Here is a 230,686-nt window from a genome sequence, read left to right as displayed (position 1 = left end):
CATATTTTCATCTTTGTGAATCAAAAATATAGCTTCATCTTCAAACTCTTTTTGAGATAAATCAGCAACTACCAAAGAGTTATCAAGAATAACTGGTTGCATAGATTTACCTTTTACTTTTGAGACAAAAAGTGAAGCTTTAGAGTATGGAACTTTTATCAAATCTTCTTCAAACTCCAACTCTTTTTTTACTATTTTATTGTCTATTTCTTGGTGGTATTCTAGTTTTATTTTGTTCATGGTTTTTCTTTTTTAAATTAAACTAACTCTATTTTTAGTTCTTTTCCTAAAATATTTGCAAAGTTTTGAAGCGTTGATAGTTTTATATCTAAAGCATGATTTTCTATTCTTGAAATTGCTGATTTTTTTGTATTTAGTTTTATTGCAACTTCTTCTTGAGTAAATCCAGCTTCTGTTCGGGCTAATTTCAATAACTCCCCAATTTTAAAATCATCATAACCTTTATCAAAATTTTCTTCAAACTCTTTACTTAATTTTTTTCTTTTTTGTATATATTTATCTAAATCATCCATTTAAATACTCCTTTTTCCTTTTTTGTGCTAATTCAATCTCATTTTTTGGTGTCTTTTGCTCTTTTTTTCTAAAAGCATTTGTAAGAATAATCAACTTTCCATCATGTTCAAAACCAAGAAATCTAAAATTGTTATTTGAGAGTTGCACGCGAATTTCTATAATATCTTCAGTATTTACAAGCTTTTTGTAAAATTTTGTAGATATAAATTCATCTTCTCTTATCAACTTAAATACCCAAAGAACTTTTTCTACTTCTTTATTTGATAAAGTATCCAAAAACTCTTCTATAAAACTTCTTTGAGATTTACTTTTATAAAACAAAATCTCTTTCATAATATGTTAACATATATGTTAACTTTTGTCAATTTAATCATATTGTTATCTCCAAATTAAATAATATAACTGATTATATATAAAATCTAGATTTTGGATTTAAAATATTACAGATTGAAATAAATTTTATTTTTATTATTTTTAAAATAAAATTAGTATCTAAATTTACTAATTTTAAGGAAAATGAATGGAAGAAGTAAAAACAATTATTGATAATACAAAAAATTAGTATGATCTTGCTGATACAGCTTTAAAAATTGGATTAGGTGCATTAATTGCTGGATTTTTTACTTATATAAATAACAAATCAAATCACTCTCAAGAAAATAAGAAATTAAAATTTGAATTAAAAAAGAATATATTAATAGAAATAAACGAATTATCATCAAGATATTTTTATTTACTTATTCAGTTAACTGATATTATGGATAATAATTTAGATAATGATTTTGTCTCAAAAATTGAAAAAATTAAAAATCTACATCATTCTATGAAAGAATTAAATTCAAAAATTGATTTTAATTTAAGTTTATTATCTTTAGAATCTTCACGTAAATTTCTTCTTGATTATGAACAAGAAAGAATACATTTTTTTAAACTTTTAAATGATGGAAAAATTGATAATTCAAAATTAAAAAATATAGTTGAAAGATTAATACTTCATAAAGAAAATTTTTATTCTGAATTAAAAAAGTTTTTCGATAATATTTAATAAATTAATATTTTCTTAAACCTCCACAACTCGCTCAAACATCTCTTTTATTTCCATTTCATGGCTGATTAAAAATATTTGTCTATATTGTTCTTTGATTGTATGAAAGGCTTCGAGGATTTCCATTCTTCTTGTATCATCTTGACTTCCAAAAACTTCATCAAAAGCCAAAAACTCTACACTATTTGCACCACTTAGTTCACTCAAAGTTTTTGAAATAGCGATTCTTAAAACCAAGTTTGCAAGGTCGATTTCTCCACCACTGAATCGCTCTATTGGATACTTTTTGCCTTCATCATAGATATAAAAGTCAAACTCATTTGAAACTTCGATATGTTGATATTTTCCTTTTGTGATTTGAGCAAACATATTTGAAGCAATATCAGAGATTCTTGGAGCTACTTTTGAGTTTAGTTTTGTTTTAAACTCTGCTAAATTTATTTTAATTTTTTCATAGTCATTTAGGTCATCTTTTTTTGTTTGTACTTTTTTTAGTTGAGTTTCATTGTTTTGTAAACTCTCAAGTATAGTTTTGATTTGGCCTTCAATAGTTGCTATTTTTACTTTTAAATCATTTATAAGAGTTACTAAACTATCTTTTTGTTTTTGTACCTCATCAAACTCTTTTGCTTTTTCTTGATGTTTTACCTCATCATAGTTTATAGCTTTATACTCTAAATCTTTTTGCAGAAGTTCTAAGTTGTATTTATCTTGATTATGCTGTGATGCTTCTAACTCCTCTTTTATAGTATCAACTCTTTTTAGCATAGTTTCAAGTGAGAGTATATACTCATACTTAGTTTTTAACTCTTTTTGTTTTAAAAGCAGTTCTTCATGTAAGTTCTTATCATAACTATAGATTTCAAGTTTTGCTAACTCTTCTTTGTTTTTTACTCCCTTTTGTGTCACTTTTTCAAAGTGTTCTTTTTGGACTTGTAAATCTCTTTTTTTATTTTCTATTAGATTTATCTTTTTAGAGATTTCAAAATGCTCTTTTATATGTGCTTTTTGTAGTTCTTCTAGTTTTTCTTTTTCATCTTTAATATTTGCTAGTTGTTCTTTAGAAAAATCAATCTTTGTATTTTGTGTATTTAGTACTATTTGTTCAAGTGAGAATATAACACTATCATACTCATCTAAAAGTGGTCTTGTACAAGTTGGACAGTTTGATTCTTTGCCTAGCGTTGTGATATTTTCTATTTTCTTTTTTATATCAGCTATTAGCTTTTCTTCACCTGCTATTTCTTGTAATACTCTTTTTTCATCTAACTCTTTGTTTGTTAGAAGTTGTTTATATTTTTCTATACTCTTATCTAACTCTTTTTCTTTTTCTACTAACTCTAAATGCTCTTTTGTTTCAAACTCTAATACCTTTATACTATCCTTTGCTTTTGTGTATTGTTCTCTTAACTCTTTTTGCTCTAAAAGTAATCCATCTTTTCTTAAGCTATACTCTTTTAGTTTATCTTGCTCTTTTAGAGTTTCATGTAGATTTATATACTCTTGTTTGATAGTTTGTAAACCTTTTAACTCTTCTTGTTTTGTATATAGTGTATTTAATTCATTTTGTAGTTTTTCTTGTGTTTTTTGATGAGAGTTGATTGTATTTGTTAGAAGTTCACATCTAGCTTTTAAACTTTGTTTTTGCTCTTTTGTTTTTGTAAATAGTTCTAACTCTTGTTTTATAGTAGAAACTTTTTGATTTAACTCTTCTAAAACTAAACTTTGTTTATCTATCTCTTTTAAAAACTCCTCTTTTTGAACTGTTTGTTCAACTATATTCTCTTTTTTTATAGTTATATCTTCACTACTTAGTAATACTTCTTTAAAAGCATCTATTTCTCTTTTTAGCTCCCTACTCTTTTCTATTAACTCTTTTTCTACAAAATCAATCTTTTCAAGCCCTAGAAGTTTTCTAATCATCTTTTTTCTATCTTCTGGTTTACTATTACTTAAACTTGTAAGTTCTTTTTGACTAGCAAATAAAGTATGCATAAAAGCATCTTTACTCATCTTTGTTAGATTAGATATAGCTGTTGTTACTTCTTTTGCTCCAGTAGTTATAAGTTCTTCATTTTTATATAGTTTTGCATTTGCACTTAAAGTTTTTCCTCTAAATTCTCTGATTATCTTATATAAACTTTCACCTATTTCAAACTCTAGTTCAACACTAACTATGTCTTTTTGTGAAGCATTTGCATTTCTTACTACTTCTTTATCACCTTTGTTTCTTAGTTCACCATATAAAGCAAATAAGATAGCTTCAAAAATAGTAGATTTCCCACTTCCATTTTTTCCTATAATTCCTATAAGTCCTAAATCAAAAGAGATTTCAAATGAACTATACTTTTTAAAGTTTTCTAGTTTTAGTTTAGTTAGTATCATAACTTACCTCTTCATACTTAGAAAATAGTTCTTGTGTCTTTTGTTTTAGTCTTTCATACTCTAGGTCATTGCAACTCTCTTTTATATGCTCTAAAAAATACTCTTCAAGTGATATTGCTTCAAGATTATCAATATTTGATGAGGTAATATCTTTTTTAAACTCTCTTTTTATACTAACACTTAAAGCCGTTGGAAATAACTCTTTGATTTGTTTGTTTTGAATATCTATTGAGCCTAATGGTGTAAGATTTGTTAGTTTTACTTCTACTATTGCATTTTGGCAATCACTTGTATCTAAAGCTTGTATTGAAGCTTCCAAATCACTACAATCTATCTCTTTTTGTCTAATAGTTCTTATGTTTATCTCAATGTAGTCTATAGTAAGTGTATCTTTTATATTTGCAACTATAAAACCTTTTGAATTTCGTTTATCATTTAAACTTGTTCGCTCAACGCTTCCACTATAGTAAACATTTTCATACTTTCCAACTTTTCCAAAACCATGCCAGTGCCCAAGAGCCACATAATCCATCTTTTCAAATATATACTCTTTATTTGATGGATATACCCATTCTCCAAACTCACTCATCAAATACCAAGCACCAACGCTACAGTGCATCATCATGATATTTCTTTTGTTTTCGTCTATATTCGCTTCACATGAGTTTATTTGCTCACATGCAATATTTTCATCATTCATATGAGGCAAAGTATGAAATACTACATCTTCAAACTCTATTTTTTTATACTCTTGATTATATGAAACATAGATATTTTTAAAGTTTTCAAATATCTTTAAAATAGGCGAACTTAGATTTGTTCTTGGTGTTGAGTGATTTCCAGCTATTAAAATAAATGGAATATTTAAAGCATTTATTTCATTGAACTTTTCAAGTGCATAAGTAATAGCTCTATTACTAGGACTTGCTCTATGAAACAAATCTCCCGTGTGGATAATATAATCAGGTTTTATTAGTTTTATTTGTTCAACAACTTGAGTAAAAGCATCATAAAAGTCCGCTTCTCTTTGGTTGATATTGTTTTCATTTATAATATCAAGGTCATTAAAACCCAAATGAGTATCGCTAAAATGTAGTATTTTCAATGTTAAATCTTTCTTTTTTAAAAATTATTAAAAGATTATAACAAACTATTTACTCACAAATGACTTTTTTAAATTAACTTATACTCTATTGGAATTTGAATCTCTATACTTTTATTTGTTTTTGGGAACTTTTTTGAAGCCTCTTCAATAGCTTCAATTGTTGCATTTTGTAGAAATTTATGCCCATCAATGATAGTTATATTTTCAATAACTCCATTTTCATTTAGTTTAAATTTTACAGTTACAACTCCTTGAATTGATAACTTTTTAGCTTTTAGAGGATATTTTATATTTTGATTTATCAAATCTCTAATAAGTGCCAAATGTTTTTCCAAATACTCTTTTTTTTCATCAACTACTGGTTTTGGAGCAACTAATTCTTTTGTTTCTTTTTGTATAGTACTATTTACTATATTTTCTTTAACATTTTCCTCTTTTGTAGGATTTTTTTGCTCTTTAATTTCCTCTTTTTTAACTACTTTTTCTTTTTCTATTTTTTTCTCTTTTGGCTTTTCTGGAACCATTTTCTTTTCTTCTTTTTTAACTACTTTTTCTATTGGTTCTGGCTTTATCTCTTCTTTTACTTGCTCTTTTATTTCTTCTTGTATAACCTTTTCTTCTTTTATTTGATTAACAACTGGCTTTTTTTCTAACTCAATATGATTTAAAGATATTTTTTGAATAGTTTTAGGTTCATCTAAAATCATCTTTTTATCCATAAAAAGATAGAAAAGCAAAAAAGCAAAAAAAGCATAAAAAACTAAAGTTATTAAAAACGAGTTGAAATATCTATTCATTTTTCAGTCACTATTGAGATGTTTGAATATTCGTATCTTTTTAACATATCTAAAACTGATACAAAAATTTCAAATTTTGAATTTTTATCGCTATTTATATGTATTGGCGTATCTTTGGGAAATTGTAAAATATGTTCTTCTATATTCTTTAAACCCTCTATATTATTATTACAAAATAGAGTTCCATCCTCTTTTATAACTATAATTATCTCTTTATTTGCTTTTAGAGTATTTGCGTTTGAAGCTTCTGGTAAAGATATTGGAATAATCCCTCTTGTAATAAAGGTAGAAGTTAATAAAACTATTGCTAATAAAACAAGTAATACATCAATAAATGGTATTACGTTTATAGAGTCATACTTCTTCAACTTCATACAAACTCTCCAAAACTTCGGCATAACGCCCTAAAATATTATAAAAAATCTGAGAAATTATTGCAACTACAAGTCCAATAGCAGTTGCTTTTAAAGCAAGTGCCAATGAACTCATAATTTTTGCTGCATCAATATCTCCATTTCCCATAGACATAAAAGTAAGCATAATAGCCAACACTGTTCCAAGCAGTCCAATATATGGAGAATTTGAAGCAATTGTTCCTATGATTGTTAGATGTTTTGTTAAAGCTATATCTAAAGCCTTTTTATTTTTAAAACTTTTTACATCTAATTTTTTATAAAAGATTATTCTTTCAACAAAAAACCAAAATGAGATAAAACTCATAAACAATAAAAGAGCAATAACTCCATAATCTATAAGATTTTTTAGAACTTCTATATTCATTTGTTTTCCATATTCATTTGATGATTTTTGTGATTGTGTCCACCCATATTTGCACCATAAGTTTTAAATACATAACCCGTATAAAAATTTAGACTCATATAAAAAATTATAAGAGCAGAGGCAAAAGGAAAAGCAAAAACTTTTAAAATAGTTTTGCTCTCTATTAGTTTAAATCTATTTATCATCAACACAAAAGCCCAAATATAACCAATATGATTAAAAACTTTAAAAATATGAACCCACTCATCTTTTCTACTTGCAAGTGGTTGCATAAATTCAAGCCCTAAATAAAAAGCTTGATTAAAACCATTTACGATATTTGAAGCATAAGAATAAAAGAAAAACTCCCCAATATGTGATAATCCACCTATTATAAATAGTGGTGCAAAAGCATATCCTAAAGTGTAAAATGTAGTTTGAAAATTAACTTTTAAAATCTTTGAAGCTATAAACATACCACCAACACTTAAAACTATCGAAATTAATACTGCATATAAAAATGCAAAAAGCCCAACTGTGTCAATAGTGCCAAAATTTACAAATGATTCAAAATATCTTGCTGTTTTTGTCCAAAAGAACTCTTCAACTATTGCACTTCTTCCAAGTGCGTGATGAAATCCCATAGTTATACTAATAGCTGCTGTTATAAAAATCAATGCCCAAACTTCTGCTTTTGATGTTTTAAACTTATCAAATAGAGTACTTGAAGGTTTTTTTAATTTAAAAGCCACACTTTCACAAGCACTGCTACAATCCATACATAAAGTACAATCTTCCATAGAATTTTTCTTTGCAAAAGTAAATGGTTTTAAGTTATAACTACAAGCTGTTGCACAATCAAATGTTTTACAACTAGAACAGTGTTCTTTATAAGTTTCAAGTTTTGTAAACCCAACTTTTGAAAAAACTTTTGTCATAGTTCCAATTGGACAAATGTATTTACAGTAAGCCATTTCATCATAAATATAATAAAAAACTACAGCTATTATAGTCATAATAAAAAATAAAAGTGCTGTTGCATAAGGTATTTTGAAAAACTCAGGATACATATAATACGTAGCCCACCAACCAAAAAATAGTAAAAATACTCCAATAAAAGGATTTGCTAAACTTTGAGGAATTTTTCTTTTTAATCCAACTTTTGTAATAAACTTACCAATAAATCCATGGGGACAAACTCCACAAAAAACTCTTCCAAATGTTGAAAGAGTCGTAACCATAAAAAATGGCCAAAAAAGTCCCCAAAAAAGTCCAGTTGTAAAAAGATTTTTCTCTTTTGTTGGATTTATAAAACCAAAATAGATTGCATAAACAAATACTGTTAAAACTAAAACTTGAACAACTCTTTGAAATATCCTATTTTTAAAAATGATATTTAAAATAGGCATTCCAAAAATATCATTTTTATCTCTTTTTACAAAATTTACCATGATTATTTCCTAAAATTTATATGTATATGTAAGCATTGTCATTCTAGGACTTGCAGCTTTATATGACTCAATTCCATAAACATCTTTTGAAGCTTCAGAAGCATAATATTTATCAAATAAGTTATTGATATTTAATTGAATATTGTGGCTATTTTTTTCATATCCAACCATAAAATCTGTAATTAAATCATAACCTTCATATTTTTGAGTATTTGCATTATCCATATAATAACTTCCATAAGTTCTTGCAGTTACTCTTGTTTTAAAGCCATTTGCTAAATTATAAGCTGCAAATAGTGAGTATTGATTTTTTGGAATAAATGGCATATAGTTTCCATCTCTTGAAACTAAACTTCCTCGTACTGATTCATTAAAAGTATCAAATTTAAAATTACTATAAGCATAAGCTCCACCTACTTGAATAGATGAAGTTAAATCATAAGCTAAGTTATACTCTAAACCTTTTTTATCAGTTTTTCCCGCATTATCATAAATAGAATCTCCATTTGCATCTTTGATTTGAATAATCTCATCATCTACAAAATTTTGAAAAAGTGCTAAATCAGAAGAATAATCATCAGTTCTAGTTTTTAAACCAACTTCATAGTTTACACTTTGTGATTTTTCTAAATCTTCATTTTCTCCTAGTTCACTTGTTGTTGGTGCTTGATTTGCACCTGCAATTGAAGCATAAATATTTGTGTTGTCTGTGATAGCATAAGTTGAACCTACTTTTCCTGATAATAAAGTAAATGAATTATCAATAGCATACTCACCAATACCAGCTTTATAACTTTTTGTTGAATAATCATAAGTAGTAATTTCATTTCCATCTATATCAAATTTTAGTTTATCAACTCTTGCACTAATATCAAAACCTAATTTATCAGTTACTTTGAAACTTTCCATTAAATAAGTTCCATAAAGCAAAGTTTGAGAGTCTTCCGTTCCAGCTAAAAGACCTTTTTCATTTGATAAAGTTTTTACTATTTGAGTTACACTTGAAGGTGGCCAACCAGATGTTACAGTTTGAGTTTGAATATCTCTATATTGATATTTTTTAGAATCATTTGTTTTATCCATTTTCAAAGTTACACCACCAACAAACATTGCATCTTTTGAAAACAGTTTATGAGCTGCATTAAACTCTAAATCTGTACCAAATACTTTATTGTCATCACTATCATTTATAAGTCCAGTTACAGGATGATAATGTTCCCAAGAGTTAAAATAAAATCTTGGTTTATATGTAATATTTCCAACTTCTTTCTCATATTTACTATTTAAAGATACTATTTTTGAATCCCTTGCACTATTTTGCCATTGATTTGAAGTGTCATGTTGTTTTCCTGTTTGTTTAAAAATTTCAAACTCTTCTCTTGTCATAGAAGCAGGAAGATTTAGATTTGATTCAGTGTATGAAAGTTCATTTTCGATTGTTGATTCATCATCAAAAATATGACCATACTTTAAAGTAGCTTGTGTAGTATCAAACTCATTATTATCTCTCCAAGAGTTATCTATTTTTCTTGAACTAAAAGTAAATGAAGCAAAATCGTTTTCATCAATTGCTCCTCTTAGTTTTAGATTTACATTTTTTTGATTATCGTTTCCAACACCAACTTTAATACTATTTTTATCTTCATCAAAAACTGATTTTGTGATTAACTGAATAACTCCACCAGTTGAATTAACAGCATTAATTGAACCAGGTCCTTTTTGAACTTCAATACTCGAAACATCTTGCATATCAATAAAATCAAATCTTGTAAATGAATCAGGATCAGTCATAGGAACCCCATCTTTCATCACCATAATTTCTCTTACACCATATCTAGCTTTTAATCCAGCACCTCTAATAATCAATCTTGGACTAGGACTATTTGATGAAGATTCAGCTATTACACCTGGAATATTTTGTAGAGCATCTTGAATATTTAAGATATTTTTATCTTCGATAGTTTTTTCATCTACAACAGCAATACTTTCACTTATCTCTTTTGTGGCTTTTTCTACTTTTGTAGCAGTAACAGACATCTGTTCTAAGTTTATTGTTTCAGCAGATAAAAAATTTGCATTTAATGCAATTAGGGCAAATATCGAGTATTTTAGTCTCATTTCGTTCCTTCAAATAAGTTTTTGAAATGATAGAACTACTCTGTTAACTTTTTGTTAATTTTTTGTTAGATTTGTAATTAGAAGGAAAGTTATCCCAAGAAAATTCTTGAGATAAACTAAAAATTAAGACATTATTTCTTCAATAGTGATATAATCTCCAACTCTTCCTGTCATTTGTTCAACATCTGTATTAACTGGAAGTGTTTTTTTACCAGGAACCCAACCAGCTGGGCAAACTTCACCAGTTTTACTTGCATGTTGCCAAGCTCTTACTTGTCTTAAAAACTCATGTACATTTCTTCCAACCATTGGCGCTTGAACTTCTTGAGCTACAACAGTTCCTTCTGGATTGATTAAGAATCTTCCTCTAAGTGCTAATCCTTCTTCTTCAATCATAACTCCAAATGCTCTACTTACAGCACCTGTTGTATCTGCACCAATAGTTAATTTTAATCCTTTTAATAAAGGTTCAGTTTCAACAAATCTTTTATGAGAAAATTTAGTATCTGTTGATACAGCTAAAATTTCAACACCAAGTTCTTGGAACTCATCATATTTTGCATTCATTGCTGCAATTTCTGTTGGACAAACAAATGTAAAATCTGCTGGATAGAAACAAACTACATGCCATTTACCTTTATAATCTTCACTACTTACAGTTACATAGTGACCTGTTTTTGAATCATAGGCATCCATTTTGAACTCTGGAACTTTTCTTAAAACTAAACTTGAACTCATATTTTTTTCCTTTTTTATTTCATTATTATTTTCATTATCTAAAACTATTTCTTTTTCTTCAATTGGTTTTGCACCTGTATCACAAGCCATAAAAACTCCTTTATTTTACAAAGGATAATATTTTTCCTTTGATAAAAAGAATTCTATATCTTTATTTATTAAACTTAACTTAATTATAAAATATATTTATAAATTTATCATAATTAAAAATTATAATTTAATCCAAATGTAAAAAATTTAGAACTAACATCATCTCTATTTTCAGGTAATTCTTTTGAATTAGAATAGATATATTTAGTTATTACATCTATATTTTGAAATTTTTTTCCTAAACTTACTAAATAAGTTTTATTTTGTTCTAAAGCATGATGTTCTACTTTTAAACCATCTTCTTGAACTGAGAATAATCTATCACCATTTATCACTCCTAAACCTAAAATAAAGCCATTATAATTTGCATTAAGATTTAAAAAATAGCTCATATAATAATTATCTTCTAAAATATAATTTTGATATTTTTCTCCATTTATATCTATATATTTTATTCCTGTTTGGGCTTGAAAATTAATATTCTCAAATCTAAATTTTTTTATAAATGTAAAATCATATTGATTAACATTAAAATCTTCATAATCACTTAAATAAGTGTCTAATTTTATTTGATTACTATTATCTATATTTTTATTAAATCCAAATCCATAAACTTTTCCATTATCTGTTGGAGCTAAATTATCTTCAATATTTATAAAAGAGGTTTTTATAGATAAGTCATTACTTATATGATAAAGATATTTCATACTTAACTTTTCAATTTCAAGAGAAGTCATTTTTATTTTTGTTAGTTCATTTTCTCTTTTTGTTAAACTATCTTCATAATTTATTGTTAATTCAGAATTTTGAAAATTATGTAAAAACCTATAATCTAAAGTTTTTCCTTCTGTTTTTGTTTTAGAATTATCATAATCTTTGTATGTATAATATGTAGATATCTCACTATTTGCTAATAAATAAGAACTTAAAAGTGCTGTTGTCACTAATATTTTTTTCATTATTTTCCTTTAAATTTTTTTTGAATTCTAACAAAAAATACTTATATGCAACTTAGTTGCATATAAGTTAATATAATAATTTATTCATAAGTTTTTAATATAATTTAATGTACTATAAAGAAAAAAATTTAAGGATTTATATATGAATTTAAGAGAAAAATTCTCACCAATGTGCTTTTTATCCTCTCTTGGAGCAGGAGGATTAAGTGTTTCATTTTTTATGTATTTAATGTTTTTAGTTCCCCATCCAAATACACCAATGGCAACTTATGATTTTATTATGCCAGCTTTATTAAAAGGGGATTGGTTATCTTTTGTAATCTCTTTTTCTTTAGTATTTATTATTGCCTTTGCTTTTTTACATTTTAAATTATTAGTTTGGAATACAAAACAATATTTTATGTATAAAAAAACTAAAGCTTATGAAGATTTAAAAAACTCAAATGCACAAATTACCCTTATGACTCTACCTTTGACATATACAATGACAATAAATGTATGTTTTGTTTTAGGAGCGGTTCTTATTCCTGGTCTTTGGGGAGTTGTTGAATATTTGTTCCCTTTTGCTTTAATTGGGTTTATAACAACTGGTTATTTTTCTTTGAAAATATTTTTTGAATATTTTTCAAGACTTCTAATCAAAGGGGATTTTGATTTTTCTAAAAACAATAATTTATCTCAAATGATTTCTATATTTGCACTTTCAATGGTTGCAGTTGGCTTTGCAGCACCAGGGGCTATGAGTCATAATTTAATTATAAACTCAATTGGTATTTTTGGAGCTTTATTTTTTGCTTCCCTTGCTATTTTATTAATGTTAATAAAACTTACAATTGGTTTTAAAAATATGTTTGAAAAAGGTTTAGGATTAGAAGCAGCTCCATCTATTTGGATTATTATTCCAATATTAACTCTACTTGGAATTACATTTGTAAGAATATCTTTTGGTTTAGAACACAACTATTCAACACCATTAAATAAATCATCACTTTTTGTATTTACATCAACGATTTTATCTTTACAAATCATATTTGGTGTTTTAGGGTACATGGTTATGAAACAAATGGGTTATTTTGAAAAATATATAGAATCAACTGAAAAATCAGCTGTTTCATTTGCTTTGATTTGTCCAGGAGTTGCTTTTTTTGTTTTTGGTATGTTTTTTATAAATTTTGGATTAGCATATAATCAAATCATTTCAAAATATTCAATTGCATATTTTATTTTGATGATTCCTTTTATTTATATTCAAATAAAAACTATTATCTATTTTTTCAAACTTTATAAAAAGTTTTCTTTTTAAAATAGATAATTTTTATCTTATTATAAGTTAAAACTATCTAAAATTGATAAGTTTTAATTATAATATTAAAACAATTTTATATAAGGATTTATAATATGAAAAAAGGTTTATTAGTTTTATTATCTTCTTTACTTTTATCAACAGCGAGTTTTGCAAGTGATAATATGGCAAAAGGTTTAAATGTTGTTATAACATCACAAGATGCTCAAACACAAATAATGGGAATGGTTTTATCAATGATGACTTTAAAACAGAATAAAGAAGTTAATATGACTCTTTGTTCAAATGCAGGTGATTTAGCTGTAAAAGGAATGGAAAGTCCTATTTTAAAACCTCAAGATAAATCACCTAAAATGATGCTTCAAGCATTAATTAAACAAGGTGCTAAAGTTCAGGTTTGTCCTCTTTATTTACCAAATGCTTCTAAAGATGAATCTGTTTTATTAGAAGGAATTACAGTAGCAAAACCAGATGAAGTTGCTAAAAAATTATTAGATAAAGATTATCAAAACTTAAGCTACTAAAAAATAGAGTGAGTAAAACTCACTCCATTTCTAAATCTTTAATAGCATATTTTTCTCTTATTTTTCTTCTCTCTTCTAACTCTTCTTTTTTTGCATTTGGATTTGTGACATCTAAATCAGGTCTTTCAATAACTGGAATTTTTCCTTTTAATTTTGGATTTAATTTAAAAAAATTATCCATATCTATCTTATAAATAACATCTTTATTATGTAGTTCTGCATGTTTTGGATATTTTAAAATATAACATCCTCTAAAATCTTTTTCAATGATTCCTTTTCTTGCTAATTTTTTAGAGAAATCAAATTTGAAGATTATATATGCAATTATAAAAATAACAAAAGAAAAAAATATATCTCCTATATATTCCATAAAAAAACCCAAAATCAAAAATATTTATTATTTTATATAAAGATATCCTATTTATTAGTATGTTAAATGATTATTTATATAAATATTAGGTTGTAATTATAACAAATTTAATTTAATATCTCATTTTTTTTGTTATATTTGTACAAACTTTATCTTTTTTGGAGTATGATTATATTAATGCTTTTGTTACTAGAATTAAAGGTTTAGTTTAAAAAAATTAGACTAAAAAAGAAGATAAGTAAACAAAAAATACTTAAAAGAGAGTTGGCTATATAAGCCCTTGAGACTTATAAATCAAGATTCCTTTTGTGAATCAAAATAATTAAAATTAGAAAAAATCTTAGATTAGAATACAAACTTTTTTATTTGGTGTTACTTATTTATTGGAACAAAAAAGCATTAGTATGGGCTAAAAATAGCTTGAGCTTTTTATACTACTTACTTGGTTAAGTCTTTTGCCCATTGTTATATATCTTGGATATAGATTAAAGTGCAACAAAGGAGATTAAATGATTGCCATACCAGTTAAAAGTGAAGAAGAGAACAGTAATTTATTAGAAGAGTTTGGAAAAGCAGAATATTTTGCTTTAATCAATAATAATAAAATTGAGATTTTAAAGAATGAACAAAAAGATACGCAAGAGATAGCTAATTGGCTAAAAGACAAAAATGTAAACATTTTAATTTCTTCTGCTTTAAAAGAAAATACTTTTTATACATTAAAAAATAATGGTATAAAAGTATATTGTTCGCAAGAAAATAAAATCAAAATTGATGAAATATTATTAAAATATGCAGATGGGGAATTACCTATTTTAAATAAATTAAGTTTTTTATATCAGAAGGTATGATTTTAAAGAAGTAGATTTTTTCTACTTCTTTTGAATTAAAAAACTAAACTAAATTTATCAAATCCTCTTTTTTATCAATTTGTTTCTCAATAGCTTGTATCCCTTTTGCAAAGAGTGAATTTTTTAATCCCTCCCCTATTCTTGTAGATAAAAATATATTTACTTTATATTTCATTAATATTTGCGGTAAAACAATAGCAGGTTTTAATTTTTTGGAAAAGACTTCATTCTCAAAACTATCCAATAATTTAATTTCATTATTTTGGATTTTATAAATCAATACATATTTATCAGTTGCTAAAATTGATTCAAAATTTTCTAAACTTGAAGAACATAAAGCTACAATATAACCTAAATTGTCATCTTGAATAGAAATCTTATTTCCATAAACTAAAGCTCTTGTTAATTTTTGTCTAGCATTTTTTAGAATTCTTGTAAAAGTTGGTCTTGAAACTTCCATACTAATAGCTGCTTCTTCTTGATATAAATTTAAAACATCCATTAAATAAATAGCTTCCATCTCTTCATCTAACAACACAGTAACACCAGTAAATGGTTTATTTTCTGGTATAAAATCTTTAAATGCCGGTTTAAATATTAAATTTCTTTTATTTTTATCTCTACCCATTTTTATCCTTGTTTGAAATAATATCAAAATTTTCTTGATTTTTTATTGACATATGTTCATTAAAGTGTTATCATTTTGAACATATGTCAACAAAAGGAGATTTTATGTTGAATATTAAAAATATTTACTCTTTTTATCTTAATGGTTTTAAAAATATGACTATTGGCAAAACATTATGGAAAATCATATTAATAAAATTATTAGTTATATTAGTTTTTCTTAACTATTTTATCCATGATAAATCTATCAAAACTGAATATAAGACATATGAAGAGAAAGTTGATTTTGTATATAAAAATCTAACAAAAGAAAATTAAAAGGAAGAGAAATGGAAGAGCATTTAGTTGATTGGTCCAGAGCTCAGTTTGCACTAACAGCAATGTATCATTGGATTTTTGTTCCATTAACTTTGGGACTTGGATTCATTGTTGCTATTATGGAAACTATTTATGTAAAAACAAATAATGAATTTTGGAAAAAAACTACAAAATTTTGGATGGGTTTATTTGCAATAAACTTTGCAATAGGAGTTGCAACTGGAATAATAATGGAGTTTGAATTTGGTACAAACTGGGCAAATTACTCTTGGTTTGTTGGAGATATTTTTGGAGCTCCACTTGCAGTTGAGGGAATTTTAGCCTTTTTTATGGAGAGTACTTTTTTTGCTGTAATGTTTTTTGGTTGGGAAAAAGTTAGTAAAGGATTTCACTTATTATCAACTTGGTTAGTTGCCATTGGTTCAAATCTATCTGCTTTATGGATACTTGTTGCAAATGGTTGGATGCAATATCCAGTTGGAATGACATTTAATCCAGATATGGTAAGAAATGAGATGAATAATTTTTGGGATGTATTACTCTCTCCTGTTGCTATTAGTAAATTTTTACACACTATTGGAAGTGGTTATGTTTTAGCTTCGCTTTTTGTTATAGGAGTTAGTGCTTGGTATTTATTGAAAAAAAGAGATATTTTATTTGCTAAAAAATCTATGATTATTGGGGCTACATTTGGACTTATAACTTCAATATTTTTGATTTTAAGTGGAGATGAATCAGCTCATCAAGTTGCTCTTAAACAACCTATGAAACTTGCAGCCATGGAAGGTTTATACGAAGGAGAAGAGAAAGTTGGAATTGTAGCTTTTGGTTTATTAAATCCAGAAAAAACAATAACAAATGATGAAAATACTTTTTTATTTGATTTTACAATTCCTTATGCTTTATCATTTTTAAGTTTCCATGATATAAATGCTTATGTTCCTGGAATAAAAGATTTAGTTTATGGAAATGAAGAAAGAGGAATTTTAAGTGTAGAAGAAAAAATGCAAAAAGGTAAAATTGCCATTGAAGCTTTGGAATCTTATAAAGAGGCTAAAAAAACTTCAAATGAATCATTATTAAATAATTCAAAAATTTTACTTGATGAAAATATGAAATATTTTGGTTATGGACATATTAAAAATAAAGAAGATGTTATTCCTCCTGTTTCTATTACATTTTATTCATTCCATATTATGGTTGGACTTGGAACTTGGTTTACAATACTGTTTGCTTTAGTTTTATTTTTATTAACAAAAAAAGAGATTCTAAACTATCCAATTGTTTTAAAATCAGCACTTTTTAGTATTCCTTTAGGATATATTGCAAGTGAAGCTGGATGGATAGTTGCTGAAGTAGGAAGACAACCTTGGGCTATTCAAGACTTAATGCCTGTTGGAATTGCAGCTACAAAAATAGCAACAACAAATGTAATGATTAGCTTTTTTATCTTTGCCATACTTTTTACTGTTTTATTAATAGCAGAAATAAAAATTATGACAAAACAGATAAAAATTGGTCCAAATGGAGGTCACTAATATGGGATTTGAAAACTTAGAACTTATAACACTTCAACAATATTGGTGGATAATAATATCTTTATTAGGTGGATTTTTTGTATTTATTATGTTTGTTCAAGGTGGGCAAACTTTAATAGATAAATTAAGTGAAAATGAGACTGAAAAAACTATGCTAATAAATAGTATAGGAAGAAAATGGGAATTAGGTTTTACAACTTTAGTTTTATTTGGTGGTGCTTTATTTGCAGCCTTTCCACTATTTTATGCTACAAGTTTTGGTGGAGCTTATTGGGTTTGGTTAAGCATTCTATTTTGTTTTATTATTCAAGCTGTTTCTTATGAATACAGAACTAAACCAAACAATTTTTTAGGACAAAAAACATATGAAATGTTTTTAAAAATAAATGGAAATATTGGGACATTTTTATTAGGAGTAGCAATTAGTACTTTTTTTAGTGGAAGCGAATTCATAGTTGATTCAAACAACTTTGTAGATTGGCAAAACTCTTTAAGAGGCCTTGAAGCACTTCTTAATCCATATAACTATTTATTGGGCTTTGCACTTGTATTTTTGGCAAAGATTAGTGGAGCTTTATATTTTATAAATAATATAGATTATGAAAAAATAAGAATCAAAGCAGTTAATTCAATCAAAATAAATATGATTTTCTTTTTATTTTTCTTTTTAGGATTTATGTTATGGATTCTTACAAAAGATGGATATACAATAAACGAAAATAGTTTTATAGAAATAGAAAGATTAAAGTATTTTCAAAACTTTATGGATATGCCCATTGTTTTAGTTATGTTCTTAATTGGTGTCTTGATGGTTATTATAGCTGTATTTGTAACTATTACATTTAAAAAAACTTGTTGCATCAAAACAGGTGGAGTAGGAATTGTATTAACTGTAATGGCGATTTTATTAAATGTGGGATTAAACAATACAGCTTACTATCCTTCAACTACTGATTTACAAAGCAGTTTAACAATTATGAATAGTTCAGGAAGTCACTATACTCTTATGGTTATGAGTTATGTTTCATTGATGGTTCCCTTTGTATTAGCATATATAACTTATGCTTGGTACAGTATGGATAAAGTAAAAATTACAAAAGAAGAGATTGAATCTAAAGATTCACATAATTATTAAAAGGTTAGAAAAAATGGAATATTTAAGTGAATTAATTTGGTTAAGTTTATGGCCGGTGGTTATATATCTTGGATATAAAATTTCATATAAAAATGCAACAAAGGAGATAAAATGATTGCAATACCAGTAAAAACAAATAAAGAAAATACAGCAGTATCGACACTTTTTGGAAAAGCAAAATATTTTGCTTTTATAGAAATTAACAAAATTGAAATATTAAAAAATGAACAAATGGGTGGAAAAGCTGTTGCAAATTGGTTAAAAAGTAAAAATGTAGAGGTATTGATTACTTCTCACTTAGGAGAAAAACCTTTTGAAACCCTATTAAACAAAGGATTAAAAGTATATTTTGCAGGTGATGAAAGAATAGAATTAAAAGATGTAATTATAAAATATGCAGATGGAGATTTAACTCTATTAACTAATAAAAATTTTCATACTCTTTTAAAAGAGGATAATCATCATTCTAAAAATTGTTCAAAAACAAATCAAAAACCAGAGGATAAACTACAAAGACCTTTATATAAAAGTTTTATAAGAAACATTCATTACTAAAAAAATAAAGAAAGATAGAAACCTTTGTTTCTATCTTTTTTCTATAGTTGCTTTATTTTTAAAAGTTTTTAAAACTTCTACTTTTTCACCTTCAATAAACTCTTTTTCATCAAGTTGGGAATCAATATCCCAATAAGTTCCCTTATAAAAAACTTTTGAGTTTTTGATTTCTCCTATTCCTTTTTCGTTTAAATAATCATCAGAAACTTCAACTTTTGATTTCAAAAAAATCTCTACAACTTTTTTTCTCAAAACTAAAATCAAAATAATTGAAATCAACGATACAGTTGCTAACTGCCAAACTGCACCTGAAAATACTACAAAATAACTAATTACTGCAACTATAATAAAACTTATCCCAAACCAAATAAGTATAAAAGAGGCAATTAAAGCTTCTAAAGCTACTAAAGCAACACCGATTGCTAATAGAATATAAGGATCAACGGCACTAAGCATTATTTGTTGCTCCATTACTTACACCTTTGAAAAAAGCATCTCCTAAAACAGAAGTTGAACCAATCATTTGAGCTACTTCATAAGGTAAAATCATTTTATCAGTTGAATTACTTTCAGCCAATGCTCTAAAGGCTGCAATTCTATCTTTTGCAAGTAAAAATTCTGCAGCTTTTTCATTTTCCATCATAGAGATATTTATAAGTCTCATTGCTTCTTGCTGACCTGCAGCAAGCTGTTCTTGCTCATATCTTCTTGCATCTGCCATTCGCTCAATTGCTTCTGCTTTTAAAACTTCTTCTTGTTTAAATGCTTCTGCTTTTCTAATAACTGCTTCTTTATCAGCTCTTGCTTTTGTTTCAATAGCTCTTTTTTCCCTTTCAGCTTCCATTTGCATATTCATAGCTCTTTCGATTTCTTGTGGAACTGAAATATCAGAAATTTCAACTCTAGTTACTTTAATTCCCCAGTTTGTTGCTGCACTTCCTAGTTCACTTTGTAATTTTGCATTTAAAGTTTCTCTATTTGATAAAGTATCATCTAAATCCATTCCACCAATTTCAGCTCTTAATGTAGTCATTGCAAGATTTGCAATAGCATTTTTAAAATCAACTACATTATAAGTTGCTTGCATTGCATCATCTACTTTACAAAAAACTATCCCATCTATAGAAATATTTACATTATCCTTTGTAATAACTGATTGTTTAGCAATATCAACTAATTGTTCTCTTGATGTAAGAACAGCTCTTACATTATCAATTATTGGTATGATTATATGAAAACCACCATGTAATACTTTGTTAAATTTTCCTAATCTTTCAATCAAATATAAATCTGATTGAGGAACAATTTTTATACCTTTTACAATGACTATTAAAGCAAAAAATATTATTGCAATTGCAAACACCATACTTGTTTCCATTGAATTTCCTTTTTTTAATTTAAACTTTCAACAATAATATTATAATTTATTTTAAAAGTAGACCTTTTAAATAATTATATTTTTTAAATTTAGATTGAATCTATTTCCACTTTCAGTAGTTTCTATGTTGATTAAAATCTTATTTTTGTCACAAAACTCTTTTACCATAGCAAGTCCTAAACCAAATCCATCATTAGAAGGATTTTCTTGGAAATATTTATCAAAAACTATAAATAGATTTTTTGTATCTATTTTTTCGCCACTATTATAAATAGATAAAATAGAATTTTTATAAGATATTTCAACTATTGGATTTTCTTTTAAATTATATTTTATAGCATTTGAAATTAGATTATCAATTGTTTTTATAAAACCATTTATATCACTTTTAACTGTGACATTTGGCACATCAACTAAAATTTTAGTATCTTTTTTAATATCATCAAATTTATCAATTGAAATTTTTATTATTTCATCAAGAAAAAACTCTTGTTTATCTATTTTGTCTATCTCTTTTTTGATGTTATATTCCATATTTTCATACAATTTCAAAAGATTATTACTAGCTTGTTTTATTCTTTCTAATCTTTTTAAACTCTTTTCATCTTTGATTGTTTTTTCTAAAAGTTGAGTATTCATTTTTATAGTAGAAACAGGAATATTTAATTCATGAATAGTCTCTTTAATACTTAGTTCCAATTTCTCATCACTTTTAAACAGTGGTTTTAAAATAGAGATTGAAAAACTTAAAAAAATTGCCAAACCTAAAATAATCAAAGGAACAATTATATATATAAAATTATCCTGATTTAGACCAAATTTAGAGATAAAAAAATAGTTTAAATATAAAATAATCACCAAACAAAAAGTGAAGATTATAGAGATTGAGATTAAAAAATCTCTTTTTTTAGAATTCAACTTTATATCCTATACCTTTAATATTTGAAATAGAGTCTTTATTTTCAAAAAGTTTTTTTATGTGATTTATATAAACCCTGATAGAACCTTCACTATACTCTTGGCTTGTTGCCCATAATTTTGCGATTATCATATCTTTAGTAACTATTTCTCCCCTATTTTCAATAAATAGTTCCATTAGTTCTAAAACTTTTACAGGTAAATTCAAATCTTCACCATTTTCATAAAGTCTTTTATTTAAAGGATTAAAAGTTAAAGTTTCAGTCAGTTTTATAATTTCAAACTGTTTTTTATTTCTTTTTAGTAATGCTTTCATTCGTAAAAGAAGTTCATCCAAATCAACTGGTTTTTTCAAATAATCATCACAACCTTTTAAAAAAGCATCATGTAAAGTATCTTTATCTTTATAAGAAGTTAAAAAAATTGTCGGAGTGTTGTCTTCACTTTTTCGTAAGTTCAATAAGAGTTCTAGTCCATTTATTTTTGGAACATTAATATCAAAAATATATAAATCATAATTATTTTCATAATTTAGATTTAAACACTCTTCTCCATCATATGCAATATCAACAATAAAACCTTCATCACTTAAAAAATCTTCAATTGTTGATGCAAAAAGTTCATCATCTTCTAAAACTAAAACCTTATACAAAGTCCTTCCTTACATTTATTGTTGATTGATTATATTTACTTTTTGTTAAATAATTGATAATTCGATATGATTATTAATAAGAATTACAAAAAAGGCTTTATTATGCTAGATAATATATCAATAAAAACAAAATTAATTAGTCTATCAATTATTATTTCTTTATCATTTGTATTAATTTTATTTATAGAACTTCTTTCTATAAATAAAATCAGTGAAATTGAAAATATTGGTACACAAATTAATAAACTAGAGATTCAACAGTTGGAATTAAGAAAAAATGAAAAAGATTTTCTTTCAAGAAAAGATTTAAAATATCTTGAAAAATTTAATGAAAACATATCAAATATTCAAAAAATTAGTTCAACGTTAGATACTAATTTTGACTTATTTGATTTAGATAAAACGAAATTAAATAACTACAACACTATTATAAAAGATTACTCTACAATTTTTACAAAAATTGTTAATCTACAACAAAAAATAGGATTAAAAGAGGACAATGGTTTATATGGTTCACTAAGAAATAGTGTACATTTAGTTCAAGAATTTGCAAAAAAATCAAATGATAATTATCTACTTGCAACAGTTTATGATTTAAGAAAACAAGAAAAAGATTTTATGCTAAGACTTGATGAAAAATATGTAGAGAATTTTAATAAAATTATTATAAAACTTGAAAAAGATGAAAAATATAAAGAGATAATACCTTTAATTTCTAGTTATAAAACAGATTTTTTGAATCTTGTAACTTCTGAAAAAGAAAAAGGTTTTAATGAAAATTCTGGAATGATGAAAGAGATGAGAGATATTGTTCACAAATGTGCAAAATCTCAAGAAATTTTAACTACAGGAATTAGTCAAAAAATAGTTGAATTACACGATAAAATAGTATTTTATTCTTATAGTATAATCATAATTATCGCTTTATTTATTATTATTGCTCTTTTATATATTAGTAGAGTAATCAATAAATCTTTATCAACTTTTCAAGAAGGGTTAGGAGAGTTTTTTGCATTTTTAAATAATGAAACAAAAAATATAAATCTTTTAGATGACAAAAATGATAATGAATTTGGAAATATGTCTAAAATCATCAACTCAAATATAATCAAAGTTCAAGAAAATATCATAAAAGATAAAGCATTGATTGATGATGCAACAAAAGTTGCAAATGATATAAAAGATGGTCATTTAAGTAGTAGAATTGTGACAAATTCAAACTCAAATGAGTTAAATGAACTAAAAAATGTAATCAATTTAATGCTTGAAAATTTAAGTTCAAATATAAATAATATTTTAGAAGTATTAAAAAATTATAGTAATTATGATTATACAAAAAGAGTAAATACAAAATTAGTTAAAGGTGATATTTTAGAACTTTGTGAAAATATAAATCAAGTTGGAAATACTATTACAAAAATGTTAGTTGATAGTAAAACTATAGGTTTAAATTTACAAAATAGTGCTCATATTTTAGTAGATAATGTTAAATTTTTAACTCAAAATGCAAATACGACAGCTGCTTCTTTAGAAGAAACAGCTGCTGCTGTTGAAGAAATCACATCAACTATTGCTAAAAATAGTCAAAATATAAATGAAATGTCACAATACTCTAAAAATGTAATTTCTGCTTTAAAAACTGGTGAAGAGTTAGCAAATAGAACAACTACATCAATGGATGAAATAAATGCACAAGTTATAGCAATAAATGAATCAATTACTCTAATTGACCAAATTGCTTTCCAAACAAATATTCTTTCATTAAATGCAGCTGTTGAAGCAGCAACTGCTGGTGAAGCAGGACGTGGATTTGCTGTTGTTGCTGCTGAAGTACGAAATCTTGCAAGTAGAAGTGCTGAAGTTGCACGTGAAATTAAAATATTAGTTGAAAATGCAACATCAAAAGCAAATATTGGAAAAGAAATAGCTTCAAATATGATAGAAGGATACGCAACTTTAAATAGCAATATTCAAAATACAGTAAATTTAATAAATAGTGTTTCAACTGCATCAAAAGAACAACAAATAGGAATGGAGCAAATAAATAGTTCTATTAATCAACTAGACCAACAAACTCAAGAAATAGCAACTATCTCTTCAACTACTCAACAAATTGCACAAGAGACAAATAATATTGCAATTGAAATAGTAAAAAATAGTGATGAAAAAGAGTTCGATGGAAAAAACAGTATAAAAATTCAAGAAAAAAGATAAAGAATTATGACTAAAAAATTATTTGTACCTATTTTATTTTTAGTTATTGCATATTTTGTAATTTCTATGGAAAATTTAACTGTGATTCTATCTGGAATTGCAATTTTTTTAATTGGTATGTTTTTTATGCAAGATGGTTTTAAACTATTATCGGGAGGAATTTTAGAAAAATTGCTTCAAAAGTTTACAAGCAACACCTTTTATGCCATTTTAACTGGATTTCTTTCAACATCTGTTGTACAAAGTTCATCTATTATCTCTTTAGTTGTTATCTCATTTTTATCTGTTGAGTTAATAACTTTAGTTCAAGGAATTGGAATAATTTTTGGTTCAAATCTTGGAAGTACAACAACAGCTTGGATAGTTTCAAGTTTAGGAGTAGATGTAAAAATTTCAATTTATGCAATGCCAATGATTCTTTTTGGAGTACTATTACGATTTTTTAAAAATAACAGTTATAAAGGACTCGGAAATGTATTATTGGGTTTAGGGTTTATTTTTCTTGGTATTTCTTATATGAAAGATGGATTTGATACATTAAAAAATTCAATTGATTTAGCTTCTTATTCTATGGAAGGAGCTTTAGGAATTATTGTTTATATTCTAATAGGAGCAATTGCAACGGTTGTTATTCAATCAAGTGCTGCAACCTTAGCGATTATTATTACAGCTTTAAGTGCTGGAAGTATCATATATATAAATGCTTTAGCTTTAGCAATTGGAGCAAATGTTGGAACAACTTTTACTGCAATTATTGCTTCATTGGCTTCAAATGAAAATGGAAAAAGAGTTGCTTTTGCTCACTTTACTTTCAATGTTATTACAGCAATTATTATAACTACATTTATTTATTCATTTAAAGATTTAGTCGATTTTTTAGCACCTTATTTGGGTATTAGTGAAAATAATTACACTATGAAATTATCTTTGTTTCATACAATATTTAGTTTATTTGGAATTATTTTATTATCTCCTTTTATAAATCAAATAGTTAACTTATCAAAAAAATTAATTAAAACGAAAATCTCAGCTGCATCAAGACCTAAATACCTATTAGATTCAAATTTAACAATTCCAGATACAGCAATTGTTTCAATAAGAAAAGAGACTATAAGTTTATATGAAAATTGTCAAAAAGCAATGCTTCATGCTTTAAATTTACATACAAGTAATTTAAAAACAAAAGAAGATTTAAAACTTCAAATATCAAAAGAAGTTTCAAAAATTGATACAAATATTGATGAGATTTATCATACAAATCTAAAAATTATTTATAGTGAAATCATAAAATACTCTTCTTTTGCACAAGAAAATATGACAAGTTCTCAACAAAGAGAGGTTGCTGATATAAAAAGATGTGCAAAACTTATTGTAGAAGTATTAAAAGATACAAGAGATATTCAAAAAAATCTAAATTTTTATCTAAAAAGTAGAAATGAATATATAAAAGAGGAGTATAATTTACTAAGAGAAGAGTTAGCAGCTATTTTAATTGATATAAATTTACTTGATAGTCAAGAAACAGAGCTTGAGAAACTTACACAATTGGAAGTTATAAAATCAACTCTTAAAACAAATGACTTATTAAAATCAGGGAAAATTGACGCTTTAATCAGAGAAGATAAAATCAAAGCAACAATGGCAACTTCACTTATCAATGATAGTGCAACTGTTTATTCTATTCAGAAAAAACTTGTTGAAATGGCAAGTATATTGTTTTTTAACAATACACTACTAAAAGAGATAGGAAACAAATAATATGAACTTAGATAAAATCGTTTCAAAAATAAAAAAATATTTGAAAAAAGATAGTTTAGATGAATCAAAACAAGAAAAAGTTAAAGAGATAATTGAAAAATTATCTCAAAAAAAAGCAAAATTAAAAAAAGAGATAAAAGAAGCTAAAAAAGATTCAGAAAAAAAACAGCTTCAAAAAGAGCTTGAAGCTGTTATAAAACTTATTGAAAAAAGTAATAAACTTATTTAAAATCTTTAAAGTTTTGTCTTAAAGCTTCGTAAGCAACAATTGAAACTGAGTTTGCAATATTTAAACTTCTTGCATCATTTGTCATTGGAATTGTAATACAAGTTTTTGGACTTTTATCTAAAATAGATTGAGGAAGTCCAGCATCTTCTCTTCCAAAATAAAAATAATCTCCTACTTCATAACTTGTTTCAAAATAAACTTGTTTTGTTTTTGTAGTTGCGAAAAAGTGTCTATCATTAAATGGATTTTTTGCCCAAAAATCTTCGATATTTTCATACTCTCTAACATCTAAATCAAACCAATAATCAAGTCCAGCACGACGAACTTCTTTTTCTGTAATTTCACCAAAACCATAAGGTTTAATTAGGTGAAGTGTACAGTTAAGTGCAAATGCAAGTCTTCCAATAGTTCCCACATTTCCAGGGATTCTTGGTTCTAATAAAACTATATTAAACATTATAAAATTACCGTTTTGTTTCCATGAACAAAAACTCTATCATTTAAAAGTAGTTCAAATGCATTTGATAAAACGATTTTTTCTACATTTCTTCCTGCATTTCTCATATCTTCCCAAGAATAACTATGGTCAACTCTTACCACATCTTGGAAAATAATCGGACCTTCATCCAAATCATTTGTAACATAATGAGCAGTTGCTCCAATAATCTTAACACCTCTTTCGTGAGCTTGTTTATATGGATTTGCTCCAATAAATGCTGGTAAAAATGAGTGATGGATATTTAAAACTTTTTTAGGGAAAGTTTCTACAAATTTTGGAGTTAAAATTCTCATATATTTTGCAAGAACAATAAGTTCAGGTTCATACTCAGAAATTTTTGCAATCATTTTATCTTCGTGTTCTTCTCTACTCATTCCTTCTGCACTAATAGAAGTGAAAGGAATATTGAATTTTTCTACTAACTCTTTTAAATGGTCATGATTTGCAATAACTGCTTTTATATTTGCATTTAATTCTCCAGCAATGTATCTAATCAATAAATCACCTAAAACGTGAGACTCTTTAGTTGCTAAAATAACAACATCTTTTTTCTCTTTTTTGTTTAATTTAATTGATGCTCCAGCTGGTAAAACTTCTGTTAGTTCTTTTAGTAAGATATTTTTTGAAACTTTTCCAGAGATTATACTTCTCATAAAAAATTTTTTAGTTTCTGGATCAACATATTCAGCATTTTGTTCGATATTTAAGTTATTTGCAAAAAGTACTTTTGAAATATTATAAACCAAACCTTTTGAATCTTCTGTATCAATTAACAGTATATACTCTTCCATATTTATCCTATAATTATTCTAGCTTTAATTTTTTAAAGCTAGAATATTACCATTTTATAAATTAATAGATAATTTTAAGTTATATCATAGAAGCTAGTTTTTCTCTATATTCTTCCAAATTAAAATCTTTTACTCTTGCAACACCTGTTTCAACTGCACTATTTGCAACAGCTGATGAAACTTCAACCATTAATCTTTTATCAAAAGGAATTGGAATAATATACTCTCTTCCATAAGATAAATCACCAAATGAAGCTCTTAATTCTTCTGTAATTGGCTCTTTTGCAAGATTTGCAATAGCTTTTGCAGCTGCCATTTTCATTGGCATATTTATTTTTCTTGCTTGAACATCAAGTGCACCTCTAAAAATAAAAGGGAAACCTAAAACATTGTTTACTTGATTAGCATAATCTGAACGCCCTGTTCCAATAATTGCTTTTGGTTTTACAGATCTTACTTCTTCAGGAAAAAGTTCAGGTGTTGGATTTGCTAAAGTAAATACAATTGGTTCTTCACTCATAAGTTTTATATGTTCTAGTGTAAATGTCCCAGGTCTTGATAAACCTAAAACCATATCTGCATTTTCAAATGCCTCTTCCATTGTTGTTATATCAGTTTGGGTAATAAACTCTTTTTTATATTTGTTTAAATCAGTTCTATCTTTATGTATTACACCTTTTGAATCACACATAATTAAATTTTTAATTCCTAGTTCTTTATACATCGTTGAACAAGCAATCGCTGAAGCCCCTGCTCCAACCACAACTACTTTCATATCTTCTAATTTTTTTCCCATCATTTCACTTGCATTAATAAGTGCAGCACTTGTAATAATTGCCGTTCCATGTTGGTCATCGTGCATAACTGGAATATTTAACTCTTCAACAAGTCTTTTTTCAATTTCAAAACACTCAGGAGCTTTAATATCTTCAAGATTTATTCCACCAAAAGTAGGAGAAATAGCCTTTACAATATCACAAAATTTATCAATATCTTTTTCATCAACTTCTATATCAAAAGAATCTACTGCTGCAAATTTTTTGAATAATACAGATTTTCCTTCCATTACAGGTTTTGATGCAATTGCTCCAATATCACCAAGTCCAAGAACAGCCGTTCCATTAGAAATAACTGCTACAAGATTTCTTTTTGATGTATATTCAAAAGCTAATTCTGGATTTTTTTGAATCTCTTCACAAGGATACGCAACTCCCGGAGAATATGCTAATGATAAATCTTTTTGAGTTTCCAATCTAGTAGTTGTTGAAATTGCAACTTTTCCTGGATTTGGAACTCTGTGATACTCTAATGCTTCTTCTTTAGTAACTTTTGTACTCATTTTATTTCCCTTTTTATAAACTGATTTATTATAAAATCGCAAAATAGTAACCAAAAGAAACTTAAATAAAAAGATTTTTTATAATTTTTTATGAATATAAATTCATTTAAGTAATTTTTTTAAAGTTATGTAAAATTTATGTAAGTTTTTTTATCTAATTATAATTTATAATTATCATTTAAGGTTTAAACATTAGATATACTTATAATTCCTGCAAATCTTCCTGTTTTTGGATTTTTTCTAAAAGAAAAATATGGTTTATTTGAACATTTTGTACAAATATTTGAGATTTGTATCTCTTTTATTCCTAGATTTTCCAATAATTTTTTATTGATTCCTTGTAAATCTATATTGTTTCCTATACAAAACTCTTCTCCAAAAGAAGTTTTTACTATTTTTAAAAGTTCATCATTTACTTCATAACAACATTTTTGAATAGATGGTCCCATAATTACTTTTATATCTTTAGCTTCACAAGCAAAATTCTCTATCATTTTTTTTGCTGTAATTTCTGCAATTCTTAAAAAAGTTGAGTTTCTTCCTGCATGAACAGCTGCAATTACACCTTTTTTTTCATCATAAAACAAAATTGGAATACAATCAGCAACCATTACCATCAAAGGAAGATTTTTTGTATTTGTAATTATTCCATCACAATCATCTATTAATTTTTCAGAATTTTTATCTACTATTAAAACATTATTCCCATGAACTTGATTCATATAGACTAAATCTTCATTTTTAAATCCAAGTTTTAAAGCAAGATTTTGCCTATTTTTATCAACATTTTGTTTTATATCTCCAACATGATATGCCAAATTTCCATCTTCTATTGTTGTAAAGTTTATTAATATTTTATTACTCATTTTTTCTTCTTTTTATTTGCTTTTGATATAATTTATCAAAAATTTGATAAGGATAAGATTTGAACAGATTTGATGAAGCTGCTAAAACTTGGGATAATAAACAAACAAGTATAGATAGTTCAAATGCTTGTGTAGAGAACTTAAAAAAACATATAACTTTAAAAAACAATGCACAAATTTTAGATTATGGTTGTGGAACTGGATTTATCGCTTTTGCTTTAAGTAATGAAACAAATAACATTTTGGGAATGGATAATTCAAAAGGTATGGTTGAAAAATTTAATGAAAAAGTAAAAGAGTTAAATTTTTCAAATTTAAAAGCTATAAAACATAATATAAATGAAGAGGATTTACCAAAAAATCAATTTGATTTATTTATCTCTTCTATGACAATGCACCATATAAAAGATACTAAAATGTTTGCAAAAAAAGCTTATGAGAGTTTGGTTGATGGTGGATATATCTGTATAAATGATTTAGAAAAAGAGGATGGAACATTTCACGCTAAACATAATAACGATGGAGTTGAACACTTTGGTTATGAGATAAAAGAGCTTTGTAAACTTTTTGAAGAAGTTGGTTTTGAAATAATCTCATGTGATAGTGTATTTATACATGAAAGAAATGATAAAAAATACCCTCTTTTTAACTTAATAGGAAAAAAATAATGACTAAAAAATTTGTAATCTTTGGAAATCCAGTAGCTCACTCTAAATCTCCACAAATGCAAAATGCAGGATTAAAATATATAAATTTTGATGGAGTTTATGAAAAACATCATTTAGAAGATGGAAATACTATAAAAGAAGTATTTTTACAAAATGGATATAGTGGTGCAAATATCACTGTTCCACATAAAGAGTTTGCTTTTGCAAATGCTGATATTGTAAAAGGAATAGCAAAAGAGATTGAAGCTGTTAATACTTATGTTATTGAAGAGGGAAAAGTAGTTGCTTACAACACAGATGCACCAGGATTTTTAAAAGCAATAGAGAGTTTTGGAAAAGTACAAAATGTACTTCTTTTAGGAGCTGGAGGAACAGCAAAAGCTATTAGTTTAGCCCTAAAAGAAAAAAATATAAAAGTAACTGTTTTAAATAGAAGTGAAGGAAAATTAGATTTTTTTAAAAATCACAATATTACTTCATACTCTTGGGAAAACTTCAAACCTGAAATTTATGATTTAGTTGTAAACTCTACAAGTGCTGGATTAAAAGATGATTATTTACCTGCACCAAAAGAGATAATTGAACCAATACTTAAAAATGCCTCTTTTACTTTTGATTGTATTTATGGAAAAGTAACTCCATTTTTAGCTCTTGCAAGTAAAAATAATTGTCAAATAAAAGACGGTGAAGATATGCTTTTATATCAAGGTGTTTTAGCATTTGAACTATTTACTAACACAAAAGCCGATAAAATGGTAGTTGAAGCCATGAGAAAAGGTTTAAAACAAGGGTAAGATATTTTAAATATCTACCCTATATCTACCCTGACAACTAAAAATTGATTTGATTACATCAAACTATATAATTACAATCTTCTTTACTTTTTAATTTTTGTTCCACACCAAAAACAAAACAATCATAATTAAACTTTTAAATTTACACTTCAATTAGTTTCAGTTTTTTTCTCATTTCACTCTATTAAATTATTGACTGATACTAAAATAAAAACTATTACTATTTTATATTTTATTCTAAGTCAAAATTAAATCCCTACATTCCTACAAAAACCCGATGAAACTAACAGAAGAGGTAAAACCTTAAAAAGTTTTTGAGAGTTGTTTTTATTTTCTAAAATTAAAAAAAAGAAGATAAAACAATCCCCTCAAAAATCTTCAAAAAAGGTAAAACAATTTTTAAAGGAATGAAGAGATGACACACTTAGAAATAGAAAAAAAATTTGAAAATATTGAAGGTATCAATGAAGCCAAAAAGATATATAAACAATTAGCTAAAAAATTACACCCTGATGTTGGAGGAAGTGATGAACTTTTTAAAATGTTAAATAGTATATATAACCATATTTTAGAAAATGGTATTTACTTTTCAAATGAGAGTAAGTTTGATTTAGAGTTAGAAAAAATCATATCTCAAATATTACATTATGAAAATCTAATTATTGAAGTTGTTGGTTCTTGGATTTGGTTAAGTGGAGATACTAAAACAATCAAAGATAAACTTAAAGAACTTAATTTTAAATGGGCATCAAAAAAGAAGATGTGGTATTATGGAGAAATGAAAGGTAGAAATCCTAAGGAAAAATCACTTGAAGAAATTAAAAGTAAATATGGTTGTGAAACAGTAAAAACAAAGGAGAAAAGAAAGTTATCTAATTTTTAATTGGATAACTAAAAAAACTGCATTAAATCCTATAATAATTACATAAGACAATTGGGCAAGGTTAGTCAAATTACCACATAAAGTGGATAATTAGACACCTTGATTTTGTTAAACACAAAATTATAATAGGATTTTAAATGAACTACATTGATTTAAAAAAACTTATCAATAAAGAGATAAGATTAATAAAAGAAAGAATTGAAAGTCAAGTTGATACAAATGAAATAAATAAATTAACTTCAAAATATCAAGCTAACAACCTGCATGAACTAATAGAAATACTACTTTGTCAAAGTTCAAGAAATTGTATAAATCTAAACTATAAAAATTTTATAGAAGAGATTAATGAGGCACTTTATGAGTTATCCTTTGAGAATCAACTTTTAAGAAATCAATTAGAGTGTGCTAATTTTAAAAAAGATATGTATGAAAAAACATATATTGATTTTGAAAGAGTTAAAAAAATTGAAGATATGACTGTTCTTGTTGATATATTGAAAAAAAATAAAAACTATTTAGAAAACCAACAAAGAATTATAAATTTAATATCACAAAAAATAGAAGATAAAAATAAAAAAAATGATATTAAAAATGATAAAAAACCACCTATTAAAGGTTTAGATTTATAATGAGAAAATTTTTAAAAGTTGGTATGAATGAAGAGTTGTATAACTCTTTACAATTTAATGCAAATTGTTTAAATATTACTCTTTCAAAATATTGTAGAGAAGTTTTAGAAAATGGCTACATAGTAAAATCAAACAATGATTATGGCTTAGTTCTGTATCACTTAAATAAAATTGGCAATAATATAAATCAAATAGCTAGATTTACCAATGCAAATAAAAGTTTAGATATACAAATATATAACTTACTTTTAGAAATTGATGACTATTTAAAGGAACTATCAAATGGTAATAACAGTAAATAGTGGTAGTGGAAGTCTTGCAGATTATTTAGTAAATGGAAACAATAATAAAAGAGATAAAGAAAAAGTATTTATTCTTGATGGTGATTTAAATCTCACAAAACAAATTTCACAAAATACAAAATATAAAGATAAACATTTTCACATTATTGTTTCTCTAAAAAATAAATATGATAATGAAACAGCAACATCAATATATGAAGATTTTAAAGAAGAGTTATTAAATGCTTATAGAGATGATGAAGTAAATATTAGTGCAGTATTACACCAAGATACAAACAACACTCATTTTCATTGTATGATACCAAAGAAAAATCTTTTAACTAATACAAAATTAGATTTATACTTTGACAAAAGAGATAGAAAGAGATTTGAACTTATTAGAGATTATTTAGATACAAAATACAATTTACAATCACCTACAAATAAAAACCTAAAACCAATAGATAAAACAAATGCTATAACAAAAAATTGGAAAATTGACACAAGTTCAATTAAAACTAAAAAAGATAAATCACAATTTGAACAAGAACTATTAAATCAAATTAATAGTAATTTACACCATTTTAAAACTCATACAGAATTATTGGATTATTTAAAAGAGAATATCAACATTGAAAAGTTTGGATATGACTATAAAAATGACAAGTTCTATGCAACTATAAAACATGACTCAGGTTCTAAACAAAGGGTATTTAGTCCTTTATTTAATACTGGTGATTTAAAATACACTCTAAATGAAAACAATGAAAAGATATATGAGAAGTTTGATTTTGAAAACTATTTATATTCAAGTAAAAAAATTGATATTAACTCAACAAATAAATTATTGAAACTAAGAGCTAAACTTGACATTGAAAATGAAAAGTATAAAACACACATTGAAAAAAGACTTACTAATTCAAGACAAAAAGCACTAAAAAAAATTAACAATATTGAAACTTCAATATCTAATGAAATAATTCCTATTTCTCTTGAAATAGATAAAAATAAAGTTGAACCTTATCCAAGTTTTATTTCTCAAAATAAGCAGTTTTTTAAAGATTTAAAACTATTAATTAAATCTGACATTTCTAAAATTGCAACCAAGTTTTTTAATTTCAATGAACTTCAAAGAGGTAAAGATTTTTCACTAATTAAAGATTCAAAAAATAAAAATACTTTTTTAATATATAAAGATAAAAACCATAATTACAGATATAAAAATATATTTTCAAAAATTGAAGGTGATGCAATAGATTTTCTACTAGAAGCTTTTTATGTGCCAATTTTAACCCCTCTAATTTTAAAACCAATAATGAAAATGGTAAAAGATTTAAAGAATATTATGGGAATTATAAGTGAGAATCTATTAAATGAAATTTTGGAAAGTTTATCTAAAAAATTAGACACAAAAAAAGAAGTAAAAAAAGAGAAAGAACCCCTTTTTACTCCAATCTTTGATTTAAGTCCAAGTAGGGATTTGAAACCCTATTAAGAAGCTTCATTATCTAATAGAATTGGTTTAATTGAATTACTTAATTTTTCAAGATCATTTGCAATTTTATTTCTTAACTCTAATAAATTTATTTCTCTTTTTGTATTTTCTTTACATTCTTTTTTTATAACCTCTTCTTCAAACTCTTTAATTTGAGTTTTAACATCTTTTGAATAATCAATTTTTTTAAATAATAGTTTATTGTCAATTGCTAACTTTTCTAGTTTCATTAGAGGGTCATTATCTAATTCAACTATTATTGTTTGAATATTTGTATTTTTAAACAATTTTTCTGGTAGTTGAATAATTGTTTTTATTAAACCTCTATTCATCAATTCTTTTCTTATTTTTTCTGCGTTTTTATGAAAAGTAAAAGCATTAGGTAAAATTAAAAATGATTTACAATGTAAGTTTTTTACATATTCTACAAATGTATATTCAATACCTTTTTCATATGGAGGATTTGAAATACAAATATCCATTTGAGGAAAACCAAAGTCATTTTTAAGAGTATTACCTTCTTCTATAAATACATTTTGATTATTCACAAGGTTTAGTAATGCTTCACTAATTGCTACAAATCTTTTGTTTAAATCAATACCAAAAATATTAATATTTGAATTTGGATATCTTTCTTTCAATTCCATAAATGAATGGTATATTAATCTTCCCATTCCAATTGTTGGGTCAAAAATATTAATATTTTTGCCAAACTTCTTAGTTCCAACAATTTTAGAAATAAATTTTGAGATAGATTCAGGAGTAAAAAAATCATTTAAACCTCTATCACTACCATTTAATTCTTCAAACAAATCAAAAATAGAATCAATAGTTAAAGGTTGCAATTCTTTATCTATAATTTCTATAATATTTTGAATACCATTTTTATTAGTTTGTAATTGTTCTTCAACAACTGATAATCCTAAATTATCCCATTTAGATTTAACCATACTTTTAAATCTAAATCCATAAATATTATTTAGTTCATTTAACTCATTTCTAATATGTGCTTCAAAGTTTTTCACACTTTTTAAATTAAATGAATTTTCTTCATTGTTGATATATTTATATATTTCATTTTGAGAAATACCTCTTTTTAACATCATACCCTTAGATAGATGCAATTTAAAATAAGCTATGAAACACACAGCTGTAAAATCTTTTGTTGTTAAATTTTCTTTAATTCTTTTTGCTAAATTTGTAATAGTCATTTTTAATCCTTTACCATACTATTATTTTAGACTTAATACCTAAGTCTCTTAATTTTTTCCCAATTCCTGCATTTAATGCACTTTTTGGCAACCTTATAACACCATCACAACCAATTTTAATAGTGTTAAAACCATTTTCTTTTAATATTTGGTTATCTTTTTTTATAAAACTCATTTTAAAATCCTCATAAATATTTTTCCTATTTAGTTCCATTAATAATCTATGTCATAGTAGCTCCTATTTTAATTGATAATTCAATTTTAATAATAGTTAGAGAGTCAATTGACTCTCTAACTAAGCTACTTTTTCAATTTTTGATATATAGGTTGTATTATTTATCACTTGAAGAGGTTGTTCATATCTTCCATACATAAGTATTTCTATACTTGATTTTGGTTTATTTCCATTGATATATTCAACATCTTTTTTTACATATACATAATCATTTTTAATAGCAATATTTTCAATAAATGAATGGTGATTGTTATAATAAATAAATGGGTATTTACCATTATTTAATAGATTTAAAACCTCTTTATGGTTAAAACCTTTACCTTCATTTGTATAAGTATGTTTGCAAGATTTGATAATCTCTTCACCAAACTCAACATATTCAGGGTCAAGCAATACAAATGCTGTTTTATCATTTTTAACTTTTTTCAATACAGATTGATATCTTTTAACTCTAAACTCAAAGCTAGCAAGTTTGAAAATCTGATGATATATTTCTACTTTGTTGATTATAAAAGCTATTTTTTTATGTTTATTACCATCATAAGCACAACTAAACTTATTGGTTTTTGTTTCCATATCAAAGTTATTCATCCCACCTTGACAAATATTCATTAAATATAAAAATAGTGCTGCCCTTTTAGCATTCATTCTATTTTTCTTTTCAAGTTCATTAAGTTCTATTTGTTTTTTTGTAAAAAAGTCTTTTAACTCTTTTTTTGAATCAGCAAAAAGTTTTCCATATTCTCTAAAAAAGTCAAGTTCAATATTTGATAACTCTCTTTGAACTGATTTATGGTTTCTTTGAACTTGTCTATAAACATTGATTAAAGAATGATTTACATCAGAAATAAAAATATTTTTAATTCCATTTTTAATTAAAATTGGAAGTGAATTATAAACACTACCTAATCCACCTGCAAATGGTTCATAATAAGAATTAACTTGTGGTGATTTTAACAACATACTTGCAACAATATTTTGTTGTGTTGATTTATGATTTTGTTTTCCACCTGCATATACAAATAAAGGTAATCTATTGTAGTCCCCAACATCATTAAATGATTTAACATTTATAAGTTCATTATCTTTATTTTTTAAAAAATCTAAATATTCAATATCTGAAAAATTATCAATTTTATCAAAGAGATTTTTGTCTTTTGAATATGAAATTAAACATATATTTGTGTAAGCAAAACAATAGAGATATGGTTTTTTAATAAGTTCTTTTTCAACTAATTTAATACCTCTTTGAGTAGCTTGATTTTGAAGTTTAGTAAAACCACTTTCCATAAAATCAACTTCTTTATTATTAATATTCTTTTCAACTAATTCAAGAACTGATTTTGAAGGTAGATTTTCTTCATTTGAGATTTGAACTTCTTCAATAGTTTCTATCTCAATACTTTCATTTTTTAGTTCATCTAATTTAGCTTTAACAGCAACTTTTCTTTTATTTATTTTTCTAATGAAATTACTCATTTTTAATCCTTTTTAATTTTTTCAGGATTATTTTCGCATAGCATAGCGTGGCAATTAGCTCTTAAAGAAAAATACTTTATAATGGTATCTACAATAAGTTTTTTTGATAAAAAAGGTGAAAATATGGAAAAATCAAAGCTACATTTAAAGTTAGAAGAATATATTGACTTATTAGATATTAATTATCTATTGTTAAATATTGAAGACTATATATTCTCAAAAATCAATGAAATAGAAGATGATTTTTTTAATAGTGATTATTCAAGTAATGACAAAAATTTTATTGAGAAAAAAAGAAAAAAGAACAGAGATTTAATTAATTTAATTTTAGAAAGTAAGTATGAAGAACATTTAAAAAAATATAAAAAATATCTACCAAGAGAAAACAATTTAGATGAAGCTATTGTTTATATTCTCTCTTTATTTGTAGATAAATTAAATAATGAAGTCATTTTAAAAGATATATATGACACTATGGAAATTGATTATCCAACAGAATTAATAGTAAATGATTTAACAAAAAGAGCATTAGCAAATATTAGATGTTTATATATGGCTGATTGTAGAGTAATAAATAGATTACAAACATACTATAAAATAGACTTAGAAAAATGGTTTGATGATTCAAGAAGATACACAATTCATAATAAAGAACTTTTAAAATCAATATTACCATTATTAGTTGCTTATTTAAAAAGTAATAAAGGACTTACAACTGATAATTATTTTGAAATTGTAGAAGAAATTATAGAAGAATTTTTAAAACCAATTGAGTATTCTCAATCAAATTATAATCTTGAATATCAAATTTTTCAATCAATTAGTAGTAATAAAGATATAACAATTGTTATTGATGGAGTTAATGGTAATTTAGTAAATAAAACTATTTCACCTATTAAAATAAATATAAATAGTGATAATTCAAAAACTATTGAATATTACAGAAAAATGAAAGATAAAATTGACACTTCAAAAGTTGAAACAATTTTATTGTCAAAGATTTTTGCAATTAATGACAAAGGAATTAGTGCAAAAGATTTTTACCTTTCACAATTACCAAAAGATAAACAAAAAGAGATACTATCATTAAATAAGTCATTTATGATAAATGATGTTATTAAATATGAAATTATTCCAAAATTAGCACTTGAACCAACAGAAAATGAAGAGCAAATTATATTGGAGTGCAATTCTGTTTTACTTGAATATTTTTTATATAAACCTCTAAAAAAGCAATCAACTTTTAAAACAGAAGATGAATTAAAATATTTTGAAGAAGTTTATAGTATTACCCCAAAAGATAATAAGTTTTATGTTGTTGCAACTGACACAATAACAAATGCTTCAAGTTCAGTCTTAAAATGTCTTGGAGAAGTAAAAGTTTTAACTCCTACTTCTTTAACTGATTTTGTAAGTGAGAAAATTCAAAAACATAATTCATTATTAATTTCTTCATAGTCAAAGTTATCAAAATCTTCAATAGGTAATTCAAAATTTTCTTGATAATTAGAGTCCAACTCATCTATTGCCATTTCTGCTTTTCTTGTTTGTAGAGATAAAGCATTTTGAAGTTCTTTAATTTCCTCATTCAATTGTTCAATATATAGATTTTGAGGTAATTCCTTTTTAAGTAAATAAATCAATTCATTTTGAGTTAAGTTTTTAACTTTTTTATCTAAAATAAAGCTACTTCTTTTATAACTATTCTTTGCATCAAAATATAATTCTATATATTCATAATTTTTACCCACATTGCCAGTAAAAAATTTATATTCAAACAAAAAATCTGTCAAGTATTGTATATCTTTTTTTGCCACATCTAAAACTCTTCTTTTTAAATTAGAAATATTATAATTCTCAACATTTAATAGTAATTTAAAATCAGATAAGCTCATTTTTAATGGTTGATTATTATTAAAATGAGGTATATATGAAGATTTTAGTATTTCATAAATGATTAGGGAATATTTAGATTTGAATTTGATTAAGTCCTCAATAAATAAAGTTGTATAATCTTTACTATTAATAACTAAATCAATAATAATAGGAGAAAATGTCAATTCAAAAAAACCATCTTCACTATTAAACTCTTTAATATCTCCAATTAGTTTTGCAGTAAATTTAGTCTTATTACTTCTTCCAATATTCAAATTTGATTCATTTAAAAATTGTATATTCATATCTATTTGTCTTAAATTATCAAACATTTTTATAATGTCTTTTTTCTTGGTAAGTTTTAAATGTTCTCTTAGTTCTTTGAAGGTAATTTTTAAATAATGTCCTTTATATTTATAACCTATTTTTTCAACCTCATTTTTCTCTTTTAAAATCACATTTTTTTCTAATTTTAATCTGTAAAGTAGGTAGTTATAGATAATTCTTTCTTTTTGAGTTGCATTATCTTTACAAAAAATAAGACTTCTGGGTTTGTAAAGTTTTTTACTATTCAAATTAAACACCTTTTTTTGTTTATTATAAGAAGAAAAAACACTTTTTTATAAATATGTATCCGTTTATAGAAAAAATGTATCACTTCAAGTGTTTAAAATGATATAGCAATTTTTTTAAGTTGTAAAATTAAATTAGTTTGTCTTTGTCAAATCTAATTTTATTTCTATATAAATTGTTTTATCAATTCACTTTTAAATCATATCTTTATTAATTTGATTTTTTTAATTCAATTCTTCCAGCTGTATTATTATTATTTTGATATGCTCTATTAGTCCAATAAGTTCCTTCTAATTGAAAAAAATCATTCTCATACTTTACTTTTAGTTTTCCAGCTCCATCAAAGCTAGTTTCATCTGTTTTTTTAGGATTTGGCACTTGTCCTTCAAACATATAATATAGATATATTATGTCTGTTCTTTTATCTTTATATAATTGGCTAGATATAACTGAACTTTCTGAATAGTTATCCTCTGAAATTAAAAACATTTTAAATGTTAAGAAATCAACTTCAATTTTTACTTTCACTTCTTTTATTTCATTAGAATAGTTAGAACAAATATTACCTTTCCAACTTCCATTCAAATCAGGACAAATTAATTTATTTAAATCAATTAATTTATTTTTCCATATATACTTCCACCCCCATTTAGCTAACACAAACATTATTCCTAAACTAACTAAACCTGAAACTTCAACTACTTTTAATAAGCCCCATTCTGGAATTAGATTAACAATTAAAAATATAATTGATAAAACAGAAATATAAACTTTTATTATTAAACTAACTGGTAAAAGTTTCCACATTATTTAGCCCCATATTTTTTCTTTGCTGGATTTTTTTTTGGTCTTATAAATCCATTGATATTTATTTTTATTGAGCAATATCCTTCTACTTGTGAATATTGATTAATTACTTGACACTCAATAAGATGAATACCTTTATATGCACAATGTTCTTCTAATACATCATTTAAATCTAAAACTTTTATATGTCCAAGGTCATTTACATTATTTGCAATATCACCTTGATTTTTGATTATCCAAAATACTTTACAATCATTACTATATTCTTCTTGATTAGATAGTTGGAAAGAAAATCTCTCATTTTTAAAAGCTATTATAGAATTACTAATTTTATTAGATATCACTTCTCCTTTACTATTCAAGTGTTTAAAAGAAATATTAGGAGGATTTGTTAAAGTAGGTAAATTTGAAACTGTATCAAATTTTGGTTCTTCTATAACAATTGGAAAGAAATGTTCAAATATTAAAGACCAAAATGTTGAACTAGTTAATGAACCTTTTCTAATTCTTTCACAAGTTTTTGAAAGTAAATTCCATTTTATTTTTGATACTTTAATTTGTTCAGAGCTAAATTCTAATACATTTTCATTTGTTAATGGATTTAAAACTTCAAATTTATCTTGTAATTCTTCATTTATTGCAAAAACTGTATCAATAAAAGTATCTGCCTCATTATCAGAATTAATAAAATTATTATAGACAAGAATATTTATTGCTAATGAAGATATTTTAAAACTTTCATTATCCCACTTTAAAGCAGTCCAAATTTTTATATATCTAATTATTCTTTTTAATTTTGCTTTATCCTCATCTGAAAAGCCTTTGGCTTTATTATAAAACCAATCTTGTAATTGTTTTGGGTCGCTATCTATCCAACCATCACTAGTGGCTAATTTTAGTTTATCTAACTCATCATCATAATAATACAAAGGTAAATCAATATGAAATAGTTTTGAAAAAGAAACTCTTTCACATTTACTTTTACTTTTTTCAACTTTTGTAGCAATTTCAATATTTGAATATTCAATTAAAATATCTCTTAACAAGGCTTTTAATTCATGAGATTCATAACCTTCCTCTTCTGCATTGAAAAAAACATATATTCCTACATCAATATCAAATTTTTCATCAATCTTATGACTTCTAATTAATGTTGCACTTTTATAAGACCCTTGTATCCAAGTTTTAACTTCAAAATCAAGTTCTTCTTTCAACTTTTCTTTTATATATTTTAAAAGTTTTTCTTTATTCTCAATAGCTATATTAATATGTTTGTCAGGGATTGTAATTCTGCTATGAAGTGTATTATCTTCACTTTTTGAATAAAAATATTTTGAATAATCATTAATCATCATCTAACCTTTTTTAATACATAAATTAATTTTAAATAAGTATTTTCAACTCTCTCAAATCACTATTAATTTCACTTGATAAACTCTCAATTTCAGCTAAAATTTCTTCTGTTGGAGCATATTCAACTTCTTCATATTCAATAGTTTTATATCTGTTGATTGATAAGTCATAATCATTGTCTTTAATATCTTTTATATCAACAAAGAAGTGTTTTTTAGTGTTTTTATAACCTTCACTATCTTTTTTTGAATATTGTTCTAAAATATCAGGTATATCATTTGCTTCAATTTTATTTCTTTTATCATCTAAACTATACCCATCTGCCTCCATATCATAGAACCAAACTTTGTCAGTTTTTCCACCTTTTACAAAAACTAATACAGCAGTTGAAACTCCTGCATAAGGTTTAAACACACCACTTGGCATAGAAATAACTGCTTTTAGTTCATTTCTTTCTAAAAGATTTTTTCTTAGTGTTTTATGTGCATTTGAACTTCCAAATAAAACTCCATCAGGGATAATAACTCCACATCTTCCCCCTATATCTAAAACCCTTTCTATTAAATCTAAAAATAAAAGTTCTGTTTTAGTTGAAGTAATTGAGAAGTTTTCATTTTGGTCTTCCTTGTCAATACTTCCTTTAAATGGTGGATTAGCTAAAACACATTGATACATATCTTTTTCATTATAACTTTTTGAAAGTGTATCAGCTTGTTTTATATGAGGATTAGAAATATCATGCAACATCATATTCATCATAGAAATTCTAATCATTGAAATATCACTATCATTCCCATAGAATGTTTCATTTGATAGTTTATCCCATAATTTACTATCTGTTAAATTAGCACCTAATTTTCCACCTTTTTCTGTGTAAGGTTTTAACATATGAGAATAAGCACTAACTAAAAATCCTGCTGTTCCACAACTTGGGTCAAATACTTTTTCTCCAATTTGAGGATTTACAAGTGCAGTTATAAATTGAATGATATGTCTTGGAGTTCTAAATTGTCCATTTTTACCACTTGAACTTATTTCACTTAAAAGATACTCATACATATCTCCTAAACTATCCATAAATCCTTCTTCATCTTCTTCTAAGATATTAAAGATTTGCTCAATTCCCTCAACTGTTTCACTCAGTAAAGATGGTTTTGTGATAATAAATGCTAAGTCTTTTAATGATTTATTAAACTCTGTTCCCTCATTGTATTTTTTAATAAAAGGAAATGCAGTATCTCTTACAGTATTAAGCATAGTTTCACTATCTAAATCTTTAAAGTTATCCCATTTAGCCATTTTGTCATTTTCAAAAAGTGATACATATTTCTCACCAGTAAATGAACTTTGTAAAATTGCTTTATTGTCATTTTCATTTAATAGTTTTAAAAATATTAGTGCTGTTATTTGTTCAATTGCATTTAATGGATTTGCAATTCCACCACTCCAAAATTTATTCCAAATACTATCAATTTTACTTTTTACTTCACTTCTTACAAACATTTATTAGTTTTCCTCTATATCTTTTTTAATTAAAATTTCCATTGTTATCCTATGGCTAAGATGTTTATCTTCAAAATCCTTCTCAATAAATAATGTTTTTTTATCCATATAAACTTGACAAATTCTTTTTCTATTAAAAATACTTTTATCAAGAGGAAATTTAGCATATGGATTATGAAAAATAAAAAGTCCATCTTCAATCAATTCATCTACATCACTTGTCATTAAAGGTTCAGTTGAATTTGGAGTAGTCCATATATGTTGAAATAATCCTAATTTGTTTTCTTTCATATGTTGAACCTTTGAAAAAGTTGCAATGGGATTGAATAATACAGCACTAATTTCTTCTGCTCTTTCATCTAAAAACATTCCTAAATCAATTTGACTTCCATTCTCTTTTTCTACATAATATAATCTTTTATCTTGTAATCCATTAGGAAATAAACTTGGATTTTCTAAATATTCTTGTTCATCAAGATAAAAATCATAAAGTAAAGCCATCATTGGTCTATCATATTGATGATAATGTAGAGGTTGTTCAAATGGAGCAATTGCTAAAACAAATGGCTTATTCTTCACCTGTTCTAATTTATGATAAGAATCTTTATATTTATTATATTTACTTAAAAATGAGTTAGCTAATCTAATTATTGAATACATATTTTTATCATTCATTGTTGATAAATAATTATCATACCTATTTTTTAATTCTTCTTTTTCCCATTCAGGTATTTCATTTTGTGCATTACTTGATATAGTAGCTTCAACAACAAAATCAATACCATTAGAATTAAGTATAAAATCAGGTCTATCATAATTCCAATCAAATAAAAATCCCAACTCTTTAAAAAGTCTATAAAGATAAATTTCCCAAAAACAAGAATTAAATGTTGTTTGAAATTCTTTTACAAATTTTTTATCTCTATCAGGAAAACCATCTGCCCATTTGTTTAATGTTTCTCTATCTTGTTCAGGAGTATGTTTTATTAAACTTATATAATTAGGGTGTAATTTTTCATCAGAAACTTGCTTTTCAAATAAGTCCATTATTAAATCTCTCCTTTAAATGCTTTCTGCATCATAGAATTATGTAAATCTTCAAGTTGTTTTAGTTTTTGATTTTCTTTTTCTTTTATAGTTTCAATTTTTTCAACTATTGAAGCAAATTGATTTTGAAGTTCAATTGGGGGAATATAACAATCAATGCTTTGCATCTCTTGTGCATTAATATTAGCCATACCAACTATATTCTTAGCCATATTCAATAATACTGCTTTCCCATAATCACTATTTAAAAAATAAGATATAAAATATGGATCAGCCTTATCATTTACTTTTGCTCTAACTAAGTATCCTGCAAAACTATATTGTTCATCTAAATTAAAAACAGTAGTTTTTCCTACAAGTTCTTTACTATTTGTTCTGTTAAATAATATATCACCTTTTTCAAGAATAAACTTTTTTAAATCTTTTTCACTTAATTCAATATGTTTTAAATCACTAACATTAAGATGACCAGAATAAGTTATATTATTCATTCTTAATATTGGGAAACCTTTATTTTCTTCATTTGCTTTTGAAGAAGTTCCATAATTAACTTGTAAAAACAAATCTTTTAACTTACCTAAGCTCCAACCCTTTGGATTAGAAACTGGTTCTCCAAACATTTCTATAAACTTTGATTTTAAAAATAAATCATATTTTTCTAAAAGTTCTTTTTGTTTTTTAATTAGATTTGAAGTTAAATCAAGAACTTTTACTATTTTTTCTTGTTGTTGAAGTGGTGGGATTGGTATTTGTAAATCAATAAGAAAACTTTTACTAATAAACTTAACTGTTCCACCTTTCAAAAATAAATCATAGTAATTTTGATTATATAATTTATCAAAAAAACTTTTTAAATAATTAGTAGTTATAAGAGTTTGATTAGGTTCAATTAAAAAAATATTCCAGTGTATCAAATAGTCAGATTCTTCTTTTACTATTACATTTTTTCCTATTGTTCCTATATTTGCTAGTAATATATCATTAATTTTAGGTTTATACTTTTCTTTATATTTTTCCCAATATTCATTATTCATATATTTGGTATCATTAAAATCTATAATACCTTTTGAAATATTTTTTGTTTGTAAAATAGGATAACCACTATTGCTAAACTCAACTTTATCTGCTGCTGTGTTTATACCTTGATGCATTCTTTTTACAAGATTTCCTAATTTTTCAACTCTCCAACCATTTGGAAGATTATCTATCATACAGCAGTTTCCTTATCATCTATTATCTCAACTAATTCATTCATTAGGCTACCTTTAAACATACCTAATATTCCCATTTTATGATATTTTGTAAATGGATTTTCCATTAAATCTTTTCTTGTAATATTATGTTTTTCTATTACATAGTGTTTTATAGCTTTTATAAACTCAATTTGATTTGAGTTTAAAGTGTGAGTTTCTATAAACCTATCAAGTAAAAAGGGAAGTTTATACTCTTTTTTATTGATGATATTGCTTAAAATCTCAACCATATCATTTGATTTACAATCAAATACTTTACAAAGTTGTTGAGTATCTAACCCTTGTTTTAATAAATCATCTTTTAGGTTTTTCAAATCTTCTTTATCAAGTGGAGCACCAATAAATAGTTTTTGTAAAGTTTGTGATTGATTTATTATCTTTTGAAGTGATTCCAATAAACTTTTTTCATACTCTTTTATATTTACAGATGGGTGATTTATTTCAATATCTGTAATACTTGAAATACTATCTTCTAAATCAAAATGAACTACATCAACTTCATTTTTTGATTTATATTTCATTAGAGGTGCTAACTTATCAGTTATTTCATTTGTTGTGTTAAAATCAATTTCAAACCAATATTTACCATCACTACATTTGTTTAATAGTTCTAAATTATCTTGAACTATTGTAAGTGATTTATTTACTCTAACTTTTTCAATATCAACTAAAATAGAGTTAATATATTTTTCAATTAGTTTTGTATCATTTTTGATTTTTACATTTTGAAGTTTTTTAACTTTTACCCTAAATTGAAGTTCTTGTGGTTCTTTAACTTCTATTCTATCAATTAGTTCAGATATATTTCCAAGAGATAAAAGGTTTGCTTTTAAGTTGTCATAAAATGTATCATTCACATTTGATAAAAATGTTGCTTTTGATTTTATAAAATAGTCATCTTTTGGAAGAGAATTAATTTGACTTTTTATTTCTTCTTTTACATATTCAAACTCTTCATTTTCTAATGATTTTAATAGTTGAATATTTTCATTAAATATTTTTCTATTTAATGATATTTGTTCTTTTGGTTCAAATCCTTCTGGCTTGTCATTGAAATATTCAAAATTACCCCAAAAATCAAATATTACAAATTTTTCTTTTGTAAAAACTTCATCGTATAATCTTGTTCCTCTTCCTATCATTTGCCAAAACTTTGCTCTACTAAACACAGGTTTTGCAAATACTAAGTTCATAATAGAAGGAACATCAATACCAGTATCTAACATATCAACAGAAATAGCAACATTAAAACCACTATCTACATCCCTAAACTCTTTAATTAGTTCTTCTGTGTTGTTTAGTTCAGATACAATAACCTTTGCAACTTTTGAATGGTATTGAGGGAACAATTCATTAAATAGTTTTTCTAACCTATATGCATGTTGCTTACTTACTGCAAATATAATTGTTTTTGCAGGTAAATTTGAAATTGGGTGTTTATAACAATTATCCATAAAAGTGGTTAAGATTTTTCTATTAGTATCATCATTGACAACCATTTTTTCAATAGTTGTTCCTTCAAAATCTATATCTTCTTCTGTATAGCCACTATTTTTTAATTTTTCTTGTTCCTCTTTTGAAAGTTGATTAAACCTTATTCCATCTTCTTGAAACTTTGTTTTTACATTCATTACTTCATAAGGACATAAATAGTTATCTTCAATAGCTTGTTCATAAGTATATGCAAATGTTGGATTACCTCTATCTGTTCCAAAAAACTTAAAAGTATCTCTATCAATAAAATCTACTGGTGTAGCTGTAAGTCCTAGCTTTAAAGCATCAAATTTTAAAAATAGTTGTCCATAGTAATTATAAATACTCCTATGACTTTCATCTGCAACTATTAAATCAAAGAAACCTTGACTAATATCTGTTTTTTTAAGTAATGACATCATAGTTTGATAAGTTGAAACATACAATCTTTTATCTTTTTCAAAAGTTTCTGTTTCAATTCTTTGTCTTGATTGATTAGGTAAATGTTCTTTGAAGTTGTCCATAGCTTGTCTTGCTAATTCTCTTCTATCTGCTAAAAATAGAACTCTTTTTACAAAACCTTCTCTTAATAAAATATCTACAAGAGAAATAATAGTTCTAGTTTTACCAGTTCCAGTTGCCATAACCCATAAAATACTTCTATGTTTATCATTTAGTTTTTCAACTGTTCTTGTGATAGCTTCAACTTGATAATGTCTTCCTGCAATTTGTTTATTTAATAATTCAGGTGATAAAACAATATTCTTTTCATTTCTTTTTCTGTAAGTTTCTAAATCTTCTAATGAATGGTAAGATAAAACTTTTCTTGGAACACCATTTTCACTATCCCAAAACTCTATTTCATTTCCATTTGTAATATAAATAAAAGGTGCAAAACCTTGTTTATTTTTAATTCTTCTTGAATAATATTCAGCTTGTGTTTTAGCACTTTCCACAGCTTTATTTTCTCTTTTAGCTTCAACAACAGCAATAATTTGTCCAGTTTTATTTAATAACACATAATCAACAAATCTTTTAGTTCTATCAAAAAAGGTAGGTAAGTTGTCATCTAATTCTATTTCATACTCTTGAATAACTTTTAGAGTATCATTTATATTCCAACCACTACTATTAAGTTCTTTGTCTATTAAATCAAATCTTGTTTGTGCTTCTGTCATTGAGTTTTCCAATTTAAGATTATCAATTATAGCTTTTTTAGATTATAAGGAAATAATTTTAGTTTATATTTTTAGTGTAGTTGTTTAAAAAACAAGGAAAATGTATCACTTTTGTATGATTTTAGAGAAATAAGCATTACTTTTTTAGTTTGAAGTCCTATTTTATAGGAGCTATGTAAAGGTGTAATTATAACCCTTTATATAGCATCAAAATAATTTTAATGAAAATCTTTTACTGCTTTAAAATTAATCTAACACATCAATATAAATCTAAATAAAGTTTTAATGTTTTTGCTTGTTTCAATAAGAAGAAATTATTAAAAAACTTGAAGTCTTGATTAGTTGTTATAAATAAATATTCTATATTTTTTTAAGAGCTAATTGGCTCACTAACTAATTTTACAATTCTCATATAAATTAAATGAGGATAGCAAAATGCAATTAACAAACAATGAACTTTTACCACTTATGATACAATCACTAATTCAAAAATATGGACTATTATTAACATCAGCTCAAACAGCAGAAGTTTTAGGAATTAGCACAAGAACATTAGATGAAAGAAGAAAAAATTGTGTTGATTGTCCTGAATATATAGAGGGACAAGGGAAAAAAGGTTTTATGTTCCCAGTTCAAAATATAGTTGCATATCAATTAAAAAAAGCTCAACAGAGTGTAAAAACTCTGTTCTAATATTACTTTATAAACTTATTAAAGTTTTAGTTAGTCTCCCTACTTCTTCTTCACCATTACTTTTACTTAATTTTGCATATTTCATTGTAGTTTTTATATCTGTATGATTCATTAATTTTTTGATTGTTAAAATTGGAGTGTTATTGATTGCTAATTGAGAAGCAAAAGTATGTCTTAAAGTATGTATAACAACTTTATCTTGTTTTGAAATATTTTTTACTTTATTATTATATAACTCATCAAATATTGGTTGAAGTTGTCTATAATAATATTGATTCATATAATTTTCTATTTGAGTTGTTTGAAATAAAAAATCATTAGACTTCTTATTAAATTTTTCAATGAATACTAATAATTCTTTTTTTAAACTTTCATTTATAAAACCATAATATTCACTTTCATTTTTAAAATCATACAACTTAATAGTTCCATTAGACTTAATATCACTTACTTTAATATTGCAAAGAGTTTGTAATCTTCCACCAGTTGATAAACCCAACATTACAAAATAATATAAACATAAATCATCTTTTAATCTATCTTTTAATTCTTTAATTTCTTCAAGTTCTAAATATCTAACTCTTGTATTATTAATTTTAATATTTTTAACAAATTGACAAGGGTTTTTATCAATTAGTTGATTTTCCATAGCATTATTAAATATAGCACTTAATTGTCCAATAATAAAATTTACTGTTGCAGGTGCTAATATTTTTGATTTATCTTTTTGAATTTGCTCTATTTGTTCTTTTGTAATTTTGTTTAAAGGTATATCTCCTAATGTTTCTTGAATATGTTTTTCAATTCTTGCTCTTGTTTTTTTATTTTGTTTATTGTGTATCTCTTTGTCATCATAAAACTTTTTAGCATATTCATTCAATGTTAATACATTTTTCTTTGCAACTTCTGGTAAATCTTCACCTAATCTAATTTTAGAAGTAATTTCACCTCTTTTTTGATTACAATAGTCTTCCCTAACACCTTCACTATGTAATCCTATTTTAAGCCATATTTTTTTACCATTCTCTTTATAAGTTATGTAGTAAGCTTTATCTTTATTCATTAATACTTGATGATAAACACCTACATATTTCTTGGATTTTATTTTTATCATTATCTACCTTTTTTATCTACCCTATATCTACCCTTACAGTGTAATTTAATGTAGATAAATGTATTTATTTGTAAAAATGATACCAGATAAAAACTTATATAAATCCCTATTTATAGGGTATTTGTATAAAAATGTAAGAAAATGTAAAATTAGGAGTAGAGAAGATATGCTTTTATATCAAGGTGTTTTGGCATTTGAATTATTTACTAATACAAAAGCTGATGAAAAATTGGTTGAAGCTATGAGAAAAGGATTAAAAGGAGAATAAAATTTCTTCTTTTTTCTTTATTTTTATTTTTATTTGAACTATAATTACATTGTAAACAACATAAAAATAGAAGTTCAAAATGAAAAAAATAATAAAGCTTTGTGGAACAAAGAAAAATTACATCATCTTACCACAAGATGAAAAACTAAATTCAAATTACATTTACTTTTGCAATAAATGCAAAAGGGAAAGTAAAGAAAAAATTCTTTTGTGTTACCCTGAGATTAAAGAAGAAAAAGATTCAAATTCATAATTTAATTCATCTTCAAAAATTTCATTCATACAAAATGTATATTTATATAAAACATAATACCAAGGTAAAAACAAAATACCAAAGTATAAATAATAATTATTTATACTAAATAAATAGTCAAATTCGAAAAATAGATACCCTAAAGAGTCAACTATTATTATCAAAAATAAAAAGACCCAAATATACTTAGAAAAATATCGTTTTTTATAAATATATCCTCTAATACTTAGTATTGAAATTGTTGCTACACTCAAAAAGAAAAAATCATAAATTCGTGAAAAAATATTTCCAAAAAATAGTTTCTCTTCATTAAGAAATAAAAATCCTAATAAACATAATGAAGAAAACATTACAAACCAAAAATAAACTTTCCAAAAAACAACTATTTTATTCATTAACTTTTCCATTTCCTAATACTTAATCAAAAATTTTATCTAAAGCACGTCACATATTGCGTCACAATTTTTCAAATCAGCAGATTCGACATCCTACATAAGGAATTGTTTCTATAAATTTATATTCTAATTTTGTTCTAAGTCGATAAATCAATGTTCTTAAGGTGCTATCAGAAATAATGCATGACCCCCAAATTAAACTTTCCAAATCAGCAAATGATACAATTTGACCTTTTGATTCTAAAAGTATTTTTAGAAGTAAAACCTCTTTTGAACCAAGATTTATTGGTAAAGATTTATAGTAAAGTTTATTTTCATCATTATTAAAATAGTAATCTTCTCCTATACAAATAAGATTATTATTAATAAAATCCTCTTTTAAGCCCCTATTTTTATAAAGTCCTAACATAATATTTGATTTTAATTCATCTCTTTTAAAAGGTTTTATTAAATAACTTACTGGTTTTGTTTGAATAGCCCTATTTATTGTCTCTTCATCAGAAAATGCAGTAAGAAAAATAATAGGAATATCATCAAAACTTTTTATCTTTTTTGCTGTTTCAATTCCATCTTTACTTTTACCTAAATTTACATCCATTAAAATCAAATCAGGTTTATTCATCAATACACTATTAATAGCTCCTTGATAATCAAAAGCTGTATTTGTTATCTCATAATCAAGCTTTTCTAGGGTTCTTTTTATATCAAGGGCAACAATACTTTCATCTTCTACTATAAGGATTTTAGTTTTTTTCATACTTCCTACTTTTCATATTTAAAAAATATTATCATTTTTGTGTCACATTTTTCGTCACAAAAATTATTCTTCTAAAAAAACTTTTTTAAAAAAATTTGAGGCATTTGTGGGGTCATAAGAGATGATTAAACAAGGTGTTTCTAAACTTCCATAAGATTCTAATTCTTTATATATTTCAACTCCACCTAATTTTTTGAATAATTTCAAATGTTCTTGTCTAATTCCAGAAAGAGCAATATCAATATCATTATTCATAAATACGTTATATATTCCACACATTAAGTATTTAAACTCAAGATTTAGACCTTGACCTCTATTTTTTACAATATTTCTTGAAATTTCACCTATACAATTGTATTTATTTCTCATATCATTAAATGTAAATTTATTTTCAGAAGGAAGTTTGTTTTCTGAATCAAAAATCAATCTTATTGTGGCTGATACTTCTTTATTATTTTTGTAATAAATAACTGCATATGTTTTATCATAAATATCAAAATTTAATCCCTCTATCGTATCTGGGAATTCATCTTGATAATTAATTTCTGTGAAGACATCACTTCTTAGTTTAAAAACCTCTATTAACTCTTCTGCACTTTTTACTAAAGATAAATTTTTATATTTGTCTTCCCAAGATAATTTTCTATTAAAAGAGATTGTATCTTCTAAAACACTTTCTAAAAAAATCCTTTTTTGAAATATTTCTAAAGCATGTTTTTGTAATGAGATAAAAGAGTCAGGAAGATAAGCTTGTTTTGTTGAAATATCACTTTTGATAATTTCTTGAAGTTGATTTAGAGAAATGTTTTTATTTATGTAAGCCATTTGTTTGTCCTTTTTTTAGGACAAACTTTATTAGAGGAACGTCACAGTTAGCGTCACAGAATGGGCTTTCTATGGACTTTTTGAGATTTTACATCCAATGCTTGAAATGGTATCAATTATCTTATAATTTAGTTTTGTTCTTAGTCGATAAATTAAAGTTCGTAATGTACTATCACTAATTGGTGCATCTGGCCAAAGTACATATTCTAAATATTTAAAAGAGACTATTTGACCTTTTGCTTCAACCAAAATAGTAAGCAGTTTTTTCTCTTTTAAACTTAATTTTATAGGTTCAGATTTAAAAAAAAGAATTTCATTTTCTAAGTCATAAAAATAATCAAATCCTAGTTTTTCATAGGAATTATTATTATTATCATAAGTTTGTGTTTTTAATTTATAAATACTTAATAATAGTGTAGATTTAATATCTTCTTTTTTAAAAGGCTTTAAAATATAACCTAAAGGATTTGTTCTAATTGCTCGCTGAATAGTCTCTTCATCACTATATGCTGTTAGATAAATTACAGGAATAAAATCTTCTTTTTGTATCTCTTCAATAATATTTATTCCATCTTTTTCTTTTCCAAGATTTATATCTGAAAAAATAAGTTCTGGTGGATTTTTTTTTACACTTTTTATTGCATCTTCAAAATTTGATACAATATCTACTACATTATGACCTAAGTTATTTATAATTCTTTTTATATCTAAAGCTACTATTGCTTCATCTTCGATTATTAAAATTTTTACACTATTCATCTTCATTCCACAAAATAGTCGTTGTTACACCATTTTTAGAATTTATATCTATTTCACCTTTTAATTGACTAACTGCAAGAGTTTTTACCAAAGTAAAACCTAATGAGAAATTAACTTTTGTTTCATCAAAGCCTATTCCATCGTCTTTAATAGTTAATTTTATATTTTCATTCTCTTTTTCTAAAGTTATAAGAATATTTCCTTTTTTATCTGGAAATGCGTATTTAAAGGAATTTGTAATAAGTTCATTTATAATAAGTCCACAATAAATTGATTGTTCCATTTTTAGTTTAGTTTTTATATCTAAATGAATCTCTATAAAACTATCATAACTTTCTCTTACTTCATCAATTAAAACTTCAAAATATTCATAAACATCAATATAATTTATATCATCTTGTTTATATAAAAGTTCGTGTAAATGACCCATTGCACTAATTCGATTTTGAATAGTTAATAAAATATCTTTTAATTTTTCATTTTCTATTTCATCACTTTGAAGTCTAATCAAAGATACAATTGTTTGCATATTATTTTTTACTCTATGATTTAACTCTTTTAATAATAACTCTTTTTCATCAAGAGCATTTTTTAAATCTTTTGTTCTTAAATTAACTTCATTTGATAATCTTTTAGTTTCATTCTCTTTTTGAATAATTAGTTTTTGGTTAGCTTCATTTTTTTCTTTTTGAAGATTTGTGATTTTATTTGCTAAAGCTATAGAAAAAATTATTGCTTCAATTACAAAAGAGGCTTCAATTAAATAAGGAAAATATTTTTTTATATCAAATATTCCTGCACTTGATAAATACATCAATAATCCAGAAGATAAAAAAATAACCCAAGCAAAGAAGATAAAATAGGCTTGTTTATTCTTTTTAAGAGTTGCATAAAGTGTAATTATCATCAAAAAAACTAAAAATAGCATTGTAAAAGTATTTCTATATTTATCATAATCATCTGTTACTAGGAAAAATATTACAGAAATTGGAATAAGAATTAAAAATCCATTTAAAACCATATTAAATTTTTTATACTGTTTTGTTTGTAAAAAACTTTTTGTAAATAATCCCAAAGCATAAACAGGAATAGCAACTATAACAGAAGCAAGACTAACTATTGTTATTTTTTGTTCATAATTTAAAAAATATACATTTGCAATACCTGTGTACATCAAATGATGAATTATTAAACCTAAAATATATAATACATAATATAAATAACTAATATCTCTTGTAAATAAATAGATAAAAAAGTTATAAATTCCAAGAATAAACATTGCTCCAAAAAACAGAGAAAGAATTATTTGATGTTTTATCTCTTTTTTGTAAAAACTCTCTTCATCAAGAAGTTTTAAATCAATTATTAAAGTTGTTATAAAAGAAGAAGCTTTTATAAAATAGGTATTTTCTTCATTTGGATTTAACTCAATTGAAAAAATTGGATTTATTACAAATTTATTTATATCTTTAGATAAAAGACCATCTTTTTGAATACTATTTTTATTAAAATCAAAAAAATCCACATTTGTTGTAAGAGGATTATCATATTCAATAATCTTTTTTATTGTTTTCTTAGAACTATTTTTTAGAGTAAATTTAATCCAAACATCAAAAGTTGGAGAATAACCATAAGATAAAATATTTTTGTTATTTTTTTCAAATTTTATATTTTGATTTTTGATATCTTCAAAAGTAAGATTCTTATTTTTATCTATATAAATTTCGCTTTTAGAGAGAATATCTAAAGTTTTTGTCTCTTCATTTATATCTATTATATTTGCAAAAAGAGTTGAAGAGAAGAGTAATAAAAAGATTATTTTTAAATAAAACATATTAAATCCAGAATTTTGATAAGTTATTATACAAAATCAAATCAAAATTGCATAGACATATTCATCATAAAATTTGTCGAATCGCCTTTTGTATCTGAATAAATATAATAATCTTTATTTAAAATATTTTTAATACTTAAATCTATTTTTACATCTTCATCATCTATTTTAGTAAAAAATATAGCTCCTAAACTTCCAATAGCATAACTATTTAATTTATCACTATTTACATTGTCACTATATCTACTTCCAACATAAGTAACTTTACTAATAAATTTTATATCTTTATATAAATATTCTGCTTTTAAATCTATCTCTTTTTGAGGAGAATAAGTTGGAACATTTCCTATTAATTCTTCTAAATTACTATTTAAAATTTTAATATCAGAAATTTTTGCTGTTGTTGTAACTTTTAAATCTTTAGTTAAATCTTTTGATAATGAAAATTCCAATCCTCGATATAACTCTTCAGAACTTTGTAAATAATCATCACTGTCATCACTTTGAGACAAATAGTTATTATCTCTTACTATTTGATAAAAAGAGCTATTAAGTGTTGCAAAACCAAGTTCTGAAGAAACATTAAAACTAAGTTTTTTATTATTTGTGTTTTTAAAACTTTGATTTACAAATTTATCATAATCAATACTATTATTTAAGTTTTCAAAACTTATATTTGACACGATAATTGAATTTGGTTTATAATATAACTTAACCGCTGATTCTTCTTTTATACTTTTCTTTTTATAGGCAACTCCACCTGAAGTATCTATTACACTTCTTATAGAATCTTTATAATTAATATTAAAATTCACCCACATATAATCATATAAATAAATACTACTTTTAAAAAGTAAATTATAAGAATCTTCATTGTAAAAATCTTCACTATGATAATCCAAATAACTACTATCTTCATAAACTGATTTACCCAAATTATATCTTAGGGAATAATCAAAATTTTCTTCTTTTTTTTCCATTTTAAATTCTGCATTCTCTTCATCTAAATTTACTAATTTAAGATTATTTGTTATTAGTTTGCTATATGTATTTATATAATTTATCTCTTTTGCTTGAAGAGTTATAACAGTAAATGCTAGTAAAATGAGGTATATATTTAATCTTAACATTCTTCTATCATACTTAAATTAATATTAAAATATAATTTTATATTAAGTTTAAATTCTAAAAATTTATATTGTTAGAATATTTATTTTTATGATATGATAATGGTAGATATATGGATAAAAAGGAGTGATTATGAAAATATTATTTATTCTATTTATGCTTATTGCTTCTTTATATTCTAATGAAAAGAAAAACTTAACTTTACAATTAAGTTGGTTAAATCAATTTCAATTTGCAGGTTATTATATTGCAAAAGAAAAGGGTTTTTATAAAGATGTTGGATTAAATGTTACTTTAAATGAGCTAAACAATAAAATCGAATTGGTCGATATGATAAAAGAAGAAAAAGCTGATTTTGCCATTGGGCGTTCATCTTTATTATTAGATAAAATAAATGGTTATGATATTGTAGCTTTAGGAGCAATTTTTCAACACTCTCCTTTGATGTTACTTACAACAAATGAAGAGATAAAAACTATATCTGATTTTAAAAATAAAAAAATCATGATTACTCCTGATGCTAAATTTACAGCTTCGATAATGGCAATGTTAAACTCAAATGGTATTTACAAAGAACATGTAAATATGATTACTCACTCTTTTAATATTAATGATTTAATAAATAAAAAAACTGATTTAATGGCTTCTTATATCTCAAATGAACCTATATTACTTCAAGAAAAAGGGATAAAATATAAAATTTTTCATCCAAAAGATTATGGATTTGATTTTTATAGTGATATTTTATTTACTTCATCAAAATTTATAAAAAATAACCCAACAACTACAAAAAACTTTTATGAAGCAAGTTTAAAAGGTTGGGAATATGCTTTAAAAAATAAAGCAGAAACAGCAGAAATAATATACAAAAAATATAATTCTCAAAATAAATCTTTGATAAATCTTATTAAAGAAGGTGAAATTTTAGAAAAATTAATCATAAATGAAAACGATAATAAGATAGGTTGTTTAGATAGAACTAAACTAGAAAAAACTTTAGATGTATTTAGAATTTTAGGTTTAACAAAAGAGAAATTAGATTTAGATTCTTTTATTTATGAAGATAATCATCATAAAAAAATCGTTTATGAATTAGATTATCAACAAAGAAATCTACTAATTATGTTAATTATTTTTATGACTATTATCTTTATTTTGATTATTTATTTTTTAAAAAGAATTCATGATAAAAAAAATTTACTTAATGCTGTTATAAATACAAGTGATGATTTAATTTATTATAAAAATCAAAATTTAAAATATATAGGTTGTAATGATGCATTTAAAAAACTTGCTAATAAAACTGAAAATGAAATTATAGGAAAAGATGATTTTGAGATTTTTGATAAAAAATATGCACAAATATTTAGAGAAAATGATTTAAAAGTTCTAAAATCAAAAGAGTTAATAATCCAAGAAGAGTGGTTTGAGATTGATAATAAAATGTTACTTTTTCAATCTAAAAAAAGACCTTTGAAATGTATGGGTGCACAAATAGGAATTTTAGGAGTTAGTAGAGATATCACAAGTTTATATGAAACTCAAAAAAAACTTGAAGAACAAGCAACAATGGATGAACTTACAAAAGTTTATAATAGAAAATCTTTTAATCAAAGATTAAAAGAAAAAGTTGAATTGTTCAAAAGATATGAAAGTTATTTTTGTATTGCTTTATTTGATATTGATGATTTTAAATTAGTAAATGATAATTATGGACATGATATTGGAGATAAAGTTTTAATAGAAGTTTGCGAAATAGCTAAACAACATATAAGAAATACTGATTTACTTTTTAGAGTTGGTGGAGAAGAGTTTATTATTTTATATCCAAAAACTTTAATAGATGAAGCCTATTTATCTATTGATAAAATTAGAAATTTAATAAAATGTACAACCATAATAGAAAATCATCCTATTACAGTTAGTGTAGGTTTAACTCAAATACATAAAAATGATGATGAAGAATCTATATTTAAAAGAATTGATGATTTAATGTATCAATCTAAAAGAACAGGAAAAGATAAGATTACCGTTGATTAACCAAAACAAGATAAAATAATCTTCATCTAATTTATAGAATATTTTAAGTATCATAATATATTAAAATTATAGAAAAAAGATAAAAGGATTATTAATTTTGAAAAGAAAAAATCATATTAAAAAAATATCTGATTATGCGATAGTTGGTGGGCTTGGTGCAATTTTAGTTATTGGTTTAACAGGTTGTGAAGACAAGGGAAGTAATAACCAAAATCAAAACCAAGGTCAAAATAATACATTTACAGATGCAAGTCAAAAACAAGGTGCATTTGTAGTTATTGAAGAATCAGCAGATGGTAAATATGCAATTGCAGATGAATTTCCAGCTTCTAAAACAACTATTGTTCTTAGAAAACCTGATGGAAGTGAAAGAATTTTAACTCAAGAAGAGATTGATAAACTTGTAAAAGAAGAAGAAGCAAAAATTGATGCTGGAACTTCAGCTTTAACAAATCCAAATGCACAATTAAGTGATGGTGGAATGGGACTTGGTGGAGTTTTATTATCTTCAATTGCAGGAGCAATGATAGGTTCTTGGCTTGGAAATAAACTATTTAATAATCAAAATTATCAAAACCAAAGAGCAGCTCAATATAAATCTCCTCAAACATATAGTAAATCTCAAAGTTCATTTACAAAAAGTCCAACAACTAGTTCAACTTCAACAAGTGGGGATAAAAAAAGTGGATTTTTTGGTGGGAATAATACAAATTCAACATCTTCAACTTCTACTAAATCTTCTTCATTCTCATCTCCAACAAGTACAGGAGGTTGATTTTGAAATTAGAAAAATTAACTCCACTTACTGATGAATATTTAGAATCAATAGGTTTTGTTTGGCATACAGATAGCGATAATTCATCTTATGTAAGTGATGAAATAGTTGTTATAAGTGAAGAGGAAGCAAATGCCTATTATGAAGCTACAAATGAACTTTATGATATGTTTGCCGAAGCTGGTCAATATGTAATTGATAATGATTTATTCCATGAATTAAATATCCCTTTTAATTTAGTTGAAGTAATAAAAGAGTCGTGGGAAAATGAAGTACATTGGCATTTATATTCAAGATTTGATTTAGCTGGTGGAATTGATGGACAACCAATAAAACTAATCGAATTTAATGCAGATACTCCAACTTCTCTTTTTGAGACAGCTATTATTCAATGGGCAATGTTAAAGAAAAATGGTTTAGATGAAGCTAGCCAATTTAATAGTTTATATGAATCATTAAAAGATAATTTTAAAAGAATTATTACTTTAGATACAGATATTGAAAAATTTGAAGAGTATTATTCAACTCTTGGATGGAAAATTTTATTTTCTTCAATTTCAACTTCAGCTGAAGATATAAATACTACAAAACTTTTACAACATATTGCTAGTGAAGCTGGCTTTAATACTGATTTTGAATTTATTGAAAATGTTCAATTCAATGATGAAGGAATTTATAAAAATGATGAAGCTTTTGAGTTTTGGTTCAAACTAATTCCTTGGGAAAATATAGGTATTGAAGAGAGTGAATTAGCTTTACTTTTAACTCAAATTATAAAAGATAAAAAAGCAATTATTTTTAATCCAGCTTATACATTAATGTTTCAATCAAAAGGATTTATGAAGATTTTATGGGATTTATATCCAAATCATCCGCTTTTACTTGAAACTTCTTTTGAACCTCTTGTTGGGAAAAAACAAGTAGAAAAAAGATGTTTTGGAAGAGAAGGAGCTAATACTAAAATCATAAATATTGATGGAAGTATTGAGTTAGAAACAAGTGGTGAATATGAAGGTCATAAGGCTATTTATCAAGAGTTTGTAGAGTTTCCAAAAGATGAAAAAGGAAATTTATATCAAGCTGGTGTATTTTATGCTTATGAAGCTTGTGGTTTAGGATTTAGACGAGGTGGAAAAATCTTAAATAATATGTCTAAATTTGTTGGACACATTATAAAATAATAAAAAGATTGGGGAAAAAATAAAAAACCCCCAATCTTTTTTAGTCATCATGTTTTGCAAATTTTTTATATAAAAAGTCTAAAATAGCCTCTCTACATCTAATATATTCAGGGTCACTTTGAAGTGCTACTCTATCTCTTGGTCTTGGAAGATTTACTTCTAAAATCTCTCCAATTGTTGCTTCTGGTCCATTTGTCATCATAATAACTCTATCACTTAATAAAACTGCTTCATCAATATCATGAGTAATAATAATTACTGTATTTTGTACACTTTGTTGAATTCTCATTAGGTGTTCTTGTAAATTTGCTCTTGTTAAAGAATCAAGTGCACCAAATGGTTCATCCATTAGTAATACTTCTGGTTTTATTGAAAGTGCCCTTGCAATTCCAACTCTTTGTTTCATTCCACCACTTATTTCACCAGGGAATTTATCTTTAGCATGGTCAAGATTTACCATAGAAACAAAGTGTAAAACTCTCTCTTTTAACTCAGGAGATGTTAAATTTGGCATAACTTTTTTTACTGCCATTTCAATATTTTGATAAACTGAAAGCCAAGGTAAAAGAGAATGATTTTGAAATACAACAGCCCTTTCAGGTCCAGGTCCAGTTATCTCTTTATTATTTAAAATAATATTTCCTTTTGTTTGGGCATCAAGTCCAGCAATCATATTTAAAAGTGTTGATTTACCACAACCACTATGCCCAATAATAGAAATAATCTCATTTTTTCTAATATTTAGATTTACATCAACTACTGCTTTATACTCTTTTCCAGCTGGAAGAGCAAATGTTTTATCTATATTACTTAGTTGTAAAAATTTGTCATTATTCATATTTTAACCTTTTACATTTTTTTTCTATAATCAAAATAATCAGCAATTTTTCCCATCAATAAATCAAGAATAAATCCAATTACACCAACAACTATAATTCCAATAATAATATTGTGATAAGCAAGATTGTTATACTCATCCCAAATCCAAAACCCAATACCAATACCACCTGTTAGCATCTCAGCTGCAACAATTACAAGCCAAGCAATACCTAAACTTAATCTCATTCCTGTAAAAATATATGGAACTGCAACTGGTAAAATAATTTGAAAAACTTTTTCTAAAGGTGAAAATCTTAAAACTTTTGCAACATTTAAGTAATCTTCACTAACACTTTTTACACCTAAAGAGGTATTAATTATAATTGGCCAAATTGAAGTAATAAAAATCGTTGACATAGCAGTATTATCAATATCTTTAAATGCAAACAATAATAATGGCAACCAAGCAAGAGGAGATACTGGTTTAAAAATTTGAATAAATGGGTCAAGTGCATATTGAATATTTTTACTCATACCAACCATCAAACCAACTGGAACTCCAACTAATACAGCAAGTGCAAATCCACCAAATACTCTTTTTAGAGATTCTAAAACTTGCCAAAATAGTCCTTTTACATCTTGATTTTCAACATAAAAAGGGTCACTTAAAACTCCTTTTAATATTTCACCATCACTTGTTGTTCCCCCAAATGCATACACATAAGTATCACTTGGTGTTGGAAAACCTGGAATCATAGAAGCCACAACAGACCAAACTTGTATAATAATAACAAGCACAATAAGAGGTAAAATTACCTTTTTTAACGTTTCTTTGTTCATTTTTTTCCTTTTTATAAATTTGCCTTTTTTGGTATGCAATTTTTTATATACCAAAAAAGGCAAAGCTCAATTTGAGCTTTTTCCTTTTTTGTTTATTTTTTTGTTACAAATTTTTCATCTGCACAACCTGCTGGTCCATAAGGACAAACATAAGAAGGCTGTTTTGTTTCAACTTTCCAGTTATTAACTTTCATTAACTCCTCTTTTGAAACTTTAGGAGCTGTAACTTCAAAACTATAAATATAATCAACAGCTTTATTTGGGTCCCAAACTTTTCCATCTAAAAATTTGTTATATTCATCAACTCCATCTTTTTTCCATGCACTTGGTGGTAACTCATAACCTACTTCTTTTGCAACTGTTTCAAATAAATCTGGTCTATAAACTTTTTCAATTGTAGCTTTCATATCAACTGGTTTTTCCAATTGTCCCCATCTATACATTTGAGTTATAAACCACATTCCATGAGAATAAAAAGGATAAGCTGCGTAATAGTTCGCAAAAGTGTTAAACATTGGATTTTTTGAGTCTGTTCCTGGATTATAAAGGAATGTTCCACTCATTGATTTTCTTAATACATCAACTGGAGCTTTTACATAATTATCTTGTGCTAAAAATTTAATAGCCTCTTCTCTATTTTCCCAAGATTCATCTAACCACATTTGAGCTTTTAGGATTGCTCTCATTACAGCTTTTGTAGTTTCAGGGTTTTTATCGATAAAATCAGCACGTGCTTGTAATACTTTTTCAGGATTATTATTCCAAATATCATAATTTGTTACAAGTGCACTTCCTGCATTTTTTTCAACAATTCTTGTATTCCAAGGCTCACCAACACAATATCCATCTATGTTTCCTGCTATTAAGTTTTGTGGCATCGTTGGAGGTGGAAAAGGTTTGATTGTAGTATCTTCATCAGGTTTTATACCACTTGCAGCCATCCAATATCTTAACTCATAATTATGAGTTGAAACTGGATGAACCATTCCAAAATTTAAAGGTTGATATTTATTTCCTTCGATTTTGTGTTTTTCATCAATATATTTTTTTAAACTTTCAGCAGTAACTGGTCTTTCTTCTTTTTTAAGACCATATTTTTCCATCTCACCAATGATTTTATTTCCAAAAGTAATTGCATTTCCATTATAATCAAGTGATAATAAAGCTTGTAAATTTGCTTCACCATTAATTCCTAATGTTGCAGCAATTGGCATACCTGCTAACGCATGTGAAAAATCATACTCTCCTGAAATTACTTTTTGTTGAATTCCAGGCCATCCACCACCCTCTTTTGCAACATCAACATCTAAACCCTCTTCTTTAAAAAAACCTTTTTCTTTTGCTATTACTATTGGAGCACAATCAGTTAATGCAATGAAACCTATTTTTAATTTTGTTTTTTCTGGAGCAGCTAATAATGAACTTGCAACAACAGACAATCCTAGACCTAAAGTTAAAAATTTACCCAACATTTTTTCTCCTATTTTTGTGATTAGAAAATACTAACATTTAATTTTTATGATTTATATAGTTTTATTGTTTATTTAATATACATTTAATACTTAATAATTCATTAATATAATTTTACTAATCTTTAAAATACAAACTAATATAAGTTATAAATTATTTATAAACTTAATTTTTCATTAATTTTAATATATTAAAAAATATTTTGATTAATTTATATACAATAAATTTGTTTTTTTATTCTTCTAATCTTTTATAATTAGTTTAATTAAAAATAGGAGACAAAAAATGTCATTAAAAGAATTAAAAGGACAAGGTCACTGGCCCACGGTTTTAGCTGCTTTTCTTTATTTTGATTTTAGTTTTATGGTTTGGACTATGTTAGGTCCACTAGCTACTGAAATTAGTGAATCATTAAAGATAACTCAAAATTTTGTGATGAGTGCAGACCAAAAAGCAACTCTACTTGCAATCCCTGTTTTAGCAGGTGCTATATTAAGAGTGCTTCTTGGATTTTTAGTTGATAAAATTGGTGCTAAAAAAACAGCTTTAATCTCTCAATTTATAGTTGTTTGTGGATTGTTTTATGCTTATTTTAAAGGTGAACATATAACTTATAATGAGTTATTAATGGTTGCATTTGTTTTAGGTTTTGCAGGTGGCTCATTTGCAGTGGCACTTCCTCAAGCTGGACAATGGTATCCTCCAAAACTTCAAGGGGTTGTTTTAGGACTTGCGGGAGCTGGAAATATTGGGGTTGTAATTGACTTTATTTTTGCTCCTAAAATTGCTGAAATTTGGGGATGGCAATCTGTATTTTTAGTAGGTGCTGTTTTATCTACTTTTATTTTTATTGTATATATGTTTATGGCAAAAGATGCACCCTCTAATGTTTATAAAGCAAATCCAAAAAAATTAAAAGATTATGGAAAACTATTAAAAGATAAAGATACTTGGTGGTTTTGTATGTTTTATGCTGTTAGTTTTGGTGGATTTGTTGGTTTTGCAAACTATATGAAAGTATATTTATTAAATGTTTATAAACCAGAAATGAGTGCTTTTGGATTAGATTTTATTGCTGAAGGAAATGTTTTAGTTGTTGCTGGTTATTTTGGTGCTTTATGTATTTTTGCAGGTGCAATTTTAAGACCAGTTGGGGGAGCGATTGCTGATAAATTAGGTGGAATAAAATCTTTATATTTCTTTTATGGAATAGTTGCTTTACTTGCAATAATAAATGCAACATTTAACTTACCTTTTGGTATTGCCATTGTAGTGTTATTTTTAATTATGGCAAATCTTGGTATGGCAAATGGAGCTGTATTTCAATTGGTTCCTCAAAGATTTGGTAAAGATATTGGTATAATGACAGGGATTGTTGGATGTGCTGGAGGTCTTGGAGGAACAGCATTAATTAAAACTTTAGGATGGTCACAAAGTACATTTGAAGGTTATACAGCTGGATTTTTTATTTTTGCAACTATGGTTTTTGTTGCTATTTTGGGAATTTCTTTAGTAAAAACAAGATGGAGAACAACTTGGGGAGCAACTTCTGGGGGAAGAATATAAAAGGTTATTTTAATGAGTAAAGAAAATATTAAAACTTCAGGTTTTTCATTAGCAAAGGAAAAAGAGTTAACGGGTGATGATTTCTATGAAATTAAACAATTTGAAGATTTCACTATTGCTGTACTTTGTGATGGTGTTGGAAGTGCAATTGAAGGTGCAAATGCAGCTAAAAAAGTAACCCATCATCTAATCAATAACTTTAAAAATCTACCAAATGCTTGGAGTTTTGAAAAAGCTATAAAAGAGTTTATAACTTCAATAAACTCTATTCTTTACTCAAAATCAATTCAAGAGTATGAAAGAGCAGAATATGTAACAACCCTTACAGTTGTTGTTATAAAAGGCAACAGACTTTATGGGGCAAATGTTGGAGATAGTAGAATTTATCTTTTAAGAGAAGATAAACTATTTCAACTCTCAATTGACCATAATGAAGAGGGAATGGATAATGTTTTATCAAATGCAATTGGAATTGATAAAAATGTAGATATTTACTATTTTGAAAATTCTATTCAAAAAGATGACAAAATTTTAATGTGTAGTGATGGTTTATATAACCTAATGAGTAGCGATACTTTAAAAAAACATCTAATTAACGGCGCTTATCATTTAGTAAAAAAGGCTAGTTCTTTAGTTGAAGATAATCTTCCTGATGATACAACAGCGATTGTTTTAGAAGTTTTAGAAAATGATTATAAAGAGATATTAAAAAATTTAGATTTAAAAATTCCAGAAAAATTAAACAAAGGTGATGTTATTGATGGTTATGAATTAATTCAATCGTTAATTAGAAATGACAGAACTTGGATTTGCAAAAAAAACAATCAAGAGTATGTAATCAAATTCGCCCCTCTTGAAGCAATAGACAATGAAACCATCTTAGATTTGTATGTAAAAGAGGCTTGGAATGCAAAAAGATTAAAAGCTGGTTTTTTCCCAAAATCATTTATTCCAAAACACAGAAGTGCAAGATATTATCTTATGACAAAACTAGATGGAATAAATCTAAAACAGTATCTAAAAAAAAGACAACTAACAATCGATGATGCAATAAATCTTACAAAAACTCTTCTAATGATGGAAGAGTATTTACTAAAATACAATTTAGTTCACGGGGATATAAAACCTGAAAATATTATTGTTATTCAAAGGGATAATAAAAGGATTTTTAAAATCATCGATTTTGGTTCAATTACAGAGATTTTTTCAATAAATAATAAAGCTGGAACACCTTCATATCTTGCACCTGAAAGATTTAAAGAGAGTTGTATAAATGAAAAAACAGAAATTTTTTCTATTGGAGTTACTATTTATCAAGCTTTAACTGGAACTTATCCTTATGGCGAAATAGAACCTTTTCAAAATCCAACTTTTTCAAAAGCAAAAAATCCAAAATCATTAAACTCTAAAATACCTGATTGGTTTAATAGTGTTATTTTAAGAGCAATAAGTGTTGATGAAGAGAGAAGATATAAAAGTTATTCTCATTTAAAATATGAACTTGAAAATCCTACTAAAGTAAAACCATTTTTTGAAAAAAATGCACCTCTCTTAGAAAAATCACCTGAAAAATTTTATAAAATCGGATTTTATTTACTTTTGATTCTAAATTTTATTTTATTTTTAAAAATATCATCAAATTAGATTCATATTTTTTGGTTTACCAAAATAATAACCTTGAGAATAATCAACTCCTAATTCATCAAGGATATTAAAAATCTCTTCATTTTCCACAAATTCAGCAATTGTAATAATATTTTGTTTTTTTGTAAAGGTTACAATTGTTTCAACTATATTTCTACTATAAATATCATTTACAATATTTTTTATCAATTTTCCATCAATTTTTAAAATATCTGGATTAAATTCTAAAAGTCTCTCAAAATTTGAATATCCTGATCCAAAATCATCAATTGCAATCATTACACCCATACTTTTAACTTTTCTAATAAAGTTTTTAATAATTTTAAAATCTTTAACATTTTCATCTTCGAGTAATTCAAAAATAACTCTATTTCTATCACTTTCATATTCATCTAATAATTGATAAAGTTTAGTTCTTGTTTCCTCTTTTTCTATATCTAAAGAAGAGAGATTTATAGAGATTTTTGTTGAAATTTGTTTTAAAATTTTAAAAGAGTTTTCTAAAACTCTATGGGTAATTTTATTGTAATAATTACCTTTTTTTGATATTTCTAAAAAGCTATGTGGAGATAAAATATTCCCATTTTCATCAACTATTCTAACCAAAGATTCATACTTTTCTATTTGTTTAGTTTTATTATTTATAATAGGTTGGAAATATGAAATTACATTATAATTTTCAAGGGCAATTTTTACCATTTTGATTATTTCCATATTTTTTTTAGCTTCAATTTGCTCTTTTATAGAAAAATCATTTGAATATTTAACAATTTCACTCTTTTTAATAGCTTCATCTAAACCACATTTTGAGTCTTCATATAAATGTTCTCTTCCAAAAGAGTAACTAACTATTACATTTAAGTCATACTCAATTTCATCAACAATCAGTCGTGACTCTTTTACATTCTTTACAAAACTACTCAAATAATCATTTATATTTGTATGAGTTGATAGAAAATCAAAAAATTCAGTCAATAAGGCAAATTGACCATTTCCTAAATAATAAATCGTATCAAAAATATAAGAGTTTGGTAAATATGTTAATAGATTAAAACCAAATATTTTTTCAATTTTATCAACAATCAACATATTATAAAACTTATCAAGAATATCAAAATCCTCTATTTGTATAAGAATTAAAAGATGTAAACCATTTTCATTTATTTTTTCAATTAACTGTTTTTTATCACTCATTACAGTATTTACATTACTTCTTACACTTATATATTCAACAATTTCTCCGTTTAAATCAAATACTGGTTTTATTGTTGTTTTAATAAAATAAGGCTTCCCACTTTTAGAAAGATTTTTTAATACTCCAGTCCAAGGCTCTTTTTTAACCTTAATTGTTTGCCATAAATCTTTGAATAACTCTTTTGGATTTTCAGGATGACGTACAATATTATGACTTTTTCCTATTAATTCTTCACTTGAATATTCAGATGATTTACAAAAATTTTCATTTGCAAATGTGATAATTCCATGTTTATCAGTTTTTGAAACAATTGTATTTTCATCAACAATTGCATCATATTGTTTTTTTAAAAAGAATGTATCTACTTTAGTTTTTTCAGTTTCTATAAACTTATTTAAAATAGCCAAAAATTGATTTTCATCCAATGGTTTAGAAAGATATCCATTTACTCCACAAGAAATTGCTTTTATAAAAGTCTCTTTTTCATCATTGTGTGAATAAATTATTGAAATAATTTTTGGATTAATTTGCCTAATTGTACTTATAAGTGTAAAAACATCAAGATTTGGAATTTCGGTATCAGTAATTAATATAGATATTTCATTTTCATTAAATTTTTTAAATATATCAACTTCATTATCTAAATAAATTATTTCTTTAAATATACTTTTAAAATAATTAATTGAATTATCATTTTTATCTGTTGATAAATATAATAGAGTTAAAGTTTTACTAAATCTAAATATTCTATCTTTTGCCTGAATATCCATATTATTCCTTAAATAAAAAACATAAATTTATAACACAAAAAAATAAAAATTCAACTTATATTAAATAAAAAATAATTTTTATTATTTGATTCTTTTATTATGGATGTATATTTTATAAACATATTTTTCTTAATTTTACATTAATATTATGTATAATAAAAACTATAAAATGTATAAATCGAAAAAATAAGGATTATTTACAATGATAAAGTCAGTTTGTGGATATTGTGGTGTTGGTTGTGGACTTGAATTTGAAGAAAATAAACTTGTTGGAGATGTGGTTTATCCAACAAATGAAGGAAAACTTTGCTCAAAAGGTGTTTCAGAACTTATTAGTATTCAAACACCAACAAGACTTCTAAGACCAGTTTTTAGAGAAAATCTAAATGAAGAGTTTAAAACAGTCTCTTGGGAAAGTGCTATAAATCAAATTGCAACTAAAATTGCTATTTCAAACAAAGACAAAGTTGGATTTTATCTTTCAGGTCAACTTTTAACTGAAGATTATTACATTGCAAATAAACTTATGAAAGGTTTTATAGGTTCAAATAACGTCGATACAAACAGTAGAACTTGTATGGCAAGTGCAGTTGTTGCATATAAAAAAGCTTTAGGAATAGATTATGTGCCAGTTAGAATGAATGATGTACATAAGGCAAATCTTTTAATTTTAGTTGGAGCAAATACAGCTGAAGCTCATGTTGTTTTTCACAATAGAATAAAAAGTGCAAAAAAAGATGGATTAAAAATCATTGTAATAGACCCACGATTTACTGACACTGCAAAATATGCTGATTTATATTTACCAATTAAACCTGGAAGTGATATTGATTTTTTTAATCTTATCTCAAAAAGAATTATTGATGAAGATTTAATAGATAAAGAGTTTGTTGAAAATCATATAAATAACTTCACCCTACTTCAAAATAAATTTAAAAGAGTTCCTTCAACAAAACTTTTAAAAAGAACTGGTCTTACAAAAGAGCAATTTGAAGAGTTTTGGCAAATGTATAAATCAAATGAAAATATAATAACTGCTTGGACAATGGGGATAAATCAATCGGTTCAAGGAGTTGATAAAAACTTATCAATCATAAATACACATCTTTTAACGGGGAAAATATTTAAAGAGGGAAATGGTCCTTTTTCATTAACTGGGCAACCAAATGCGATGGGAGGAAGAGAAGTTGGTGGACTTTCAACAATGCTTGCAGTTCATTTGGGATTTGATAGTGAATCAATTAAAAAAGTAAATCAATTTTGGGGAACAAAAAAAGTTTCAAATAAAGTTGGATTAACTGCAACTCAAATGCTTGAAGCAAACCTTGATGTGTTAGTTATTTGCCATACAGACCCAATTTATCATCTTCCAAATAGAAATAAAATGGAAGAGTTAATCAAAAAAATTCCACTTGTTGTTGAAATAAATGCCTATGAAAACTCTGAAACTGCAAAATTTGCACATATTAGACTTCCTGCTGCTCCGTGGGGAGAAAAAGAAGGAACACAAACAAATCTTGATAGAACAATTACAAAACAAGAAAAACTAACTCGTGTTTCAATAGATTGTAAACCTGATTGGGAAATTTTCCAACTTATTGCTCAAAAGTTAGGATATTTAAAAGAGTTTTGTTTTAGTTCACCAAAAGAGATATTTGAAGAGTATCAAGAGATGACAAAATTAAATCCTCATCTAAATATTTATGAAACTTCTTATGAAGAGTTAAAAGAGAAACCTTTTGTTTGGGGAGAAAAAATTAGAGAAAATAGAGAGTTTTTTACTCCTGATAAAAAAGGAAATCTATTTTTTGTGGAAAACAGAGTTTTAAGTGAAAAAACCTCTTTAGAGTTTCCTTTTATTTTATTAACAGGACGTACACGTGACCAATGGCATAGTGGTACAAAAACAAATCTTCCAAGAACTCTTTTAAAACATAAACCTCTAAACTTTTGTGAAATAAATAGTAAAAATGCAAAAGATTTAGGAATAAAAGATGGGGATAATATAAGAATCATTTCAAAACGTGGACAAATTGAATCTGTTGCACTTATAACTGATGATATAAAACTTGATACTATTTTTATACCTGTTAGTAATAGAAAAATAAACTATCTTACAAATGATTTATATGACAAAGACTCTTTACAACCTGACTATAATCATAGTGCTGTTAAAATAATCAAGCTATAAGCTTAACTTTACATTAATTATTTATATTTTATTTTAATATAGATAATTAATTGTCTATTTTATATTCATATTATTTTAATTTTACATTAATTTTAAATATATAATTCATTATATGTTTAAGGAGTGTAAATGAGTTCAAACGAAAAAACACCATTGGAAAGTTTTATATCTTATAAAGCAGATACAGGAATGCAATGTGGAAATTACTCTATTGATATTGCTAAACCAAAAGCTGGGGAACAATATAGATTTCATTTTGATGCAACAGCTTGTATTGGCTGTCACTGTTGTGAAGTTGCTTGTAATGAACAAAATAACAATAGTGCAGATGTAAAATGGAGAAGAGTTGGAGAGACTCAAAGTGGAATTTTCCCAAATGTAAAAAATCATTTTAACTCAATGTCTTGTAATCATTGTATTGACCCAGAGTGTTTAAAAGGTTGCCCTACAAATTCATATATAAAATTTGATAATGGAATTGTTTTTCATGATGATGATAGCTGTATTGGTTGTCAATACTGTACTTGGAATTGTCCTTATGAAGTTCCAGTTTTTAATAAAGATAGAGGAATAGTGACAAAATGTCATATGTGCCATGAAAAACTTGAAGTTGGACAAACTCCTGCTTGTGTTCAAGCTTGTCCATCAGGAGCAATTGCAATAGAAATTGTAAATGTAAAAGAGTGGTTAGAAGTTGATATGGCAAAACAAGGAGTTGCTCCAAATCTTCCTGATATTGAAATCACAAAACCAACAACTAGATACACTATAAATGAAACGCACGATATGACACCAGCTGATGCACATATTATAAAACCAAATCATAGTGAATGGCCATTGGTATTTATGACAGTTTTAACTCAAATCTCTTTTGGAGCTTTTTGTGCTGTATTATTAGGTGAAATAACAAATCTATTTGGATTTAATTTACCAAGTCCAAATATTTGGATGATGATAGCTATTTTTTTACCCTCACTCATTGGACTTCCACTTTCAGCACTTCATCTTGGACGACCAGCTCTTGCTATGACTGCAATGAAAAACATAAAAACTTCTTGGCTTTCAAGGGAAGCTTTGGCTTTAGCTTTATATACAAGTGGTTTAGTTTTACTAATAACTTTATACTTTTTTGAAATAAATCAAAAATTTAGATTTATAGTTGAGTTATTAGTTTTTGGTGCTGGAATTTATGGGATTTATGCCCAGTCAATGATTTATAGAATAAAAGCAAGACCTTCTTGGAATAAAAAAGAGACAACAAATATATTTTTTAATGTGGGATATATCGGTCTATTTTTAATCACATTTTTATTGATGTTAAATGAAAGCTACTCTTCTGCTTCAGTTTTATTGCCTTTTGGGATTTTTATAGGATTTTTACAATATGTTGAGTATTCAAAAGAGGTAGATTTTTATAAATACTTATCAAGTGAACATAAAAACTTTTATCAACTAAACAAAACAAAAATTTTGTATGAAACAAATTTCATAAAATTAAGAGATTATAGAAGAAATAGTATCTTTGTTGGAATATTTATTTTACCAATTTTAAGTATGTTATTTCTTGCTAGTCAAAACTATATACCTGCAATAATATTTTTAGTTTTATCAATACTTATATCTTTTTCAAGTGAAATAGTTTCAAGATTACTATTTTATAAAACAGCTGTTGCCCTTGGGCTTGCTGGAAATTTCTTTATGGGAAATCAAAGATGATAAATAAAATAAAAAACTTTTTAAACAAAGAGTTAAAAAATGAAAAATATGCACTTACAAATGATGAAAAATTTGGAAAAGTAGCACTTGAAAAAGCCCCTACTTCTTGGGTTCGTTCAACTTGTGGTTATTGTGGAGTTGGTTGTGGACTTTATATTGGTGTAAAAGATGGAAAACCAGTTTATACAAAAGGTGACCCAAAACATCCAGTAAATCAAGGAACACTTTGCCCAAAAGGATTAAGTGAACATGAAATAGTTAATAGTATAAATAGATATACAACTCCAATGATTAAAAAAAATAAAGAGTTAGTATCAACTTCTTGGGATGAAGTATTTAAAACAACAAGCCAAAAATTTAAAGAGATACAAGAAAAATATGGAAACACTGCAATTGGTGTTATTTCAACTGGACAACTTCTAACAGAAGAGTTTTATAGTTTAGGAAAATTTGTACAACTTGGACTAAAAACAAATAACTATTGTGGAAATACAACACTTTGTATGGCAAGTGCTGTTATGGGCTATAAACAAACTTTTGGAAGTGATGGACCAATTGGTGCTTACGAAGATTTTTCCCATGCTGATGTTATTATGTTAATTGGTGCAAATATAGCAGATAATCATCCTATTTTAAAACTTCATATAACAAAAAACAAAAAAACTACTGGTAAAAAACCTACAATCATAGTAGTTGACCCACGATTTTCAAAAACTGCAAATATGGCAGATATTTATGTTCCAATTTTACCAAGAAGTGACCTTGCACTTATAAATGGACTTTGTTACATTATTTTAGAGCAAGGTTGGGAAAATGAAAAATTTATTCTTGAGCGAACAACTGGATATAAAGAGTTCAAAAAACATATTTTTGAAAACTATAAACCACAAGATGTTTCAAATATCACTGGAATTGATGTAAAAGATTTATATGAACTTGCTCGTGTTTATGCAAAAGCTGAAAAAGCCACGAGTGCTTGGACTATGGGAGTAAATCAAAGCTCAATTGGAACTGATACAGTAAGTGCTATTTGTAATCTTGCACTTATTACTGGAAATATAGGACGACAAGGAGCAACTGCTTTATCAATTACTGGACAATGTAATGCTATGGGTACAAGAGAGACTGGATTTACCTCTTCACTTCCTGGATATAGAAACTTTGCAAGTTCGTATGACAGAGAAGAGTATGCGACACTTGTAAATGTTCCGTTAGAAGATGTACCAACTAAACGGGGTTATTCATATCCACAAATAATAGATGCAATTGATAGAGGTGAAATAAAAGCTTTATGGTTGGTTGCAACTAATCCTTTGATTTCATATCCAGACCAAAACAGACTAAGAAATGCTTTAAAAAAACTAGAGTTTTTAGTTGTTCAAGATGCTTTTAAAAGTGAAACTTCTCTTATAGCTGATGTTGTTTTTAGTGCTGCAACTTGGAGCGAAAAAGAAGGAACTTACACAAATAGTGAAAGAAGATGCAACTATGCAAAAAAAGCTGTTGAGCCTTTGGGTGAAACAAAAAGTGATTTTGATATTGTTTTAGAGTTTTCAAAATATTTTGAAAGTGTTAATGAAAAACTATTTCCTTCTTGGAGTGAACCAAAAGATGCTTTTAATGAGTGGAAAAAAGTAAGTGCAGGAAGACTTTGTGATTATTCAGGAATGAGTTATGAGTTGATTGAAGAACTTGGAGGAATTCAATGGCCTTGTAATGAAAAATATCCAAAAGGAAAAGCTAGGCTTTATGATGAAAAGATGCCTTGTCCAACTGATGATGGAAAAGCAAAACTTTTATGCCTTGATTGGAAACCTTTAGCTGAAACTTCTAATTGTGATTTTCCACTTATTTTAAACACAGGAAGAACTGTTGAACAATGGCATACAAGAACAAAAACAAAAACTATCTCTATTTTAAATGATTTAGCACCAGAAGCTTGGATAGAGATAAATCCAGCTGATGCTAAAAAACTTGAAGTTTCAAGCGGCGATAGAATAGATATTAGTTCAAGAAGAGGAAGAATAAATAATATCATAGTAAAAGAGTCACAAAATATTAGAGTTGGGACGATTTTTGTGCCATTTCATTTTAATGAACAACTAATAAATAGTATAACCATCGCTGATTTTGACCCAAAATCTTTTGAGCCAAATTTTAAACAATGTGCAGTGCAACTTCATAGTTTTAAAGTTCCTCAAGGTTTAAAACTAAAAAAAGAGGAAATTACCGCTCAAATAGAACATATGGTTATAAAAGAGGAGTTAAATATAAATCAAAATTCTTTTATTCAAGTAGAGAAATAACTCTTTGGTTCACTCAAATAAAAACCTTGTAGAAAATCAATATTCATATTTTTTACAATATCAAAAACCTCTTTTGAGTGAACATATTCAGCAACAGTTTTTGCATTTAACTCTTTTGCCATATTTACTATATTTTTTACTATTGTTTTTGATTCTTCACTAAGATTAATATTTTTAATTAAAGAGCCATCTATTTTGATAATTTCAGGTTTTAGTTTTAAAATATTTTCCATATTTGAATATCCACTTCCAAAATCATCAATAGCAATTTTACAACCTTTTGTTCTCACATAAGTTGTAAACTCTTTTACAACACTAAAATCTTCAATAAAATCAGATTCTAATATCTCAAAAATGATATTTTTTGGATTTTTATAACTATTGATTTTTTCATATAAAAACTTCATAAAAGCCTCATTTGCAATATCTTCATAGGAAAGATTTATACTAAATTCTATATCTTGATTAGAAAATAAAGCAAAGGTTTTATCAACCATAATTTTCATCATCTTTTCATATAATTTAATCTTTTTAGAAATTTCTAAATAAGGAAATACAGAAAAAACCTCTTTACTATTTGAATCAACCAATCTCATCAAAGATTCATATTTTTTTATTTTTAGAGTTTTAGTATCAAAAATTCCTTGAAGATAAGGCTCAATATTAGAGTTATCAACAACATTTTTTAGAAAAACTATCTCATTTAATAATTTACTTTGTTCCTCTTCTTGATATGAAATTGTCAAAATATCCAAATTTATATCTATGATTTTATCCACAGAAGATAAGACCTCATATTTTTTTTCTGTCAATAAAATATTTTTTACAAAACCTCTTACATAACTAAAAGCTGTATTTACATAATGAGCAGGTAAACCAATACGAACATGAATTTCACTAATCATATATAATTTTTCAAAATAACTCTTATCATATACACCACAAAATAGATTCAAATACCAATTTTCAATACCTATTTTATGTCTTTGAAGAATCTCTTGATTGTATAAAAACTTTCTTGCATAATCAAACTCTAAAATAAATTTATAAAAACCATCTAAAAACTCTTTAGAATAAATTTTTGTAATATTTTCTATCTCTTTTAAATTATTTGCATCTAAAGAGGTAAATTTATAGTGTTTTAGTAATCTTTTATAATCTTTTTTATTTGGATTTAGGACTTTCTTTTCTTTTAAATTCATGATTTGACCTTTAAATATTCTCTTTTCCTTCAAACTCTTTTTGATTTGCTGTATCTACGATTGTATTTGCAATATTTGAAGTTTTAATTGCTATATTATTTGCTTGCGATGAAACTTCAGCATTTGCTTTTATTTGTTGTTCTAAAATATTTATAGCACTATTTATTTGTACAATCCCAACTTGTTGTTCTTTTGAAATATCAGCAACACTACTTATTAACTCTATTGTTTTATCAATATTTGTATTTAAAACCGTATAACCTTCAATCATCTCATTTGCAATAGTTTTTCCATCATTTGCTTTTATATTTGCTGATTCCACAAGTTTTTTTATCTCATAAGCAGCTTGGGTACTTCTATTTGCAAGATTTCGCACCTCTTGTGCAACAACAGCAAATCCCAATCCTGCTTCTCCAGCAGTTGCTGCTTCAACTGCTGCATTTAGACTTAAAATATTTGTTTGAAAAGCTATTTGGTCGATGATTGTTATTGATTCATTAATAGCACTTACTTTTTCATTTATTTCATCCATAGCAGTTGTTGTTTTTTCTGCTAGATTTAAGCCCTCTTTTGAATAACCAATAACTGCATTTGCAAGACTTGACATTTGAATAGTTTGAGTTGAAGTTTTATCAACATTTTTAGTTATTTCACTTAATACTACAGATGTATCTTTTAGACTATTTGCTGCTTCATTTGATGATAAATTAAGTTTATCAACATTTGTTAATAAAATTTTAGATGAATTTTGAAGCGTTATACCATTTATTTTATTTTCAACTAACATTTGAGTAATCGCCTCTTTTAGTTTATTAATAGCTTCAACTAAATGTTGAAATTCTCCATTACTTGCAATTCTTTTTAGTTCTAATTTTTCTTTATAATCATAATTTGTATATTTTTCCAAAATAGAATTGATATTTAAAAAATGTTCTCTTGTTTCAATAATCATTTCATTAACACTTTTTTTAAACTCTTCAAGTGAATTATTTGAACTAATAGAAGTTATTGTTTGAGAATAAATTCCATGTTTTACTTGATTCATCACTATTTTAGCCTCTTCAATTAAAAGTGATTCTTCTTTTTCTTTTTCTAAAAGCTCTTTTTCTCTTTTGTCAATAACATCTTTTATTTCAGAATATTCACTTGCCATTGAAGTATTTATCTCAAAACTAACATTTTTATTATCCATATTTTTTAAAAAATTAACTAACTCTTTCGATAATAGTTTTCCATTTTTTCTCTCATCTAATTCATGCACAATTAAAGCTAAAGTAATAATAATTTGAACTATTTGAGAAATAGTAGAAGTTGTAAATAAAATAGCATTTAATGGAAGTATTATTATTCCTAAATAATGCACTATGGTCATTCTTAAATATAATGATTTTAAATTAAACATTTTTTTCCTTTATGATTTTCAACAAGGAATTATATTAAATTAGGACAAACTTTATCTTGATTATAATCAATTCTATATATTTTATGTAAAAATAAGTTTTAAATCTGATATTCATTTTATTTAAAATCATATTTTCATATTTTTAATTTAATATTAAGAATAATGAATAATTTATATACAATTTAAAAATCACAAAATTTTCACTTTATGCAATAATTTAACTATAAGAATTAAAGGAAATAAAGTGAAAGAAAAATTAGTCGTAATTGGAAATGGAATGAGTGGTTTACGAACCATTGAGGATTTACTTGAACTAACAAATGACAAGTACAATATAACTATTTATGGTGATGAGCCATATTTCAACTATAATAGAATAATGCTTTCATATATTCTATCAAATGAAAAAACTTTTGAAGATACAATTATAAATCATCATAGTTGGTATGAACAAAACAATATCACTTTAAATAAAGGTGATAAAGTAATTTCAATCAATAAAGAAGAAAAAACTATTACAAGTGCTAGTGGAAAAGTTGAATCTTATGACAAACTTCTAATTGCAACTGGTTCACTTGCTTTTATTCCTAAAACTACTGGAAGTAATCTAAAAAATGTAATTGCATTTAGAACAAAAGCTGATGTGGACACGATTTTAGAAACTATAGATAAATCAAAAACTGCTATAGTTGTTGGTGGTGGTTTACTTGGACTTGAAGCTGCTTATGGAATTGCAAAACATGGAATTAAAACTGTTTTAGTTCATAGAAGTAGCTCAATTCTTTCTCAACAACTTGATTCTACAGGTGGAAAACTTTTACAAAAAAATCTTGAATCTTATGGAATAGAGTTTAAACTAAATACAACTGTAACACAAATTGATGGTAAAAATGAAGTAGAAATTGTTAAATTTAGTGATGGAAGTGTTGTTGAATCAAATCTTCTGATTTTTGCAACGGGAATTATTCCAAATAAAAATTTAGCAATAGAGGCAGGAATTGAAGTAAATAAAGGAATTGTTGTAAATGATTTTTTACAAACAAGTGATGAAAATATTTTTGCTATTGGAGAGTGTGTTGAACATAAAGGAAATACTTATGGTTTAGTTGCTCCTTTATACGAACAAGCAAAAGTTTTAGCTAAATATTTAGCACAAGTTAAAACAGAAGCTTACAATGGCTCAACTCTATCAACAAGACTTAAAATCTCAGGAGTTGACCTATTTAGTGCAGGAGATTATTTAGGTGATGAAACAACTGAAGATTTAATTTTACTTGATGAAAAAGTTGGAATTTATAAAAAATTAGTAATTTACAACAATAAAATTATTGGTATGGTTTTATATGGAGATACAGCTGATGCTTCTTGGTATTTAAAACTATTAAAAGAAGAGACAGATATTACAGAACTTAGAACAAAAATTCTTTTTGGTAAATCAGCACTTAGTGGCGATAGTGGTCATGGTGGAAATGATATAAATAGTATGAGTGATGATGAAGAAGTTTGTGGATGTAACGGGGTTTGTAAAGGCGATATTGTAAGAGCTATAAAAGAAAAAGATTTAAAATCACTCTCTGATGTAAAATCTTGTACAAAAGCTGGTGCTTCTTGTGGCTCTTGTAGTGGTTTGGTTGAACAAATTTTAGTAAATACTTTAGGTGATGAATATAATGCAATTGAAGAGGGAATTTGTTCTTGTACAACTTTAGGACACAAAGAGATTAAACTAGCTATTAATGAAGGTGACTTTGAAACTGTTTATGATGTATTTAAAAAACTATCTTGGAAAACAAGTGATGGTTGTGCAAAATGTAGACCAGCCGTAAACTACTACTTACTTGTAAAATACAACGATGATAAATATAAAAACGATAAAAGAAGTGCTTTAGTAAACGATAGAATGTTTGCAAATATCCAAAAAGATGGAACTTATTCAGTAGTTCCAAGAATTTGGGGAGGATTAACAACTCCACAAGAGTTAAAAGATATAGCAAATATTGCAGTTAAATATGATGTTCCAACAGTTAAATTTACAGGTGGTCAAAGACTTGATATGCTTGGAGTTAAAAAAGAGCAATTAGAGCCTATGTGGAAAGACCTAAATGATTGTGGTTTTGTTTCAGGTCAAGCTTATGCAAAAGGTTTAAGAACTGTAAAAACTTGTGTTGGAAATACTTATTGTAGATTTGGAACTCAAGATTCTATGAATATGGGAGTTCTTTTGGAAAAAATCACTTGGGGAAGTTGGACTCCACACAAATATAAACTTGCAGTTTCAGGATGTCCAAGAAACTGTGCAGAAGCTACTATCAAAGATTTTGGTATTGTTGGAGTTGATTCAGGATGGGAAATTCATATTGCTGGAAATGGTGGTATAAAGGTGCGAGTTACTGATTTACTTTGTAAAGTGGAAACAGATGAAGAGTTAATCCAATATACAAAAGCATTTATGCAATTTTATAGAGAAGATGCTTTTTATTTAGAAAGAACTGCCCATTGGGTTGAGCGAGTTGGTCTTCAATATGTAAAAGATGTAATTTTAAATAAAGAAAAAAGAGAGTTTTATGCTTCTCGTTTTGAAGAGTCACAAAAATCTGCACAAGTTGACCCTTGGGCAAAAGCAATAGAAGATGGATTTACAAAAGAGTTTTCATCAATTGTTATTAATCCAGAAGAATCTTTTAGTTTTGAAGCAAAGGAGATATAGTTATGAAAAAATGGTACAAAATAACAACACTTGAAGAAATCCCTTTTATGGGTTCAAGAGTAGTAGAAATTGGTGAGTTAGAAATTGCAATTTTTAAAACAAAAGATGATTCAATCTTTGCAGTTAATAATACTTGTCCACACAAAAAAGGAAAACTAAGTGAAGGATTAGTTCATGAACATATTGTAACTTGCCCACTTCATAACTGGAATATAGATTTAAAAAGTGGTGAAGCTTTAGGAAATGACCATGGTTGCACAAATATCTATGAAACAAAAATTGTTGAAAACATAATCTATTTAGGAATTTAAAATGGAAACTAAAGTTTATCTAACTGGTGCAGGTCCTGGAGATATTGAATTACTTACATTAAAAGCAGCTAGAGTTATAAGTGAAGCAGATGTAATAATCTATGATAAATTAGCAAATCCAGAGATTTTAAAAATGGCAAAAAAAGATTGTGAATTTATTTTTGTAGGAAAAGAGAGCGGTAATCATAGTGTGCCACAAGAAGAGATAAACGAAATTATTTATCAATGTGCATTAAAATATAAAAATGTAGTAAGATTAAAAGGTGGTGATCCTTTTGTATTTGGAAGGGGTGGAGAAGAAGCAATTTATCTTCATCAAAGAGAAATAAAATTTGAAATAATTCCAGGAATTAGCTCAAGTGTAGCAGTTCCAGCTTATGCTGGAATTCCAGTAACTCACAGAGGAATTACAACCTCTTTTAGAGTTGTAACAGCCCATGAAACACCAAATAAAAAAATCTCCCAACTAGAATGGGAAACTTTTTTAAATGAGGAAACAATAGTTTTTTTAATGGGTTTACATAATATAAATCTTATTACTTCAAAACTAAGGAGTCTAGGAAAAAGAAAAGATTATCCTTGTGCTGTTATTTCAAGAGGAACAACAAAAGAGCAAAAAGTAGTTATTGGAACATTAGAAGATATTACAGAAAAAGCAAAAGATTTACCAACTCCTGCAATTATAGTTGTAGGAGAAGTTGTAAACTTGCGAGATGAAATTAAATGGTTTGATTAAAATTTATCATCAAAAATAATAGAGAAACATGCTCCTATATATTGTTTTTGATTATAAGTAAAAGCTTCATTATAAATTTCAATTATACCTTTATGTCTTTCTCTTACAATTTTATCAACAATTGTAAGACCAAGTCCTGTTCCTTGAGATTTATGTTTTGTTGTAAAATATGGCTCTAAAACTTTTGAAATAATTGATTCATCAATTCCACCACCACTATCTAAAAAACTTATTACCAATCTATTTTTATCAAGTTTTTTTGTTTTTATAAAAATTAATCTATCCTCTTCATTTTTATCTTTTAAAACATCTTTACTATTTGAAATAATATTTAAAAAGGCTTCTGTTAATTCATTTTTATTTCCATATATTTTTAAATCTGCTTCAATATCTAAAACCAATTTTATAAAATTATTATGTAAAGATGCATGTGTAAGATTTAATGTATTTTCTAAAATCTCTTTTATACTTATCTCTTTATATGATTTATCCTCTTTTATAAAATCCCTAAAATTATCTATTGTATTTGATAAATATGGAATGACCCCGAAGTAGTAGACACTTTTTTAATCAGTTAACACCTCAGGTTGAGTAACATTTTCATTGTACCTTTTCTCAAATTCATTTGGACTTATAAAACCTAAATAACTATGTCTTCTTTTTGAATTATAAAACATCTCAATATATTCAAATATTTTATCTCTTGCTTCTTCTCTTGTTCTAAAAATGGTTTTTCTTACTAACTCTTTTTTTAATGTTTTAAAAAAACTTTCTGCAACTGCATTATCATAACAATTTCCTCTTCTACTCATACTTGGTGTGATGTTATGATGTTTTAAAAAAGTTTTATATTCATATGAGCTATATTGACTCCCTTGATCTGAATGTAAAATTACTCCATCTTTTGGAATTCTATATTTAGTATTTTTTAATGCTTGAATTATTAAATCTGTTGTAATTCTATGACTTGTTGCCCATCCTATAATTTTCCTTGAAAATAAATCTAAGATAATTGCAAGATATATCCATCCTTCATGAGTTCTTATATAAGTTATATCACTTACCCATGATTCATTTGGAGTTTGTGATATAAAACATTGTTTTAAATGATTTGGATGAGCTTTATGAATTGAACCTGCTTTATACTTAGGTCTTCTTTTATAATTTCCTATTCCACAAAGTTTTGCTTCTTTCATTAATCTTGCAACTCTTTTTTTATTTACATGAATATTTGAAGCTTTCAAATCCTTATGAATATTTCTATAACCATAAATTCCATTTGATTCTTTATATGCTTTTTTTATTTCAATAAGAAGTTCTTGATTCTCTTTTTCAAGATTTGAAATAGGTTGTTTTAACCATTTATAATACCCACTTGGATGAACTTTTAACACAGTACACATTCTTCTTATTGTGTACTGTATTTCATGCACTTTAATAAATGCGTACTTTAATTTGGGTTGCTTGCAAAGTACGCTGCGGCCTTTTTTAATATATCTCGTTCTTCTGTAACTCTTTTTAGCTCTTTTTGTAATCTTTTTATTTCAGCTTGTGTATCTTGAAACTTTTTTGTTTCTACTTCTGCTTCAGGTGATTGGTACTTTCTTATCCAATTTCTCAAAGAATCATGATGTACACCTAATCTCTCAGCTGTTTCAACAATCCCATATCCATTCTCAACAACTTGTTTTACAGCATCCCTTCTAAACTCTTCACTATATTCTCTTCTTCCCATTTTTAATTCCTTCAATTATTTACAATTTTCTCTAAATTGTTATATTAATTAACTGAATTATTTTATGTCTATATTTTTGGGGTCATTCCAAATAATAATTTTTAAAAATACTATTTTCAAATTTAAAACTCCATATTTTTATAATATAATAATATCTAAAAGTAATAAAAAATAATATAAAGTTTTATAAGTTTCTATAAATAGTTATTAATTCATTTTTATCAATTTTGTGATTTGCGTTATATGGGAATTTATCAATTTTTATAATATCAGAAGGAACCATATAATAAGGAAGAGTTTTTGAAACTTCTGTTTTTAAAATCTCTGTATTAATATCTGTTTTACAAATAATAAATGTAATTAATTTTACAACTTCGTTTCCTCTTTTTAAAGGAATAGTTATAGCTTCATTTATAAACTCATTATTTGTAAACTCTTTATCAATTTCACCTAATTCTATTCTAAATCCATGAAGTTTTATTAGCTCATCTTTTCTATTTGCAAAAAACAACAAATTATCTTCAAAATATCCAAAATCTCCCGTTCTAAAACTTCTTTTTTCATATTTTTTTTCAAATTTTTGTTTATTTAACTCTTCATTTTTAAAATATCCAATAGATACATTATCTCCAACGATTTCCATCTCTCCAATATTTTCTTGGTCAATATCCAATAAATTTATAGTTGTTCCTTTTTTTACATATCCAACAGGTAAACTTTTAGGGTATTTTTCTAAAATTTCAGAAGTAATTTCTACTATTGTTGTAGCAACAGTAGCTTCTGTTGGACCATACGTATTTAAAACTTTTGAATTAGAAAAACTATTTTTTATTCTTTTTACAGTTGTTGCTGGTAAAACTTCTCCACAAAAAATAAAAGTTTCTAAATTTTTTAAATTATTAGTTGTAAATTCGCTTGAAAGTAAAAGTTTACTAATAAATGAAGGCGTTGAAACCCAAACACTACAAGCATATTTTTTTAATCTCTCCATATAATCAATATGGTTTTCAATTGTTTCTCTACTATTTAAAACTATTGTTCCACCAAAACTTAAAAAACCAACCAATTCATAAACTGATAAATCAAAACTAAAAGGAGCTTGATTCATAAAAACTGAATCAGATTGAAGACCAAAATCAGCCTTTAACCATTTATCAAAATTATTTAAAGCACTTTTTGTTATTTGAACTCCCTTAGGTTCTCCTGTACTTCCAGAAGTAAAAATAATATAAATGATTTGATCATCTAAAAAATAGTTTGTATTTATATTTTCTTTATTAAACTCTATTTCATTTATTGTTGTATCAATTACAATTGAAGAGTTAACTATATTTTTTATTTTTTCAACTCTTTGTTTTGGATAAATTGTATCAATTGGAATGTATGGATAACCTAAACTCATACAAGCAACCATACTTACAATAAATTCAACTTCTTTATGTCCATAAATAATTATAGGATGACCTTTAGGAAGATTATATTTTAAAAGTTCATTTTTTAAAAGTTCAACCTCTTTTTTAAATTCAATCCAAGTTAAATCTTTATTACTCCCACAAACAGCTAACTTTTGAATATCTTTATCACACTCAAGAAAATCTAAAATCTCTAAATCAAATCTCATAAAGGAACCCTTCCACTAAAAAAATATAAAGCAAAAACAGCAGCATTTATCATCAAAAATCTTTTTAAATTAATACTAATTATTTCAGGAAAAAATGTAAAATAATCATATCCACCCTTTTTTACATATAAAACATAAGCATTATGAATACTTGAATAAATTCCAAATAAAAATCCACTAAATATAAAATACCAAGTTAAACCATTCCACATTCCCATAAGTAAAAAAGTGCAAATAATTGCGATATTTTGAATAAGTAATTTTCTATTTTTTAAATACTTAAATTTATGTAAATATTTATATAAAGGTTTAAAGAAATAATCTGTTAACCAAGTTCCTAAAGTAATATGAAATCTTCTCCAAAAATCTTGTGGATTTGGTGCTAAATATGGATGATTAAAATTCATTGGTGTAAAAATTCCAATCATATAACTCAAACCTACTGCCATCGCACTGTATCCAGCAAAATCAAAAAATAGATATGTTGTATATGAATATGCACTATTTATCATATCAATTAAGTTTGTACTATTTTCATCTATTTTTGATAACCAAAACATAGCTACTAATTCAGCAATTACAAACTTAAATAAAACACCAATAACTAAAATATCCCAACCTTTACCAATATTTGATAAGGTTAAATTTTCATACCCTTTTTTTAAATCTTCTTGAAATCTATATGACCTATCAATTGGTCCTGCAAGAAGTGTTGTTGGAAAAAGTAAAAAAGATGTAAACTCCATAAAAGAGAGTTTTCCATAGTTATGACTATCAACAATTGCTTGTATAGTTCTAAAAGTTATATATGAAATTCCTATAATCTTAAAAATTGGGTCTATTTCCAATTTATGTAAAATCATAGGAAATGCAATTACAATCATAGGAAAAATCGTTTCTTGATAATTGTTTGATACAAAAATTGTATAAATTATATAAACATACAAAAGTAATATAAAAAGTTCATAAGATTCAGGAACACAAAAATATATATAAATAACAACAGCTAAAAACATAACTATTTTATATGAAACAAATTTATTTAAAATATTTTTAAATAGATGTAAAAATATAACAAAAATGAAACTTATTATAAAAAAACCTATTCCAGAGAAAGGTAAAAAACTCTCCATTAAAATTCCTCATATACAAATTCTACTTCTGAATCTGTATCTTTTCCGTTTAAATCACTAATATTTTTATCTATTGATATAAAAAGTATTCCTATTATCAATAAAAAATAGATTACAAAATTTTTGAAGAAATATCCCAATTAAATTCCCTTATTGCATAAAATGTTCAATTATTTTTTGGTTAACTTTTACCCAACCTAATTCTCCAAGATGAACTGAATCTGTTAGAACTCCAAACTCATAATCCTCTTTTTTATAAGACCACATATCAAAATATTCAAAACCTTTTTCTTCAACTTTTGATTTTATTAAAGAGACCAAAATATTCATCTCTTCCCTATTTTTAGCAAAAATATAAGGATTTAAGTCTTGCATAATAAAAAGTGGTTTTATTTTATAGTTTTGTAATAATTCTAATAAAAGTAAAAAATCTTTATACTCTTGATTTTCTTCAATTTTAGGCAAAATTATAGTAAATGGGAAATACTCTTTATTTACAGTTGGCTCTATAAATTTTGTATAATTATCATTATTTATTCCAAAACTATTATTGTTTGAAGGTAATTCAAAATTTTTAGCTTCAATTTTTAAAGCTTCATAATCAAATTTTGGTTTTTGATAACTTACTGTTTGAGATATTTTATTTCTGTTCTCATAAACATTGATTATGAATTTTTTTATTTGATTATCAAAATAATTTTCTTTAAATTCTTCAAAAGTATGAGTATAAATATAACCTGGTTCTTTTATAAGGTTAAAATTTTTTCTTACGTATTCATTTATTAAAATCTTAAATTTATCATCTACACTACTTTGAAAATAGAGCTTATTCATCATTCCTGGATACATATATTCTAAAAATTTTGGAATTTTTGTACCATTATCACTATTTCCAGTAAACCAACTTGGAGATAAAAGTATTACAACTTTTGCATTTTCTTTTACTTTTTCATTTTCTAATGCAGCTAATTGAGAAAGTATTACAAACTCTTGATGTCCTTCATTTCCTTGAACTCTCAAAGGAAGTTTTAAATCATTGTTAAAATAATTTTGAGGAATAAATTTTTGGTTACTATTTAATAATTCAGATGAGCCAAAAACAACAATTTTTCCACTCTCTAAATCACTTTGTAACTCATTTGTTTTTTTTAGTGATTCTAAAGATTTATCATAATAATTTAAAATTTCATTCTTAAATAAAAAAACTCCTATTCCAACTATAAAAGTTGAAATAAGTAAAGCAAAAACATTTATAAAAAATTTATTCACTAAATTCTACTTTTTATATAATTTGCTAATTTATCAATACTATCAAAATTACTCTCTATAATATCTCTTGTATCTATTTTGATATTAAACTCTTCTTCTAACATCATAGCCAAATCAACTGTACCCATACTATCTATTAAATTAGATGTATATAATGCTTCATCATCTGTAACTTTTTTAAAAGCTATCTCTTCAACTAAAGGCCTAATTCTTTCAAGAATTTCCATAAATTTATTCTCCTAGATTTATTAAAATACTTTACAAAAAGTACTTCATAAAAAATTGAATGACATTATAATAAATTATTGGAGTTATTGAACAAAAAAATATACAAAAGGTAAATAAATAAACAGAAAAGAGAAAGTAGGTAAACCAATAAGCCGCGTTTTGTTTTTAAGACAATAATTTATCTAGTTACTAAATTACTTTAGTAATCTTGCGAAGACCAAAAAAGTGTGAAGGAATTACCTAGTCTTCTTGCTGCAGGTTGGGTTTACAAAGCCATTAAGATTACTCAAAATGCTGGTAGGCTCTTACTCTACCGTTTCACCATCACCAAAAAATTGGCTGTCTACTCTCTGTTGCACTATCCCTTAGGTTACCCTAGCCATTATTTAAATGGAACCATTCTTCACAGCAGCCCGGACTTTCCTCTTGAATACTCAAGCTATTGTCTGGTTTACCTGTGAAATTATAGCTTTTAATTCTTAAAATCTATTTTTTTATAATATCGTAAGAGTCTGGTACTTCAAACTTAAATATCTCATCAGAAATATCACTATTTTGTACCACATTTGAAAATTTAATGTCAACACTATTTTCTAATTTATCTTTATAAGTAATCTCTTGAATTTTATCATTTGAAGTTTTAATTAAATAATCAACATCATCTATATTTGTTATATAGTTATTTTCACTACTTTTTTTAGAACTATTTAAAAGTTTTATGATATTTATTTCACTATCTAACTGTGTAAATATGGCCTGTTCTAACTCTGGTTCATCAACTATTGCAAAATCATTATTTATGTAAACATTTTTTACAACTGGTGTTTCATATTTCCATAAAATTTTTCCACTTTTTTTGATAAAAACTTCACCTTTGTATTCAATTACATTTTTTGAACTAGAAGTAATAACTTGTGTAAAACTAGCTTTAAAAGAATCCAAATTTCGAATATCACTAGAAGCTATACAAGTAATACTGAAGAATGCTAAAAAAATTAGCGATTTATAAAACATACTTTAACCTTTTTTTTTATATAATCTTGCGATTATAACGAAAAGGAACTAATTTTATGTTAAATGTTTTTTCAAAAATTTTTGGTACAAGAAATGATAGAGAAGTAAAAAATTATAGAAAAAAAGCAGAAGCTATAACTGCTTTAGAAAGCAAGTATAAAAACTTAAGTGATGAAGAATTAAAAAATGAATTTAATAAGCTTAAAGAGCTTGTACAAAAAGAAGAAAAATCATTAAATGATGTATTATTTGAATCTTTTGCAATTACAAGAGAGGCAAGTAGCAGAACTCTTGGGATGAGACCTTATGATGTACAATTAATAGGTGCTATGGTTTTACATGATGGAAGAATTGCAGAGATGAAAACAGGAGAAGGAAAAACTCTTGTTGGTTCACTTGCTGTTGCATTAAATGCACTTACAGGTAAAGGTGTACATGTTGTAACTGTTAATGATTATCTAGCTAGCAGAGATGCAAATGAATTAACACCTTTATACAACTTCTTAGGATATAGCGTTGGAGCAATTGTTGGTGGTTTAAGAAATGACCAAGAAAGAAGAGAACAATATGCTTGCGATATTACTTATGGAACAAATAACGAATTTGGATTTGATTATCTAAGAGACAATATGAATTATGATATCAATGAAAAAGTTCAAAGAGGTCATAACTTCGTAATCGTAGATGAAGTTGACTCAATTTTAATTGATGAAGCTAGAACTCCACTTATTATTTCAGGACCAACAAATCACAAAAATTCAAATTATGTAAAAGCAAATGAAATTGCTTTAAAATTAGAAAAAGGTGAATTAATTCAACCAAAAAGTGCAGCTGAAAAACCAACAACTACTGGTGATTTTATCGTTGATGAAAAAAATAGAGCTGTTATGCTAACAGAACAAGGGCATGAAAATGCAGAAAAACTTTTTGGAGTTGAAAACCTATACTCTTTAGAAAATGCAATGCTTTCTCACTCTTTAGACCAAGCTTTAAAAGCTAATTATATCTTTGAAAAAGATGTTGATTATGTTGTAAAAGATAATCAAATAGTTATTGTAGATGAATTTACAGGAAGATTAAGTGAAGGAAGAAGATTTTCTGAAGGATTACACCAAGCTCTAGAAGCAAAAGAAGGTGTTGCTATTCAAGATGAATCTCAAACTTTAGCAGATATTACTTTCCAAAATTATTTTAGAATGTATAAAAAATTAGCTGGTATGACAGGAACTGCTCAAACAGAAGCAACAGAGTTTGCTGAAATTTATAATTTAGATGTTGTTTCAATTCCTACAAATATTCCAGTTAAAAGAATTGATAAAAACGATTTAATTTATAAAAGTGAAAAAGAAAAATTTGAAGCTGTTTGTAATAGAATTAAACAGTTACATGAAAAAGGACAACCTGTTCTTGTGGGAACTGCTTCAATTGAAAAATCAGAAAAATTACATAAAATCTTAGTTGAGAAAAAAATTCCTCACACTGTTTTAAATGCAAAACAACACGAAAAAGAAGGAAAAATTATTGCTGATGCTGGACAAAAAGGTGCGGTTACAATTGCTACAAATATGGCAGGAAGGGGAGTTGACATTAAACTTACTCAAGAAATTCTTGACCTTGGTGGATTAGCAATAATTGGAACTGAAAGACATGAAAGTAGAAGAATTGATAACCAATTAAGAGGAAGATCAGGACGTCAAGGAGATGTTGGAGAATCTCAATTTTATCTATCTTTAGAAGATAATCTTTTAAGAATCTTTGGAAGCGATAAAATCAAAGGAATTATGGAAAGACTTGGTATTGAAGAAGGTGAACATATTGAATCAAGAATGGTTACAAGGGCTGTTGAAAATGCTCAGAAAAAAGTTGAACAAATGCACTTTGAAAGTAGAAAACACCTACTTGAGTATGATGATGTTGCAAATGAACAAAGAAAAGTAATCTACTCATTTAGAAATGATTTATTAAAACCTGATTTTGATATTGATTCAAAACTTGATGAAAATAGACTTGAATATGTTCAAAATTTATTAAGTGATGCAAATATTATCCCTGGAATGGCTAGTGAAGATTTTAATTATGAATTTATAAAAACAAAATTTGAAGAAGAGTTAAGACTTCTTGTTGATATTGAAGATATGAAAAGTGATTCATATGAAGAGTTAGAAGAAAATTTAAGTTCTTTCTTAAAAGAAGTTTATAATAGAAAAATGTCTATGGCTGCACCTGAACAAAAAAGTGAAATTGAAAGAATTTTATATTTACAAATTTTAGATAATGCTTGGAGAGAACATTTATATGCAATGGATACTTTAAAAGCAGGTATTGGACTTAGAGGTTATAATCAAAAAGATCCACTTGTTGAGTATAAAAAAGAGTCTTATAATATGTTTATTGAATTAATTGCAAATATTAAACATGAAATTATAAAAATTCTATTTACAATCCAACTTCAATCAAATGAAGATAGACAAAAAGAGCAAGAAGCAATCGCAAAAATGAAAGAACAAATGGAAAGTTCAACTGAACATATTACTACAAATATAGCACAAGAAGCTGTTAGAAATAGTGATAAAAAAATTGCTAGAAATGAAACTTGTCCTTGTGGTAGTGGATTAAAATATAAACAATGTTGTGGTAAAAGTGGACCAAAAATTGGTTTAGCAGCGGGAAAATAGTTTGAATAAAAAATTAGTTAATTTTATTGTAAAAAAATATCTAAGATTTGATAAAAAAAATCCTTTTATATCTATAAGTGCTATTTTAGCATTTATAGGGGTTTCAATAGGTGTAATGGTTTTAATTCTTTCAATGGCTATTATGAATGGAACAGCAAAAGAGTTTGAAAAAAAACTATTTACAATGAACTATCCTTTGACTATCTATCCAAAAATTGAAAACTCTGTAAATGAACAATTACTTGAAAAACTTCAAAAAGATTATCCTTATTTAAAATTTTCTCCTTTTGTTTCATCTCAGGCAATTATTCAAAATGGTGATGTTATGAGTGGTGGTATGATTTTTGGTGTAATTCCTCAAAAAGAAGCAGAAATAAATCCTATTTATAAAGAAGCAATTGGTGATTTACTAATAAATAAATTTGATGTAATAACTGGTTCTGGAATAACTGAAAAGTTATACTTAAATGATGGAACAAAAACAACACTCTATTTTACAGAATTAAATCCAACTGGTTTTTCAATGATGCCTAAAATGAAAAGATTTAATTACATTGGTTCTTTTACATCAGGACTAAATGCCTATGATAAAGCTTATATGTATACAACTTTAGAATCTTTACAAACTTTACTAAAAAAAGAAACAAATATATATGATGGAATTCATATATATTCAGAAGATGCCTTTGCTGATATTGAAAAATTAAAAGTATCACTTCAAGGTACAGATACTGGAATCGTTGGTTGGTGGCAACAAAATGGTAATTTCTTTGCTGCTATGAAAATGGAAAAAACAGCTTTATTTATAGTTTTAATGTTAATTATTTTGGTTGCTTCATTAAATATTATCTCTTCACTTTTAATGACTGTTATGAGTAGAAGAAAAGAGATTGCCCTACTTTTATCAATGGGTGCTAGTTCTAAAGAGATTAAAACAATATTTTTAAGAGTTGGAACTATTATTGGATTTTCAGGAATATTAACAGGTATTGTTTTAGGATTTGTTGGTTATTGGTTTTTAGATAACTTTGATATTGTTACACTTCCTGCTGATGTTTATGGAAGTGCAAAATTACCTCTTAATTTAGCATTAACAGATTTTGTTTCAATTATTGTTGGTGCTGTTATAATTGTTCTTATTTCATCTTATTATCCAGCTAGTAAAGCTACAAATATTGATGTTATTGACGTATTAAGAAATGAATAAGCCTCTATTTTAAAGGCTTATTTATTGGTTCTTCTTTCTTTTTTTCTTCTTCTAAACTACTTTTTCCACTTATAAAATCTAAGAACATTGATGGTGAACTTAATATTCTTTTTGCAATATTCATAGGAATACTAAAAGTCTCTTTTGTAAGATTTGTTGAAATACTTGGATTTGCCAAATCACCAAAGATATTTACTTGAGTTTCAACTCTATTACTATCTCCTAATAACACATAATTTACAACAGGAATAGCTCCAACTATTTTTGAATAATCTTTTAAAAATATCAATTTAATCTCAGAATCCAAAGTTAAATCATTTAGATTTACTTTTCCTTTTCCTTCAAAATCAATACCATTTCCAACAGTTACAAGTTTTTTTACATCTAATAACTCTTTTTCTTTATTGTAGTTAAACTCCATAACTCCATTTACGATTTTATATGCTGTTAAATTAAATCCAGAATTTGTTGCCATTCCAACAACAGAAGGAACTGCTAAAAGTGGATTTACAAGAGCAGGAGAAGTATGAATAAAAATCAAAAGATTATTGATAATAGCCAAATCTTCAATATTGCTATTTTCTATTATAACTTTTCCATTTAGATTATCTAAATTCCCATTTGCTAGGAATAAAATCTTTCCACCTTTAAAAATATTCTTATCAAAAATTGCATTTACATACTCATCACTAATTTCATTTGTAAAAATATCTACCTTATTATCTTTTGAAATTTTTAATGTTATATCTGTTTTTTTATGTTGTAAATGAACAAATTTTTCATTATCTCGAACTCTTACTTCAAAATTATCAGCTAAAAATTTATACTTATCATTTACATAAATATTTGAATTATTTCCAACTATATTAATATTTTTATTACTACTATCTTCTTCTTTATCTTCAGTTTGATATATTACATCATAGCCATTAACATTTAAAGATATGTTTCCATTTTTTAACTCTAAAATCAAATCACTATTTTTTGTATTTAATTTCGTATAATTATTTTTATAAACTCCAAAAAGTGTCAATTCCTCAACTTTTTTTCCATCTTTTTTTAAAGGAATATCCAAATCTTTTAATGTAACTTCAAATGAAATTTCCTCTTTTTTCAAAAATATATTTGCATTTTTTATCTTATAAATAGTTCCATCTAGATTTAATTCACTATTTATTAAATATAAATTTATATTTTGATTTATACTATTTGTATCTTGTTTTTTTGTATCTAAAGTTATATTTAGATTTTTTAAATATATTTTTAAATCATCTCTTACTTCAAGTTTTATATTCTCATCAATTGAACTAATATCAATATTTTTTCCATTGATTGTTCCTAAAATATCAAGATTTTCAATATTTTGTCCATCTTTTTGAATAGGTAAATTTAAACCTTTTATTAAAGCTTTGAAGTTGATATTGTTGTCATTTTTGATATCTAAAGTTATATTTCCATCTTTTATTGAAATATCTTTCAAAAGCTTTGAATATGGATAAATTTTTGATAAATTATTAATATTTACAGAAACCACATCAGTAACTTTTACAGTTGTTTCCAAATCTTTTAAACTAATAATTGTTTCTTTATTAAAATCCATTTCCAAAGGAGTTTTTTTATCTTTTATTTCAACAATTTTTTCACCACTATCTTTTTTAATTATTAAAGAGTTTATAACTGCATCACCTGAAGATTTTAAAGTTTTTGTGTCAATTTCAATATTTACTAAAGCATCTATCATATCTTTATATTTAAAATTGGCATCTTTTACTAAAACATTACTTCCATCTAAAATTACAGTTGCATTTTTACTATTAAAAGCAAAATTTCCAATAGAAATCAAAGCATCACTTACTAAAAATTCACCTTTTGTTGTCATTGGTTTTTCTAATTCATATGGAAATATTAAAGTCAATTTTGCATTTGTATTTCCACTTTTTTGAAGTAATGGAAGATTGATTTTATAAGCTTTTAAAATATCTAAAATATCCGTATCAAGTTTACTATTTGCTTCTATATGTACTTCAACTTCACCATTTTGTGCACTTGTAAGATTGTGAATTGTTACAAAACTTCCAGCTAAACTTTTACCTTTAAAAATTGGTTCTACTAAATCAAAATGAAGATTATCATCTTTAAAAATGATATCTAAATTTTTTGTTTGAATTACATCTACATCTTTATGAAATCTTATTTTTGCTTCTTTAATTTGTGCTTTTCCATTCAAAGATTTTTCAACAAGTTGATTATTTTTTAAATCATATTCAGCATATAAACCTTCAAGTTTTATATCACCTTCAACATTATCATACATCCATTCTTCAGCTTCTTTTGGTAAATCTAAAAATTTTTTTATAAATTTTAAACTTTTAAAAGGAGAACTAACTATATAAAATTTTGCTAAATCTTCTGTCATATCAACATTTAATTTCGCTTCTAAATCTTGATAATAAAAGTTTCCAAAATAGTTTAAATTATTATTAAAATAATCGATTTTTATTTTTCCATTAAATAATATTTCATAATCTTTTAAATACAAAGATTGCATATCAAATAAGATTTGATTTGCCGTTATATCAACTTTTGAAGAGAGATTTACAAATTTATTATCCAAATATAAATCTTGTTCATTTAAAATAATTTTAAATTCATTATCATCAATTTTTAGGCTTTGAATATTGATACATTCAAATAACATTAAAATTTTTGGTAAAAGTTCAAGGTCTTTTTTCAAATCCTCAAAAGAAGTTTTTGTTTCACTCTTTTTTGACTTATATTCGATATTTCCAACATCCAAAATAAGTTTTTTATCCAATTTAATATAGAATTGCGAAACTGAAAAATTTGAAAAAGAGAAAGAGTCTATTTTTATGCCCGAATACAGATACGAAAGAAATGATATGATGATTAAAAAAAGGAGAACAAGTAAAAGTTTAATACTCTTCAACATTATTGATTTTATCCTTGTTGGCTTAATTGTGGTTTTATTTTATGTAACTATGCCAGTAACTTCTACAAAAGTGTTGTTTATTCCTAAAGGCAGTACAGCTAATATTATATCATACTTAAATAAAAGTGGCTATGAGATGAATGCACTTGATGGTTTGATAATCAAAACTTTTGGTTTTGTTCAAAGTGGTTGGATTGATATAAATCAAAACAGATTAACAAAAATGGATTTTATATATAAATTAGTCACTTCAAAAGCTGCTTTAAAAGATATCACATTAATCCCAGGTGAGACTTCTTATGTATTTTTGAAAAAATTAGCACAAGAGTTTAATTTATCAGAAGAAAAACTAACACAAATTTACAATGAATTTGCCTTTAAAGCTGATGGAAATATTTTAGCAGATACTTATTCTTTACCTCTAGGGATGAAAGAAGATTATATGATTTTTTATCTATTTTCTCAAACAAACAAAAAATATGAAGAGTTTTCTAAAAAGATTTTTGGAATATATGATAAAAATAAATGGTACAACTATTTGATTTTAGCTTCAGTGATACAAAAAGAAGCAGCAACTATAAATGAAATGCCAATTATTGCAAGTGTAATTCATAATAGACTAAAAAAAGGAATGAGGCTTCAAATGGATGGAACTTTAAATTATGGTAAATATTCAAATGAAGTTGTAACAGCTGATAGAATAAGAGAAGATGAAACTTCATACAATACATATAAATTTGCTGGACTTCCCAAAGACCCTGTTTGTGCTGTTAGCCTTGACGCAATTAAAGCGGCAATTTTCCCTGTAAAAAGTAATTATATCTATTTTGTAAGAGATAATAGAAATGGTTTACACAAATTTGCAACTACATTTGAAGAACATCAAGCAAATATAAAAGCAAATGTTGGTGTAGAAAAAACATATACAAAAGTAAAAGAAGTTGAAACAAAAATTGATGAAGAAGCTGAAACGATTATGAAAACAGATGTTACAAAACAGAAACCAACTTCAATTAAAGATTTATTTAACAATATAAATTAGTCTAACTTGTGAAAATTTGAAACAATCAAATTTTCACATCTTTAAATATTCAAAACTTTCAATTTCCCTAAAATCAAATCTAGCTAATATATCTCCAACATTAAAATTCAAATTTAGGAAAAAATATGTCAAAGATAATCTATACAAAAGTTGATGAAGCTCCAGCTTTAGCAACATACTCTTTTTTACCAATTATCAAAGCTTTCACAAAAAGTTCTGGTATTGAAATGGTTTCAAAAGATATCTCTTTAGCTGGAAGAATTTTAGCTAACTTCCCAGAAAACTTAAGAGAAGATCAAAAAATTGGTGATGCATTAGCTGAACTTGGTGAAATGACTCAAGATCCAAATGCTAATATTATCAAACTTCCAAATATCTCTGCTTCAATTCCTCAATTAAAAGCTGCAATTGCTGAGTTACAATCAAAAGGTTACAATGTACCTAATTATGATGAAAGTCCTGAAGTAACTGCAAGATATTCTAAAATCTTAGGTTCAGCTGTTAATCCAGTATTAAGAGAAGGAAACTCAGATAGAAGAGCTCCAGGTGCTGTTAAAAATTATGCAAAAAACAATCCTCATAGAATGGGTGAATGGACTAAAGATTCTAAAACTGACGTAGCATTTATGGATGGTGGAGATTTCTACGGTTCTGAAGTTTCTAAAACTTTTGATGATGCTGATGATTTAAAAATCTCTTTCTTTGACAAAAATGGTGCTGAAACTGTATTAAAAGCTTCTACAAAAGTTCAAGCTGGTGAAATTATTGATGCAACTGTTATGAGTGCAAAAGCATTACAAGATTTCTATGCAAAAACAATTGAAAGAGCTAAAAAAGAAGATGTATTATTATCTTTACACTTAAAAGCTACAATGATGAAAGTTTCTGATCCAATTATGTTTGGATTTGCAGTAAAAGTATATTTCAAAGATTTAATTGAAAAACACGGAAAATTATTTGATGAGTTAGGTGTAAACTTCAATAATGGTTTAGGAGATTTATACTCTAAATTAGACCAAGTTGATGCAGCTAAAAAAGCTGAAATTGAAGCAGATATCGCTGCTGTTTATGCAAAACAACCAAGACTTGCAATGGTTAACTCTGCAAAAGGAATTACAAACTTACACGTACCATCTGACGTTATCGTTGATGCTTCTATGCCTGCTATGCTTAAAGGTGGTGGGAAAATGTGGAATGCTGATGATAAAGAAGAAGATACAATTGCAATGATTCCTGATAGATGTTATGCAATGTCTTTCAAAGCTGTTGTTGATGACTTTAAAGCAAATGGAAAATTAGATGTTAAAACAATTGGAACAGTTCCAAATGTTGGTTTAATGGCTCAAAAAGCTGAAGAGTATGGTTCTCATGATAAAACTTTCCAAGCTGCTGCTGATGGACAAATCAAAGTTATTGATAAAGCTGGAAATGCTGTATTTACTTTTGATGTTGAAGCTGGTGATATTTTCAGAATGTGCCAAGCAAAAGATGCACCAATTCAAGATTGGATTAAATTAGCAGTTACAAGAGCTAGATTATCAAATACTCCAGCAATTTTCTGGTTAGATGAAAACAGAGCTCACGATGCTGAAATGATTAAAAAAGTTAATAAATACTTACCAACTCATGATTTAACAGGATTAGATATTACTATTATGTCTCCAGTTGAAGCAACTAAAAAATCTTTAGAAAGAATGAGAGCTGGACTTGATACAATTTCTGTAACTGGAAATGTTTTAAGAGATTATAACACTGACTTATTCCCAATTTTAGAATTAGGAACATCTGCAAAAATGTTATCTATCGTTCCATTAATGCAAGGTGGAGGATTATTTGAAACTGGTGCGGGAGGATCTGCTCCTAAACACGTTCAACAATTTGCTGAAGAAGATTATTTAAGATGGGATTCTTTAGGTGAATTTATGGCTTTAGCTGCATCATTTGAGCACTTAGCAAATACACAAAATAACAAAAAAGCTCAAGTTTTAGCTGATACTTTAGATAGAGCAACTGGAACTTTCTTAATCAATGACAAATCACCAGCTAGAAAAGTTGGAGAGATTGATAATAGAGGTTCTCACTTCTTCTTAGCTATGTATTGGGCACAAGAATTAGCAGCTCAAAATGATGATTTAGAGTTAAAAGCTGAATTTACTCCAATTGCAAAAGCAATGACTGAAAATGAAGCTCAAATTGTAAAAGAATTAACTGAGTGTCAAGGAAAACCTGTTGATATGGGTGGATACTATTTACCAGATGATGCAAAAACATCAGCTGCTATGAGACCATCTGCAACATTAAATGCAATTATTGGATAATTTTTTCCTTTAATTTTTTAGAAGGCAAAGCTTTGGCTTTGCCTTTTTTTATGCCCAAAAAGATATAATCATTTTAAATAAAATTTAAAAGGTTATATTTTGAATAAAAAAACTATTGGAATCGTTGGAGTTGGAAATGTAGGTTCAACTTTAGCTTTTACACTTGCAACAAAAAATATATGTTCAACCCTTCTTTTAAAAGATGTAAGAGAAAATTTTGTTCAAGCCATGGCACTTGATATTTCCCAAGCTACAAATGCAGCACGTAGTAAAACCATCACGAAAGCTTGTTTAAAAAATGAAGAGTTTAAAGATTGTGATGTTGTAGTTATAACTGCTGGAATTGCCAGAAAGCCTGGAATGAGTAGAGATGATTTACTTCTTACAAATGCAAAAATTATGACTTCTGTAATAAATGATATTTTACCAAATAATAAAAATGCCATTTTTATAATTGTTTCAAATCCACTTGATGTTATGGTTTATACTGCACTTAAAGCTTCTAATCTACCTAGAAATAAAGTAATTGGAATGGCTGGAATTTTAGATAGTGCAAGAATGAGTCATTTCATTTTTGAAAAAATAGGTTATGGTCAAGGACAAATTGAGGCTTCAGTTATGGGTGGACATGGAGATGATATGGTTCCATTGGCTGATTTTTCCACAGTTGCTGGAGTTAAATTAGATGAACTTTTATCAAAAGAAGATGTTGATGATATTGTAAATAAAACAAAAAATGGTGGAGCTCAAATTGTAAAACTACTTGAAACAGGTTCTGCTTATTATGCACCAGCATATTCAACAACATTGATGATTGAAGCAATACTTGAAGATAAAAAGAAAATTTATCCTTGTGCTATTATGCTTGAGGGTGAATATGGATATGAAAATATAGTTTCAGGTGTTCCAGTTATGTTAGGTTCAAATGGAGTTGAAAAAGTTATTGAATTAAATCTAAAAGAGGAACAAAAAAAACAATTTGCAAAATCTGTCTCTTCTGTTCAAGAATTAGTTGATATACTAAAAGAGAAATTTTTAAACAATTAAAAAGGAGTGATTATGAAAGAAACATTTGAAGTATTAAATGTAAAATGTGGTGGTTGCGCGAACACTTTAACAAAATCTTTAAAAGAAGAGTTTGGAGAGGTTGAAGTAAATCTTGATGTAAATCCAAGACAAATAACTCTTGATATTGATGAAAATAAAAAAGAGGCTTTAAAACTAAAACTTAGAAGTTTAGGTTATCCTTTAACTACTGATGAATTAAGTGGTTTTGAAAAGGCAACAACAACTGCAAAAAGTTTTGTATCTTGTGCAATTGGTAAATTCGACGTTGCAACAAAAAAATAGACTAGTATTTCATAACAACTAAAGATTTTATAACACTTCTTTAGATAGAATTACGCCCTTTGTAAATAGATAAACTTATTTAGGTAGAAAACATGAAAGTAGTTATTGGAGTAGTAGGTAATGATATTCACGTAGTTGCAAATCGACTAATTGATATATCACTACAAGCAAGAGGGTTTGAAGTTTTTAATCTTGGTGTTAATACATACCTAGAAGAGTTTATAGATGCAGTTATTGAAACAAATGCTGATGTTTTATTAATCTCTTCATTAAATGGTGAAGCAGAAGGTTGGTGTAGAGACTTACCTATTTTAAAATCAAAATATAAGAACTTAAAAGATGTTGTATTTATGTTAGGTGGAAACTTAGCAGTTGGTGAAGGTGATGCAAGTGTTATTGTGCCAAAATTCAAAAACTATGGTTTTGATTTAGTATTTCATCAAGTTGACTTAAATACTGGACTTGACGAATTAGAAAGATTTTTAAAGGAGAGAAATTGAGTTTACTGCAAGAAGAAAGAAACATAATTGTTCAAAATAAATATGCAGATAATTTTGACTTTGCAGAGATTGAAGAGTTTATAAAAAATGCTTCAAAAAATCTATTTATTTCTCACCACTTTAAAAATTCTAATAAAATGTTAGTTCAACCAAGAGGTGGATTTCCAACTTATAAAAAAATGTTCTCATTATATGAATATTTTGTTGGTGCAAATGTTGATGTATTACCTTGTACAATTGATTCAAATACAAGATTAAACGACTATGCAACAAGTGCAAAAATGCTAAAACTTAGTGAAGAGAATGAAGTTGATATGTTAAATGGTTATCCACTTGTAAATCATGGATATAGAACAACTAGAAAAATGATGACTCATTTTGATAAACCAATTTCTCTAAGACACGGAACTCCTGATGCTAGACTTTTAATAGAAACTGCTTTAGCTTCTGGTATTTTTGAAATTGAAGGTGGTCCAATTACTTATCTTTTACCATATTCAAAAAACTTTCCACTTGATAAAGCCTTTATGTATTGGAAATATGTAGAAAAAATTTGTGCAAACTACTCAAAATTAAATGAACCAATAAATAGAGAATCTTTTGGTCCATTAACTGCAACATTAGTTCCACCTTGTATTACAATAGTTATTCAACTTTGTGAAATGCTTTTATCACTTGAAGAGGGAGTAAAATCTTTCTCTGTATCATTCTCACAAACTGGTTCAATGATTCAAGATATTGTAACAGCTAATGTTTTAAGAAAAATGGCAAAACATTATGCAGAACAGATTGGATGTGCAGATGCAAGAATAAATCTAGTTTATCATCAATGGATGGGTGCTTTCCCTTCAAATAAAGATTATTCAGAATCATTAATTAACACTTCAACAGTTATTGCTATGATGGTAAAAGCTGATAAAATTATTACAAAAACAAGAGATGAGTCTTTTGGTATTCCAACACGTGAATCAAATGCAAAAACAGTTGCAAATACTCAATATACTTTAGGAATGTTACATGGAATTCCTACAATTACTGATGAGATGGAAGAAGAAATCCTAACAGAAGAAGTAAAAAGTATTATGGAAGCTGTGTTTAATGATAAAGCTGACACTTTATGGAGAAAGGTATTTAACTGTATAAAAGCTGGAATTATTGATGTTCCATACTCTCCACATATTATAAATCACAATGAAGTTGTAACAGTTAGAGATAAAAATAAAAATATTAGAATCATAAAAAGAGGAAATCTTCCAATTAGTGATAGATGTTTTGAATATGAAAAATCAAAATGTGACTTAAACAAAGACGCTTCTTCAATTGTAAATGATATTATCCATGATATAGGAATTATGCAATGAGCCAAAATAAATTATTAATAGATGTTGGAAGTACATATTTTAAAGTTTGTGCCAACGGAAATATAGAACAACATTTCAGAGATTTTAACAAAAATATTTTTGATGATTTAACTTCTAAATGTAATGAAACTATCTCTAAATTTAAAAAAGATGAAGTGTTTATCTGTTCATCTGCAAATGGTGGATTAACAACACTTATTATTGGTGTTACTAACTCTTTTTCATTAAAATTTGCTACAAATATTGCATATAATTCAGGTATTAATATCATTAATACGGTTTTATACCAAGATATAGACACAACTTCAATTCCTAGTGACTTAATTGATGTTGTTATTATTGTTGGTGGAATTAACTCTGTTTCAAATGTATTTGATGAAAAACTTTTTAATTTCTTACAAAACTTAAACTATTCAAATGTGGTTTTTGCAGGAACAACACAAGATGCAGAATATTTAAACTCAAATATAAAAAATTTAGTTGTTGTAGAAAATATCATAAATAATAAACTTCATGTGGTTGAAGAGCCATTAAAAGAGTATTTAACAAACCTTTATCAAGCTGATATTATGGGGAAAGAAGATATAAAACATCTTTATGATTTAACTTCTAATCAAATCTATTCAACTCCATATATTGTAAATAAAACTCTTCCATTAATTGATACAAAATTTGCTGTTGTAAATCCATTTATTTTAATTGATATTGGTGGAGCAACAACAGATATTCACTACTCAAAAGATTTATCTATGGATAATATGGTAACTGAAAATGAGTATGATAGACTTGTATTCAAAAAACTAGGTGTTTATAAATCAAAAGAGTCTTTAATTTTTGCAGCTAAAAACAATGAGTTTGTTTATGAATTATTAGCACATTTAAAAGTTACAGAAAATATCTTTAATGAAGATTCTCCAAAAGCTTTAAGAGTTTTAATGCAATTAGCGATTTTCCTAGTTTTATATAAAGTAAGTGATGCTCATCCTTTATATATAAAATTAAAGTTAAATTTACTAAAATCAATTGTATTAACAGGTGGAATCACTAAAGTTTTAACTTTTGATGAAGCAACAGATATTATCTCTTTCTTCTACAAAAAGATTTTAAATTCAGATATTTATCCTTCAATTATCATGGATTATGACTATGATATTTGGACTTTAGGTATAACTCAACAATAAAAAGGGGCTATTATGTCAATAAATTGTATTAGAACTTTAATAGAAGATGCAAATATTTCTCATCCACAAAAAGTTGCATTAGTATATGGAAATGAAAAATTAACTTATGGAGAATTATTTACAAAAGTTAATCAAATTGCCCTTTATTTATCAGAACTTGATTTACCAAAAGGAAGTAGAATTGGGATTTATTCAAACAAAGGAATAGACCAAGTAATCGCTATATTAGCTACATTATCTACTAATTATGTTTTAGTTCCTTTAACAAAATTTCTAAAACCTGAACAAGTTGAATATATAATTAGTGATTGTGATATTAAATGTATTATTACAGATAGAGTTAAAATAGAATCAATTGAAGAGATTAAATTTAATGGAAAAATAATCTCTTATGAGACTACAAATAAAGATTTACCTTCATTTGAAGAGATTTATAAATATTATAATAAACCTTATGTTTGTAATATAAATGGACATGATAATGCAATTATTACTTACTCTTTTGGTCTTGGTGGACAACCAAAAGGAATTGTAATTTCTCATAGAAATTTAATTGATAGTGCAAGAGTTGTATCTTCTTATTTACAATTAAAAGAGGATGATGTAATTTCTGGATTATTATATTTTAATTTAGATTATGGATTAAATCAAATTTTCTGTTCTTTATATAAAAGAGCAACTTTAGCATTACATAGATTTGTTTTACCAACAGATTTCTTTAACCATTTAATAAATGATAAAGTATCTGTAATCTCTTTAATGCCTATAAATATTACTGAAATGTTTGATGAAGAAGAGTATAAACTTCCAAATCCATCTTTACTTGAAAATATTAGAATTATTGCATCTTCAGGTGGTAATGTAACAGCAAAAATGATAAAAGATATTGAAAAATATTTTGTAAAAGCAAAATTCTATTCAATGCACGGATTAACAGAAGCATTTAGATCAACTTATTTAGACCCAAGTCAATTAAAAATAAGACCAGACTCTATTGGAAAAGCTATTCCTGATGTTGAATTATATGTTATTGATGAAAATGGAAATGAATGTCCACCAAGAGTTGTTGGTGAACTAATTCATAGAGGTGGATATATCTATAAAGGTTATTGGAATGCACCAAAAGAGACTAAAGAGAGATTCAAATCTATTCAAATTTTAAAAAATGTAATTAATCTTGAAGGGCAATTAACAGATGAGATTGTTGTTCAAACAGGAGATTATGTTTATAAAGATGAAGAGGGATATTTCTATTTTGTTTCAAGACATGATGACATGATAAAAACAAGAGGATATAGAGTAAATCCTTATGAAATTGAATCTGTTGTTAAAAGAGAATTAAAAGATATAGAAAAATGTGCAGTATTTTCAATAGAAAATGAAGAGATTGAAGAAGAAATTGTTTTAGTTTACAGTGCAAAATCTGAATTAAGTTCAAGTGAAATTTTATTTGAACTAAAAAAACATTTAGCTTCATATATGATTCCTTCTAAAATAATTTATAAAAAATCATTACCACTTGTTCCTTCTGATAAAAATAAAATCAATAAAGAAGAGCTAAAAAAAGAGCTTATTTCTAAATAAAAAGAATAATTTTTAATTATTCTTTTTAAAATTCTTAAAATACTTGATGGAAGTCAATAAACTCTAAATAATATTTATATATAATTACTTTATCTTATAAAAAAAAGGATTATTCATGAAAAAAATAATTATCGCTGCATCTTTATTAACTGCAAGTGTTGCATTTGCAAGCCCTTATGCTAAATGTGTTGCATGTCATGGTGCTAATGGAGAAAAAGTTGCTTTAGGTAAATCAAAAATCATCAAAGATATGACAAAAGCTGATTTTGTTGCTGCATTAAAAGGTTACCAAGATGGAACTTATGGTGGAGCTCAAAAAGCTTTAATGGCTGGACAAGTTAAAGGTATGACAGAAGCAACTATGAACGAGATTGCTGATTTAATTATCAAATAATCCAATTCATTTTAAAAACTAGGAAATTAACCTAGTTTTTAAATATTTTACTTTTTTTTATCTCTTCGAGTATATTCATCAGCTCTTTTTTTTCATCTAAAAGTTGTTTTATTAAAATATCTTTTTCATCATCTATTTCAGGTATATTTTTTTGTTCCAATATTTTTCCTAAATAAAATTCAAATAAACCCTTTTCAATAGAATAATCAACTTTTAAACACTCAACTAATAATTGAGGTTTATCATCTCCTAAACCATTTGTAATCAAAAGTTTTTTTATTTGTTTAATAGTATATGTTAATTTATCATCTTTAATTATTGGTTCAAGAAGCTCTTTTTTCCAATAGTTATTATTCTCTTTTTCTAATATATTAATCTTTTTAAATAAAACTTTTTCAAATAACTCTTTATTTATAGAAAGTTTATACACCCTATTCCTTCAAAGTTTTTGTTTACTATAACTATATATTACTAAATTAAAAATATTACAAGTTGCTTTAATGATAAAATGTTACAATCACAAAAAAAATTATTAAAGGAAATTTGGATGTTAAAAAATTTCAAACAATTATCTCTTATTTTTTTAATTGCCACTTTATTTACTGCTTGTTCTGTAAAAGAACCAATTGTTGTTCCAAAAGAGAGTGATATAGTTGAACTTTCTAAAAAAGCAAATGACAATTTTATAAATCAAAATAAAGCTACAAATGATTATTTTATAAAATATTTTAAACCATGGGATTCATCAAAAGTTTCATATCCTAAAATTGAAGCTATGTGGGGACAATCTTATAAATACAAAAAAGTCTATTTAGAAAATCACAAATTAGCAAGTGCTGAATGGTTTGATAAACAAATCACTAACTCAAATTTTGATGAATATAATGTTGTACCTAAAAAAGCAATTATGTTAAAAAATGCAAATGTAAGAGTTTTACCAACAAATTCACCTATGTTTTATGACCCTACACAACCAGGAGAAGGTTTTCCTTTTGATTATAATCAAAACTCTTTAATCAAAATAAATACTCCAATTATAGTTTCTCATCTTTCAAAAGATAAGGCTTGGGCTTATATGGAATCAAGTATAGTTGGAGGTTGGGTAGAGATTAATAGTATTGCTTTTGTTGATGAAGATTTTATAAAAGAGTTCAAAAATTCTAACTATTATGTAAGTGTAAAAGAGAAATTCCCAATTTATGACCCTATTTTTAGAGAATATGTAAAAGTAGCAACAATTTTCCCAAAAAAAAATAATAAATATATAATCGCAAAAAAAGATGACAACCAAAAGGCAAAGATTGCTTATATAGATTTAAATGAGGATGAAATCGAAGCTATGCCTATAGCTTATACTTCTGAAAATAGAGTAAAAATTTTAAATCAATTACTTGATGAACCTTATGGTTGGGGTGGATTATTAAATAATAGAGATTGTTCTAGTTTTACTCAAGATTTTTTTGTTCCATTTGGGAAATATCTACATAGAAACTCTAAATCACAGATATCAAATGGGAAATATCTTGATATGTCAAAAATGGATATAAATGAGAAAAAAGATTTTATCAAAAAAAATGGAGTTCCATTTTCTACATTGGTTTATCTAAAAGGTCATATTATGCTTTACGCTGGAATTAAAGATAATGAACCTTTAGTAATTCATAATGTTTGGAGTGTTAGATTAAAAGATAGTTCAGGAAGAAAATATAGAAATATTATAGGAAAAGCAACTATAACTACACTAGAACCTGGAAAAGATTTAAAAGACTTTGATGAAGATAATAATATCTTACGAAAAGTTTTAGGTATCACTATTTTATAAGCTTTAGAAAAACTCTAAAGCTTATTTCTAATTTTTTCTTAAATAAAATATTCTATAAATCATCGGTACAAAATATAGATTTAATACTGTAGCCCATAATATTCCAAATCCTAAAGAAACTGCCATTGGTTGAAGTATCAAAGCTTGTCCTGAGGCAAAAAATATCAAAGTTCCAAGTCCTAAAACTGTTGTAATTGAAGTTAATAAAATTGGTCTTAATCTCATTTTTGCAAAAGAGACTAACTCTTCAAGATTTTTTGCTTTTTTAATGAAATCCATCATAATAATTCCATCATTTACAATAACTCCAGCAAGTCCAACCATTCCTATTAAACTCGGCATTGTAATGTTTATATCCATTATTAAATGCCCTAATAAAACACCTAGAATTGATAAAGGAATTGTACTTAAAATAATTAAAGGTTTTAAAATTGAATCAAACATCCAAATAAGTGCCATAAAAATAAGAACTATTGCAATAATAGCAGCTTGTGCCATTTCTCTTTGCACCTTTTCATTCTCTTCTTGTTCACCTTTTATAGATATATTTACATTTTTTCTAAGCTCAAGAATTTCATCATTTATCTTTTCAAACAGTTCAGCTGACGTTATTTTTGTCAAAGATGCCGTAACACTAATAATTTGTTCACTATTTTCTTTAAAGATTTGTGAATATGAAGGTATTTTTATAAAATCTGCAACCTCTTTTAATAAAACTTTTCCATTTGAAGTATTTATTGTAAAACTATCTAAACTTTCTAAAATATCTTTTTTTGAACTTTCAAAAACTATATCAACTAAACCTTCTGTATCAAACATTTTAGAATAAGAAGCTTTTAGATAAAAAGGTCTTAGTTGATTTAAAATTGTCTCTTCTGTTATCCCTAAACTATTTCCATAAGAGTTAACTTTAAATTTTAATTCATAATTTCCAACAATAGAATCATCAGCAATATTTGAAACACCTTCTACTTTATTTAAACTACTTTTTAATTCTTCAACAGCTTTTAAAACCTCTTCTTTTTTCCCAGAAACAGCTATTTCAACATCATTTTTTACAATTCCAGTTTGAGGAACAAATACTTTAAGTTCTTCAAATTTTCCAGATTGAACATCTGCTTCTAAAATATTTTTTAACTCTTTTTCAACATCTTGGGCACTTATAGTTCTAATCATATTTGAATCATCGTATTTTGGTGATAAATATGGATTTATATATTTTTCAAAGAAATTTTCAGCAGCACGTTCGTGTAAATTTACAAAAATATGGAAATAAAACTCTTCATAATGTGGTAAATTTTTTCCATCTAGTTTCATTCCTATAACTGAACTAACAGAACTAATACTATTTTTAAAATCCATTGAATCTAACATTTTCTTTTCAAGTTCTAAAACTAATGCTTCTGTTTGTTCTATTTTTTTACCAACACCAACTGAACCTGTTATATAAACTTGTGTTGAATCAAAAGATGGCATAAATTGAAATTTTTGTGTTTTAAATATCATAATTGAACCAATAATTATCAAAAATAACATCAAGCCAATTGTTATATATTTTCCTTTTAATAAAAACTCTAAAATATTTCCATAAAGTTTATAATTAAAATCCCAAATTTTATGGGATTTTTTTTCAGCATGATTTACTTTTAATATATCTTTAGCATGTAAAGGTAAAAAGAAAAATGCTTCAAGTAAAGAACTTAAAAGCAAAATACTTATCATAATAGGCAAAATCTGCATAAATTTCCCAACTTCACCTGTCATTAGTAAAATTGGTAAAAAAGCAAATATTGTTGTTGCAGTTGCTGTTAAAACAGCTGGATACATCTCTAAAGCTCCATCACGTGCTGCACTAAATTTATCTTTTCCCATTTCAAGATGTCTATAAATATTTTCACCCACAACAATAGCTTCATCAACCAACATTCCAAGGGCAATTAAAGCACCCAATAAAGAGAGCATATTTAAGCTATATCCTAAATAATCAGCAAAAATTAGTCCAATCATAAATGAAGTTGGAATTCCAAGAGCAATAATAATAGCAATTCTTAGATTAATAAAATAATATAAAGCAATACAAAGTAAAATAAGTCCAAAAATAATATTAGAAACAACCGTATTTAGCCTATTTTTAATCCAAATAGAAGTATCAATATATGTATCAAACTCTAAATTTTCATATTTTTTTTCAAAATCTTTTGTTATTTGTTTTATCTGTTTTACTAATTCAATAGCATCACCTTCAAACCCCTTATTTATTGAAACTGCAATATTTGTATTTCCATTAAAATGAGAGATATTTGAAACATCAGCTAATTCATATTTTATCTCAGCAATATCTTTTAAATAGATTGATTTTCCATTGATTTTTATTATAGTATTTTTTATTTTTTCAACATCTTTTTCTCCATTAAATGTCGATAAATAATAGTGTGTAGAGCTATCTTTTATCATTCCTATTGGGAAAATAGAACTCAAAGATGATAAAGCATTTATCACAGAAATTTTATCAAAACCATAAGCATTTATCTTTTCATCATTTAAAATCATCAAAAGTTCTTTATCACTTTCACCTAAAACTTGAACTTGTGATAAATCTTTTAGTTGCATAACTTTTGATTTTACCTCTTTTGCAACTTTTATTAACTCTTCTTTTGAATCATTATTTTTTGAATAAACAGCAACTGTTATTAAAGGAAATGCAAATTCCATAGCTTTTACAGTTGGCTCGTCCATATCAGAAGGTAAATTGGTTTTTATTTTTGTAATAATATCTTTTACATCATCTAAAATATCTTTTGCTTTATATCCATCTTTTAAATCTACATTTATCGAAAAACTTCCATTTTTTATAGTTGAAGAGATAGTATCAGCACTACTAAGACTTAATAATTCATCTTCTATTTCAGAAACTGCTATTTTATCAAGTAACTCTGAACTAGCTCCAGAATAAGAGCCATTTATAACGACAGCATCCATGGCTGATGGTGGGAAAATCTCTTTTGGAATTTTTAAATATGAGAAAATAGATAAAAGAAAAATAAAAAAAAGAATAAAATGATTTAAAAGAGGTTTTCTTAAAGAAAACTCAATCATTGCTTTGATTATCATTCATTTTATCCAGTGAGTTTAAATTTTTATTATTTAGTTTATCTAATGGATTAAATAATAAAGAATCCATAATTTGATTTTTAAATTTCATATCTTCAAGTTGTTGGGCTAAAAAAGTATTCTCTTCTTGAAGTGAAATATAGTGTGCATATAATTTATTTATATCTTTACTTGTGTAATAAATATTATTTCTTATATATATTTTTGGGAAATATATAAATAATCCTAAAAACAATAATCCAAAAACGATATTTAAAGCGCCTTTTGCTGTTAGTTTAGTCAAATTTGAAAATCCTTAATTTAGAACTTCTACTTCGTGGGTTTTGTTTAATCTCTAATGGAGTTGGAATTATAGGTTTTTTTGTAATAATTTTTCCTAAAGCGTGATTATTTCCACATTCACATCTAAAAACACCTTCTGGACAGATACAAGATTTACTCCATTTCTTAAAATAGTTTTTTACAATTCTATCTTCTAAGGAGTGAAAAGAGATAATCGCTATTAAACAATTTTTTAATTTTGCTTTTTCTAAAGAGTCAAAAAGTCGTTCTAAAACTCCTAATTCATCATTTACTTCTATTCTAATTCCTTGAAAAGGTAAAGTTGCAGCATGAAGTTTTCCTTTTGGCATTTTTTTAGATAAAAAATCTGCAAGCTCTTTTGAACTATTAAAAGGCCTATTATTTACTATAAGTGAAGCAACTTTTTTATACTCTCTTACTTCTCCAAAATCTCTAAAAACTCTTTCAAGGTCACTTTGTGAGTATGTATTTACAACTGTTGCTGCATCTAAGCTTTGATTTTGGTTCATTCTCATATCAAGTGTTAAACTCTCAAATCCAAAACCTCGTTCAAGTTTATCAAGTTGTAAAGAAGAGACTCCAATATCAGCCAAAACACCTCTTATATCATAATCTTTAAATGTATCTATAACATGTTCAAAATTACCTTTATTGAAAATCACTCTACTTTCAAAACTTTCAAGTCTTTTTTTACTAAAAGCTAAAGCTTCATCATCTTGGTCATTACAAATTAATTTTATATTTTCATTTTGACCCAATAATCCACTACTATGACCTGCAAATCCTGTAGTACAATCTATTATATAACCTTCATTTATATTTTTAAAAGTTTCTAAAACTTCATTGTATAAAACAGGTATATGAGGAATATTCATTAAAATGGTCCTTATTTAATTTACTATATAATATCCAAAAATATATTCAAGGGCTTTTAAAATGATTGAAAAAGATACTGTAAAATTACTCTCTGATTTGTCTTTAAGTATGTTTAGTAAAAACTTCTTTGGAATCTATCATGGAGCAATTTCTACAAAATTCGATCAATATAATTTTATAATTAATACAAGTGATGCTATTTTTGATAAGATGGATGAAAAATCATTTTGTAGTTTAAATATAAATAAACAAGATTATAGATGGAATATTGCAAGTATGGAGTCACATATTCATGCAACTATATATGCAAATATTCATGAAGCAAAATATATAGCATTTGGAATGCCTATTTATACAACAGCGTATACTTTAGAACACGATAAAATTATATTTGAAGATTTTTTTGGAAAAACTATTTTTGGTGAGATTGATATCTATAATCCTGGTGATTTTTCAACTTGGTATAAAAGAAATGCTCTTGAAATAACAAAATATCTAAAAGAATCAAATCATAACATTATGGTCATAAAAGGAATTGGAACTTATGTGTATGATAGAGACGTACATGAGTTAGTAAAAAAGATAGCAATTCTTGAAAATTCTTGCAGACTTTTAAGTATAAAAAGCTCTTTTCAATAAAAAAAAGTAAATCTTGATTATTTTTCTTGGAATTTTGGCTTTAAGCCCCCAAATTTTAGCTATTTCAAAGCTTAAATACTATAAAGTTTTCACAATTTAATTTTATACAAGGAGTTCATCCATGAACAAGGCAGAATTTATCGATGCAGTAGCTGCAAAAGCTGGTTTATCTAAAAAAGATGCAAAAGGTGCTGTTGATGCTGTGTTAGACACAATTACTGAATCTTTAGTAAAAAAAGAGTCTGTAAGCTTTATTGGATTCGGTACATTTGCAGTTGCAGATAGAGCTGCAAGAACAGCAAAAGTTCCAGGTACAGATAAAACTGTTGAAGTACCAGCTACGACTGTTGCAAAATTTAAAGTTGGAAAAGCTCTTAAAGAAGCTGTATCAGCAAAATAATCTCTTCTTCTAAAAAAGAATCCATTTTTTAATGGGTTCTTTTTTTATTCTCTAAAAAAATGCCGCTATGGTGAAATTGGTAGACACAAGGGATTCAAAATCCCTCGCTTCGGCGTGTCGGTTCGACTCCGACTAGCGGTACCACCACTTTGTTTTTTCATGTTTATTTATTTCCTTAAAACCCCTAAAAATAGAACATCTTAATTTATTTGTGCTTATTTATGTTTGTTCATATTTATCTATATATAAAAATAATAACGGTATTATTGACGGTATTGGATGATAAAATATATAAATTTATGAAAGTAGTACCGTAATAATAATGGCAAAAATAGTTAAACCCCTCACAGATACGGAAATTAAGAAAGCTAAATATACATCAAAAGAAGATTTTGAAAAATTAAAAAAAATTGCTAAGCAGAATAATCTACCTGAACCAAAACTTAGTAATAAATTATCAGATGGTCAAGGACTTTATTTAGTTATAAGAGAAAATGGTACAAAATTTTTTCAATTTGATTTTGTTCATATAGGGAAAAGAAAATCTATGAGTTTTGGTATTTATCCTGATATTTCATTAAAAGAAGCTAGAGAATTAAGAGAAAAAGCAAAAGAGCAATTAAAACAAAATATAAATCCTATTGAAGCTAAAAACTCAGATTTTGAAGATATTACAACTTTTAAATATATTACTGAAAAATGGCTCAAATTAATGACAAGCGAATGGAAAGCTGTAACTTACGAATTAAATGAAAATAGATTAAAAATACATGTTTACCCTTCAATAGGAGATAAAGATATCTCAAGTATAGAAATATTAGACATATTAAAAATTATTCAAAAATTACAAGAAAAAGAATATTTTGAAATTGCAGAAAGAATTTTAAATGTTATAGAAAGAATTTATAAGTATGCAGTTACTTATGGATATACAAAACATAATATAATTGCAGATATTGATAAAAGAACTGTTTTTGCTAAAAAGATAGTTACTCATAGAGCAACTTTAACAAAAGAAAAAGAGATAAAAGAACTATTAAAAGATATAAAATCTTATGGAGAACTTTATAAAGCAGATATATCTACAATTTACGCATTAAATATCACTCCATATCTTGCACTAAGACCTTATAACATTAGATTTCTTCAATGGAACGAAGTAAATTTTGAAAAAGAATATTTAGATATACCAGCAAATAAAATGAAAACTAATAAAGATTTTGTTTTACCTTTATCCAAACAAGCTCTTGAAATATTAAAAGCAATAAAACCGTATTCTTTTGATAAAAGTAAATATGTATTTCCCTCACCTACTTCAAATTTAAAACCTTTTTCAGATGCAACATTAAATCATGCACTTATGAAACTTGGTTATAAAGATAAAATAACTTCTCATGGATTTAGAGCTATGTTTTCAACTACAGCCCATGAAAAAATAAAAGAGCATGGATTTCATAGTGATATTATAGAATCATGTTTAGCTCATGCAGAAACAAATAAAATCAAAGCTGCTTATAACAGAGAATCTAAAATGAAGTATTATGATGAGAAAAAAGAATTAATGCAATGGTATGCTGATTGGTTAGACAAATTAATATCAATCTAATAAAAAATATTTAAGTTCCCTATAAAGGAACAAGAGTTACAATACAAAATGAATGTAATAAGCAAAAGAACATTAATAGAATTTTACGAAAAACATCCACAAGCTAAAACTCCATTAGAAGTTTGGCATCTTGATACAAGAAAAGCAGAGTGGAAAACTCCTGATGATATTAAAAAAGTATATTCAAATGCTTCTTTTTTAGAAGTTAATAGAGTTGTTTTTAATATTAAAGGTAATGACTATAGATTAATTGTTCATATTGATTATCTAAGAAAAATTGTTAGAGTAAAATTTATTGGTACTCATGCTGAATATGACAAGATAAATGCAAAGGAAATATAACCATGCAATTAAAAATTATAAAAAATGAAATAGAGTATGATGAAGCTCTAAATAGAATTGATGAATTAATGGAATTAAATCCAGATTTAGGAACTAAAGAGAGTGATGAACTTGAAATTTTAGTTTTATTAGTTGAAAAATATGAAGAAATAAACTGGAATATATCAACTCCTGACCCAATTGAAGCTATTAAATATAGAATGGAAGAGATGAACTTAAAACAAAAAGATTTAGTACCTTATATTGGAAATAAAAGCAAAGTATCAGAGCTTTTAAATAGAAAAATATCTTTGTCTCTTTCTATGGTTAGAAATTTATCTGAAGCTTTACATATTCCTTTAGAAATATTAGTTAAGCCAGTATATTAAGCAATCATTTACAAATTAAGTTCGAGAGTTGAGACTGTTATAAATTCCGTGTTAATCTAATAAAATAATAGCAAGGATTGACAATAGAAGAGAGAATAAACTTTTTCTGTAGTTTAAAAACAGTCTCTGATAAATCTGGTAACTTTTCTATAATCTCTTGAATTTTTGTCATGAAACAACTTTTTTAATAATTAAATATATATAACGCTCATTCTAGCATATTAAAAAATAAAATTTACTATTGTATAGAAATAGCAAATTCTTCTGCTAACTGTTCAGGATTATTCTTAAACATAGAAATTATATTTTTTGAAAACTCATCTGGATAAATTTCAAAAATTTTATTGTTAAAATCATTAAAAATATTTTTTACAACTTCTGCAGGAGAAGTTTTTTGCATTTGAATATTTTTAGACATTCTTGTATCTATTGGTCCAGGAAAGACTTCAAATACATCTATTGATTTAGTTTTTAATTCTGCCCTAATTGCTTGCATAATAGAATGTAAAGCACTTTTTGAAGCACAATATTGTGCCATTATTGGAAGATTCATAAAAGCAAGAACAGAGTTTATAGTTATAATTGAGCCTTTTTCTTTAATCTTTGAATGTAGAGCTCTACAAATATTTAAAGTTCCAAAAACATTAACTTCAAAATCATTATTAAAATCTTCAAATATTCTTTTTTCATTATTCACACCAGCATTATTTATTAATATATCAATAGAATCTATTGAATTTACTAAATTATTGATATCAAAAGAACTAGTTATGTCTAATGTTAATGGTTCAATTCTCTTGTCAATAATATTTAGTTTTTTTATATCTCTTGCACAACAATATATTTTTTTTACATTTTGTTCTAAACAATAATTTACAAAAGCTTGTCCTAAACCTCCATTTGCACCTGTAATCAAGACTACTTTATTTTTTAGACTCATTTTGGAATGACCCCAAAAATATAGACATAAAATAATTCAGTTAATTAATATAACAATTTAGAGAAAATTGTAAATAATTGAAGGAATTAAAAATGGGAAGAAGAGAATATAGTGAAGAGTTTAGAAGGGATGCTGTAAAACAAGTTGTTGAGAATGGATATGGGATTGTTGAAACAGCTGAGAGATTAGGTGTACATCATGATTCTTTGAGAAATTGGATAAGAAAGTACCAATCACCTGAAGCAGAAGTAGAAACAAAAAAGTTTCAAGATACACAAGCTGAAATAAAAAGATTACAAAAAGAGCTAAAAAGAGTTACAGAAGAACGAGATATATTAAAAAAGGCCGCAGCGTACTTTGCAAGCAACCCAAATTAAAGTACGCATTTATTAAAGTGCATGAAATACAGTACACAATAAGAAGAATGTGTACTGTGTTAAAAGTTCATCCAAGTGGGTATTATAAATGGTTAAAACAACCTATTTCAAATCTTGAAAAAGAGAATCAAGAACTTCTTATTGAAATAAAAAAAGCATATAAAGAATCAAATGGAATTTATGGTTATAGAAATATTCATAAGGATTTGAAAGCTTCAAATATTCATGTAAATAAAAAAAGAGTTGCAAGATTAATGAAAGAAGCAAAACTTTGTGGAATAGGAAATTATAAAAGAAGACCTAAGTATAAAGCAGGTTCAATTCATAAAGCTCATCCAAATCATTTAAAACAATGTTTTATATCACAAACTCCAAATGAATCATGGGTAAGTGATATAACTTATATAAGAACTCATGAAGGATGGATATATCTTGCAATTATCTTAGATTTATTTTCAAGGAAAATTATAGGATGGGCAACAAGTCATAGAATTACAACAGATTTAATAATTCAAGCATTAAAAAATACTAAATATAGAATTCCAAAAGATGGAGTAATTTTACATTCAGATCAAGGGAGTCAATATAGCTCATATGAATATAAAACTTTTTTAAAACATCATAACATCACACCAAGTATGAGTAGAAGAGGAAATTGTTATGATAATGCAGTTGCAGAAAGTTTTTTTAAAACATTAAAAAAAGAGTTAGTAAGAAAAACCATTTTTAGAACAAGAGAAGAAGCAAGAGATAAAATATTTGAATATATTGAGATGTTTTATAATTCAAAAAGAAGACATAGTTATTTAGGTTTTATAAGTCCAAATGAATTTGAGAAAAGGTACAATGAAAATGTTACTCAACCTGAGGTGTTAACTGATTAAAAAAGTGTCTACTACTTCGGGGTCATTCCAAATTTCATTTCTTTTACCAATCTTTTTTGTGTTTTTTGATAAGCATTTTGGACATATTTTACTATTTTTTTACAGACATCTGTAGATAATCCTTTTTAAACAACCATAGTATCGAAGCTAGCTTAACTTTTCAGACCCCATTTTTTTTAATTAAGCCTAAGTTGTTTATATCTTTGTATTGTTCTTGAAGTAAATGTTACATTTGAATCAAAAGTAGATAATTGATATTTATCGCTAATAAATTTTGTATCTATTGGTGAAAATGAATTTAATTCAAAAAACTTATTAGTAACTTTAAAATAACCAAACATTAAAGTAAGAATTATAAAAGATTCATCATTTATAAAATTAACTGTTTGCTTGTGAATTAAAGTTGGTAAAGTAAAATAATAATTTCTTTCTATATCATTTTCAAACTCTGGTGCTTTTTCAAATTTTTTTATCTCTGACTCAGATAGATATTCAATTCTTGCCATAAAAATCCTTTCTCATAAATGGTGGTTTTTAAGAATGAAAAAAAGTAAATTCCTAAATTCCATAAAATCATACTTTTAAATTCTCAAAAACTATTCTCAAAACCAATTCTTAATTTACTATAATTATAATGAGTTTTAAGAATATTTTAGCAAGTAAAAATAATATAATATTTGATATATCTTATATTATTAGATATAATCATAATAGATTAAAACAATTTAAAGGATATATAATGATAACTTATGGTGTTACAGATATTCAGAATAAACCATCTTTAATAAAAGCTATAGATATAGCTAAGATAATAGATAAAAGAGCTCACACAACTTTAGGATATTTTATCTCTTCAAAATATGATAATTATATTAAACCAATAATTGAAAAAATTGATAGGGAAGAAAAATTAGCAAAGTTAAATAAATTAAAACAACATCAAGATTTAGAATTTGCAGAAATTGGAGTTGATGATGGAATTAAATAGAGGAGATATTGTAATTGTAAATCTATATCCTAAAAAAGGTGATGAAGTTGGAAAAATTAGACCAGCTGTAATTATTTCAGGAAATGATGAAAATTCAATTTTAGATACTGTTATTTTACTTCCTCTTTCAACTGATTTAATAGATGATATGTTTCCATATAGATTAAGAATAGAAAAAAGAGATAATCTAAAAGAAGATTCTGATATTTTAATCAATCAAATTAGAACTTTATCAAAAACAAGAATCAAAGAAAAAATTGCAAAACTTTCAAATGAAGAATATGATTTAGTTATACAGGCACTTTGTAAAAATTTTCACTAGGATAATCTAATGCTTATAGGATATGCAAGAGTTTCTACAACTGACCAAAACTTAACACTTCAAAAAGATGCTTTAGAAAAAGCTGGATGCGAAAGAATTTATGAAGATGAACTAAGTGGTACAAAAGATAATCGCCCAGGTCTTTTAAAAGCTCTTGAAATGCTAAGAGAAAATGATACTTTAGTTGTATGGAAACTTGATAGATTAGGAAGAAGTGTAAAAAGTTTAATTGAACTTGTTAGCGAACTTAATTCTAAAAATATACATTTTAAAAGTTTAACTGATTCAATAGATACATCAACACCAAGTGGAAGATTCTTTTTTCATGTGATGGCAAGTTTAGCCCAAATGGAAAGAGAATTAATTGTTGAAAGAACAAAAGCTGGGCTTGAATCTGCTAAAAAACTAGGACGTATTGGTGGAAGAAAAAGAACTATGACTGATAGTAAACTTGCAAGTGCAAAAAAACTTTTAGAATCTGGTATTTCACCAAAAGATGTAGCAAAAGATTTAGGTGTATCTTTAGCTACACTTTATAGATGGATTCCTGCAACATAAAAAAATAAAATTTGTTTTTCTCTGTTGTTTATTTTAGGAATCACAAACTAATATTAAATTTTTGAAGTAAAGAAATCATTATATAATAACTAATAATTGTAATAAATATTGAACCCAATAATGAGATATAGAAGTTAAAATATTTGAGAAAAATAGGCAAAGTAACAAATAATACTAAAGAGGGAATAACTAACCAAAAAATTGAATATGAAAGTTTTGAGATAGTTTCTACATTTTTTGTATCAACATATATCCAAATAAAAGCCAACACGGATACAAAAGGTATAGATGCTAAGATAGCTCCAACGAATGAACTTCTTTTTGAAAGTTCTGATATACCCACAATTAAAATAGCAGAAATTAAAACTTTTATAATGTAATACATTCAAAAATGAAGGAGCTTAGTGTACTCCTATCAAAATTTATCTTGACATTCCCAATTAGTTTGCTTTATTTCCAATAAATATAATAAATGCTCCAATCATTGCTAAACTTGCACCTATAATATCCCATCTATTAAAACTCTCTCTTTCAACTAAAACAAGCCAAATTAAAGAAGCTATTATATAAATCCCACCATATATAGCATAAATTCTTCCTGCATTTTCCACATCAATTTTGGTTAAAACATAAGCAAAAAGAATTAAAGAAATAACCCCTAACACTATCCACCAAGGAGTTTTTCCAAGTCTAAAATACAACCAAAAAGCAAAACAGCCAAATATTTCAAAAAAAGCTGCTAAAAAGAATATCCCTAAATTACCTATCATTTATTTTATTTTTCTTTTATCATTCTTAAAATTCTCATAGAGTTAAAAATGGCAAGTAAAGCCACACCAACATCTGCAAAAATAGCCTCTTTCATCCCAATGATTGCTCCTGCACCAAGGAAAAGAAAACCAATTTTAACTATCATAATAAAAGCTATATTTTGATAAACAATTGTTTTGGTTTTTTTAGATATTTTGATGGCATCTACTATCGATTGGATATTATCATTTAAAAGAATAATATCAGCAGATTTTACAGCTAAATCACTACCAATTCCACCCATAGCAATTCCAAGATCTGCGTTTGCTAAAGTTGGAGCATCATTTATTCCATCACCTACAAAAGCCGTAGGTTGATTGGTCTGTTTTTTTATCTTCTCAAAATAAGTCAATTTTTCTTGAGGTAAAAGTTCATATTTTACTTCATCTATGCCCAATGCAGTAGCTACATTTAAAGCAACTTCCTTTTTATCTCCTGTTAACATATACGTTTTATTGATATTGAGTTTTTTGAGTTCACTAATGATGCTTTTTGCTTCAGTTTTGATAATATCATCTACTACAATATAACCTGCAAATACATTATCAATGGCGATTAAGATTGCACTTAAATTCTCTTTTACATCATCATGTTGTATATTAAATTTTGTAAGAAGTTTTGTATTTCCTATTAAAACTTCTTTGTTATCTACAATTGCTTTTATTCCCATGCCACCAAACTCTTCATGAGTTATTATATGTTTTAAGTCAATTTCTTTACCATAAGCCTTTACAATAGACAGTGCAATAGGATGCGTTGAAAAACTCTCTGAATAGGCTGCAAGTTTTAAAAGTTCATCTTCTGGTAATAGTTTGCTCTTAATATCTGTGACTTCAAATACTCCATGGGTAAGTGTACCTGTTTTATCAAATACAATATTTCTTATTTCTGTTAGTTTTTCTACATAGTTTGCACCTTTTACCAATACACCTCTTTTAGATATAGCACCAATGGCACTAAAAAAAGATAATGGAACAGAAACCACTAAAGCACAAGGGCAAGAAATTACTAAAAAAATTAATCCTCTTTCTATCCAATCTGTAAACACTGCTCCTTGGATAAATAATGGGGGAAGTGTACTTAATAAAACAGCAAAAATAACTACAATGGGTGTATATACAGCAGCGAACTTCGAGATAAATTTCTCAGCAGATGCTTTTTTTGAAGCTGCATTTTCAATGAGTTCTACAATTTTAGCAATAGTTGAATCTTTATAAAGGGATTTTACTTTTATATATGAAGCATTTGATATATTGATATAACCACTGATAAGTTCTTCATTTTCATTGATGGTTTTAGGTTTAAATTCACCTGTAATTGTACTTGTATCAAAAGAACATTTTTTTGAAAGAAGTATCCCATCTACAGGTACTTTTTCTCCTACTTTAACTAAAATAGTATCGCCGATTTTTACATTTTCAGGTGTTTTTTGAATAATATTTTCACCCTCTTTAACATTTGCAAATTCAGGTTTAATATCTATAAGTGCATTAATATTATCTCTTGAATTATTAACAGCAACTGCTTGGAACATCTCTCCTATTTGATAAAATAGCATAACAGCAATCCCCTCAACATATTCACCCAATGCAAAGGCTCCAATAGTTGCAATGCTCATTAAAAAATGTTCATCAAATACTTTACCATTTTTTATATTTTTAATAGCTTGAAATATTACATCCCGACCAACTAACAAATAAGCAGTTACATATAAAATGAGTTGAAGGTTTTTATTGCTTACATAGTTGTAAGATATAAATGTTAAAATAATAGAAATAATTGTAATTAATAAAAGTTTTTTATTAAGAAGTTCCCAAAAAGTTCTCTGTTTTTTTGTTTCATCTTTTATAATTAGGACTTGTTTCTCGATTTTTTGAATCTCATTTTCAATTTTGTCTAATAAATTTTTTTCACTTTTTTGTTCAAAACTCAAAGTCGAAGTAGCAAAATTTAATTTTACATTACTAAGTTCATCGAGTTCATTTAATCTTTTTTCGATTTTTCCCGCACAATTTGCACAATCAAGATTTTGAAGTTTTACTGTTGTCATTGATATTTTTCCTTTAAAGTAAAAGATAAGAGATGTTAAATATCTCTTATCTTACTTATTTTTCGTTAATTAAATGCAAAAGAACCTTTTGAAGTTCGAGTAACTCCTCCTGTCATTATATTATATGTGATAACGTATCCATATTCACCCTTTTCTGAAAGCGTAACATTAAATGAATAGTTTTTTTTATCATTTACTTTATTACTATTATACTCAACTACTTCACCATTTGGTTTATATACTTTTAAATTTACATTTACTCCATCTAAAGATTTAGTTTTATAAAGAATTTTAACGTTAAATTCATTATCTCCTAATTTTAATTCATCGTACACTTTTACTAAAACTCTATAGTCTTTAGTAGTTTGATGTGATAAATATATCTCTTTTGCATTTAAAGAAGTAGTCCCACTTAATAAAATTCCTGATACAAGTAATATTCTGAGTAAATTTTTCATTTTTTTCCTTTTGTTTGATTTAAATTATATTATTGAGCTTTTAAGCTAACTGTGACTTTTTCTTCTCCATGATGATCGTTTTTATAAAACAAATAATATGTTGAAGGTAAAATCAGAAGGGTTAATAGTGTTGAACTTATTATTCCTCCAATTACAACGACGGATAAGGGATATTGTATTTCACTTCCTACTCCTGTAGCAAACAACAAAGGTAAAATACCAAAAAGTGTTGTAAATGCTGTCATTAAAACAGGTCTGAGTCGCAATAGTGTTGCATCTTTTAGAAGAGTTTTTAAATCCACATGGGGAAATTTTTCTCTTAATTCATCGATAAAACTAACAAGTACGATTCCATTGAGTATAGCAATAGCAAAAATTGCAATAAATCCTACAATAGCAGATACCGATAAATATACACCACTTGCTACCAACGCTAAAATAGCACCAATTAAACCAAATGGAACATTCAATAAAATCAATAAGGCTTTTTTTAATGAATTAAAGGCAGTATATAATAGCAATATTACAAGAAATACTGATAAAGGTACTAGTATCATAAGCTTTTGCGTAGCTTCTTGCATATTTTTAAAATCACCTGCCCATTCTATAAAATAACCCGTTGGCATATCCACTTTTTCTTGTATTATCTCATTTGCTTCTTTAACAAATGATGCAATATCTCTTCCATCAACTTCTATAGAAAGTACCATATAACGATTTAAATTCTCTCTTTTAATAAATGAGGGACCTTGAACAATCGATATTTTACTGATTTGTTCTAATGTTACAACAGCTCCTGAAGAAGAACGCAAGGTTAATTCTTTAATACTTTGAATATCCTTTTTAGCATTTTCTATTTTTGCGACAATACCAAATCGTTTTACACCTTCAATTTTTTCTGTAACTTCTTCTTCTCCTATACCATTTCGAATCACACTCATTACTTCATCAACATTAATTCCATATCGAGCAAGTGCCAAATAATCAGGTTCAATTTTAATTTGAGATTGTCCCAATTGTGATTCAAGACTCAATTGTTTTGCACCATCAATATCACTAATGTTTTGCTGTATTTTTGTGGCAATATCATTAAGTACTTTTTGGTCATTTCCAAATACTTTTATGGCTAATTCAGCTTTAACACCTGCTAATAACTCTTCAACTCTCATAGCAATAGGTTGTGTAGGAACAAATTGTACATATTCAAACTTTTTCTCAAGTTTTTCATTAAGTTCATTTGTCAATTGTTCTAAATCTTCAATATCATTACTAAGCGTTAATAAGACTTCCATATAGTTTGGTTGAGCAGTTTCACCTTTTTCACTTCTTCCCATCATTGATAAAACAGAAAGAACCTCTTTGGGATACTCTTTTAAGATATACTTCTCAACTTCTTGTGCCATTTCAACTGATTGACTAAGACTTGTTCCAGGAATTGCTACTACTCTGTACATGATTGATTCTTCATTTAAAGTTGGCATAAACTCTCGTCCTTGAAAAGACAATAATGCTACGCAGATAAAAAACAAAGCAGATATACCTATAAAAAGCTTTTTTGCATTATTTAAAGCAAAAACCAATATTGGACTGTATCCATGTTTAATCTTTTTCATAATTGAGTTATCAGAACTCTTTGCTGGTTTTAGCAATAAGTAAGTTAATACAGGAACTAAGATTAAAGCAACAGCTAATGAACCCAACATAACAAATACAATATTAATCGCCATAGGACTGTAGAGTTTTCCTGCTAAACCACCTAAACTTAACAATGGTATAAATACTGCTGCAATAACTAAAATAGCAAATGTTACAGGAGTAGCTACTTCTTTTGTGGATTCTGCGACAATTTCAAATTTACTTTTATCTTTTTCATCATGAAGTTTTCTAAAAGTATTTTCAACAATTACAATGGTACCATCAACAATCATACCAACTGCAATTGCTAAACCACTTAGACTCATCAAGTTTGCACTTAATCCAAAATACTCCATAAGTAAAAAGGCAATAAGTAAAGATACAGGTAATGATAATATAACAATAAATGCGGAACGAAGTTCAAATAAGAATAAAAACAGTACAATTGCAACTAAAACAACTCCTGAAGTTAATGCAGATGTCATAGTATTCACTGCTTTTAATGTGATTTCTGAACGGTCATAAATTGGGTTTATTTCTACACCATCTGGCAATGTTGAGTTAACTGTTAAAATTTTTTCTTTTAATAATTCAACTACTTTTGCCGCATTTGTTTCTGTTCTTTGTAATACCATTCCAATAACAGCTTCTTTTCCATCAATAGAGATGGCTCCAAATCTTGGCATCGAACCTATTTGTACTTTTGCAACATCTTGAATAACGATTGCTTGTCCATTTTGTGATTTAATCACACTATTTTTTATATCATCAATATTTTTATATAAACCAGCACCTCGAATAAGATACTGTTCTTTATTAAACTCTAAATATTGTCCACCTGCTGCTATATTACTTCGTTGTAGTGCTTGAACGACATCATCATAAGTAATATTTAAGCTTTGTAGCTTTTTAGTATCAATTAAGACATCATATTGTTTTTCTTTTCCTCCCCATCCAATGACTTCTTCAACACCTTTTACACTTTTAAACAAAGGACTTACAATATACTCTTGCATTTCTCTTAACTCTTGCAAAGAGTATTGATTGTTTTTATCTTTTATCTCATACCAAAATACTTGTCCTAAACCTGTTGTATTGGGTCCAAGTGTAGGTTTTCCCCAACCATTTGGAATGTCAACTGTATTTAATCGCTCACTTACAAGTTGTCTTAGAAAGTTTATATCCATATCATCTTCAAAAAATATAGAGACATACGATAATCCAAATATAGAATTGGACGTTATCATTTCAACGCCTGCCATACCAGACATTGCTGATTCAATCGGATAAGTAATTAACTTTTCAATATCTTCTGCAGAATTCCCTGGGCTTTCTGTATAAATCACTACTTGCTTAGGAGTAATATCAGGAAATGCATCAACAGGGATATTTTTATAGGCTCTAAATCCCAATGCACAAATGGATATAAAAAGAACAATGACTAAAAGTCTGTATTTTAAAGATAGGTCAATAAGTTTATCTAACATAATATCCCCTAGTGCCCATGTCCGTCACCCATTGATGATTTTAATACCAATGACTTCACATAATATGTTTTATCACTGACATACTCTTCATTAATATTTAAACCTTCAATGGCAACATAAGAGTCATCTTGATTAACAATTTTTACATCTCTTGCTTCATATTGAGGTTCTTCTTCATGAGAATCACCCTCTTTTTTATGTTCATCATTATGTTCATCTTTGTCATTATGTTCATCTTTATGCCCATCTTTATCTTCATGCTTATCTTCTTTATCATGCTCATCATTGTGTTCTTTACTGCTTTTTGCTTTCTCTTCATGAACTTCCTGTTTTGGTACAAAAACAACCCATTCATTATTTAAAAAAGTCAGTGCGGTTTTTTTAACTGCCAAATATTTTTTATCAGTATTGATATATAAAGTAGAGTTAATATATGAATTGATAAATAATCCATCAATAGGTTCATTTATACTTGATAATACAACAATTCTTTGAGTGGTTTCATCCAATTCAGGCAAGATTTTGTCTATATAAGTGGCAAAGGTTTTGTTATTATGTGTAATAGTAATTTTTTGTCCCACTTTTAAATCATTTGCATAGGATAAAGGAATATAAGATTTAAGATAAAAAGCTTGCTCCTTTATAACTGTAGCAATTTCTGTATCTTTTGAAACAGTTGCATGTTTTCCCTTTAACAATGTTCCAATACGTCCTGCATTGTGTGCTCTTAAAATATATTTTGATGTAGTATTACTTATATTTTTTGTTTCTATTCCTAAGGTCTCTAACTGTGATGTTAAGGTCTCAAGTTTGGCTAACATTTCATTGTTTTCAATATTGATACGATTTAATGCTTCTAAAGATATGATGCCTTTATCATAAAGCTGTTTGTTGGCTTCATACGTTTTATTCATACTCAAATATTGATTTTTTAAAGAGAGATATTCAGCACTCATTTTTGACAGTTCAATTGATTCAATCAAAGCTATTTTTTGACCTTTGTTAACTGTTTCTCCTTCTTTAACATAGTACTCTGTAATTTGACCATCCAACAAAGTCATGATGGATTGTTTTGCCGAAGAGAGCTGAACAATTTTTGAATTTAATTCAATCGATTTCCCAAATTCATGAATTTGAACTTTTTCTATGGGTATTTCAATCGCATAAAGTCCAATAATAAAAGATAAACTAATTAATAAGATTTTGTGCATTGATATCTCCTTGGATGTAATTTATGTTAATTGCATTTTGATTTAATGCAATATTGATTTTAATAAGATTCTCTTTTGTTTGAATCACTTGGTTTTTTATATTTAAAAGCTCCATTAGGGTTGTTTGAGAAACTTTATATTTTTCTAAAAACATTTCAAGAACTTCCATTTTTAATTTTAATACATTCTCATTTTTTAATTTTAACTTTTCCAGTAACTCTCTTTGTATTAAAAGTTTAGAGTGTTCTGTCTGTATGGAGTTTTTTTCATTCTCAATTAAAAAATTCATTTTTTTTGCTTCTAATTGTGCTATTCTTTTTTCTTCATACTTTGTATTAAAAAGAGGAAAAGGAAAACTTAGAGCAACACCATTGACAATTTGGTCAGGTTCTTTACTGTATGAAGCAGTCACATCAACTGTTTCAAGAATATTGGAAGTTAATTCAGCTTCAGCTTGTGCAATATCTTTTTTATGAATCAGAAGGTTTAACTCAGGGTTTTCAGAGATATCTGATTTCTTAACTTCAAAAGTATGATTCGTGTTTATCTCAATTTTTTCTTTGATACCTGCAAGTTTCAATAACTCATAATAGCTTTCAATCGAAGATATATTTAAACTATCATATTGTGTTTGTTGTTCCAAAAATATAGCTTTGGCTTGAAGCATATCTGCTCGTGAAATTGAACCAACAGCATGACGTTCTTGAGAAATATCATAAATGGTCTTTGCAATGTTCGTCGCATCTAGCATTAAGTCAAGAAGCATTTTTTCTTGTGCATAAACAGTAAAATATAAAGAGATATTTCGAATAAAATCGGATGTATTTAACATATATTCACTGTTAGCACCTTTTACAATTGCTTGTGAAAAACGCTCTTTATCACCTGATACGCCCCATAATCTAAATGGTTGGGTAAGGCTAATATTATAACCACTATCATTAGAACCATCATTGGGTTTATATTTTAAAAACTCTCCACTTAAAGTGGGGTTTTCATATCGTAATTGTTTATAACTTTCTTGTTTAGCTTGTTCAACTCCAATAGCTGAAGATTGCAAATAAGGACTTGTTTCAATTGCTTTATTTAAAAATTGATTAAAATCATCTGCAAAAAGTACTCCACTACTGCAAGAAAACAAGATAAACATAGAAATTAATCTATTTTTTATCATTTACTTTCCTTAGTATAAGTTTGCTCTATAAATATAGAGATAGAATGAATGAAAGTAAATTAAATAATAGGTGGTTTGAGTAGAAATGTGGAGAATTGAAAGATATAGTTTGTTGCTTTTAAAGTTTCATTGATATTTCTAAATTCAAATTTTGAAATATAATCATTTTGGTTAAGGACATAAGAGTGGTGGCACTTATGATGCTTTTCACAAACTTCAGTATCTACTGAAGATGTATTAAACTCTGTTGCACACTGTTTGGAAGTTATAACACAGTTTTTTTCATCATTGAAAAACTCAAAAGCAAACGAGTGTACAGAAGAAAATAAGATAGAAAAAAAAACAATAGATAAAACGATATTTTTTTTCATAAATTCCTTTCGTAAGTTCAAGTGCAATTATATCAAAATTTATTTAACGAATTATTAATGAATTTTACAAAAACTTGATTTGAATAACTTTATCCAATCTATTTTGGTATTTTTCTTTTTTGAGAAAAAATATATTAAGCTTAGTTTAAATATTGTTAGTAAAAAAATACCTTTGTAGGGCTATACTCCATATTTAAGCAACTTGGAACTTTTCGTACCTTTATGCAGAAGTACCCTATTTATTATAAAAATCTATCTTTGTTTAGATTTCGTAATGGTAGCACTTTTAGAATTATAAGAGGCTAAGTTTATATTTCAACGAGAATTAATAGATTTATAGGGCTATTTTAAAACCTTTGATACTTTAGATTAAGTAATCTTTAAGACGTGTGTCGCTTTTAGTACCTTTATGTAAATGTAGCCGTATTGGTGGAAGAAAAAGAACTATGACTGATAGTAAACTTGCAAGTGCAAAAAAACTTTTAGAATCTGGTATTCCACCAAAAGATGTGGCAAAAGATTTAGGTGTATCTCTTGCTACCCTTTATAGATGGATTCCTGCAACTTAAAAACTCTAATGAAGAAATAATTTTAATAAAAAGATTACAATAATTTTATTTTAAACTATCTTTTATATGATTAACAAGTTTTTTTTCATCTACAATTCCAATATATTTTTCAATAAATAATCCATCTTTTCCATATAAAAAAGATTCTGGAACTTTTTTTACATCCCCAAGTTCTTTAGCTAATCTAAAGTTTTCATCCTCACTAATAGTAATTGGAAATTTTATATTATTTTCTTTTATAAAATTAGATAAAGTATTCATATCAATATCTTTTTCATATAAAATACCTATAATAATAAAATTATCTTTGTATTTTTCGTAAATTTCATTAAATACAGGAATTTCTTTTTTACAAGGAGGACACCAAGTTGCCCAGAAATTTATAAGAACTAGCTTATCTTCTAATTTATCTGATATTAATATATTATTATCAACTGTTAATTTTATTGTTTCTCCATCAAATGTTTTTAAATTATAAGTTTTATCAACTTCTTTTTTTAATTCAATGGTATTTTTTATATCTTTTTGTTCAATAACTTGGGCTTTTTTCCCCTCTTCACAACCTATAAATAGAAATGATAAAGAGATTAAAAGAAGCAAATATTTGTTTTTCATATTTTTCCTTGCTAGATTAATTTTTTGTTTTTTTGTTTTTAACATTTAGAATTTGTTTTTTTCTATAAAATAATCAATCTTAACTAATATTAAATCTATATCCAATTCCTTTGAGGGTTGTTATAGTTTCATCATTAAGTTTTTTTCTTAAATTTTTAATGTAAGTTCTTATTGTTGTAGATTCAGGCATTTCATCATAAAGCCAATTATTTACTGATATTTCATCTATAGAAATAGTTTTATTTTTATTTTTTAAGAAATATTCTAAAATTTTTGATTCTATTTTTGATAAATTAAATTCTTCATGATTTCTTGTAATAACTTTCTTTTCATAATTATAAAAAGTGTCATTGTCTATTTTTATTTGTCCATGATTATCAATTTGTCTTAATCTTTTTATATTTTCAATTCTAAGTTGTAATTCACTTAATTCAAATGGTTTTTTAATATAATCATCACAACCAGAGTTAAATCCTATCTTTACATCATCAGCTGTATGTCTTGATGTTATAAATATCGTAGGAATATTAATATTATTTTGACGAATATTTTTTAATAGTTCAAATCCTGTAATATTAGGAATATTTACATCAAATAAAAGAAGGTCAAAACTCTCTTCATAGATTAACTCTTCAGCAATATTCCCATCAAAAGCAGTAATTACTTCATAATTTAAAGATAATAGAAATTCTTCAATTATCTCATTTAGAATAACATCATCTTCAAGTAAAAGTATTTTCATTTTATTAATATCCTATTTATTTTCTAATGAGATTCATACACACCTGTAGAACCATCTTTATTTACATACAATATATTATAAGCTTGTTTAGTATTTCCTTGCTCCATTCCAGGACTTCCTATTGGCATACCAGGAACAGTAATTCCTAAAATATTTGGTTTTTCAACAAGCATTTTTTTTATTGCACTATAGTCTACATGACCTTCAACTACATATCCATCAACAAATGCTGTATGACATGATGTTTGTCCAGCTTGTAAACCAGCTTTTTGTTTTATATTATTAACCTCATTTGTTTCAATACTATTTACTTTAAACCCTTCACTTTTCATAATATCAATCCATTTGGTACAACAACCACAATAAGGTGATTTATAAACAGTCATAGTTTTACCTTCCATCGCAAAAACTGAACTTGTTATTAGTGCTAAAAATAAAATTGTTTTCTTCATATTTAATTTCCTTCTTTTAATTTTAATGTAGCTTTTATTGATTCAAACTGCTCTTGAGTTATTTCACCTTTTGCTAATCGTTTTTTTAATATATCTAATAAAGATGGTTTTTCTTTTGTATCAATTGAAATTAATAAATAAAAAAATATTGCCCAAAAAATAAACATTGTAAAACCATGAAATAGTGTCATGTTCATATTCATAAACTCAAACATAATAAATCCTTTTTTTATTTTGATTGTAGCAAGAAAGTGTGGAGTGTATGAGTAAAAATAAATTAGTTTAAAAATTTTATGATAGAATTTTTCAAAGGATTTTTATGAAAATACTCTTATTAGAAGATGACATTATTTTAAATGAAATTATAGAGGAACACTTAATAAATAAAGGCTATGTCGTTAAATCAGCTTTTTCAGGGTATGAAGCAGAAGAATTAATATATTCTGAAAAATTTGATTTATTTTTGTTTGATGTGAATGTTCCTGAAATTAATGGTTTTGAATTGTTAAAAAATGCAAGACAAAATGATATAAAAACTCCTACAATTTTTTTAACATCTTTAAATATGGTTGATGATATAGAAAAAGGATTTGAATCAGGCTGTGATGATTATGTAAAGAAACCTATTGAATTGAAGGAATTAGATTTAAGAATAAATAATATAAAAAGATTATTTAATATTTTGCCAGATAACATTATAGAGATTTCACAAAATATATATTTAGATAGATTAAATTTATTTATTAAAATAAATAATAAGGAGATACATATTGCAAGAAAAGAATCTGAAATTTTCCTATATTTGATAAATAATCATCAAAAAATAGTAAGTATAGATGAACTAAGCACAAATGTTTGGAGTTATGAAGATTCACCAAATCCATCGACAGTTAGAACATATATAAAGAATTTAAGAAAAATTCTTGGAGAAAAATTTATTACAAATATAAGAGGAGTAGGTTATAAATTTAACAAATAGTGAAAAAACAACATTTATAAGATTTTTATCTTTATATTTAGGTTCATCGTTTATTTTAATAGTACTAGTAGCATTTTTATATTATCAAAATCAAAAAAATTTATATTTTGATTTGACAAAATCAGATATGCAAAATATTACTTCAAAATTATCGTCAAAAATAATATCTTCACATATGACAAATACAAGTTTAGATACTAGTAAATTATTAGAAACTAAGGAGTATAAGATTTCTTTTTACAATGAGAATAAAGAGAAAATTTTTGGTAATTTTGATGATAATATAGATTTTTCAAAAGATTTTCTTCAACATGAAGAACATTTTGTATTAGTTGATAAATCAACATTGGGTCATCTTGGAATATTTTATATTGTAATTGAAGAAAACTTATTATCTGAAAAGATAAAAGAATTAACAATTAATATTATTTTTATTTTTATATTCATTTATTCTATTATTTCTTTAGTTGGATTTTATTTAGCAAAACTTTTTTTAATACCAATAAAAGATGAAAGAGAAAGATTAAATATTTTTATTAAAGATACAACTCATGAACTAAATACACCAATAAGTGCTATTTTAATGTCAACTGAATCTACTAATTTAACTCATAAACAAATTGAAAGAGTTAGATTAAGTGCTAAAAGAGTATCTGAAATTTATAAAGATTTAACATATGTATTTTTAGAGAATCATCTAAAAGAAAAAATTATAAATAAACTTTCATTGAATACTATAATAAATGAGCAGTTAAAATATTTTGAACCACTTGCATCTAAAAAAAGAATTACAATTACCACAAATTTAGAAGAATTTGAATATAAAATCAATGAAGATGATTTTATAAGAGTTTTTAATAATTTAGTATCTAATTCAATTAAATATAACAAAATAAGTGGAGAAATAGATATATCTTTAAAAAATAAAACTTTAACTATTAAAGATACAGGAATAGGAATTCGAGAAGAAAAAATCAAAAATATTTTCGATAGATATTATAGAGCAACTTCAGAACAAGGTGGTTTTGGAATAGGATTAAATATTGTAAGTAAAATATGTAAAGATTATAATATAAAAATAGTAGTTGATTCAAAATTAAATGAAAGTACAACTTTTAAATTAATTTTTTAAAGACTTCTATAAAATAAGAAACCTTCAAGAGTTAGTACTTGAAGGTTTTAAAAAAAGATACTAAAGAAGGTTTATTAATAATCAACCTCCATATCCTGTATTATCAGAATTGAGAAGTTCTTGATGTTTTTCTTGTATAGAGAACTCTTTTTTTACTGAATTGTCTTTATTCATTTCATGCATTGATTTATGCATTGCCATACATTTTTCTTTATCCATACCCATCATCATGTTATTTTCAGCTGCAAACAAACTTCCTGTAAATAAACCTGCTACTAGAACTGTGATTGTTAATTTTTTCATTTTTTATCCTTTGATTTTTTATATGTTGAATTATAGTAATCTAATAAGGAAGCAACGTGGAAAGATACAACTCCTGATTATCTACACATAATTTAAATATAATTAAAAAAAAAGGATACACATTGAAAACTAAATATATAAGTTTAATAGTAATTTTTTTTATAATAGTTATTTTTATAATATTTTCAAATAGAAATAATGATACGGGAAGATGGTATAGTGAAAAACAAGTTAAGCTTGGAGAACAAGTATTTCTGAAAAATTGTGCCTCATGTCATGGAGAAAAAGCAGAAAAAACTATTAATTGGAAAAAAACTTTATCAGATGGCTCATATCCTCCACCACCATTAAATGACACTGCTCATGCATGGCATCATCCAAAGTGGCAATTAATTGAGATAATAACTAATGGTGGTGCAAAGTATGACGGTAAAATGCCTCCATTTAAAAATATATTAACTAATGAAGAAAAAGAGGATGCAATTGCATATTTTCAATCTTTATGGAGTGATGAATTTTATAATCTTTGGTTAGAAGGAGGAGGATTAAAAAAGAAAAGTGAGAGATAAGAGATTATCTCCTACTAAATCTTTTTTTATTTTGAATCGTTCAAAATTATCATTTAATTAACAATAAATGAACCTCTTTTTGATTTTGTTACACCTACTTCATGACTAAATGTTAAAACATAAGTAGTAGTTGATTCAGAATTAAATGAAAGTACAACTTTTAAATTAATTTTTTAAAAACTTCTATAAAATAAGAAACCTTCAAGAGTTAGTACTTGAAGGTTTTAAAAAAAAATACTAAAGAAGGTTTATTAATAATCAACCTCCATATCCTGTATTATCAGAATTAAGAAATTCTTGATGTTTTTCATATACAGATAATTCTTTTTTTGATGAATTGTCTTTATTCATTTCATGCATTGATTTATGCATTGCCATACATTTTTCTTTATCCATACCCATCATCGTGTTATTTTCACTTGCAAACAAACTTCCTGCAAATAAACCTGCTACTAGAACTGTGATTGTTAATTTTTTCATTTTTTATCCTTTGATTTTTTATATGTAGAATTATAATAATCTAATAAGGAAAGAATGTGGAAGACTATGTATTTGATTAATTTTTTTATAAAAAGTTTTAATTTAGAAGCTATTATTTGGAATTGCCATTAAAAAAAGATATAGAAAGAATTACTTTCTATATCTTTTTTAATTTTAGTCTAAGAGAATTTAAAACAACTGTCACAGATGAAAAACTCATAGCAATTCCTGCGTACATTGGAGTCAACATAACACCAATAATAGGATAAAAAACACCTGCTGCTAGAGGAATTCCTCCTATATTATAAATAAAAGCCCAAAATAAATTTTGTTTAATAATCTTCATTGATTCAATTGATAAGTTTATACTTTTTAATACAGCTTTTAGCTCATTGTTTATTAAAATAATATCTCCTGCATCTTTTGTAATATCAGAACCAGAATTTAAAGTAATTCCAATATCTGCTTGTTTAATTGAAGGTGAATCATTTATGCCATCTCCTACAAACATTACTTTTGCATCTTTTTGAAGTTCTATTATTACTTTATATTTTTCATCAGGAAGAACTTGAGAATATACTTTATCTATATCTAGTTTTTTAGCAACATAATTTGCTGTAATTTCATTATCTCCTGTTAATAATATAGGAATAATATTTTTTGCTTTTAAATCAGCAATTAATTCTTTTGCTCCATTTTTTATACTATCTTCTAAAGCAAAAACAGCAATACATTCTTTTTCTATAGATGCTAAAATAACTCCTGCTCCATCTTTTAAAGAGTTATTATAAAAATCTAAATATTTAGTATCTAATTTAATACCATTATTTTTTAAGAAAGATAGAGAACCAATCAATACCATTTTCTTTTCATAAATTGCACTAATACCAAGTCCCGGTACCAGTTTTATATCTTCAAGTTCAATATTTAATGGTATATTTTTATTTTTCGCAAAATCTACTATTGCTTTTGAAATAGGATGTTCACTTTTAGTTTCTAAAGAAGCTAAAATATCTAAATATTTTTCTTCATAAATAGCATCTTTAACACTTATAATTCCACTTGTTAAAGTTCCCGTTTTATCAAATACTGCATATTTTATATCTTTTATAATTTCTAATATTTCAGGATTTCGTATTAGAATTCCTTCTTGTGCAGCTTTTCCAACAGAACTTACTATTGCAATAGGAGTTGCAAGTCCCAAAGCACAAGGACAAGAAATTATTAAAACAGAAATTGAAGCTAATATAGCATTAAGAGCATCACCAACTATAAAATACCAAGCCAAAAAAGTGAGTATAGAAATAGCAATAACAATAGGAACAAAAATATTTGCAACATCATCAGCAAATCTACTTATAGGAAGTTTTTTACTTTGAGCGGTACTTAATAGTGCAACTATTTTTGATAAGGTTGTATCTTTTGATTCTCTTAAAACTACTACTTCTATAATTCCATTTGTATTTAAAGTTCCAGAAATTACTTCATCTCCGATAGTTTTATAAATAGGCATATATTCACCTGTAATCATAGAGGTATCAATATCTGCACTACCTTTTACAATAACTGCATCTGTTGAAATCTTTTCACCAGTTTTTATTAGAACTTTATCTCCTATTTTTAGTTGTGTTGCTAAAATAGTTTTAAAACTACCATCTTCAGAAATAAGTGTTGCATTTAAAGGAGCTAAGTCCATAAGTTTTTTTAAGAAATCAGTAGCTTTTGCTTTTGAACGCTCTTCAAGTAATCGTCCTAAAAGAATAAAACTAATTATAACAGCAGCTCCATCAAAATATAAAAATCTTAAATTTTCAGGAAATAGTGAAGGGGAAAATACTACAAAAACTGAGTAGAAATAAGCAGCACTAGTTCCTAGTGCAACTAAAACATTCATATCATAATTTTTATTACTTACAGCCTTATATGCTAGAGTATAAAATCTTCTTCCTGAATAAAATTGAATAACAGTTGCAAGTGAAAACATAATATATTGATTGTTTAGCAAATTTTGAAGAGGAAATAACATAAAATAAAGTATTATGATTGTGAGTGAGATACTTATAAAGAAATTATATTTTAGTTTATTGTAAGCGATTAATTTAGATTTTTCTAAAGCCTCTAAATTCTCTTCAACTCCATAACCTAACTTTCTGATTTTATTGAACAAAGATTCTTTATCTAAAAGTTTATTTTCAATTTCAAATTCACCTTCGTTTGAAGCAAAACTTACTTTTGAAGAGAGTAAGCCATCAAGTTTATTGACAGCTTTCTCAATTCCATTTGAACAATTTACACAAGTCATTCCCGAAATATTTATTTTTATGATTTCTTTTGACATTTTTAATCCTTGAATAACTTATATATTTTAATTGTCTATTATTTCAAATCCTAGTTCTTGCATTTCTTTTTTAAATGTAACTTCTTGTTCTTCTGTTAAGATTTCAAGAGTGACTTCTCTTGGTGAAGTATTTAAATTTACTTCAATCTCTCCAAAACTATCTTCTAAAGAACCTTTAATAAGATTTGCACAACTCATACAAGAGATGTTATTTGCTTTAAATGTTTTTTTCATGTTTTTATTTATGACCCATTTTCTTCATTTCTTCATCACTCATGCCATTTTTAGTTTTTTCATTAGCCATATCTTCATGCATCTTTTTCATTTCTTCATTAGACATACTATCTAATTTCTCATGGTTTTTTTTCATCTCTTCATCGTTCATGCCATTCATTTTATCATGCATTTTTTTCATTTCTTCATCAGTCATACCATTCATATTCATATGGTTCATCATTTTTCCTTCATGCATGTGGTCACCCATATGAGTAGCTTGTTGAGTTGTAGATTTATTAGCTTCAGCTGCATATAATGCACTACTTACAAATAACCCTAAACCTAATAATACTGTTGATAACTTTTTCATTTTAAATCCTTTTTTATTTTATTCGTAATTATATTTTTATTATGAGGAATCTATGTGGAGTAATTATTCTTAAAACCAGAATCTCACACCAACTACTGCATATACTTCATCTAATGATGAAATATCATTTGTATTGCCTAAATTTTTATTCCATTCAACTCCTATATAAGGTGCGAATTCTCTTGTAATTTCATATCTTAATCTTGTACCTATTGTAATATTTGAGAATCCGCTTCCAATACCCATTTCTTCATTATCTTTTGTATAAGCAGATAATTGAATACTTGGGGTTAATATAAGCTTTTGTGTTAATAATGCATCGTATTCAGCTTGAGTTTTTAATCCCATATTTCCATCTTCACCTAATAAAAGAGTAGTTCTTGTTTCAAAGAAATATTGAGATAATCCTTGTAATCCTATAATACCCCAAGTTTGATGAGCTTCATTATTTTTATCATAACCAATACCTATCTGAGCATCCCAAAAAGGAGAAATTGCTCTTGAATAAACTAATTGGTTTTCACTATTTGCAGATTCATTTTTAACTTTCTCACCTTCTGAATAAATATAAATCTTATTTATATCATAACCTGCATATCCATATACATCCCAATTAGTAGCTTTCTCATCACTAAATTGATATTCAAGTTTATCTACAACTAAAGAACTTCTAAAAATATCTCCTTCACCTTCCATTGCAAAACTATTTGTTGTAATAAATCCCAATAGAGATGTTGCTAATAATAATTTTTTCATAATAAAACTCCTTTAAGATACTATTACTTTTCTGAACATATCAGTCATATGATAAAGTAAATGACAATGATAAGCCCAAGAACCTTTTGCATCTACATTTACTCTAAAACTTATTTTTGAACCTGGTTGTACAACAATTGTATGTTTTCTCGGTAAATAATTGTCATCACCTGTTTCTAAATCACTCCACATACCATGTAAATGCATAGGATGATTCATCATCGTGTCATTAATATATGTTATTCTTAATCTTTCTCCATATTTGAACTCTAAAGGTTTTGCATCTTTATAAGTTATACCATTAATAGACCACATATATCTTTCCATATTCCCTGTAAGTCTTAAAATTATCTCTCTATCAGGATATTTATCATTAGTTGTAGGAGTTAATGATTTTAAATCTGCGTATGTTAAAACTCTTCTTCCATTATCTCTAAGTCCAACTCCTGGGTCACTAAGTCTATATTGTGGATTCATTGCTACTGCATCTACTTGAACACCTGTTGATTCTTCAAGTTTAGTAATTGGTATTTCTTTTTTCTGATTACTATTCATAGTTGACATATCATGTCCCATCATAGAATGATTCATTATAGGTTTTGGTTTTTCCACACTAGACATATCCATTCCTGCTCCACATTTCATAGCACTTTCTTGTTTAGCAGGTTTTTGAGTTTCCATAGTCGACATATCATGTTCTGAATTATTATCACTAGTCCCTCCCATACCCATATCTGCATGTGTTAATATTGGGAATGCATCCATTTGTGGAGTTTGAGCAATTACTTTTTCATCAAAAGTTAAAGCTCCAAGAGCATATCCACTTCTATCAATACTTTGAGCAAAAATCGAATAAGCTTTATTTACTTCAGGTTCTACTATTACATCATAAGTTTCAGCAACTCCTATTCTAAATTCATCAACAGTTACAGGTTGAATATTATTCCCATCCGCTGCAACTACTGTCATTTTAAGACCAGGAATTCTTACATCAAAAAATGTCATAGCTGCACTATTTATAAATCTTAATCTAATTTTCTCACCATTTTTAAATAATGCTTTAAACCCTGTAGCTGGGTTCTCACCATTCATTAAATATGTATATGTATATCCTGATACATCTGAAATATCTCTATCTGTCATTTTCATTTCGTTCCACATTTTTCTTTCACTAAATGCTTCGAAGAAACCTTTTTCTTTTACTTCATCAATAAAATCACCAACTGTTCGTTGTTTGAAGTTATAATAAGAAGAAGAAAGTTTAATTTTTCTGTAAACTGAAGATGGTTTTTCATCTGACCAATCTGATAATGAGATTACATATTCTCTATCATATTCATATGGGTCTTTTATTTTTGGTTCAATTATAATTGCTCCAAAAACACCTTCTTGTTCTTGAAATCCAGAGTGTGAATGATACCAATAAGTCCCACTTTGAAGTATTGGAAATTTATAAGTAAAAGTTTCTCCTGGTTTAATACCATTAAAGTTGCTAAATCCAGGAACACCATCCATAGAAGCAGGTAAAATAATTCCATGCCAATGAATAGAAGTATCTTCATTAAGATTATTAGTGACATTTATTGTAACTGTATCACCTTCTTTCCATCTAAGAGTAGGACCACTTAGCATTCCATTTACTGTTTTTGCAATACTTGGATTACCAGTAACATTTACAGCTATTTTTTCAATGCTTAAATTAAATGTATTTCCACTTAATTCAATCGTTTTTTTTCGAGTCGATATTTTAGAATTTGCACTCAGGTTTATAGGTATAGAGGCTATGATACTTGTTGCCAAAACGCCTTTTACAAATGTTCTTCTGTTCATATTATTCATAAGAAATTCCTTTTTTATTCATATTGAAGATATTACTATTTATATAAGGAATGAATGTGTAGAAAAATTTTATAAATAGTTAAAAATCTAATTATTTAGTTTATTTAAAAAACATTCCACCCATCATAAAACACCCCGTAAACAAAGTACTTATTAAAAATAGACTAATACCTATTTTTAATATATTTATTTTTTTCATTATTTTTCCTTTTATGTATTTTAATTAAAATAATCTATATGTATGATACTACTATTTGTGAGGAATGAATGTGTAAAGAATTTTATATCTAGGCAGGGTTAATAAAAATACCTTCAAAATATTTCTTGAAGGTATTTTATAAAAATTAAGAATTTAATTTAAATTAAAACTTCCTCTTTTTGTTTGTGTTACACCAACATTATGACTAAAAGTTAAAATATAATTATATGAACCTTTTTGTGGAAGATTTACATTAAATACATATTCTCCATTCTTATTTGTATTTGCACCTTTATAATCAATAGAAGTTTTATCTGGTGACAAAACAGTTAATTTTGTATTTAAATCATTATGAGAATGACCTTTATGTGTAAAATTTACATTTATATCATTATTACCTTGTTTTAATTCTGTTGCAGGTTTTATAATTACTCTATAGTCCTTAATATATCCTGGACTGTGAATAGTATTTGATACATCTTGTGCATATACACTTCCAATAACTAAACCTAATCCCAAAATTACTTTTTGTAAAACTTTCATTTTCTATCCTTTAATTTTTTATATGTGTAATGGTAATAATCTAATAAGGAGAGAATGTGGAACTTATAAATTTATATTTCAACGAGAAATGATTTTTAGAGTTAATGTTGTATCAAAGTGAGAGAAGATGATTTATAGGTCTATTCTATAAGCTTTGGCATATCAAATTAAGCTATATTTAAGATGCGTGTCGCTTTTAGTACCTTTATGTAAATGTAGCCAACTACTATCTTAATACCTTTTTTCATTAAACTTATAGAATTATTATGATATATTTAAGTTATTTTTTCTATAAAATAAATAAAAAAATCTTGAAAATTTTTAATCGCATACAACTCTTGGTTCATATTTTCCAGTTCTATAATTCAATGCTTTAGTAATATAAAAATTTTTATTATCTTTTATACACATAGCTTTTGCATTTTCTAAAGACTTAGAATCACAAGCACTAAACAAAAAGATAAAACAAAAAATTAATAAATATTTGTACATTGAAAACTCCTTAAATTTTATTAATTATATAACCTCTATTTGAAGAGTTTTTGATAAATAGTTCATCTGTTTTTTCTCTAATATTTTTAACCACATTTCTTAAGGAATATATTGAAAATTCCTTGCCTTTCCAAACAACACTTGAAATATCTTCATAAGTAACCAATTCATTTACGTTTGCAGCAAGTAAACTTATCAGTTTTTTTTCAGTACGTGTAAGTTTAATAATTTTCTTATCTTGATATAAAAGATCATTAGTCATATCGAAATAAAATCCTTTTTTAAAGTGAACTTTTTGATTATTATTAAAAAAATTCAAGTTTAATTCAATATTATTAACTAGAAAATTTTCATCAATATTTTTATTTAAGATTGCACATGTATTACAAAATTTGTATAAAGAAAGATCATTTGAGATCTCATCTTCTAATAAAATCATTGGAATATTAAAATTGTATGATTGTGTAAATTTAAATTCTTCTATAAAATTTGGTAATAAATTTTCATTATTATCAAAAATAATCAAATCAAAATTAGCAATATTTTCATTCAATAAATAAAATCTATCACTGTCAAAAAAAACTATATTACATCTATTATTTAAAATTTTTTTTACTTTTTCTACATAATTTATATCAGTACTAATAAATAAAATCGAACTAATTTTCTTATTATTTCTAGAATCTATAAAACCACTATTCATATAAAATCTCCTTGAATTATATCTCTTGATAAAATTCTATAATTAAATAGTGTTAAAATAATATCATTGTAATGATTTCGTATAAAAATTATTAAATATAATTATATTCTTTATTCAGGACTTGATTTTAATTATTTTTATTTATGAGTTTAGAAACAATTAGTCAGGTTTATCATTTTTTATTATTCAAGAAGATAATCAATAGTGAATTTGAATTTTTCAATACAATTATACTTTTTTAACACTATCAAAATAGGCAATGAGTTTACTAAAATGATATATTTAGGGCTTTTTAGAGATTCAATGCAGAAGACCCTATACACTTCGTTTAGTAATAAAACTTATAAATATTCATTATTTAAAATTATAATTGTTAAATAATAATTTTTTATTTTAAATAAAATTTGAAAGATTTTAAATAATAATATCTTTCTAATACTATTTAATAATATAATTAGACATGATAACATTAGAAGAGTATAAAAAAACGTTAAATATTTTATATATTGAAGACGACAAAGTATTGGTATCTAAAATAAAATTAATACTTCAAAAAAATTTTAAATCTATATTTGTAGCTTCAAATGGAGAAGAAGCATTGAAAATTTTTAAATCCAATTGTATTAATTTAATAATTAGTGATATAAATATGCCAAGGATGGATGGATTAACTTTTTTAAAAAATTTAAGAAAAATAAATAATGATATTTCTTTTATTTTTTTAACAGCAAAACAAGAAGTTAATACAATAATTGAGTCCATTGAATATGACATAAGTAGTTATATTTTAAAACCTATTGATTTAAATAATTTTTTTCATATAATTAATAAAACATTAGAAAAAGAATATAAAAAATACATAAATTCAGAAGAAAAATATCTAATAAAAATAGATAATAACTTTTCTTGGAACAGACAAACAAAAGCACTTTTTAAAAATAATGTTGTAATCAAATTAACAAAAAAAGAATTATTATTATTTGAATTATTATTACAATACGATGATAAAATTTGTTCTATATCAGAAATAATATATTACTTATGGGAAGAAGAATTGGGACAAAAGGATTATATTTCTAATTTAAAAAATATAATTTCTCGTCTTCGAAATAAAATACCTCAAATAATAATAGAAAATATTTATGGTTTAGGATATAGAATTAAAATTAGTAAATAGGAAACTATAATGGATAACTTAAAAGATTTTATAAAAACGTTAAATGTACTTTATGTAGAAGATGAAACAAGTGCTAGAGAGATTTCAACAAAAATATTAAAAATATTTTTTAATAGAGTTGATGCAAAAGGAAATGGATTAGAAGGATATTTTGCATTTAAAGAAAAATATCTTAACAATGAAAGATATGATTTGATTATAAGTGATATTAATATGCCCATATTAGATGGAATGGAGATGTTAGAAAAAATTAGAGAAATGGATACGCAAGTACCTGTAATTTTTATTACAGCAAGACATGAATCTAACATCTTATTAAGAGCAATTGAATTACAAATTTCAGATTTTATTATCAAACCTTTAAGCATTGATACTATAACTACTATTATAAATAAAGCATCAGAGAAACTATTTTTAATAAATACATTACTTAAAAAAAATACTGAACTAGAACTCTATCTTAAAACTATTGAACAAATCGCATTCATTATTAAAATGGATTTAGATTTCAATATTACTTATATAAATCAACTTTTTTGTAATACTATAGCTTGTGAAATGTCCGATGTGATTGGTCAAAATTTCAACTTATTAAAATCAAAAATATCTACTTCTTCTGTATTTGATAATTTAAAAGAAAACTTATTAAATGGTCAAATTTGGGAAGATACTATTAAAATAGAAAAAGATAAAAATGAATTTATTTATTTAAAAGCAAAGATTATACAAATATTGGATACTTCAAATAAAAATGTACAAGAGTATGTTTTTATTGCTTATACAATAACTGATCAAGAAAATGAAAAAAAAGAATTAAATAAAAAAATGTTTCAAAATATTGCCCATCTAAAAAAAGAATCCCACAATAATTTACTTGAAAATAAAAAAATGGAAGAGGAAATAAAATTACTTAAAAATCACATAATTCAATTAGAAGAACAGCTAATTAATGCAAATAAATCTAAATTGAGTTTATTAACTCAAGTGGAAGCATATGAAATAAGTAGTTTAAATCAATCTAGTATAAAATTAGAATTATTAAGAAAAAAGAATGAAGAGATTGAACAACTAAGAAAAACTATTCAAAAATTTGAAGTTGAAAAAAATTTATTAATTGAAAAAAACAATGATCAAAAACACACACTTGAGAATAAAAATAATCTTATAGATATATTTCAAAAAAATGAATTAAAATTAAATAGTAAGATCAAAAATTTAGAAGATATTATTAGTGACTTAGAAAAACAACAAGAGAAAGAACTTAAAAAAGGTATATTTGGTAGTGTAAGACTAAGTGTCTAAAAAAAGAGTTTCTAAAAATTTCTCTTTGTTAGTTTTTTCTATTATTCCTTGAATAATATTTTTTAACTCTTCATCAAGTTTATGAATATCACTTGTAACAATAAATAAATTATTATTTTTCATTTTCAAAAACTCTTTTAGGTTAGGTTCATTAATGAAATCTAGGTCAATAACAATTTTATCATAACTCGTTTTTTCATTTTCAAGTTCTAGTAATAAATTCTCAAATGAAGTTATTTGTTTTACTAGAAAAAATTTCTTTTTTAATTTGAGTACTATTTCAAAATAATACATTGGATCATTATTTAATATGATAATATTTTTATTCTTTTTTTCCTCAAATTTTTCAGTTTTTATAAAAGTGTTTTTTTTATCTACTTGTTTTGTTATTTGGGGTAGAATACTATCTTGTCCATCTAAGTTCTTTTTGATTAGGACAGTAAATTCACTTCCTTTTTCTAATTCACTTTTAACACTAATTTTACCATATAATATTTTTGTCAATTCTTTACAAATAGCTAATCCAAGTCCTGTTCCTCCATATTTTCTATTTAATTTTCCATCTATTTGTTTAAATCTTTCAAATATATATTCTAATTTGTCATTTTCAATTCCTATTCCTTCATCTCTTACTATAAACTCTATATATTCATTTTTATTATTAATAATAAATTCTATTTTTCCTTTATTAGTAAATTTAATAGCATTACTTAAAAGATTTATTAATATTTGTCCAATTAACTTTTCATCATTTCTAATAAATTCTATTGAAGAATCATTCTTGAAAATAAATTCTAATCCCTTTTTTTCTACTTGTATCAAAAACATATCATATATTTTATTTATTGATTCATAAAAATTAAAATGCCTAGAATTAATAATAACTTCACCAGCTTCAATTCTAGAAATATCCATAATATCATTTATTAAATCTAAAAGTTTTTTACCACAATCATTTATTATTGTTAAATTTTTAATTTGAATTTCATCTAAATTTCCTTTTTTATTGTTCATCATAATTGATGATAAAATATTTATAGAATTCAATGGTGTTTTTAATTCATGGCTCATATTAGCAAAAAACAAATCTTTGTATTTCTGAATTTCTATTAATTCAAATTTTTGATTAACTAAATCTTTTGTTAAATTTTTCAAATCTTTATTTCGATTTTCTAAATTTATTTGCATTTGATTTAAAGATTTTGACAAAATACCAATTTCATCATTTAATTTTAAATAAGGGATTTTTATTTCTTTATTTTTACCAATATTTTTTGCTACTTCAGATAAATGTATAAGTTTTTTATTTAATTTATTTCCTACTATAAAAGCTAATATACTTGAAATAAATATTTCTATCAATATAATTAAAATATTATTATTTTTTGTTTCATTTAAAAAAATTCTATTTTTAGAATGATCAAAAATTACATACATAGACCCAATGTAAGTATCATCTTCTTTAAATTCTTCATATCTTAATTCATATTCATCTTCATCTGATGATAAATTTTCATCAGATTTTATTTTTAAAATTTCTTCAATACTTTTATATTTGAATCTAAACTTAGAAGATACAATATTATTTTTACTATCTAGTATAATTATTGAATTTATATATTTTAAATTTGCAGTATTTTCAGTGATATTATCTAATGTTGCTAAATCATAAATGCTCAAAGGTATAATTATTAGATTTTTTAGAAAAGATATATTTAAATCAATTTTTTCATTAATTAATTGTTTAGAAGAATTGCTAATTACATTAAAATTAAATGAAACAATTAATAAAATAAAAAATACTTCTAATACTACAAAAGATAATATGAATCTATATTTAAATGACATTATTTGGTTATTTATTAATTTCTAAATTTTTAATTACATCATATTCAATTGTACTAGTAAGTATAAAATCTTTTATACTTAATATTTCTTTTAGTTCATCTGGCATCTCAATAATTGCTTTTGAAATTTTTTCAACTATTTCTTTACTAACTCTTGGATGACTTGCAAATGGATGACTTGGATAATTGTTAGTTTTATAAACAATATCTATTTTATCTTTATCTTCTGTATCTTTAAAATTATCAAATGTTCTTTTTATTCCACCACCAAAATCACCAACACCTCTTGCAATTCCTTTGTAAACAGAATCATGAGAATTTACATAAATTACTTTTGTTTCTTTACTTATATCAAAATTGTATTTTTCTTTTAATTCATACTTTGTCAAAAGTGTTGCAGCAAATGCATTTGGTGCGGGAAAAAGAAATGTAGTACCTTTTAAATTATTAACATTAAACTCTTTATCTTTTTTACCTAAAATTATTCCAACTATATTTTCATTGGATCTTACAAAAGCATTATAATTTTCTCTTTTATTTGCAATAATAAAATGATAGGGATTCATATAAGCTATATCATATTGACCATTATAAAGTTTTTCTTCAAATAAATCTATTGATTTTTCTGTTTTAAATACAACATGAATACCTGTTTTTTTATCCAAGTAATCAGTTACTTTTAACCATTTTTTTGATAATTCTAATGGACTTTGTTGAGGAACTACACCTAGTACTATTTCTTGAGAAAATAATACTGTTGTAAAAAACATAAAACATAAAACTCTTTTAAACATCATCGCTCCTAATTAAATTAATTTTTCTTTTGATATAAATCCAATAAAATTATAAACTTCAAACCTTTTTCACTATTCATTACTTTTAATTCACCATTAAAATTATTTTTTACTATTAGTTTAACCATATATAAACCAATTCCTGTACCATCAACTTTTGTTGTATAATAAGGGTCTAGAATTTTTTCTAAATTTTTATTTTCAATTCCACCAGCATTATCTTCTATGAATAATACTACTTTTGAATCGTTGGCAAATAATTTAATATTTATATCTTTTTCAAAAATACCTCTTTCAATAAATGCATCTATTGAATTATTTACAATATTTATAACAACTTGTGCAAGTTCCATTTTTACACCTGCTATTTCTAATTTTTCATTAAGTTCTAAATTAACTTTTATATTATTTACAATAATTTTACTTTTCAAGATGGCTAAAGCAAAATTTATTGCTTCTGAAATATTAAAAACTTCTTTTTTCTTATTTGGATTATAAAAATCTAAAAATCCGTTAATTGTTTCATTCATATAATTAATTTGAGATTTTGTATTTGTAGAAAATTCCTTAACATATATATCATCAACTTCTCCTTCTTTATAAGAATACTCTACACAATCACAATAAAGAGATAATACATTTAATGGCTGTTTTAATTGATGTGAAATTATTCCTATCATTTCCCCTAAACTTGCCATTTTACTATTATGAACCAATAAATTTTTAGTTTTAACCAAATCCTCTTTTGAATTATTTAGATTTTCATAAATATCAATATAAACTTTTAATTTAGAAATTAATAAATTATTATCAATAGGCTTAGTAATGTATTCAATACCACCTATTTCATAAGCTTTTGATTTATATTCTTCATTATTATATATTCCTGTAATAAATATAATAGGAATATCTTTTATAATTTCTAAATCTTTTAAATATAGTGTAAACTCAAAACCATCAACTTCTGGCATTTGAACATCCATTAAAATTAAATCAATTCGTTTATTAAGTAAAATACTCATAGCATCATTTGCATTTGTTGCTGTAAAAATATTTAAATCAAAATTATCTTCAATTAATAACCTAAGTGAATATATATTTTCTTCAATATCGTCAACTATTAACACATTAAATTTTCCCATTGATAAGCTCCCCTTTAAAAAACTGAATGTTTTTTAAATTTTCTATTAAATTTTCTATTGATATTCCTTCTTCTAAAATTATTAAATTTGATTTTATTATTTTTTCATTATCTATTATATTTTGTAAATTTTTTATTTTTGAATCTAAAATAAGTAAATTGTTGTTATTTTTAATATCATCAATTTTCTCTTTTAATTTATCTTCATTCAAAATAGGTATTACTTTTAATCCATATTTTTTTAGATTTATTGTCAAATTAAATTGTTCTATACTATTTGAGTGAAATAAATATATTTGTTTTTCTAAAAAAATTTTATCAAATAAGAAAACAGATTCTTTTATATCACTTTCAGTTTTATTATAATTTTCTAATATATTTTTATTAGATTTTTTATAAATTATATATTTAAAAGTAGAACCTATTCCTTCTTCACTTTCTACAGTTATATATCCATTTAACATTTTTGACAATTGTTTAGAAATAGCCAATCCAAGACCTGTACCTTGATGTTTTTTACCCATTGAATCATCAATTTGTTTAAATCTATCAAAAATATAATTTAAATTATTTTTAGATATTCCTATACCTGAATCAATTATACTTATTTCAAAATATTCATCAAATTCTTTTGATAATATTTCTACCTTACCTTCCTTTGTAAATTTTAATGCATTACTTAGAAGATTTGGAATGACCCCAAAAATATAGACATAAAATAATTCAGTTAATTAATATAACAATTTAGAGAAAATTGTAAATAATTGAAGGAATTAAAAATGGGAAGAAGAGAATATAGTGAAGAGTTTAGAAGGGATGCTGTAAAACAAGTTGTTGAGAATGGATATGGGATTGTTGAAACAGCTGAGAGATTAGGTGTACATCATGATTCTTTGAGAAATTGGATAAGAAAGTACCAATCACCTGAAGCAGAAGTAGAAACAAAAAAGTTTCAAGATACACAAGCTGAAATAAAAAGATTACAAAAAGAGCTAAAAAGAGTTACAGAAGAACGAGATATATTAAAAAAGGCCGCAGCGTACTTTGCAAGCAACCCAAATTAAAGTACGCATTTATTAAAGTGCATGAAATACAGTACACAATAAGAAGAATGTGTACTGTGTTAAAAGTTCATCCAAGTGGGTATTATAAATGGTTAAAACAACCTATTTCAAATCTTGAAAAAGAGAATCAAGAACTTCTTATTGAAATAAAAAAAGCATATAAAGAATCAAATGGAATTTATGGTTATAGAAATATTCATAAGGATTTGAAAGCTTCAAATATTCATGTAAATAAAAAAAGAGTTGCAAGATTAATGAAAGAAGCAAAACTTTGTGGAATAGGAAATTATAAAAGAAGACCTAAGTATAAAGCAGGTTCAATTCATAAAGCTCATCCAAATCATTTAAAACAATGTTTTATATCACAAACTCCAAATGAATCATGGGTAAGTGATATAACTTATATAAGAACTCATGAAGGATGGATATATCTTGCAATTATCTTAGATTTATTTTCAAGGAAAATTATAGGATGGGCAACAAGTCATAGAATTACAACAGATTTAATAATTCAAGCATTAAAAAATACTAAATATAGAATTCCAAAAGATGGAGTAATTTTACATTCAGATCAAGGGAGTCAATATAGCTCATATGAATATAAAACTTTTTTAAAACATCATAACATCACACCAAGTATGAGTAGAAGAGGAAATTGTTATGATAATGCAGTTGCAGAAAGTTTTTTTAAAACATTAAAAAAAGAGTTAGTAAGAAAAACCATTTTTAGAACAAGAGAAGAAGCAAGAGATAAAATATTTGAATATATTGAGATGTTTTATAATTCAAAAAGAAGACATAGTTATTTAGGTTTTATAAGTCCAAATGAATTTGAGAAAAGGTACAATGAAAATGTTACTCAACCTGAGGTGTTAACTGATTAAAAAAGTGTCTACTACTTCGGGGTCATTCCAATTTTTTATGATTTGTTTTGTTCTATGTTCATCAGTAAAGATATTATCATTATTAATTTGGAAATTATTGATAAATCCAATATTTTTATTATGAGCAATTGGCGCAAATGAATCATATAATTCTTCAATCAAATTTTTCAAAGAAATATTATTTTTAGTAATTGTTAATTCTCCTGCTTCTATTTTAGAAATATCTAATATATCATTTATTATTTCAGTCAAATCTTCAGAACATTTATTAATTATTTTTATATTCTTTAATGATAAATCGTCTAATTTATTATCTTTATTATTTGCCATAACTTTTGAAATTATACTAATTGAGTTTAGAGGTGTTTTTAATTCATGGCTCATATTTGCAAGAAAATCATCTTTTATTTTATTAGCTTTTATAAGTTCTTTTTTTTGCTTTTTTAATAGATGATTTACTTTTTCTAATTTATTATAATTTAAACAGGCATTAACACTTAAATTTAATTTAGAGATTAAACTTTCAAACATAAGAAGAAAAAAAGAGCAATCAACATCAACATTTTTTGAAGCTAGAAATAAAATACCATTATCTAAATTGATTTTTAAAATTATCAAATCTTCATCATTAATTATAGATAATTGATCTTTATAATCATCATATTTTTTATAATCAAAATCAATAATTTTTCCAAAACTATCAAAATTTTCAAATGTCATATCTTCTGTAAGTAAACAAAAATGTCCATAAAAGGCATATGATTCACTTACAAAAGTTTTTAAAACTTCATGAATCATCTCTTTTAGATTAACACTATTTCCTATTGAACAATGACAACGATATGCGATTGATAATTGTTCTATTAACAAAGTACACCTACTACGCATGACTTATTATAAAAACTAATATATTTATCTGAATCGTTACATATTTCGCCAAAAGTTAGAGCACCGAATAATGTTGCATCTTTTTTCATGTGACTTTTTATTTCATCTAATTCATTAGGAAAATTATTCCCTAAAAAAATTGATCTAGATATACAATTAAATATAATAACATCTTCATTTGCACATGAATTTGACTCTTCTAAAAGTTCTTTTACAGCATTAACTGAAGATTTAATTAAATTCTTATCATCTCCTTTTAAAATATTTATTGTTGAATTCTGAAAAATATCACCAACTAAAACTATATTGTTATTTTTATCAATGTAAATAGGATCTCTAACTATCGTTTGATTATTTAATTTAACAATACCCAAAGGGTATGATTTTGCAATATCAAAAAAATTATCATCACTAAAAATCATTCCAGAATTTTTTTCTACTATACTTTTATAAACATCGAATGCGTTCTTATAATTTAGTGTTTTTAATATATTTTTTTCAGAGTTTGTAGTTAAAAATGGTCCATCTAAATATTCCCATCCATTACTTATTTTACTATGTAAATTCATAGATGTTGCAATTATAATTGCTGCATTTTTATATATTTTATCCTTTGTGAAAATTACAGGATCATTTTCAAAAGTCATTTTTCCTGCTCCTCCACCTATAACTTTTGCATTTTCACAAACCACTTCAAATAAATTTTCTAAAAATTTAGTAATATTTTGACTTAAACCATCAAGTAATACTAAAAATGATTTTCTGTTTTCAAAAAAAGTACTATTAACATCTAAATAATTTAAATCTTCAACAAGAAGAAAATCAGAATTTTCTTCTAAAGAACAAACAATTAACCCTTTATTGTAATATTCATTATTATAAATTACAAAAGGAACTATTCCACCAAAAATTTCACCATTATAATGTTTCAGATTTTCTAAATTAATATTAGTATATTCAGCTACTAAAATAAAAATATTTTCAGTATTATTTTCGTTATCTTCTAAAAAATCTTTTAACGAAAAATAAAATTTACCTTTTTTCATTTCTACGCCTTTTAATCATTTTTACAATTATATTTAAAGATAGTATTAGAAAAATATCAAAAAATAAATTTTTAGAAATAAATAATGTTTTGATTAATTCTTTTCTATTTTTAATTAATAATGATTCTTCTCTTAATTTTTGGAATGATAATTTAAGAGCAAAAGTAGTTTAAAGGGAAAATCTAAAAAGGAAAAAGACTAGTACTATTATAGAGTAGTTTTTTCAAATCTTCATAATCTTGATTTTCTATACATACTCTTGTTAATTAGCAAGGTGAATAATTTTACTATCTTTTGCTTGTCTTACAATTTGTGTTAATGTATATTAATTTTTTAATCTAAAAACCTTATTAGAACTCTCATTTACTGGCAATAACTGATATTGGTCACCTATAAACAAAATCGTATTTACATAACATTTTTTAACAACTTCAATTATAAATTCAAAAAGTTCATTTGAAATTGTCAAATACAAAGGTAAAATGTACCAGTAGTGCAAAGTAAAAATGGTAGAAAAACAGAAGTGATTTAAGTTTTAGAAGGTAACTTTTTTATTAATTTATCTGCCAATTTTTACACTTCGTTTGACACTAATAATACGTTTTTCTCTATATTAGTTATTATATTAGGTTTTTTAAGGAATAATCCTTAAAGCACATCAATCACTCAAAATTAGCGTAGGCGGTTTTTGTACGGTGATTGGTCGATGTGCCTATTTCACTTTTTATTAAAATATGAGATTTATACTTTTTTATACTTAATTCTACTAATTTATTTTTAATTATACAAATCTATTAAAATTTATCTTTTTTTATCTAAAATTATATCTTTTTATACAAAATTATCAATTATTATATTTTTATTGAAGAAAAATATAGGATTTAAAAAAAATTAAAAAAATGCTACAATACAAGAATAAAACACCTCTTGAATCACTAACTTTAGTGATTCAGTTTTAAATAGCTTTTTGTCTATTTTGGGGTGTTTTTATTCTATATTTTTTTGTGTATAAATTTTCATAGACGGAAACTCTAAAGCACAAAGTCGTGGGTTTATTACTTTTTCTTTTTTATAAACGCAACCTAAGTCAACATTTGCATCAAATGAAGTTAATTTTGCTTCACTTCTTGGTGTGTGTCCATAAACATTAAAAATATCTTTATTATCAAATTGTTTATATCTTTTATAGAGCAATTGATTTTCAAAATCTTCAATATCAAATTTATCTTTACTATCTCTTTTATCCCATACTTTTCCAACAGCTGAGTGAGAAACAACTAAATATCTATTATCAGTAGTTTTATAATCTTTATATTCAAGACATAAAGGAAGAGTTTTTATAAAATCATATTGTTTATAATATTCATCTTTTGAGGTGTATGATTTCAAAGTTTGTTCACCTCCACATTTTAAAAGCCAATATTTTGAATCTGACAAATCTTCATTCTCTTTTGAAGGGGCATATTCTAAAAACATCTCTTCATGATTACCTTTTACACAATCATAATTATTATCCATAATAAATTTTACAACTTCACAAGAATTAGAACCTCTATCAATTAAATCTCCAACAAAAACTATTTTAGAGTTTTTTTTATTTGGAAGTTGTTCTATTAATGCAAGTAGTGATTTATAGCAACCGTGAACATCACCGATTATATATATTTGTTCCATCTTGTATATACTTATTCCATGTGGTATATGTTCTTAATATCTTCTTCAACAAAAAATCTTTTATACCAATTTGTTGAAGCAACAAGAAACATCCCATCAATATCATCATTTAAAGCTTCAAATAATAAATAAAGAGGATTTAATTTGCTTTCATATATTTTCTTTTTTGCTTCAAAAAGAAGCTCATTGGCAAATTTAATACTTTCTATTATGTTCACATCATTTTTATTTTTTGGAACTATTTTAAAATCTTTGTATTCCAAATCTTCAAGAGGAATTTCAATATTTAAATTAAATCTTTTAATGTATTCATCAAATTTTGGCAATAATTCATCATAGATTCTATTTGCTTCTTTAATTAAAACTCTCAATCTTTCTAAATAATCTTTTTTTGAAATCTTCCTATCAAGAGTTGTAGAAATGAACCAGTCTAATTCTCCATAAAGAGCATCTCTATAAAAATCATCTTTATCTTCTTGATTATATCTAATCAAATCAGCTATATTTCTCATTCTATTTCCTCATAACTCTCAACAATTTCTAATATTTCTTTATAAACCCCATATTCTTTGTAATCACCAGTCAAAGGAATTCTCATACCGCCTTTTAATTCATAATATCCTATCTCAAAAAGTTCTATAAATTTGTTATCTAGTTCTTTTAAAACCCTATCTTTTCCAAACTTTTCACATAAAGTATGAATATCTTGTTTATTCATATTTCCTAAATATCTTTTAATTACATTTGAAACTGTTTTAATTGATGGTTTATCTGCATTTGGTTGTTTATAAAAACAATTATCTGTAAAATCTTTTGGATTAAAAACTACTAGCTCTTTATCTTCAAGCATTTTTTCTTTAATTAAATTTGCTCTTTTAATTACCGCATCAAGCATTTCGCAATAATCAACTTTTGAAATATCTTTATTTTCTGCGTGTTCTTGAATATGAGCAACTAATTCAAGCAGTTCATCTGCATACCAGTTTTCTCTACTTTTTTTACATTTGCGACTAGCTTTTAAAAATTCACTTACATCTTGCATTTTAAATCTTTTTCTTTTGCACATTTATCACAAGACACTAACCGCCAACTACCGCTTTTTACTTCCCTTAATTCTCCATCTGCTCCACAATATTCACATATTCTTTCTGATTTATCTTCTGCTTCATAAATTAGTGAATCAATTAATTTTTCAACAATTCTTGGAACAGATGAATTAAAGTAGTAATCAAATCTCAAACTTGCATATTTACTTTTTATATGTTCAATTTGTGGAAGTTCACAACTTGCTAATTTGCAAAGCTCTTCTATATTTTTTCCTAATTCATAAACTAAATCTGTCCATCCATTTAATATTTGATAAGGTACTTTATTTTTAAATAATTCTAGCTCATTCAATTTAGCTCTATTTTCTTCGCTTAATCTTGATTTAGATTTTTGTATTGTTTCAATAATTCTTTCTTCAAAATTCTCTTCCATTTTCAAGCCTTTTTCAACTCTTTTATAAAAATTTTTGTATCAGGATTTCTGATTGCTCTTAAACTTATATCAGAAAAAATCTCTATTAATTGCTCCTGATTAAATACATTTTTCAAATTATCTACTGATACATATTTCAATACTTTTTTTCTCAAAACATCATAACTAATTGGAAAATCTTCATCATCTTTTGTTCTTAAAATATTAAAAACATCAACTGCATTTATTTCATAATCCCAACATACCGCTTCAAAACAAGCAACTTTTTCCATGATTTTTCTTTTTAAAATTGGCGATTTAATCTCTTCAAATTTTAATACTTTGTAAGGTTTTGTATTAATTTTTTCATTTTCTAAATCTTCTCTTTGTTTTTTGTCTAATTCTTTCCACTCTTCTGCTGTAATTGAATTTCTTTTGTGTTCATCACAAGAAACAAACCAATAACCACCATCAACTCTTAATTCCCCATATTTGCCACAAGTTTCACAAATATTAGCAGATTTACTTACTGTTTGGCTTACTAAAGCTCTAATACTTTTTTCAACAATTGGAGGATATTGCGAATTTAAAGTATTGTAATAAAATCTTAGAGTTCCCATTTTTTCTTTTATTTGTTGAATCATTGGAAGTTCATAGTTTGTTAATTCACAAAGCTCTTCTATATTTTTTCCTAATTCATAAACTAAATCAGTCCAACCATCTTTAAATTCAAATGGTACTTTTTCAAAGATTTTTAACTCTTTTAATTTTTTTCTGTTTTCTGAATTTTCTAACATTTTTTTACTCCATAGGAACAGTTTTTACACCATCTTCATAACCAATTTCTAAAAACTTATTTAAGAAGTTTAAATAGTTATCCCCTATTTTTTCACTTGCAGAAGCTCTTGAGTAGTATTCAATTTTTACTTCATCTTTTGGAACTAAATTATCTATTTTAATATCTAAAAAAAGTGAGATATTAAACTCATCAACAATATCATTAATTCTGTTTTTGACAGATTCTAAATTTTTATTTTCTTTTGAGTTTATTTTTAAAACAACTTCTACATTATCTTTTTCTTTTATTATGAACATATTTAACTCCAAATTAAAGTGTATAAAAGAGTTTATAGAAGCATTATTTTGATTCTAAATCTTTTAATTCAAATTACGTTATTCTAATACATAAATTCTTAAATTATTGTTTAAATACGTTAAACATATTTAAACATTTAGAATTATTAATTATTGGAAAAATGAATGGATAAATTTACTTATAGGTTAGATTTAACAGAAGATGAATTTAATTTAATAAAAAACAATCTAAATGAGAATATATTATCAAAAGCAAAAAAGATTAAAGTATCAGAAAAAAAAACTGATTCAATGAAAAGAGCTACATTTCATAGAAGTGAAATAGCAAGAGCAAAATTATTTGATGCAATTTTTGATTTAACTGAAAAAGATATTGAAGTTACACAATACAATCTAAAAAAATATAAAAATATACCTTACCATACTTCAAAAAAATATCTTGATATTTTTAATGAACTAGAAAAATCTTCGCAAGAAAATCAAGAAGCATTAACATATACAGAAGAAGAAATTAAAGAATTAAAAATATATCATAATCAAAAAGAAGAATCATTTAGTTTACAAGTGTATGAAAAAGAATTATTGAAAGAATGGCAAGAGATAAAAGCTAAGAGAAAGAAGTGAGTGTTTTTTTGAGTTAGTGTTCAAATCACTTAAATGAAATGAACACTTATTTTTAAGAATCAAACTGCATGATAATAAATATACTCAATTTCTTCCTTTGTGAATTTTTCTATTAATTCCTCTTTAGAGATTCCTTGAATATACCAAGCTGTAAATTTTTCATTTTGAAAAATTATACTTAGTTCAAATTTTGTTGTATATACTGCTAATATCACATCAATTTTTTCTCTTTTTCCTTTTATTTTTTTCATTTAAAATCTCTTTATTTTGTTCTAAATTTTCATCTATATATGGATAAATCAATTCTTGTGATTTTTCTTCATCCTCAATTTTATCAACTATTTTTTTAGGCTGTTTAGTCATTAAATTATTACAAATCTCTGTTGTTTCTTTTATTGAGACACCTATTTCTTTAGTAAAAAAATCAATAATAGATTTGGGTTTTTGTCTATTAGTTTTATTGTTGATTTTATTATCATCAACAACTTCAAACTCATCAAGATTAATATTATATTTTTTAATTGCAAAATCTAAAACTATTTGAGCTGATAAGTTTTCTTTTAAAAATTTTAAATCGTATACTTTTTCAGATTCAAAGATTTTTGATTCATTTTCAAGAATAAAATTATCTAGTTGAGATATTGGTCTAGTTGGTTTTATTTCAACTTTTTTTATCTCTTTTTTTTCTTCTTCTTTTTTTTGAGTTTGATTTTGCTCTTCAACTTTTATAAGAATTTGTTTTTTTGCTTCTTTGATAAATTGAGGTGTTCCATCAATTTTAATTTCTAAAAGATTCCAACCTTTTGCAAGAGCTATATCAAGCATTAATTTAACTTCTTCATGAGTAGAATCTTCATTTGAATAAGAGAGTATTTCATCTTCTTTATCTTCAATTTTTATACCTTTTGAATGATTGATAAAAGTTGCATTATTTTCATTGTTTTCATCAACTTTTATATAATATCCTTCTAGTGAATCTTGAATATTTACACCATAATGTTTATAAAAAATCTTTTGTTGGAAAGTTAAAGATTTAATAGAGTTATAATCAGCTTTTTTTGAGTATTTTTTTTCAAAATCTTTCTTTATTTGTTTATCATCTTCATAAATTTTTTTTAAATCTTCTATTGATTTTTTACTTCTTCTTTTTGTTATTTCCTCCACTCTTTTTACATATACATCATTTAGAATTTCCTCTAGCTCTTGTTGTGTCATATCTTCGAGTTTTTTATGATTTTTTTCAGTTGAATTAACATCTACAAATCGTTCAAATCCCTTACCCTGTAAGTTTATATCTTGAACTATTTTTTTACCACTTTTATCATTTTTAAAACTTTTATTTATTAGTTTTACATAGTTATTATTTTTTGTATCAACAACTCTGTAGTCTATTCCCTCTTTGAAGTTCATTTGATTTTTTAGAAAATAAATAAGTTCCTCACGGTCATTCAACTCATCAAGTAATTCAATCCATTCTCTACGGTCTCTCCCTAATTGTGAATCAAAGTTTTTAATTCTAAACTCTTTTCTTTTAGTTTGCTCAAATCCAAATTTGAAGTTAGATTTTCGCACCATTACATCATCATAATATGAATTTATGGCAAATAAATTACGAAGTTTAGTATCACTTAATGGGTTTAAGAACGATACAGCTAAATGTATATGGGGATAACGTTTATATCCGTATTCATCGTACTTTAGCTTTGGATAATGAAGCTCTGAATAAGCAATTACTTCGTTATAAATGTCATAACCTGAGAAATGGTGCTTAATATAATCTTGAACTAACTCTTGCATTAATGCATTTTGTTCATCTTTTGTTGGCAAAGATTCTATTTTTTGCCAATCACTATCTGAAAAACCAAAGGTTATATGCATACTTATTTCAGAGAATTTTTTATGATTTAGAACATAATCTTCAATTTTTTCAAACTCATCTAAGTTACCCCAAATTGGGATAACTATATCTTTTTCATTTCTTAAGAAATTTGAATCTTTTTTTACACCATCACGAAGATATTTTGCTAAACCTCCAGTTTTATTTCTTCTTACACGAACTATCAAATTAAGCTCCTAATCTATTTAGTTGATTTTGAATTAGTTTTAACTCAACTAATAAAGCCTGATAATCATAATTATTTAAAGCATTTTTTAAATTTGCAACATTTAAGACATAGGCTATCTCATTAATATTTACTCCACATTTTCGAACTTGTGTGGCTAGGCTGTTGTAATCTTTTTTTACAACAACTTTACCTTGAGATAATATATATCTAAAGTATTCTGCTTTTTTTAGACCACTATCTTGAATTTTTGAGTTTAGATTTTGAAAAAACTCTTCACTTACTCTTATTTCAATCCTTTTATCTTTTAGAACTTTTGTTTTAAGCTGTTTTTCTTGCTTTTTCATTTTTTATTTTTTAATTTTATTGAATAAAATACTTAAAAATACCGACTGTTGTTAGAGTCAACAATGTACCTATACCAACACCACCTAATAAAACTTTAGATATTAGATTTTTTTCTAATTTTTCAATTCTTTGTAAAATCTCATTTTCCTCAAGCCAAAGCCTATTTAATTTTATATAAGCGTTGTTTATTTCATTACTTTTTTGAGTTATAAAAGTTTTAAATCCATTTATATATTTAACTAGTTGAGTTAAATCATCAAACTCTTTTTTACCAACAAAATCAAGTTTTAGTGTCTCTATTTCGAGTTTTAAATTTTTTGAATCTTGGAGTTTTTGAAATAAATCCTCTAACTCTTTTTGTGAATTATAAATATCTTGATGTTGATGATTTAAATTTTCACTAATTTGAAGAAGATGATTAATTAAACCCTTTTCTCCACCAAATCTTCTCTCAAGAGCTTTTAACTCTTGAACAATTTTAATTACCTCATTTGCAGATAATTCACTACTCATTTTTTATCCTTATTCAATGTTTTATCTAGTTGATTAAAAGCTGGAATTAGTGTTGTTTTTAGGTAATCCTCAGCCTCATCGTAAATCTCTAACATAATTGACAAATTATTAATTTTAGAGGTATCATTCTCATCTAAAGCTTTATCAAAAGCAGCTTCAATTCCTTTTTTTGAATCTAAATCAGTTGCTAACTCATAAACAGATTTTTTTAATTTCCTGCTCAAATCTATTACATCACTATCTTTTAATACTATATATGGGTATTTTTTTAAATCTTTATCTGAAAAAAAATCACCATACTGAAATTGCACTCTTTTAGGATTACGAACTCTTGAAAGACAGAACATGATATTTGCATTTGAATCCATATCTAAAATAATATCTAATGTTTTTTTTGCGTTTTTTAAGTCTTGAGACCCTCCTGACATAGGGATGACAAATAAATCCACTTTTTTAAACATTCTTGATTTTTTTAGTCCCTCAAGAAAAAGAGTTGTTGTCTTATTTCCTCCAACATCAAAAAGATGAATATCTGTATCACTATCTTTTGAAAATAGATCCCTTAATGTAGTTGTAATTTCAGCTCCATCACCTACTTCAATTTGTTCACTTAAAATTGCTGATTTTGTGAAATTTTGAGAATCTTTGTTTTCATCATCAAATTCGAAAATTTGTGCTTGCAAACCTTTATACAATCCATATGCTCCACCTACTTGCATAGTTTTTGTACTCTTTGAAGAACCACCTTTATGATTGGTAATAACCATTTTTATTTTTTTCATTTAACACCTTTCATTTAATCTATTTTAGAATTGAACATTGCAATTGCACTTAACTCTTCCTCGTTAAGTGTTGCTATTTCTTCTTTTTTTGTATCTCTATTTTGAGATACACCTTCTTCTATTTTGTCTCTTTTTATTGGTTTTGATATTTCATCTTTTTTAAGATTTTTCAAACAAAATCTATAAAAAAGAGGTTCAGAGATATTTATATCAAACACTTCACAAACCATTTTATTGACTTGCCTAACAGTCCAATACACCATCAATTCTTCAATTTCAAAAATAATCAACTTTAACAATTTTGAAAATTTTAATTTTTTTAATCTATCTTCACCTATTTGCTGAATTATTTCTTTTTTTCTATTTTGAAGATTTTCCATCAATTTTCATCTCCAATTTTTTTAATTTAGGCTCGACTTTTTAGGATTTGTCAAAATCCGTTAAAAAAAGTGAGCAAACAACTGGCTAGGTAGCTCATTTTTAACTGAAAATTAATCCAGTTGTTTTACGAGTGCCTATATTTCTATCTCTATTACTTGAGTATGAGCATTTGCTTGAGCAAGATTTTCAAGCTTCTCAATCTCTAAATCTTTTGATAATTGTTTTTCCAAAAGCTGTTGATTCAATTTATCAAATTTTTCAGTTTCATCTTCTTGAGAATTAATTTTTTTTACTTTATTTAAATTTACTTTTATTTTATTTTCTTTTATTTGTTGAGCACTCGTTAAGCATTCGTTCAACGACCGTTGACTTGAGTCTATATCACTCATATTTATTTGTAGTTGTTTTAATTGTTCTTCTAATTTCTTTTTTCTTCTAATTGCACTTATTTGACCTGCAATTTTTCTTTGCTCAATCGCTTTATGCATTACCTCCATTCTTCTATTAAGACTTTTTGAAAAGAAAAAGCACTCATCCTCAATCTCAAAGAGATAATAATTTCTTACAACAACTTCAAGTTTTACTAATGTTGTATTATATTTTCTAGCTAATACTGACAGTAGTTTGAGTGGATATTTATAGTTTTGTTGCTCCCGTAAAGTTTCAATCAAAATCCAGAATATTCCATAGCCTTCTAATCCCAGTTCTTCAATTAAAAGCATGATTTTAAAATCATCTTTTGCATTAGCATCATGTGAAAAATAACATGTTTCTTTTTTCTCATTTGCACTCATTTAAATTATCCTTATATATTTATAATGAGTTAAATAATCGTTAGTTATAATATAAACGATTAAAACCTTAATCCGTTTTAATTCTCTCTCTTTTGACTGTTTGGCGACGTAAAAGAGGGAGTTTTATCTCTTGCTTCTTTTTGTTTTTGAATCCAATCTTGTAACTCATTATTACTATATAAGTCTATTTGAGTATTTGGAAGCCTCATAGGTTTTATAAAATCACCACTATTGATTATGTCATATAGTTTATTTCTCCCTATTTTGAGTATTTTAAGAATATCTGGTTTTTTTAATAACGTATCACTCATTTTTCAGTCCTTTAATTTTGAGCTAAAAATTTAGCTACATCTCTTTTAGTGTAAAGATATGATTTACCTATTTTTTTACATTTTGGACCAATATTTTCTTTTGCCCAATTTACGATTGTTCTTGTTTGCACTTTCAATATTTTTGCAACATCATGACTATCAAGAGTTAAGGTTTTTTCAAACCCTAACTCATCAATATCGGATAGATATTTATCTATTAATTGTTGATTCATTTTTGTTCCCCTTAATTTCTCTCCAATTTAGACAAAAATCAATAAATTCTTGAGCATCATTATCTATTTTTTGAGATTCTTCAATTGCAAGTTTCATCACTTCCTCCAAAGCTTTAATAAATTCTGTAAAATTAATTCTTACAATATTTGTATCTTCATCATCTATTGAAAAATAATCAATATATTGTGATTCTTTAACTTCATATTTTTCACCGTTTTCATCTTTTTTTGTTCTTGTAAATATATCTTTTATAGTTATTTTCCCATTAAGTATACATAATGAAAAATTATCATCTGATTGAAGCCAACTTCCACAAAAATAATCTTCTGCTTTAATATTTACTTTACAAGTTGTATCTGAAGTCGTTATATCTTTATCAATATTTTTTTCAAGTTCTAAAACTAGTTTAAAAAGTTCTTGAAGGGCTTTTCCTGTTATTTTTTTTCTATTTTCTAATTTTTCAATTAATGTTTTCATTTGTATTTCCTTTTTTTGAAATTAAATTTATTGAGGCTTAAATTTAAGCCTCACCACTTTTAAAGAATTTAAAAGACAACTAATGATATTATTCACATTAATTCGCATTAGTTTGCTTTATACATAGTAATTATTGCAATAATTCGCTTAGTTAAAACTTAATTCTTGCATTATTTTACAAATAATTAGCAAATTTTATAAAATAAGCAAAAAAAGGTTATAAAATGCAAAATGAAGCAATATTTTTAATAGAAAAACTATTAAATTATTACAATTTAACAAGTTTGCAAAAACTTGCAGAAAAATTAAACATTAAACAAAGTTCATTATCAAGTTGGAAGTCTCGTAATTCTGTAAATGCTATCAAAAAGAAATGTCGTGAATTGGGTATTTATGATGAAATATTTGTAATAAATGATTTTACATCTTCTCCTGAGTACAATTATGATTATGATTATGATTTAGAATCTCCACCTAGTATATATGATGAGGCACAAAAAAAATTAGTAAAACAAATTACAAAAAGAAGAACCATTGAAGAAATTTTAAAAATGGATGAAACAATTGTTATAAGTTTTGTGCAAGTTTATAAAAAACTTGAAGAAGAAAATAATTTAATAAAATTATATGAAGCCCTTGGTAAATTAAAATATAATTCATAGTTTTTAAATTTGACAATAACACACATTGTGTGTTATACTTTCTCTAATAAATAAAGGATTTAAAATGACTGCAACTACTAATAAAGTTAGAACAAATGTTTACCTTGATGCAACTACAAAAGAGAAAGCTCAAGAAATATTTAAACAATATGGTTTAGGATTAAGTGAAGCTTTTAATATATTTTTAACTCAATCTGTTTTACAAAGAGGAATTCCTTTTGAAATTAAAATTCCAAATGATGAAACACTTGAAGCTATAAAAGATGCAAGAGCAAATAAAAATATGACAAAAGTTAGATTAGAGGATTTAAAAAAGGATTTAGGTGCTTGATTTATCCGTTCATAAAATCTTTACAAAAGATTTAAATAAAGCTCAACTAAATCCAACAAATAGTGCAAAACTATTTTTTTATATTTCAATGCTATTAAATAATGAAGAATTACCAAGTGAAGCAAGAGATCATTATTTAACAGGTGAATGGAAAGATACAAAAGAGTTTCATATAAGTGGTGATTTACTTGTAATTTATATGATAAATGACAATACATTACAACTTCTTAGAATTGGAACACATTCTCAACTTTTTAGATAATATAAAATAATAACGGTATTTATAACGGTACTATTTTATAAACTATCCTTTAAATAGGCTTATTACTACACTTTTTAGACTCCGACTAGCGGTACCATATTAATTATTATTCGAATATTTTTACTATTTCTTTTAAACTTTTTTCAAGTTCATCCTTAGATAAACCATTTTCTAAAGCTTTCTCTTTTACATTTCCTTCAGAGATTTTTTTAATTTCTCCATTTGTAAATAATTTATAAACAAAGTATTTATTCTGTTTTGTATCTCTTTGACCAAGTGTGCTTATAAAAGCTCCATCTGAATCATTTATTAAAGGGATTTTAGACTCTTTATACATTTTTTCTAATTCACCATTTACAGCAATTTGTTTTACAATCCAAGGTGTATTTGATATATTTGCAATTAAAACAATATTATTTTTATCAATTTTTTTATATAACTCTTTAAAAACAACTAAAGAATCATGATTTAAAACTACTAAATACTTCTCTTCACCTTCTTTAAATAAATCCTGCATTTTTGTATATGGATTTTTTCCAAGAACATCAAAATATCTTGGAAGTGATTCAATTGTAACATTTTGATTTTCATCAATTTTATTTATATTTTTAGGTGCAGTTAGATAAACCAAAATTCCAAATCCAACTATTCCTAAAATTACTATTTTTATTATATTTTTCATATTTCCTCTCATTACTTTTGTTTTTTAGCCCATCTTGAAAAAAGTCGATAATTTGTAATTTCATCATCTAACTTTTTATTATTAAATATATTTTCAACTAATTGATTTGCTAAATATAAAGATAAAACAAATCCTCTTCCCCCAACACCATTTAAAACAAAAAGATTATCTTTCATTATTAAATTTTCATTTTTTATATGTGTTCCATTTTTTATATGAGGAAATTTTTCTATACTTTTTTTAGAATCTACTAACTTTCCAACCATAGGAAAATAATCAACACTAGAAGCTCTTGCACCAATTTTTACATCAATAACTTCAATATTATTTAATTCTTTAATATCATTTGCTTTTTTTAATAATTTTTGAATATCCGCTTCAATAATCTCTTTTGTTTCTTCATTATGTTCAATTTTATTTATATTTGCTAATTCTAAATTATAACTACTATTTTTCATATCTTTATTAAATCGATTATGAGTAGCTCCAATGGAAACTAAATATCTATTTTCATCAATTTTTTTACTTTTTGATAAAGAACACTCTTTATGATAATTTATATCAATTTTTGAAGAAGTTAAAATATCAATTTTTTGTCCCCAAACAGCTCTTATATCAAAATACTCTTCATCTATCAAAGAGATATTTGCTCCAGTTGTCAAAAAAAGATTTTTTGCTTTTATTTCGTTATTTATAAGCCAAAAATCTTCAATTCTTTCTATTTTTGTAACATTAAAATTAAAAAGTTTATCCACATCTTTTGATAATTTTTTGCAAACTTCATAGGGTTTTACAACACTTCCAATTGGGAAAAAACAACCTTCTTCAAATTTTTCATATTCAAAATCCATAAAAGGAATATAACTTTGAAATTTTTCTTCATCTTCTTGATTTTTTGGAATTCGGCAAGTTCCACAATTTATTAACTCATCACTAAAAAATTCTTTATAATAATTAATTGAAAAATTTAATGACTTTGTAACTAAATCTTTAAATTTATTTGGTTTTCCTAAAAGTGGAGACAAAAATGCTCCAGCAGCACCACTTGCTCCAAATGCTACATCTTCATTTTTATCAATCAATAAAATTGAACTTGAATAATTTTTTAAAAAGTGAACTAAAGAACAACCAGCAATTCCAGCACCTATTACTAAATAATCAAACTCTTTCACTTATCATCCAAAAGTTGGTAGTTTGGTCTAAAATAAGCTCTTCCACCTTTTAAACTAATACATTTGTATTTTGGAAACTTTTTTTTATAATATTCTAATCTCTCTTTTGTTGATTTTCCAGTATCACAATAAAAAACAAATACTGTACCTTCTTCATATAAATCCATCTCATAAGGATTATAAGTTATTGTTTCAATAGTTTCAAGAGGTTTTAATATTGTATCTACAACCACAACTTTAACTCCCTCTTTTTCTAATAGCTTTTTATTTTTGTATAACTCAATTTGAGTCCATTCATCTTTAGAAAACATTTTAATAATTTCCTTTTTGTAAAAACTAATCTTAGTATATTCCCTATTAAATAAAAGTAATTCTTATTGTATTTTAGATAAAATAACCAACAATAAGATAATAGGAAATAATTAATGAAAATATTGGTTACTGATGATTCAAAAATGGCAAGAAAAATGGTTATTAAAACTTTAAAAGATTCTACAAATAAAGAGTTAGAAATCTTTGAAGCTCAAAATGGTCAAGAAGCACTTGATTTATATAAAGAATTATCTCCCAAAATTGTTTTTCTTGATTTGACTATGCCTGTTATGGATGGTTTTACAGCTCTTGAAAAAATTAAAGAATATGATAAAAATGCCAAAGTGGTTATTGTTTCAGCAGATATTCAAAAACTTTCAATGGACAGAGTTTTAGCCCTTGGTGCATTTAATTTTATAAAAAAACCTATTGATATAGTAAAAATGCAACAAATTTTCAAAAAATTAGATGAATTGGAACATGATGGAATCTAAAATAAATTTAACAGAAGATGAAAAAGATTGTCTACAAGAACTTATGAATGTTGCATATGGTAGTGCAACAGCTGCAATTACAGAAATTTTAGATGCCTTTGCAAAATTATCAATCCCAAAAATCCAAATAATAAATGCAAGTGAACTAAAATCATATTTATCAAAAGAGTTAAATCTTGATGAAGAGCATTTAGTTGCACTTCAACAAATAAATGGAACAATCAGTGGCGAAAATATGTTTGTTATTGACAAAAAATCTGCAAAAAATATTGCTTATAAATTTGGTTTAGATGAAGATGAAATCAATGACGAAGAAGTTGCTGACATTGTTTTAGAAATAACAAATATTTTATCATCTTCAACAATTAGTAAATTAGCTGAAGATATAGATACAAATGTATCTTTTTCTGCACCATCTATAAAAACTTTGACATCAATAAATCAATTAAATAATCTATTTATTAGTAAATATGAAAAAGTAATTATTATTTCTACTCAATTAAATTTTGAAGATTTGAATATTCAAGCTGAGCTATTTATTTTTACAACAGATAACTCAATTTTATATATAAAAGAGAAACTAAATAAAATATTGGATGAACTTTGAAATTAGATAATAGTAAATTTGATATTATCTGCAATACTGTAGATAATGGAATTATCCTTATAAATAAAAATTTAGAAGTTCAATTTTGGAATAAATGGCTTGAGATTAGAACAGGTATTAGTGCAAATGAAATAATTAATAAGAATTTGATTGATTTTTATCCAAATATTGATGAAAAAAAATTAACAAGAAAAATTTCTACGGCATTAAAATTAAATTCATCTACATTTTATACTCCTCAAATTAGTAAATATTTAGTAAATATAGAATTAGGAAAAGTTACTGATAAAGTTTTTGATAATATGCAACAAAGTATTACAATAACTCCTTTAGATATAGAAAATGAACTTGTAATTATCTATATTTATGATGTTACAATGCTTTGTGAAATAAACTTTAAATTAAAAGAGATAAAAGAAAAAGTTGAAGAAAAAAATGAAGAATTAAATCTTCTATTTGATACAACTATGGAAGCAATAATTTTATTTAAAGATGATAGAGTTGTTGATTGTAATAAAGTTGCTATTGAATTACTTAACTATTCGTCAAAATATGATTTAATTAATAAAAGTTTTTATGAATTAATTCACAATAAAAGAATCCTAGAAAAAATACATGATAGACCACTTGAAACAACTATTTTAAGAAGTGATGATAGTTCATTTAAAGCTTTAATTAATATAAAAGATACTGTTATTAATTCTCAAATATTTAAAATTGTAACAATAGTTGATATTAGTGAAATTAAAAGAAAAGAGAACCTTTTGGCTGAACAATCAAAACTTGCTGCAATGGGAGAAATGATTGGAAACATTGCACATCAATGGAGACAACCTTTAAATATTATTTCAATTACAGCATCAAGCACTAAACTAAAAAAAGAGATTGGTTTATTAACAGATAAAATTTTATTAGACTCTTTAAAACTAATTTCTGATACAACGGAACATCTATCAAATACAATTGATGTATTTAAAGACTTTTTAAAAGAAGATAAAGAAAAATCTTTATTTAATTTAACCCAAAATATACAAAATAATATTGCTTTAATTGAAACTATTTTAAATGAAAATAAAATTAGAATAGATTTAGATTTAGATGATGAAATCTATTTATTCAATTTTTCAAATGAGTTTAGTCAAGCATTAATCAATATTTTAAACAATGCAAGTGATGCAATTAGTTCTAAGTTAAAACAAAATGAATTAAGATTGATAAAAATCTCGACAAAACAACTTAAAGATATTGTTGAAATTACTATTTTAGACAATGCCGGTGGTATAGAAAAAGATATTATTGAAAAAATATTCGAGCCATATTTTACTACAAAACATAAATTCCAAGGCACTGGTTTAGGACTTTATATGACTCATAAAATTATAAAAATGAGTATGAAAGGGAAAATTACTGTATCTAATAAAGAATTTACATATGAAGATAAAGAGTATATTGGTGCAGAATTTAAAATCACGCTTCCAAGCAATACTTGATTGACATTGACTCAACCTTTTTGATATAATTATATTTTAGAAATTTAATTTATAATAAATATGAATAGGATATAAAATGGCAAAAAGTTTATACGAAACATTAGAAGTAAGTGAAAATGCTAGTGCTGAAGAGATAAAAAAAGCATATAGAAAACTAGCAAGAAAATATCACCCAGATGTAAATAAAGATCCTGGTGCTGAAGAAAAATTTAAAGAGATTAATGCTGCTTACGAAGTTTTAAGTAATGCAGAAAAAAAACAACAATATGACCAATATGGTGATTCTATGTTCGGAGGACAAAACTTCCAAGACTTTGCAAGATCACAAGGCTCAAACGTAGATTTAGATGAAATTTTAAGACAAATGTTTGGTCAATCAGGAGGATTTGGTGGTTCTGGATTCTCAAGAGGTGGATTTGGTGGTTTTGGAGGGTTTAGTGAACCTGACTTAGATACTAATGCACAAATAACTATTCCTTTTGATGTTGCTATTCTTGGAGGAAAACAACATATTAGTTTAAATAATGACTCTTTTGATGTAAAGATTCCAGAAGGAATTGAAGATGGTCAAAAAATTAGAGCAAAAGGAAGAGGAAAATCATATCAAGGTCAAAAAGGCGATTTAATTCTAAAAGTTAATGTTGCACAAAGTCCTGAATATACAAGAGAAGGTGATACTTTAACTAAATATTTTGATTTACCTTTAAAAACTGCATTATTTGGTGGAAAGATTGAAATAAAAACTATACATAAAAATATAACATTAAAAGTTCCACAAAATACAAAACAAAACCAAAAATTTAGAGTAAAAGAGTTAGGGGTTTTGAATAGAAAAATTGGAACTAAAGGTGATTTATATCTAAAAGCAAACATTGTTTTACCAAAAATTGAAGAGTTGGATTCAGAATTAGTAACAATGTTGGAAGCAAAGCTTCCTGAAAAATAGAAAAAGGATTTTTCATGGAGACAAATAGCTATATTGAACCTGTTTATCTGATTTCTGCTGTTGCTGAAATTTTGAATATTCATCCACAAACTTTAAGACAATATGAAAGAGAGGGTTTAATTAAACCTTCAAGAACAAATGGAAAAATAAGACTTTATTCACAAAAAGATATTGACCATATAAAATATGTTCTAACTCTTACAAGAGAACTTGGGGTAAATCTAGCTGGAGTTGATATTATTTTACAATTAAATAGAAAAATTGAAGAGTTAGAAAAAGATATTTACGTTTATAAAAGTAAAATAAAAAGTATAAATTCGCTTTCTGTTGTACCTGATACCAAAGCTTTAGTAGTTCAAAAAACTACTTTTGATATGGTTATTGTTAAGAAATAGCTAGAAATAGCTATTTCTTATGAAAATCTCAATATAAATGCCAATCTATTAGAGACATTAAATTTTTCATAAATATTTTTAGTATGTGCCTTTACTGTACGAATAGAAATATTTAATTTTTCTGATATTACTGAATAAGGAAGCTTTTCTAAAACAAGTAAAGCAACCTCTTTTTCTCTATCTGTTAAAATATTTAATATTTGATCCGCATTTTTTATCTTTTTTGGCAAAGACATATTTGATACTAATGTATTGATAAATTCAGGATATAACCAAATATTCCCATCTTTTACACTATCTATTACATCCTTTAAATGTATGTCATTTATCATCATATTTGCATATGCTTTTATACCCATAGAAATGAAACTCCTACCTTTTTCAAAAGTAGGAACAGGATCTAAAATTATAATTCTCACACCTTCTTGATTTAGATTTTCAATTATTTCTAAATTTGACTCTTTTTCAAAATTAATATTTGAAATAATCATTATATCTTCACTTTTTACTAAAGAGAATTGAGTATTATCAATTATTTTATAATTAAAATTCCTTAGTGAATTATTATATCTATCTATCAAATTTAAGTCATTTCCATAAATATAAATCATTTTCTCACCTCTCTGTAAAAGTGTATTGTTTAGCTCTGAGAATTGGTTTCATAATATAATCAAATACTGTTTTCTTTCCTGTTAGAATATCTACATTTACTACCATTCCAGGAATAATTGGTAGTTTTTGATTACCTTTTTCAAGATGACTATTTTGAGTTTGAATATTGATGTTATAAAAACTCTCTTTTTTTGTTTCATCCATTTCTGTATCAGGACTAATTTTTATAACTCTTCCTTCTAATCCTCCATAAATTGCATAATCATAAGCAGTAAATTTAACTTGAGCTTTTTGGTCATAATGAATAAATGCGATATCAGATGGCTTTATTTTAGTTTGAATTAATAAATTTTCACCAGTTGGTACAAGTTCAACTAAATTATCTCCTGGTTTTATTACTCCACCTATTGTATTAAAAAATACTTTTTGAATAATCCCATCATTTGGAGAATAAACATTTGTTCTAAAAACCTTATCTTTCAAATTATTCATATTTGCATTTATTCGTTCTAACTCTGCACTTGATTCATTTAACTGTTCTTGAGCTGTTTTTTTGAAATTTTCTTTTGATTCAGAAATTTTATTTTTTGTCTCTTCAATTAATGATTCAATTTTAGGAATTGAAATTCTTGCTTCTGCTAATTGCATTGAAATATTATTAGCATCTCTTTTTATTTTTAATAATTCTGCTTGAGATTTTAATTTTTTAGCAACTAATGGCTCAGCAATTCTTAACTCTTGAATAACTAAAGAGTATTCACTACTTAAATAATTTATACTACTTTTTGTAGAGTTCAAATCATTTATTTTTTGTTTAAGTTGTTCTTCTAAACCACTTATCTCTGAATTTAATCTATTTCTATTTAATTCAAATAAATTAATTTCTAATCGTTCATAATGCTTAAACTCTTCAGGTGCATTTTCATCTATGATAAATTCTGTTCCATCAATTTCAGCTTTCAATCTTTATAGACACAAAGGAGAACGTCATGAAAAAGGTATGTATATCAGTTTTCTCATCAATTATTTTAGCTTCGTCTTTATCTGCTGTCGAATTAAATCAGGTATTAGATGATGTGTTGGTTAATAACCCATTAATTCAAGAAAGACTTAACAATTACGAAAAAACAGTTTATGATTTAAAAATTGCTAAATCAGAGTATCAACCTACACTTGATTATGTTGGAAAGTTTGGTTATGAAAAGACTTTAGAACAAGTAGGTGGAGTAAATGATGTTGGTTATCACACATATAGAAACTCTTTAGTTTTAACTCAAAATTTATTTAATGGTTTAAATACAACTTATAGAGTTAAATTTGAAGAAGCAAGAGTTATGGCTGCAGCTTATAATTATGTTGAACAAACAAATGATGTTGCATTTAATTTAATTAGACAATATATAAATGTATTAAAATTCAATGATTTACATGAACTAGAAAAAGAGAATGTACTTCTTACAAGAGATATTTTAGAAAAAACTCAAAATTTAGCTGATGGTGGTTCAGGATTAATTTCAGATGTAAAAAAAGTTGATTCAAGTTTACAATTAGCAGAATTTAATCTTTTAACACAAGAAAATAATTTAATGGATGCACAGTTTAATTTAGCAAAATTAACTGGTAAAAGAATTCCAAAAGAAGAGTTAACAATTCCTTCTTCAAATTTTGATTTACCAAAAACAAAAGAAGAAGCATTAAATCATGCAATAAAATTTAATCCTTCGATGTTAGTTACAAATTACAATATCGAAACAGCAAAAGCTCAATTAGTTCAAAGTAGAAGTAAATTTTCACCAACTGTTGATTTTGAGTTAGCATATAACTATGATAGAAACACAGGTGGAGATGAAGGGCATGAAAGAAATTATTCAGCATTAATTGTTTATAGACAAAATTTATATAATGGACAAGCTGATATCAATGCTGTTAGAAAAAGTAAAATGAATATAAAACAAGAGTATGAAACTCAAAGAGATATAAAAAGACAAATTATTGAAGGTTTAGATTTATCATGGTCTGCTTATACAATGCTTCAAAAACAAATTGTATTTTTAGAGTCTTATCAAAATCAAAGTAAAGCAACTTTAGATTTATATAAAGAAGAGTTTGAAGCTGGAACTAGAACATTGATTGATTTATTAACAGCTCAAGATGATTATATTTCTGCTAGAAATAAATTAATCACAGCAAATTATGATTTAGTATTTGCAAAATATAGAGTTTTAGATGCAATGGGAGAATTAGTAAACTCTTTATATAAAGGTGATGCTGTTAAATACTACAAACCTGTGCTTGCAGATTATCAAAACACAACTGATTATGAATTACAAGATAGAAGTGATTTAGACAAAGATAAAGTTGATGATAGTATGGACTTATGTGATAACACTTCTTTAGGTATGAAAGTTGATATGTTTGGTTGTGCAGTTGAAGAAAAAAAAGTTATTGAACCTGTGAAAACAAATGAAATTTCATCAGAAAAAGAGTTATTACAAAATGAAGTATCAAGTAATGAAGTTATAGCTCCATCAAATGTAGACAAAACTAATTCTTTTAGTAAAGTTGAAAATGGATTTACGATTAATGTAGCTACATTTGCTTCAAAAGATAGTTTTAATAAATTTATATCTGATAGCAAATTAAATAGTGAAAATCTATATACTATAAAATATCTTACAAAAGATTCTAAAAAAGAGTTATACAAAGTAGTTTATGGTGCATTTGATACAGAAAAACAAGCTTATGCAGAGTTAGCTAAATTACCAAATATAGTAAAAATAAACAAACCTTATATTGAAAATGTAAAAAGTGTAAAAGAACAATATCTTTTATAATAACTAGGAGTTAAATGAAAGAATATAACGAAGAAGAGACATTAGATTCTCTTCTAGATGCATTAGTAACATATTCAAAGTTTTATAACAAGGCATATTCAAAAGAGTCATTAGTTCATGATTTGCCTATTGAAAAAGGTAAAGAAAGTCCTGAATTATTCTCCTTAAATAGTTCAAAAGGACTTTTCTCAAGAGCAGCAGCAAATGCTGGATTAAAAACTAAATTTATTAAAAAAGATTTAGATGATATCTCAAATTTACAGTTACCAATTATTTTATTGATGAATAATTCTAATAGTTGTATAGTAGATTCATTTTCAGAAGATAGAAAAAAAGTAAAAATTATTTCTGAATTATCAGGGGATATTGTTGAAGAGTGGTTTGATATAGATGCTATAAAACAAGAGTATTTAGGTTTTGCAATCTTAGTTAAAAAAAGTTTTGACTATGTAGATTCTGATAAAAAAAATCAATCTGATTTTGTAGTTAAACATTGGTTTTGGAGTACATTAAAAATTTCAAGAGGGATTTATATTGATGTGATTTTTGCTTCAATATTAATTAATCTTTTTGTTTTAGCTACACCATTATTTACAATGAGTGTTTATGATAGAGTTATTCCAAATAATGCAATAGAAACATTATGGTTTTTTGCTTTTGGAGTATTATTAGTTTATTTTTTAGATATTTCTTTAAAATTAATTAGAAGTTATTTTTTAGAAATTGCTGCAAAAAAGAGTGACATAATTATGTCCTCAATAATTTTTGAAAAAGTTTTAGGTTTAAAGTTAGAACAAATTCCTAAACCAATTGGTTCTTTTGCTAATAATTTAAAAAATTTTGATGTAATTAGAGGTTTTTTAACAAATGCAACTTTAGTTGCTTTTATAGACCTTCCTTTTTCTGTAATTTTTTTGATTGTTATATATTATCTTGGTGGTGTAATTGTTATTATTCCAATTATTGTTATTTTAATAATTTTAATTATGGCATTAGTTTTAAAAGTTCCAATTCAAAGAAATATTAAAAAAATAAATGAAATTGTTTCAAAAAAGAATGCAATATTAATTGAAGTTTTAAATAATATTGAGACATTAAAAAGTTTAGGTGGTAATAACAATATAAGATGGAATTGGGAAGAGAGTAATGGTAATATTGCTCAAACAGGTCTTTTATCAAGAATGCTATCAGCATTTATTCCATCTTTTACGGCATTATTAATACAACTTAATACAATAGCAATAGTTATTGCTGGAGTTTATTTAATTAAAGATTTTCAATTAACTATGGGAGCATTAATTGCAATTGTTATTTTGTCATCAAGAGCAGTTGCCCCAATGGGACAAGCAGCAGGGCTAATAACTAATTATGAAGATGCTTCAAATTCTTATAGAATTTTGAATGATTTAATGCATAAACCAGAAGAGAGACCAAAAGAGAGTGATTTTGTTTCTAAAAAAAGTTTTCAAGGAAAAATTGAATTTAGAAATGTTACTTTTAAATATCCAAATACAGAAGTAGAAATTTTAAAAAATGTTTCATTTGTAATTAATCCAGGAGAAAGAGTTGCAATTTTAGGAAAAATTGGAACTGGTAAAAGTACTATTTTAAAACTAATTTTAAAACTTTACGAACCAACAAATGGTTCAATTTTAATTGATGATATTGATATTACTCAATTAGATCCTGCTGATATAAGAAGAAATATGAGTTATCTTTCTCAACATGTATCATTATTTAATGGAACATTAAGAGATAATATTACCTTTAGAGCTTCATTTGTTAATGATGAAAAAATGCTTACAGCTGCAAAAATAGCAGGAGTAGATAATTTTGCTAATGCACATCCAAGAGGCTATGATATGGAAGTTGGTGAAAAAGGTGAAGGATTATCCGGTGGACAAATACAATCAGTTGGTATTTCAAGGGCTTGTTTATTTGATTATCCTATTAATCTTTTTGATGAGCCAACAAGTTCTATGGATAAGCAAACAGAAGATAATGTTTTAAGTAACTTAAATAAATTTATGAAAGGTAAAACATTACTTATTGTCACTCAAAAAATGCCAATTCTGCAAATAGTTGATAAAATAATAGTATTAAATAACAATACTATATATTTGTATGGAGATAAAGAAGCTGTGATTAAAGCTCTATCTCAAGGAGAACACATTGAAAAATAGATTCAATTATACAGAAGCTGATTATGAATTTATGAATAGTTTAAATTCAGCTATTTTGGAAAAAAGTCCAAAAAAATTGAAAATTATTCTTTGGGTTTGGATAATAACTGTTTTTTTATTTATTGTATGGGCTTATTTTTCTGAAGTAGATGAGATAGTAAGAGGAGAAGGAAAAGTTATCTCTTTTGATGAAAATAAAAAGCTATGATTACATAAGAATTATTAAAGTAATCTTATAAAAATAACTCAATATTACACTATTCTTACACTTTTTCTACATTTTTTAATTATTTAATAACATATTTACTTATTCAATAAATTATTTATTTAATAAGTTCTATTTAATAGAGTTTGTAATATAAATATAATTCATTATTTATTATTAAATATAATCTACACTTATAAGGTTTTTTGATGAAAAAGATTATTGTTATTATTTCAAGCATCATTATTATTTTTCTAATTTTTCTAGTTTTTTTTAATTATAAAAATTTTTTCAATAATTCACAAAAAGAGTCAAAATACTATGGAAATATAGATACAAGAACTGTAAAAGTTGGATTTAGATTTATAGGTAAAATAGAAAATATCATAAAAGATGAAGGTCAAAGTGTAAAAAAAGATGAAATTTTAGTTCAATTAGATAACTCAAGCTTAAAAAAATCACTTGAAGAAGTTGAAATAAATATAAATGCTTCAAATATTGAATTATCAAAATTAAAATCAGGTTATAGATATGAAGAGATTTTAGAAGCAAAAGCTTCTGTTGATGAAGCACTTGCGAATCTAAATAAAGCAAATGATAATTTCATTAGACAAAAAAATCTATATAAAACAAAATCTACATCCCAAGAGAGTTATACTATTTCTGAATTAAACTATAATCTTGCACTTGCTTCTTTAAATAAAGCAAAAGCTGCTTATGAACTAATGAAAAACGGTTATAGAAATGAAGATATAAAAATCCAAGAAGAAAAAATAAAAGCGTTAAAAGCTCAAAAAGAAAAATTAGAGATAGATATAAAAGATTCTGTTATAACTTCACCTGTTAATGGTGTCATTCTTACAAGATATAAAGAAATTGGTTCTATTGCAACTGCTGGTGAAGCTATTTTAGAAATTGCAAAAAATGATGAATTTTGGGTACGAGCTTATATAGATGAAAAAAATTTAGGGGATATAAAACCTGGACTTGAAATGCAAGTTTTTAGTGATTCAAGAAATGAGCCTTATGAAGGTTATATTGGATTTATTTCACCTATTGCTGAATTTACTCCTAAAAATATTGAAACTCAAGAGTTAAGAGCTGATTTAGTTTATAGTTTTAGAGTTATTATTAAAAATAGTGATGATAAACTAAGACAAGGGATGCCAGTAACTTTACAAATAGCAAAAAATAATGCAAGTAATTAACGCAATAGATTTAGAAAAAAATTTTCAAAATACAAATGCTATAAAAAAAATCAGTTTTTCTATAAAAAGTGGAAAAATAACTGGACTTGTTGGACCAGATGGTGCAGGGAAAACTACACTTATTAGAATGCTTACAGGTCTTTTAACTCCAAGTTTTGGAAAACTTAATGTTTTAGGTTATCAAATGCCAAATACTTCAAGTGAATTTTTAAAACAAATTGGTTACATGCCACAGAAATTTGGTTTATATGAAGATTTAAGTGTTTATGAAAATTTGGAACTCTATGGAAATTTACAAGGAGTTGAAAATCTTTTTTTAAGAATAGAAGAACTTTTAGATTTTACTTCATTGAAAAAATTCAAAGATAGGCTTGCTGGAAATTTATCTGGTGGAATGAAACAAAAACTTGGACTTGCTTGTGCCTTAATAAAAAAACCAAAACTTCTTCTACTAGATGAACCAGGAGTTGGTGTTGACCCTATTTCTAGAATTGAACTTTGGCAAATGGTTCAAGAACTTTTAAAAGAAGATATTGCTGTTGTTTGGAGTACTTCTTATTTAGATGAAGCTGATATTTGTGATGAAGTGATTTTATTAAATGAAGGAACTTGTCTATATCAAGGAACTCCACAAGTTTTACGAGAAAAAATGAAAAATAGAGTCTTTTTAGTAAGTGGAGAGTTTTACAAAAAAAGAGAAGCACTTACTACTATTTTGGAACAAGATGAGATTTTAGATGCCGTATTAGTTGGTTCAAAAATTAGAATAAATTTACAAAAAAATAAATTATTAAAAAAAGATATTTATTATTCTTTAGGAAAAGATATAAAAATCGAACCAATAAATCCAATTTTTGAAGATGCCTTTGTTGATATTTTAAATGAAAAAACTCAAGCTCACTCAAAACTTGTAAGAAATATGAAAAATGTTGAACCATCAGATAAAAAACTTATCGAAGCAAAAAATTTAACAAAAAAATTTGGAGATTTTATAGCAACTGATAATATAGATTTTGAAATAGGACAAGGTGAAATTTTTGGATTTTTAGGACCAAATGGTGCAGGAAAATCAACAACTTTTAAAATGCTTTGCGGATTATTAACCCCTACTTTTGGAACTGCAAAAGTTTTAGGAGAAGATTTATATAACTCAAAATCAACTATTAGAAACTCTATTGGTTATATGGCACAAAAATTTTCCTTATATGGAAATCTAAATATAAAAGATAATCTTGAATTTTTTTCTGGAATTTATGGTTTAAAAGGTAAAAAAAGAAAAGAAAAAATAGAAGAGATGATAGAAATTTTTGATTTTAAAAACTATTTACAAACAAATACAGACTCTTTACCACTTGGAATAAAACAAAGACTTTCTCTTGCATGTTCAGTGATGCATGAACCAAAAGTTCTATTTTTAGATGAACCAACTTCAGGAGTTGACCCAATTACAAGAAAAGAGTTTTGGACACATATAAATAGTTTGGTAAAAAAAGGTGTTTCAATTATGGTAACAACCCATTTTATGGATGAAGCAGAATATTGCGATAAAATTATGCTTATTTATAAAGGAAAAGCTATTGCAAATGGAACTCCTGATGAACTAAAAAACTTAGTTGGTTCACAAGTATCTATGCAAGAAACATTTATCTCTTTAATTAAACAATATGATAAAGAAGAAAAATGAATTTAAAAAGATTAAAAGCCCTATTCAAAAAAGAGAGTTTACAAATATTTAGAGATCCAAGTTCAATTTTAATTGCTTTTATTTTACCCCTACTTTTACTTTTTCTAATGGGTTATGCCGTTTCTTTAGATGCTAGAAAAATTCCAATAGCAATTATTTCAAAAAGTAATAGTGAATTATCTCAAAAGTTAATCTCTTCTTTTATTAGTTCTAGATATTTTGAAGTTGATTTAGATAAAAATAAAAATCTTTATATAGAAAAAATGCAAGAAGGAAAAATAAAAGCAATTCTTAGTTTAAATAATGATTTTGGGAAGAATAACAATTTTGATATACAAGTAATAACTGATGGAAGTGAGCCAAATAGTGCAGGATTAATTCAAAACTATGTAAATGGAGTTATTAAACTTTGGGCAAAAAACAATAATATAGCAAATAAAGAGAATATTCAACTTCTAACAAGATATTGGTTTAATACGCCACTATCAAGTAGATATTTTTTACTTCCTGGTTCTATTGCCGTTATTATGACTTTGATAGGAACACTTCTTACTGCTCTTGTAATTGCTAGAGAATGGGAAAGAGGAACTATGGAAGCACTTATGGCAACACCTGCAACTATGAGTGAAATTATTGTTGGTAAATTAATCCCCTATTTTATCCTTGGAATGTTCTCTATGCTTTTATGTTTTGTAGTTGCATATTTTTGGTATCAAATACCATTTATAGGAAGTTTTTGGATACTATTAATACTAAGTGCGATTTATCTATTTTCATCTTTAAGTATTGGTTTACTTATTTCTACACTTGCCAAAAATCAATTTGTTGCAGCTCAAATATCTATTATTGCAGGTTTTTTACCAGCATTTTTATTATCAGGATTTTTATTTGAAATAGGAAATATGCCAACATGGCTTCAAACTCTAACTTTAATTGTTCCAGCTAGATATTTTGTAGAGTCTTTACAAACTATATTTTTAGCAGGAAATATATATGAGATATTTATTTCAAATATTATTTCTATGATTTTAATAGGTGCTTTTTTCTTTTTATTAGTTCTAAAAAAGTCAAAAAAAGGTTTATAAATGTTACAAAGATTGTTGGCTTTGATAAAAAAAGAGATTCTAGCCATAAAAAATGATAAAAAAAGTCTAATGGTTGTTATTCTTCCACCACTTGTTCAAGTGGTTATTTTTTCTTTTGCAGCAACTTTGGAAGTAAAAAATATAGATTTAGTTTTATTAAATCAAGATGGAAGTCAAAAAAGTCAAGAATTAATAAGAAATTTTCAAGGCTCATCATATATAAAATCATTAAATTTTGTAAAAAGTTATGAAGAAGGAAAAGAAAAAATTGATATTCAAGATGCTATAGGATTTTTAGTAATCCCAAGTGATTTTGCAAAAGATTTACAAAATGGAAGCTCAAATATACAACTAATTCTTGATGGAAGACGCTCAAATACTTCACAAATAGTTGAAGGTTATATAAATCAAATAATTTTAAATAGCTTTAAAAAAGATGAAAATATTTCAAAAATAAATATTATCTCAAGGAACTTTTACAATCCAAATTTAGATAACTTTTGGTGGATAGTTCCTTCATTATTTGGTTCTATTTCTATGGTTGTCGCTATGCTTTTAACTGCTTTATCAATAGCAAGAGAAAAAGAGTTAGGAACTTTTGAACAAATTTTAGTATCTCCTTTAAACTCTTTTGAAATTCTTTTAGGAAAACTTTTACCTGCACTTATTATTAGTATTGTTGAGTCTAGTTTTATACTTTTTATTGCAATTTTTCTTTTTGGTGTTCCATTAAATGGCTCAATTTGGCTTTTATATTTAAGTGTAATTGTATTTTTATTTTCTATGTCAGGAATTGGATTATTTATCTCTTCAATTTCAAACACACAACAACAAGCAATTTTAGGAAGTTTTGTCGTGATGCTTCCCTCTTTTTTACTCTCAGGTTTTGCAACACCAATTTCAAATATGCCTTCTTGGCTTCAACCTTTTACAGATTTAATACCATTAAAATACTATTTAGAACTAATAAAAGGAGTATTTTTAAAAGATATTAGTTTTGATATTGCTTTAAATAATTTAACTCCAATGTTTTTATTTGGAGTAATCTCTTTATATGGAACAATACAATTTTTTAAAAATAAAAGGTCTTAAGAGCTTCTATTTAACTCTAAAATGTTATAAATTGTGATATAAAGTTTCAAATAATAAGTTAAAAATAATTTATTGATTAAAATCAATAAAATTTTTAGAAAAAAAGGTAAAATAATCTTTTGTGTTAGAATTTTATTTTAGGATACCTTGTGTTAAATGTTTTTTTATTAACTTATTTTACAAAAAAATTAGATTTAGTTATTATTGAAAAAAACTCTTCCATAACAGATAAATACAACGATTATCTTCAATCTATCTTTAAAAATGTAAAAAACTATGATTCTCAAGAAGAGTTTCTAATAGACTTAAATGAAAATAATTTTGATATTTTATTACTTGATAACGAAGTAATCGATATTGAATCTACATTTTTGTTTATAAAAGAGATTCATAAAATCAATCCTTTAATTAAAATTATTCTTTTTTCAAAATATGTTGATTATCATATATTAATAAAATGTTTTAAATATAATGTTACAGGTTTTATGTCTTTTAATAGTAATGAACAAGATTTAAAAGATTTTCTAAAAATATCAGTTAGACGACTTTTACTTAATAATAGCCACAAATTTAATGAAAATAAAAATAAATTTGATGTAATTGATTGTTTAAATTTTCTAAAAGAGGAAGAAGCAAAATTAAATTTAGTTAACCATTTTAAAGGAATAGCTATTATAAGAGCTGCACAAATTTTAGAATTTGATGAACAAATAATTAAAATGAAAGCAGACAATACTCAACTAAGAACCATGAAAAAAGATAATCAAGTTGTTATTTCATCTATTCATTTAGGAGTTGAAATATTAACAACTACACAATTTGTTGACCTTGAAAAAGATGAGATTCATCTAAAATATAACAATTTAATAGATTCATATGTACATCATAGAAAAACTCCAAGAGTTGACCCTAAAAAAGGTTCAAATGTTATAATAGAATTAAATAAGAAACTAATCAAAATTGATATTGTAAATATCTCAATCAATCATGTTTTATGTCTTTCAAAAGATTTAATTCCTGATTTAAAAATTCACTCAAATGTTAAAATCTCAATTAATTGTAATATCAATCAAAAAAACAGTAATAATCTAAACTATATTATAAAAACTACAGCTTTTGTAAAAGAGATTTATTCTACTGCTGATGGAGAAAAAATTCTTTTAAGATTTAAACTTAACAAACAAGATTATGAAATTTTAGATAGTTATATTTCATTTAGAATAAAAGAGATTATTATGGAATTAAAAGATATTACTTATTAAATTTTAAATACATATTTACTTAACAAATTTTTGGTTATTATTGCAAAAAAATTTTAACCAAAAGTAGGAGTAATATGTATCAAAATATAAAAACTTTCATAGAAAGTGGATTTTTCACAAAATTCATTACTTATTTAATCATTTTAAATGGTATTACAATGGGTTTAGAAACTTCAAAAGATTTTATGACAAGTTTTGGAAATTTTACAAACCTTTTTAATCAAATTGTTATTACTATTTTTACAATAGAAATAATACTTAGAATTTATGTTCACAAAAGCTCATTTTTCAAAGACCCTTGGAGTCTTTTTGATTTTACAATAGTTGCAATTTCATTGGTTCCTTTAAATCCAGGATTTGAAATATTAAGGGTTTTAAGAGTTTTAAGATTATTTAGATTAATTACAGTTGTTCCTCAAATGAGAAAAATTGTTTCAGCACTAATTAGTGTAATTCCAGGAATGTTAAGTGTTGTTGCATTGATGGTTCTATTTTTCTATGTTTTTGCAATTATGGCAACACATCTTTTTGCTCAAACTTTCCCACAATGGTTTGGAACATTAGGAGAATCTTTTTATAGTTTATTCCAAATTATGACTTTAGAATCTTGGTCTATGGGAATTGTACGACCAATTATGGATATTCATCCATATGCTTGGATTTTTTTCGTACCATTTATTTTTATTACAACATTTGTAATGATAAACTTAGTAGTTGCTATTATCGTTGATGCAATGGCTATTTTAAATGCAAAAGAAGAAGAAAATATTATAAGTGAAGTACATATAAACGAAACACATATCCATGAAGAAGTGAAAAAATTAAGAGAAGAAATCGTTGAATTAAAAACTATGATAAAAGAGTTAAATAAATAAGGTTTAAAACCTTATTTATTTTTTATAAATGACTAATTTGTAAAATTTCGTATTGTAAATACCAAATAGCTACAGAAACAACATATCCTATAAATACTGTCCAAGCATATTTCATATGACTTGCAAAAGTATAAACTCCAGGCATTTTTCCCATAACTCCAACACCAGCTGCACTTCCAAAAGAGATTAATGAACCTCCAATTCCAGCTGTCATAGTTACAAGCATCCATTGGTCTAGTCCCATTTGAGGATTTGCTTTTAAAACAGCACTCATAACAGGAACATTATCTACAACTGCTGATAAAAGTCCAACAGCAATATTTGCCCAAGTTGCCCCTAACATTTCAGGTTCATAAACAACAACTGCTAAACCTAACCAACCAATAAAATATAAAGCTCCAACTGCTGCTAAAATACCAAAAAAGAAAAGTAAAGTATTATTTTCTATTTTTGCAATTGAGTGAAAAATATTTAAAGGACTATTATATTTTTTAACAATTCTAATTGTATAAAGTTTTAGTAAAGCAAGACCAAATAACATCCCCCACATTGCTGGAAAATGGAAAACTTGATGAGAAATAACAGCTAAAATAATTGTTAAAATTCCAAGAGCAATTACAATATTTGCACCTGTCATTAACTCTGGTTTTGTCTCTTTTGAAATATCAAATGCAGGTTTACTATTTGGAACAAATCTTGAAAGTAAAAATGAAGTTACAATAAACCCTATAAATGAAGCTGGGAATAAATAGAAGAAATCAGTAAATACACCCTTTCCTGCTGTCCAAACCATTAAAGTTGTAATATCACCAAATGGAGACCAAGCACCACCTGCATTTGCAGCTACAACAATATTTATAGCACCTGGTACTAAAAACTCTTTTTTATTCTTATCAATTGTAATTAAAACCGTAGATAAAATAAGCGCAGTTGTTAAGTTATCAGCAATTGGAGAGATAAAAAATGCTAAAAATCCAGTTACCCAAAATAGTTTTCTATATGTATAACCTTTTGAGATTAGATTATATTTTAGTCTATCAAATACTCCCATTGAAATTAAAGTTTCAATATAAGTCATAGCAACGTATAAAAAGAAGAAAATCCCTGCTATTTCTAAAATCAAATGATTCATATCATTACTTAAAATATTTATATCTAAATCATTTAATACGTAATATAAACCAATCAACATAAACATAAATGTTCCAATAAATAAAGCTGGTTTTGCTTTATCAACATGATATTTATCTTCAGCTGCTATAAAATAGTAACCAATTACAAATATAACTAAAGAACTAATTCCAACCCAAGTCATAGTTATATCTGGAAAAACTTCACTTACACTTTGTGAACTACTTGCAAAGAGATGCAACATAGTTAAAAATAATCCTAAAAAGATTTTTAGCATTTGTTTCCTTTTTGTTTTTTATGTAAATTCTTTAATTTTAACCCCTATAAAGATTTTACAAAAGATGATTCTTTTTCAAGAATTTTGAAACGTATTGTATTTTAATTTACAAATTAGGTCTTTTTATTTTGTGCTAAAATTATTGTTATTTAGTGCTATATTTATATTTAATTAATGCTTTATTATTTTGAATAAAAATCTAAAATCTATTGATTAAAATTTCTAAAAATAAGCTATAATTTTTCAAATATCTTTAGGAGAAAAAAATGTTTCATATGCCAAGTGGAATGCAATTAGTTGTAATTATGGTTGTAATACTTTTACTTTTTGGTGGTAAAAAAATACCTGAATTAGCAAAAGGTTTAGGAAGTGGAATTAAAAACTTTAAAAAAGCAATAAGTGATGATGATACTGAATTACAAGCAGATACAAAAACAGTACAAACAAAAAATGAAGAAAGAAAAATATAAAATATTTGGTTTTTAACCAAATATTTTAATAATTATTTTTCACTATCTAAAATAAATTGTCTATTTTTATAAATTGATTGAATAAAGGCAAGTGAAATTGGAACAATTGCTAAAGTTGTAACAAACATTGATGGAAGATGGTGAAAAATCTGTATTATCATAGAAAAAGATAAAAAACCAATAGACCACATAGCTCCATGTTCAAGATAGATATATTTTGTTACAACATCTTTTTCAACCATGTATATAGTTAAAGACCTAACAGCCATCGCACCAATTCCAAGTCCTAACATAATAATAACAATATTTTGAGTAACTGCAAAAGCACCTAAAACTCCATCTAATGAAAATGACATATCAATAATCTCAAGATAAATAAAAGAGATAAAACCACCACTTAATTGAGTAACTTTAGAATCTTTTTCTTCTTTATTTTTTTCCATAAAATCTTTAAAAAACTCTATTAAATAAAAAGCAATCATTCCAATTAACATAGGTGCAAGTATTTCTATCTTATTTACAACTGCCATTTCATCGCCCATTACTACTTCATTTGGTGCAAAATATGTAATTCCTAACATCAAAAAAAGAATAAATATAATTTTTATATCACCTTTTTTTGATATTTTTGTTGCAAAATTTTCAATATATTTTATCCAATGTAAATCTTTGTTTGCGTCAAATAAAAACTTCAAAAATAACATCAATAAAAACATCCCACCAAAAGACATAATCACATGATGAGAACTCTCTATTATTTTTTCATACTCATCTGGATTAGTTATTGCTAGATTAAATGAATCAACTAAATTCATTGATGTTGAAAAATATACTATGAAAATAGGAAATATAAATCTTACTCCAAAAACAGCAATAATCATACCCCAAACAAGAAATCTTTGTCTCCAAACAACAGCCATTGTTGCCAAAATTGTGGCATTTACAACTGCATTATCAAAAGATAAAGATAATTCAAGAACTGATAAAATTGTACCTTGATAAACTGCAAATATTCCACCATAAAAATAGAGTAATAAACTAGCAATAAACCAAACTACAAAAAATCCATAAAAATATGAAACTATAGATTTTTCTTTCAAATCACACTTCCTTTAAACTAAAAATTTCTAATTATCTTTTAACAAATCATCAATAGTATGCTCTTTAACAAACTGTTTTGTTGTTTTAAATTCAAATTCAACAGCTTTTCTATCTTTAATTTCAGAAAGTTTTGTTGAACCAAAACCACTTGAATATAATTTTTCAGCTGGAATATCATACTTTAATAATTCTCTAATTACATTATTTGCTCTTGCTGTTGATAAATCTAAAGCATCTTTATACTTTGAGCCTTTAATTTCATAATCTTCAGCATAACCCTTTACATTTATTTGTGTATCTTTAGGTAAAACAGTTATTATTTTAGCCAATCTTGAGAAAAATACAGTTGCATCTTTACTTTTTATATCAGCTCTACCATCTTCAAATAAAAGTTGCGCAGGTATCGACATCAATGCCCCGTTTATTCTTTCTTCAAAGTTTCCATCATTTGCATTTTTAGTTTCTAAATCATTTAACTTTGAATTTATTTGTGCAAAAGTATCTTTAGCATCATCCATATTTGCATTATTTTCTGCAATCGCTTGAGAAATTTTTTCTCTATCTACCATAGAACTTGTATCTACATGTAAATTAAAGATTTTAAAAAACTCTTCTTTTAAAGCCTTTTGTTTTTCTACATTTACAGAAGCTAAAGCATAAAGAGCAATAAATAATGCAAGTAATAAACTCAAAAAATCTGCATATGGAACTGCCCATTTTTCGCCAGAAGGACATTCACATTTTTTTCGTCGTCTTCTTGCCATTTTTAACTTCTTAAGGGCATAACTGTTATTAATTTAGTTAATTTTAACTTCAATTCACCTGGAGCATCACCTCTTACAATAGCTTTTGCTGCATATAAAATTATCTCTTTTTCTTTTATAATTGTACGAGCTTTAGCTCTCATTTTATTTCCCCATGGACCAAAGAAAACATAAGATGCTGCAATTCCTGTAACTGTTGCTGTAAATGCACCTGCAATTCCTGCTGCCATTTCTGCTGGATTATCTAATCTTTGTAAAGCTAAGATTAGTCCAAGAACTGCACCAATTAATCCAATAGTTGGTGATGTTTCAGCTGCTAATATCCAATAGTGAGATGCACTGTGATAATAGTGTTCTGTTTCTTCAATAATTGCATCTAAAGATTCTTCTATTTGTTCTTCTTTAGAACCATCAACAACCATATTCATTGCTTCTTTTAGAAATTCATCATCTATTTCTTCAAGATATTTTTCTAAAGAAAGAACTCCATTTTTTTTAACTAAAATTGAATACTCAACTAATTCATCAATTCTACTTTCAAAATCAATTGGTAATTGTTTAAAAACCATTTTTAATTCAATAAAAGCTGCTTTTATAGCTGAAGTTTCACAAGCTGCTGCTGCTGCAAACATTGCTGTTGGAATAACGATTATTAAAGATGTAATATGAACAACGTGAACTGGATTACCACCTTCTAATATATCACCAATAGAAATAGATGCAATAGCCCCAATTATCCCAATAAGTACAGTTAAATCCATCTTATGTCCTACAAATTTTCTTTAAGATATACAATACTATCCTAAAATTCATTTCTTAATTATTAAGTTAAATAAAATAATAATTTTATTTCAACATTGATTTGATGGCATTTAAAAAAATTATTTTTTAAAATTATTATAAAATATATTAAATAATCTCTTCCATCTCATTTTTTATGCTGTAATTTAAAGTTTTCAGAAATATTTTTAAATCTTCCAAATTTTTACTACAAAAATCAGCCTCTTTTATGGAAATCATTTTATTATTTACAAATAATCCTTGTCCACCAATAATTATTTTTCCCAAAAAAAGATTATAATCACTTTTTAACTCTTTTACTATTTGTTGCAAAGTTGCAACATTTGAAGGAAGGGTTACACTTAAAATTACTAAATCAGGTTTTAGTTCATAAATTGAATTTATCAACTCTTTATTTGATAATTTTGAACCTAGATTTTTTACACTAAATCCATTACTTTCGAGAAATTTTCCTACAATTTTTATTCCCAAATTATGTAATTCATCACCTACAGTTGAGATAATTACTTTTGGTTTATCAATATCAAGAAAAAGATTATCTTTTATATAATAATTAATCACATCATCAATTAAAGAACTAGCCAAATGCTCTTTTGCTACACTTAACTCGTTTAGTTGCCAAAGTTGACCAACTTTATACATCAAAGGATTTATTAACTCTTGAATAAAAAGAAAAATATTATTATCAAAAAGTTTTAAGTTTTTTTGAACTAAATCATAAAAATTATTCTTTTGACCATTTAATAAATTAGATAAAAGTTCTTCAAATAGCTCTTGATATTTATTATTCACAACTATTTTTTTTGTTTCTTGGGCATTTAATTTAAAATCTTCATGGTTATAAATTTTCTATAATAAAATAATCAAAATAATATAAATTAATCATCAAAAATATAAAAATTAGAAAACTAAAATTTCTCATAAAACCATAAAAAATATTTTTTGGAAATAATAATTTATCTTCTCTTGTTATCATTAACATATTTGATATTAGTTTATCTTCACAATCAAATATTTCTAATAGATCACGATATACTTTATTCTTACTTTTTTGAATATATTTAATAATTGTATTACCAAATTTATCCCAATATAGTGTTTGAATATAACCTGAAATTGTTGTTGCACAAAATTTTGGAAGTAATGCAATAAATAAAGCCGAAAAAACCACTAATGGAATTTTTAATAAATCTAACCAACCTAATCCTAAAATTGGATAATATTTTGAAACAATTGCTACTTCAAAAATAAGAGTAAATATTAAAGCTGGCTAATATCTAGCTTTTAATTCATACTCATTTTTTGCTAATAACTTAATTATTTTGAAATATAAACTATTCACTCTTTCACCTTTTAATTTATTTTTGACATAATACAATAAAAAATAATTAATAACAAGAAATATTACATTTTGTAATATTTCTTATACTTTTAAAAATTAAGGAGAAATATTTTAGTGAGTAATTATTAATTTTAACTCACTAAAGTGAAATTTATATCACTAAAATACTTTTTATTAATCTCTTTCAAATCCTCTATCTTTATCATTAGTCTTTATAACGTCTATTCTAGGCATTTTCTCTTTTATAAGCTCTTTTACTTTATCAAAGTCAGCTGTTTTAAAATATGCCTTTGCAAATACTTTAAATCTCTCATATTGATTAGCTTTCTCTTGTAAAATATCATTATTTTTTTCTAGTTGTTCAACTTTACGATTAAGTTCTTCTTCTTTATTCTTTGATTTTACAATAAAGTTATCTACACTTTCAGTATGATAAATATATCGATCTTCTTTTTTTAGTATTCCTTTTGAGATAGTAACCCTCTCTTTTAAAATTTCCCCTTTTACTGTTAAAGTTGTATCTCTTTCTTTTTGCTCCAGTTTAGTTAATTTTTCATTTTGAATATTTATTGTTTTAACTTTTTCATCTATTAATTGTTTTAAATCTTCTAAACTTAGCTCTTTAAGTTCTAATTGCTGTTTTAAATCTTTATTTACTTGCTCTAGCTTTGCATACTCTGGTCTAGTTGCTTTTTGTTCTTTTAACTCTTCCCTTTGATTGTTTATTGCTAATTTTAATAATCTAAGTTTTTCTAAATACTCTTCTTTCTCTTTCATAACAACTTTGTACTCTTTATGACCTAATCTTTTTGCTTTACTTCCACGTTCTCCTCTCTCCATTCCTAAGTGTTCAGCAACAATATCTTGAAGCTTTATAAGCTTAGTTCTATTCATATGCTCTCTTCTATACATTTGTTGCCCTGTTTCTTTATCAAGTGTAAAAAAACTTATATGAGCATGATGATTTTTTCTAATTAGTTTTCCATCTTTTTCTTGACCTTCATCTTTATGAATTGCAACTTGAATTGTTTGAAAGCCAGTTTCTTTTTCAATCTTTTTTGCGAGTTCTAAAACATCATCTAACTTATGCTCTGTTTTTAAATTTACTATTGCTTCCCATAAAGTATTTTTTTTATCAGCTGTTTTATTTAGTCCTTTTTCTAATCTATTTTCTTTTGCCTTTTTATACATTTCATTAAACTTTGTCAATGCCTCTTTTGAGCCAATATCAAACTCATTATCTTTTGTATATTCTTCAAAGATTGTATTAGCTTTTTTTTCTTCTTCTCTAGCATTATGTTTAAAAGCATGGATATTTACTTTTTGAAAATTTATAGAAGATTTTGCAACTTTTTTACTTGAAGAATTTAATTTATTTTTTTCGCCAGCGAAATTATTTGTAGTATTTTCATAATCATTTTTTGAAGTTTTAAATCCACCTTTTGGAGTTGGTGTTCCACTATTTTTTTCAAATTCATCTTCTAATTCATATTCAAAACTCATTAGAAAAACTCCTCCCTTTTTTATAAAAAGAATCTACCCTTGTGGTAGAAGCAACTAAATTACAATTTCAATTGGATAGTGCGCACTATCCAATAGACTTAGTCTATTTATAGTTTTACATACCACAAGGGTATAGAAATAAAAGGGAGAAATCAATCTCCCAATTTTTATCACACATTCAATTCACTCACGCTCTGCTCTGCGTTTTATATTTTGTTTTTCAATCGTTTCTGTAAGTAATTCAATTTCATCTTCATCTATACATATTGATTTTCTTGCCAGTTCTGCCATGTCAGCTAAAGCGCTACTCAAAAATAAATTTTGGTCGAATAATTTTGAAATTTCAGCTTTCAGAATCATATTTTCTATTTTCAAATTCTCATTTCTTGATGTTTCATTTTTTTTAATTAACTCTTCTATTGTATAATTCTTATTCATGATTTTCCTTTTTATATTTCTAAAAGCTTTGCATTTTGAATGTTTAGATAGCCTCTCTTCGTCCGAGAAATAAATAGTTCTAGTTCTCTACCAGTCAGCTCTAAATTCTTAAAACAAATACTTTTATCTCTAGCACAATAATCTTCATTAAAAAATACACTACTTTTAAATTTGATATTATCAGTTTTGAAAAAAACCACCAAGTTATTGGTTTTGCCCCAACACAATAAGTCAATTTTTGTAACTAATGGTTTTGATAAATCAAACTCTTTCAGATGATTATTATAAGCGCTTAAAATCGACTTTATTTCATCGTAATTGAATATTCTGTTAGCTTTCATGCTCTACTCTCCTATCTAATTTGCACTTTATTTGCCAATGTATCTTTTACCCTATTTACTATTGCTACACCTGCACTTTTTGCTGTTTTATTAATCGCTTGACCAGCAAACTTTAATCCCGTATATTTACTAAATGTGCTTACCATAGCTCCACCCTACACCACTTGTTAAACTGCTTCCCTCATTTGAGCTTCCTATTAACTGGTTAATAATGTTTGGTATTTTAAAAACCGCAATAATTACTAAACCTTGAGCTAAAATTAAAACTAAAATATATTGTATATTTTGTTCAAAACTTGTATCTATTGCCTTAGCTGTTACCATAGTTAAATCAACTACTTTTATTGATACTAAACCGAAAAGTATTGTAAACGGAGCATACAGAGAAATAGATATATAAAGCTTTACCCATGAAAAAAATACATATTCCGTCTTTTTCCAAATTAATGTAGGTAAAATAAGAGGTAATAAAGCTAAAACAATCTCACTTAAAAAGATTGAAAAAACAGTATTTAAAATAATCACTAACATCAATAAAGACCCCGAAAACCAAACAATAATTCCATAAATAAAAGGAGCAATATCTGTAATACCTCCTTTATCAAAAATACTTTTAGTAATTAATGTTTGTGCGCTGTACAATGAATTGATGATATTTTCAATATCAGCTGAATTATTAGCTTTTCTAATTAAACTATGTATTGCTGTTGTAAATGTTTCTCTTGGTAAATTAAAAATATCAATTAAGTTCTGATATACAGAATGATTTATTAATAACATTTTTACAGTTGAAAAAACCAATATAGTCCATATTGATTTATATGCAATTTCTTCACTTCCAAATTTTTTAAAAGCAATCATAAAGCCGATATAAATTATTGCAAAAGCAAAAGCAATATTAAAAAATCCGTTATCAAAAATCGCTTTCGAACTTTGATACAAGCCATTCTGAATATCTCCAGTTACATTTTCGAATATGGATATCAGATATTTAAAAATATTTTGTTCCATTTAGATTTCCTTTCGCCAATTATCAGGATTTTCTCCCTTTTTATTCTCCTCTAATTTTCTTAATTCTAATTTTATTTTTTCAAATTCATCTTTAGCGCTAAAAGGTGTTTTTATATAACTTTTTAGATTTTTAATCTCCTCTTCAAGTTCCATTCGAGTAGTTAGTAAATCTGTAATATAAGCTTTTGAATCTTTTATCAAATTATCTGATGCTAAATATAAGCTGATTAAGCTAGCTCTTTCTTTTTCCAATTCCAATATCTTCTCTTGTAATTGTTTTTTGCTTAGATGATTCATTGTAGTATTTCCTTTAATAAATAATCTTCATGATCCACAGCATAATTAACAACTTCTGATAATGAATGTTTTTTTAGATAATTAATAGTAGCTTCGCTGACATCTAATTTTTCAATATCAACATTTGACATTTCAATTGCAGTTAAAGAAGAAAACATTGAAAGTTTTTTGATATCTTCTTGTATATCTTCTTGTATATCTTCTCTTTCTCTATCTCTTTTCTCTATCTCTTTTCTCTTGTCGGACATGGGGAGGACATTGTCTTTTTTTTGTCTTTCTCTATATTCTCTTTTTTTTCTTGCAAAATCTGTTTCAACACCAGTAAGTTCTGCAACTAAAGGAATGTAAAAAGTTCTTTCATCTTTTTTTTCTAGAATGTTAGTTTGAGTTAAAAAACCTAGAGTTACAATTAAATTATCTTCATCTTCATCTAGTATTAATGCTAACTCTTTTTGTAAGTTTTGTTCTATATTTTGGAACTTGATAAGCCCATTATCTTTTAGACTTAGAAGCATAATTTTTTGGAAAATTATAGTATAGGTATCTCCACCCGCCATTTTTCTCAATTTTTTTATTCTCAAATCTGAAAAAAATGTTTCTTTTAATTTTAACCAATAGTATTTTTTTATTGACATACTTTACCTTCTTACTTTTCAATAGTAAATAAGGACATACTGACTATAATTCAGTTGTCCAACACATTGGATAAGTCCACTTTTAGCGTTCGCCAAAACTTTTTAAAAGTGGACAACTAACTAACTTTAATTTGATTAGAATTCAAAAATTCTACTAATTTTGTTTTCAAATACATAACCCTACTTTTACCCTTTCCTACTTTTATGTATTCTAGAGAAATGCCCTCTGCTCTCCAGTTTGCTAAGGTACTTGAAGATACACCTAAAAGTTGTGAAACTTGAGTCTGATTTAAGCAAGCTTGTTTTCTTTGCTCTGGTGGTAAAATTGAATTTAGCTCTTGTAAATTCATAGAAAAACTCCTTTATTATAAAGATTGTATTTATTTCATAATTATTTGAAACATGAAATTATAAACATTAAAAATTCTATATGTCAAATCAGAAGATGTGCTTTAATACTTAAAATAAGTGCATACTAAATATACGCATTTTTGACTCACTCAAAACTACTAAAAAGACCGATAAATTAGACTATCTAAGATAAATTTTAAAACTTTTTGGAAATTTGATTTTATTGAAGATTTTTTATTCAGAAATTTTTGCTATTTTTTGTTATTTTTTACATTTTGATGTTGAGATTAATATTAATTTTGTATTTTATTAATGTGAGTGTAATAAATTGAAATGAACTTAAATTTAGAAATATAAAAGTAACTTTGATAATTAGATGTTTTTTAATTTAAAATATTATATTTTAATAATTTAGTGGGAAATAAGTGGGAAATAGTAAAATCTAATAAAACTTAAAAAGCCCTTTAAATCAATGGCGACCCCAGCAAGATTCGAACTTGCGTGTTCTGGAGGAAATCCAGACGTCCTTGGCCTCTAGACGACAGGGTCAAAAATGAAGATTGAAATTATAATTTAGTTTGAGTTTGTTTTTGCTTAAAGTCTATTATCAAATAGTGATTCTATCGTAATTTCTTAAATGATTTTTTACCTAACTTTATAATTGTTGAAGCTGTAGTTTCATAAAAACCTCTTTTATCTTCAACTATAATTTCTGCACCACTTATTGCAAATTCTCTATCAAAATTTTTACCTGTTTTATTTGCTGATGTTGAATATAAAACACCAAATTTATGTATAAAATCATAAAATTTAGAACTCTTTTCTACAACACGGAAAGACATACCATTTGGATAAATAAATGTTGTTTTTTTACTATTTCTAACTTTCTTTCTAAACTCTTTAGGAATTCTAGTATTCTTATTTAGTGTTGAGAAAGAATCAACAGTATTGAGTATTTTTTTTGTAAGAGGTCTTTGTTTTAGAAGTGAAAGTTTCTCATCACTTGATGATGAGAAACCTACAGTTGTATCTGTTTGAACAAGATAAATTAAATCAGAGTTCATTATTAATCGTTTAAAAACTCTTGAATTGATTTTGGAGTTGAAACATCGTTTGTTTTTAAAACTTTAATTGCTTCAACAGCAGCATTTGCAGCAGCTACAGTTGTAAAATATGGTACATTCATTCTTAATACAGATCTTCTAATCTCTTTACCATCATCTTTTGATGATTCTTTAGCTTCACTTGTATTAATAGCCATTGAAATATCACCATTAGTAAGTAAATCAATAATATTTGGTCTTCCTTCACTAACTTTTAATACTTTTTCACAATCTACACCTGATTCAGCAATAATTTTATAAGTTCCACCAGTTGCAACGATTGTAAATCCATTTTCAGTTAGACCTTTAGCAATACTTGGAGCAAATTCTTTATCTAAATCACATAATGAAATAAATACTTTTCCTTCTTTTGGAAGATTATTTTTAGCTGCACTTTGAGATTTTGCAAATGCCATACCAAAGTTATCAGAAATACCCATAACTTCACCAGTTGATTTCATCTCTGGACTTAAAAGTAAATCTGCACCATTTAATTTATTGAATGGGAAAACAGCTTCTTTTACTGCAACATGATTTTTTAATTTTGGTTTTAATACACCATTATTTTCAGTAACAATATCTTTATCATATACTTTTAAAGCATCTCTTAAAGTTTCACCCCACATAACTCTAGTTGCAACTTTAGCTAGTGGCATTCCTGTTGCTTTAGATACAAATGGAACTGTTCTAGAAGCTCTTGGATTTACTTCAATTAAATAAATTTGTCCTTTATGAATTGCGTATTGAGTATTCATTAAACCTACAACACCAAGACCTAAAGCCATCTCTTTTGTTTTAGTTTCTAATTCTTTAATTAAATCATCACTAATAGAAACAGGAGGTAATGAACAAGCAGAGTCACCTGAGTGAATTCCAGCTTCTTCAATATGTTGCATAATTCCACCAATGTAAACTTCTTTTCCATCACAAATACAATCAACATCAAGCTCAATTGCTCTATCAAGGAATTTGTCAATTAATACAGGTGCATCATTTGAAACAGAAACTGCTTCATCCATATATTGTTTTAATTCATCAGTTGAATAAACAATTCTCATACCTCTTCCACCAAGAACGAATGATGGTCTAACAAGAACTGGATATCCGATTTTTTCAGCAATTTCTATTGCTTCTTCAACTTCAACAGCTGTTCCATTATCTGGTTGTAATAATCCAATATTTTCAACAAATGCTGAGAATTTTTTTCTATCTTCTGCTAAATCAATAACTTCTGCAGTTGTTCCAATGATTTTTGCTCCTGCTTTTGTTAAAGCATTTGCTAATTTTAATGGAGTTTGTCCACCAAAATGAACGATAACACCATCTGGATTCTCTTTTTCAACAACACTTCTAACATGTTCAAAATCAATTGGTTCAAAGTATAAAATATCTGATGTATCATAATCAGTTGAAACTGTTTCTGGGTTGCAGTTATACATAATTGTTTTTACACCCATTTCATTTAAAGCAAATGATGCATGTACACAACAATAGTCAAACTCAATACCTTGACCAATTCTATTTGGTCCACCACCAATAATCATAACTTTTTTCTCGTTTGATTCTGTTTTAGAAACTTTTGGTAATTTTGTAATATTTGTTGTAGAGTATAAATATGGTGTTAAAGCTTTAAATTCAGCCGCACAAGTATCAACTTCATTGTATTCAAAATCAACATCTAAAGTTTTTCTTGCTTGATAAACATCTTCTTCTGTTTTACCTATTAATTTAGCAATCATTTTATCGCTAAATCCATTTGTTTTAATTTTTCTCATGAAATTTTCATCAGTTAATATTGATTCATTAATTGATTTTTCTAAATCATGAAGTTCTCTAAATTTAGTTAAGAACCAAGGATCAATTTTTGATAACTCAAAAATCTCTTCATTTGATAAACCTTGTCTCATACCTTCCATTAGATATAAAAGTCTTTTATCATTTGGTCTTCTAATCTCTTTTTTAATAAAATCTAAATCTTTATCTAAAATTCTATCAAATCCAATAAGACCAGTTTCCATTGAACAAAGAGCTTTTTGAATAGATTCATTAAACGTTCTTCCAATAGCCATTGCTTCACCAACAGATTTCATAGAAGTAGTTAAAGTAGAATCAGCTTTAGGGAATTTTTCAAAAGTAAATCTTGGAACTTTTGTAACAATATAGTCAATTACAGGTTCAAATGAAGCAGCAGTTCCTGTGATATCATTTGTAATTTCATCAAGAGTAAATCCAACAGCTAATAAAGTTGCTACTTTTGCAATAGGATATCCAGTAGCTTTTGAAGCAAGTGCAGATGATCTTGAAACCCTTGGATTCATCTCAATTACAATCATTCTTCCAGTATTTGGACAAATTGAGAATTGAACATTTGAACCACCAGTATCAACACCAATTTCTCTAAGAATTGCAAAAGATGCGTTTCTCATATCTTGATACTCTTTATCTGTAAGAGTAAGAGCAGGTGCAATAGTGATAGAATCTCCGGTATGAACTCCCATTGGGTCTAAGTTTTCAATAGAACATACGATAATACAGTTATCTTTGTGGTCTCTAATAACTTCCATCTCATACTCTTTCCACCCAAGCATAGATTCCATAATTTCGATTTCATTAATAGGACTTGCTTCTAAACCAGCTGCTGCCAATTTTTTAAATTCATCCATATTATAAGCAACACCTGAACCACCACCAGCAAGTGTAAATGAAGCTCTTGAAATTACTGGAAATCCAATCTCTTTTACAACTTTGATAGCTTCTTCTAAATTATATGCATTTTCACTTCTTGGTAAATCCATACCAATTTTTTTCATTGCTTCGTTAAAAAGATGTCTATCTTCACCTTTTTTAATAGCTTCAGGATTTGCTCCTAAAAAGTGAATACCTTCTAACATACCTTTATCATACATAGATGTTGCAACATTTAGTGCTGTTTGCCCACCCATTGTTGGTAAAATAGCATCAATATTTTCTTTTTTAATTATTTTTGCAACAACTTCTTCTGTAATTGGTTCAATATATGTTTTATCAGCGAACTCAGGATCTGTCATAATCGTAGCTGGATTTGAATTTATTAAAACAACTCTATATCCAAGTTCTTTTAGCGTTTTAGTAGCTTGAGTTCCTGAATAATCGAACTCACACGCTTGACCAATTACAATTGGTCCAGAACCAATAAGTAAAATAGACTTTATATCTTCTCTTTTTGGCATAAAAAATTCCCCATATCTTTTGTATAAAATTTGGATAGTGTATCTAAAAAGGGCTTAAGATTGGGTTATGCTGTTACTGTTTTGTAATTAAGAGTTTTATTGCTAATACAACAAATATAAAACTTGTAAATTTATTCAAAATATTTTGAAAGTTATTTGATTTATTAAAATTTTTTGCCAATTTTTCTGAAAAAAAAGCAATTAAGCCAAAAACTAAAATAGTTGAAAGAATAAATAATATTCCTAAAACTAACATTTGAAAAGAGATATTCCCTAAATTTATATTTGTAAATTGTGGCAAAAATGCTAAAAAGAATAGAGATACTTTAGGATTTGTTATGTTCATAAAAATCCCTTTAAAATAGAGTTTTTTATACTCAATCAAATGTGATTTTTTTGTTTCTATTTTAGAATTTGAACTTTTAAATAATTGCCAAGCAAGATATAAAAGATAAAGTGCTCCAATTATTTTTAAAAATGTAAAAGCAATTATTGAAGTTTGAAAAAGTACAGAAACTCCCATAACTACCATAAATGTATGAAATAACAATCCTGTACAAAGTCCTAAAACTACTATAAAACCAGCTTTTTTACCTTGTAACATTGATTGAGTTAATACAAATAGATTATCAGGTCCAGGAACAAGTGCAAGTAATATAGAAGTTATAAAAAATGCACTTAAAATTTCTAAATCTAACATTTATGCTTTTGGAAGATTAAATTTTTTTGTATTTAAAATACCTTCATTATCAAAAGATAGATAGTATAAAACATCTTTTTTCACTTCTAAACCAGCTAAATATCTTAAAGCTAAATTTGCTTGAAGTGAACCTATATGCATAACAATAGGACAAGCGATTCCGTTTGGTTTTCTATCATTTATTTGAAAAACTGCTTCATAAGAGGCTTTTTCAAAAAAACAAACTTGACCATGAAATTCTTCAACACTTCCATAAATCCAAGGTTGTTGTTTTTTCATACAATATTCATTAATAGCAGCTCTTGTTGGAAGATTATCTGTTGCATCAATGATTAAATCAAATTCTAAATCTCTTTTTGCAAAATCATCAAAACTCTCTTTATAAGCTGTCACTTTAGTATATGGACATCTTGATTCAATTAATTCTTTTAAAACATCAGCTTTATATTTTCCATCATCCCCTACTTTAAAACCTATTTGTCTATGAATATTATGAACTCCAACTGTATCAAAATCAATAAATGCAAACTCACCAATTCCAGATGCTCCAAGTGCAATTCCAAGTGTACATCCTAAACCTCCACTTCCAATAATCGCTATTTTTTTATTTTGAAGTGAATTTTGTACCTCTTCTCCCCAAAGTTTTATTTGTCTATTAAAATATTCATTAAATTCATTTTGCATTATTTATTCCTTAGTTTATTAGTAAAGATTATTATTTTTATATCATTTTGTAATAATATCAAATTATAATTAAAAAACTATGACTAAAATCAAGTATTCCTAATCTATAATTACATATTATAAAAAAGAAATCAATACAAGGCAACAAATGAAAAAATTTTCAATTTTTTTATCACTATCTCTTTTAGCATTAAGTGCTAACTCTGCTTCAACTAATCCTTCAAATGATTATGAAAAGTTAAAACAATCTATTGAGAAAAAATATGAAAAACAAATTCCTAAAGAGTGGGGAGAAAAAGTAAAAGGTGTAAAAACAAAGCTAAATACTAATAAAAAAATTATTGCTCTTACAATGGATGCTTGTGGAACAGAAGGTGGAATGGGATATGATAAGCATTTAATTGCATATTTAGAAAAAGAGAAAATTCCTGCGACTTTATTTGTAAATGGAAGATGGATTGATCAAAATCTTGAGAATTTTAAATCACTAGCTTCAAATTCACTATTTGAAATTGGGAATCATGGACATTTACATAAACCAGCTTCTGTTGAAGGAAAATCTGTTTATGGAATAAATGGTACAGCAAATATTTCAGAACTTGTTGATGAAATAGAATTGAATGCAAGAAAAATTGAAGAATTAACAAATAAAAGACCTAAATATTTCCGTTCAGGAACTGCATATTATGATGAAGTTGCTGTTAAAATTGCAAATAGTTTAAAACAAGAAGTTGTTGGTTTTTCTGTTTTAGGCGATGCTGGAGCAACATATACAGCTAAAAAAATCGAAAAAGCTTTTGAAGATGTTAAAGGTGGGGAAATTGCAATAGTTCATTTTAATCATCCTGAATCTTATACAAGAGAAGGAATTATTAGAGTTATTAAAAAATTAAAAGCAGAAGGTTTTACGTTTGTTAAATTATCTGATTATTCTTTAAAATAATCAGATTAATTTTTGTTTTCAACTAAGAAGATAAGCTTAGCTTCGTCAAGAAGTTTTTGCGCATCTTCTAACTCTTTGATACCTGTTTTATAAAGTTTTATTGAATCACTAAGTGTTATTTGTGGATTTGATAATTTTTCTAAAAGTTCTTTTGCCTTTATAACTTTTTCTTCAAAACTAATCTCTTCATTCATTTAATATCCTCATTATTATTTATATAATTGTTTATTATATCAATAATTAATAAAAGAACTTGTAAACTAAAAAAAACATTGGTGTTAACATGATAGATTTTTCAAAGTTAATTATTATTGTTACTCTTCTTGGTGGACTTGGTATTTTTTTGATTGGTTTAATAATCATGACAAAAGGTTTACAGTCACTTGCAGGTGATACATTAAGAAATGCCATGTTACATTTTACAAAAAGCCCATATAGTGGAGCCTTAAGTGGTGCAATTATGACCACTTTATTACAATCTTCAAGTGCCACCACAGTTGCAGCTGTTGGTTTTGTAGGTGCAGGGATTATCAGCTTTTCTCAATCTTTAGGTATTATTTTTGGTGCAAATATTGGAAGTACTTTTACAGGTTGGATAGTTGCTATATTTGGATTCAAATTTGATTTAGGAACAATAGTTTTACCTTTTATTTTTTTAGGTGCGATTTTAAAACTTTTTGCAAAAGAAAATCTTGCTTCAATTGGTTTTGCAATAGCTGGATTTGGGCTAATATTTGTTGGTATTGATACTATGCAAGAGGCAGTTAAAGGTTTTGAAAATATTTTAACTCCAAATATTCTACCTAGTGATTCTTTTTCTGGAAGGCTAATACTTATAAGTATAGGTATTTTAATTACTATGATTACCCAAGCTTCAAGTGCTGGAATTGCGATGACATTAACTCTTCTTTATGGTGGTGCAGTTAATTTTGAACAAGCAGCAGCTTTAGTTATTGGTATGGATGTAGGAACAACAATAACAGCAGCGATGGCCACAATTGGTGGAAATATAAATGCAAAAAGAACAGGATTTTCTCATGTAATTTACAATTGTTTAAGTGCAATATTTGCTTTTATGTTTATTACACCTTTTATAACTATTTTAGAATATATAAAACCTGGTTTTATTTTAGAAAACTCACAAATTTCATTGGTTGCATTTCATAGTTCATTTAATATTATAAGTGTTTTACTAATTTTACCATTTACAAATATATTTGCTCTGTTTATAAAAAATATAATAAAAGATAAATCTAACAATGATATAAATAATTTTAATGAAGAGTTTTTAAAAGAACCCAAAATTGCTTTAAATGTTACATTACAAACTATTATTAAAGAGTACATAATCATATTAAAACATATTGAAACTTTATTAAATGAAAAATCAGACTATAAAAGAATGGATATGAAAGAGGTTCAAGATATATTAAATATCACCCATGAATTTATAGATAAAATTCATATCAAACAAAAAGATAGTCCTGATTGGGCATATTTGGTTGATTTAATTCATTCAATTGACCATCTTCAAAGATTACATGAAAGATGTGAAGAGGAAGAAGAGAGAATTATTTGTGCTAAAAATATTTTGGAATTAGAAAGTATTTTAAAACAATTTTATACAAATATTCTAAATAGTATTCTTGCTCAAAAGACAAATGACTGGAATAATATAATTAAAAATAGTAAAAAACTAACAATAGATATAGAAAAAATGAATCAAAAATATAGAGAAGATATTGCAAATAAAATTGCAACAGGAGAGCTTGATGTTCCAGATGGTTCAGATAGATTAGAAGCTATTAGATGGTTACATCGTGTAAGTATTCATATCTATCGAATAAACTATTATATCCATAAAGCTATTCTTTCATCTGGTAAATAACTATTTATCTTTTAAAATTTCTCTAACATGATTTTCAAATTTTTCAACTTCAACTAAAAATGAATCATGTCCTGATTGACTCTGTATTAATTTATATGTAACTTGATTTTCTCGTCCAAGTTTTACCATAATATCTCGTATTTCTTCCATCTCTTCAGGGAAAAATAGCATATCATCACTAAAAGCAATTAAATGTAAATTTGCTTGAACTTTATCAAAAGAGTCTTCTATTTTATCTTTATTTCTTCCCGCATCAAATATATTCATTGTTTTACAAATATATAAATATGAAAGTGGGTCAAAATATTTTGGGAAACTATAAGCATTATATTCTAAATATTTTTCTACTTCAAATCTTCCAAAAAGTTCATATAATCCATCTGTTGAGGCATAATCTCTTCCAAATTTTTTATTAAATAAGTTTGGACTTAAATAACAGATTAATCCTGCCATTCTTCCAATAGCAAGTCCAGGAAGTCCTAAAGCTTTTAAATCATCTTTAGCATAATTTCCATTTTTAAAAATTGGGTCGTGTCTAATTGCTTCAATTCCTATTTTATTAAAAGCAATTGCCCACGGTCTTGTATATGCAGTTGTTGCAAGAGCTATAATCTCTTTAGCAAAAGTTGGATACTCTATTGCATAACAAAGTGCTTGCATTCCTCCCATACTTCCACCAATAACTGCAACTGCATTTGAAATGCCTAATCTTTTATATAGTTTCATTTGAGCTTTTACAATATCAGAAATTGCTAAAACAGGAAATTTTAATCTATACTCTTTTTTTGTTGAAGGGTCTATGCTCATTGGATTTGTTGAACCATAAGAACTTCCAATATTATTTGAACAAATCACAAAATATTTTGTTGTATCTATTGCTTTTCCATCACCTATAAATTTATCCCACCAACCTGGCTTTGCTTCATCTGCATATCGACCAGCTGCGTGATGACTTCCTGAAAGTGCGTGGCAAATAACAATTACATTTGATTTATCTTCATTTAACTCACCATAAGTTTCATATATTATTTCAAATTTTTCTAAAAGTCTTCCACTTTCTAAATATAAAGGTTCATTGAATTTTTCTACTTTTGTTTCTATCTTCAAAACTTTTCCCAACTCTTTTATTTTAAGCTTGATAGTCTATCTAAACTATCATAAGAAAGCTATTTATTAAGCTTTGTATAAATCTTCAAGAGTTATTTTCATCAACTCTTGCCAAGTTTTATCTGGATTCCAAATATTAAATATTGATAAATCAATATTCTCAAAAGGAGTTTTTAAAACATATTTATGATAAACATACATAAAGGCACTAACTCTATAATTTTTCGCACAATGTACCCAAACTTTATTTGCTCCAAGTGATTGCATTACATTTATAAAAAGTTTTAAATCACTAGCTTTTGGATTTTCAAAATCTACAGGAATATGAAAATAACTCATTCCAAGATTTGTTACAACTTTATCCTCATTTTCTATAGCATTAGAAGCATTACATAAAGCTAAATTAATAACTACTTCAAAACCTTCATCTTTTATCAAATCAAACTCTTCTATTTTTGGCTGACCAGAAGTTGAAATAAGTTCATTAATTTTGATGTAATTTAAAATATTTTTCATATATGCTCCTTTGCTTTTTTATCATTGTAAGATTTTCTTTCTTATTCATAAGTAAATTTATATATAATTAGCCCATGAAAAAGATATATATAGCAGGATTTGATGTTTTTGAAAGTAATTCCATAGAGATTGGCAAAAAGTATGTACAACTTTGCAAAAACTATGGATTTGAAGGTTTATATCCACTAGATAATATCGTAGATTTCAATCAAGAAAAAAGAAAAATTGCACAAGATATTTTTAAAGCTAATGTAAACTTGATAAATCAATGCGATATTGTTATTGCAAATTTAAACTCATTTAGAGGAAAAGAAGCAGACAGTGGAACAGTTTGGGAATGTGGTTATGCAACTGCATTAGGAAAAAAAGTATATGGTTATATGAAAAAAGAGCAAAATTATATAGATAGTTTTTCAAAAGATGAAAAAAATGTTATAGATGATGTAACTTATGATTTAGAAAATAGAGTTATTGAGGATTTTGATTACCCTATAAATTTAATGATTGCTTGTAGTATAGAAAAGATGGTATTTGGAGAATTTGAAGATTGTTTAAAGGAGATTTGTAAATGAGTTTAATTTTTGCTTCATCCCCTGATGCTAAAAAAGCTTATGAATTAGTTAGAAGTTTACAAACAAGATTTGTAGAAAAACTAAATGATTTAAGTGAAAAATATGGGGAAAATAAAAAATTTGAAGAAGTTATTTGGTTAAGAAATGGTGGAACTTTTGGTGGGGGAAGTAGATTTGAAGCAAGAGATGAAATATTTTTTAATAGAGCAAGCGTTAATGTATCACAAGTTCATTATGAAAATGATTCAACAAAAAGTTTGGATAGTGCAACTGCAATTTCAACTATAATTCATCCAAAAAATCCAAACCTACCATCAATTCATATTCATATTAGTTTAACTATTTTAAAAGATGGAAATTCATATTGGCGAATTATGGCTGATCTAAATCCAAGTATTGAAAATCTTGAAGATAAAAAAGTTTTTGAGAAAGCCTTAAAAGAGGCTTCAAAAGAGAGTTTTGAAGAAGGTGTAAAACAAGGTGAAAAATACTTTTTTATTCCTGCATTAAATAGACATAGAGGAATTTCTCATTTTTATTTAGAAAATTATAAAACAAATGATAAAGAAAAAGATTTTTCATATGCATTAAATTTTGGTGAAATTGTAATTGATAGATATATTTTGATTTTAAAAAATGCTTTTTTAAATAGACAAACATTTAGTGTTCAAGATATTAAAAAACAACTTGATTATCATACTTTATATCTATTCCAAGTTTTAACTTTGGATAGAGGTACAACTTCTGGACTTTTAGTTCATAATGAAAATGATATTGGAATTATGGGCTCACTTCCAAAATTTGTAAATAAAAAACTTTTAGAATCTTGGATAGAAAAAGTTCCAAATCCACAAGATAAGTTACTTATAAAAATAATTGAAAACATAAATGATAATGGTTTAATTGATACAATAACAAAAGAAAACTTAGCAAATGTAGTAAGAAATCACTATAAAGAGTTTCCAGATTCGTTAAAATATCAAGCAAGTGGGAATATTATTCCAACAACTGTTGATAATCATATAAAATAAAAGGAATAGAAAATGAATAAAATAGAAGAATTAGAAAAACTTTTAAGAACAGACGTTTTAGTTGAAGTAAATGAAGAGATAAAAGCTTTAGATAAATTAATTTCAAAAAATAAAGATAATGAAGATTATAAAATAGAATTAGATTATATGTTAGATGTAAAAAAATTTTATGATGAAGTTTTACTTCATATTGAAAGAAATCAATTATCTTTAGAAGATGCTGTAAATATCCTTCAAGATTTAGAAGATATGAGAGCAGAAGATGACGAGGTATAAGAATGTTTGATTTAGAAATTTATGAAATAGTCAATATTTTAGGACTTATTATTGGTATAGCCTTTGGAATAATCGCACAAAAAAATCAATTTTGTTTTAGTGGTTCAATAAAGGATTATATTTTAATTAAATCTACTAAAAGAGCAGCTTCTGTTATTATGGCAATGATTGTAGCAATAATATCTACAACTTTAATATCAAATCATTTTGAATTAGATTTAACACAAACAAATTATTTTAAAAGTAATATCAACTATTTTGCAATAATTTTAGGTGGATTATTATTTGGTAGTGGAATGATGATAGCTGACGGTTGTAGTAGTAGAAGTTTAGTAAAATATGGCCAAGGTGATACAAATGCCTTAATTACGCTTATTTTTATTGCTATTTTTGCATATGCAACAACAAAAGGACTATTATATGATATATTTAACCCTTTTATTAATAATGAATTTTTAATAAGTATATCTTCATATATTTCAAATACTCAAATGAATATTTATGTTGTTTTAGCAATATTATTTGTTATTCTATTTTTTACTGTAAATAAAAAACTAAAAAGAGTATTTACTTTAATAGATGGTGTATTAATAGGTCTTCTTGTTAGTGCTGCTTGGTTTGTAAGCGGTCATATTGGGCAAGAAAGCATGGAAAGACAAATAGAATTAGTAGGAATTAGTTTTGTATATCCAACTGCAAAAACATTAGAATTATTTACTTATTATCAAGTAAATGAAGTAACTTTTGGTATTAGTATGGTTGTTGGTGTATTAGCTGGAACTTTTATTATGTCATTTTTTAACAAAAAATATAGTTTTGGATGTACTGCAAATAAAAATATCAACAAAGTAAAATACAATATGATTGGTGGAGCTTTAATGGGAACTGGTGGAATAATGGCAATAGGTTGTACAGTTGGACAAGGTTTAACTGGGCTTTCAACACTTGCTTTTGCTTCAGCTTTAGCGATTATTTCTATTTTTATCTCTGCTTTAATAACTGCTAAAATTTTAAACAAATATGAAAAACTACCTATGTGTTTTATTTTTGAATGGAATGATGAAAAAGAGAATAAACCTGTTGATTTCCAGATTTAACAGAGATAAAAAAAGGGTTTAAACTTAAAGTTTAAACCCTTTTTTTGTAATCAAAAATCTTAGTTCAATTGATATTGAACAATATAATCTCTCATTAAAGGTGGAATATCTAAATAGTTCTCACTATCTGCCATTACGGCATTATTATTTTGTTCTTGCTCTTCACTCACTTCTTGTGGTTCATCAAACTCTTCATTTCTTGATTCAAAACCAGTTGCAACAATAGTAATTTTTACTTCATCTTTTTCTAAAGTGCTATCTGATGTTGTACCAAAAATAATCTCAGCATTTGAATCCATTCTTTCATTGATTGTTCCCATAACATCATTAATTGCAAATAATGAAACTTGTGGGTGGATATTAAAGTGAATTAAAATACCTTTTGCACCATTTAAAGATACTTTATCTAATAATGGAGAATCAATTGCATCTTCCAATGCTCTTTGAGCTGCATTTTCACCTTTTGCTCGCCCTATTCCCATTAATGCCATACCTTTATGTTGCATAATAGTTTTAACGTCAGCAAAGTCTGTATTAATATCTGAATTTCCTGGATTTAAAATCACTTCAGACATACCATTTACAGCTTGGTATAAAATATTATCAATGATTTTAAAGGCATCTTTCATACCAACATTTTCATCAATAATCTCTAATAATCTATCATTTGGAACAATAATGATTGAATCACTTACTTTTTTAAGTTCTTCAAGTCCAAGATTTGCTAAACCTGCTCTTTTTTTACCTTCCCAAGTGAATGGTTTTGTAACAACTGAAACAGTTAAAGCACCGATTTCTTTTGCAGCTTTTGCTATTATTGCAGCAGCACCTGTTCCAGTTCCACCACCAAGACCAGCAGCAATGAAAACAATATCAGCACCTTTTAAAGAACCTTTTATCTCTTCATAACTTTCAACAGCAGAATCTCTACCAATTTCTGGTTTCATTCCTGCACCTAAACCTTTAGTAAGTTTTAGTCCTAATTGAATCTTTTTTGGAGCTTTTGAAATATGAAGTACTTGTAAATCAGTATTTGCAGCAATTAAATCAATTTTATGAGAACCCTCGTTTATCATGTGGTTAATCATATTACAACCACCACCACCAACTCCAATAACAGCAATTTTAGCTACGTTATCAGATAAAACTTTACTTGGCATATCCACTTTTATATCATCAACTCTAAATAAATTTTCCATTAAAACCACTCCGATACTTTACTCCAGAACTTTGAAACACCTTTTTTCTTATCTTTGATTAAAGGTGTTAAAATTGCTCCGTTATCTTTTATTTGAATATGTTCTTTATTATTCATATTCATTTCCATTGTAGGCTTTTCAGAAGCCATAGTATTTGTAACTGAAATTTTTGGCTCAACCACTCTATCTTTTCTTAAAGGTTTAATTAGTTTCTTACTTGAATCTAATTGATAACTTCTATTTGTTCCTAATGAGTAAAATAACAATCCAACAATTGTTGCCATATTAGCTTCATCAAAACTCATAAATCCATTTTTAATATTTTTTGGATTTGATATGCTAATTGGAATACCATCAAAAATCTTTTCAGTTAATTTTTTGATTCCATCTAAATAACTCATACCACCAGTTATTACAATTCCTGAACCAGTATTGTCTAATAAACCACTTTTTTTAAGTTTATTTTTTACTAAAACTAAAACTTCTTCAACACGTGCATGAATAATAGTTTGAATATAATCAAGAGCAACTTCAGAAATACTCTCTTCATCACCAATTCTAGGAATTTTAACTTTTGTTACACCTAATTCATTATTTGGAGAATAGTTTCTAGTTAATGAACCATATTCAAGTTTTATTTTTTCTGCTGCTGTTGGAGGAGTATGAAGCATAACTGATAAGTCATTTGTAATATGATTTGAACCAACAGGAATAAATCCATTAAAAATTATTGAATTACCTTTGTAATAAACAAATTCTGTTGTTGTAGAACCTAAATTTATTACAATCGCTCCAAATTTTCTTTGTTGTTCATCTAAAACTGCAAGTGCAGAAGCGTATGAATCTAAAACAAATTTTACGATTTCTATTCCAGAGATTTTTAAAGCAGATTTGATATTTGTTAAAGCAGTTCTTTTAGCTGTTACTATATAAACTGAAACTTCAAGTCTACTACCATTCATATTTAAAGGATTATCAACTTCAACAGAATCATCAACTTTAAAGAAGATTGGTACTACATGAACAACTTCATATTCAGGAACAATAGTAGCATTATATAATGCCATTTGCATTACTTGATTTATTTCTGTTTCTGTTATTAAACCATTTGGAACATTTACTGAACCAGAACTTCTAATACTTTTTGAATAACTTCCTGAAATTGAAACAACAGTTGTGTCAATCATTTCAGTTGTACTTCTTTTTGCTACTGAAACTGCATCTTTTATTGCTTTTGAAGCCTCTTCAATATTAATAATAAGACCTTTATTAATACCATTACTTTTTTGAATACCCGTACCTAAAATATTTATATTATTATCTAAATCATGTTTTGCAATAACTGCAGTTACAGCTGAAGAACCTATATCTATTGCTAAAAAAGTATTATTCAATTATTACTCCTTCTCTTGGATTGAAGATTGAATTGCAAAAGTATTTTCTAATCTTTTTAATAGATTTAACATTAATTCTTCTTCTTGAAGTTGGATTATTGTTTCTTTTACAACATCATCTTTAGTTTTATTGTAATCACCCATTTTTGAATTATTTATTCTATAAAGTACAACTTTATTGTCTAATTTAATTATTCCCTCTTTAGTTGTAGCAGAAAATAATTGATTTAAAAATTTAGCAGCTTCTTGTTGTTCTAAACCAGAAATTTTAGTAACTGATTCTCTAGTAATTCCAGAAATCTCTTCACCTTTAAAATCTTTTAGTGATGTATTTGCTGTTTCTTCTAATTTTTTAGTTTTTAAAACTTTTTCAAAATCTATTTTAACTTGAGATAAAGCATTTTCATAAGCTAAAACTGTAGAAGGATTTTTCTTAACTAATTTAACTATATAGTATTTATTATTTTCAAAAAATGGTTTTACTATTTCTGTTTCTTTTAACTCTTGAATTTTTGTACTGTTTTCAGAAGAGTATGGAAGAGCTGATTCTGTAAAAGTTTGATTAATTTCAAATTTCTCTTCATCTTTTTTAAGTTTTAAATAGATTTTTAAAGCTTCAGTTTTTGTAAACTTCTCATCTAAATCTTTGATTATTTGTTCTCTTGCTTCTTCTAAAGATTTGATTTTTCCATCTTCATGTTTATAATCAATTTTGAATTTTTCATAATGAGATTTTATATCATCTTCACTTGAATTTGAATTGATTAAAGGGATTTCTTTAATTTGTAAATCATATGAAACTTCAGACATATAAGAGTTTTTATTTTCTTCCCAATATTTTTTTAGTTCATCATCTTTTAATTCAACATTAATATCATTGATTGATAATATTTTGATTGTTATATCATCTTCTAAGAATAATAATTTACTAATATTCTCTATCTCATTTGAAGTAGGATTTACTTGGAATAGAGTTTGAACTTTTTGTAATAAAAGATTTCTTTTTAAAGAAGCTTCAAAATCTTTTGGTGTCATTTTATTTTGAGCTAAAACTTTGATATAAGTCTCTTTATCAAATTTTCCATCTTTAGCAAAAGCTTGATATTTTATTAATTCTCTTGCAACTTCTTCATCAGTAACATCTAATCCTAAAGAATCACCATAAGCCATAATTAGATTTTTTTGTAAAACTTGTCTATAAGCTACATCTTTTAATTTTAATTGTTCAGCTAATTCGTTATTAAACATTGAGCCAAACATTCTTGAATATTGGTCATAAAGGTTTGAATACTCTTGTTGATACTCTTCAACAGAAACTTCTCTATCTCCAACAACAGCTACTGCACCACCTTGTTTCCCATACTCGTAAGAACCCCAACCAACAAATCCAGCTCCAACGAATGCAATTGTACTTATCCAAATAGTAATTACTAACCACTTTTTATGTCTTTGCATCCAAGTAATCATAAAATATAATCCTCTTAAAAATTTTAGAGATAATACAAAAAAGTTGCTTTTATGTTTGTTAAATAATAATCATTTCTTCATTAAAAGACTCAATATTCGGCTCTTTTTTACTTAATAAATCATTTATTACAGATTCTCTAATTGTTATTTCTAATTTTTTACAAGCACTTTTAAAAGCTTCTTCTTCCCCAACAATAAAACACATTTTTTTAGCTCTTGTGATTGCTGTGTATAAAAGTTTTGTATTATGCATAATATAATGGGAAAAACTCATAGGAATTAAAGCATTTTCATACTCCATACCTTGAGTTTTGTGAATAGTTAAACAATAAGCTAAAGATAACAGACTATGAACTGTTTCAAAGTCATAAAACACGACCATATCATCATTTGGATATAAAACAATACATTTTTCTTCATCAAAATCAAGTTTTATTATAAGTCCTAATTGACCATTATAAACTCTTCTTTCTAAAAAATCTGTTGAACCACTTTTGTACATACTCATAGTTTGAGCTCGCATATTTTCATTTTTTATATGAATAACTTTATCAGTTAATTTATACTCATAAACTTTTGAAACAAAAGCTTTTCCTTTTGTATGATTAAAAAGTTTTTGAAGTTGCATATTTAGATTATCAACTCCTAAAATTCCACCTTTCATTGGGGTTATTACTTGAAAAAGTGTTAAAGCATTTGATATTTTTTTCTTTTTTATGAAATCATAATAATCTTGTATATAAGTTGAAGAGATATTTAAAATATTATTCAAAATATATTCACTATTTTCTCCCCTTAAATCGGCAAAATCATTTGAAGAGACAGAATTCTTTTTTGAATAATAGTTTGAAATAGAAACATCAATAAATTTAAAATCTTCATACTCTTCTTTATAAGCTGGAACTTCCCCACGTCTAATATCATTTGCAATTACAGCAATTGCTTGATTTTCATTTTGTCTATATATTTTAGTAAGTTTACAAATGGGAGCTAATTCATATTTTATAGCATCAGCTAATACATTCCCTGCACCAATTGCTGGTAACTGCCCATCATCTCCAACAATTATAAAAATCGTATCATCAGATATTTTTGAAATAATTTGATAAAAAGTTACTGAATTTACCATTGAAGCTTCATCAAGTAAAATGGCTTTATATGGGAAAAAATCTTTTTCTTTATGTTTTACGAGTAAACTTTGAATTGTTGAAGAGTTATAACCTGTTGTATCACTTATTCTTTGAGACGCAATTCCAGAAAGTGCAATAGTCATAATGTCATCATAACTCATTATCTCTTCAAGAAGTTCAAGTATTGCCCTACTTGAAGTTGATTTTCCAGTTCCTGCGTAACCAATCAAAAATAGAGTTTTTTCACCACTATTTATAAGTTCAACTGCTTTTTTTTGTTCTTCACTTAACTCAAAACCTAAAGTTTGTTGTTTTTTTACTAAATATTCATCAAAAGTAGCAATGATTTTTCTATTTTTTTCATCTTTTCTTCTTGCAAAAAATTCCAAAATTCTTTTTTCTGAATAATAAAGCATTGAAAGAGCTAATCTATTTTCACTTGTTACAAAAATATTTTCTTCAACTAACATTTTTGAAATTGCTTGCTCATATAAAAGTTCTTCGTTTGAAAATCGTAAACTTTCATCTAAAAGTTTATATAAATGAAATTTATCTATTGAAGAGTTTCCATTATTATCACAATATTCTCTTAAAGTATAGTTCAAACAAGCCATTATTCTAAACTCAGATTTTGGGTCAATTCCAAGTGATTTTGCTATTTCATCAGCTCTTTTAAATCCAATTCCTTTTATATTTATCAAAATATATGGATTTTCTTTGATTTTATCTATAAGATTTTCAACTTCACCCAAACTTGAATAGATTTTTGTAATAAGATTTGAAGTAACTCCAAACTTTCCTAAAAAAGAGCCAAGTTCTCTTAAGTGTTTGAATTTTTGCCAAGAAGTAACGATGGTTTCAAGTTTTTTATCTTTTATTCCTTTGAAATCTAAAAGTTCATTTGGTCTTTCATTTAAAATTTCAACTAACTCTTCTTCTGAGTATTTTTCTAAAAGTTCGTGGGCAAATTTTTTTCCTACACCTTTTACAATTTTTGTAAGAAAAAAGAATATTTCCGCTTCTTTAAGTTCCAAAGTATCAAACTCAAATTGAACTCCATATTTTTTATGAGTTGTCCAATTTCCTTTTAAAACTACCTCTTCACCTACAATTTTTTCAATATCAGTATCAAAATATGTTCCACAAACTTTTTGATTATTTTCTAAAACTGCTATTATGTATTTTGTTTCGTCATTTTTATATAAAACTTTTTTTATAATTCCAGATAATTTGAAACTTTTATACTCAACTTCTTCCATTAATAGCCATCATTAAATGTTTGTTTTTTGTGTTTATCTTTTTTATAGTTACTTTTATTTTTTTCTTTTTGAAGTAAATTTGCATCTTTTAAAAGATTTGCTCTTTCCTCTTCAAAAGATTCAGTATGTGTTTCTACATAAAACATGGTTTTATTTATAAAATCTTTTAATCCTGCATAATATTCTGAATATAAATCAACTTCTTGAGTTTTTTTCATATCATCATAATTTTTTTTAGTTCTTTGTTTAAATAAATCTTTATCAAAATTTTCTAATTTTAATAAAGAGATTGTTCTTGTAAAAAATTTTTCTAAAACTCTGATATATTTAATTCTTTGTTGTTTTTCGTTTAGTTCATAAGTCATTTAAGTAGTTCTTCCAAGTTTTCAATTGGTCTAGCAATAACAGCAATATCGCCTTTTATAATAATTGGTCTTTCAATTAAAATAGGATTTTCAACCATAATTTCTATAAGTTTTTCTTCATCATTTACATTTTTAAGATTTAACTCTTTATAAATATCTTCACCAGTTCTTAATAGTTCACTAGCTTTCATATTTAATTTTTTTAGTACATCTTTTAACTCTTCTTTTGAAGGTGTTGTTTCTAGATATTTTACAACATCAGCACTTATACCTTTTTCTTCTAAAAGTGTCATTGCATTTCTTGATTTTGAACATTTTGGATTATGCCAGATTTTAATGTTTTGCATAAAATAAACCTTTTTATCGTAATAATGTTTATTATATCCAAAACTTTTTTTACACAAGATAAATATTACAAATTGTAATATTTCAAACTAAAACTTACTACTAATTCCTATAATTGGACCTTTATACTCTATTTTTAAATCGCTATCCTCAATTGTTCTATTTTTATAGCCTGCATTGAAAATTAAATTATCATTACTAAATATTTTATATCCTAAAGTTAGATAATATTCATAGGCATTTTTTATATCATCATTTTTCCCATAAAATCCACCATATTCAACTATAAAATTATCTTCACTATTTTTTAAGTGAGCTTCAATAGAAGCAAATTTTTGATTATCTTTAGCATTTATTCCTAATAAACCAAAATTTATATCTAAATAATTATATGCAAGTCCAATATTTACATTATAAAAACTATATAAATATGCTAATCTATACCATTTTGTATCTAAATTAAAATCTGCCCAATTTAGATTAGATAATAAATTAGTTTTTACATTTGAACTTAAATAATCAAATTTTAAATTATGATTTTTATAAGTAAACAAAATCTCAGGTATAACTTCATGTGTTTTTTCTATACTCTCTTTTTCAATATCTGTTGAAACATTCATATATGAAATTTTTGGAATTATTGAAAAATCTTCACTAAAACTATTTTGGCTTATTTTTCTCTCATCTTTTAAAATATTATCTTTTTTATATTCTTTAACAAATTCATTATTTATTGGTTTTGATAGTTCTTGTTTTTCTTCTTTAGTTTGATTATTTAAAATTTTTATATCTTTAACTTTTTTATAACTATCTTCTTCAATTTTTTCTATACTATTTTTATTTATAAAGTTGTATTCCTCTTTTTGTTTATCTGATAGATTACTTAAAGGAATATAATCATCACTAAATAAACTTAAGACTAAAGTTGATATTACTATTATTATTTTTTTCACTAATATTTCCTCTTTACAATTAAAAGGTGCAATTTAGCGAAGTTTTTATTAAAAAATGATTTAATTTATTATCTTTTTATAATTATCTTTTAAAAAATCTGCAACTCTAAAGGAATTTGCATAAATTGTAAAAGTATAAGGAACACTTCCACCTGTTGGCATAAAACTTCCATCTGTTACAAATAGATTTGAAACTTCGTGAGCTTGACAATTTTTATTTAAAACTGAAATTTTTGGATTATCTCCAAATCTACAACCACCAGCTTGTAAATTTGAAGATGGAAGTGCTGAGATATCAGAAACTATATTTTTACCACCCATTTTTTCAAAAACTTTAACTGCTTTTTCTTTTACGAAATTTGCTATTTTTAAATCTCTTTCATGACTTCCAATTCGTATATTTGCAACAGGGATGCCATATTTATCTTTATATTTTTCATCAACACTTATAAATGAATTATCAGTTGGCGTCCAATCAAGGAATATTTCCATATTTAAAGTTCTTGTTTTTGTAAAGGTTTCAAAAATAGAGTTTTGTAACTCTTCCCCTATTCTTAAATCTGCATTTTCATCCCATCTTAAACTTGAAGCTCTTCTTATTGGATTTTGATGTTCAAAAAGTACATCAATAACTCCACCTTTGAACTCTTTTGTATAATACCAATCCATAATCGACCTATTAACAAAAAGTCCTGATGCGTGTAAATCTTTTAAAGGAAGATGTGATTCATCAAATGTAGCACTTATTATTCCACCACTTGTTGAAAGGAAGTTTTTACCTACATTTCCACTATTGTTTGCAACTCCATTTGGAAAGTTTTCATCTTTTGAATTTAATAAAAGCCTTGAAGTTTCAACAGCTTGAGCTGCTAAAACAAAAAGTTTTGCAAAAACCTCTTTTTTAGTTCCATTTTTTGTTAAATATGTGGCGCTTTTTATTTTTTTATTTTTATCTGTATTTAGTTTTATGACAAAAGAGTTTGCTAATATTTCAACATTGTTAGTTTTTAGTGCATCTTTTATTAAACTTGCCCTTGAACTTCCTTTTGCTCCACTAGAACAAGCATAAGAACCACAATAATTTGAGTAATAACAAGGATTTCTATCATCTTTTTGTTTTGAAATAATTGCTCTTGGAGTTTTTATACTTGTATAGTTTAAATCCAAACAAGCCTTATCAATCAAATCAACTATTTTATTTTCATTTAATGGTGGATAAATAAAATCTTTTGTACTTCTTGGCTCTAAAAAAGCATATTTTTGAACCTTTCCTGAAACTCCAACAACTTCTTCAACCTTTGTATAATATGGCTCTAAATCTTCATAACTTATTGGCCAATCTACGATATTTGAATCTTGGGGAACTTCATAAGTTGAAGCTAGTTTAAAATCATTTGGTTTGAGTCTGTGAAAATATCCACTCATAAAATTTGAAGAACCACCAAGAATTGAACCATTCCAAAAACTCCAACCAGTTTCATAAGTTGGAAATTTTTCCCAAGAACCATCTACAAACTCTTCAATAGTGTGATACTCTTCTTTTAAATTTGGTGTATAAATATCACGGCGTACAACAATTTCATCTTTTGAAAAATCTTTTTCATTGTAAATGTCGCCTTTTTCCAAAACACAAACTTTTAAACCTGCACGACTTAATTCATAAATTATAGGACCAGCACCTGCTCCACTTCCAACTACACAAACATCATATATCATATTTTTTGTCCATAGGTTTTTAAAGGTCTTGGATAACCAATATTATGTTTTACACTATTCCAGCCAATTTGTTCAAAATTTCCACCATAAATTGGGTCACTAAACATAGCTTCAATTCCATAATATGTAAGTTTTGAAATCCAAGATTTTGCATAAGAACTACTTTTTATAATTCTAAAAATCAACTCTTTTTTTTCTTCATCTTTTAGAGTTAAAAACTCTGGAAAACTCTCGCTAAAATCTTTTGTTCCATCGACAATCAAAACTTTGTCATCATCATCAAAAGTTTTATGGGAAATATTTTGAACTAAATAATTTAAAGCTTTAAACTCTTTTGCACTTGGCATTGTAGAAGTTTTTGGGAAAATAATATTAAAAATTTCATCTAAAATTACTAATTTTTCTTTTGAAATAGTTCTTGCTATTGCAACATTTGATGAGAATAAAAGTGCTAAAGTAGCACTAAATTTTATAAAGTTTCTTCTTTTCATAAAAAAAGTATAACTAAAAAAATGTGTAGATAATATGTAGATATGTTATACTTTTGTATGATAGTTTCAAATAACACTTTATTAAATATACTTTTGCCAAATGATAATAAGGTTTTAAAAGATGTTCTAAAAGAAGCTGATACAAAAAGCTTAGAACAGATGATTAAAAACAATTCAACATCAGTAAATGATGTATTAAAAGAGTTATTTGACAATATAAAAAATGGAACAAAATCAAATACAACAATTGAAAATATTTTAAAAAACTCAAATATTTTTAAAGATTTGGGAAATGTCTCTAACAATTTATCAAATTTACTTGAAAATATTTCAGGGGATGAAAACTTACAAAAATTCAAACCTTTAATTGAGAATTTTTTAAAAAATATAAAAGATATGGATGCAAATACACTAAAAGAACAACTAAAAAATTCAGGTGTTTTTTTAGAATCTAAACTATCTTTAAATTCAAATACAAAACTTGAAAATATTTTAACTCAAATACAAAACTTGGTAAAAGATATAAATACTCCCCAAGCAAAACAGGTAAATGAACTTATAAATAAACTTTTACAAACACCAATAACAACTCAAAATACCACAAATAATCAAGAGTTTAGTAATAATCTAAAATCCTTAACTACAGCTTTACAAAATTTGAATAGTTCTTTAACACCAACTCAAACACAAAATTTGTCAAATCTAACAACTCAATTAAAAGATTTTATAAATAGTGGTAGTTTAATTGAATCAAAGATAGAAAACACACAAAATTTACCACAAAAAGAGTTAACGACTGTACAAACTGCTCAAACAAAAGAGATCGTAAACCCTTTGATAAAAGAGAATATTAATTTACAGACAAAAGAGTTATTAGTTCAAATTAAAAATGAGATTATTCAAAATCCTATTTTACAAAATAAAAATATTTTACCAATAATTGATAATCTATTAAAAATGCCCGATTTATTTACAAAAGCAGATAGTTTACAAACTTTTTTTTCAAATAATAATTTAAGCACCTTTTCTAATAATTTTGCTTCAAACTTAACTCCACTTTTAAATAGTTTAAAAGAGAATTTAGAGAGTTTAAATCCACAAAATTTTAATATACAAAATCATCTAACAAAATTGGTAGATAAAGTTGAACACCTAATTCAAGATATGATAAATAATCCAAAAAATGAAGCAAAAATTAGTGATGATATGAAATCTGTTTTATTACAAATGCAAGATGAATTAGCTTCTAAAACTGACCCAAAATCACAAGATTTAGCTAAACAAGTGGATAAATTATTAACTCAAATTGAGTATCAACAACTAACTTCTTTAACTTCTAATTCAAACTATGTTTATCTTCCATTCTTTTGGGAAATGTTAGAAGATGGAAATATAAGTATGAAAAAAACTGAAGAAGAGAAGTTTTTTTGTCAAATAAATCTTACTTTAAAAGATTTTGGGAAAGTTGATTTAATGCTTGCTTTATATGATAAAAATAAACTTGATTTAACAGTTTATGCACAAAGGGAACATTTCAAAGTTGCAATTAGAGACAATATGCAAAAACTAAAAATAGCACTAAATAATGTAGATTTAATTCCTGTAAATATTAAACTTCTTGATATGAAAGAAGAGAATAAAGAAGAAAATAAACCAACACAAGTTTACATGAACAATGCCTATAATCAAAATATTAGTTCAGGTATAGATATAAGAGTTTAAAATGCAAGAAAATATAAATAAAAATTTAACCCAAAAAGCTGTTGCACTTAAATATGATATAGAAAAAGATAATGCTCCAAAAATAACTGCAAAAGGAAAAGGTGAAACAGCATCAAATATTATTAAAATTGCAAAAGAGAATAATATACCAATAAAAAAAGATGAAGATTTAATAGAATTATTATCACAAATTGACATAGATAAAGAGATTCCAAGTTCGATGTATAGAGCAGTTGCTGAGATATTTTCTTTTATTTACGATTTATCAAATAACAAAAAAGATATTGATGAAAAACTAAAAGATAAAACACTAAATAAACTTTGAGATTTGTATAAGAGTTTTTATAATATAATCCTGACTCAATCAAAACTAAAGCACAAATTATATGACAAGAAACAATTTAGATAATCCACTTTTTTTATTTATTGTATTAATAATTGCAATTACTATAAATACTATTGCTTCTATACATTTTTTACTTATTATGCTTTCTGGTATTATATTTACAGCATTTTATAGATGTCTTAGAAAAAGATATTTATATTCACTTGCTTTAGTTATTTTAGCTTTTTTATTTATTGAAATTAATAGTGGTTTAAAACCTTTTTCATTGAGTCTTTTATCTTTATTTATATATATTTTTATTCTTCCAAAAGTCGATAATTCAACTTCATTTAATTTAATAAACAGCTATATATACATAATGTTTTTCTATATAGGTTTAACGATTATGTGGGCTTTATCATTTGGAATGGATGAAAGAATATTTTTATCACTAATTGTAAATTTAATAATTGATTTATTATTTTTTGGAGTATTTCTTTGAACATAAGATTAAATATAGTTTTTTTAATTATTTTAGGTATTGGAATTACTCTTTTATCAAGGGTATATTTTTTAAGTATAAAATCAAACACATATTATGAAGAGTTATCAAAAAATAATTATATTAATAGAATAAATAAAATTCCAGTTCGTGGAGTTATCGAAGATAGAAATGGTGAAAAATTAGCTATCAATGAAATGGGATTTTCTGTTTTAGTAAAACCTCATTTAAGTTCTTATAAAAATAAAGAACACCTAGAAAAAATAATTGACACAATTGTAAAACATCTTCCTGAATATGAAAAAGATAAACTAATAAAAGAGTATAAAAAGAATGATTCATCATATAATCATGATTTTATTCAGGTTATTGATTATATTCCTTATGATGAATTTTTCCCAAAATATACAATCTTAGCTTCTGAAGATGATATAAAAATTGAATCTTCATCAAAAAGAGCTTATCCCCAAAAAGAGGTAGCTTCACATATTATTGGTTATGTAGGGAAAGCTTCAAAACTTGATATTTTAAACAATGAATTATCTTCTTACAATGGAATCATTGGGAAAAATGGTTTAGAAAAAGTTTATAACTCAAAACTTCAAGGTGAAATGGGTTTCAAAGATGTAAAAGTTAATGCCTTAAATAAAGAGATTGAAGTTCTTTATGAAAAAGAGGCTTCAATTGATAATAATATTAGAATCTCACTTGATGTAAAACTACAAAAATATATTCAAGAAATATTTACAGGAAAAAGTGGTGCTGTTATTGTAATGGATGCACGAAATGGGGAAATGCTTGCTGCTGCATCTTTTCCTGAATTTGATAATAATATTTTTGCAAGAGGAATTTCTGTAAAAGAGTGGAATGAGATGAGAAATGATTTTAATCATCCTTTTACAAATAAAATCATAAATGGTTTATATCCTCCTGGTTCTGTTATAAAAATGGGTGTTGGATTATCATTTTTAGAAAATGGTATTGGAGAAAATTACACAATAAATTGCTCTGGTTCTTTACCTATTGGAAATAGAAATTTTAGATGCTGGAAATCAACTGGACATGGAAGTGTGAACTTTAGAAAAGCTATTGCAGAGAGTTGTGATGACTTCTTTTACAAAGGAAGTCTAAAAATGGGGATAAATAAAATATCTCATACCTTAGATAAATTAGGTTTTGGACAAGTTACTGGAGTAGATCAAATAAATGAATTTGTGGGAGTAAATCCAAATAAAGAGTGGAAAGAGAAAAGATTTAATCAACCTTGGTATGTGGGAGAAACTGTAATTACATCTATTGGTCAAGGAAATATGCTTGTAACTCCTTTACAAGTAGCAAGATATACAGCATATATAGCAACCGGTAAACTTCCAAAACCTCACTTTTTTAAAGCAAATTATGAAGAACCAAAAGAAGTTGATATCCCAGCTAAATATTTAGATGTTATGAGAAAAGGTATGTATGATGTTTCTTATGCTCCAAAAGGAACTGCAAGTAGACATATAAATTCAAAAATTGCAATTGCTTCAAAAACGGGAACAGCACAAGTTGTATCTATTCCTCAATCTGAAAAAGTTAGGATGAAAGAGAGTGAATTAAAATATTTCCAAAGGTCACACGCTTGGATTACAACTTATGGTCCATTTGAAAATCCTCAATACGTTGTAACTGTTATAGAAGAACATGGAGGACATGGAGGAGAAGCAGCAGGAGATATTGCTAGTAAAATCTATGATAAGTTATATGATTTAGGATATATCACTGTTCCTACAGAGACAACACAAAAGTGATTATAGCCCTTTTAAAGCTTTTTTAGATAATATTGGCTTCATTTTTTAAATAGGATTTTCTTTGAAAATTATAATTTCTTTTTTACTTTTTTCTATTTTAGCCTTTGCAGAAGATACAGCTCCTATTGTAAATCTTTCTGTTGCTGCATTAAATGAACCTGCCCAATTTGTAAAAACAATAAATATTGCAGTTATTTTAACTTTAATGGTGCTTGCACCAACACTAATACTTATGGTTACTTCATTTACTAGAATTGTAATTGTATTTTCACTTTTAAGACAAGCAATGGGTTTACAACAAACTCCACCAACTCAAATTGTAATTTCTCTAGCACTTATATTAACTATTTTTATTATGGAACCTTATGCTAAGAAATCTTGGGAAGAGGGAATTGTTCCTTATATGGATGAAAAAATTGGATATGAAGAAGCTTTTGAAAAAGGTGTTAAACCTTTTAAAGAGTTTATGATTAAAAATACAAGAGAAGCTGATTTAGCACTATTTTACAGAATAAAAAAAGAACCAAATCCTAAAAATATTGATGATGTACCATTAACTCTTTTAATGCCTGCATTTATTGTTAGTGAATTAAGAACAGCATTTGAAATAGGATTTTTAATCTTTTTACCATTTCTAGTAATTGATATTATCGTTGCTTCAATTCTTATGAGTCTAGGGATGATGATGTTACCACCAGTTATGATTTCACTACCTATTAAAATCATCTTTTTCATCATAATAGATGGATGGCAATTAATAATTGGAAATCTAGCACAATCCTTTAAATAGCTTTTATTTAAGAGGCAAAGTTATTATAAAATTTGCACCTTTGTAGCTTTTTTCTTTAAAATCAAATGTTTTATTAAAAACATTTAATTCTCCTTTTGCCTTTGATATAATAATTCTTGACATATATAAACCAATTCCTGTTCCTTTTGTCGCATCTTTTGTTGTAAAATGACTATCAAAAATTTTATCAATAATCTCTTCATTTATTCCACCAGCATTATCTAAAAACTCAATATATGCTTTATTTCCTTCAATTCTTCCAGTTATTTTTATGATTTTAATTTCATCTTTTAAATTTTCCAATGAATCCATAGCATTATTCAAAATATTCATATAAACCTGAATAAGTTCATTTTCATTACCTAAAATTTCAATATCTTCAATATTTTTAACAATAATTACATTATTTTTCATCAATTTAGATGAAAGTAATACTAAAGATTTTTCAATAGAATTTTTAATAGAAAACTCTTTTTTTTCTAATTTGTTATTATAAAAATTTCTAAAATCATCAATTGTTTTTGACATATATTTAACTGAATTTGTTATGTTATTAAGTCCATCTTTTAAAAACTCATCGGTTAATATATTCAACTCTTTATTTAAAAGAATTCCAGAAGTCAAAGTTGTGATTATAGATAAAGGCTGTTTCCATTGATGAGCAATATTTTCTAGCATCTCTCCCATTGCTGCAAGTTTTGCTTGTTGTAATAAAATTTGTTGATTTATTTCCAATTGATTTTCAATCTCTTTTTGTTTTGTTGTATCTAAAAAAGAGGCAACATAATAAATTACTTCATTCTTTTCATTTAAAACAGATTGAATAATCAAATGCTCATTTATAAGTGAACCATCTTTTTTTATATTCGTAATTTCACCCATCCAAAAATTATTCTTTCTTAATGAATCAAACATCTTGTCATAAAACTCTTTATTATGTAATCCTGATTTAAAAAGAGCTGGTTTTTTACCTATAACTTCATCAAGAGTATAACCTGTAATTTTTGAAAAAGATTTATTTACTTGAAGAATTTTTTGATTTGCATCTGTAATTATCATTCCACTTTGAGTTTCAAATGCAGCTGATGCAACTTTTAAAATATAATAAGAGTTTTCAATTCGTTCTAGCATTGTATTAACTTCTTTATACAACTTACCAAACTCATTTTTTTCACTTGTTATTACTCTTTTACTTAAAGATTCTGTTTTATCAATTCTTTCAAGAAAAGAGACTAATTTTAAAACTGGTTCTGTAAACTTTGTTGCAAATGTTTTTGCAAGAATAAATGAAATTCCTAAAACATACATAAAAATTAGGATTATTACAAAAATATCTTTTTTTATAATATCACTTAAAGATTCTACTTTAAACTCAAAAAAAACAACTCCTAAATATGTATCTTGATAATTTGCTTTGTGATAAATTGTAATTAGATTTTCATTTTTTGAAATTTCATCTATATTTTTAAAATCAATTTTTGGAACATCAAAACTTTTATTATCAATGTTATACTGTAAAATAGGCTTTCCATCTTTTTTATATAAAACTAATTTTTGAAGATTTGTAAAAGATTTTAATTGAGTTGAAATATCAGCTGCTGCTGATACATCATCTAAAAGTATAAGTTTTCCTACATCTTGAGAAATAACTATACCAATTGTATTTGATAATTCTATTGTTTTTTTATATTGTTCATTCATATACCAAGAGATAAAACCGATATAACCTATTGCACTTGTAATTGTTGTTACAGCTAAAATAATAAAAGTTAATTTACTTTTTATAGAACCTTTCATATTTTAAACTGCTTATTTTGATGGATTTTCAATTGGAACTGATTCATCATTGCCCCACTCTGCCCAAGAACCATCATAAACAGCTGTTTTATAACCTAATTCTTGTAAAACAATATAATTTAAAGCTGAATCTGCCCCACCATCACAATATAAAAGAACTTTTTTATCTTTTGGAATATCTTTATATATCTCTTTTAACTCTGAAAATTCTCTCATTTTATTCCCAGCTTCATTTACTTGGAAATTTTGTGTACAAGCATAATTTTTAGCTGTTGGAATATGTCCAAATCTTTTTGCAATTGATTTTTTACCATCATAATGTTCTTCTTGTCTTCCATCAATAATAGTTTTATTTCCAATAGAAAGAAGTGTACTTAACTTTGTCTCTATTTTTGAATTATCAATTCTTGGGATAAACTCACTTCTATTTGCAATAAAATCAACTGTAGAGATTTCAAAGTTGTCCATCAACTCTTTTCCATAAGCAACTTTTGAAATTCCCACATTTTCATGCCCTAAAGTTTGTAATATCCAATAAAACCTAGCAGCCCAAATAAAATCTCCATTGTCATAAGCAACTACTAATTTATTTGAATCAATTCCTGCTTTACTAAATAACTCTTTTAAAATATCAAGTTTTGGCATAAAAAAGTTATCATCAAATAAAGATTCTAAACCAGGGATATTTACTGCATTTTTTAAATGCCCTTTTTGATAATCTTCGTACAATCGTAAATCAACAATTACTAAGTTTGGGTTATTTATATTTGCTTTTAGCCAATCTATAGGTGTTATTGAAGGAATTTGTTTTCAATTGGATTTGAAAATAAAGAAGAAATCAGAAGAAAAAAAACAAAAGGTATTTTAAATACTTTTTTCATTATAGTCCTTTTTAGACACAAAACTCGAAAATTTTAAGACAAAATAGATAAACATATGTTTAAAATGATTATATATTTTTTAAAAGTGATTATATCAATTTATTTCTTTAATAATTAAAATTTATAATAATAAGAATTTAATTTTATATTATAAATAAATTTTATATTTGTTCTAAAAAAGATGGCTTTTTTATAGTATAATCACAAAATTTTAATATACATAGGATTTATTTATATGCATAAGATTTATTTATCTTTACTTATTGTTTCTTTTACCTATGCTCAAAGTATAAACTTCGAAGAAGTTTTAGAAATGACAATTAAAAATAGTAAAGATTTACAACAACAACAACTTAATATTGATTCATCAAAACTTGATTCAAAAATGATTGACTACATAAATTATGGGAAACTCTCTATTAGTGAAGAGTTTAATAGAACAAATCATGCAGGATATGTTTTTAATTCAAAACTCTCTTCAAGGGAAGCAAGTTTTAGAGATTTTGGATTTGCTCAAGTTGGAGATATGAGTAATTTTGACATTCAACCAACAGATTTAAACTATCCAGATGATAGAAACAATTTTAATACAAAAATCACTTATGATATTCCACTTTTTACAGGTTTTAAACTCTCAAATCAAAAGGATATTTTAAAACTTCAAGAAAAAGCAAATGAATTAAAATATAATCTTGATAAAAAAACTTTAGAGTTTGAGGTTTTAAAAGCTTACAATAGTGCAGTAGTTGCAAAAGATTTTGTTCAAGCTTTAGAAAAAGCAAAAATTGCTGTTTCTAAAATTGTTGAAAGTGCAGATGCTTTTCACAAAGAGGGATTTGTTACAAAAATTGATGTAAATGAAGCTAAAGTTTATGAGCTTAATATAAACTCAACACTTATTGAAGCAAAAAACAATTTTCAATTAGCTTTAGCATATCTTAGATTTTTAAGTTCAAATGATGAAATAAGTGATGTACAAGAGCTTGAAAATAGATATTTTCATTTTCCAAACGAAGAAGAACTTTATAAAATTGCTTTAGAGAATAGAGATGAAATTAAAATACAAGATATTCAAGTAAATGCAAATAAAAAGAGTATTGAAATAGCAAAAAGTGCTTATTATCCAACTCTTTATTCTCATTTAGAGTATGGTTATAATGATGATAAATTAACTATTGATGATGATAAAAATTATTATATAGCTTTAGTTGGTTTATCACTTACTTTATTTGATGGAACACGTGATGTAGAAAAAGAAAAATCTAAAATAGAGTACGTAAAAGCAACTTTAAATCAAGAAAAATTAAAAGATGCTATTAAACTTGAACTAAAAAAAGCGATTTTAAATTTAGAAGCAAAAGAGGCTATTTTAAAAGAAAAAATCGAAGCTAAAAATTTAGCTAACAATATCCTTGAACAAGCAAAATTACAGTATCAAAATAGACTAATTTCTATGACCAATTTACTTTTGCAAGAGGCAAATTATAGAAAAAATGAATCTATGCTAATTCAAGCAAGATATGAAAAAGCTCTTGCTTTAGCAAACATAAATCTTATTTTAGGACAAAATATCAAAGAGGAAAATAACTAATGATAAAGGCACTATTAACAACACTTTTTTGTATAAATTTATTTGCAGGAACTCAAATAGAGTTATCAGGAACAGTAGAATCAGATAATGAAAAAATAATCACAAGTAGAAATATGGGTTATATAAAAGAGGTTTACGTAAAAGAAGGTTCAAATGTAAAAAAAGGTGATATTTTATATGAAATTGATTCATCAAATATGGATTCAAATAAAAAAGAGATTGAATTAAATCTTCAAATTTTACAAAATCAAAAAAACAACATAGAAGTAAATCTAAAAAGATATAAAAATCTATTAGCTCAAGATTTAGTTTCACTTTATGAAGTTGAACAAATGGAACTAAATCTAACAAATACAAAAAATATGATAGATATAACAAAAGCAAAATTAAAAGAGATAAATACTCAATATGATTATCTAAAAATAAAAGCACCAAATGATGGATTGATTATAAAAAAATCAATAAAAGCTGGTGAAATGTCAATACCTGGAATGCCTGCATTTGTTTTAACTGATTTATCAACACTTTTAATTAAAACAAATATTTCTGAATCAAATCTAAATAATATAAAAATTGGTCAAAAAGTAGATATTGAGATAAGTTCACAAAATTTTAAAACCCAAGGAACTATAAGTGCAATTATTCCAAATACAGTTGATTTAACACACTCTTTTGTATTAAAAATCTCTTTTGATAAAAAAGATTTTAATATCTATCCTGGAATGTACTCTAAAATTTTACTAAATTTAGAGAATTAGGAATTTGTGAATGAATAGTAAAATAGATAAAAAACTTAATATTGCGGGAAAATTATCATTAGCTTTTATAAATCATCCACTAACGCTAATTTTTGGAATTTTTATTTTAGTATTAGGTTATATCTCATTAGTTTTTATGCCAAGAGAAGAGAATCCTCAAATAAAAGTAAGTGGTGGAGTTGTTATTGTTGCACTTCCAGGTGCGCTTCCTAGTGAAATTCAAAAAGTAATAATCGAACCACTTGAAAAGAAAATTAGAGAAATAAAAGGGGTTGAACATATCTACTCATATGCTAAAGATTCTGTGGGAATTGTTCAAGTTCAATATTATATTGGAGAAGATAAAGAAAAATCAAATTTAAAACTTTATGACCAAGTAATGAGAAATATGGATATGATGCCACAAGGTGCAATGCAACCAATAATTAAAACTATGGATATTGATACAGATATTCCAATAGCAACAATTGCATTTTATAGTGCAAAAGAAAATAACAAAGATTTGATTTCAAAAACTGAACTTTATAATGAAGTAAGTCGTATTTCAAAAGAGATAAATAAAATAAAAAATGTTGCTCTTGTTGATTTAAAAGGGGAACATAAAGAACAATTTAATGTTTTAGTTGATTCAAATAGACTTTCAAGTTATAACTTATCTTTAGGACAAGTTATGAAACAAATTCAAGCATTATCTTATAAAACTCCAAATATCACAACAAATACAACTGATTCTTCTATTGTAGTTTTTGGGATAAAACAAGCAATTGAAAATGAAAATGATTTAAAAAATCTAATCATCTCTTATAATTCTCAAACACCAATTTATCTAAAAGATATTGCAACAATCGAAAAATCTTATGATATACAAAATAAAGAAGAGGCTTTGATTTATACAAGAAATACGGCTAATGATTTTGAAGAATCAAATCAAGTAACCCTAAGTGCTTCAAAACTAAAAGGTGCTAATTCAGTTACTATAAATAAAGAGATTTTTTCTTATATGGATTCAATAAAAGATGAATTATTAGCTAAAAATATAAAATATATAATAACAAGAGATGATGGATATACAGCAAATAAAGCTGTAAATGAACTTGTATTTAGTTTATTAATCTCAATTGTTATAATTGCCATTCTTTTGATTTTTACATTAGGATTTAAAGAAGCAATGATTGTCTCTTTAGCTGTTCCAATGATTTTATCACTTACACTTTTTATTGGATTTATGTTAGGTGAAACGGTAAATAGAATTACTCTTTTTGCTTTGATTGTATCATTAGGAATGCTTGTTGATGCAGCTATTATTGTAATTGAAAACATTCACAGACATAAAAATGAATCACCAACGATGGATATAACACCTTTAACTATAAATGCCACAAATGAGATAGGAAATGCAACAAATATAGCTACAATTGCAATTATTATGACTTTTATTCCAATGTTTTTTGTTGGTGGAATGATGGGACAATTTATGCATCCACTTCCAGTTTTTGTACCTATTTCTTTAGCTGTTTCTTTATTTGTTGCTTATGCGTTTACTCCATATTTTGTAAAAAAATTTTTGTAAGGTATTAAAATGAAATTAGAAAAATTTATATTCAGTATTTTACAGAGTAAACAAAAATCATTTTTAGTTTATCTAATAACTTTTATTCTATTTGTTTTGAGTGTTTTAACTTTTCCAACACATATTACAAAAGCAAAAATGCTTCCAAGTAAAGATTCAGATACCTTTTCAATTTATGTGGATTTAAAAGATGGTTCAAGTATAAATCAAACAAAACAAGTTGTTCAATGTATAGTAAAAAATATTCAAAATGATGAAAATATTACAAATATTTCAGCTTTTATGGGAGTTGGTCAACCTCTTGATTTTGCAGCTTTAGTAAAACAAAGTGCTTTAAAAAATAAAGAATCACAAGCTGAATTAATGGTAAATATCAAAAAACAAGAAGATAGAGATATTACAAGTTATAATCTTGTAACAAAACTAAGAGATGATGTACAAAAAAATTGTTCTTTATATGATGCAAATATCAAGTTTATAGAACTTCCAGCTGGTCCTCCTGTACTTGCTTCAATAGTAACTGAAATTTATGGTGGAAAAACTTTTGAAAGTAGAAGAGATTTTGCTTTAAAAATTGCACAAATTTTAAAAAATCAAGCAACATTAGTTGATATTGATATTTTAGCTGATGATGATTTTTTAATGTACGAATTAGAAGTGAATAGTAGCAAAGTTATTATGAGTAAAATTGATTTAGACCAATTAAAAAACATCTTATATTTAGCCTTTGAAGGAATGAATGTAGCTGTTATAAATGACAAAAATGCTCAAAGTCAAATTCCAATATTTTTAAGATTAAATGACTCAAGAACTTTAAATAACTCATCAAAAGAGGCTTTAAAAACAAAACTTGAAAACTTAAAACTTATGAATACAGAAGGAAATATGATAAATATTTCTGAATTAGTTACTATAAAAGAGAGTTTAAAAGAACCAACAATTACCTCAAAAAATCTAAATCCTATGATAAATGTAATTGCAGAGACTTCAAAAGATAGTCAAATTTACCCTCTTTTAAATGCAAGAGATGAGATGTTAGAGAGTTTATCAAATGATTATGAAGTTATAAAAACAAATCTTTTAAATCTTGCATTTATTGATAAAAAAACAAACGAAAGATTTGATTTAGTATTTGATGGAGAATTAAAAGTAACTATTGACACTTTTATTGATTTAGGTGGAGCATTTATTATAGCACTTGTATTAATCTTCTTTTTGATGGTTATGTATTATAAAAGTTTTGCTATTTCAGGAGGAATTGTTTTATCTAGTTTTATCTCAATTATTGGAGTTATAATTGCTCATATAATTATGGATTTAATAACAACAGATACTTTTTATTTAACAGCAACTTCACTTATTGGATTTATAGGACTTATTGGAATAAACTCAAGAAATTCAACTCTAATTATAGATTTTTCAAAACAATTAGTTGAAGAAAAAGGTTTAGGAATAAACGAAGCAATTGCAAAAGCAACGGCAACAAGGTCTAAACCTATTATTCTAACAGTTTTAACAATGGTATTTGCAAGTGCATTAATAGCAAATGATGCTGTATTTGGAGGACTTGGAGTTGCATTAATAGGTGGGACTTTAATCTCTTATGTAGTTTCTATGTTTTTTGTACCAGTTATTATAAAAAATCAGTTAAAAAAGATTTTATAATCTTTTTTAACTGTACAACTTCATCTGTTTTATAGTCTCCTCATCTATTTGTAAATTTCTGTTTTTTAGCTTTTCCATAACTTTATTTTTTCTCTCTTCATTTAAGTTTTGCCCTACTTTTATCTTACAACTTTGAGTTTCAATCTTTAACTCTATAATTGTTGTTTTATCAAGCATTTTTGTATACATTGCTTTATCATAAGCAATTTCTTCAAAACTATCTTCTTTTTGAAACTTTTTCATCAAAGCATTTAAAACTTCTGCTTTTTTATATCCATCTTCTATAAATTTTAATTTCCCTTCAATTAAAACTGAAGCAAAAAACTGAGTTGCAGGACAAGCAGCCATCGTATCACTAAAATATGAAGGGATAAATGAGTAAGGTTTTACTACTAAAAAAGCTGCATTCGGATTTGAGTTTATAGCCTCAATTTTTTTCCCTTCTTTTGCTCCATGAAAGAAAATCGAGTTTTCAAAAAATACAAAATTCAAAGCTACAACATAAGGTTTCCCCTCACTTATAAGACTTAAAGTTCCATATTCACAAGTTTGTAGAATCTCATTTATGCTATTTTCATCTTTTACATCAAACTCTTTTCTTCTCATTTTTTTCCTTTTTAAGTAATTATTCGTATAATATCAATATTTTGTACCTTTAAAAAGATACAATTTTTACTTTTTTTATAAGGACAGTTATGTATAAATTTAACAATTATTCACCCCTTTATATTCAACTTTATGAACAATTAAAAGATGAAATCAAAACAAAATTAAAAGCTGGTGAAAAACTTCCTTCAATTAGAAAAATATCAAGTGATTATAAACTTAGTAAAACAACTGTTCAAACTGCCTATAATCAACTCTACGCAGAAGGATATATACAAAGTAGAGAAAAAAGTGGTTATTTTGTTTGTGAAGAGATTTTTGAAAAATTTGATACTAAACTAGAAAATGAAAAAGAAGAAATAAAAGAAAATAGTAATTATAAAATAGATTTTTTTCCTGCAAGCCTTGATATAAACTCTTT

The 230,686-nt window shown here is 25.8% G+C and carries 234 protein-coding genes, 2 tRNA genes, 1 other RNA gene and 1 pseudogene (2 of these 238 cut by a window edge); 94 read left to right on the top strand and 144 right to left on the bottom strand.

The features are described from left to right. The 3 genes in view from AELL_RS06805 to AELL_RS06795 are tightly spaced (at most 17 nt apart) and all read right to left on the bottom strand, a layout consistent with a single transcriptional unit that may run on beyond the window. Window positions 1-240: the 5' portion of a S24 family peptidase gene (locus AELL_RS06805; protein ID WP_118917223.1), read on the bottom strand. 138 nt of this gene lie to the left of the window's left edge; 240 of the gene's 378 nt are visible here — the first part of the coding sequence; its start codon is at window positions 238-240; its stop codon lies beyond the left edge, outside the window. A gap of 17 nt (window positions 241-257) precedes the next feature. After that, window positions 258-533, bottom strand: a complete 276-nt coding sequence (locus AELL_RS06800) for a helix-turn-helix domain-containing protein (RefSeq protein ID WP_118917222.1) — start codon at window positions 531-533, stop codon at window positions 258-260. Next, the gene (locus tag AELL_RS06795) at window positions 526-867 is read right to left on the bottom strand and encodes a type II toxin-antitoxin system RelE/ParE family toxin (RefSeq protein ID WP_118917221.1); all 342 of its coding nucleotides are present in this window, start codon (window positions 865-867) and stop codon (window positions 526-528) included. Before AELL_RS06795 ends, AELL_RS06800 begins: the two co-directional genes overlap by 8 nt. A 424-nt stretch (window positions 868-1,291) precedes the next feature. On the opposite strand from AELL_RS06795, the gene AELL_RS06790 reads away from it, so the two are divergent. Next, window positions 1,292-1,579 carry a hypothetical protein gene (locus AELL_RS06790; protein WP_118917220.1) on the top strand — a complete coding sequence of 96 codons (288 nt, stop codon included), beginning with the start codon at window positions 1,292-1,294 and terminating at the stop codon, window positions 1,577-1,579. A gap of 15 nt (window positions 1,580-1,594) precedes the next feature. On the opposite strand, the gene AELL_RS06785 is transcribed toward AELL_RS06790, so the two are convergent. The 9 genes from AELL_RS06785 to AELL_RS06745 form a co-directional block, all read right to left on the bottom strand. Next, entirely contained in the window at window positions 1,595-3,964 is a 2,370-nt protein-coding gene (locus tag AELL_RS06785; RefSeq protein ID WP_118917219.1) for an AAA family ATPase, read from the bottom strand. Beyond that, complete coding sequence (locus AELL_RS06780; protein WP_118917218.1) at window positions 3,951-5,069, bottom strand: metallophosphoesterase family protein; 1,119 nt, start codon at window positions 5,067-5,069, stop codon at window positions 3,951-3,953. The genes AELL_RS06785 and AELL_RS06780 overlap by 14 nt, the downstream gene beginning before the upstream one ends. Window positions 5,070-5,137: 68 nt before the next feature. After that, complete coding sequence (locus AELL_RS06775) at window positions 5,138-5,776, bottom strand: energy transducer TonB (protein WP_164967238.1); 639 nt, start codon at window positions 5,774-5,776, stop codon at window positions 5,138-5,140. A gap of 86 nt (window positions 5,777-5,862) precedes the next feature. After that, a complete protein-coding gene (exbD, locus tag AELL_RS06770) occupies window positions 5,863-6,240 on the bottom strand; it encodes a TonB system transport protein ExbD (RefSeq protein ID WP_118917216.1) in 378 nt (125 codons plus the stop codon). Further along, window positions 6,221-6,646 (bottom strand): TonB-system energizer ExbB, encoded by a 426-nt coding sequence (exbB, locus tag AELL_RS06765; protein WP_118917215.1) that lies wholly within the window; start codon window positions 6,644-6,646, stop codon window positions 6,221-6,223. The genes exbD and exbB overlap by 20 nt, the downstream gene beginning before the upstream one ends. Next, complete coding sequence (locus AELL_RS06760; RefSeq protein WP_118917214.1) at window positions 6,643-8,076, bottom strand: 4Fe-4S binding protein; 1,434 nt, start codon at window positions 8,074-8,076, stop codon at window positions 6,643-6,645. The genes exbB and AELL_RS06760 overlap by 4 nt, the downstream gene beginning before the upstream one ends. Window positions 8,077-8,085: 9 nt before the next feature. Next, window positions 8,086-10,194 carry a TonB-dependent receptor gene (locus AELL_RS06755; RefSeq protein ID WP_118917213.1) on the bottom strand — a complete coding sequence of 703 codons (2,109 nt, stop codon included), beginning with the start codon at window positions 10,192-10,194 and terminating at the stop codon, window positions 8,086-8,088. Between the two features lie 123 nt (window positions 10,195-10,317). Further along, window positions 10,318-11,022: a peroxiredoxin gene (locus AELL_RS06750; RefSeq protein WP_118917212.1), complete on the bottom strand. Its 705-nt coding sequence runs from the start codon at window positions 11,020-11,022 to the stop codon at window positions 10,318-10,320. A gap of 113 nt (window positions 11,023-11,135) precedes the next feature. Next, a complete protein-coding gene (locus AELL_RS06745) occupies window positions 11,136-11,981 on the bottom strand; it encodes a hypothetical protein (protein WP_118917211.1) in 846 nt (281 codons plus the stop codon). Between the two features lie 142 nt (window positions 11,982-12,123). On the opposite strand from AELL_RS06745, the gene AELL_RS06740 reads away from it, so the two are divergent. Further along, entirely contained in the window at window positions 12,124-13,284 is a 1,161-nt protein-coding gene (locus AELL_RS06740; protein WP_118917210.1) for a TsoY family (seleno)protein, read from the top strand. 95 nt (window positions 13,285-13,379) lie between these two features. Further along, the gene (locus tag AELL_RS06735; RefSeq protein WP_118917209.1) at window positions 13,380-13,808 is read left to right on the top strand and encodes a DsrE family protein; all 429 of its coding nucleotides are present in this window, start codon (window positions 13,380-13,382) and stop codon (window positions 13,806-13,808) included. A gap of 19 nt (window positions 13,809-13,827) precedes the next feature. On the opposite strand, the gene AELL_RS06730 is transcribed toward AELL_RS06735, so the two are convergent. After that, window positions 13,828-14,178, bottom strand: coding sequence for a hypothetical protein (locus tag AELL_RS06730; protein ID WP_118917208.1), 351 nt, complete (start codon window positions 14,176-14,178; stop codon window positions 13,828-13,830). 509 nt (window positions 14,179-14,687) lie between these two features. Here AELL_RS06730 and AELL_RS06725 point away from each other — a divergent pair. After that, complete coding sequence (locus AELL_RS06725; RefSeq protein WP_118917207.1) at window positions 14,688-15,029, top strand: NifB/NifX family molybdenum-iron cluster-binding protein; 342 nt, start codon at window positions 14,688-14,690, stop codon at window positions 15,027-15,029. A 43-nt stretch (window positions 15,030-15,072) separates the two neighbouring features. On the opposite strand, the gene AELL_RS06720 is transcribed toward AELL_RS06725, so the two are convergent. Then, window positions 15,073-15,657: a DUF134 domain-containing protein gene (locus AELL_RS06720; protein ID WP_118917206.1), complete on the bottom strand. Its 585-nt coding sequence runs from the start codon at window positions 15,655-15,657 to the stop codon at window positions 15,073-15,075. A 104-nt stretch (window positions 15,658-15,761) separates the two neighbouring features. Between AELL_RS06720 and AELL_RS06715 the strand changes: the two genes are divergently transcribed. From AELL_RS06715 to AELL_RS06700, 4 genes are all read left to right on the top strand, one after another. Further along, window positions 15,762-15,974 carry a DUF4492 domain-containing protein gene (locus tag AELL_RS06715; protein ID WP_024774370.1) on the top strand — a complete coding sequence of 71 codons (213 nt, stop codon included), beginning with the start codon at window positions 15,762-15,764 and terminating at the stop codon, window positions 15,972-15,974. 11 nt (window positions 15,975-15,985) lie between these two features. After that, the gene (locus AELL_RS06710) at window positions 15,986-17,512 is read left to right on the top strand and encodes a cytochrome ubiquinol oxidase subunit I (protein ID WP_118917205.1); all 1,527 of its coding nucleotides are present in this window, start codon (window positions 15,986-15,988) and stop codon (window positions 17,510-17,512) included. Window position 17,513: 1 nt separating this feature from the next. Further along, window positions 17,514-18,647 (top strand): cytochrome d ubiquinol oxidase subunit II, encoded by a 1,134-nt coding sequence (cydB, locus tag AELL_RS06705; RefSeq protein ID WP_118917204.1) that lies wholly within the window; start codon window positions 17,514-17,516, stop codon window positions 18,645-18,647. A gap of 111 nt (window positions 18,648-18,758) precedes the next feature. Beyond that, the gene (locus tag AELL_RS06700) at window positions 18,759-19,202 is read left to right on the top strand and encodes a NifB/NifX family molybdenum-iron cluster-binding protein (RefSeq protein ID WP_118917203.1); all 444 of its coding nucleotides are present in this window, start codon (window positions 18,759-18,761) and stop codon (window positions 19,200-19,202) included. 30 nt (window positions 19,203-19,232) lie between these two features. On the opposite strand, the gene AELL_RS06695 is transcribed toward AELL_RS06700, so the two are convergent. The 4 genes from AELL_RS06695 to AELL_RS06680 form a co-directional block, all read right to left on the bottom strand. After that, window positions 19,233-19,673, bottom strand: a complete 441-nt coding sequence (locus AELL_RS06695; protein ID WP_118917202.1) for an NfeD family protein — start codon at window positions 19,671-19,673, stop codon at window positions 19,233-19,235. After that, on the bottom strand, window positions 19,651-20,580 hold the full coding sequence (locus tag AELL_RS06690) for an SPFH domain-containing protein (RefSeq protein WP_118917201.1): 930 nt from the start codon (window positions 20,578-20,580) through the stop codon (window positions 19,651-19,653). Before AELL_RS06690 ends, AELL_RS06695 begins: the two co-directional genes overlap by 23 nt. Window positions 20,581-20,646: 66 nt before the next feature. Next, window positions 20,647-21,498, bottom strand: coding sequence for a sensor histidine kinase (locus AELL_RS06685; RefSeq protein ID WP_118917200.1), 852 nt, complete (start codon window positions 21,496-21,498; stop codon window positions 20,647-20,649). Then, a complete protein-coding gene (locus AELL_RS06680; protein ID WP_118917199.1) occupies window positions 21,488-22,150 on the bottom strand; it encodes a response regulator transcription factor in 663 nt (220 codons plus the stop codon). The genes AELL_RS06685 and AELL_RS06680 overlap by 11 nt, the downstream gene beginning before the upstream one ends. A 102-nt stretch (window positions 22,151-22,252) precedes the next feature. Here AELL_RS06680 and AELL_RS06675 point away from each other — a divergent pair, with 102 nt between their 5' ends. Genes AELL_RS06675 through AELL_RS06665 form a run of 3 tightly spaced genes read left to right on the top strand, consistent with a single transcriptional unit; the run spans window position 22,253 to window position 26,351 of the window. Beyond that, entirely contained in the window at window positions 22,253-24,364 is a 2,112-nt protein-coding gene (locus AELL_RS06675; protein WP_164967237.1) for a methyl-accepting chemotaxis protein, read from the top strand. A gap of 6 nt (window positions 24,365-24,370) precedes the next feature. Further along, window positions 24,371-26,122 carry a Na/Pi cotransporter family protein gene (locus AELL_RS06670; protein ID WP_118917197.1) on the top strand — a complete coding sequence of 584 codons (1,752 nt, stop codon included), beginning with the start codon at window positions 24,371-24,373 and terminating at the stop codon, window positions 26,120-26,122. A gap of 1 nt (window position 26,123) precedes the next feature. Continuing rightward, window positions 26,124-26,351: a hypothetical protein gene (locus AELL_RS06665; protein WP_118917196.1), complete on the top strand. Its 228-nt coding sequence runs from the start codon at window positions 26,124-26,126 to the stop codon at window positions 26,349-26,351. Here AELL_RS06665 and AELL_RS06660 read toward each other — a convergent pair. The 4 genes from AELL_RS06660 to pgeF all read right to left on the bottom strand — a co-directional run bounded on the left by AELL_RS06660 (window position 26,344) and on the right by pgeF (window position 29,846). Beyond that, on the bottom strand, window positions 26,344-26,808 hold the full coding sequence (locus AELL_RS06660) for a tRNA (cytidine(34)-2'-O)-methyltransferase (RefSeq protein WP_118917195.1): 465 nt from the start codon (window positions 26,806-26,808) through the stop codon (window positions 26,344-26,346). The genes AELL_RS06665 and AELL_RS06660 overlap by 8 nt on opposite strands. After that, window positions 26,808-27,641 carry a formyltetrahydrofolate deformylase gene (gene purU, locus AELL_RS06655; protein WP_118917194.1) on the bottom strand — a complete coding sequence of 278 codons (834 nt, stop codon included), beginning with the start codon at window positions 27,639-27,641 and terminating at the stop codon, window positions 26,808-26,810. Before purU ends, AELL_RS06660 begins: the two co-directional genes overlap by 1 nt. Before the next feature lie 79 nt (window positions 27,642-27,720). After that, entirely contained in the window at window positions 27,721-28,980 is a 1,260-nt protein-coding gene (locus AELL_RS06650) for a malic enzyme-like NAD(P)-binding protein (protein ID WP_118917193.1), read from the bottom strand. A 185-nt stretch (window positions 28,981-29,165) separates the two neighbouring features. Further along, window positions 29,166-29,846: a peptidoglycan editing factor PgeF gene (gene pgeF, locus AELL_RS06645; RefSeq protein WP_118917192.1), complete on the bottom strand. Its 681-nt coding sequence runs from the start codon at window positions 29,844-29,846 to the stop codon at window positions 29,166-29,168. 59 nt (window positions 29,847-29,905) lie between these two features. Here pgeF and AELL_RS06640 point away from each other — a divergent pair, with 59 nt between their 5' ends. From AELL_RS06640 to AELL_RS06615, 6 genes are all read left to right on the top strand, one after another. Continuing rightward, window positions 29,906-30,514 carry a class I SAM-dependent methyltransferase gene (locus tag AELL_RS06640; protein ID WP_118917191.1) on the top strand — a complete coding sequence of 203 codons (609 nt, stop codon included), beginning with the start codon at window positions 29,906-29,908 and terminating at the stop codon, window positions 30,512-30,514. Beyond that, window positions 30,514-31,308 (top strand): shikimate dehydrogenase, encoded by a 795-nt coding sequence (locus AELL_RS06635; RefSeq protein WP_118917190.1) that lies wholly within the window; start codon window positions 30,514-30,516, stop codon window positions 31,306-31,308. Before AELL_RS06640 ends, AELL_RS06635 begins: the two co-directional genes overlap by 1 nt. Before the next feature lie 415 nt (window positions 31,309-31,723). Further along, entirely contained in the window at window positions 31,724-32,191 is a 468-nt protein-coding gene (locus AELL_RS06630) for a hypothetical protein (RefSeq protein WP_118917189.1), read from the top strand. A 137-nt stretch (window positions 32,192-32,328) separates the two neighbouring features. Then, window positions 32,329-32,820: a hypothetical protein gene (locus AELL_RS06625; RefSeq protein WP_118917188.1), complete on the top strand. Its 492-nt coding sequence runs from the start codon at window positions 32,329-32,331 to the stop codon at window positions 32,818-32,820. Next, window positions 32,820-33,122 (top strand): plasmid mobilization protein, encoded by a 303-nt coding sequence (locus tag AELL_RS06620; protein WP_118917187.1) that lies wholly within the window; start codon window positions 32,820-32,822, stop codon window positions 33,120-33,122. Before AELL_RS06625 ends, AELL_RS06620 begins: the two co-directional genes overlap by 1 nt. After that, complete coding sequence (locus tag AELL_RS06615; RefSeq protein WP_118917186.1) at window positions 33,103-34,596, top strand: relaxase/mobilization nuclease domain-containing protein; 1,494 nt, start codon at window positions 33,103-33,105, stop codon at window positions 34,594-34,596. Before AELL_RS06620 ends, AELL_RS06615 begins: the two co-directional genes overlap by 20 nt. On the opposite strand, the gene AELL_RS06610 is transcribed toward AELL_RS06615, so the two are convergent. From AELL_RS06610 to AELL_RS06600, 3 genes are all read right to left on the bottom strand, one after another. Then, a complete protein-coding gene (locus tag AELL_RS06610) occupies window positions 34,593-35,807 on the bottom strand; it encodes an HsdM family class I SAM-dependent methyltransferase (RefSeq protein ID WP_118917185.1) in 1,215 nt (404 codons plus the stop codon). The two genes, AELL_RS06615 and AELL_RS06610, sit on opposite strands and share 4 nt — an antisense overlap. A 10-nt stretch (window positions 35,808-35,817) precedes the next feature. After that, a complete protein-coding gene (locus AELL_RS14260) occupies window positions 35,818-35,982 on the bottom strand; it encodes a hypothetical protein (protein ID WP_164967236.1) in 165 nt (54 codons plus the stop codon). Window positions 35,983-36,102: 120 nt separating this feature from the next. After that, the gene (locus AELL_RS06600) at window positions 36,103-37,521 is read right to left on the bottom strand and encodes a DNA adenine methylase (RefSeq protein WP_118917183.1); all 1,419 of its coding nucleotides are present in this window, start codon (window positions 37,519-37,521) and stop codon (window positions 36,103-36,105) included. Between the two features lie 123 nt (window positions 37,522-37,644). On the opposite strand from AELL_RS06600, the gene AELL_RS06595 reads away from it, so the two are divergent. Next, complete coding sequence (locus AELL_RS06595) at window positions 37,645-38,979, top strand: hypothetical protein (protein WP_129096292.1); 1,335 nt, start codon at window positions 37,645-37,647, stop codon at window positions 38,977-38,979. Here the strand turns inward: AELL_RS06595 and AELL_RS06590 are convergent. From AELL_RS06590 to AELL_RS06560, 7 genes are all read right to left on the bottom strand, one after another. Further along, window positions 38,946-39,971 carry a replication initiation protein gene (locus AELL_RS06590; protein ID WP_192941217.1) on the bottom strand — a complete coding sequence of 342 codons (1,026 nt, stop codon included), beginning with the start codon at window positions 39,969-39,971 and terminating at the stop codon, window positions 38,946-38,948. The genes AELL_RS06595 and AELL_RS06590 overlap by 34 nt on opposite strands. Window positions 39,972-40,179: 208 nt before the next feature. Beyond that, entirely contained in the window at window positions 40,180-40,776 is a 597-nt protein-coding gene (locus AELL_RS06585; protein WP_118917180.1) for a Cap15 family cyclic dinucleotide receptor domain-containing protein, read from the bottom strand. Then, window positions 40,776-42,128, bottom strand: a complete 1,353-nt coding sequence (locus AELL_RS06580; protein WP_118917179.1) for a nucleotidyltransferase — start codon at window positions 42,126-42,128, stop codon at window positions 40,776-40,778. The genes AELL_RS06585 and AELL_RS06580 overlap by 1 nt, the downstream gene beginning before the upstream one ends. A gap of 31 nt (window positions 42,129-42,159) precedes the next feature. Further along, complete coding sequence (locus AELL_RS06575) at window positions 42,160-43,632, bottom strand: class I SAM-dependent DNA methyltransferase (RefSeq protein ID WP_118917178.1); 1,473 nt, start codon at window positions 43,630-43,632, stop codon at window positions 42,160-42,162. A 3-nt stretch (window positions 43,633-43,635) separates the two neighbouring features. Beyond that, complete coding sequence (locus tag AELL_RS06570) at window positions 43,636-44,679, bottom strand: hypothetical protein (protein WP_118917177.1); 1,044 nt, start codon at window positions 44,677-44,679, stop codon at window positions 43,636-43,638. Between the two features lie 2 nt (window positions 44,680-44,681). Next, a complete protein-coding gene (locus tag AELL_RS06565; protein ID WP_118917176.1) occupies window positions 44,682-45,890 on the bottom strand; it encodes a restriction endonuclease subunit S in 1,209 nt (402 codons plus the stop codon). Continuing rightward, window positions 45,887-48,583 carry a type I restriction endonuclease subunit R gene (locus tag AELL_RS06560; protein WP_118917175.1) on the bottom strand — a complete coding sequence of 899 codons (2,697 nt, stop codon included), beginning with the start codon at window positions 48,581-48,583 and terminating at the stop codon, window positions 45,887-45,889. The genes AELL_RS06565 and AELL_RS06560 overlap by 4 nt, the downstream gene beginning before the upstream one ends. A 435-nt stretch (window positions 48,584-49,018) precedes the next feature. Between AELL_RS06560 and AELL_RS06555 the strand changes: the two genes are divergently transcribed. After that, window positions 49,019-49,276, top strand: coding sequence for a hypothetical protein (locus tag AELL_RS06555; protein WP_118917174.1), 258 nt, complete (start codon window positions 49,019-49,021; stop codon window positions 49,274-49,276). Between the two features lie 7 nt (window positions 49,277-49,283). Here the strand turns inward: AELL_RS06555 and AELL_RS06550 are convergent, their stop codons facing one another. Beyond that, a complete protein-coding gene (locus tag AELL_RS06550; protein WP_118917173.1) occupies window positions 49,284-50,390 on the bottom strand; it encodes a tyrosine-type recombinase/integrase in 1,107 nt (368 codons plus the stop codon). Between the two features lie 58 nt (window positions 50,391-50,448). Between AELL_RS06550 and AELL_RS14255 the strand changes: the two genes are divergently transcribed. After that, on the top strand, window positions 50,449-50,658 hold the full coding sequence (locus AELL_RS14255; RefSeq protein WP_164967234.1) for a hypothetical protein: 210 nt from the start codon (window positions 50,449-50,451) through the stop codon (window positions 50,656-50,658). 213 nt (window positions 50,659-50,871) lie between these two features. On the opposite strand, the gene AELL_RS06540 is transcribed toward AELL_RS14255, so the two are convergent. The 6 genes from AELL_RS06540 to AELL_RS06515 form a co-directional block, all read right to left on the bottom strand. Continuing rightward, a complete protein-coding gene (locus AELL_RS06540) occupies window positions 50,872-51,306 on the bottom strand; it encodes a hypothetical protein (RefSeq protein ID WP_118917172.1) in 435 nt (144 codons plus the stop codon). A gap of 76 nt (window positions 51,307-51,382) precedes the next feature. Then, window positions 51,383-52,063 (bottom strand): response regulator, encoded by a 681-nt coding sequence (locus AELL_RS06535; protein WP_118917171.1) that lies wholly within the window; start codon window positions 52,061-52,063, stop codon window positions 51,383-51,385. Between the two features lie 63 nt (window positions 52,064-52,126). Beyond that, window positions 52,127-52,888 (bottom strand): N-acyl amino acid synthase FeeM domain-containing protein, encoded by a 762-nt coding sequence (locus AELL_RS06530; RefSeq protein WP_118917170.1) that lies wholly within the window; start codon window positions 52,886-52,888, stop codon window positions 52,127-52,129. Between the two features lie 69 nt (window positions 52,889-52,957). Beyond that, complete coding sequence (locus AELL_RS06525; protein ID WP_118917169.1) at window positions 52,958-53,647, bottom strand: response regulator; 690 nt, start codon at window positions 53,645-53,647, stop codon at window positions 52,958-52,960. Next, window positions 53,640-55,481, bottom strand: coding sequence for a 7TM diverse intracellular signaling domain-containing protein (locus tag AELL_RS06520; RefSeq protein ID WP_118917168.1), 1,842 nt, complete (start codon window positions 55,479-55,481; stop codon window positions 53,640-53,642). The genes AELL_RS06525 and AELL_RS06520 overlap by 8 nt, the downstream gene beginning before the upstream one ends. A gap of 41 nt (window positions 55,482-55,522) precedes the next feature. Beyond that, a complete protein-coding gene (locus AELL_RS06515) occupies window positions 55,523-56,611 on the bottom strand; it encodes a porin family protein (protein ID WP_118917167.1) in 1,089 nt (362 codons plus the stop codon). Between the two features lie 130 nt (window positions 56,612-56,741). Here AELL_RS06515 and AELL_RS06510 point away from each other — a divergent pair, with 130 nt between their 5' ends. From AELL_RS06510 to AELL_RS06500, 3 genes are all read left to right on the top strand, one after another. Then, complete coding sequence (locus tag AELL_RS06510; RefSeq protein ID WP_118917166.1) at window positions 56,742-58,649, top strand: GGDEF domain-containing protein; 1,908 nt, start codon at window positions 56,742-56,744, stop codon at window positions 58,647-58,649. A gap of 97 nt (window positions 58,650-58,746) precedes the next feature. Then, window positions 58,747-59,424: a UPF0323 family lipoprotein gene (locus AELL_RS06505; protein WP_118917165.1), complete on the top strand. Its 678-nt coding sequence runs from the start codon at window positions 58,747-58,749 to the stop codon at window positions 59,422-59,424. Window positions 59,425-59,426: 2 nt separating this feature from the next. Next, complete coding sequence (locus AELL_RS06500; protein WP_118917164.1) at window positions 59,427-60,605, top strand: glutathionylspermidine synthase family protein; 1,179 nt, start codon at window positions 59,427-59,429, stop codon at window positions 60,603-60,605. 40 nt (window positions 60,606-60,645) lie between these two features. Here AELL_RS06500 and AELL_RS06495 read toward each other — a convergent pair whose 3' ends face one another. The 3 genes from AELL_RS06495 to AELL_RS06485 form a co-directional block, all read right to left on the bottom strand. Then, the gene (locus AELL_RS06495; RefSeq protein ID WP_118917163.1) at window positions 60,646-61,443 is read right to left on the bottom strand and encodes an ABC transporter ATP-binding protein; all 798 of its coding nucleotides are present in this window, start codon (window positions 61,441-61,443) and stop codon (window positions 60,646-60,648) included. 11 nt (window positions 61,444-61,454) lie between these two features. Next, a complete protein-coding gene (gene ntrB, locus AELL_RS06490; RefSeq protein WP_118917162.1) occupies window positions 61,455-62,264 on the bottom strand; it encodes a nitrate ABC transporter permease in 810 nt (269 codons plus the stop codon). A 92-nt stretch (window positions 62,265-62,356) separates the two neighbouring features. Next, window positions 62,357-63,736 carry a CmpA/NrtA family ABC transporter substrate-binding protein gene (locus tag AELL_RS06485; protein WP_118917161.1) on the bottom strand — a complete coding sequence of 460 codons (1,380 nt, stop codon included), beginning with the start codon at window positions 63,734-63,736 and terminating at the stop codon, window positions 62,357-62,359. A gap of 283 nt (window positions 63,737-64,019) precedes the next feature. Between AELL_RS06485 and AELL_RS06480 the strand changes: the two genes are divergently transcribed. Both AELL_RS06480 and AELL_RS06475 read left to right on the top strand, forming a co-directional pair. Continuing rightward, window positions 64,020-65,300: an MFS transporter gene (locus tag AELL_RS06480; protein WP_118917160.1), complete on the top strand. Its 1,281-nt coding sequence runs from the start codon at window positions 64,020-64,022 to the stop codon at window positions 65,298-65,300. A gap of 12 nt (window positions 65,301-65,312) precedes the next feature. Continuing rightward, window positions 65,313-66,944 carry a bifunctional protein-serine/threonine kinase/phosphatase gene (locus tag AELL_RS06475; RefSeq protein WP_118917159.1) on the top strand — a complete coding sequence of 544 codons (1,632 nt, stop codon included), beginning with the start codon at window positions 65,313-65,315 and terminating at the stop codon, window positions 66,942-66,944. Here AELL_RS06475 and AELL_RS06470 read toward each other — a convergent pair. Continuing rightward, window positions 66,936-68,909 (bottom strand): EAL domain-containing protein, encoded by a 1,974-nt coding sequence (locus AELL_RS06470; protein ID WP_118917158.1) that lies wholly within the window; start codon window positions 68,907-68,909, stop codon window positions 66,936-66,938. The genes AELL_RS06475 and AELL_RS06470 overlap by 9 nt on opposite strands. Before the next feature lie 202 nt (window positions 68,910-69,111). On the opposite strand from AELL_RS06470, the gene AELL_RS06465 reads away from it, so the two are divergent. The 3 genes from AELL_RS06465 (at window position 69,112) to AELL_RS06455 (ending at window position 75,122) form a co-directional block, all read left to right on the top strand. Beyond that, on the top strand, window positions 69,112-71,100 hold the full coding sequence (locus AELL_RS06465; RefSeq protein WP_118917157.1) for a molybdopterin oxidoreductase family protein: 1,989 nt from the start codon (window positions 69,112-69,114) through the stop codon (window positions 71,098-71,100). Window positions 71,101-71,229: 129 nt separating this feature from the next. After that, window positions 71,230-72,816: a DmsC/YnfH family molybdoenzyme membrane anchor subunit gene (locus AELL_RS06460; RefSeq protein ID WP_118917156.1), complete on the top strand. Its 1,587-nt coding sequence runs from the start codon at window positions 71,230-71,232 to the stop codon at window positions 72,814-72,816. After that, the gene (locus AELL_RS06455) at window positions 72,813-75,122 is read left to right on the top strand and encodes a molybdopterin oxidoreductase family protein (RefSeq protein WP_118917155.1); all 2,310 of its coding nucleotides are present in this window, start codon (window positions 72,813-72,815) and stop codon (window positions 75,120-75,122) included. The genes AELL_RS06460 and AELL_RS06455 overlap by 4 nt, the downstream gene beginning before the upstream one ends. Here the strand turns inward: AELL_RS06455 and AELL_RS06450 are convergent. Both AELL_RS06450 and AELL_RS06445 read right to left on the bottom strand, forming a co-directional pair. Continuing rightward, entirely contained in the window at window positions 75,107-76,324 is a 1,218-nt protein-coding gene (locus tag AELL_RS06450; protein ID WP_118917154.1) for an EAL domain-containing protein, read from the bottom strand. The two genes, AELL_RS06455 and AELL_RS06450, sit on opposite strands and share 16 nt — an antisense overlap. 10 nt (window positions 76,325-76,334) lie before the next feature. Beyond that, a complete protein-coding gene (locus AELL_RS06445) occupies window positions 76,335-77,726 on the bottom strand; it encodes a methyl-accepting chemotaxis protein (protein WP_118917153.1) in 1,392 nt (463 codons plus the stop codon). A gap of 244 nt (window positions 77,727-77,970) precedes the next feature. Here AELL_RS06445 and nirB point away from each other — a divergent pair, with 244 nt between their 5' ends. Genes nirB through cobA form a run of 3 tightly spaced genes read left to right on the top strand, consistent with a single transcriptional unit; the run spans window position 77,971 to window position 81,480 of the window. Then, a complete protein-coding gene (nirB, locus tag AELL_RS06440) occupies window positions 77,971-80,433 on the top strand; it encodes a nitrite reductase large subunit NirB (RefSeq protein ID WP_118917152.1) in 2,463 nt (820 codons plus the stop codon). A gap of 2 nt (window positions 80,434-80,435) precedes the next feature. Next, window positions 80,436-80,744, top strand: a complete 309-nt coding sequence (gene nirD, locus AELL_RS06435; RefSeq protein ID WP_118917151.1) for a nitrite reductase small subunit NirD — start codon at window positions 80,436-80,438, stop codon at window positions 80,742-80,744. Between the two features lies 1 nt (window position 80,745). Beyond that, the gene (cobA, locus tag AELL_RS06430) at window positions 80,746-81,480 is read left to right on the top strand and encodes a uroporphyrinogen-III C-methyltransferase (RefSeq protein ID WP_118917150.1); all 735 of its coding nucleotides are present in this window, start codon (window positions 80,746-80,748) and stop codon (window positions 81,478-81,480) included. On the opposite strand, the gene AELL_RS06425 is transcribed toward cobA, so the two are convergent. The 9 genes from AELL_RS06425 to lolA all read right to left on the bottom strand — a co-directional run bounded on the left by AELL_RS06425 (window position 81,477) and on the right by lolA (window position 88,480). Further along, window positions 81,477-81,881: a sensor histidine kinase gene (locus tag AELL_RS06425; RefSeq protein ID WP_164967233.1), complete on the bottom strand. Its 405-nt coding sequence runs from the start codon at window positions 81,879-81,881 to the stop codon at window positions 81,477-81,479. The two genes, cobA and AELL_RS06425, sit on opposite strands and share 4 nt — an antisense overlap. A gap of 165 nt (window positions 81,882-82,046) precedes the next feature. After that, a protein-coding gene (locus AELL_RS06420) for an IS3 family transposase (protein ID WP_429697570.1) occupies window positions 82,047-83,215 on the bottom strand; the annotation gives its coding sequence in 2 pieces (ribosomal slippage) (window positions 82,047-82,963 and window positions 82,963-83,215; 1,170 coding nt in all). A gap of 184 nt (window positions 83,216-83,399) precedes the next feature. Further along, the gene (locus tag AELL_RS06415; protein ID WP_118917148.1) at window positions 83,400-84,836 is read right to left on the bottom strand and encodes an AMP-binding protein; all 1,437 of its coding nucleotides are present in this window, start codon (window positions 84,834-84,836) and stop codon (window positions 83,400-83,402) included. Continuing rightward, window positions 84,833-85,969 (bottom strand): MBOAT family O-acyltransferase, encoded by a 1,137-nt coding sequence (locus AELL_RS06410; RefSeq protein ID WP_118917147.1) that lies wholly within the window; start codon window positions 85,967-85,969, stop codon window positions 84,833-84,835. The genes AELL_RS06415 and AELL_RS06410 overlap by 4 nt, the downstream gene beginning before the upstream one ends. Continuing rightward, on the bottom strand, window positions 85,969-86,109 hold the full coding sequence (locus AELL_RS14250; protein WP_164967269.1) for a hypothetical protein: 141 nt from the start codon (window positions 86,107-86,109) through the stop codon (window positions 85,969-85,971). Before AELL_RS14250 ends, AELL_RS06410 begins: the two co-directional genes overlap by 1 nt. A 10-nt stretch (window positions 86,110-86,119) precedes the next feature. Continuing rightward, a complete protein-coding gene (locus AELL_RS06405) occupies window positions 86,120-87,238 on the bottom strand; it encodes a D-alanyl-lipoteichoic acid biosynthesis protein DltD (RefSeq protein WP_118917146.1) in 1,119 nt (372 codons plus the stop codon). Then, window positions 87,238-87,465 carry an acyl carrier protein gene (locus tag AELL_RS06400; protein WP_118917145.1) on the bottom strand — a complete coding sequence of 76 codons (228 nt, stop codon included), beginning with the start codon at window positions 87,463-87,465 and terminating at the stop codon, window positions 87,238-87,240. The genes AELL_RS06405 and AELL_RS06400 overlap by 1 nt, the downstream gene beginning before the upstream one ends. 133 nt (window positions 87,466-87,598) lie before the next feature. Next, window positions 87,599-87,924: RNase P RNA component class A (gene rnpB / locus AELL_RS06395), an RNA gene on the bottom strand. Between the two features lie 28 nt (window positions 87,925-87,952). Further along, window positions 87,953-88,480, bottom strand: coding sequence for a LolA-like outer membrane lipoprotein chaperone (gene lolA, locus AELL_RS06390; RefSeq protein WP_118917144.1), 528 nt, complete (start codon window positions 88,478-88,480; stop codon window positions 87,953-87,955). Between the two features lie 56 nt (window positions 88,481-88,536). On the opposite strand from lolA, the gene secA reads away from it, so the two are divergent. Then, a complete protein-coding gene (gene secA, locus AELL_RS06385) occupies window positions 88,537-91,155 on the top strand; it encodes a preprotein translocase subunit SecA (RefSeq protein ID WP_118917143.1) in 2,619 nt (872 codons plus the stop codon). 1 nt (window position 91,156) lies between these two features. Continuing rightward, entirely contained in the window at window positions 91,157-92,362 is a 1,206-nt protein-coding gene (locus AELL_RS06380; protein WP_118917142.1) for an ABC transporter permease, read from the top strand. 4 nt (window positions 92,363-92,366) lie between these two features. Here the strand turns inward: AELL_RS06380 and AELL_RS06375 are convergent, their stop codons facing one another. Next, entirely contained in the window at window positions 92,367-95,159 is a 2,793-nt protein-coding gene (locus tag AELL_RS06375; protein WP_226806022.1) for a YhdP family protein, read from the bottom strand. A gap of 181 nt (window positions 95,160-95,340) precedes the next feature. Between AELL_RS06375 and mltG the strand changes: the two genes are divergently transcribed. From mltG to AELL_RS06330, 9 genes are all read left to right on the top strand, one after another. Continuing rightward, a complete protein-coding gene (gene mltG, locus AELL_RS06370) occupies window positions 95,341-96,354 on the top strand; it encodes an endolytic transglycosylase MltG (RefSeq protein WP_235659943.1) in 1,014 nt (337 codons plus the stop codon). 125 nt (window positions 96,355-96,479) lie between these two features. Further along, complete coding sequence (locus AELL_RS06365; RefSeq protein WP_118917139.1) at window positions 96,480-98,672, top strand: NADP-dependent isocitrate dehydrogenase; 2,193 nt, start codon at window positions 96,480-96,482, stop codon at window positions 98,670-98,672. 99 nt (window positions 98,673-98,771) lie between these two features. Then, window positions 98,772-99,719, top strand: coding sequence for a malate dehydrogenase (locus tag AELL_RS06360; protein WP_118917138.1), 948 nt, complete (start codon window positions 98,772-98,774; stop codon window positions 99,717-99,719). Window positions 99,720-99,731: 12 nt separating this feature from the next. Next, window positions 99,732-100,022, top strand: coding sequence for a heavy-metal-associated domain-containing protein (locus AELL_RS06355; protein WP_118917137.1), 291 nt, complete (start codon window positions 99,732-99,734; stop codon window positions 100,020-100,022). Between the two features lie 92 nt (window positions 100,023-100,114). Continuing rightward, on the top strand, window positions 100,115-100,522 hold the full coding sequence (glmS, locus tag AELL_RS06350) for a methylaspartate mutase subunit S (RefSeq protein WP_118917136.1): 408 nt from the start codon (window positions 100,115-100,117) through the stop codon (window positions 100,520-100,522). After that, the gene (locus AELL_RS06345) at window positions 100,519-101,883 is read left to right on the top strand and encodes a methylaspartate mutase (protein ID WP_118917135.1); all 1,365 of its coding nucleotides are present in this window, start codon (window positions 100,519-100,521) and stop codon (window positions 101,881-101,883) included. Before glmS ends, AELL_RS06345 begins: the two co-directional genes overlap by 4 nt. Beyond that, window positions 101,880-103,064, top strand: coding sequence for a glutamate mutase L (locus AELL_RS06340; RefSeq protein WP_118917134.1), 1,185 nt, complete (start codon window positions 101,880-101,882; stop codon window positions 103,062-103,064). The genes AELL_RS06345 and AELL_RS06340 overlap by 4 nt, the downstream gene beginning before the upstream one ends. Before the next feature lie 12 nt (window positions 103,065-103,076). Then, the gene (locus tag AELL_RS06335) at window positions 103,077-104,648 is read left to right on the top strand and encodes an AMP-binding protein (RefSeq protein ID WP_118917133.1); all 1,572 of its coding nucleotides are present in this window, start codon (window positions 103,077-103,079) and stop codon (window positions 104,646-104,648) included. Window positions 104,649-104,763: 115 nt separating this feature from the next. Continuing rightward, window positions 104,764-105,042: a c-type cytochrome gene (locus AELL_RS06330; RefSeq protein WP_118917132.1), complete on the top strand. Its 279-nt coding sequence runs from the start codon at window positions 104,764-104,766 to the stop codon at window positions 105,040-105,042. A gap of 31 nt (window positions 105,043-105,073) precedes the next feature. Here AELL_RS06330 and AELL_RS06325 read toward each other — a convergent pair whose 3' ends face one another. Then, window positions 105,074-105,472, bottom strand: coding sequence for a hypothetical protein (locus AELL_RS06325; protein ID WP_118917131.1), 399 nt, complete (start codon window positions 105,470-105,472; stop codon window positions 105,074-105,076). Window positions 105,473-105,589: 117 nt separating this feature from the next. On the opposite strand from AELL_RS06325, the gene AELL_RS06320 reads away from it, so the two are divergent. Continuing rightward, on the top strand, window positions 105,590-106,864 hold the full coding sequence (locus tag AELL_RS06320) for a C40 family peptidase (RefSeq protein WP_118917130.1): 1,275 nt from the start codon (window positions 105,590-105,592) through the stop codon (window positions 106,862-106,864). A 27-nt stretch (window positions 106,865-106,891) separates the two neighbouring features. Here AELL_RS06320 and AELL_RS06315 read toward each other — a convergent pair whose 3' ends face one another. From AELL_RS06315 to rsmH, 3 genes are read right to left on the bottom strand one after another with little or no spacing between them, the layout of a single operon-like run. Next, complete coding sequence (locus tag AELL_RS06315; protein WP_306461050.1) at window positions 106,892-109,975, bottom strand: efflux RND transporter permease subunit; 3,084 nt, start codon at window positions 109,973-109,975, stop codon at window positions 106,892-106,894. Further along, complete coding sequence (locus AELL_RS06310) at window positions 109,953-110,258, bottom strand: hypothetical protein (RefSeq protein ID WP_118917129.1); 306 nt, start codon at window positions 110,256-110,258, stop codon at window positions 109,953-109,955. Before AELL_RS06310 ends, AELL_RS06315 begins: the two co-directional genes overlap by 23 nt. Continuing rightward, window positions 110,251-111,153: a 16S rRNA (cytosine(1402)-N(4))-methyltransferase RsmH gene (rsmH, locus tag AELL_RS06305; RefSeq protein ID WP_118917128.1), complete on the bottom strand. Its 903-nt coding sequence runs from the start codon at window positions 111,151-111,153 to the stop codon at window positions 110,251-110,253. Before rsmH ends, AELL_RS06310 begins: the two co-directional genes overlap by 8 nt. A 61-nt stretch (window positions 111,154-111,214) precedes the next feature. Between rsmH and AELL_RS06300 the strand changes: the two genes are divergently transcribed. From AELL_RS06300 to AELL_RS06275, 6 genes are all read left to right on the top strand, one after another. Then, entirely contained in the window at window positions 111,215-111,793 is a 579-nt protein-coding gene (locus tag AELL_RS06300; protein WP_118917127.1) for a class II aldolase and adducin N-terminal domain-containing protein, read from the top strand. A gap of 121 nt (window positions 111,794-111,914) precedes the next feature. After that, window positions 111,915-112,193 carry an HU family DNA-binding protein gene (locus AELL_RS06295; RefSeq protein WP_118917126.1) on the top strand — a complete coding sequence of 93 codons (279 nt, stop codon included), beginning with the start codon at window positions 111,915-111,917 and terminating at the stop codon, window positions 112,191-112,193. Between the two features lie 61 nt (window positions 112,194-112,254). Further along, window positions 112,255-112,337, top strand: a tRNA-Leu gene (locus AELL_RS06290). A gap of 178 nt (window positions 112,338-112,515) precedes the next feature. Further along, on the top strand, window positions 112,516-113,799 hold the full coding sequence (locus AELL_RS06285) for a tyrosine-type recombinase/integrase (RefSeq protein ID WP_118917125.1): 1,284 nt from the start codon (window positions 112,516-112,518) through the stop codon (window positions 113,797-113,799). A 48-nt stretch (window positions 113,800-113,847) separates the two neighbouring features. Further along, window positions 113,848-114,141 (top strand): type II toxin-antitoxin system HigB family toxin, encoded by a 294-nt coding sequence (locus AELL_RS06280; RefSeq protein ID WP_118917124.1) that lies wholly within the window; start codon window positions 113,848-113,850, stop codon window positions 114,139-114,141. 2 nt (window positions 114,142-114,143) lie between these two features. Further along, window positions 114,144-114,509, top strand: a complete 366-nt coding sequence (locus AELL_RS06275) for a helix-turn-helix domain-containing protein (protein WP_118917123.1) — start codon at window positions 114,144-114,146, stop codon at window positions 114,507-114,509. Between the two features lie 238 nt (window positions 114,510-114,747). Here the strand turns inward: AELL_RS06275 and AELL_RS06270 are convergent, their stop codons facing one another. Beyond that, window positions 114,748-115,449 carry an SDR family NAD(P)-dependent oxidoreductase gene (locus tag AELL_RS06270; protein ID WP_118917122.1) on the bottom strand — a complete coding sequence of 234 codons (702 nt, stop codon included), beginning with the start codon at window positions 115,447-115,449 and terminating at the stop codon, window positions 114,748-114,750. 92 nt (window positions 115,450-115,541) lie between these two features. On the opposite strand from AELL_RS06270, the gene AELL_RS06265 reads away from it, so the two are divergent. Continuing rightward, window positions 115,542-116,710 (top strand): IS3 family transposase gene (locus AELL_RS06265; RefSeq protein ID WP_429697570.1). Its coding sequence is split into 2 segments (ribosomal slippage): window positions 115,542-115,794 and window positions 115,794-116,710, totalling 1,170 coding nucleotides; the frame shifts between segments, so codons are not numbered across the junction. A gap of 176 nt (window positions 116,711-116,886) precedes the next feature. Here AELL_RS06265 and AELL_RS06260 read toward each other — a convergent pair. Next, entirely contained in the window at window positions 116,887-117,216 is a 330-nt protein-coding gene (locus AELL_RS06260) for a DUF4158 domain-containing protein (protein WP_118917121.1), read from the bottom strand. Window positions 117,217-117,449: 233 nt separating this feature from the next. On the opposite strand from AELL_RS06260, the gene AELL_RS06255 reads away from it, so the two are divergent. The 3 genes from AELL_RS06255 to AELL_RS06245 are packed head-to-tail and all read left to right on the top strand — an operon-like array spanning window position 117,450 to window position 118,578. Beyond that, window positions 117,450-117,698: a hypothetical protein gene (locus tag AELL_RS06255; RefSeq protein WP_105912364.1), complete on the top strand. Its 249-nt coding sequence runs from the start codon at window positions 117,450-117,452 to the stop codon at window positions 117,696-117,698. Beyond that, on the top strand, window positions 117,685-118,020 hold the full coding sequence (locus AELL_RS06250) for a type II toxin-antitoxin system PemK/MazF family toxin (protein ID WP_164967270.1): 336 nt from the start codon (window positions 117,685-117,687) through the stop codon (window positions 118,018-118,020). Before AELL_RS06255 ends, AELL_RS06250 begins: the two co-directional genes overlap by 14 nt. A gap of 9 nt (window positions 118,021-118,029) precedes the next feature. Then, window positions 118,030-118,578, top strand: a complete 549-nt coding sequence (locus AELL_RS06245) for a recombinase family protein (protein ID WP_118917120.1) — start codon at window positions 118,030-118,032, stop codon at window positions 118,576-118,578. Between the two features lie 40 nt (window positions 118,579-118,618). On the opposite strand, the gene AELL_RS06240 is transcribed toward AELL_RS06245, so the two are convergent. The 8 genes from AELL_RS06240 to AELL_RS06205 all read right to left on the bottom strand — a co-directional run bounded on the left by AELL_RS06240 (window position 118,619) and on the right by AELL_RS06205 (window position 127,774). Further along, window positions 118,619-118,963: a DUF3147 family protein gene (locus AELL_RS06240; protein ID WP_118917119.1), complete on the bottom strand. Its 345-nt coding sequence runs from the start codon at window positions 118,961-118,963 to the stop codon at window positions 118,619-118,621. Between the two features lie 55 nt (window positions 118,964-119,018). Further along, the gene (locus AELL_RS06235) at window positions 119,019-119,348 is read right to left on the bottom strand and encodes a YnfA family protein (RefSeq protein WP_081560599.1); all 330 of its coding nucleotides are present in this window, start codon (window positions 119,346-119,348) and stop codon (window positions 119,019-119,021) included. 5 nt (window positions 119,349-119,353) lie between these two features. Beyond that, complete coding sequence (locus AELL_RS06230) at window positions 119,354-121,438, bottom strand: heavy metal translocating P-type ATPase (protein ID WP_118917118.1); 2,085 nt, start codon at window positions 121,436-121,438, stop codon at window positions 119,354-119,356. A gap of 65 nt (window positions 121,439-121,503) precedes the next feature. Beyond that, window positions 121,504-121,896, bottom strand: a complete 393-nt coding sequence (locus AELL_RS06225; protein ID WP_108559414.1) for a FixH family protein — start codon at window positions 121,894-121,896, stop codon at window positions 121,504-121,506. Between the two features lie 29 nt (window positions 121,897-121,925). Continuing rightward, window positions 121,926-125,018 (bottom strand): efflux RND transporter permease subunit, encoded by a 3,093-nt coding sequence (locus AELL_RS06220; RefSeq protein ID WP_081560602.1) that lies wholly within the window; start codon window positions 125,016-125,018, stop codon window positions 121,926-121,928. Window positions 125,019-125,026: 8 nt separating this feature from the next. Beyond that, on the bottom strand, window positions 125,027-126,229 hold the full coding sequence (locus AELL_RS06215; RefSeq protein WP_081560603.1) for an efflux RND transporter periplasmic adaptor subunit: 1,203 nt from the start codon (window positions 126,227-126,229) through the stop codon (window positions 125,027-125,029). Continuing rightward, window positions 126,207-127,403: a TolC family protein gene (locus tag AELL_RS06210; RefSeq protein WP_118917117.1), complete on the bottom strand. Its 1,197-nt coding sequence runs from the start codon at window positions 127,401-127,403 to the stop codon at window positions 126,207-126,209. The genes AELL_RS06215 and AELL_RS06210 overlap by 23 nt, the downstream gene beginning before the upstream one ends. A 59-nt stretch (window positions 127,404-127,462) precedes the next feature. Continuing rightward, on the bottom strand, window positions 127,463-127,774 hold the full coding sequence (locus AELL_RS06205; RefSeq protein WP_118917116.1) for a hypothetical protein: 312 nt from the start codon (window positions 127,772-127,774) through the stop codon (window positions 127,463-127,465). A gap of 389 nt (window positions 127,775-128,163) precedes the next feature. Between AELL_RS06205 and AELL_RS06200 the strand changes: the two genes are divergently transcribed. Continuing rightward, window positions 128,164-128,343, top strand: a complete 180-nt coding sequence (locus AELL_RS06200; protein WP_429698144.1) for a helix-turn-helix domain-containing protein — start codon at window positions 128,164-128,166, stop codon at window positions 128,341-128,343. 45 nt (window positions 128,344-128,388) lie between these two features. On the opposite strand, the gene AELL_RS06195 is transcribed toward AELL_RS06200, so the two are convergent. From AELL_RS06195 to AELL_RS06180, 4 genes are all read right to left on the bottom strand, one after another. Then, window positions 128,389-128,958: a TlpA family protein disulfide reductase gene (locus tag AELL_RS06195; RefSeq protein WP_164967271.1), complete on the bottom strand. Its 570-nt coding sequence runs from the start codon at window positions 128,956-128,958 to the stop codon at window positions 128,389-128,391. Between the two features lie 79 nt (window positions 128,959-129,037). Beyond that, window positions 129,038-129,700 (bottom strand): response regulator transcription factor, encoded by a 663-nt coding sequence (locus AELL_RS06190; RefSeq protein ID WP_118917113.1) that lies wholly within the window; start codon window positions 129,698-129,700, stop codon window positions 129,038-129,040. Between the two features lie 23 nt (window positions 129,701-129,723). After that, window positions 129,724-130,152: a DUF411 domain-containing protein gene (locus tag AELL_RS06185; protein ID WP_118917112.1), complete on the bottom strand. Its 429-nt coding sequence runs from the start codon at window positions 130,150-130,152 to the stop codon at window positions 129,724-129,726. Window positions 130,153-130,154: 2 nt separating this feature from the next. After that, the gene (locus AELL_RS06180; RefSeq protein ID WP_118917111.1) at window positions 130,155-130,367 is read right to left on the bottom strand and encodes an SHOCT domain-containing protein; all 213 of its coding nucleotides are present in this window, start codon (window positions 130,365-130,367) and stop codon (window positions 130,155-130,157) included. A 104-nt stretch (window positions 130,368-130,471) separates the two neighbouring features. Here AELL_RS06180 and AELL_RS06175 point away from each other — a divergent pair, with 104 nt between their 5' ends. Continuing rightward, window positions 130,472-131,131 (top strand): response regulator transcription factor, encoded by a 660-nt coding sequence (locus AELL_RS06175; protein ID WP_118917110.1) that lies wholly within the window; start codon window positions 130,472-130,474, stop codon window positions 131,129-131,131. Between the two features lie 112 nt (window positions 131,132-131,243). Next, window positions 131,244-132,263, top strand: coding sequence for a sensor histidine kinase (locus AELL_RS06170; protein WP_192941216.1), 1,020 nt, complete (start codon window positions 131,244-131,246; stop codon window positions 132,261-132,263). 81 nt (window positions 132,264-132,344) lie between these two features. Here the strand turns inward: AELL_RS06170 and AELL_RS06165 are convergent, their stop codons facing one another. Next, window positions 132,345-132,566 carry a hypothetical protein gene (locus AELL_RS06165; protein WP_118917108.1) on the bottom strand — a complete coding sequence of 74 codons (222 nt, stop codon included), beginning with the start codon at window positions 132,564-132,566 and terminating at the stop codon, window positions 132,345-132,347. 122 nt (window positions 132,567-132,688) lie between these two features. Here AELL_RS06165 and AELL_RS06160 point away from each other — a divergent pair, with 122 nt between their 5' ends. After that, complete coding sequence (locus tag AELL_RS06160; RefSeq protein WP_206731505.1) at window positions 132,689-133,135, top strand: c-type cytochrome; 447 nt, start codon at window positions 132,689-132,691, stop codon at window positions 133,133-133,135. Between the two features lie 258 nt (window positions 133,136-133,393). Here AELL_RS06160 and AELL_RS06155 read toward each other — a convergent pair whose 3' ends face one another. The 9 genes from AELL_RS06155 to AELL_RS06120 all read right to left on the bottom strand — a co-directional run bounded on the left by AELL_RS06155 (window position 133,394) and on the right by AELL_RS06120 (window position 141,071). Further along, window positions 133,394-133,615 (bottom strand): hypothetical protein, encoded by a 222-nt coding sequence (locus tag AELL_RS06155; RefSeq protein WP_118917107.1) that lies wholly within the window; start codon window positions 133,613-133,615, stop codon window positions 133,394-133,396. 157 nt (window positions 133,616-133,772) lie between these two features. After that, the gene (locus tag AELL_RS06150) at window positions 133,773-135,953 is read right to left on the bottom strand and encodes a heavy metal translocating P-type ATPase (RefSeq protein ID WP_118917106.1); all 2,181 of its coding nucleotides are present in this window, start codon (window positions 135,951-135,953) and stop codon (window positions 133,773-133,775) included. 27 nt (window positions 135,954-135,980) lie between these two features. Continuing rightward, window positions 135,981-136,187: a heavy metal transport/detoxification protein gene (locus tag AELL_RS06145; protein ID WP_118917105.1), complete on the bottom strand. Its 207-nt coding sequence runs from the start codon at window positions 136,185-136,187 to the stop codon at window positions 135,981-135,983. A gap of 4 nt (window positions 136,188-136,191) precedes the next feature. Next, window positions 136,192-136,539, bottom strand: coding sequence for a hypothetical protein (locus tag AELL_RS06140; protein ID WP_118917104.1), 348 nt, complete (start codon window positions 136,537-136,539; stop codon window positions 136,192-136,194). Between the two features lie 69 nt (window positions 136,540-136,608). Continuing rightward, complete coding sequence (locus AELL_RS06135; protein WP_118917103.1) at window positions 136,609-137,295, bottom strand: copper resistance protein B; 687 nt, start codon at window positions 137,293-137,295, stop codon at window positions 136,609-136,611. A 12-nt stretch (window positions 137,296-137,307) separates the two neighbouring features. Then, on the bottom strand, window positions 137,308-139,134 hold the full coding sequence (locus tag AELL_RS06130; RefSeq protein WP_226806021.1) for a copper resistance system multicopper oxidase: 1,827 nt from the start codon (window positions 139,132-139,134) through the stop codon (window positions 137,308-137,310). A gap of 352 nt (window positions 139,135-139,486) precedes the next feature. Further along, complete coding sequence (locus AELL_RS06125) at window positions 139,487-139,876, bottom strand: FixH family protein (protein ID WP_118917102.1); 390 nt, start codon at window positions 139,874-139,876, stop codon at window positions 139,487-139,489. Window positions 139,877-140,197: 321 nt separating this feature from the next. Then, a complete protein-coding gene (locus AELL_RS14245) occupies window positions 140,198-140,368 on the bottom strand; it encodes a hypothetical protein (RefSeq protein ID WP_164967272.1) in 171 nt (56 codons plus the stop codon). 10 nt (window positions 140,369-140,378) lie between these two features. After that, window positions 140,379-141,071 carry a winged helix-turn-helix domain-containing protein gene (locus AELL_RS06120; protein ID WP_118917101.1) on the bottom strand — a complete coding sequence of 231 codons (693 nt, stop codon included), beginning with the start codon at window positions 141,069-141,071 and terminating at the stop codon, window positions 140,379-140,381. Window positions 141,072-141,531: 460 nt separating this feature from the next. Here AELL_RS06120 and AELL_RS06115 point away from each other — a divergent pair, with 460 nt between their 5' ends. Further along, complete coding sequence (locus tag AELL_RS06115; protein WP_118917100.1) at window positions 141,532-142,248, top strand: response regulator transcription factor; 717 nt, start codon at window positions 141,532-141,534, stop codon at window positions 142,246-142,248. Window positions 142,249-142,257: 9 nt separating this feature from the next. Further along, entirely contained in the window at window positions 142,258-143,550 is a 1,293-nt protein-coding gene (locus AELL_RS06110) for a response regulator (protein WP_118917099.1), read from the top strand. Here the strand turns inward: AELL_RS06110 and AELL_RS06105 are convergent. From AELL_RS06105 to AELL_RS06090, 4 genes are read right to left on the bottom strand one after another with little or no spacing between them, the layout of a single operon-like run. Next, window positions 143,539-145,398: a sensor histidine kinase gene (locus tag AELL_RS06105; protein ID WP_118917098.1), complete on the bottom strand. Its 1,860-nt coding sequence runs from the start codon at window positions 145,396-145,398 to the stop codon at window positions 143,539-143,541. The two genes, AELL_RS06110 and AELL_RS06105, sit on opposite strands and share 12 nt — an antisense overlap. A gap of 7 nt (window positions 145,399-145,405) precedes the next feature. Further along, window positions 145,406-146,191: a phosphate/phosphite/phosphonate ABC transporter substrate-binding protein gene (locus AELL_RS06100; protein ID WP_164967273.1), complete on the bottom strand. Its 786-nt coding sequence runs from the start codon at window positions 146,189-146,191 to the stop codon at window positions 145,406-145,408. 17 nt (window positions 146,192-146,208) lie between these two features. Further along, window positions 146,209-147,333 carry a hybrid sensor histidine kinase/response regulator gene (locus AELL_RS06095; protein ID WP_118917096.1) on the bottom strand — a complete coding sequence of 375 codons (1,125 nt, stop codon included), beginning with the start codon at window positions 147,331-147,333 and terminating at the stop codon, window positions 146,209-146,211. Beyond that, window positions 147,320-148,027 (bottom strand): ATP-binding protein, encoded by a 708-nt coding sequence (locus tag AELL_RS06090; RefSeq protein ID WP_226806027.1) that lies wholly within the window; start codon window positions 148,025-148,027, stop codon window positions 147,320-147,322. Before AELL_RS06090 ends, AELL_RS06095 begins: the two co-directional genes overlap by 14 nt. A gap of 84 nt (window positions 148,028-148,111) precedes the next feature. Here AELL_RS06090 and AELL_RS06085 point away from each other — a divergent pair. Beyond that, window positions 148,112-149,280 (top strand): IS3 family transposase gene (locus AELL_RS06085; protein WP_429697570.1). Its coding sequence is split into 2 segments (ribosomal slippage): window positions 148,112-148,364 and window positions 148,364-149,280, totalling 1,170 coding nucleotides; the frame shifts between segments, so codons are not numbered across the junction. On the opposite strand, the gene AELL_RS06080 is transcribed toward AELL_RS06085, so the two are convergent. From AELL_RS06080 to AELL_RS06045, 8 genes are all read right to left on the bottom strand, one after another. Then, a complete protein-coding gene (locus AELL_RS06080; RefSeq protein ID WP_164967226.1) occupies window positions 149,269-150,150 on the bottom strand; it encodes a sensor histidine kinase in 882 nt (293 codons plus the stop codon). The genes AELL_RS06085 and AELL_RS06080 overlap by 12 nt on opposite strands. Continuing rightward, complete coding sequence (locus tag AELL_RS06075; protein WP_118917093.1) at window positions 150,144-151,214, bottom strand: FIST signal transduction protein; 1,071 nt, start codon at window positions 151,212-151,214, stop codon at window positions 150,144-150,146. The genes AELL_RS06080 and AELL_RS06075 overlap by 7 nt, the downstream gene beginning before the upstream one ends. A gap of 987 nt (window positions 151,215-152,201) precedes the next feature. After that, window positions 152,202-152,888, bottom strand: coding sequence for a metallophosphoesterase (locus AELL_RS06070; RefSeq protein WP_118917092.1), 687 nt, complete (start codon window positions 152,886-152,888; stop codon window positions 152,202-152,204). Between the two features lie 11 nt (window positions 152,889-152,899). Next, window positions 152,900-153,400, bottom strand: a complete 501-nt coding sequence (locus tag AELL_RS06065; RefSeq protein WP_118917091.1) for a hypothetical protein — start codon at window positions 153,398-153,400, stop codon at window positions 152,900-152,902. After that, window positions 153,397-153,930, bottom strand: coding sequence for a hypothetical protein (locus AELL_RS06060; protein WP_118917090.1), 534 nt, complete (start codon window positions 153,928-153,930; stop codon window positions 153,397-153,399). Before AELL_RS06060 ends, AELL_RS06065 begins: the two co-directional genes overlap by 4 nt. Further along, on the bottom strand, window positions 153,918-154,367 hold the full coding sequence (locus tag AELL_RS06055) for a hypothetical protein (protein ID WP_118917089.1): 450 nt from the start codon (window positions 154,365-154,367) through the stop codon (window positions 153,918-153,920). The genes AELL_RS06060 and AELL_RS06055 overlap by 13 nt, the downstream gene beginning before the upstream one ends. A 2-nt stretch (window positions 154,368-154,369) precedes the next feature. Further along, window positions 154,370-155,143, bottom strand: coding sequence for a hypothetical protein (locus AELL_RS06050; protein ID WP_118917088.1), 774 nt, complete (start codon window positions 155,141-155,143; stop codon window positions 154,370-154,372). Window positions 155,144-155,147: 4 nt separating this feature from the next. Beyond that, window positions 155,148-155,441 carry a hypothetical protein gene (locus tag AELL_RS06045; protein WP_118917087.1) on the bottom strand — a complete coding sequence of 98 codons (294 nt, stop codon included), beginning with the start codon at window positions 155,439-155,441 and terminating at the stop codon, window positions 155,148-155,150. 165 nt (window positions 155,442-155,606) lie between these two features. Here AELL_RS06045 and AELL_RS06040 point away from each other — a divergent pair, with 165 nt between their 5' ends. After that, window positions 155,607-156,065 (top strand): hypothetical protein, encoded by a 459-nt coding sequence (locus AELL_RS06040; protein WP_118917086.1) that lies wholly within the window; start codon window positions 155,607-155,609, stop codon window positions 156,063-156,065. A gap of 59 nt (window positions 156,066-156,124) precedes the next feature. On the opposite strand, the gene AELL_RS06035 is transcribed toward AELL_RS06040, so the two are convergent. The 10 genes from AELL_RS06035 to AELL_RS05990 form a co-directional block, all read right to left on the bottom strand. After that, window positions 156,125-156,316: a hypothetical protein gene (locus AELL_RS06035; RefSeq protein WP_118917085.1), complete on the bottom strand. Its 192-nt coding sequence runs from the start codon at window positions 156,314-156,316 to the stop codon at window positions 156,125-156,127. Then, the gene (locus tag AELL_RS06030) at window positions 156,282-158,129 is read right to left on the bottom strand and encodes a hypothetical protein (RefSeq protein ID WP_118917084.1); all 1,848 of its coding nucleotides are present in this window, start codon (window positions 158,127-158,129) and stop codon (window positions 156,282-156,284) included. Before AELL_RS06030 ends, AELL_RS06035 begins: the two co-directional genes overlap by 35 nt. Window position 158,130: 1 nt before the next feature. After that, on the bottom strand, window positions 158,131-158,475 hold the full coding sequence (locus tag AELL_RS06025; RefSeq protein ID WP_118917083.1) for a plasmid mobilization protein: 345 nt from the start codon (window positions 158,473-158,475) through the stop codon (window positions 158,131-158,133). Between the two features lie 16 nt (window positions 158,476-158,491). Next, window positions 158,492-158,989: a hypothetical protein gene (locus tag AELL_RS06020; protein ID WP_118917082.1), complete on the bottom strand. Its 498-nt coding sequence runs from the start codon at window positions 158,987-158,989 to the stop codon at window positions 158,492-158,494. Continuing rightward, complete coding sequence (locus AELL_RS06015; RefSeq protein ID WP_118917081.1) at window positions 158,986-159,771, bottom strand: hypothetical protein; 786 nt, start codon at window positions 159,769-159,771, stop codon at window positions 158,986-158,988. Before AELL_RS06015 ends, AELL_RS06020 begins: the two co-directional genes overlap by 4 nt. Window positions 159,772-159,785: 14 nt before the next feature. After that, a complete protein-coding gene (locus AELL_RS06010; protein ID WP_118917080.1) occupies window positions 159,786-160,151 on the bottom strand; it encodes a hypothetical protein in 366 nt (121 codons plus the stop codon). Window positions 160,152-160,286: 135 nt separating this feature from the next. Further along, entirely contained in the window at window positions 160,287-160,946 is a 660-nt protein-coding gene (locus AELL_RS06005) for a Lin1244/Lin1753 domain-containing protein (protein ID WP_118917079.1), read from the bottom strand. Between the two features lie 77 nt (window positions 160,947-161,023). Beyond that, a complete protein-coding gene (locus AELL_RS06000) occupies window positions 161,024-161,257 on the bottom strand; it encodes a helix-turn-helix transcriptional regulator (RefSeq protein ID WP_118917078.1) in 234 nt (77 codons plus the stop codon). 11 nt (window positions 161,258-161,268) lie between these two features. Continuing rightward, window positions 161,269-161,490 (bottom strand): helix-turn-helix domain-containing protein, encoded by a 222-nt coding sequence (locus tag AELL_RS05995; RefSeq protein ID WP_118917077.1) that lies wholly within the window; start codon window positions 161,488-161,490, stop codon window positions 161,269-161,271. Next, on the bottom strand, window positions 161,468-161,968 hold the full coding sequence (locus tag AELL_RS05990; RefSeq protein ID WP_118917076.1) for a hypothetical protein: 501 nt from the start codon (window positions 161,966-161,968) through the stop codon (window positions 161,468-161,470). The genes AELL_RS05995 and AELL_RS05990 overlap by 23 nt, the downstream gene beginning before the upstream one ends. A 224-nt stretch (window positions 161,969-162,192) precedes the next feature. Between AELL_RS05990 and AELL_RS05985 the strand changes: the two genes are divergently transcribed. The 3 genes from AELL_RS05985 (at window position 162,193) to AELL_RS05975 (ending at window position 163,223) form a co-directional block, all read left to right on the top strand. Then, window positions 162,193-162,630: a helix-turn-helix domain-containing protein gene (locus tag AELL_RS05985; RefSeq protein ID WP_118917075.1), complete on the top strand. Its 438-nt coding sequence runs from the start codon at window positions 162,193-162,195 to the stop codon at window positions 162,628-162,630. A 64-nt stretch (window positions 162,631-162,694) separates the two neighbouring features. Further along, window positions 162,695-162,961: a type II toxin-antitoxin system RelB/DinJ family antitoxin gene (locus AELL_RS05980; RefSeq protein ID WP_118917074.1), complete on the top strand. Its 267-nt coding sequence runs from the start codon at window positions 162,695-162,697 to the stop codon at window positions 162,959-162,961. Beyond that, on the top strand, window positions 162,954-163,223 hold the full coding sequence (locus tag AELL_RS05975) for a type II toxin-antitoxin system YafQ family toxin (protein ID WP_118917073.1): 270 nt from the start codon (window positions 162,954-162,956) through the stop codon (window positions 163,221-163,223). Before AELL_RS05980 ends, AELL_RS05975 begins: the two co-directional genes overlap by 8 nt. A gap of 106 nt (window positions 163,224-163,329) precedes the next feature. Here AELL_RS05975 and AELL_RS05970 read toward each other — a convergent pair whose 3' ends face one another. The 3 genes from AELL_RS05970 to AELL_RS05960 are packed head-to-tail and all read right to left on the bottom strand — an operon-like array spanning window position 163,330 to window position 165,388. Further along, the gene (locus tag AELL_RS05970; protein WP_118917072.1) at window positions 163,330-163,905 is read right to left on the bottom strand and encodes a hypothetical protein; all 576 of its coding nucleotides are present in this window, start codon (window positions 163,903-163,905) and stop codon (window positions 163,330-163,332) included. Between the two features lie 11 nt (window positions 163,906-163,916). Continuing rightward, a complete protein-coding gene (locus AELL_RS05965; protein WP_118917071.1) occupies window positions 163,917-165,077 on the bottom strand; it encodes an FAD-dependent oxidoreductase in 1,161 nt (386 codons plus the stop codon). Then, complete coding sequence (locus tag AELL_RS05960; RefSeq protein ID WP_118917070.1) at window positions 165,074-165,388, bottom strand: hypothetical protein; 315 nt, start codon at window positions 165,386-165,388, stop codon at window positions 165,074-165,076. Before AELL_RS05960 ends, AELL_RS05965 begins: the two co-directional genes overlap by 4 nt. Window positions 165,389-165,502: 114 nt before the next feature. Here AELL_RS05960 and AELL_RS05955 point away from each other — a divergent pair, with 114 nt between their 5' ends. The 5 genes from AELL_RS05955 (at window position 165,503) to AELL_RS05935 (ending at window position 169,321) form a co-directional block, all read left to right on the top strand. Beyond that, window positions 165,503-165,883 carry a response regulator gene (locus AELL_RS05955; RefSeq protein ID WP_118917069.1) on the top strand — a complete coding sequence of 127 codons (381 nt, stop codon included), beginning with the start codon at window positions 165,503-165,505 and terminating at the stop codon, window positions 165,881-165,883. After that, on the top strand, window positions 165,873-166,490 hold the full coding sequence (locus AELL_RS05950) for a chemotaxis protein CheX (RefSeq protein WP_118917068.1): 618 nt from the start codon (window positions 165,873-165,875) through the stop codon (window positions 166,488-166,490). The genes AELL_RS05955 and AELL_RS05950 overlap by 11 nt, the downstream gene beginning before the upstream one ends. Next, the gene (locus AELL_RS05945; protein WP_118917067.1) at window positions 166,487-167,980 is read left to right on the top strand and encodes a PAS domain-containing sensor histidine kinase; all 1,494 of its coding nucleotides are present in this window, start codon (window positions 166,487-166,489) and stop codon (window positions 167,978-167,980) included. The genes AELL_RS05950 and AELL_RS05945 overlap by 4 nt, the downstream gene beginning before the upstream one ends. 76 nt (window positions 167,981-168,056) lie before the next feature. Further along, window positions 168,057-168,926: a DnaJ C-terminal domain-containing protein gene (locus AELL_RS05940; protein ID WP_118917066.1), complete on the top strand. Its 870-nt coding sequence runs from the start codon at window positions 168,057-168,059 to the stop codon at window positions 168,924-168,926. A 14-nt stretch (window positions 168,927-168,940) separates the two neighbouring features. Next, window positions 168,941-169,321 carry a heat shock protein transcriptional repressor HspR gene (locus tag AELL_RS05935; RefSeq protein ID WP_118917065.1) on the top strand — a complete coding sequence of 127 codons (381 nt, stop codon included), beginning with the start codon at window positions 168,941-168,943 and terminating at the stop codon, window positions 169,319-169,321. Between the two features lie 17 nt (window positions 169,322-169,338). On the opposite strand, the gene AELL_RS05930 is transcribed toward AELL_RS05935, so the two are convergent. After that, the gene (locus AELL_RS05930; protein ID WP_118917064.1) at window positions 169,339-169,932 is read right to left on the bottom strand and encodes a response regulator transcription factor; all 594 of its coding nucleotides are present in this window, start codon (window positions 169,930-169,932) and stop codon (window positions 169,339-169,341) included. A 4-nt stretch (window positions 169,933-169,936) separates the two neighbouring features. Further along, window positions 169,937-170,896, bottom strand: coding sequence for an HlyD family type I secretion periplasmic adaptor subunit (locus AELL_RS05925; RefSeq protein ID WP_118917063.1), 960 nt, complete (start codon window positions 170,894-170,896; stop codon window positions 169,937-169,939). Window positions 170,897-170,922: 26 nt separating this feature from the next. On the opposite strand from AELL_RS05925, the gene AELL_RS05920 reads away from it, so the two are divergent. The 9 genes from AELL_RS05920 (at window position 170,923) to AELL_RS05880 (ending at window position 182,361) form a co-directional block, all read left to right on the top strand. Continuing rightward, the gene (locus AELL_RS05920; RefSeq protein ID WP_118917062.1) at window positions 170,923-172,767 is read left to right on the top strand and encodes a TolC family outer membrane protein; all 1,845 of its coding nucleotides are present in this window, start codon (window positions 170,923-170,925) and stop codon (window positions 172,765-172,767) included. 14 nt (window positions 172,768-172,781) lie between these two features. After that, window positions 172,782-174,950, top strand: coding sequence for a type I secretion system permease/ATPase (locus AELL_RS05915; RefSeq protein WP_118917061.1), 2,169 nt, complete (start codon window positions 172,782-172,784; stop codon window positions 174,948-174,950). Further along, window positions 174,940-175,158 (top strand): hypothetical protein, encoded by a 219-nt coding sequence (locus tag AELL_RS05910; RefSeq protein WP_118917060.1) that lies wholly within the window; start codon window positions 174,940-174,942, stop codon window positions 175,156-175,158. Before AELL_RS05915 ends, AELL_RS05910 begins: the two co-directional genes overlap by 11 nt. 206 nt (window positions 175,159-175,364) lie before the next feature. Further along, window positions 175,365-176,363 (top strand): HlyD family secretion protein, encoded by a 999-nt coding sequence (locus AELL_RS05905; protein ID WP_118917059.1) that lies wholly within the window; start codon window positions 175,365-175,367, stop codon window positions 176,361-176,363. Next, entirely contained in the window at window positions 176,350-178,047 is a 1,698-nt protein-coding gene (locus AELL_RS05900; RefSeq protein ID WP_118917058.1) for an ATP-binding cassette domain-containing protein, read from the top strand. Before AELL_RS05905 ends, AELL_RS05900 begins: the two co-directional genes overlap by 14 nt. Then, on the top strand, window positions 178,044-179,132 hold the full coding sequence (locus AELL_RS05895; RefSeq protein WP_118917057.1) for an ABC transporter permease: 1,089 nt from the start codon (window positions 178,044-178,046) through the stop codon (window positions 179,130-179,132). Before AELL_RS05900 ends, AELL_RS05895 begins: the two co-directional genes overlap by 4 nt. After that, window positions 179,133-180,224: an ABC transporter permease gene (locus AELL_RS05890; protein WP_118917056.1), complete on the top strand. Its 1,092-nt coding sequence runs from the start codon at window positions 179,133-179,135 to the stop codon at window positions 180,222-180,224. 149 nt (window positions 180,225-180,373) lie between these two features. Beyond that, window positions 180,374-181,486, top strand: a complete 1,113-nt coding sequence (locus AELL_RS05885; RefSeq protein ID WP_164967227.1) for a response regulator — start codon at window positions 180,374-180,376, stop codon at window positions 181,484-181,486. A gap of 74 nt (window positions 181,487-181,560) precedes the next feature. Beyond that, a complete protein-coding gene (locus tag AELL_RS05880) occupies window positions 181,561-182,361 on the top strand; it encodes an ion transporter (protein ID WP_118917054.1) in 801 nt (266 codons plus the stop codon). Between the two features lie 22 nt (window positions 182,362-182,383). On the opposite strand, the gene nhaD is transcribed toward AELL_RS05880, so the two are convergent. After that, entirely contained in the window at window positions 182,384-183,769 is a 1,386-nt protein-coding gene (gene nhaD, locus AELL_RS05875) for a sodium:proton antiporter NhaD (protein WP_118917053.1), read from the bottom strand. 266 nt (window positions 183,770-184,035) lie between these two features. On the opposite strand from nhaD, the gene AELL_RS05870 reads away from it, so the two are divergent. Further along, window positions 184,036-184,239 carry a Sec-independent protein translocase subunit TatA/TatB gene (locus AELL_RS05870; RefSeq protein WP_118917052.1) on the top strand — a complete coding sequence of 68 codons (204 nt, stop codon included), beginning with the start codon at window positions 184,036-184,038 and terminating at the stop codon, window positions 184,237-184,239. A 32-nt stretch (window positions 184,240-184,271) separates the two neighbouring features. Here AELL_RS05870 and AELL_RS05865 read toward each other — a convergent pair whose 3' ends face one another. From AELL_RS05865 to AELL_RS05785, 18 genes are all read right to left on the bottom strand, one after another. Further along, window positions 184,272-185,339 (bottom strand): DUF475 domain-containing protein, encoded by a 1,068-nt coding sequence (locus tag AELL_RS05865; protein ID WP_118917051.1) that lies wholly within the window; start codon window positions 185,337-185,339, stop codon window positions 184,272-184,274. A gap of 27 nt (window positions 185,340-185,366) precedes the next feature. Continuing rightward, window positions 185,367-186,104, bottom strand: a complete 738-nt coding sequence (gene motB, locus AELL_RS05860; RefSeq protein ID WP_118917050.1) for a flagellar motor protein MotB — start codon at window positions 186,102-186,104, stop codon at window positions 185,367-185,369. 2 nt (window positions 186,105-186,106) lie between these two features. After that, the gene (motA, locus tag AELL_RS05855) at window positions 186,107-186,865 is read right to left on the bottom strand and encodes a flagellar motor stator protein MotA (protein ID WP_118917049.1); all 759 of its coding nucleotides are present in this window, start codon (window positions 186,863-186,865) and stop codon (window positions 186,107-186,109) included. Window positions 186,866-187,013: 148 nt separating this feature from the next. Continuing rightward, the gene (locus AELL_RS05850; RefSeq protein WP_118917048.1) at window positions 187,014-187,697 is read right to left on the bottom strand and encodes a cobalamin B12-binding domain-containing protein; all 684 of its coding nucleotides are present in this window, start codon (window positions 187,695-187,697) and stop codon (window positions 187,014-187,016) included. 46 nt (window positions 187,698-187,743) lie between these two features. After that, window positions 187,744-188,076, bottom strand: a complete 333-nt coding sequence (locus AELL_RS05845) for a hypothetical protein (protein WP_118917047.1) — start codon at window positions 188,074-188,076, stop codon at window positions 187,744-187,746. Window positions 188,077-188,421: 345 nt separating this feature from the next. Then, window positions 188,422-189,750 carry a plasmid recombination protein gene (locus tag AELL_RS05840; protein ID WP_118917046.1) on the bottom strand — a complete coding sequence of 443 codons (1,329 nt, stop codon included), beginning with the start codon at window positions 189,748-189,750 and terminating at the stop codon, window positions 188,422-188,424. Window positions 189,751-189,933: 183 nt separating this feature from the next. Then, the gene (locus AELL_RS05835; protein ID WP_118917045.1) at window positions 189,934-190,188 is read right to left on the bottom strand and encodes a hypothetical protein; all 255 of its coding nucleotides are present in this window, start codon (window positions 190,186-190,188) and stop codon (window positions 189,934-189,936) included. A gap of 11 nt (window positions 190,189-190,199) precedes the next feature. Further along, entirely contained in the window at window positions 190,200-190,529 is a 330-nt protein-coding gene (locus tag AELL_RS05830) for a hypothetical protein (RefSeq protein WP_118917044.1), read from the bottom strand. Between the two features lie 11 nt (window positions 190,530-190,540). Next, window positions 190,541-190,675, bottom strand: a complete 135-nt coding sequence (locus AELL_RS14405; RefSeq protein ID WP_268878300.1) for a hypothetical protein — start codon at window positions 190,673-190,675, stop codon at window positions 190,541-190,543. Further along, window positions 190,659-191,540: a type IV secretion system protein gene (locus AELL_RS05825; protein ID WP_118917043.1), complete on the bottom strand. Its 882-nt coding sequence runs from the start codon at window positions 191,538-191,540 to the stop codon at window positions 190,659-190,661. The genes AELL_RS14405 and AELL_RS05825 overlap by 17 nt, the downstream gene beginning before the upstream one ends. After that, window positions 191,541-191,837 carry a hypothetical protein gene (locus tag AELL_RS05820; RefSeq protein WP_118917042.1) on the bottom strand — a complete coding sequence of 99 codons (297 nt, stop codon included), beginning with the start codon at window positions 191,835-191,837 and terminating at the stop codon, window positions 191,541-191,543. It lies immediately after the preceding gene. Beyond that, window positions 191,834-192,472 carry a phage replisome organizer N-terminal domain-containing protein gene (locus AELL_RS05815; RefSeq protein ID WP_118917041.1) on the bottom strand — a complete coding sequence of 213 codons (639 nt, stop codon included), beginning with the start codon at window positions 192,470-192,472 and terminating at the stop codon, window positions 191,834-191,836. Before AELL_RS05815 ends, AELL_RS05820 begins: the two co-directional genes overlap by 4 nt. 116 nt (window positions 192,473-192,588) lie before the next feature. Beyond that, the gene (locus tag AELL_RS05810; RefSeq protein ID WP_118917040.1) at window positions 192,589-192,822 is read right to left on the bottom strand and encodes a helix-turn-helix domain-containing protein; all 234 of its coding nucleotides are present in this window, start codon (window positions 192,820-192,822) and stop codon (window positions 192,589-192,591) included. Window positions 192,823-193,296: 474 nt separating this feature from the next. Then, window positions 193,297-193,372 (bottom strand) — tRNA-Glu (locus AELL_RS05805). A gap of 71 nt (window positions 193,373-193,443) precedes the next feature. After that, window positions 193,444-193,887: a Sua5 YciO YrdC YwlC family protein gene (locus AELL_RS05800; protein WP_118917039.1), complete on the bottom strand. Its 444-nt coding sequence runs from the start codon at window positions 193,885-193,887 to the stop codon at window positions 193,444-193,446. Between the two features lie 2 nt (window positions 193,888-193,889). Then, the gene (gene carB / locus AELL_RS05795) at window positions 193,890-197,135 is read right to left on the bottom strand and encodes a carbamoyl-phosphate synthase large subunit (RefSeq protein WP_118917038.1); all 3,246 of its coding nucleotides are present in this window, start codon (window positions 197,133-197,135) and stop codon (window positions 193,890-193,892) included. 73 nt (window positions 197,136-197,208) lie between these two features. Continuing rightward, on the bottom strand, window positions 197,209-197,835 hold the full coding sequence (locus tag AELL_RS05790; protein WP_118917037.1) for a LysE family translocator: 627 nt from the start codon (window positions 197,833-197,835) through the stop codon (window positions 197,209-197,211). Next, the gene (locus tag AELL_RS05785) at window positions 197,836-198,519 is read right to left on the bottom strand and encodes a HesA/MoeB/ThiF family protein (protein WP_118917036.1); all 684 of its coding nucleotides are present in this window, start codon (window positions 198,517-198,519) and stop codon (window positions 197,836-197,838) included. A 148-nt stretch (window positions 198,520-198,667) separates the two neighbouring features. Here AELL_RS05785 and AELL_RS05780 point away from each other — a divergent pair, with 148 nt between their 5' ends. Continuing rightward, entirely contained in the window at window positions 198,668-199,462 is a 795-nt protein-coding gene (locus tag AELL_RS05780; protein ID WP_118917035.1) for a polysaccharide deacetylase family protein, read from the top strand. A gap of 5 nt (window positions 199,463-199,467) precedes the next feature. On the opposite strand, the gene xseB is transcribed toward AELL_RS05780, so the two are convergent. Continuing rightward, window positions 199,468-199,656: an exodeoxyribonuclease VII small subunit gene (xseB, locus tag AELL_RS05775; RefSeq protein WP_118917034.1), complete on the bottom strand. Its 189-nt coding sequence runs from the start codon at window positions 199,654-199,656 to the stop codon at window positions 199,468-199,470. A gap of 89 nt (window positions 199,657-199,745) precedes the next feature. Between xseB and AELL_RS05770 the strand changes: the two genes are divergently transcribed. Then, window positions 199,746-201,350, top strand: coding sequence for a Na/Pi cotransporter family protein (locus AELL_RS05770; RefSeq protein WP_118917033.1), 1,605 nt, complete (start codon window positions 199,746-199,748; stop codon window positions 201,348-201,350). On the opposite strand, the gene metX is transcribed toward AELL_RS05770, so the two are convergent. Next, complete coding sequence (metX, locus tag AELL_RS05765) at window positions 201,351-202,457, bottom strand: homoserine O-acetyltransferase MetX (protein WP_118918623.1); 1,107 nt, start codon at window positions 202,455-202,457, stop codon at window positions 201,351-201,353. It abuts the gene before it with no gap. Window positions 202,458-202,523: 66 nt separating this feature from the next. Continuing rightward, window positions 202,524-202,973, bottom strand: a complete 450-nt coding sequence (locus tag AELL_RS05760; protein ID WP_118917032.1) for a protein tyrosine phosphatase family protein — start codon at window positions 202,971-202,973, stop codon at window positions 202,524-202,526. Between the two features lie 74 nt (window positions 202,974-203,047). Between AELL_RS05760 and AELL_RS05755 the strand changes: the two genes are divergently transcribed. Genes AELL_RS05755 through AELL_RS05740 form a run of 4 tightly spaced genes read left to right on the top strand, consistent with a single transcriptional unit; the run spans window position 203,048 to window position 205,949 of the window. Further along, the gene (locus AELL_RS05755) at window positions 203,048-203,545 is read left to right on the top strand and encodes a nucleoside 2-deoxyribosyltransferase (RefSeq protein ID WP_118917031.1); all 498 of its coding nucleotides are present in this window, start codon (window positions 203,048-203,050) and stop codon (window positions 203,543-203,545) included. Beyond that, on the top strand, window positions 203,542-204,576 hold the full coding sequence (locus AELL_RS05750; protein ID WP_118917030.1) for a coproporphyrinogen III oxidase: 1,035 nt from the start codon (window positions 203,542-203,544) through the stop codon (window positions 204,574-204,576). Before AELL_RS05755 ends, AELL_RS05750 begins: the two co-directional genes overlap by 4 nt. 12 nt (window positions 204,577-204,588) lie before the next feature. Beyond that, a complete protein-coding gene (locus tag AELL_RS05745; protein WP_118917029.1) occupies window positions 204,589-204,852 on the top strand; it encodes a hypothetical protein in 264 nt (87 codons plus the stop codon). Window positions 204,853-204,854: 2 nt separating this feature from the next. Next, window positions 204,855-205,949, top strand: coding sequence for a YeeE/YedE family protein (locus AELL_RS05740; RefSeq protein WP_118917028.1), 1,095 nt, complete (start codon window positions 204,855-204,857; stop codon window positions 205,947-205,949). A 59-nt stretch (window positions 205,950-206,008) separates the two neighbouring features. Here the strand turns inward: AELL_RS05740 and ftsZ are convergent, their stop codons facing one another. From ftsZ to AELL_RS05695, 9 genes are all read right to left on the bottom strand, one after another. Further along, window positions 206,009-207,148 (bottom strand): cell division protein FtsZ, encoded by a 1,140-nt coding sequence (ftsZ, locus tag AELL_RS05735; protein WP_118917027.1) that lies wholly within the window; start codon window positions 207,146-207,148, stop codon window positions 206,009-206,011. After that, window positions 207,148-208,542 carry a cell division protein FtsA gene (gene ftsA, locus AELL_RS05730; protein ID WP_118917026.1) on the bottom strand — a complete coding sequence of 465 codons (1,395 nt, stop codon included), beginning with the start codon at window positions 208,540-208,542 and terminating at the stop codon, window positions 207,148-207,150. The genes ftsZ and ftsA overlap by 1 nt, the downstream gene beginning before the upstream one ends. 3 nt (window positions 208,543-208,545) lie before the next feature. Further along, window positions 208,546-210,009, bottom strand: a complete 1,464-nt coding sequence (locus AELL_RS05725; protein WP_118917025.1) for a peptidylprolyl isomerase — start codon at window positions 210,007-210,009, stop codon at window positions 208,546-208,548. A 58-nt stretch (window positions 210,010-210,067) separates the two neighbouring features. Further along, window positions 210,068-212,398: an AAA family ATPase gene (locus tag AELL_RS05720; protein ID WP_118917024.1), complete on the bottom strand. Its 2,331-nt coding sequence runs from the start codon at window positions 212,396-212,398 to the stop codon at window positions 210,068-210,070. Further along, entirely contained in the window at window positions 212,398-212,763 is a 366-nt protein-coding gene (locus AELL_RS05715; protein WP_118917023.1) for a hypothetical protein, read from the bottom strand. The genes AELL_RS05720 and AELL_RS05715 overlap by 1 nt, the downstream gene beginning before the upstream one ends. Then, on the bottom strand, window positions 212,760-213,110 hold the full coding sequence (arsC, locus tag AELL_RS05710; protein ID WP_118917022.1) for an arsenate reductase (glutaredoxin): 351 nt from the start codon (window positions 213,108-213,110) through the stop codon (window positions 212,760-212,762). Before arsC ends, AELL_RS05715 begins: the two co-directional genes overlap by 4 nt. A gap of 87 nt (window positions 213,111-213,197) precedes the next feature. Next, window positions 213,198-214,061, bottom strand: a complete 864-nt coding sequence (locus AELL_RS05705) for a hypothetical protein (RefSeq protein ID WP_118917021.1) — start codon at window positions 214,059-214,061, stop codon at window positions 213,198-213,200. A gap of 60 nt (window positions 214,062-214,121) precedes the next feature. Beyond that, the gene (locus AELL_RS05700) at window positions 214,122-215,777 is read right to left on the bottom strand and encodes a GMC family oxidoreductase (RefSeq protein ID WP_118917020.1); all 1,656 of its coding nucleotides are present in this window, start codon (window positions 215,775-215,777) and stop codon (window positions 214,122-214,124) included. Further along, window positions 215,774-216,268 carry a gluconate 2-dehydrogenase subunit 3 family protein gene (locus tag AELL_RS05695; protein WP_118917019.1) on the bottom strand — a complete coding sequence of 165 codons (495 nt, stop codon included), beginning with the start codon at window positions 216,266-216,268 and terminating at the stop codon, window positions 215,774-215,776. The genes AELL_RS05700 and AELL_RS05695 overlap by 4 nt, the downstream gene beginning before the upstream one ends. Before the next feature lie 57 nt (window positions 216,269-216,325). On the opposite strand from AELL_RS05695, the gene AELL_RS05690 reads away from it, so the two are divergent. From AELL_RS05690 to fliP, 5 genes are all read left to right on the top strand, one after another. After that, complete coding sequence (locus tag AELL_RS05690) at window positions 216,326-217,990, top strand: flagellar hook-length control protein FliK (protein WP_118918622.1); 1,665 nt, start codon at window positions 216,326-216,328, stop codon at window positions 217,988-217,990. 1 nt (window position 217,991) lies between these two features. Then, a complete protein-coding gene (locus AELL_RS05685; RefSeq protein WP_118917018.1) occupies window positions 217,992-218,315 on the top strand; it encodes an EscU/YscU/HrcU family type III secretion system export apparatus switch protein in 324 nt (107 codons plus the stop codon). A gap of 61 nt (window positions 218,316-218,376) precedes the next feature. Further along, window positions 218,377-218,817 carry a hypothetical protein gene (locus AELL_RS05680; protein WP_118917017.1) on the top strand — a complete coding sequence of 147 codons (441 nt, stop codon included), beginning with the start codon at window positions 218,377-218,379 and terminating at the stop codon, window positions 218,815-218,817. Further along, on the top strand, window positions 218,814-220,607 hold the full coding sequence (gene mrdA, locus AELL_RS05675) for a penicillin-binding protein 2 (protein ID WP_118917016.1): 1,794 nt from the start codon (window positions 218,814-218,816) through the stop codon (window positions 220,605-220,607). Before AELL_RS05680 ends, mrdA begins: the two co-directional genes overlap by 4 nt. Window positions 220,608-220,668: 61 nt before the next feature. Beyond that, on the top strand, window positions 220,669-221,397 hold the full coding sequence (fliP, locus tag AELL_RS05670) for a flagellar type III secretion system pore protein FliP (RefSeq protein WP_118917015.1): 729 nt from the start codon (window positions 220,669-220,671) through the stop codon (window positions 221,395-221,397). A 3-nt stretch (window positions 221,398-221,400) separates the two neighbouring features. Here the strand turns inward: fliP and AELL_RS05665 are convergent, their stop codons facing one another. Beyond that, window positions 221,401-223,194: a sensor histidine kinase gene (locus AELL_RS05665; protein ID WP_118917014.1), complete on the bottom strand. Its 1,794-nt coding sequence runs from the start codon at window positions 223,192-223,194 to the stop codon at window positions 221,401-221,403. Between the two features lie 12 nt (window positions 223,195-223,206). Further along, window positions 223,207-223,980: a sulfurtransferase gene (locus tag AELL_RS05660; protein WP_226806025.1), complete on the bottom strand. Its 774-nt coding sequence runs from the start codon at window positions 223,978-223,980 to the stop codon at window positions 223,207-223,209. A 330-nt stretch (window positions 223,981-224,310) separates the two neighbouring features. Between AELL_RS05660 and AELL_RS05655 the strand changes: the two genes are divergently transcribed. The 3 genes and pseudogenes from AELL_RS05655 to AELL_RS14360 all read left to right on the top strand — a co-directional run bounded on the left by AELL_RS05655 (window position 224,311) and on the right by AELL_RS14360 (window position 229,659). Then, window positions 224,311-225,666 (top strand): TolC family protein, encoded by a 1,356-nt coding sequence (locus tag AELL_RS05655; RefSeq protein ID WP_118917012.1) that lies wholly within the window; start codon window positions 224,311-224,313, stop codon window positions 225,664-225,666. Beyond that, window positions 225,666-226,424, top strand: coding sequence for an efflux RND transporter periplasmic adaptor subunit (locus tag AELL_RS05650; RefSeq protein WP_118917011.1), 759 nt, complete (start codon window positions 225,666-225,668; stop codon window positions 226,422-226,424). The genes AELL_RS05655 and AELL_RS05650 overlap by 1 nt, the downstream gene beginning before the upstream one ends. Before the next feature lie 10 nt (window positions 226,425-226,434). Continuing rightward, a pseudogene (locus tag AELL_RS14360) lies at window positions 226,435-229,659 on the top strand (efflux RND transporter permease subunit). A 6-nt stretch (window positions 229,660-229,665) separates the two neighbouring features. Here AELL_RS14360 and AELL_RS05635 read toward each other — a convergent pair. Next, the gene (locus AELL_RS05635) at window positions 229,666-230,265 is read right to left on the bottom strand and encodes a pyridoxamine 5'-phosphate oxidase family protein (RefSeq protein ID WP_118917008.1); all 600 of its coding nucleotides are present in this window, start codon (window positions 230,263-230,265) and stop codon (window positions 229,666-229,668) included. Window positions 230,266-230,354: 89 nt separating this feature from the next. Between AELL_RS05635 and pdxR the strand changes: the two genes are divergently transcribed. Beyond that, window positions 230,355-230,686 carry the beginning of a MocR-like pyridoxine biosynthesis transcription factor PdxR gene (gene pdxR, locus AELL_RS05630; RefSeq protein ID WP_118917007.1) on the top strand. It continues 1,075 nt past the right edge of the window, so the window shows 332 of its 1,407 coding nt (coding positions 1-332); it begins with the start codon at window positions 230,355-230,357; the stop codon falls past the right edge of the window.

Source organism: Arcobacter ellisii (genome assembly GCF_003544915.1).
In the GTDB taxonomy this organism is placed as follows: Bacteria; Campylobacterota; Campylobacteria; order Campylobacterales; family Arcobacteraceae; genus Aliarcobacter; species Aliarcobacter ellisii.
This window is presented reverse-complemented; position numbering and strand designations above follow the sequence as displayed.

Excerpts from the sequence above, each read along its gene's own strand:
- AELL_RS06800 (WP_118917222.1), bottom strand. The coding sequence starts at position 533 with ATGGATGATTTAGATAAATATATACAAAAAAGAAAAAAATTAAGTAAA.
- AELL_RS06795 (WP_118917221.1), bottom strand. The coding sequence starts at position 867 with ATGAAAGAGATTTTGTTTTATAAAAGTAAATCTCAAAGAAGTTTTATA.
- AELL_RS06790 (WP_118917220.1), top strand. The coding sequence starts at position 1,292 with ATGGATAATAATTTAGATAATGATTTTGTCTCAAAAATTGAAAAAATT.
- AELL_RS06785 (WP_118917219.1), bottom strand. The coding sequence starts at position 3,964 with ATGATACTAACTAAACTAAAACTAGAAAACTTTAAAAAGTATAGTTCA.
- AELL_RS06775 (WP_164967238.1), bottom strand. The coding sequence starts at position 5,776 with ATGATTTTAGATGAACCTAAAACTATTCAAAAAATATCTTTAAATCAT.
- exbD (WP_118917216.1), bottom strand. The coding sequence starts at position 6,240 with ATGAAGTTGAAGAAGTATGACTCTATAAACGTAATACCATTTATTGAT.
- exbB (WP_118917215.1), bottom strand. The coding sequence starts at position 6,646 with ATGAATATAGAAGTTCTAAAAAATCTTATAGATTATGGAGTTATTGCT.
- AELL_RS06760 (WP_118917214.1), bottom strand. The coding sequence starts at position 8,076 with ATGGTAAATTTTGTAAAAAGAGATAAAAATGATATTTTTGGAATGCCT.
- AELL_RS06755 (WP_118917213.1), bottom strand. The coding sequence starts at position 10,194 with ATGAGACTAAAATACTCGATATTTGCCCTAATTGCATTAAATGCAAAT.
- AELL_RS06750 (WP_118917212.1), bottom strand. The coding sequence starts at position 11,022 with ATGGCTTGTGATACAGGTGCAAAACCAATTGAAGAAAAAGAAATAGTT.
- AELL_RS06745 (WP_118917211.1), bottom strand. The coding sequence starts at position 11,981 with ATGAAAAAAATATTAGTGACAACAGCACTTTTAAGTTCTTATTTATTA.
- AELL_RS06740 (WP_118917210.1), top strand. The coding sequence starts at position 12,124 with ATGAATTTAAGAGAAAAATTCTCACCAATGTGCTTTTTATCCTCTCTT.
- AELL_RS06735 (WP_118917209.1), top strand. The coding sequence starts at position 13,380 with ATGAAAAAAGGTTTATTAGTTTTATTATCTTCTTTACTTTTATCAACA.
- AELL_RS06730 (WP_118917208.1), bottom strand. The coding sequence starts at position 14,178 with ATGGAATATATAGGAGATATATTTTTTTCTTTTGTTATTTTTATAATT.
- AELL_RS06725 (WP_118917207.1), top strand. The coding sequence starts at position 14,688 with ATGATTGCCATACCAGTTAAAAGTGAAGAAGAGAACAGTAATTTATTA.
- AELL_RS06720 (WP_118917206.1), bottom strand. The coding sequence starts at position 15,657 with ATGGGTAGAGATAAAAATAAAAGAAATTTAATATTTAAACCGGCATTT.
- AELL_RS06715 (WP_024774370.1), top strand. The coding sequence starts at position 15,762 with ATGTTGAATATTAAAAATATTTACTCTTTTTATCTTAATGGTTTTAAA.
- AELL_RS06710 (WP_118917205.1), top strand. The coding sequence starts at position 15,986 with ATGGAAGAGCATTTAGTTGATTGGTCCAGAGCTCAGTTTGCACTAACA.
- cydB (WP_118917204.1), top strand. The coding sequence starts at position 17,514 with ATGGGATTTGAAAACTTAGAACTTATAACACTTCAACAATATTGGTGG.
- AELL_RS06700 (WP_118917203.1), top strand. The coding sequence starts at position 18,759 with ATGATTGCAATACCAGTAAAAACAAATAAAGAAAATACAGCAGTATCG.
- AELL_RS06695 (WP_118917202.1), bottom strand. The coding sequence starts at position 19,673 with ATGGAGCAACAAATAATGCTTAGTGCCGTTGATCCTTATATTCTATTA.
- AELL_RS06690 (WP_118917201.1), bottom strand. The coding sequence starts at position 20,580 with ATGGAAACAAGTATGGTGTTTGCAATTGCAATAATATTTTTTGCTTTA.
- AELL_RS06675 (WP_164967237.1), top strand. The coding sequence starts at position 22,253 with ATGCTAGATAATATATCAATAAAAACAAAATTAATTAGTCTATCAATT.
- AELL_RS06670 (WP_118917197.1), top strand. The coding sequence starts at position 24,371 with ATGACTAAAAAATTATTTGTACCTATTTTATTTTTAGTTATTGCATAT.
- AELL_RS06665 (WP_118917196.1), top strand. The coding sequence starts at position 26,124 with ATGAACTTAGATAAAATCGTTTCAAAAATAAAAAAATATTTGAAAAAA.
- AELL_RS06660 (WP_118917195.1), bottom strand. The coding sequence starts at position 26,808 with ATGTTTAATATAGTTTTATTAGAACCAAGAATCCCTGGAAATGTGGGA.
- purU (WP_118917194.1), bottom strand. The coding sequence starts at position 27,641 with ATGGAAGAGTATATACTGTTAATTGATACAGAAGATTCAAAAGGTTTG.
- AELL_RS06650 (WP_118917193.1), bottom strand. The coding sequence starts at position 28,980 with ATGAGTACAAAAGTTACTAAAGAAGAAGCATTAGAGTATCACAGAGTT.
- pgeF (WP_118917192.1), bottom strand. The coding sequence starts at position 29,846 with ATGAGTAATAAAATATTAATAAACTTTACAACAATAGAAGATGGAAAT.
- AELL_RS06635 (WP_118917190.1), top strand. The coding sequence starts at position 30,514 with ATGACTAAAAAATTTGTAATCTTTGGAAATCCAGTAGCTCACTCTAAA.
- AELL_RS06630 (WP_118917189.1), top strand. The coding sequence starts at position 31,724 with ATGACACACTTAGAAATAGAAAAAAAATTTGAAAATATTGAAGGTATC.
- AELL_RS06625 (WP_118917188.1), top strand. The coding sequence starts at position 32,329 with ATGAACTACATTGATTTAAAAAAACTTATCAATAAAGAGATAAGATTA.
- AELL_RS06620 (WP_118917187.1), top strand. The coding sequence starts at position 32,820 with ATGAGAAAATTTTTAAAAGTTGGTATGAATGAAGAGTTGTATAACTCT.
- AELL_RS06615 (WP_118917186.1), top strand. The coding sequence starts at position 33,103 with ATGGTAATAACAGTAAATAGTGGTAGTGGAAGTCTTGCAGATTATTTA.
- AELL_RS06610 (WP_118917185.1), bottom strand. The coding sequence starts at position 35,807 with ATGACTATTACAAATTTAGCAAAAAGAATTAAAGAAAATTTAACAACA.
- AELL_RS14260 (WP_164967236.1), bottom strand. The coding sequence starts at position 35,982 with ATGAGTTTTATAAAAAAAGATAACCAAATATTAAAAGAAAATGGTTTT.
- AELL_RS06600 (WP_118917183.1), bottom strand. The coding sequence starts at position 37,521 with ATGAGTAATTTCATTAGAAAAATAAATAAAAGAAAAGTTGCTGTTAAA.
- AELL_RS06595 (WP_129096292.1), top strand. The coding sequence starts at position 37,645 with ATGGAAAAATCAAAGCTACATTTAAAGTTAGAAGAATATATTGACTTA.
- AELL_RS06585 (WP_118917180.1), bottom strand. The coding sequence starts at position 40,776 with ATGTGGAAACTTTTACCAGTTAGTTTAATAATAAAAGTTTATATTTCT.
- AELL_RS06580 (WP_118917179.1), bottom strand. The coding sequence starts at position 42,128 with ATGATTAATGATTATTCAAAATATTTTTATTCAAAAAGTGAAGATAAT.
- AELL_RS06575 (WP_118917178.1), bottom strand. The coding sequence starts at position 43,632 with ATGTTTGTAAGAAGTGAAGTAAAAAGTAAAATTGATAGTATTTGGAAT.
- AELL_RS06570 (WP_118917177.1), bottom strand. The coding sequence starts at position 44,679 with ATGGACTTATTTGAAAAGCAAGTTTCTGATGAAAAATTACACCCTAAT.
- AELL_RS06565 (WP_118917176.1), bottom strand. The coding sequence starts at position 45,890 with ATGATAGATAATCTTCCAAATGGTTGGAGAGTTGAAAAATTAGGAAAT.
- AELL_RS06560 (WP_118917175.1), bottom strand. The coding sequence starts at position 48,583 with ATGACAGAAGCACAAACAAGATTTGATTTAATAGACAAAGAACTTAAT.
- AELL_RS06555 (WP_118917174.1), top strand. The coding sequence starts at position 49,019 with ATGCAATTAACAAACAATGAACTTTTACCACTTATGATACAATCACTA.
- AELL_RS06550 (WP_118917173.1), bottom strand. The coding sequence starts at position 50,390 with ATGATAAAAATAAAATCCAAGAAATATGTAGGTGTTTATCATCAAGTA.
- AELL_RS14255 (WP_164967234.1), top strand. The coding sequence starts at position 50,449 with ATGTATTTATTTGTAAAAATGATACCAGATAAAAACTTATATAAATCC.
- AELL_RS06540 (WP_118917172.1), bottom strand. The coding sequence starts at position 51,306 with ATGAATAAAATAGTTGTTTTTTGGAAAGTTTATTTTTGGTTTGTAATG.
- AELL_RS06535 (WP_118917171.1), bottom strand. The coding sequence starts at position 52,063 with ATGAAAAAAACTAAAATCCTTATAGTAGAAGATGAAAGTATTGTTGCC.
- AELL_RS06530 (WP_118917170.1), bottom strand. The coding sequence starts at position 52,888 with ATGGCTTACATAAATAAAAACATTTCTCTAAATCAACTTCAAGAAATT.
- AELL_RS06525 (WP_118917169.1), bottom strand. The coding sequence starts at position 53,647 with ATGAATAGTGTAAAAATTTTAATAATCGAAGATGAAGCAATAGTAGCT.
- AELL_RS06520 (WP_118917168.1), bottom strand. The coding sequence starts at position 55,481 with ATGTTTTATTTAAAAATAATCTTTTTATTACTCTTCTCTTCAACTCTT.
- AELL_RS06515 (WP_118917167.1), bottom strand. The coding sequence starts at position 56,611 with ATGTTAAGATTAAATATATACCTCATTTTACTAGCATTTACTGTTATA.
- AELL_RS06510 (WP_118917166.1), top strand. The coding sequence starts at position 56,742 with ATGAAAATATTATTTATTCTATTTATGCTTATTGCTTCTTTATATTCT.
- AELL_RS06495 (WP_118917163.1), bottom strand. The coding sequence starts at position 61,443 with ATGAATAATGACAAATTTTTACAACTAAGTAATATAGATAAAACATTT.
- ntrB (WP_118917162.1), bottom strand. The coding sequence starts at position 62,264 with ATGAACAAAGAAACGTTAAAAAAGGTAATTTTACCTCTTATTGTGCTT.
- AELL_RS06485 (WP_118917161.1), bottom strand. The coding sequence starts at position 63,736 with ATGTTGGGTAAATTTTTAACTTTAGGTCTAGGATTGTCTGTTGTTGCA.
- AELL_RS06480 (WP_118917160.1), top strand. The coding sequence starts at position 64,020 with ATGTCATTAAAAGAATTAAAAGGACAAGGTCACTGGCCCACGGTTTTA.
- AELL_RS06475 (WP_118917159.1), top strand. The coding sequence starts at position 65,313 with ATGAGTAAAGAAAATATTAAAACTTCAGGTTTTTCATTAGCAAAGGAA.
- AELL_RS06470 (WP_118917158.1), bottom strand. The coding sequence starts at position 68,909 with ATGGATATTCAGGCAAAAGATAGAATATTTAGATTTAGTAAAACTTTA.
- AELL_RS06465 (WP_118917157.1), top strand. The coding sequence starts at position 69,112 with ATGATAAAGTCAGTTTGTGGATATTGTGGTGTTGGTTGTGGACTTGAA.
- AELL_RS06460 (WP_118917156.1), top strand. The coding sequence starts at position 71,230 with ATGAGTTCAAACGAAAAAACACCATTGGAAAGTTTTATATCTTATAAA.
- AELL_RS06455 (WP_118917155.1), top strand. The coding sequence starts at position 72,813 with ATGATAAATAAAATAAAAAACTTTTTAAACAAAGAGTTAAAAAATGAA.
- AELL_RS06450 (WP_118917154.1), bottom strand. The coding sequence starts at position 76,324 with ATGAATTTAAAAGAAAAGAAAGTCCTAAATCCAAATAAAAAAGATTAT.
- AELL_RS06445 (WP_118917153.1), bottom strand. The coding sequence starts at position 77,726 with ATGTTTAATTTAAAATCATTATATTTAAGAATGACCATAGTGCATTAT.
- nirD (WP_118917151.1), top strand. The coding sequence starts at position 80,436 with ATGAAAAAATGGTACAAAATAACAACACTTGAAGAAATCCCTTTTATG.
- cobA (WP_118917150.1), top strand. The coding sequence starts at position 80,746 with ATGGAAACTAAAGTTTATCTAACTGGTGCAGGTCCTGGAGATATTGAA.
- AELL_RS06415 (WP_118917148.1), bottom strand. The coding sequence starts at position 84,836 with ATGAGATTTGATTTAGAGATTTTAGATTTTCTTGAGTGTGATAAAGAT.
- AELL_RS06410 (WP_118917147.1), bottom strand. The coding sequence starts at position 85,969 with ATGGAGAGTTTTTTACCTTTCTCTGGAATAGGTTTTTTTATAATAAGT.
- AELL_RS06400 (WP_118917145.1), bottom strand. The coding sequence starts at position 87,465 with ATGGAAATTCTTGAAAGAATTAGGCCTTTAGTTGAAGAGATAGCTTTT.
- lolA (WP_118917144.1), bottom strand. The coding sequence starts at position 88,480 with ATGTTTTATAAATCGCTAATTTTTTTAGCATTCTTCAGTATTACTTGT.
- secA (WP_118917143.1), top strand. The coding sequence starts at position 88,537 with ATGTTAAATGTTTTTTCAAAAATTTTTGGTACAAGAAATGATAGAGAA.
- AELL_RS06365 (WP_118917139.1), top strand. The coding sequence starts at position 96,480 with ATGTCAAAGATAATCTATACAAAAGTTGATGAAGCTCCAGCTTTAGCA.
- AELL_RS06355 (WP_118917137.1), top strand. The coding sequence starts at position 99,732 with ATGAAAGAAACATTTGAAGTATTAAATGTAAAATGTGGTGGTTGCGCG.
- glmS (WP_118917136.1), top strand. The coding sequence starts at position 100,115 with ATGAAAGTAGTTATTGGAGTAGTAGGTAATGATATTCACGTAGTTGCA.
- AELL_RS06340 (WP_118917134.1), top strand. The coding sequence starts at position 101,880 with ATGAGCCAAAATAAATTATTAATAGATGTTGGAAGTACATATTTTAAA.
- AELL_RS06335 (WP_118917133.1), top strand. The coding sequence starts at position 103,077 with ATGTCAATAAATTGTATTAGAACTTTAATAGAAGATGCAAATATTTCT.
- AELL_RS06330 (WP_118917132.1), top strand. The coding sequence starts at position 104,764 with ATGAAAAAAATAATTATCGCTGCATCTTTATTAACTGCAAGTGTTGCA.
- AELL_RS06320 (WP_118917130.1), top strand. The coding sequence starts at position 105,590 with ATGTTAAAAAATTTCAAACAATTATCTCTTATTTTTTTAATTGCCACT.
- AELL_RS06315 (WP_306461050.1), bottom strand. The coding sequence starts at position 109,975 with ATGATAATCAAAGCAATGATTGAGTTTTCTTTAAGAAAACCTCTTTTA.
- rsmH (WP_118917128.1), bottom strand. The coding sequence starts at position 111,153 with ATGAATATTCCTCATATACCTGTTTTATACAATGAAGTTTTAGAAACT.
- AELL_RS06300 (WP_118917127.1), top strand. The coding sequence starts at position 111,215 with ATGATTGAAAAAGATACTGTAAAATTACTCTCTGATTTGTCTTTAAGT.
- AELL_RS06295 (WP_118917126.1), top strand. The coding sequence starts at position 111,915 with ATGAACAAGGCAGAATTTATCGATGCAGTAGCTGCAAAAGCTGGTTTA.
- AELL_RS06285 (WP_118917125.1), top strand. The coding sequence starts at position 112,516 with ATGGCAAAAATAGTTAAACCCCTCACAGATACGGAAATTAAGAAAGCT.
- AELL_RS06280 (WP_118917124.1), top strand. The coding sequence starts at position 113,848 with ATGAATGTAATAAGCAAAAGAACATTAATAGAATTTTACGAAAAACAT.
- AELL_RS06275 (WP_118917123.1), top strand. The coding sequence starts at position 114,144 with ATGCAATTAAAAATTATAAAAAATGAAATAGAGTATGATGAAGCTCTA.
- AELL_RS06270 (WP_118917122.1), bottom strand. The coding sequence starts at position 115,449 with ATGAGTCTAAAAAATAAAGTAGTCTTGATTACAGGTGCAAATGGAGGT.
- AELL_RS06260 (WP_118917121.1), bottom strand. The coding sequence starts at position 117,216 with ATGGCAAGAATTGAATATCTATCTGAGTCAGAGATAAAAAAATTTGAA.
- AELL_RS06255 (WP_105912364.1), top strand. The coding sequence starts at position 117,450 with ATGATAACTTATGGTGTTACAGATATTCAGAATAAACCATCTTTAATA.
- AELL_RS06250 (WP_164967270.1), top strand. The coding sequence starts at position 117,685 with ATGGAATTAAATAGAGGAGATATTGTAATTGTAAATCTATATCCTAAA.
- AELL_RS06245 (WP_118917120.1), top strand. The coding sequence starts at position 118,030 with ATGCTTATAGGATATGCAAGAGTTTCTACAACTGACCAAAACTTAACA.
- AELL_RS06240 (WP_118917119.1), bottom strand. The coding sequence starts at position 118,963 with ATGTATTACATTATAAAAGTTTTAATTTCTGCTATTTTAATTGTGGGT.
- AELL_RS06235 (WP_081560599.1), bottom strand. The coding sequence starts at position 119,348 with ATGATAGGTAATTTAGGGATATTCTTTTTAGCAGCTTTTTTTGAAATA.
- AELL_RS06230 (WP_118917118.1), bottom strand. The coding sequence starts at position 121,438 with ATGACAACAGTAAAACTTCAAAATCTTGATTGTGCAAATTGTGCGGGA.
- AELL_RS06225 (WP_108559414.1), bottom strand. The coding sequence starts at position 121,896 with ATGAAAAATTTACTCAGAATATTACTTGTATCAGGAATTTTATTAAGT.
- AELL_RS06220 (WP_081560602.1), bottom strand. The coding sequence starts at position 125,018 with ATGTTAGATAAACTTATTGACCTATCTTTAAAATACAGACTTTTAGTC.
- AELL_RS06215 (WP_081560603.1), bottom strand. The coding sequence starts at position 126,229 with ATGCACAAAATCTTATTAATTAGTTTATCTTTTATTATTGGACTTTAT.
- AELL_RS06210 (WP_118917117.1), bottom strand. The coding sequence starts at position 127,403 with ATGATAAAAAATAGATTAATTTCTATGTTTATCTTGTTTTCTTGCAGT.
- AELL_RS06205 (WP_118917116.1), bottom strand. The coding sequence starts at position 127,774 with ATGAAAAAAAATATCGTTTTATCTATTGTTTTTTTTTCTATCTTATTT.
- AELL_RS06195 (WP_164967271.1), bottom strand. The coding sequence starts at position 128,958 with ATGAAAAACAAATATTTGCTTCTTTTAATCTCTTTATCATTTCTATTT.
- AELL_RS06190 (WP_118917113.1), bottom strand. The coding sequence starts at position 129,700 with ATGAAAATACTTTTACTTGAAGATGATGTTATTCTAAATGAGATAATT.
- AELL_RS06185 (WP_118917112.1), bottom strand. The coding sequence starts at position 130,152 with ATGAAGAAAACAATTTTATTTTTAGCACTAATAACAAGTTCAGTTTTT.
- AELL_RS06180 (WP_118917111.1), bottom strand. The coding sequence starts at position 130,367 with ATGTTTGAGTTTATGAATATGAACATGACACTATTTCATGGTTTTACA.
- AELL_RS06175 (WP_118917110.1), top strand. The coding sequence starts at position 130,472 with ATGAAAATACTCTTATTAGAAGATGACATTATTTTAAATGAAATTATA.
- AELL_RS06165 (WP_118917108.1), bottom strand. The coding sequence starts at position 132,566 with ATGAAAAAATTAACAATCACAGTTCTAGTAGCAGGTTTATTTACAGGA.
- AELL_RS06155 (WP_118917107.1), bottom strand. The coding sequence starts at position 133,615 with ATGAAAAAATTAACAATCACAGTTCTAGTAGCAGGTTTATTTGCAGGA.
- AELL_RS06150 (WP_118917106.1), bottom strand. The coding sequence starts at position 135,953 with ATGTCAAAAGAAATCATAAAAATAAATATTTCGGGAATGACTTGTGTA.
- AELL_RS06145 (WP_118917105.1), bottom strand. The coding sequence starts at position 136,187 with ATGAAAAAAACATTTAAAGCAAATAACATCTCTTGTATGAGTTGTGCA.
- AELL_RS06140 (WP_118917104.1), bottom strand. The coding sequence starts at position 136,539 with ATGAAAAAGTTATCAACAGTATTATTAGGTTTAGGGTTATTTGTAAGT.
- AELL_RS06135 (WP_118917103.1), bottom strand. The coding sequence starts at position 137,295 with ATGAAAAAATTATTATTAGCAACATCTCTATTGGGATTTATTACAACA.
- AELL_RS06130 (WP_226806021.1), bottom strand. The coding sequence starts at position 139,134 with ATGAATAATATGAACAGAAGAACATTTGTAAAAGGCGTTTTGGCAACA.
- AELL_RS06125 (WP_118917102.1), bottom strand. The coding sequence starts at position 139,876 with ATGAAAGTTTTACAAAAAGTAATTTTGGGATTAGGTTTAGTTATTGGA.
- AELL_RS14245 (WP_164967272.1), bottom strand. The coding sequence starts at position 140,368 with ATGTACAAATATTTATTAATTTTTTGTTTTATCTTTTTGTTTAGTGCT.
- AELL_RS06120 (WP_118917101.1), bottom strand. The coding sequence starts at position 141,071 with ATGAATAGTGGTTTTATAGATTCTAGAAATAATAAGAAAATTAGTTCG.
- AELL_RS06115 (WP_118917100.1), top strand. The coding sequence starts at position 141,532 with ATGATAACATTAGAAGAGTATAAAAAAACGTTAAATATTTTATATATT.
- AELL_RS06110 (WP_118917099.1), top strand. The coding sequence starts at position 142,258 with ATGGATAACTTAAAAGATTTTATAAAAACGTTAAATGTACTTTATGTA.
- AELL_RS06105 (WP_118917098.1), bottom strand. The coding sequence starts at position 145,398 with ATGTCATTTAAATATAGATTCATATTATCTTTTGTAGTATTAGAAGTA.
- AELL_RS06100 (WP_164967273.1), bottom strand. The coding sequence starts at position 146,191 with ATGTTTAAAAGAGTTTTATGTTTTATGTTTTTTACAACAGTATTATTT.
- AELL_RS06095 (WP_118917096.1), bottom strand. The coding sequence starts at position 147,333 with ATGGGAAAATTTAATGTGTTAATAGTTGACGATATTGAAGAAAATATA.
- AELL_RS06075 (WP_118917093.1), bottom strand. The coding sequence starts at position 151,214 with ATGAAAAAAGGTAAATTTTATTTTTCGTTAAAAGATTTTTTAGAAGAT.
- AELL_RS06070 (WP_118917092.1), bottom strand. The coding sequence starts at position 152,888 with ATGGAACAAATATATATAATCGGTGATGTTCACGGTTGCTATAAATCA.
- AELL_RS06065 (WP_118917091.1), bottom strand. The coding sequence starts at position 153,400 with ATGAGAAATATAGCTGATTTGATTAGATATAATCAAGAAGATAAAGAT.
- AELL_RS06060 (WP_118917090.1), bottom strand. The coding sequence starts at position 153,930 with ATGCAAGATGTAAGTGAATTTTTAAAAGCTAGTCGCAAATGTAAAAAA.
- AELL_RS06055 (WP_118917089.1), bottom strand. The coding sequence starts at position 154,367 with ATGGAAGAGAATTTTGAAGAAAGAATTATTGAAACAATACAAAAATCT.
- AELL_RS06050 (WP_118917088.1), bottom strand. The coding sequence starts at position 155,143 with ATGTTAGAAAATTCAGAAAACAGAAAAAAATTAAAAGAGTTAAAAATC.
- AELL_RS06045 (WP_118917087.1), bottom strand. The coding sequence starts at position 155,441 with ATGTTCATAATAAAAGAAAAAGATAATGTAGAAGTTGTTTTAAAAATA.
- AELL_RS06040 (WP_118917086.1), top strand. The coding sequence starts at position 155,607 with ATGGATAAATTTACTTATAGGTTAGATTTAACAGAAGATGAATTTAAT.
- AELL_RS06035 (WP_118917085.1), bottom strand. The coding sequence starts at position 156,316 with ATGAAAAAAATAAAAGGAAAAAGAGAAAAAATTGATGTGATATTAGCA.
- AELL_RS06025 (WP_118917083.1), bottom strand. The coding sequence starts at position 158,475 with ATGAAAAAGCAAGAAAAACAGCTTAAAACAAAAGTTCTAAAAGATAAA.
- AELL_RS06020 (WP_118917082.1), bottom strand. The coding sequence starts at position 158,989 with ATGAGTAGTGAATTATCTGCAAATGAGGTAATTAAAATTGTTCAAGAG.
- AELL_RS06015 (WP_118917081.1), bottom strand. The coding sequence starts at position 159,771 with ATGAAAAAAATAAAAATGGTTATTACCAATCATAAAGGTGGTTCTTCA.
- AELL_RS06010 (WP_118917080.1), bottom strand. The coding sequence starts at position 160,151 with ATGGAAAATCTTCAAAATAGAAAAAAAGAAATAATTCAGCAAATAGGT.
- AELL_RS06005 (WP_118917079.1), bottom strand. The coding sequence starts at position 160,946 with ATGAGTGCAAATGAGAAAAAAGAAACATGTTATTTTTCACATGATGCT.
- AELL_RS06000 (WP_118917078.1), bottom strand. The coding sequence starts at position 161,257 with ATGAGTGATACGTTATTAAAAAAACCAGATATTCTTAAAATACTCAAA.
- AELL_RS05995 (WP_118917077.1), bottom strand. The coding sequence starts at position 161,490 with ATGAATCAACAATTAATAGATAAATATCTATCCGATATTGATGAGTTA.
- AELL_RS05990 (WP_118917076.1), bottom strand. The coding sequence starts at position 161,968 with ATGAAAACATTAATTGAAAAATTAGAAAATAGAAAAAAAATAACAGGA.
- AELL_RS05985 (WP_118917075.1), top strand. The coding sequence starts at position 162,193 with ATGCAAAATGAAGCAATATTTTTAATAGAAAAACTATTAAATTATTAC.
- AELL_RS05980 (WP_118917074.1), top strand. The coding sequence starts at position 162,695 with ATGACTGCAACTACTAATAAAGTTAGAACAAATGTTTACCTTGATGCA.
- AELL_RS05970 (WP_118917072.1), bottom strand. The coding sequence starts at position 163,905 with ATGAAAAATATAATAAAAATAGTAATTTTAGGAATAGTTGGATTTGGA.
- AELL_RS05960 (WP_118917070.1), bottom strand. The coding sequence starts at position 165,388 with ATGTTTTCTAAAGATGAATGGACTCAAATTGAGTTATACAAAAATAAA.
- AELL_RS05955 (WP_118917069.1), top strand. The coding sequence starts at position 165,503 with ATGAAAATATTGGTTACTGATGATTCAAAAATGGCAAGAAAAATGGTT.
- AELL_RS05950 (WP_118917068.1), top strand. The coding sequence starts at position 165,873 with ATGGAATCTAAAATAAATTTAACAGAAGATGAAAAAGATTGTCTACAA.
- AELL_RS05940 (WP_118917066.1), top strand. The coding sequence starts at position 168,057 with ATGGCAAAAAGTTTATACGAAACATTAGAAGTAAGTGAAAATGCTAGT.
- AELL_RS05935 (WP_118917065.1), top strand. The coding sequence starts at position 168,941 with ATGGAGACAAATAGCTATATTGAACCTGTTTATCTGATTTCTGCTGTT.
- AELL_RS05930 (WP_118917064.1), bottom strand. The coding sequence starts at position 169,932 with ATGATTTATATTTATGGAAATGACTTAAATTTGATAGATAGATATAAT.
- AELL_RS05920 (WP_118917062.1), top strand. The coding sequence starts at position 170,923 with ATGAAAAAGGTATGTATATCAGTTTTCTCATCAATTATTTTAGCTTCG.
- AELL_RS05915 (WP_118917061.1), top strand. The coding sequence starts at position 172,782 with ATGAAAGAATATAACGAAGAAGAGACATTAGATTCTCTTCTAGATGCA.
- AELL_RS05905 (WP_118917059.1), top strand. The coding sequence starts at position 175,365 with ATGAAAAAGATTATTGTTATTATTTCAAGCATCATTATTATTTTTCTA.
- AELL_RS05900 (WP_118917058.1), top strand. The coding sequence starts at position 176,350 with ATGCAAGTAATTAACGCAATAGATTTAGAAAAAAATTTTCAAAATACA.
- AELL_RS05895 (WP_118917057.1), top strand. The coding sequence starts at position 178,044 with ATGAATTTAAAAAGATTAAAAGCCCTATTCAAAAAAGAGAGTTTACAA.
- AELL_RS05890 (WP_118917056.1), top strand. The coding sequence starts at position 179,133 with ATGTTACAAAGATTGTTGGCTTTGATAAAAAAAGAGATTCTAGCCATA.
- AELL_RS05880 (WP_118917054.1), top strand. The coding sequence starts at position 181,561 with ATGTATCAAAATATAAAAACTTTCATAGAAAGTGGATTTTTCACAAAA.
- nhaD (WP_118917053.1), bottom strand. The coding sequence starts at position 183,769 with ATGCTAAAAATCTTTTTAGGATTATTTTTAACTATGTTGCATCTCTTT.
- AELL_RS05870 (WP_118917052.1), top strand. The coding sequence starts at position 184,036 with ATGTTTCATATGCCAAGTGGAATGCAATTAGTTGTAATTATGGTTGTA.
- motB (WP_118917050.1), bottom strand. The coding sequence starts at position 186,104 with ATGGCAAGAAGACGACGAAAAAAATGTGAATGTCCTTCTGGCGAAAAA.
- motA (WP_118917049.1), bottom strand. The coding sequence starts at position 186,865 with ATGGATTTAACTGTACTTATTGGGATAATTGGGGCTATTGCATCTATT.
- AELL_RS05840 (WP_118917046.1), bottom strand. The coding sequence starts at position 189,750 with ATGAGTTTTGAATATGAATTAGAAGATGAATTTGAAAAAAATAGTGGA.
- AELL_RS05835 (WP_118917045.1), bottom strand. The coding sequence starts at position 190,188 with ATGAATAAGAATTATACAATAGAAGAGTTAATTAAAAAAAATGAAACA.
- AELL_RS05830 (WP_118917044.1), bottom strand. The coding sequence starts at position 190,529 with ATGAAAGCTAACAGAATATTCAATTACGATGAAATAAAGTCGATTTTA.
- AELL_RS14405 (WP_268878300.1), bottom strand. The coding sequence starts at position 190,675 with ATGGTAAGCACATTTAGTAAATATACGGGATTAAAGTTTGCTGGTCAA.
- AELL_RS05825 (WP_118917043.1), bottom strand. The coding sequence starts at position 191,540 with ATGGAACAAAATATTTTTAAATATCTGATATCCATATTCGAAAATGTA.
- AELL_RS05820 (WP_118917042.1), bottom strand. The coding sequence starts at position 191,837 with ATGAATCATCTAAGCAAAAAACAATTACAAGAGAAGATATTGGAATTG.
- AELL_RS05815 (WP_118917041.1), bottom strand. The coding sequence starts at position 192,472 with ATGTCAATAAAAAAATACTATTGGTTAAAATTAAAAGAAACATTTTTT.
- AELL_RS05810 (WP_118917040.1), bottom strand. The coding sequence starts at position 192,822 with ATGAATTTACAAGAGCTAAATTCAATTTTACCACCAGAGCAAAGAAAA.
- AELL_RS05800 (WP_118917039.1), bottom strand. The coding sequence starts at position 193,887 with ATGAACTCTGATTTAATTTATCTTGTTCAAACAGATACAACTGTAGGT.
- carB (WP_118917038.1), bottom strand. The coding sequence starts at position 197,135 with ATGCCAAAAAGAGAAGATATAAAGTCTATTTTACTTATTGGTTCTGGA.
- AELL_RS05790 (WP_118917037.1), bottom strand. The coding sequence starts at position 197,835 with ATGTTAGATTTAGAAATTTTAAGTGCATTTTTTATAACTTCTATATTA.
- AELL_RS05785 (WP_118917036.1), bottom strand. The coding sequence starts at position 198,519 with ATGCAAAATGAATTTAATGAATATTTTAATAGACAAATAAAACTTTGG.
- AELL_RS05780 (WP_118917035.1), top strand. The coding sequence starts at position 198,668 with ATGAAAAAATTTTCAATTTTTTTATCACTATCTCTTTTAGCATTAAGT.
- xseB (WP_118917034.1), bottom strand. The coding sequence starts at position 199,656 with ATGAATGAAGAGATTAGTTTTGAAGAAAAAGTTATAAAGGCAAAAGAA.
- AELL_RS05770 (WP_118917033.1), top strand. The coding sequence starts at position 199,746 with ATGATAGATTTTTCAAAGTTAATTATTATTGTTACTCTTCTTGGTGGA.
- AELL_RS05760 (WP_118917032.1), bottom strand. The coding sequence starts at position 202,973 with ATGAAAAATATTTTAAATTACATCAAAATTAATGAACTTATTTCAACT.
- AELL_RS05755 (WP_118917031.1), top strand. The coding sequence starts at position 203,048 with ATGAAAAAGATATATATAGCAGGATTTGATGTTTTTGAAAGTAATTCC.
- AELL_RS05750 (WP_118917030.1), top strand. The coding sequence starts at position 203,542 with ATGAGTTTAATTTTTGCTTCATCCCCTGATGCTAAAAAAGCTTATGAA.
- AELL_RS05745 (WP_118917029.1), top strand. The coding sequence starts at position 204,589 with ATGAATAAAATAGAAGAATTAGAAAAACTTTTAAGAACAGACGTTTTA.
- AELL_RS05740 (WP_118917028.1), top strand. The coding sequence starts at position 204,855 with ATGTTTGATTTAGAAATTTATGAAATAGTCAATATTTTAGGACTTATT.
- ftsZ (WP_118917027.1), bottom strand. The coding sequence starts at position 207,148 with ATGGAAAATTTATTTAGAGTTGATGATATAAAAGTGGATATGCCAAGT.
- AELL_RS05725 (WP_118917025.1), bottom strand. The coding sequence starts at position 210,009 with ATGATTACTTGGATGCAAAGACATAAAAAGTGGTTAGTAATTACTATT.
- AELL_RS05720 (WP_118917024.1), bottom strand. The coding sequence starts at position 212,398 with ATGGAAGAAGTTGAGTATAAAAGTTTCAAATTATCTGGAATTATAAAA.
- AELL_RS05715 (WP_118917023.1), bottom strand. The coding sequence starts at position 212,763 with ATGACTTATGAACTAAACGAAAAACAACAAAGAATTAAATATATCAGA.
- arsC (WP_118917022.1), bottom strand. The coding sequence starts at position 213,110 with ATGCAAAACATTAAAATCTGGCATAATCCAAAATGTTCAAAATCAAGA.
- AELL_RS05700 (WP_118917020.1), bottom strand. The coding sequence starts at position 215,777 with ATGATATATGATGTTTGTGTAGTTGGAAGTGGAGCAGGTGCTGGTCCT.
- AELL_RS05695 (WP_118917019.1), bottom strand. The coding sequence starts at position 216,268 with ATGAAAAGAAGAAACTTTATAAAATTTAGTGCTACTTTAGCACTTTTA.
- AELL_RS05690 (WP_118918622.1), top strand. The coding sequence starts at position 216,326 with ATGATAGTTTCAAATAACACTTTATTAAATATACTTTTGCCAAATGAT.
- AELL_RS05685 (WP_118917018.1), top strand. The coding sequence starts at position 217,992 with ATGCAAGAAAATATAAATAAAAATTTAACCCAAAAAGCTGTTGCACTT.
- AELL_RS05680 (WP_118917017.1), top strand. The coding sequence starts at position 218,377 with ATGACAAGAAACAATTTAGATAATCCACTTTTTTTATTTATTGTATTA.
- AELL_RS05665 (WP_118917014.1), bottom strand. The coding sequence starts at position 223,194 with ATGAAAGGTTCTATAAAAAGTAAATTAACTTTTATTATTTTAGCTGTA.
- AELL_RS05655 (WP_118917012.1), top strand. The coding sequence starts at position 224,311 with ATGCATAAGATTTATTTATCTTTACTTATTGTTTCTTTTACCTATGCT.
- AELL_RS05650 (WP_118917011.1), top strand. The coding sequence starts at position 225,666 with ATGATAAAGGCACTATTAACAACACTTTTTTGTATAAATTTATTTGCA.
- AELL_RS05635 (WP_118917008.1), bottom strand. The coding sequence starts at position 230,265 with ATGAGAAGAAAAGAGTTTGATGTAAAAGATGAAAATAGCATAAATGAG.